242 protein-coding genes, 3 tRNA genes, 1 rRNA gene and 5 pseudogenes (2 of these 251 running past the window's edge) are annotated in these 217,258 nt (G+C 55.4%); 107 read left to right on the top strand and 144 right to left on the bottom strand.

The window, feature by feature from the left end:
• Positions 1-557, bottom strand: the 5' portion of a protein-coding gene (locus ACZ5AM_RS10385) for a DHH family phosphoesterase (protein WP_464914866.1). It extends 910 nt beyond the left edge of the window; the window shows 557 of its 1,467 coding nt (coding positions 1-557); it begins with the start codon at positions 555-557; its stop codon lies beyond the left edge, outside the window.
• 134 nt (positions 558-691) lie between these two features.
• On the opposite strand from ACZ5AM_RS10385, the gene ACZ5AM_RS10380 reads away from it, so the two are divergent.
• The 3 genes from ACZ5AM_RS10380 to ACZ5AM_RS10370 all read left to right on the top strand — a co-directional run bounded on the left by ACZ5AM_RS10380 (position 692) and on the right by ACZ5AM_RS10370 (position 4,093).
• On the top strand, positions 692-2,335 hold the full coding sequence (locus ACZ5AM_RS10380) for a DUF2226 domain-containing protein (RefSeq protein ID WP_464914865.1): 1,644 nt from the start codon (positions 692-694) through the stop codon (positions 2,333-2,335).
• Positions 2,336-2,383: 48 nt separating this feature from the next.
• On the top strand, positions 2,384-3,520 hold the full coding sequence (locus tag ACZ5AM_RS10375) for a cation:proton antiporter (protein WP_464914864.1): 1,137 nt from the start codon (positions 2,384-2,386) through the stop codon (positions 3,518-3,520).
• Positions 3,521-3,619: 99 nt separating this feature from the next.
• Positions 3,620-4,093 (top strand): pyruvoyl-dependent arginine decarboxylase, encoded by a 474-nt coding sequence (locus tag ACZ5AM_RS10370; protein WP_464914863.1) that lies wholly within the window; start codon positions 3,620-3,622, stop codon positions 4,091-4,093.
• Here ACZ5AM_RS10370 and ACZ5AM_RS10365 read toward each other — a convergent pair whose 3' ends face one another.
• Positions 4,094-4,591 (bottom strand): hypothetical protein, encoded by a 498-nt coding sequence (locus tag ACZ5AM_RS10365; RefSeq protein ID WP_464914862.1) that lies wholly within the window; start codon positions 4,589-4,591, stop codon positions 4,094-4,096. It abuts the gene before it with no gap.
• Positions 4,592-4,689: 98 nt separating this feature from the next.
• Here ACZ5AM_RS10365 and speE point away from each other — a divergent pair, with 98 nt between their 5' ends.
• The 5 genes from speE to ACZ5AM_RS10340 are packed head-to-tail and all read left to right on the top strand — an operon-like array spanning position 4,690 to position 8,259.
• On the top strand, positions 4,690-5,565 hold the full coding sequence (speE, locus tag ACZ5AM_RS10360) for a polyamine aminopropyltransferase (RefSeq protein WP_464916144.1): 876 nt from the start codon (positions 4,690-4,692) through the stop codon (positions 5,563-5,565).
• Complete coding sequence (locus tag ACZ5AM_RS10355) at positions 5,562-6,422, top strand: hypothetical protein (RefSeq protein WP_464914861.1); 861 nt, start codon at positions 5,562-5,564, stop codon at positions 6,420-6,422. The genes speE and ACZ5AM_RS10355 overlap by 4 nt, the downstream gene beginning before the upstream one ends.
• A 47-nt stretch (positions 6,423-6,469) precedes the next feature.
• A complete protein-coding gene (locus ACZ5AM_RS10350) occupies positions 6,470-7,189 on the top strand; it encodes a creatininase family protein (RefSeq protein WP_464914860.1) in 720 nt (239 codons plus the stop codon).
• Positions 7,186-7,848, top strand: coding sequence for a hypothetical protein (locus ACZ5AM_RS10345; RefSeq protein ID WP_464914859.1), 663 nt, complete (start codon positions 7,186-7,188; stop codon positions 7,846-7,848). The genes ACZ5AM_RS10350 and ACZ5AM_RS10345 overlap by 4 nt, the downstream gene beginning before the upstream one ends.
• Before the next feature lie 36 nt (positions 7,849-7,884).
• Positions 7,885-8,259, top strand: coding sequence for a hypothetical protein (locus ACZ5AM_RS10340; RefSeq protein ID WP_464916143.1), 375 nt, complete (start codon positions 7,885-7,887; stop codon positions 8,257-8,259).
• A 34-nt stretch (positions 8,260-8,293) separates the two neighbouring features.
• On the opposite strand, the gene yjjX is transcribed toward ACZ5AM_RS10340, so the two are convergent.
• A complete protein-coding gene (gene yjjX / locus ACZ5AM_RS10335; RefSeq protein ID WP_464914858.1) occupies positions 8,294-8,881 on the bottom strand; it encodes an inosine/xanthosine triphosphatase in 588 nt (195 codons plus the stop codon).
• A gap of 155 nt (positions 8,882-9,036) precedes the next feature.
• Between yjjX and ileS the strand changes: the two genes are divergently transcribed.
• A complete protein-coding gene (gene ileS, locus ACZ5AM_RS10330; RefSeq protein WP_464914857.1) occupies positions 9,037-12,234 on the top strand; it encodes an isoleucine--tRNA ligase in 3,198 nt (1,065 codons plus the stop codon).
• Between the two features lie 22 nt (positions 12,235-12,256).
• Here the strand turns inward: ileS and ACZ5AM_RS10325 are convergent, their stop codons facing one another.
• The 9 genes from ACZ5AM_RS10325 to ACZ5AM_RS10285 form a co-directional block, all read right to left on the bottom strand.
• A complete protein-coding gene (locus ACZ5AM_RS10325; RefSeq protein WP_464914856.1) occupies positions 12,257-12,439 on the bottom strand; it encodes an antitoxin VapB family protein in 183 nt (60 codons plus the stop codon).
• A 37-nt stretch (positions 12,440-12,476) separates the two neighbouring features.
• The gene (locus ACZ5AM_RS10320; protein ID WP_464914855.1) at positions 12,477-13,250 is read right to left on the bottom strand and encodes a hypothetical protein; all 774 of its coding nucleotides are present in this window, start codon (positions 13,248-13,250) and stop codon (positions 12,477-12,479) included.
• A gap of 133 nt (positions 13,251-13,383) precedes the next feature.
• Positions 13,384-15,753: a beta-galactosidase gene (locus tag ACZ5AM_RS10315; RefSeq protein WP_464914854.1), complete on the bottom strand. Its 2,370-nt coding sequence runs from the start codon at positions 15,751-15,753 to the stop codon at positions 13,384-13,386.
• A complete protein-coding gene (gene glmD, locus ACZ5AM_RS10310) occupies positions 15,753-16,733 on the bottom strand; it encodes a glucosamine-6-phosphate deaminase (RefSeq protein ID WP_464914853.1) in 981 nt (326 codons plus the stop codon). Before glmD ends, ACZ5AM_RS10315 begins: the two co-directional genes overlap by 1 nt.
• Positions 16,734-17,699, bottom strand: coding sequence for an ABC transporter ATP-binding protein (locus tag ACZ5AM_RS10305; RefSeq protein WP_464914852.1), 966 nt, complete (start codon positions 17,697-17,699; stop codon positions 16,734-16,736).
• Positions 17,696-18,667, bottom strand: coding sequence for an ABC transporter ATP-binding protein (locus tag ACZ5AM_RS10300; protein ID WP_464914851.1), 972 nt, complete (start codon positions 18,665-18,667; stop codon positions 17,696-17,698). The genes ACZ5AM_RS10305 and ACZ5AM_RS10300 overlap by 4 nt, the downstream gene beginning before the upstream one ends.
• Positions 18,664-19,608, bottom strand: coding sequence for an ABC transporter permease (locus ACZ5AM_RS10295; protein WP_464914850.1), 945 nt, complete (start codon positions 19,606-19,608; stop codon positions 18,664-18,666). The genes ACZ5AM_RS10300 and ACZ5AM_RS10295 overlap by 4 nt, the downstream gene beginning before the upstream one ends.
• Positions 19,609-19,610: 2 nt before the next feature.
• On the bottom strand, positions 19,611-20,597 hold the full coding sequence (locus tag ACZ5AM_RS10290; protein ID WP_464914849.1) for an ABC transporter permease: 987 nt from the start codon (positions 20,595-20,597) through the stop codon (positions 19,611-19,613).
• 50 nt (positions 20,598-20,647) lie between these two features.
• Positions 20,648-22,531, bottom strand: coding sequence for an ABC transporter substrate-binding protein (locus tag ACZ5AM_RS10285; RefSeq protein ID WP_464914848.1), 1,884 nt, complete (start codon positions 22,529-22,531; stop codon positions 20,648-20,650).
• 224 nt (positions 22,532-22,755) lie between these two features.
• Here ACZ5AM_RS10285 and bgaS point away from each other — a divergent pair, with 224 nt between their 5' ends.
• Genes bgaS through ACZ5AM_RS10270 form a run of 3 tightly spaced genes read left to right on the top strand, consistent with a single transcriptional unit; the run spans position 22,756 to position 24,820 of the window.
• Complete coding sequence (bgaS, locus tag ACZ5AM_RS10280) at positions 22,756-24,162, top strand: beta-galactosidase BgaS (RefSeq protein WP_464916142.1); 1,407 nt, start codon at positions 22,756-22,758, stop codon at positions 24,160-24,162.
• A complete protein-coding gene (locus ACZ5AM_RS10275) occupies positions 24,159-24,368 on the top strand; it encodes a DUF7557 family protein (RefSeq protein WP_464914847.1) in 210 nt (69 codons plus the stop codon). Before bgaS ends, ACZ5AM_RS10275 begins: the two co-directional genes overlap by 4 nt.
• A gap of 2 nt (positions 24,369-24,370) precedes the next feature.
• Positions 24,371-24,820: a VapC toxin family PIN domain ribonuclease gene (locus ACZ5AM_RS10270; RefSeq protein ID WP_464914846.1), complete on the top strand. Its 450-nt coding sequence runs from the start codon at positions 24,371-24,373 to the stop codon at positions 24,818-24,820.
• Here ACZ5AM_RS10270 and ACZ5AM_RS10265 read toward each other — a convergent pair.
• Together ACZ5AM_RS10265 and ACZ5AM_RS10260 are read right to left on the bottom strand one after the other, a co-directional pair.
• Positions 24,817-25,626 carry a PIG-L deacetylase family protein gene (locus ACZ5AM_RS10265; protein WP_464914845.1) on the bottom strand — a complete coding sequence of 270 codons (810 nt, stop codon included), beginning with the start codon at positions 25,624-25,626 and terminating at the stop codon, positions 24,817-24,819. The two genes, ACZ5AM_RS10270 and ACZ5AM_RS10265, sit on opposite strands and share 4 nt — an antisense overlap.
• Positions 25,627-25,681: 55 nt before the next feature.
• Positions 25,682-26,767: a radical SAM protein gene (locus ACZ5AM_RS10260; protein ID WP_464916141.1), complete on the bottom strand. Its 1,086-nt coding sequence runs from the start codon at positions 26,765-26,767 to the stop codon at positions 25,682-25,684.
• Positions 26,768-26,841: 74 nt separating this feature from the next.
• Here ACZ5AM_RS10260 and ACZ5AM_RS10255 point away from each other — a divergent pair, with 74 nt between their 5' ends.
• Entirely contained in the window at positions 26,842-27,204 is a 363-nt protein-coding gene (locus tag ACZ5AM_RS10255; RefSeq protein ID WP_464914844.1) for a ribonuclease P protein component 2, read from the top strand.
• Here ACZ5AM_RS10255 and ACZ5AM_RS10250 read toward each other — a convergent pair.
• From ACZ5AM_RS10250 to trmBL1, 3 genes are all read right to left on the bottom strand, one after another.
• Positions 27,201-28,553, bottom strand: coding sequence for a glycogen/starch synthase (locus tag ACZ5AM_RS10250; protein ID WP_464914843.1), 1,353 nt, complete (start codon positions 28,551-28,553; stop codon positions 27,201-27,203). The genes ACZ5AM_RS10255 and ACZ5AM_RS10250 overlap by 4 nt on opposite strands.
• Before the next feature lie 48 nt (positions 28,554-28,601).
• Positions 28,602-29,099 (bottom strand): hypothetical protein, encoded by a 498-nt coding sequence (locus ACZ5AM_RS10245; RefSeq protein WP_464914842.1) that lies wholly within the window; start codon positions 29,097-29,099, stop codon positions 28,602-28,604.
• Between the two features lie 75 nt (positions 29,100-29,174).
• Positions 29,175-30,197 carry an HTH-type sugar sensing transcriptional regulator TrmBL1 gene (gene trmBL1 / locus ACZ5AM_RS10240; RefSeq protein WP_464914841.1) on the bottom strand — a complete coding sequence of 341 codons (1,023 nt, stop codon included), beginning with the start codon at positions 30,195-30,197 and terminating at the stop codon, positions 29,175-29,177.
• Positions 30,198-30,270: 73 nt separating this feature from the next.
• Here trmBL1 and ACZ5AM_RS10235 point away from each other — a divergent pair, with 73 nt between their 5' ends.
• From ACZ5AM_RS10235 to glmM (ACZ5AM_RS10200), 8 genes are read left to right on the top strand one after another with little or no spacing between them, the layout of a single operon-like run.
• A complete protein-coding gene (locus ACZ5AM_RS10235) occupies positions 30,271-32,268 on the top strand; it encodes an alpha amylase N-terminal ig-like domain-containing protein (RefSeq protein ID WP_464914840.1) in 1,998 nt (665 codons plus the stop codon).
• 34 nt (positions 32,269-32,302) lie between these two features.
• Positions 32,303-33,763: an extracellular solute-binding protein gene (locus ACZ5AM_RS10230; protein WP_464914839.1), complete on the top strand. Its 1,461-nt coding sequence runs from the start codon at positions 32,303-32,305 to the stop codon at positions 33,761-33,763.
• A 46-nt stretch (positions 33,764-33,809) separates the two neighbouring features.
• The gene (locus tag ACZ5AM_RS10225) at positions 33,810-34,712 is read left to right on the top strand and encodes a carbohydrate ABC transporter permease (protein WP_464914838.1); all 903 of its coding nucleotides are present in this window, start codon (positions 33,810-33,812) and stop codon (positions 34,710-34,712) included.
• Entirely contained in the window at positions 34,712-36,061 is a 1,350-nt protein-coding gene (locus ACZ5AM_RS10220) for a sugar ABC transporter permease (RefSeq protein WP_464914837.1), read from the top strand. Before ACZ5AM_RS10225 ends, ACZ5AM_RS10220 begins: the two co-directional genes overlap by 1 nt.
• A 58-nt stretch (positions 36,062-36,119) precedes the next feature.
• Complete coding sequence (locus tag ACZ5AM_RS10215; protein WP_464916140.1) at positions 36,120-40,253, top strand: glucodextranase DOMON-like domain-containing protein; 4,134 nt, start codon at positions 36,120-36,122, stop codon at positions 40,251-40,253.
• Positions 40,254-40,283: 30 nt separating this feature from the next.
• A complete protein-coding gene (locus ACZ5AM_RS10210) occupies positions 40,284-41,402 on the top strand; it encodes an ABC transporter ATP-binding protein (RefSeq protein ID WP_464914836.1) in 1,119 nt (372 codons plus the stop codon).
• A gap of 32 nt (positions 41,403-41,434) precedes the next feature.
• The gene (locus tag ACZ5AM_RS10205; protein ID WP_464914835.1) at positions 41,435-41,836 is read left to right on the top strand and encodes a UPF0146 family protein; all 402 of its coding nucleotides are present in this window, start codon (positions 41,435-41,437) and stop codon (positions 41,834-41,836) included.
• Positions 41,837-41,866: 30 nt separating this feature from the next.
• Positions 41,867-43,240: a phosphoglucosamine mutase gene (glmM, locus tag ACZ5AM_RS10200; protein ID WP_464916139.1), complete on the top strand. Its 1,374-nt coding sequence runs from the start codon at positions 41,867-41,869 to the stop codon at positions 43,238-43,240.
• On the opposite strand, the gene ACZ5AM_RS10195 is transcribed toward glmM (ACZ5AM_RS10200), so the two are convergent.
• Positions 43,227-44,042 carry an MBL fold metallo-hydrolase gene (locus ACZ5AM_RS10195; RefSeq protein WP_464914834.1) on the bottom strand — a complete coding sequence of 272 codons (816 nt, stop codon included), beginning with the start codon at positions 44,040-44,042 and terminating at the stop codon, positions 43,227-43,229. The two genes, glmM (ACZ5AM_RS10200) and ACZ5AM_RS10195, sit on opposite strands and share 14 nt — an antisense overlap.
• Before the next feature lie 113 nt (positions 44,043-44,155).
• Between ACZ5AM_RS10195 and ACZ5AM_RS10190 the strand changes: the two genes are divergently transcribed.
• From ACZ5AM_RS10190 to ACZ5AM_RS10155, 8 genes are all read left to right on the top strand, one after another.
• On the top strand, positions 44,156-45,424 hold the full coding sequence (locus ACZ5AM_RS10190) for a M20 family metallo-hydrolase (RefSeq protein WP_464916138.1): 1,269 nt from the start codon (positions 44,156-44,158) through the stop codon (positions 45,422-45,424).
• A 36-nt stretch (positions 45,425-45,460) separates the two neighbouring features.
• Complete coding sequence (locus tag ACZ5AM_RS10185) at positions 45,461-46,204, top strand: RlmF-related methyltransferase (protein ID WP_464914833.1); 744 nt, start codon at positions 45,461-45,463, stop codon at positions 46,202-46,204.
• An 88-nt stretch (positions 46,205-46,292) separates the two neighbouring features.
• Entirely contained in the window at positions 46,293-47,156 is an 864-nt protein-coding gene (locus ACZ5AM_RS10180; protein ID WP_464914832.1) for a hypothetical protein, read from the top strand.
• The gene (locus tag ACZ5AM_RS10175) at positions 47,153-47,941 is read left to right on the top strand and encodes a hypothetical protein (protein ID WP_464914831.1); all 789 of its coding nucleotides are present in this window, start codon (positions 47,153-47,155) and stop codon (positions 47,939-47,941) included. The genes ACZ5AM_RS10180 and ACZ5AM_RS10175 overlap by 4 nt, the downstream gene beginning before the upstream one ends.
• On the top strand, positions 47,938-48,342 hold the full coding sequence (locus ACZ5AM_RS10170; RefSeq protein ID WP_464914830.1) for a hypothetical protein: 405 nt from the start codon (positions 47,938-47,940) through the stop codon (positions 48,340-48,342). The genes ACZ5AM_RS10175 and ACZ5AM_RS10170 overlap by 4 nt, the downstream gene beginning before the upstream one ends.
• A complete protein-coding gene (locus ACZ5AM_RS10165) occupies positions 48,278-49,087 on the top strand; it encodes an ABC transporter ATP-binding protein (protein WP_464914829.1) in 810 nt (269 codons plus the stop codon). The genes ACZ5AM_RS10170 and ACZ5AM_RS10165 overlap by 65 nt, the downstream gene beginning before the upstream one ends.
• A gap of 255 nt (positions 49,088-49,342) precedes the next feature.
• On the top strand, positions 49,343-49,561 hold the full coding sequence (locus ACZ5AM_RS10160) for a hypothetical protein (protein ID WP_464914828.1): 219 nt from the start codon (positions 49,343-49,345) through the stop codon (positions 49,559-49,561).
• Positions 49,562-49,571: 10 nt separating this feature from the next.
• The gene (locus ACZ5AM_RS10155; RefSeq protein WP_464914827.1) at positions 49,572-49,844 is read left to right on the top strand and encodes a type II toxin-antitoxin system RelE family toxin; all 273 of its coding nucleotides are present in this window, start codon (positions 49,572-49,574) and stop codon (positions 49,842-49,844) included.
• A gap of 35 nt (positions 49,845-49,879) precedes the next feature.
• On the opposite strand, the gene ACZ5AM_RS10150 is transcribed toward ACZ5AM_RS10155, so the two are convergent.
• Entirely contained in the window at positions 49,880-51,070 is a 1,191-nt protein-coding gene (locus ACZ5AM_RS10150) for a class I SAM-dependent rRNA methyltransferase (protein WP_464914826.1), read from the bottom strand.
• A gap of 150 nt (positions 51,071-51,220) precedes the next feature.
• On the opposite strand from ACZ5AM_RS10150, the gene ACZ5AM_RS10145 reads away from it, so the two are divergent.
• Positions 51,221-51,529, top strand: coding sequence for a DUF5748 family protein (locus ACZ5AM_RS10145; RefSeq protein WP_464914825.1), 309 nt, complete (start codon positions 51,221-51,223; stop codon positions 51,527-51,529).
• A gap of 11 nt (positions 51,530-51,540) precedes the next feature.
• Here the strand turns inward: ACZ5AM_RS10145 and ACZ5AM_RS10140 are convergent, their stop codons facing one another.
• The 6 genes from ACZ5AM_RS10140 to ACZ5AM_RS10115 all read right to left on the bottom strand — a co-directional run bounded on the left by ACZ5AM_RS10140 (position 51,541) and on the right by ACZ5AM_RS10115 (position 58,196).
• The gene (locus ACZ5AM_RS10140) at positions 51,541-52,656 is read right to left on the bottom strand and encodes a tripartite tricarboxylate transporter permease (protein WP_464914824.1); all 1,116 of its coding nucleotides are present in this window, start codon (positions 52,654-52,656) and stop codon (positions 51,541-51,543) included.
• A complete protein-coding gene (locus tag ACZ5AM_RS10135; RefSeq protein ID WP_464914823.1) occupies positions 52,638-53,828 on the bottom strand; it encodes a hypothetical protein in 1,191 nt (396 codons plus the stop codon). Before ACZ5AM_RS10135 ends, ACZ5AM_RS10140 begins: the two co-directional genes overlap by 19 nt.
• A 57-nt stretch (positions 53,829-53,885) precedes the next feature.
• A complete protein-coding gene (locus ACZ5AM_RS10130) occupies positions 53,886-54,614 on the bottom strand; it encodes an RAD55 family ATPase (protein ID WP_464914822.1) in 729 nt (242 codons plus the stop codon).
• A 19-nt stretch (positions 54,615-54,633) separates the two neighbouring features.
• Complete coding sequence (locus ACZ5AM_RS10125) at positions 54,634-55,380, bottom strand: ATPase domain-containing protein (RefSeq protein ID WP_464914821.1); 747 nt, start codon at positions 55,378-55,380, stop codon at positions 54,634-54,636.
• A 419-nt stretch (positions 55,381-55,799) separates the two neighbouring features.
• Positions 55,800-57,770: an IGHMBP2 family helicase gene (locus ACZ5AM_RS10120; RefSeq protein WP_464914820.1), complete on the bottom strand. Its 1,971-nt coding sequence runs from the start codon at positions 57,768-57,770 to the stop codon at positions 55,800-55,802.
• A gap of 228 nt (positions 57,771-57,998) precedes the next feature.
• A complete protein-coding gene (locus tag ACZ5AM_RS10115; protein ID WP_464914819.1) occupies positions 57,999-58,196 on the bottom strand; it encodes a hypothetical protein in 198 nt (65 codons plus the stop codon).
• A gap of 544 nt (positions 58,197-58,740) precedes the next feature.
• On the opposite strand from ACZ5AM_RS10115, the gene ACZ5AM_RS10110 reads away from it, so the two are divergent.
• From ACZ5AM_RS10110 to ACZ5AM_RS10100, 3 genes are all read left to right on the top strand, one after another.
• A complete protein-coding gene (locus tag ACZ5AM_RS10110; RefSeq protein ID WP_464914818.1) occupies positions 58,741-60,135 on the top strand; it encodes an L-aspartate oxidase in 1,395 nt (464 codons plus the stop codon).
• Between the two features lie 60 nt (positions 60,136-60,195).
• Positions 60,196-61,104, top strand: coding sequence for a quinolinate synthase NadA (gene nadA / locus ACZ5AM_RS10105; RefSeq protein ID WP_464914817.1), 909 nt, complete (start codon positions 60,196-60,198; stop codon positions 61,102-61,104).
• 106 nt (positions 61,105-61,210) lie between these two features.
• The gene (locus ACZ5AM_RS10100) at positions 61,211-61,771 is read left to right on the top strand and encodes an HdeD family acid-resistance protein (RefSeq protein ID WP_464914816.1); all 561 of its coding nucleotides are present in this window, start codon (positions 61,211-61,213) and stop codon (positions 61,769-61,771) included.
• Between the two features lie 2 nt (positions 61,772-61,773).
• On the opposite strand, the gene ACZ5AM_RS10095 is transcribed toward ACZ5AM_RS10100, so the two are convergent.
• Positions 61,774-63,015, bottom strand: a complete 1,242-nt coding sequence (locus ACZ5AM_RS10095) for a sugar phosphate nucleotidyltransferase (RefSeq protein ID WP_464914815.1) — start codon at positions 63,013-63,015, stop codon at positions 61,774-61,776.
• A gap of 95 nt (positions 63,016-63,110) precedes the next feature.
• On the opposite strand from ACZ5AM_RS10095, the gene nadC reads away from it, so the two are divergent.
• From nadC to fdhF, 8 genes and pseudogenes are all read left to right on the top strand, one after another.
• Positions 63,111-63,944, top strand: coding sequence for a carboxylating nicotinate-nucleotide diphosphorylase (gene nadC / locus ACZ5AM_RS10090; RefSeq protein ID WP_464916137.1), 834 nt, complete (start codon positions 63,111-63,113; stop codon positions 63,942-63,944).
• 96 nt (positions 63,945-64,040) lie between these two features.
• On the top strand, positions 64,041-64,928 hold the full coding sequence (locus ACZ5AM_RS10085) for a hypothetical protein (RefSeq protein ID WP_464914814.1): 888 nt from the start codon (positions 64,041-64,043) through the stop codon (positions 64,926-64,928).
• 5 nt (positions 64,929-64,933) lie between these two features.
• The gene (locus tag ACZ5AM_RS10080) at positions 64,934-65,704 is read left to right on the top strand and encodes a hypothetical protein (protein WP_464916136.1); all 771 of its coding nucleotides are present in this window, start codon (positions 64,934-64,936) and stop codon (positions 65,702-65,704) included.
• Positions 65,701-66,102 carry a hypothetical protein gene (locus tag ACZ5AM_RS10075; RefSeq protein WP_464914813.1) on the top strand — a complete coding sequence of 134 codons (402 nt, stop codon included), beginning with the start codon at positions 65,701-65,703 and terminating at the stop codon, positions 66,100-66,102. The genes ACZ5AM_RS10080 and ACZ5AM_RS10075 overlap by 4 nt, the downstream gene beginning before the upstream one ends.
• Positions 66,074-66,847 (top strand): annotated as a pseudogene (locus ACZ5AM_RS10070) (ATP-binding cassette domain-containing protein). The gene ACZ5AM_RS10075 and the pseudogene ACZ5AM_RS10070 overlap by 29 nt, the downstream one beginning before the upstream one ends.
• A 60-nt stretch (positions 66,848-66,907) precedes the next feature.
• Positions 66,908-67,915 carry a pyridoxal 5'-phosphate synthase lyase subunit PdxS gene (gene pdxS, locus ACZ5AM_RS10065; RefSeq protein WP_464914812.1) on the top strand — a complete coding sequence of 336 codons (1,008 nt, stop codon included), beginning with the start codon at positions 66,908-66,910 and terminating at the stop codon, positions 67,913-67,915.
• Between the two features lie 30 nt (positions 67,916-67,945).
• Positions 67,946-68,539, top strand: a complete 594-nt coding sequence (gene pdxT / locus ACZ5AM_RS10060) for a pyridoxal 5'-phosphate synthase glutaminase subunit PdxT (protein ID WP_464914811.1) — start codon at positions 67,946-67,948, stop codon at positions 68,537-68,539.
• Between the two features lie 72 nt (positions 68,540-68,611).
• The gene (gene fdhF / locus ACZ5AM_RS10055) at positions 68,612-70,597 is read left to right on the top strand and encodes a formate dehydrogenase subunit alpha (RefSeq protein WP_464914810.1); all 1,986 of its coding nucleotides are present in this window, start codon (positions 68,612-68,614) and stop codon (positions 70,595-70,597) included.
• On the opposite strand, the gene purF is transcribed toward fdhF, so the two are convergent.
• Positions 70,587-71,936 (bottom strand): amidophosphoribosyltransferase, encoded by a 1,350-nt coding sequence (gene purF / locus ACZ5AM_RS10050; RefSeq protein WP_464914809.1) that lies wholly within the window; start codon positions 71,934-71,936, stop codon positions 70,587-70,589. The two genes, fdhF and purF, sit on opposite strands and share 11 nt — an antisense overlap.
• Before the next feature lie 155 nt (positions 71,937-72,091).
• Here purF and purC point away from each other — a divergent pair, with 155 nt between their 5' ends.
• Positions 72,092-72,799, top strand: coding sequence for a phosphoribosylaminoimidazolesuccinocarboxamide synthase (gene purC / locus ACZ5AM_RS10045; protein ID WP_464916135.1), 708 nt, complete (start codon positions 72,092-72,094; stop codon positions 72,797-72,799).
• Here the strand turns inward: purC and ACZ5AM_RS10040 are convergent.
• Entirely contained in the window at positions 72,771-72,935 is a 165-nt protein-coding gene (locus tag ACZ5AM_RS10040; protein ID WP_464914808.1) for a hypothetical protein, read from the bottom strand. The two genes, purC and ACZ5AM_RS10040, sit on opposite strands and share 29 nt — an antisense overlap.
• Before the next feature lie 30 nt (positions 72,936-72,965).
• Positions 72,966-73,970, bottom strand: coding sequence for a phosphoribosylformylglycinamidine cyclo-ligase (gene purM, locus ACZ5AM_RS10035; protein WP_464916134.1), 1,005 nt, complete (start codon positions 73,968-73,970; stop codon positions 72,966-72,968).
• Positions 73,971-74,094: 124 nt separating this feature from the next.
• Between purM and purT the strand changes: the two genes are divergently transcribed.
• The gene (purT, locus tag ACZ5AM_RS10030; RefSeq protein ID WP_464916133.1) at positions 74,095-75,387 is read left to right on the top strand and encodes a phosphoribosylglycinamide formyltransferase 2; all 1,293 of its coding nucleotides are present in this window, start codon (positions 74,095-74,097) and stop codon (positions 75,385-75,387) included.
• A gap of 5 nt (positions 75,388-75,392) precedes the next feature.
• Here purT and ACZ5AM_RS10025 read toward each other — a convergent pair whose 3' ends face one another.
• The gene (locus ACZ5AM_RS10025; RefSeq protein WP_464916132.1) at positions 75,393-75,563 is read right to left on the bottom strand and encodes a preprotein translocase subunit Sec61beta; all 171 of its coding nucleotides are present in this window, start codon (positions 75,561-75,563) and stop codon (positions 75,393-75,395) included.
• Positions 75,564-75,681: 118 nt separating this feature from the next.
• Between ACZ5AM_RS10025 and ACZ5AM_RS10020 the strand changes: the two genes are divergently transcribed.
• On the top strand, positions 75,682-76,359 hold the full coding sequence (locus ACZ5AM_RS10020; RefSeq protein WP_464916131.1) for a TBP-interacting protein: 678 nt from the start codon (positions 75,682-75,684) through the stop codon (positions 76,357-76,359).
• Positions 76,360-76,364: 5 nt separating this feature from the next.
• Here ACZ5AM_RS10020 and ACZ5AM_RS10015 read toward each other — a convergent pair whose 3' ends face one another.
• The 3 genes from ACZ5AM_RS10015 to ACZ5AM_RS10005 are packed head-to-tail and all read right to left on the bottom strand — an operon-like array spanning position 76,365 to position 79,530.
• Positions 76,365-77,504 carry a DUF835 domain-containing protein gene (locus ACZ5AM_RS10015; protein WP_464914807.1) on the bottom strand — a complete coding sequence of 380 codons (1,140 nt, stop codon included), beginning with the start codon at positions 77,502-77,504 and terminating at the stop codon, positions 76,365-76,367.
• Positions 77,505-77,509: 5 nt separating this feature from the next.
• Complete coding sequence (glmU, locus tag ACZ5AM_RS10010) at positions 77,510-78,760, bottom strand: bifunctional sugar-1-phosphate nucleotidylyltransferase/acetyltransferase (RefSeq protein ID WP_464914806.1); 1,251 nt, start codon at positions 78,758-78,760, stop codon at positions 77,510-77,512.
• Positions 78,757-79,530 (bottom strand): undecaprenyl-diphosphate phosphatase, encoded by a 774-nt coding sequence (locus tag ACZ5AM_RS10005; protein WP_464914805.1) that lies wholly within the window; start codon positions 79,528-79,530, stop codon positions 78,757-78,759. The genes glmU and ACZ5AM_RS10005 overlap by 4 nt, the downstream gene beginning before the upstream one ends.
• Before the next feature lie 120 nt (positions 79,531-79,650).
• Between ACZ5AM_RS10005 and ACZ5AM_RS10000 the strand changes: the two genes are divergently transcribed.
• Both ACZ5AM_RS10000 and ACZ5AM_RS09995 read left to right on the top strand, forming a co-directional pair.
• Positions 79,651-80,730, top strand: coding sequence for an NOG1 family protein (locus ACZ5AM_RS10000; protein ID WP_464914804.1), 1,080 nt, complete (start codon positions 79,651-79,653; stop codon positions 80,728-80,730).
• Between the two features lie 101 nt (positions 80,731-80,831).
• Entirely contained in the window at positions 80,832-82,124 is a 1,293-nt protein-coding gene (locus ACZ5AM_RS09995) for an RNA-binding domain-containing protein (RefSeq protein WP_464914803.1), read from the top strand.
• A gap of 145 nt (positions 82,125-82,269) precedes the next feature.
• Here ACZ5AM_RS09995 and ACZ5AM_RS09990 read toward each other — a convergent pair whose 3' ends face one another.
• Positions 82,270-82,662 (bottom strand): 30S ribosomal protein S8e, encoded by a 393-nt coding sequence (locus tag ACZ5AM_RS09990; protein ID WP_464914802.1) that lies wholly within the window; start codon positions 82,660-82,662, stop codon positions 82,270-82,272.
• A gap of 102 nt (positions 82,663-82,764) precedes the next feature.
• Here ACZ5AM_RS09990 and ACZ5AM_RS09985 point away from each other — a divergent pair, with 102 nt between their 5' ends.
• A complete protein-coding gene (locus tag ACZ5AM_RS09985; protein WP_464914801.1) occupies positions 82,765-85,341 on the top strand; it encodes a DEAD/DEAH box helicase in 2,577 nt (858 codons plus the stop codon).
• Here ACZ5AM_RS09985 and ACZ5AM_RS09980 read toward each other — a convergent pair.
• From ACZ5AM_RS09980 to ACZ5AM_RS09950, 7 genes are all read right to left on the bottom strand, one after another.
• Positions 85,292-87,304: a metallophosphoesterase gene (locus tag ACZ5AM_RS09980; protein WP_464914800.1), complete on the bottom strand. Its 2,013-nt coding sequence runs from the start codon at positions 87,302-87,304 to the stop codon at positions 85,292-85,294. The genes ACZ5AM_RS09985 and ACZ5AM_RS09980 overlap by 50 nt on opposite strands.
• 31 nt (positions 87,305-87,335) lie before the next feature.
• Positions 87,336-87,965, bottom strand: coding sequence for a DUF447 domain-containing protein (locus ACZ5AM_RS09975; RefSeq protein WP_464914799.1), 630 nt, complete (start codon positions 87,963-87,965; stop codon positions 87,336-87,338).
• Between the two features lie 31 nt (positions 87,966-87,996).
• A complete protein-coding gene (locus ACZ5AM_RS09970) occupies positions 87,997-89,061 on the bottom strand; it encodes an ABC transporter ATP-binding protein (RefSeq protein ID WP_464914798.1) in 1,065 nt (354 codons plus the stop codon).
• A gap of 10 nt (positions 89,062-89,071) precedes the next feature.
• Positions 89,072-90,913 (bottom strand): ABC transporter permease, encoded by a 1,842-nt coding sequence (locus ACZ5AM_RS09965; RefSeq protein WP_464914797.1) that lies wholly within the window; start codon positions 90,911-90,913, stop codon positions 89,072-89,074.
• A gap of 127 nt (positions 90,914-91,040) precedes the next feature.
• Positions 91,041-92,468, bottom strand: a complete 1,428-nt coding sequence (locus tag ACZ5AM_RS09960; protein WP_464914796.1) for an ABC transporter substrate-binding protein — start codon at positions 92,466-92,468, stop codon at positions 91,041-91,043.
• A gap of 73 nt (positions 92,469-92,541) precedes the next feature.
• Positions 92,542-93,588 carry a DUF4350 domain-containing protein gene (locus ACZ5AM_RS09955; RefSeq protein ID WP_464914795.1) on the bottom strand — a complete coding sequence of 349 codons (1,047 nt, stop codon included), beginning with the start codon at positions 93,586-93,588 and terminating at the stop codon, positions 92,542-92,544.
• 138 nt (positions 93,589-93,726) lie between these two features.
• Entirely contained in the window at positions 93,727-94,515 is a 789-nt protein-coding gene (locus ACZ5AM_RS09950; RefSeq protein WP_464914794.1) for a DUF63 family protein, read from the bottom strand.
• Between the two features lie 101 nt (positions 94,516-94,616).
• On the opposite strand from ACZ5AM_RS09950, the gene ACZ5AM_RS09945 reads away from it, so the two are divergent.
• The 5 genes from ACZ5AM_RS09945 (at position 94,617) to ACZ5AM_RS09925 (ending at position 96,800) form a co-directional block, all read left to right on the top strand.
• On the top strand, positions 94,617-95,282 hold the full coding sequence (locus tag ACZ5AM_RS09945; protein WP_464914793.1) for a DUF996 domain-containing protein: 666 nt from the start codon (positions 94,617-94,619) through the stop codon (positions 95,280-95,282).
• Between the two features lie 58 nt (positions 95,283-95,340).
• A 5S ribosomal RNA gene (rrf, locus tag ACZ5AM_RS09940) occupies positions 95,341-95,462 on the top strand.
• A gap of 11 nt (positions 95,463-95,473) precedes the next feature.
• Positions 95,474-95,551 (top strand) — tRNA-Asp (locus ACZ5AM_RS09935).
• A 345-nt stretch (positions 95,552-95,896) separates the two neighbouring features.
• A tRNA-Arg gene (locus ACZ5AM_RS09930) sits at positions 95,897-95,973 on the top strand.
• Positions 95,974-96,479: 506 nt separating this feature from the next.
• Positions 96,480-96,800: a hypothetical protein gene (locus tag ACZ5AM_RS09925; RefSeq protein ID WP_464914792.1), complete on the top strand. Its 321-nt coding sequence runs from the start codon at positions 96,480-96,482 to the stop codon at positions 96,798-96,800.
• A gap of 387 nt (positions 96,801-97,187) precedes the next feature.
• Here the strand turns inward: ACZ5AM_RS09925 and asnS are convergent, their stop codons facing one another.
• Entirely contained in the window at positions 97,188-98,483 is a 1,296-nt protein-coding gene (asnS, locus tag ACZ5AM_RS09920; RefSeq protein WP_464914791.1) for an asparagine--tRNA ligase, read from the bottom strand.
• 270 nt (positions 98,484-98,753) lie between these two features.
• Here asnS and ACZ5AM_RS09915 point away from each other — a divergent pair, with 270 nt between their 5' ends.
• Together ACZ5AM_RS09915 and ACZ5AM_RS09910 are read left to right on the top strand one after the other, a co-directional pair.
• Complete coding sequence (locus ACZ5AM_RS09915) at positions 98,754-100,022, top strand: amidohydrolase family protein (protein ID WP_464914790.1); 1,269 nt, start codon at positions 98,754-98,756, stop codon at positions 100,020-100,022.
• Positions 100,023-100,075: 53 nt separating this feature from the next.
• Positions 100,076-100,279 carry a 30S ribosomal protein S17e gene (locus ACZ5AM_RS09910; protein ID WP_088858601.1) on the top strand — a complete coding sequence of 68 codons (204 nt, stop codon included), beginning with the start codon at positions 100,076-100,078 and terminating at the stop codon, positions 100,277-100,279.
• 40 nt (positions 100,280-100,319) lie between these two features.
• Here ACZ5AM_RS09910 and ACZ5AM_RS09905 read toward each other — a convergent pair whose 3' ends face one another.
• The gene (locus tag ACZ5AM_RS09905; RefSeq protein WP_464914789.1) at positions 100,320-100,910 is read right to left on the bottom strand and encodes an ArsR/SmtB family transcription factor; all 591 of its coding nucleotides are present in this window, start codon (positions 100,908-100,910) and stop codon (positions 100,320-100,322) included.
• Between the two features lie 114 nt (positions 100,911-101,024).
• Here ACZ5AM_RS09905 and ACZ5AM_RS09900 point away from each other — a divergent pair, with 114 nt between their 5' ends.
• The 5 genes from ACZ5AM_RS09900 (at position 101,025) to glmM (ACZ5AM_RS09880) (ending at position 106,728) form a co-directional block, all read left to right on the top strand.
• Entirely contained in the window at positions 101,025-101,324 is a 300-nt protein-coding gene (locus ACZ5AM_RS09900) for a DUF424 domain-containing protein (RefSeq protein WP_464914788.1), read from the top strand.
• 5 nt (positions 101,325-101,329) lie between these two features.
• Complete coding sequence (locus ACZ5AM_RS09895) at positions 101,330-102,499, top strand: 60S ribosomal export protein NMD3 (protein ID WP_464916130.1); 1,170 nt, start codon at positions 101,330-101,332, stop codon at positions 102,497-102,499.
• Between the two features lie 34 nt (positions 102,500-102,533).
• A complete protein-coding gene (locus ACZ5AM_RS09890; RefSeq protein WP_464914787.1) occupies positions 102,534-103,892 on the top strand; it encodes an ADP-specific glucokinase in 1,359 nt (452 codons plus the stop codon).
• A 69-nt stretch (positions 103,893-103,961) separates the two neighbouring features.
• Positions 103,962-105,356: a mannose-1-phosphate guanylyltransferase/mannose-6-phosphate isomerase gene (locus ACZ5AM_RS09885; RefSeq protein ID WP_464916129.1), complete on the top strand. Its 1,395-nt coding sequence runs from the start codon at positions 103,962-103,964 to the stop codon at positions 105,354-105,356.
• A 1-nt stretch (position 105,357) separates the two neighbouring features.
• A complete protein-coding gene (gene glmM, locus ACZ5AM_RS09880; RefSeq protein WP_464914786.1) occupies positions 105,358-106,728 on the top strand; it encodes a phosphoglucosamine mutase in 1,371 nt (456 codons plus the stop codon).
• On the opposite strand, the gene ACZ5AM_RS09875 is transcribed toward glmM (ACZ5AM_RS09880), so the two are convergent.
• The 9 genes from ACZ5AM_RS09875 to ACZ5AM_RS09835 form a co-directional block, all read right to left on the bottom strand.
• The gene (locus tag ACZ5AM_RS09875; RefSeq protein WP_464914785.1) at positions 106,725-107,519 is read right to left on the bottom strand and encodes an energy-coupling factor ABC transporter ATP-binding protein; all 795 of its coding nucleotides are present in this window, start codon (positions 107,517-107,519) and stop codon (positions 106,725-106,727) included. The genes glmM (ACZ5AM_RS09880) and ACZ5AM_RS09875 overlap by 4 nt on opposite strands.
• Positions 107,516-108,175 carry an energy-coupling factor transporter transmembrane component T family protein gene (locus ACZ5AM_RS09870; RefSeq protein WP_464914784.1) on the bottom strand — a complete coding sequence of 220 codons (660 nt, stop codon included), beginning with the start codon at positions 108,173-108,175 and terminating at the stop codon, positions 107,516-107,518. Before ACZ5AM_RS09870 ends, ACZ5AM_RS09875 begins: the two co-directional genes overlap by 4 nt.
• Before the next feature lies 1 nt (position 108,176).
• Positions 108,177-108,425 carry a PDGLE domain-containing protein gene (locus ACZ5AM_RS09865; protein ID WP_464914783.1) on the bottom strand — a complete coding sequence of 83 codons (249 nt, stop codon included), beginning with the start codon at positions 108,423-108,425 and terminating at the stop codon, positions 108,177-108,179.
• A complete protein-coding gene (locus ACZ5AM_RS09860; protein ID WP_464916128.1) occupies positions 108,422-109,036 on the bottom strand; it encodes an energy-coupling factor ABC transporter permease in 615 nt (204 codons plus the stop codon). Before ACZ5AM_RS09860 ends, ACZ5AM_RS09865 begins: the two co-directional genes overlap by 4 nt.
• A gap of 178 nt (positions 109,037-109,214) precedes the next feature.
• A complete protein-coding gene (locus ACZ5AM_RS09855; RefSeq protein ID WP_464914782.1) occupies positions 109,215-110,018 on the bottom strand; it encodes a proteasome assembly chaperone family protein in 804 nt (267 codons plus the stop codon).
• 1 nt (position 110,019) lies between these two features.
• A complete protein-coding gene (locus ACZ5AM_RS09850; protein ID WP_464914781.1) occupies positions 110,020-110,199 on the bottom strand; it encodes an RNA-protein complex protein Nop10 in 180 nt (59 codons plus the stop codon).
• Positions 110,199-111,026, bottom strand: coding sequence for a translation initiation factor IF-2 subunit alpha (locus ACZ5AM_RS09845; RefSeq protein ID WP_464916127.1), 828 nt, complete (start codon positions 111,024-111,026; stop codon positions 110,199-110,201). Before ACZ5AM_RS09845 ends, ACZ5AM_RS09850 begins: the two co-directional genes overlap by 1 nt.
• Before the next feature lie 96 nt (positions 111,027-111,122).
• Positions 111,123-111,338, bottom strand: coding sequence for a hypothetical protein (locus ACZ5AM_RS09840; RefSeq protein WP_464914780.1), 216 nt, complete (start codon positions 111,336-111,338; stop codon positions 111,123-111,125).
• Between the two features lie 163 nt (positions 111,339-111,501).
• Positions 111,502-111,705 (bottom strand): MoaD/ThiS family protein, encoded by a 204-nt coding sequence (locus ACZ5AM_RS09835; protein ID WP_464916126.1) that lies wholly within the window; start codon positions 111,703-111,705, stop codon positions 111,502-111,504.
• 146 nt (positions 111,706-111,851) lie between these two features.
• Here ACZ5AM_RS09835 and ACZ5AM_RS09830 point away from each other — a divergent pair, with 146 nt between their 5' ends.
• The 4 genes from ACZ5AM_RS09830 (at position 111,852) to ACZ5AM_RS09815 (ending at position 113,713) form a co-directional block, all read left to right on the top strand.
• Positions 111,852-112,016, top strand: coding sequence for a hypothetical protein (locus ACZ5AM_RS09830; protein WP_464914779.1), 165 nt, complete (start codon positions 111,852-111,854; stop codon positions 112,014-112,016).
• Positions 112,006-113,187, top strand: coding sequence for an RNA-guided endonuclease InsQ/TnpB family protein (locus ACZ5AM_RS09825; RefSeq protein WP_464914778.1), 1,182 nt, complete (start codon positions 112,006-112,008; stop codon positions 113,185-113,187). Before ACZ5AM_RS09830 ends, ACZ5AM_RS09825 begins: the two co-directional genes overlap by 11 nt.
• Before the next feature lie 90 nt (positions 113,188-113,277).
• A complete protein-coding gene (locus ACZ5AM_RS09820; protein ID WP_088858589.1) occupies positions 113,278-113,538 on the top strand; it encodes a 50S ribosomal protein L37ae in 261 nt (86 codons plus the stop codon).
• A gap of 25 nt (positions 113,539-113,563) precedes the next feature.
• Positions 113,564-113,713, top strand: coding sequence for a DNA-directed RNA polymerase subunit P (locus tag ACZ5AM_RS09815; RefSeq protein ID WP_464914777.1), 150 nt, complete (start codon positions 113,564-113,566; stop codon positions 113,711-113,713).
• A gap of 112 nt (positions 113,714-113,825) precedes the next feature.
• Here the strand turns inward: ACZ5AM_RS09815 and ACZ5AM_RS09810 are convergent, their stop codons facing one another.
• Together ACZ5AM_RS09810 and sfsA are read right to left on the bottom strand one after the other, a co-directional pair.
• On the bottom strand, positions 113,826-114,986 hold the full coding sequence (locus ACZ5AM_RS09810) for a hypothetical protein (protein ID WP_464914776.1): 1,161 nt from the start codon (positions 114,984-114,986) through the stop codon (positions 113,826-113,828).
• Positions 114,987-115,134: 148 nt separating this feature from the next.
• The gene (sfsA, locus tag ACZ5AM_RS09805; protein WP_464914775.1) at positions 115,135-115,851 is read right to left on the bottom strand and encodes a DNA/RNA nuclease SfsA; all 717 of its coding nucleotides are present in this window, start codon (positions 115,849-115,851) and stop codon (positions 115,135-115,137) included.
• Between the two features lie 35 nt (positions 115,852-115,886).
• Here sfsA and ACZ5AM_RS09800 point away from each other — a divergent pair, with 35 nt between their 5' ends.
• The 3 genes from ACZ5AM_RS09800 to ACZ5AM_RS09790 all read left to right on the top strand — a co-directional run bounded on the left by ACZ5AM_RS09800 (position 115,887) and on the right by ACZ5AM_RS09790 (position 117,774).
• A complete protein-coding gene (locus ACZ5AM_RS09800) occupies positions 115,887-116,096 on the top strand; it encodes a hypothetical protein (RefSeq protein WP_464914774.1) in 210 nt (69 codons plus the stop codon).
• A gap of 246 nt (positions 116,097-116,342) precedes the next feature.
• Entirely contained in the window at positions 116,343-116,507 is a 165-nt protein-coding gene (locus ACZ5AM_RS09795) for a hypothetical protein (protein ID WP_464914773.1), read from the top strand.
• A gap of 220 nt (positions 116,508-116,727) precedes the next feature.
• Positions 116,728-117,774, top strand: coding sequence for a M42 family metallopeptidase (locus ACZ5AM_RS09790; protein ID WP_464914772.1), 1,047 nt, complete (start codon positions 116,728-116,730; stop codon positions 117,772-117,774).
• Here the strand turns inward: ACZ5AM_RS09790 and ACZ5AM_RS09785 are convergent.
• Entirely contained in the window at positions 117,771-118,133 is a 363-nt protein-coding gene (locus ACZ5AM_RS09785; protein WP_464914771.1) for a hypothetical protein, read from the bottom strand. The two genes, ACZ5AM_RS09790 and ACZ5AM_RS09785, sit on opposite strands and share 4 nt — an antisense overlap.
• 93 nt (positions 118,134-118,226) lie before the next feature.
• Here ACZ5AM_RS09785 and ACZ5AM_RS09780 point away from each other — a divergent pair, with 93 nt between their 5' ends.
• A complete protein-coding gene (locus tag ACZ5AM_RS09780; protein ID WP_464916125.1) occupies positions 118,227-120,137 on the top strand; it encodes a helicase C-terminal domain-containing protein in 1,911 nt (636 codons plus the stop codon).
• Here the strand turns inward: ACZ5AM_RS09780 and ACZ5AM_RS09775 are convergent.
• The 5 genes from ACZ5AM_RS09775 to ACZ5AM_RS09755 are packed head-to-tail and all read right to left on the bottom strand — an operon-like array spanning position 120,124 to position 123,400.
• Positions 120,124-120,489, bottom strand: a complete 366-nt coding sequence (locus ACZ5AM_RS09775) for an immunoglobulin-like domain-containing protein (protein WP_464914770.1) — start codon at positions 120,487-120,489, stop codon at positions 120,124-120,126. The genes ACZ5AM_RS09780 and ACZ5AM_RS09775 overlap by 14 nt on opposite strands.
• A gap of 38 nt (positions 120,490-120,527) precedes the next feature.
• The gene (locus tag ACZ5AM_RS09770; RefSeq protein ID WP_464914769.1) at positions 120,528-121,370 is read right to left on the bottom strand and encodes a M55 family metallopeptidase; all 843 of its coding nucleotides are present in this window, start codon (positions 121,368-121,370) and stop codon (positions 120,528-120,530) included.
• A gap of 3 nt (positions 121,371-121,373) precedes the next feature.
• Complete coding sequence (locus tag ACZ5AM_RS09765) at positions 121,374-121,799, bottom strand: secondary thiamine-phosphate synthase enzyme YjbQ (protein WP_464914768.1); 426 nt, start codon at positions 121,797-121,799, stop codon at positions 121,374-121,376.
• Positions 121,800-121,836: 37 nt separating this feature from the next.
• Entirely contained in the window at positions 121,837-122,130 is a 294-nt protein-coding gene (locus ACZ5AM_RS09760; RefSeq protein WP_464914767.1) for a hypothetical protein, read from the bottom strand.
• On the bottom strand, positions 122,105-123,400 hold the full coding sequence (locus ACZ5AM_RS09755) for a prenyltransferase (protein ID WP_464916124.1): 1,296 nt from the start codon (positions 123,398-123,400) through the stop codon (positions 122,105-122,107). Before ACZ5AM_RS09755 ends, ACZ5AM_RS09760 begins: the two co-directional genes overlap by 26 nt.
• Positions 123,401-123,480: 80 nt before the next feature.
• Here ACZ5AM_RS09755 and ACZ5AM_RS09750 point away from each other — a divergent pair, with 80 nt between their 5' ends.
• A complete protein-coding gene (locus ACZ5AM_RS09750; RefSeq protein WP_464914766.1) occupies positions 123,481-124,581 on the top strand; it encodes a TRM11 family SAM-dependent methyltransferase in 1,101 nt (366 codons plus the stop codon).
• Positions 124,582-124,729: 148 nt separating this feature from the next.
• Here the strand turns inward: ACZ5AM_RS09750 and ACZ5AM_RS09745 are convergent, their stop codons facing one another.
• Positions 124,730-124,918: an antitoxin family protein gene (locus tag ACZ5AM_RS09745; RefSeq protein ID WP_464914765.1), complete on the bottom strand. Its 189-nt coding sequence runs from the start codon at positions 124,916-124,918 to the stop codon at positions 124,730-124,732.
• Between the two features lie 41 nt (positions 124,919-124,959).
• A complete protein-coding gene (locus tag ACZ5AM_RS09740; protein WP_464914764.1) occupies positions 124,960-125,388 on the bottom strand; it encodes a CoA-binding protein in 429 nt (142 codons plus the stop codon).
• A 68-nt stretch (positions 125,389-125,456) separates the two neighbouring features.
• Between ACZ5AM_RS09740 and ACZ5AM_RS09735 the strand changes: the two genes are divergently transcribed.
• Positions 125,457-125,894 carry a hypothetical protein gene (locus tag ACZ5AM_RS09735; RefSeq protein ID WP_464914763.1) on the top strand — a complete coding sequence of 146 codons (438 nt, stop codon included), beginning with the start codon at positions 125,457-125,459 and terminating at the stop codon, positions 125,892-125,894.
• Here ACZ5AM_RS09735 and ACZ5AM_RS09730 read toward each other — a convergent pair.
• Genes ACZ5AM_RS09730 through ACZ5AM_RS09715 form a run of 4 tightly spaced genes read right to left on the bottom strand, consistent with a single transcriptional unit; the run spans position 125,891 to position 129,003 of the window.
• Positions 125,891-126,244, bottom strand: a complete 354-nt coding sequence (locus ACZ5AM_RS09730) for an NfeD family protein (RefSeq protein WP_464914762.1) — start codon at positions 126,242-126,244, stop codon at positions 125,891-125,893. The two genes, ACZ5AM_RS09735 and ACZ5AM_RS09730, sit on opposite strands and share 4 nt — an antisense overlap.
• Entirely contained in the window at positions 126,241-126,888 is a 648-nt protein-coding gene (locus tag ACZ5AM_RS09725) for a M48 family metallopeptidase (protein ID WP_464914761.1), read from the bottom strand. Before ACZ5AM_RS09725 ends, ACZ5AM_RS09730 begins: the two co-directional genes overlap by 4 nt.
• Positions 126,889-126,892: 4 nt before the next feature.
• Positions 126,893-128,305 carry a glycerate kinase type-2 family protein gene (locus ACZ5AM_RS09720; protein ID WP_464914760.1) on the bottom strand — a complete coding sequence of 471 codons (1,413 nt, stop codon included), beginning with the start codon at positions 128,303-128,305 and terminating at the stop codon, positions 126,893-126,895.
• Between the two features lie 29 nt (positions 128,306-128,334).
• Positions 128,335-129,003 carry a TIGR00703 family protein gene (locus ACZ5AM_RS09715; RefSeq protein WP_464914759.1) on the bottom strand — a complete coding sequence of 223 codons (669 nt, stop codon included), beginning with the start codon at positions 129,001-129,003 and terminating at the stop codon, positions 128,335-128,337.
• Between the two features lie 126 nt (positions 129,004-129,129).
• Here ACZ5AM_RS09715 and twy1 point away from each other — a divergent pair, with 126 nt between their 5' ends.
• From twy1 to ACZ5AM_RS09660, 11 genes are all read left to right on the top strand, one after another.
• A complete protein-coding gene (twy1, locus tag ACZ5AM_RS09710) occupies positions 129,130-130,131 on the top strand; it encodes a 4-demethylwyosine synthase TYW1 (protein ID WP_464914758.1) in 1,002 nt (333 codons plus the stop codon).
• Positions 130,132-130,203: 72 nt separating this feature from the next.
• On the top strand, positions 130,204-132,468 hold the full coding sequence (locus tag ACZ5AM_RS09705; RefSeq protein WP_464914757.1) for a prenyltransferase/squalene oxidase repeat-containing protein: 2,265 nt from the start codon (positions 130,204-130,206) through the stop codon (positions 132,466-132,468).
• A 13-nt stretch (positions 132,469-132,481) separates the two neighbouring features.
• Positions 132,482-133,576, top strand: a complete 1,095-nt coding sequence (locus ACZ5AM_RS09700; RefSeq protein ID WP_464914756.1) for an FtsZ/tubulin family protein — start codon at positions 132,482-132,484, stop codon at positions 133,574-133,576.
• Entirely contained in the window at positions 133,569-134,195 is a 627-nt protein-coding gene (locus ACZ5AM_RS09695) for a hypothetical protein (RefSeq protein ID WP_464914755.1), read from the top strand. The genes ACZ5AM_RS09700 and ACZ5AM_RS09695 overlap by 8 nt, the downstream gene beginning before the upstream one ends.
• A 77-nt stretch (positions 134,196-134,272) precedes the next feature.
• Positions 134,273-134,818 (top strand): class III signal peptide-containing protein, encoded by a 546-nt coding sequence (locus ACZ5AM_RS09690; protein WP_464914754.1) that lies wholly within the window; start codon positions 134,273-134,275, stop codon positions 134,816-134,818.
• Positions 134,819-134,820: 2 nt separating this feature from the next.
• A complete protein-coding gene (locus ACZ5AM_RS09685; RefSeq protein WP_464914753.1) occupies positions 134,821-135,258 on the top strand; it encodes a hypothetical protein in 438 nt (145 codons plus the stop codon).
• Complete coding sequence (locus ACZ5AM_RS09680; RefSeq protein WP_464914752.1) at positions 135,239-135,721, top strand: hypothetical protein; 483 nt, start codon at positions 135,239-135,241, stop codon at positions 135,719-135,721. The genes ACZ5AM_RS09685 and ACZ5AM_RS09680 overlap by 20 nt, the downstream gene beginning before the upstream one ends.
• On the top strand, positions 135,718-137,169 hold the full coding sequence (locus ACZ5AM_RS09675) for a hypothetical protein (RefSeq protein WP_464914751.1): 1,452 nt from the start codon (positions 135,718-135,720) through the stop codon (positions 137,167-137,169). Before ACZ5AM_RS09680 ends, ACZ5AM_RS09675 begins: the two co-directional genes overlap by 4 nt.
• Complete coding sequence (locus ACZ5AM_RS09670; RefSeq protein WP_464914750.1) at positions 137,166-139,301, top strand: TPM domain-containing protein; 2,136 nt, start codon at positions 137,166-137,168, stop codon at positions 139,299-139,301. Before ACZ5AM_RS09675 ends, ACZ5AM_RS09670 begins: the two co-directional genes overlap by 4 nt.
• Complete coding sequence (locus tag ACZ5AM_RS09665) at positions 139,298-141,724, top strand: DUF2341 domain-containing protein (RefSeq protein WP_464914749.1); 2,427 nt, start codon at positions 139,298-139,300, stop codon at positions 141,722-141,724. The genes ACZ5AM_RS09670 and ACZ5AM_RS09665 overlap by 4 nt, the downstream gene beginning before the upstream one ends.
• A 9-nt stretch (positions 141,725-141,733) precedes the next feature.
• The gene (locus ACZ5AM_RS09660; RefSeq protein WP_464914748.1) at positions 141,734-142,489 is read left to right on the top strand and encodes a DUF2101 family protein; all 756 of its coding nucleotides are present in this window, start codon (positions 141,734-141,736) and stop codon (positions 142,487-142,489) included.
• Here the strand turns inward: ACZ5AM_RS09660 and ACZ5AM_RS09655 are convergent.
• The 6 genes from ACZ5AM_RS09655 to guaB all read right to left on the bottom strand — a co-directional run bounded on the left by ACZ5AM_RS09655 (position 142,444) and on the right by guaB (position 146,541).
• Positions 142,444-142,719 (bottom strand): TonB-dependent receptor, encoded by a 276-nt coding sequence (locus ACZ5AM_RS09655; protein ID WP_464914747.1) that lies wholly within the window; start codon positions 142,717-142,719, stop codon positions 142,444-142,446. The genes ACZ5AM_RS09660 and ACZ5AM_RS09655 overlap by 46 nt on opposite strands.
• Positions 142,720-142,836: 117 nt before the next feature.
• On the bottom strand, positions 142,837-143,403 hold the full coding sequence (locus tag ACZ5AM_RS09650) for a GMP synthase subunit A (RefSeq protein ID WP_464914746.1): 567 nt from the start codon (positions 143,401-143,403) through the stop codon (positions 142,837-142,839).
• The gene (locus tag ACZ5AM_RS09645; RefSeq protein ID WP_464914745.1) at positions 143,400-143,849 is read right to left on the bottom strand and encodes a type II toxin-antitoxin system VapC family toxin; all 450 of its coding nucleotides are present in this window, start codon (positions 143,847-143,849) and stop codon (positions 143,400-143,402) included. The genes ACZ5AM_RS09650 and ACZ5AM_RS09645 overlap by 4 nt, the downstream gene beginning before the upstream one ends.
• Positions 143,846-144,055: an antitoxin AF2212-like protein gene (locus ACZ5AM_RS09640; RefSeq protein WP_464914744.1), complete on the bottom strand. Its 210-nt coding sequence runs from the start codon at positions 144,053-144,055 to the stop codon at positions 143,846-143,848. The genes ACZ5AM_RS09645 and ACZ5AM_RS09640 overlap by 4 nt, the downstream gene beginning before the upstream one ends.
• A gap of 43 nt (positions 144,056-144,098) precedes the next feature.
• Complete coding sequence (gene guaA, locus ACZ5AM_RS09635) at positions 144,099-145,022, bottom strand: glutamine-hydrolyzing GMP synthase (protein WP_464916123.1); 924 nt, start codon at positions 145,020-145,022, stop codon at positions 144,099-144,101.
• A 61-nt stretch (positions 145,023-145,083) separates the two neighbouring features.
• Positions 145,084-146,541 (bottom strand): IMP dehydrogenase, encoded by a 1,458-nt coding sequence (gene guaB / locus ACZ5AM_RS09630; RefSeq protein WP_464914743.1) that lies wholly within the window; start codon positions 146,539-146,541, stop codon positions 145,084-145,086.
• 87 nt (positions 146,542-146,628) lie between these two features.
• On the opposite strand from guaB, the gene ACZ5AM_RS09625 reads away from it, so the two are divergent.
• Positions 146,629-147,699: a DUF835 domain-containing protein gene (locus ACZ5AM_RS09625; protein ID WP_464914742.1), complete on the top strand. Its 1,071-nt coding sequence runs from the start codon at positions 146,629-146,631 to the stop codon at positions 147,697-147,699.
• Here ACZ5AM_RS09625 and ACZ5AM_RS09620 read toward each other — a convergent pair.
• The 7 genes from ACZ5AM_RS09620 to purD all read right to left on the bottom strand — a co-directional run bounded on the left by ACZ5AM_RS09620 (position 147,692) and on the right by purD (position 155,744).
• Entirely contained in the window at positions 147,692-148,687 is a 996-nt protein-coding gene (locus ACZ5AM_RS09620) for a formate--phosphoribosylaminoimidazolecarboxamide ligase (protein WP_464914741.1), read from the bottom strand. The genes ACZ5AM_RS09625 and ACZ5AM_RS09620 overlap by 8 nt on opposite strands.
• The gene (purL, locus tag ACZ5AM_RS09615) at positions 148,684-150,822 is read right to left on the bottom strand and encodes a phosphoribosylformylglycinamidine synthase subunit PurL (RefSeq protein WP_464914740.1); all 2,139 of its coding nucleotides are present in this window, start codon (positions 150,820-150,822) and stop codon (positions 148,684-148,686) included. The genes ACZ5AM_RS09620 and purL overlap by 4 nt, the downstream gene beginning before the upstream one ends.
• 4 nt (positions 150,823-150,826) lie before the next feature.
• Positions 150,827-151,498: a phosphoribosylformylglycinamidine synthase I gene (gene purQ, locus ACZ5AM_RS09610; protein WP_464914739.1), complete on the bottom strand. Its 672-nt coding sequence runs from the start codon at positions 151,496-151,498 to the stop codon at positions 150,827-150,829.
• Between the two features lies 1 nt (position 151,499).
• The gene (gene purS, locus ACZ5AM_RS09605) at positions 151,500-151,742 is read right to left on the bottom strand and encodes a phosphoribosylformylglycinamidine synthase subunit PurS (RefSeq protein ID WP_464914738.1); all 243 of its coding nucleotides are present in this window, start codon (positions 151,740-151,742) and stop codon (positions 151,500-151,502) included.
• A gap of 128 nt (positions 151,743-151,870) precedes the next feature.
• A complete protein-coding gene (locus ACZ5AM_RS09600; protein WP_464914737.1) occupies positions 151,871-153,067 on the bottom strand; it encodes an MFS transporter in 1,197 nt (398 codons plus the stop codon).
• Positions 153,068-153,274: 207 nt separating this feature from the next.
• A complete protein-coding gene (locus ACZ5AM_RS09595) occupies positions 153,275-154,417 on the bottom strand; it encodes a formate--phosphoribosylaminoimidazolecarboxamide ligase family protein (RefSeq protein WP_464914736.1) in 1,143 nt (380 codons plus the stop codon).
• Positions 154,418-154,427: 10 nt separating this feature from the next.
• Positions 154,428-155,744 (bottom strand): phosphoribosylamine--glycine ligase, encoded by a 1,317-nt coding sequence (purD, locus tag ACZ5AM_RS09590; protein WP_464916122.1) that lies wholly within the window; start codon positions 155,742-155,744, stop codon positions 154,428-154,430.
• A 151-nt stretch (positions 155,745-155,895) separates the two neighbouring features.
• On the opposite strand from purD, the gene ACZ5AM_RS09585 reads away from it, so the two are divergent.
• The 9 genes from ACZ5AM_RS09585 to ACZ5AM_RS09545 all read left to right on the top strand — a co-directional run bounded on the left by ACZ5AM_RS09585 (position 155,896) and on the right by ACZ5AM_RS09545 (position 162,319).
• Entirely contained in the window at positions 155,896-156,531 is a 636-nt protein-coding gene (locus tag ACZ5AM_RS09585; protein WP_464914735.1) for a hypothetical protein, read from the top strand.
• Positions 156,528-157,277, top strand: coding sequence for a hypothetical protein (locus ACZ5AM_RS09580; RefSeq protein WP_464914734.1), 750 nt, complete (start codon positions 156,528-156,530; stop codon positions 157,275-157,277). The genes ACZ5AM_RS09585 and ACZ5AM_RS09580 overlap by 4 nt, the downstream gene beginning before the upstream one ends.
• Positions 157,278-157,351: 74 nt before the next feature.
• Positions 157,352-157,783, top strand: coding sequence for a 5-(carboxyamino)imidazole ribonucleotide mutase (purE, locus tag ACZ5AM_RS09575; protein ID WP_464916121.1), 432 nt, complete (start codon positions 157,352-157,354; stop codon positions 157,781-157,783).
• A 63-nt stretch (positions 157,784-157,846) separates the two neighbouring features.
• Entirely contained in the window at positions 157,847-158,836 is a 990-nt protein-coding gene (locus ACZ5AM_RS09570) for a TFIIB-type zinc ribbon-containing protein (protein WP_464914733.1), read from the top strand.
• A 4-nt stretch (positions 158,837-158,840) separates the two neighbouring features.
• A complete protein-coding gene (locus ACZ5AM_RS09565) occupies positions 158,841-159,737 on the top strand; it encodes a zinc ribbon domain-containing protein (protein ID WP_464914732.1) in 897 nt (298 codons plus the stop codon).
• A gap of 9 nt (positions 159,738-159,746) precedes the next feature.
• Positions 159,747-160,241, top strand: coding sequence for a hypothetical protein (locus ACZ5AM_RS09560; protein WP_464914731.1), 495 nt, complete (start codon positions 159,747-159,749; stop codon positions 160,239-160,241).
• Position 160,242: 1 nt separating this feature from the next.
• The gene (locus ACZ5AM_RS09555) at positions 160,243-161,223 is read left to right on the top strand and encodes an SPFH domain-containing protein (protein WP_464914730.1); all 981 of its coding nucleotides are present in this window, start codon (positions 160,243-160,245) and stop codon (positions 161,221-161,223) included.
• Between the two features lie 155 nt (positions 161,224-161,378).
• Positions 161,379-162,200 carry a cysteine synthase family protein gene (locus ACZ5AM_RS09550; protein ID WP_464914729.1) on the top strand — a complete coding sequence of 274 codons (822 nt, stop codon included), beginning with the start codon at positions 161,379-161,381 and terminating at the stop codon, positions 162,198-162,200.
• Positions 162,197-162,319, top strand: coding sequence for a hypothetical protein (locus ACZ5AM_RS09545; RefSeq protein WP_464914728.1), 123 nt, complete (start codon positions 162,197-162,199; stop codon positions 162,317-162,319). Before ACZ5AM_RS09550 ends, ACZ5AM_RS09545 begins: the two co-directional genes overlap by 4 nt.
• Before the next feature lie 17 nt (positions 162,320-162,336).
• On the opposite strand, the gene ACZ5AM_RS09540 is transcribed toward ACZ5AM_RS09545, so the two are convergent.
• The 5 genes from ACZ5AM_RS09540 to ACZ5AM_RS09520 form a co-directional block, all read right to left on the bottom strand.
• The gene (locus ACZ5AM_RS09540) at positions 162,337-163,098 is read right to left on the bottom strand and encodes an acetate--CoA ligase family protein (RefSeq protein ID WP_464914727.1); all 762 of its coding nucleotides are present in this window, start codon (positions 163,096-163,098) and stop codon (positions 162,337-162,339) included.
• Positions 163,099-163,116: 18 nt separating this feature from the next.
• Entirely contained in the window at positions 163,117-164,535 is a 1,419-nt protein-coding gene (locus tag ACZ5AM_RS09535) for an acetate--CoA ligase family protein (protein WP_464914726.1), read from the bottom strand.
• A 103-nt stretch (positions 164,536-164,638) separates the two neighbouring features.
• Positions 164,639-165,406 carry a sugar phosphate isomerase/epimerase family protein gene (locus tag ACZ5AM_RS09530; protein WP_464914725.1) on the bottom strand — a complete coding sequence of 256 codons (768 nt, stop codon included), beginning with the start codon at positions 165,404-165,406 and terminating at the stop codon, positions 164,639-164,641.
• Positions 165,407-166,597 carry a magnesium transporter gene (locus tag ACZ5AM_RS09525; RefSeq protein WP_464914724.1) on the bottom strand — a complete coding sequence of 397 codons (1,191 nt, stop codon included), beginning with the start codon at positions 166,595-166,597 and terminating at the stop codon, positions 165,407-165,409.
• Between the two features lie 43 nt (positions 166,598-166,640).
• A complete protein-coding gene (locus ACZ5AM_RS09520) occupies positions 166,641-167,822 on the bottom strand; it encodes a magnesium transporter (RefSeq protein ID WP_464916120.1) in 1,182 nt (393 codons plus the stop codon).
• A gap of 113 nt (positions 167,823-167,935) precedes the next feature.
• On the opposite strand from ACZ5AM_RS09520, the gene ACZ5AM_RS09515 reads away from it, so the two are divergent.
• Complete coding sequence (locus ACZ5AM_RS09515; RefSeq protein ID WP_464914723.1) at positions 167,936-168,541, top strand: potassium channel family protein; 606 nt, start codon at positions 167,936-167,938, stop codon at positions 168,539-168,541.
• Complete coding sequence (locus ACZ5AM_RS09510) at positions 168,534-169,112, top strand: potassium channel family protein (RefSeq protein ID WP_464914722.1); 579 nt, start codon at positions 168,534-168,536, stop codon at positions 169,110-169,112. The genes ACZ5AM_RS09515 and ACZ5AM_RS09510 overlap by 8 nt, the downstream gene beginning before the upstream one ends.
• Before the next feature lie 79 nt (positions 169,113-169,191).
• Here ACZ5AM_RS09510 and ACZ5AM_RS09505 read toward each other — a convergent pair whose 3' ends face one another.
• Together ACZ5AM_RS09505 and ACZ5AM_RS09500 are read right to left on the bottom strand one after the other, a co-directional pair.
• Positions 169,192-171,048, bottom strand: coding sequence for an aldehyde ferredoxin oxidoreductase family protein (locus tag ACZ5AM_RS09505; protein WP_464914721.1), 1,857 nt, complete (start codon positions 171,046-171,048; stop codon positions 169,192-169,194).
• On the bottom strand, positions 171,048-171,875 hold the full coding sequence (locus ACZ5AM_RS09500) for an aldo/keto reductase (RefSeq protein ID WP_464914720.1): 828 nt from the start codon (positions 171,873-171,875) through the stop codon (positions 171,048-171,050). Before ACZ5AM_RS09500 ends, ACZ5AM_RS09505 begins: the two co-directional genes overlap by 1 nt.
• 121 nt (positions 171,876-171,996) lie before the next feature.
• On the opposite strand from ACZ5AM_RS09500, the gene ACZ5AM_RS09495 reads away from it, so the two are divergent.
• Positions 171,997-172,290: a hypothetical protein gene (locus ACZ5AM_RS09495; protein WP_464914719.1), complete on the top strand. Its 294-nt coding sequence runs from the start codon at positions 171,997-171,999 to the stop codon at positions 172,288-172,290.
• Here ACZ5AM_RS09495 and ACZ5AM_RS09490 read toward each other — a convergent pair.
• The 5 genes from ACZ5AM_RS09490 to ACZ5AM_RS09470 all read right to left on the bottom strand — a co-directional run bounded on the left by ACZ5AM_RS09490 (position 172,287) and on the right by ACZ5AM_RS09470 (position 175,090).
• Positions 172,287-172,496, bottom strand: a complete 210-nt coding sequence (locus ACZ5AM_RS09490) for a hypothetical protein (RefSeq protein WP_464914718.1) — start codon at positions 172,494-172,496, stop codon at positions 172,287-172,289. The genes ACZ5AM_RS09495 and ACZ5AM_RS09490 overlap by 4 nt on opposite strands.
• Positions 172,497-172,499: 3 nt before the next feature.
• Complete coding sequence (locus ACZ5AM_RS09485) at positions 172,500-172,793, bottom strand: ArsR/SmtB family transcription factor (RefSeq protein WP_464916119.1); 294 nt, start codon at positions 172,791-172,793, stop codon at positions 172,500-172,502.
• 58 nt (positions 172,794-172,851) lie between these two features.
• Positions 172,852-173,541: a DUF2202 domain-containing protein gene (locus ACZ5AM_RS09480; RefSeq protein WP_464914717.1), complete on the bottom strand. Its 690-nt coding sequence runs from the start codon at positions 173,539-173,541 to the stop codon at positions 172,852-172,854.
• Complete coding sequence (locus tag ACZ5AM_RS09475; protein WP_464914716.1) at positions 173,538-174,170, bottom strand: translation initiation factor IF-2 N-terminal domain-containing protein; 633 nt, start codon at positions 174,168-174,170, stop codon at positions 173,538-173,540. Before ACZ5AM_RS09475 ends, ACZ5AM_RS09480 begins: the two co-directional genes overlap by 4 nt.
• 77 nt (positions 174,171-174,247) lie before the next feature.
• On the bottom strand, positions 174,248-175,090 hold the full coding sequence (locus tag ACZ5AM_RS09470) for a DUF2202 domain-containing protein (protein WP_464914715.1): 843 nt from the start codon (positions 175,088-175,090) through the stop codon (positions 174,248-174,250).
• Positions 175,091-175,215: 125 nt separating this feature from the next.
• On the opposite strand from ACZ5AM_RS09470, the gene ACZ5AM_RS09465 reads away from it, so the two are divergent.
• The gene (locus tag ACZ5AM_RS09465) at positions 175,216-175,500 is read left to right on the top strand and encodes a hypothetical protein (RefSeq protein WP_464914714.1); all 285 of its coding nucleotides are present in this window, start codon (positions 175,216-175,218) and stop codon (positions 175,498-175,500) included.
• Here the strand turns inward: ACZ5AM_RS09465 and ACZ5AM_RS09460 are convergent.
• The 3 genes and pseudogenes from ACZ5AM_RS09460 to ACZ5AM_RS09450 form a co-directional block, all read right to left on the bottom strand.
• Entirely contained in the window at positions 175,497-176,732 is a 1,236-nt protein-coding gene (locus ACZ5AM_RS09460) for a 2,3-bisphosphoglycerate-independent phosphoglycerate mutase (protein WP_464916118.1), read from the bottom strand. The two genes, ACZ5AM_RS09465 and ACZ5AM_RS09460, sit on opposite strands and share 4 nt — an antisense overlap.
• A 76-nt stretch (positions 176,733-176,808) precedes the next feature.
• A complete protein-coding gene (locus ACZ5AM_RS09455; protein WP_464914713.1) occupies positions 176,809-177,486 on the bottom strand; it encodes a hypothetical protein in 678 nt (225 codons plus the stop codon).
• 101 nt (positions 177,487-177,587) lie between these two features.
• A pseudogene (locus ACZ5AM_RS09450) lies at positions 177,588-178,706 on the bottom strand (CBS domain-containing protein); the annotation flags it as partial.
• A 32-nt stretch (positions 178,707-178,738) separates the two neighbouring features.
• Between ACZ5AM_RS09450 and ACZ5AM_RS09445 the strand changes: the two are divergent.
• A complete protein-coding gene (locus tag ACZ5AM_RS09445) occupies positions 178,739-179,782 on the top strand; it encodes an integrase (protein ID WP_464914712.1) in 1,044 nt (347 codons plus the stop codon).
• Between the two features lie 135 nt (positions 179,783-179,917).
• Here ACZ5AM_RS09445 and ACZ5AM_RS09440 read toward each other — a convergent pair whose 3' ends face one another.
• The 24 genes from ACZ5AM_RS09440 to ACZ5AM_RS09325 all read right to left on the bottom strand — a co-directional run bounded on the left by ACZ5AM_RS09440 (position 179,918) and on the right by ACZ5AM_RS09325 (position 193,700).
• Complete coding sequence (locus tag ACZ5AM_RS09440; RefSeq protein WP_464914711.1) at positions 179,918-180,316, bottom strand: hypothetical protein; 399 nt, start codon at positions 180,314-180,316, stop codon at positions 179,918-179,920.
• Between the two features lie 32 nt (positions 180,317-180,348).
• Positions 180,349-181,521, bottom strand: coding sequence for a discoidin domain-containing protein (locus ACZ5AM_RS09435; protein WP_464914710.1), 1,173 nt, complete (start codon positions 181,519-181,521; stop codon positions 180,349-180,351).
• An 11-nt stretch (positions 181,522-181,532) separates the two neighbouring features.
• The gene (locus tag ACZ5AM_RS09430) at positions 181,533-181,943 is read right to left on the bottom strand and encodes a hypothetical protein (protein ID WP_464914709.1); all 411 of its coding nucleotides are present in this window, start codon (positions 181,941-181,943) and stop codon (positions 181,533-181,535) included.
• On the bottom strand, positions 181,944-182,315 hold the full coding sequence (locus tag ACZ5AM_RS09425; protein ID WP_464914708.1) for a hypothetical protein: 372 nt from the start codon (positions 182,313-182,315) through the stop codon (positions 181,944-181,946). It lies immediately after the preceding gene.
• Positions 182,312-182,587 (bottom strand): hypothetical protein, encoded by a 276-nt coding sequence (locus ACZ5AM_RS09420; RefSeq protein ID WP_464914707.1) that lies wholly within the window; start codon positions 182,585-182,587, stop codon positions 182,312-182,314. The genes ACZ5AM_RS09425 and ACZ5AM_RS09420 overlap by 4 nt, the downstream gene beginning before the upstream one ends.
• Positions 182,584-182,781, bottom strand: a complete 198-nt coding sequence (locus tag ACZ5AM_RS09415) for a hypothetical protein (protein WP_464914706.1) — start codon at positions 182,779-182,781, stop codon at positions 182,584-182,586. The genes ACZ5AM_RS09420 and ACZ5AM_RS09415 overlap by 4 nt, the downstream gene beginning before the upstream one ends.
• A 12-nt stretch (positions 182,782-182,793) precedes the next feature.
• Positions 182,794-183,984, bottom strand: coding sequence for a hypothetical protein (locus ACZ5AM_RS09410; protein ID WP_464914705.1), 1,191 nt, complete (start codon positions 183,982-183,984; stop codon positions 182,794-182,796).
• 109 nt (positions 183,985-184,093) lie between these two features.
• Entirely contained in the window at positions 184,094-185,008 is a 915-nt protein-coding gene (locus ACZ5AM_RS09405) for a hypothetical protein (RefSeq protein ID WP_464914704.1), read from the bottom strand.
• A gap of 66 nt (positions 185,009-185,074) precedes the next feature.
• Entirely contained in the window at positions 185,075-186,013 is a 939-nt protein-coding gene (locus ACZ5AM_RS09400; RefSeq protein WP_464916117.1) for a hypothetical protein, read from the bottom strand.
• 42 nt (positions 186,014-186,055) lie between these two features.
• Positions 186,056-186,205: a hypothetical protein gene (locus ACZ5AM_RS09395; RefSeq protein WP_464914703.1), complete on the bottom strand. Its 150-nt coding sequence runs from the start codon at positions 186,203-186,205 to the stop codon at positions 186,056-186,058.
• 74 nt (positions 186,206-186,279) lie between these two features.
• On the bottom strand, positions 186,280-186,429 hold the full coding sequence (locus ACZ5AM_RS09390; RefSeq protein ID WP_464914702.1) for a hypothetical protein: 150 nt from the start codon (positions 186,427-186,429) through the stop codon (positions 186,280-186,282).
• A 5-nt stretch (positions 186,430-186,434) separates the two neighbouring features.
• On the bottom strand, positions 186,435-186,791 hold the full coding sequence (locus ACZ5AM_RS09385) for a type II toxin-antitoxin system VapC family toxin (protein ID WP_464914701.1): 357 nt from the start codon (positions 186,789-186,791) through the stop codon (positions 186,435-186,437).
• Positions 186,784-186,975, bottom strand: coding sequence for a hypothetical protein (locus tag ACZ5AM_RS09380; RefSeq protein ID WP_464914700.1), 192 nt, complete (start codon positions 186,973-186,975; stop codon positions 186,784-186,786). Before ACZ5AM_RS09380 ends, ACZ5AM_RS09385 begins: the two co-directional genes overlap by 8 nt.
• Positions 186,965-187,147 carry a hypothetical protein gene (locus ACZ5AM_RS09375; protein ID WP_464914699.1) on the bottom strand — a complete coding sequence of 61 codons (183 nt, stop codon included), beginning with the start codon at positions 187,145-187,147 and terminating at the stop codon, positions 186,965-186,967. The genes ACZ5AM_RS09380 and ACZ5AM_RS09375 overlap by 11 nt, the downstream gene beginning before the upstream one ends.
• Before the next feature lie 23 nt (positions 187,148-187,170).
• Positions 187,171-187,413 (bottom strand): hypothetical protein, encoded by a 243-nt coding sequence (locus ACZ5AM_RS09370; protein ID WP_464914698.1) that lies wholly within the window; start codon positions 187,411-187,413, stop codon positions 187,171-187,173.
• Positions 187,414-187,418: 5 nt separating this feature from the next.
• Positions 187,419-188,120 (bottom strand): ATPase, encoded by a 702-nt coding sequence (locus ACZ5AM_RS09365; protein ID WP_464914697.1) that lies wholly within the window; start codon positions 188,118-188,120, stop codon positions 187,419-187,421.
• 25 nt (positions 188,121-188,145) lie between these two features.
• Positions 188,146-188,790: a hypothetical protein gene (locus ACZ5AM_RS09360; RefSeq protein ID WP_464914696.1), complete on the bottom strand. Its 645-nt coding sequence runs from the start codon at positions 188,788-188,790 to the stop codon at positions 188,146-188,148.
• Positions 188,783-189,058: a hypothetical protein gene (locus tag ACZ5AM_RS09355; protein ID WP_464914695.1), complete on the bottom strand. Its 276-nt coding sequence runs from the start codon at positions 189,056-189,058 to the stop codon at positions 188,783-188,785. Before ACZ5AM_RS09355 ends, ACZ5AM_RS09360 begins: the two co-directional genes overlap by 8 nt.
• Positions 189,059-189,063: 5 nt before the next feature.
• Positions 189,064-189,354, bottom strand: coding sequence for a zinc ribbon domain-containing protein (locus ACZ5AM_RS09350; RefSeq protein ID WP_464914694.1), 291 nt, complete (start codon positions 189,352-189,354; stop codon positions 189,064-189,066).
• 10 nt (positions 189,355-189,364) lie between these two features.
• Complete coding sequence (locus ACZ5AM_RS09345) at positions 189,365-189,529, bottom strand: hypothetical protein (protein WP_464914693.1); 165 nt, start codon at positions 189,527-189,529, stop codon at positions 189,365-189,367.
• A gap of 3 nt (positions 189,530-189,532) precedes the next feature.
• A complete protein-coding gene (locus ACZ5AM_RS09340; RefSeq protein ID WP_464914692.1) occupies positions 189,533-190,171 on the bottom strand; it encodes a hypothetical protein in 639 nt (212 codons plus the stop codon).
• A gap of 111 nt (positions 190,172-190,282) precedes the next feature.
• On the bottom strand, positions 190,283-193,039 hold the full coding sequence (locus tag ACZ5AM_RS09335; protein WP_464914691.1) for a minichromosome maintenance protein MCM: 2,757 nt from the start codon (positions 193,037-193,039) through the stop codon (positions 190,283-190,285).
• Positions 193,036-193,428, bottom strand: coding sequence for a hypothetical protein (locus ACZ5AM_RS09330; RefSeq protein ID WP_464914690.1), 393 nt, complete (start codon positions 193,426-193,428; stop codon positions 193,036-193,038). Before ACZ5AM_RS09330 ends, ACZ5AM_RS09335 begins: the two co-directional genes overlap by 4 nt.
• Before the next feature lie 38 nt (positions 193,429-193,466).
• On the bottom strand, positions 193,467-193,700 hold the full coding sequence (locus ACZ5AM_RS09325) for a hypothetical protein (RefSeq protein WP_464914689.1): 234 nt from the start codon (positions 193,698-193,700) through the stop codon (positions 193,467-193,469).
• 114 nt (positions 193,701-193,814) lie between these two features.
• Here ACZ5AM_RS09325 and ACZ5AM_RS09320 point away from each other — a divergent pair, with 114 nt between their 5' ends.
• The 3 genes from ACZ5AM_RS09320 to ACZ5AM_RS09310 all read left to right on the top strand — a co-directional run bounded on the left by ACZ5AM_RS09320 (position 193,815) and on the right by ACZ5AM_RS09310 (position 194,710).
• Positions 193,815-193,985, top strand: a complete 171-nt coding sequence (locus ACZ5AM_RS09320) for a division/cell wall cluster transcriptional repressor MraZ (RefSeq protein WP_464914688.1) — start codon at positions 193,815-193,817, stop codon at positions 193,983-193,985.
• Between the two features lie 3 nt (positions 193,986-193,988).
• A complete protein-coding gene (locus ACZ5AM_RS09315) occupies positions 193,989-194,162 on the top strand; it encodes an AbrB/MazE/SpoVT family DNA-binding domain-containing protein (RefSeq protein ID WP_464914687.1) in 174 nt (57 codons plus the stop codon).
• Between the two features lie 161 nt (positions 194,163-194,323).
• Positions 194,324-194,710, top strand: coding sequence for a hypothetical protein (locus tag ACZ5AM_RS09310; RefSeq protein WP_464914686.1), 387 nt, complete (start codon positions 194,324-194,326; stop codon positions 194,708-194,710).
• A 13-nt stretch (positions 194,711-194,723) separates the two neighbouring features.
• On the opposite strand, the gene ACZ5AM_RS09305 is transcribed toward ACZ5AM_RS09310, so the two are convergent.
• Genes ACZ5AM_RS09305 through ACZ5AM_RS09285 form a run of 5 tightly spaced genes read right to left on the bottom strand, consistent with a single transcriptional unit; the run spans position 194,724 to position 196,273 of the window.
• A complete protein-coding gene (locus tag ACZ5AM_RS09305) occupies positions 194,724-195,236 on the bottom strand; it encodes a hypothetical protein (RefSeq protein WP_464914685.1) in 513 nt (170 codons plus the stop codon).
• A complete protein-coding gene (locus tag ACZ5AM_RS09300; protein ID WP_464914684.1) occupies positions 195,233-195,448 on the bottom strand; it encodes a hypothetical protein in 216 nt (71 codons plus the stop codon). The genes ACZ5AM_RS09305 and ACZ5AM_RS09300 overlap by 4 nt, the downstream gene beginning before the upstream one ends.
• Complete coding sequence (locus ACZ5AM_RS09295; RefSeq protein ID WP_464914683.1) at positions 195,448-195,858, bottom strand: hypothetical protein; 411 nt, start codon at positions 195,856-195,858, stop codon at positions 195,448-195,450. The genes ACZ5AM_RS09300 and ACZ5AM_RS09295 overlap by 1 nt, the downstream gene beginning before the upstream one ends.
• The gene (locus ACZ5AM_RS09290) at positions 195,855-196,049 is read right to left on the bottom strand and encodes a hypothetical protein (protein ID WP_464914682.1); all 195 of its coding nucleotides are present in this window, start codon (positions 196,047-196,049) and stop codon (positions 195,855-195,857) included. Before ACZ5AM_RS09290 ends, ACZ5AM_RS09295 begins: the two co-directional genes overlap by 4 nt.
• Positions 196,046-196,273: a hypothetical protein gene (locus tag ACZ5AM_RS09285; RefSeq protein ID WP_464914681.1), complete on the bottom strand. Its 228-nt coding sequence runs from the start codon at positions 196,271-196,273 to the stop codon at positions 196,046-196,048. The genes ACZ5AM_RS09290 and ACZ5AM_RS09285 overlap by 4 nt, the downstream gene beginning before the upstream one ends.
• Positions 196,274-196,414: 141 nt before the next feature.
• On the opposite strand from ACZ5AM_RS09285, the gene ACZ5AM_RS09280 reads away from it, so the two are divergent.
• Positions 196,415-196,636: an AbrB/MazE/SpoVT family DNA-binding domain-containing protein gene (locus ACZ5AM_RS09280; protein WP_464916116.1), complete on the top strand. Its 222-nt coding sequence runs from the start codon at positions 196,415-196,417 to the stop codon at positions 196,634-196,636.
• A gap of 36 nt (positions 196,637-196,672) precedes the next feature.
• Here the strand turns inward: ACZ5AM_RS09280 and ACZ5AM_RS09275 are convergent, their stop codons facing one another.
• Both ACZ5AM_RS09275 and ACZ5AM_RS09270 read right to left on the bottom strand, forming a co-directional pair.
• Positions 196,673-196,960 carry a hypothetical protein gene (locus tag ACZ5AM_RS09275; protein ID WP_464914680.1) on the bottom strand — a complete coding sequence of 96 codons (288 nt, stop codon included), beginning with the start codon at positions 196,958-196,960 and terminating at the stop codon, positions 196,673-196,675.
• A gap of 6 nt (positions 196,961-196,966) precedes the next feature.
• On the bottom strand, positions 196,967-197,137 hold the full coding sequence (locus tag ACZ5AM_RS09270) for a hypothetical protein (RefSeq protein WP_464914679.1): 171 nt from the start codon (positions 197,135-197,137) through the stop codon (positions 196,967-196,969).
• Between the two features lie 148 nt (positions 197,138-197,285).
• On the opposite strand from ACZ5AM_RS09270, the gene ACZ5AM_RS09265 reads away from it, so the two are divergent.
• From ACZ5AM_RS09265 to ACZ5AM_RS09255, 3 genes are all read left to right on the top strand, one after another.
• Complete coding sequence (locus tag ACZ5AM_RS09265) at positions 197,286-197,588, top strand: hypothetical protein (RefSeq protein ID WP_464914678.1); 303 nt, start codon at positions 197,286-197,288, stop codon at positions 197,586-197,588.
• On the top strand, positions 197,572-197,781 hold the full coding sequence (locus ACZ5AM_RS09260; RefSeq protein WP_464914677.1) for a hypothetical protein: 210 nt from the start codon (positions 197,572-197,574) through the stop codon (positions 197,779-197,781). Before ACZ5AM_RS09265 ends, ACZ5AM_RS09260 begins: the two co-directional genes overlap by 17 nt.
• A gap of 470 nt (positions 197,782-198,251) precedes the next feature.
• Positions 198,252-198,337: transfer RNA gene (locus ACZ5AM_RS09255), tRNA-Ser, on the top strand.
• A gap of 109 nt (positions 198,338-198,446) precedes the next feature.
• Here ACZ5AM_RS09255 and map read toward each other — a convergent pair.
• Positions 198,447-199,334, bottom strand: coding sequence for a type II methionyl aminopeptidase (gene map, locus ACZ5AM_RS09250; protein WP_464914676.1), 888 nt, complete (start codon positions 199,332-199,334; stop codon positions 198,447-198,449).
• Positions 199,335-199,431: 97 nt separating this feature from the next.
• Here map and ACZ5AM_RS09245 point away from each other — a divergent pair, with 97 nt between their 5' ends.
• Positions 199,432-200,904, top strand: coding sequence for a TrkH family potassium uptake protein (locus tag ACZ5AM_RS09245; RefSeq protein WP_464914675.1), 1,473 nt, complete (start codon positions 199,432-199,434; stop codon positions 200,902-200,904).
• On the opposite strand, the gene ACZ5AM_RS09240 is transcribed toward ACZ5AM_RS09245, so the two are convergent.
• The 11 genes from ACZ5AM_RS09240 to ACZ5AM_RS09190 form a co-directional block, all read right to left on the bottom strand.
• A complete protein-coding gene (locus ACZ5AM_RS09240) occupies positions 200,851-201,693 on the bottom strand; it encodes a hypothetical protein (protein ID WP_464914674.1) in 843 nt (280 codons plus the stop codon). The two genes, ACZ5AM_RS09245 and ACZ5AM_RS09240, sit on opposite strands and share 54 nt — an antisense overlap.
• The gene (gene cyaB / locus ACZ5AM_RS09235; RefSeq protein WP_464914673.1) at positions 201,677-202,228 is read right to left on the bottom strand and encodes a class IV adenylate cyclase; all 552 of its coding nucleotides are present in this window, start codon (positions 202,226-202,228) and stop codon (positions 201,677-201,679) included. Before cyaB ends, ACZ5AM_RS09240 begins: the two co-directional genes overlap by 17 nt.
• On the bottom strand, positions 202,225-202,815 hold the full coding sequence (locus tag ACZ5AM_RS09230) for an archaemetzincin family Zn-dependent metalloprotease (RefSeq protein WP_464916115.1): 591 nt from the start codon (positions 202,813-202,815) through the stop codon (positions 202,225-202,227). Before ACZ5AM_RS09230 ends, cyaB begins: the two co-directional genes overlap by 4 nt.
• Positions 202,816-202,898: 83 nt before the next feature.
• Entirely contained in the window at positions 202,899-203,936 is a 1,038-nt protein-coding gene (locus tag ACZ5AM_RS09225; RefSeq protein WP_464914672.1) for a lysyl aminopeptidase, read from the bottom strand.
• A 129-nt stretch (positions 203,937-204,065) separates the two neighbouring features.
• Positions 204,066-204,668, bottom strand: coding sequence for a 30S ribosomal protein S3ae (locus tag ACZ5AM_RS09220; protein ID WP_464914671.1), 603 nt, complete (start codon positions 204,666-204,668; stop codon positions 204,066-204,068).
• A 15-nt stretch (positions 204,669-204,683) separates the two neighbouring features.
• On the bottom strand, positions 204,684-204,944 hold the full coding sequence (locus ACZ5AM_RS09215) for a KEOPS complex subunit Pcc1 (RefSeq protein ID WP_464914670.1): 261 nt from the start codon (positions 204,942-204,944) through the stop codon (positions 204,684-204,686).
• Positions 204,941-206,362 carry a DHHA1 domain-containing protein gene (locus ACZ5AM_RS09210; protein WP_464914669.1) on the bottom strand — a complete coding sequence of 474 codons (1,422 nt, stop codon included), beginning with the start codon at positions 206,360-206,362 and terminating at the stop codon, positions 204,941-204,943. Before ACZ5AM_RS09210 ends, ACZ5AM_RS09215 begins: the two co-directional genes overlap by 4 nt.
• A 30-nt stretch (positions 206,363-206,392) precedes the next feature.
• Positions 206,393-206,848 carry a 30S ribosomal protein S15 gene (locus ACZ5AM_RS09205; RefSeq protein WP_464914668.1) on the bottom strand — a complete coding sequence of 152 codons (456 nt, stop codon included), beginning with the start codon at positions 206,846-206,848 and terminating at the stop codon, positions 206,393-206,395.
• Positions 206,849-206,930: 82 nt separating this feature from the next.
• Entirely contained in the window at positions 206,931-207,170 is a 240-nt protein-coding gene (locus ACZ5AM_RS09200; RefSeq protein ID WP_464914667.1) for a lamin tail domain-containing protein, read from the bottom strand.
• Between the two features lie 26 nt (positions 207,171-207,196).
• Positions 207,197-207,403 carry a class III signal peptide-containing protein gene (locus tag ACZ5AM_RS09195; RefSeq protein WP_464914666.1) on the bottom strand — a complete coding sequence of 69 codons (207 nt, stop codon included), beginning with the start codon at positions 207,401-207,403 and terminating at the stop codon, positions 207,197-207,199.
• Positions 207,404-207,494: 91 nt separating this feature from the next.
• A complete protein-coding gene (locus ACZ5AM_RS09190; protein ID WP_464916114.1) occupies positions 207,495-207,908 on the bottom strand; it encodes an RNA-binding domain-containing protein in 414 nt (137 codons plus the stop codon).
• A gap of 179 nt (positions 207,909-208,087) precedes the next feature.
• Between ACZ5AM_RS09190 and ACZ5AM_RS09185 the strand changes: the two genes are divergently transcribed.
• The 3 genes from ACZ5AM_RS09185 (at position 208,088) to ACZ5AM_RS09175 (ending at position 209,647) form a co-directional block, all read left to right on the top strand.
• Positions 208,088-208,252, top strand: a complete 165-nt coding sequence (locus tag ACZ5AM_RS09185) for a hypothetical protein (protein ID WP_464914665.1) — start codon at positions 208,088-208,090, stop codon at positions 208,250-208,252.
• Entirely contained in the window at positions 208,252-208,695 is a 444-nt protein-coding gene (locus tag ACZ5AM_RS09180; RefSeq protein ID WP_464914664.1) for a PIN domain-containing protein, read from the top strand. Before ACZ5AM_RS09185 ends, ACZ5AM_RS09180 begins: the two co-directional genes overlap by 1 nt.
• A 142-nt stretch (positions 208,696-208,837) precedes the next feature.
• On the top strand, positions 208,838-209,647 hold the full coding sequence (locus ACZ5AM_RS09175) for a ZIP family metal transporter (protein ID WP_464914663.1): 810 nt from the start codon (positions 208,838-208,840) through the stop codon (positions 209,645-209,647).
• On the opposite strand, the gene ACZ5AM_RS09170 is transcribed toward ACZ5AM_RS09175, so the two are convergent.
• From ACZ5AM_RS09170 to ACZ5AM_RS09155, 4 genes and pseudogenes are all read right to left on the bottom strand, one after another.
• Positions 209,633-210,190 (bottom strand): dephospho-CoA kinase, encoded by a 558-nt coding sequence (locus ACZ5AM_RS09170; protein ID WP_464916113.1) that lies wholly within the window; start codon positions 210,188-210,190, stop codon positions 209,633-209,635. The two genes, ACZ5AM_RS09175 and ACZ5AM_RS09170, sit on opposite strands and share 15 nt — an antisense overlap.
• Before the next feature lie 44 nt (positions 210,191-210,234).
• Positions 210,235-211,422, bottom strand: a pseudogene (locus tag ACZ5AM_RS09165) (helix-hairpin-helix domain-containing protein); the annotation flags it as partial.
• A 228-nt stretch (positions 211,423-211,650) separates the two neighbouring features.
• Positions 211,651-212,628: pseudogene (locus ACZ5AM_RS09160) on the bottom strand (LAGLIDADG family homing endonuclease); the annotation flags it as partial.
• A gap of 3 nt (positions 212,629-212,631) precedes the next feature.
• A pseudogene (locus ACZ5AM_RS09155) lies at positions 212,632-213,624 on the bottom strand (DEAD/DEAH box helicase); the annotation flags it as partial.
• Between the two features lie 72 nt (positions 213,625-213,696).
• Here ACZ5AM_RS09155 and ACZ5AM_RS09150 point away from each other — a divergent pair.
• The gene (locus ACZ5AM_RS09150; RefSeq protein WP_464914662.1) at positions 213,697-214,257 is read left to right on the top strand and encodes a hypothetical protein; all 561 of its coding nucleotides are present in this window, start codon (positions 213,697-213,699) and stop codon (positions 214,255-214,257) included.
• Between the two features lie 5 nt (positions 214,258-214,262).
• Here the strand turns inward: ACZ5AM_RS09150 and ACZ5AM_RS09145 are convergent, their stop codons facing one another.
• The 3 genes in view from ACZ5AM_RS09145 to ACZ5AM_RS09135 are tightly spaced (at most 10 nt apart) and all read right to left on the bottom strand, a layout consistent with a single transcriptional unit that may run on beyond the window.
• Positions 214,263-215,240 carry an ABC transporter ATP-binding protein gene (locus ACZ5AM_RS09145; RefSeq protein WP_464914661.1) on the bottom strand — a complete coding sequence of 326 codons (978 nt, stop codon included), beginning with the start codon at positions 215,238-215,240 and terminating at the stop codon, positions 214,263-214,265.
• Positions 215,241-215,250: 10 nt separating this feature from the next.
• Entirely contained in the window at positions 215,251-216,231 is a 981-nt protein-coding gene (locus ACZ5AM_RS09140; protein WP_464914660.1) for an ABC transporter ATP-binding protein, read from the bottom strand.
• Positions 216,224-217,258: the 3' portion of an ABC transporter permease gene (locus ACZ5AM_RS09135; protein WP_464914659.1), read on the bottom strand. The gene runs 129 nt beyond the window's last position; the window shows 1,035 of its 1,164 coding nt (coding positions 130-1,164); the start codon falls outside the window, past its right edge; the stop codon is at positions 216,224-216,226. The genes ACZ5AM_RS09140 and ACZ5AM_RS09135 overlap by 8 nt, the downstream gene beginning before the upstream one ends.

Raw genomic sequence — 217,258 nt, 5'->3', positions numbered from 1 at the left:
ATGGCCGCTAATGCTACGGCTGCGGAGATCGCGTCCGGGTCCGGGTTGTCGTGGGTGAGTATCAGCAGGGAATCAGTCTTCTGCTTGATCTCCTGGAGCTTTTTTATGAGGAGGAGCGCGTTCTTTTTCTCGCCGAGCTGGAGTATCGTCCTGAGGAACGCCTCCGTTATGGCCTTCTGGGGGTAGATGCCGTGGTCTATCCTAGCTTCCTTCTCAAACTCCTCAAGGATCACGTCCTCCAGCGTCTCCTTGGGCATGTCATCGGGGAGGAGGGTTATTATCGGAACGTCCTTGTTGTTCGTTCTGATTATGTAAACGGTCTTCTTCACCGTCTCGAGGTTGCGGGTGGTGATGACGACGGCGTCGGCCCTCTCTATTCCTGCCTTCAGAAGAGTTGCCGTGTAGGAGAAGTCCCCGTTAACAACGCTGAAGCCGCTCTCCTCGAGCGATCTTGCCCTGAGCTCATCCTTCTCGACTATAACGATTTCGAACTCTCCTTTCAGAGCTTCGGCTATCTGTCTGCCTATGCTTCCCCCGCCCAGGATGAGGATCCTCATGATCACCACCTTTGAGCAACAACGTTTAAATAGATACGTTCACATAATCCTAAAGTGTACTCTACCCACGTTGAGGGCTCCGGATATATATAGATGTCGATCGAATCATCACAACGGAATCAGACGGTGAGAACATGAAGCTGCCTGATATTAAGCCGGTTAAGGAAAACGCGGTTATCACCTCCCCGGAGGAGTTGATTAGGGAGATCAAGGAGATGGCATCCGAGTCCGGCGGGGTTTTCATAAAGCTCTTCGGGAAGAAGGGGAACTCCCGTTACTACATAACGGTGCTCTTTGACAGGACCAAGCTTTTAGCTGCGGAAGGTCAGGAGGTAGATTCTAACACCCCCGTGGTGGGTGACGAGGCCGTTAACCTGCTTAAGGAGCTCCTTAAGGGCCCGGTTATAGTTGACGTCTACCCCCTCGATGAGATCGGGGTGAAGCTCTCGATAGCCGATAACCTGGACATATACGGTCAGACCCCCAAGGTGCCCATAGACGAGCTTTTCACCGGAAAGCCCGTGACCCAGCCGGCACCGGTTCAGAAACCCAAGGAGATCCCGAAGCCGGCTCCAAAGCCGTCCCCCGAGGCGCCTAAACCAAAGCCCCCCTCGGCCAGGGAGGGGGGGATAGAGATAGTCATCGAGATACCCGGGGGGGAGGTTCTTGAGGAGGCCCTGAAGGAGTACACAAAGCACCTCCTCTCCGAGGCAAAGAGGATACGCACCCTGAGGCTCAACAGGGTCGTGTACTCCGGTGAACTCTCGGGGGGCGTCGTTTACCTCGACGTTCACCTCTACGGCCACAGCGAGGGCCAGATGAGGGAGATAGCCGAGAAGAGGATGCTCCACGCGATAAGCAAGCACGCCCCCGTGATACTCAGGATAGCTGACATCAAGCCCATACTCCGCAACATAAAGGTCATCCTCGACGGAAGGGAAGTAGCTCCCCAGGAGATCGTCGAGAAGGACAAGAAGAAGGTTGGGAAGGTCGACAGGGAGGGCAGGATAACCCTGGCCGTCCTTGAGGACGTCTGGCCCTACTTCAGTGCCATGGCCAGGACCGTCGTTGGGGAGCTCCAAGAAGCAGGAGTGATCGTTAGGGGTGCCAATTTTGACGTGAAGGGCCGCAGGGAGTTCGAGGTCAACGCCAAGCTCGCAGTTGAGACCTCTCTCCCCGAGGATCAGGTGGAGAGGCTTGTGAAGGACGTGATCTCCAGACACACCAAGGAGCTTGGAAGGACCCTCAACAGGTACATGACAGTCCACAACGTGGAGGTTGAGTTCATAAAGAAGCCTGAGGCCTCGGTTGTCCACCACAAGGCCGTGACCAGCGGTAAGGCGGCCCAGATACTCGAGAGGAAAGCCGAGCTTGAGAAAGAGGTCGAGAAGCTCCTGAAGCAGGCTGGCATTGAGGAGCTGTCCTTCCTGACGGAGGAGAAGAAGCGCGAGAGCGAGGAGACCATGCTGAGGAGCAGGATAGAGCCCGCAATGGAGGCCCTGAAGAGCAGGCTTCACACCGAGCTTAAGCTGATCCCCAGGGTGACTTTCAAGTGGCTGAAGCTGAACTGGGACGTTAAGGACACCACAGTCTACATCGAGATAGAGGCCTCCTTCCTCAAGGAGGAAGTCGGTGGCCTCTTCGGGGCCTTCTCAGGCGTTGACGAGAACAAACTGAAGCAGGACGCCAGGGAGACGATACTCAGGGTGATTAGGGACATCTCGAAGGAGTACAGCGTTAAGATAAGCCTTAAGAAGCTCAACGTAATCATCCGGTGACGCGGGTTCTTCTATCCTTTTAACGGTTTGCGCATAGGGGTGCGCTTAATGGACGTTATAGGCTACGTGTTCATAATAATCGCGGTGGCAAGGGTTCTCGCCGAGATCTTCGAAAGGCTCGGCTATCCCGGCTTCCTTGGCGAGATAACGGCGGGTCTTTTCCTCGGGGTCGTGATTCACGATCTTCCGCGTAGCGAGCTGGACCTGCTTGCCGAGCTCGGGATATTCTTCCTGATGATGTACGCCGGCCTCGAACTGACGCCGGAGGAGGTAAGGATCGGCGGGAGGAAGAGCGCCCCCATATACATCGTCACCATCGTCCTGATGTTCCTTATCACGATACCCTTCACGAACTACCGGCTTGGCCCGGACAACGTTGTGGTGGCTTCGATACTGGCGGTGGCATCGGCCCCCATAGTTCTAAGGCTGGAGCGGTTCTTTGGCTCCGATTTCCTTCACGTTGCCCTATCCTACGCGGTTATAAGCGAGGTTGGAGCTCTCGTGATACTCTATCTCCTCATAAACTTCGAGCTCCACCACCTGAGCTATTTCGAGCTTGGCCTCGAGCTGGTCAAGGACGCCCTCTTCCTCGGCGTCGTCCTTGGAATCAACTACTGGCTCGGCATAAGACACAAGCTCTGGATAATCACCCGGCTCAGGAGGCTGAAGAGCGACGAGGCGGTCTTCGGAATCGTCATGATACTGGCAACTTCCCTGGGATTAATAAGCGAGGAGATCGGTCTTCATTTCAGCATAGGGGCTTTCTTGGTTGGCCTGATGCTCCACAGCGACCTCATGGGGACCAGGCAGTACGAGAGGGTTCACACCATAATATCGGGGATAACCTACGGAATATTCGCCCCGATTTTCTTCGCTTGGAGGGGCATAAACTTCGAGACGGAGTTCTCCGCGGTCGTTGTGTACTTCTTCGTGGTCATCTACCTGGTCAGGCTCCTGTTCACGATGATCGTGGTGTGGGAGGGGGACGTCAGGACGTCCCTAACCCGCGCCGCTGGAATATCGAGCTTCGGCGTCCTCGGTCTGCTCGTGGGTGAGGTCGGCTACTCCTACGGGGTTCTGAGCGAGCACATGTACGCCCTTGCATCCCTCGCTAGCGTGCTGGGAATATTCGTCTCCGCCACCGTCGGCAGGGTGGCCCATCTCGCCTCGTCCAGCAGGGGGTAGCCGGGATAAAGCCCTTCTCGACCTCTTCTGTACCTTCGAAACCTTTATAAGCGCGGTGATGAGGGAACGGGTAGTTAAAAAGTGAGATGGGTGGTAGAGATGAGTTGGATGACCCCGAAGAGAGCTTTTATCGGTGCTGCGGCCGCCGAAGGGGGAACGAAGCTCAACGCTTTCGATAACGCTCTCCTGAAGCTCGGCATAGGTAACGTCAACCTCGTCAAGCTCAGCAGTGTCATCCCGGCCCACATCGAGTGGATGGAGAAAGTCCACGACGTCCCCATAGGAATGCTCCTGCCGACGGTCTACGCGCACATCGAGAGCGACGAGCCTGGGATGACCATCAGCGCGGCCCTTGGGGTTGGCATAAGCGAGAACAACGAGGGCGGCCTAATATACGAGTACTCCGGCTACTGCACGAAGGAAGAGGCCGAGGAGATGGTCAGGAAGATGGTCGAGGAGGGCTTCGCCCAGAGGGGCTGGAAGCTGGCAGAATTCAAGGTCGCGAGCGCGAGCATAACTGTAAAGGACAAGCCCGCGGCTGCCCTCGCTGTGGTCGTCATGTTCCCCTACTGATCACATCTTTTCCATTTCCATGAGGACGAACTCGTCCGGGGACTTTCTCTCAAAGACCATCCTGTACCTTTTTTCAGCTTTTGAGGCTATGACCTCCACGTACCCCCTGGAGTCGCCCCCAATCACGCTCATCCATATGACCTCAAAGCCCCTCCTCCTGAGGGCGGTTTTTAAAACGCCCTTAATGGACGTTCCAGGCCCGAGATCGTTCCCCTGCGGTCTTCCCTTAAGAAAGCTCCACAGCTCCAGGAAGACTTTCCTAGCGTTCGACTCGTTGATAGGGAGCATGAACAGAACGGAGTTATCCTCCTGGAGAAGGATTCTGTGTGAGGCATCCGCGAAGTGGACGATCCTCAGATCGAGGTTCACGTCCCCGTTTGAATCCCGCGATATCTCCCCGACGAGATGGGGGGTCCCGTAGGCTAATCCCTCCTCGATTTCATCTGAGAGGTCCCTTATCCTCTGGAACAGCAGCTTTCTGAGTTTAACCTCCGTCATCGCGATCGGTTACTTTTCAGCGTTTATAAGCTTTGTCCCCAAATGTACATTGATGGGGCACTAGGTTTAAAACCCTATGGCCGAGCTACCCGTAGGTGATGCGCGTGCCGTTCAACAGCGAGGATAACGCCTTCATTGAGTGGTACCCGAGAGGTTACGGCGTTGGCTTCAAGGTCACTAGGAGGCTCTTCGAGACCCAGACCGATTACCAGAGGCTCGAGATCTACGAGACGGAAGGCTTTGGGAAGCTGCTCGTCCTCGACGGGACGGTCCAGCTCGTCGAGGTCGGCGAGGAGAGCTACCACGAGGTTCTAGTTCATCCGGCCCTTCTTGCCCACCCCAACCCTAGGCGCGTCCTGGTCATAGGCGGCGGCGACGGAGGAACGCTCCGCGAGGTTCTCAGGCACGAGACGGTAGAGAAGGCCACGATGGTCGAGATAGACGATGGCGTGGTTGAAGCCTCTTACCTCTACCTAGACGTCGCCAAAGACCTGCTCGACAGGCTGATAAAGAAGGAGTGCGAGAGGGCTGAGCTCATAATCGGGGACGGCGTTAAATACCTGCGCGAGAGCAAAGATACGTTCGACGCGATGATAGTCGACTCCACCGACCCGGTTGGCCCGGCGAAGCTCCTCTTCAGCGAGGAGTTCTACCGCGACGCCTACGAGAAGCTGAACGATCCCGGAATCTACATCACCCAGGCCGGGAGCGTCTACCTCTTCACCAACGAGCTCCTCGATGCATACAGGGCCATGAAGAAGGTCTTCGACCGTGTCTACTACTTCAGCTTCCCGGTCATCGGCTACGCCTCGCCCTGGAGCTTCCTCGTCGGCGTAAAGGGTGACCTAGACTTCACGAAGGTCGACCTTGAGCGCGCCAAGGACCTCGAGCTCTACTACTACGACCCCGAGAGGCACGAGACGCTCTTCCAGATGCCGCGCTACGTCAGGAAGCTTCTGGAGGAGGAAGGGTGAACCCCAAACACCGCAGGATCCTTTCGCTTTTTGTCACCTTGGCTCTCGGCCTTTTTCTGGCCTTCCGGATCTCCCGGGAAGCCGGGGCTATAGCGTGGTCTGAGGTCGAGCTCCCTTACCTGCTCTTGGCTTTCCTGTTCGGGGTGGCGGCATTCCTAGTGTACACCCTTGTGTGGTACCTCCTCATGTCCGGCGTGAGGGAGACGAGCTTCAGGAGGCTCGTGCTCCTGAACCTGATGTCGAGCTACATCTCGATGGCCCTGAACTCGGCCGTTGGGGGCATAGTCAAGGCGAAATACGCGATGTCGGACTGGTGGAAGTCCCTAGGAGTGGTGGGCCTCGTCACGGCCCTTGAGATACTCCCCGGGGCCATCGTGGCGACACTCATCGGAGAGCGCGTGGTTTTGCCCGGTCTCCTCATCCTGCTCTGGGCCCTCGTCCATGAGGATTCCCTTTACCCGATAGTTTCGCTCCCCTTTCGCCTGATAGGGAGGGAGAGGTGGATTCACGGGTTCTACCTGGGGTGGAAGGACGCCAAGAGGGGCCGTTTCTTTGAGGCTTTCCTCCTGGCCCCCCTCCAGTCCCTCTTCTTAGCCCTGGCCCTGGTCTCTACCGGAAGGGCCTTTGGGGTGAGCGTTCCCATCTGGAGGGGCCTTGTGAGCGTGACCTACTCCACTGTGATCGGAGGCGTCTTTGGAACGCCTGGTGGCGTGGGGGGCAACGAACTCGGCGTCATGCTGGCCATCGGGGACGTACCAGCTGGGGCAACGATAGCCTTCGTCTACAAGTTCCTGACCCAGTACGTGTTTGCCCTCATAGGAATGGTTCCCTTCTACCGCCTCAGCTCCGCGGAGTAAAAGCTCAAAGCTTATAGGAAGTTTGCCCTAACCTCACCGGTGGTACCATGAGGATGGAGGATCTAACCTGGCCTGAGTTCGATAGAATAAGGGATAACGTCAGCGCGGTTATACTCCCAGTTGGGAGCGTCGAGGCTCACGGAAGGCACCTCCCCCTTGGAACCGACACCTTCGCGCCGCTGGAGATAGCGAGGCGGGTCGAGGAGGAAGTCCGCCGGAGAGGTTCAGAGGTTCTGGTTCTTCCACCCGTATGGTACGGGCACAGCTTCGTCCTCAACGTCTATCCTGGCACGATAAACGTCCGCCCGGAGTCCCTCAGGATGTACGTTGGTGACATCCTCTCGGAGCTCGCCGCGGAGGGCTTCCGGAAGGTGGTGCTCCTGAACGGGCACGGCGGCAATATCTACCCCCTGATCGAGGCGGCCGAGGACGTTGCCGAGCTCTACCCCGAGCTCGAGGTTATCCTCGTGAACTGGTGGCTTGACTTCAGGGAGGAGATACTCTCAGTATGTTCGAGCCAGGGGCACGCCGGGGAAGACGAGACCTCCGTGATGCTGGCAATCAGGGGGGAGCTGGTGAAGATGGAGGAGGCAAGGGGGAGGAAGGTGAAGAAGCGCGTCAGGGTCATACGGAAGGACATCGGAAAGGAGGTCTTCCCCGACGGGGTGAACGACGATCCCAGCGGCGCCACCGCCGAGAAGGGTGAAGCCGTTCTCAAGGTGGTTTCAGAGAAAATAGCCGCGATAATTCTCGGTGAGGAGACATGAACGTCCCGAAGGAGGTGTTCGATGAGATCGAAAAGCGCGTGAGAAGGCTTAACGCCCTCGCCGAGATAGCCGAGGAGAGGGCCCTGGTTGAGGAGAGGAGGCCCATTCCCAAGGTCCAGTCCCAGTTCAGCACTTACCTGTGGGTGAGCGCGGCATGGGTCATCGGCGGCCTGCTCATCCTCTACTTCTTGAGATCGCGATACAGGGGCATCTTGGGCTCTTCTTCCCGCGCCTCGCTCATGGTCTACGCCGTCCTCACCGTTGGGGTTCTTGTGATGGTGGTTCTCTACTACCTCCAGTCCAAGGGAAGCGGGGAGGAAAGCTTCGATCTGGCGGAGAGGGCCAGGGCAGCTAGAAGGGTCGTCAAGGACTTCTACGTTCCCCTCCGTGAGGCCCTTGAAAAGGGAGACGCCGGGGCACTCCGCCTCCTTGCGGACAAACTCCTCGAGGATCCACTCTTGGCTAGGGCCGTGGAGGTCTCCAAGGAGGGGGATCCCAAGCTAATGGCCTACGCGCTCTACCTCTACGCTTCCGGGAACCTTGCCGATCCTGATGAGCTCCGGGAGGCCGTGGGGAGGGTTGACAACTGGGTTCTCAGGCTTCTCCTGGGATCGGCATTTGAAGGTACGGCCGACCGATCTTTAGAAACAAAAGGTTAATAAATTCTCGCGACGAACCCCTGTGGGGTGGTTGTAATGGTGCAGGCGTACATAACGGAGAAGACCAAGGAGTTCACTCGGGAGGAAAAGGAGAAGCGCTACAAGTACCTCGGAAAGGAGGTTCTCGACGTCGGCGATCCCGGACTGGACAGCATACCGGAGTTCTACGGCATAGCAAACGCCATATGGCGGGACTGGAAGGAGGGCGAGATAAGCACAAAGACGGCCCTCGGCAGGCTTGCTCTCCTCAAGCTGCTCACCTACAAGAGCAAGAACAAGAAGATAGTCGACATCCCGGAGGAGGATCTCGAGGAGGTCAGGAAGTTCATAGACTACGTGAGGCAGGTCATAAAGAACGAGAGCAGGAGGAAAGGGGAACCCGAGGAAGAGAGACAGGTGGAAAACTCTTAAAACTCGGCAGCCTAGGTTTCCCTGCCCTCCCCTCTCACACCCCCGTGAGCGATGAGCGGGGGGCGGTCGGGGAGGGCACATCTACTCCAAAAAGTTCCGGGTTCAGCCTCGGTATCATCGCCATCAAAACGGCTATCTCGTTGAGCTCCCTCCTCGTGAGAAGTCCTTTGCTAAGAACGCCTATCGCTCCGATCTTTTTCTTAAGCTCCAAGTCGTTCACGAGTTCACCCATCGCAACGCCGGCCTCAACGCTCTCGCTGATAATCCTCCGGATTACGAGTGGGGGATACTCAAAGCCGGGGCCATGGCCTAGTGTCACCAAACCATCGGGGCTCGCTATTGCGCAGACCTGAACGTCAAGGTAGCCGGTCAGGGTTCCTGGGAAGGGGTAGATCCCGGCCTCAATTCCAACGCCTAGGTCGGCCTTGTTCTCCTCCAGTGCCCTCCTCGCCCTGTTTGTGGCACCGCTGACTATCTCCTCAATCCCGATCGGCTGGTCGGAAACACCGCTCTGAACCTCCACTCCAAAAACTTCCACGTCCCCGTAAATCCTCCGCATCACGTTCTCAACGGCCTTAACCTTCGTCGGATTGGTTGAGCCGACCGCGATTTTCATAGGCATCCCCCTTCAGGGGCTTCCAAAAACCTTATAAAGGGAGTTCCCAACTTTGGCCCGATACCCATGAGGGGGGAGTGTTTTATCCTTCGCTTCGCCCGTTTCGGGGCCTGAGCCCTCTTCTGGGTTAGTCCTTACTATCACTTCTGGAGGGGTTTTCGATGATTAAAGAACCGGAGTTTAGGGAGTACAACCCAGATAAGCTAGAGGAGAAGATAGAGCGCTTTTGGAAGGAGAACGACACCTACGAGAAGGTCAAGGCAAGCAGGGCCAACGGTCCAAAGTACTACTTCCTCGACGGACCTCCGTACGTGAGCGGGGCAATACACCTCGGAACCGCCTGGAACAAGATAATCAAGGACATGGTGATACGCTTCAGGACGATGCAGGGCTACAACGTGCGCAGGCAGCCGGGCTTCGACATGCACGGATTGCCAATAGAGGTCAAGGTCGAGCAGGCGTTGGGCCTTAAAACCAAGAAGGACATCGAGACCAAGATAGGGGTTGACAACTTCATCAAGAAGTGTAAGGAGTTCGCGCTGAACAACCTGAAAATAATGACCGAGCAGTTCAAGCAGCTGGGAATATGGATGGACTGGGACAACCCGTACATGACCATAAAGAACGAGTACATCGAATCCGGCTGGTTTACACTCAAGAAGGCCTGGGAAAAGGGGCTTTTGGAGAAGGACAAGAGGGTTCTCCACTGGTGCCCGCGCTGTGAGACGGCTTTGGCAGAACACGAGGTTAGAGGAGAGTACAAGCTCAGGAAGGACCCGAGCATCTACGTCAAGTTCCCGATTGAGGGGAAAGATAACGAGTACCTCCTCATCTGGACGACTACGCCCTGGACCCTCCCGGCCAACCTCGCCGTCACCGTCCACCCCGAGTATGACTACGCCAAGGTTAGAGTCGAGACTGATAAGGGGGAGGAGTACTGGATAATAGCGAAGGCCCTCGTCGAGAAGGTTCTTGCCGAGGTTGGAGTTAAGGGCGAAATCGTCGAGGAGTTCAAGGGCGAGGAGCTTGAGGGAATAAGGTACGTTCACATTCTAATGGACGAATATCCAGTCCAGAAGGAGTTCCGCGAGAAATACGAGTGGGCGCACAGGGTTATCCTCGGCGAGCACGTGACCCTTGAGGACGGTACAGGACTGGTTCACACGGCACCGGGCCACGGTGAGGAGGACTTTGAGGTCGGGCAGAAGTACGGCCTGCCGGTTTACAGTCCCGTTGACGACCAGGGCAGGTACACCGAAGGGAAGTGGAAGGGGACCTACGTCAAGGACGCCGACAGGGAAATAATCGAGCACCTTCGCGAGAAGGGCTACCTCGTGAAGGCCGGGGAGATAGAGCACAAGTACCCGCACTGCTGGCGCTGTAAGACCCCGCTCATCTTCAGGGCAACGGACCAGTGGTTCCTCAAGGTCAGCAAGGTCAAGGACAGGATAATCAAAGAGAACGACGAGAAGGTCACGTGGTATCCGGACTGGGTCAAAGTGCGCTACGACAACGGTGTTCTCAATTCGGGCGACTGGGTCATAAGCAGACAGCGCTACTGGGGAATACCGCTCCCGATATGGCAGAGTGAGGATGGAGAGATATACGTCGTTGGAAGCTTCGAGGAACTCGTTAAGCTCAGCGTGGCGATAGAGGTCAACGGCGAGCGCGTTGAGCTTCCGGAGGACTACAACGAGAAGCTAAAGGTCATAGAGGAGAAGCTCGGGCCAGAAGATTTGCACAGGCCCTACGTCGATGCCTTCATCATAAAGGTCAACGGCAAGGAGATGAAACGCGTAAGGGACGTCGTTGATGTGTGGTTCGACAGCGGAATAGCGAGCTGGGCTTCTCTCGACTACCCGAGGAACAAGGAACTCTTCGAGAAGCTCTGGCCGGCTGATTTCATCGTCGAGGGTGAGGACCAGGTCACCAAGTGGTTCTACTCCCAGCAGGCGGCCTCGGTTATAGCCTTCGACACCGTTCCATACAGGGCTGTTGCCATGCACGGCTACGTCCTCGACGAGAAGGGCGACAAGATGAGCAAGAGCCTCGGCAACATCATAAGGCCTGAGGAAGTCGTCCAGAGGGAAGGGCGCGACCCATTCCGCTTTTACATGCTCTGGGCCACCAACCCGTGGGAGAACCTCCGCTTCAGCTGGAAGGGCTTAGCCCAGGTTAAGAGGATGCTCAACATACTCTGGAACGTATACGTTCTCAGCGCCACCTACATGAGCCTCGATAACTTTGACCCGACCAAGCTCAAGCCGGAGGAGCTTCCGTTCAGAGAGGAGGACCGCTGGATTCTCAGCAGGGTCAACAGCCTCATAGGAGAGGTTACCGAAGGAATAGAGACCTTCAGGCTCACGAAGGCGACAAGGGCCATCTACAACTTCGTCGTTGAGGACCTAAGCAGGTGGTATGTCAGGCTCATCAGGAAGCGCATGTGGGTTGAAGGGGACGACCCGGACAAGTTGGCGGCCTACTACACAGTCTGGAAGGTCTTCGACGTCCTGCTGAGGCTAATGGCCCCGTTTACGCCCTACATAGCGGAGGAAATCTACCAGAACCTCCTGAGGCCCTTCGTCGGTGTTGAAAGCGTCCACATGCTTGACTGGCCGAAGGCCGACGAGAATGTCATTGATGAAGAACTTGAGCGCGAGATGGAAGCAGTGAGGAAGATAGTCGAGGCAGGCTCTTCAGCGAGGCAGAGGGCGAAGATAAAGCTCCGCTATCCGGTCAGGAGGATAATAATCGAGACCGAAGACGAAACAGTAAAGAAGGCCGTCAAAAGGCTCAACAGAATCCTGCGCGACCAGCTCAACGCGAAAGAGGTTGTCGTTGGCAGGGTCGAGCGCGAGCTCGTCATAAAGCCGAACTTCGCGAAAGTTGGACCGGAGTTCAAGGGCGACGCCAAGAAAGTCATAGCTTGGATAAACGAGCACGGAAGGGAGCTCTACGAGGCCGGGGAGATGGACGTTGAAATCGATGGAAAGACCTTCCATCTCACTAGGGAGCACCTGACAATAGAGGAGAAGCTCCCGGACTTCTTCGTTAGCGAAGAGTTCGAGGGCGGTAGGGTATTCATCGACAAGACACTCACGAGGGAGTTACTCGCGGAAGGCCTCGCCAGGGAGTTCGTCAGGAGGATACAGGAGATGCGCAAGAGACTTGATTTGGACGTCAACGACCGCATTAGGGTAACCATAGAGACCACCGACGAGAACCGCGAGCTTCTCAGCGAAAACCTCGACTACATCATGAAGGAGACGAGAGCGACCGAGGTAATCTTTGGAGAAGCAAAGGGCTACGTCGTTGAATGGCCAGAGGTTCAGGCGAAGATAGGGATTGAGAGGGTTTGAGCCTTCTCACTTTTCCAAAATTTCATTCTTCGTCTTCTCTTGAATTCTCCAATTGAATGGGTACCCAAGAGTTTATCCAGTCTTCGACTTCCTTGAGCTCCTTCTTAAGCCTCTCGACTTCCTCTTCGCTCATTGTTCCAAAGGCCATCATAAGCACGTGAAGATTGCCAGCTCTCTTTGGAGCATGTGTTCTACCTCCATCCATGTCCGTGAATAGTGCTTGGCGTAATTAACGCTTTCCCTCAACCAAACAACCCCCAGACAACCCACAGCTGGCCGAAGACGATGAGTGTCAGGAGCAAAGCTGTTGCCTTTCCGATTCTTTTCGGCCCGTAAAAGCCGACCAGCCCAAAGAGGAAGTTCAGTGCCGAAAGCTCGAAAAGGGCATTCACAACGCGGTCGTTTCTTCCGAAGGTGATTAGCTCCACGAGGTAGCGGGGAGCAGAGATGTCGCCAGCATGAAGCGCGATGAGCCTAACCGCCAGGAGAATCCCGGTGAGAACGAGGTTGTACTCAACGACAAAATCTATGAGGCCCCTGTGCGGTTCTTTACCCCTAAAAATCCGGTAAAGGGAGTGCGGAAATACCACCACCCAGATTATCATCGAGATGAGCAGGACGAAAAACGAAAATATCAGCGCAAACATCGCGACGGCGTTGAGGACTCCCCACAGGGGGTTCTCTGTCAGGAGAACAGCCGAAGAAAACAGTCCCCAGAAAATGAGAGCCTTTGCGATGGTATCGAAGATATCCTTGGCCGGGTAGAGCTTCCCGTGGGTTCTCTCGATTATCTCCGGAAGCCTTCTGAGGTCCTTTCGCGAGTAGCCGTAGCGTTCGAGGGTCTTTCCAACGAAGTACAGAGCCACGAGGAGAAATATGGGCAGGAGAAAGAGAACCGAAAAGACGTTTGGAGGAGATAGATGTATCCCCTTCCAGGGAGCGAGAGCCCAGATGGCAACCCAGAAGACGATGGTGAACAGCCACGGGAGCAGATAGTCCTTGATGAAGACCCGCATGGCCGTTAATATTCGGAAGGGTAAATAACTTTTTCGGAACCCTTACAACTTATGCCCCCGTAAGTTACTTACGGTGGCGTAAGTGCCGGCGTCCTCCCGTTTCGGTTTACGTTGGGATTAAAGAATTAAAAGCCTAAACTACCTCGACCTCGAAGTACTCCCCGTCGTGCTCCACCACGAGGGTCGTTCTATCGCCCTCCCGAGCTTCATCCACCACTTCCCCTCCCCCGACCCTTACCTCGCCCTCCGTCACAACCGAGACCTCGGACAGGTTTGATAGGTGGTTCCTGAATGTTACCACCCCGTTCTTGGCCGCTACCGGTGTGGCTGTGGCGTGGGCGATCCTCAGCCCGTCGTACTCGACGTTTATCGGGAGGAACAGAACCCCCCGCCCCCTCATCTCTATCCAGTCCATCAGCTCCGGGATTGTAATGCCACTGTACTCTATCCTGCCCCTTATCCCGTGTCCCCTGGGATTGAAGACGGCTAGGTAGGAGTAGCCCTCGCCCTTTAGGGGGAGCACTATCATGTCCGGGTTTGTCACCTTGAACTCCTCACTGACCCCCTGCAGTTCCTTGAGCTTCCACACAAACTTCCTGTGGAGGTCGTGGTGGCTCGTGTAGTACTGCAGCCTGAAGCCAAGGACTATGGCGGTACCCTTTCCCTTCCTCACGACCGCTCCGACGGGTTTGTCTCCCAAGAACGCTATCGGCTCGCCGCCCCGGACTCCCCTAACCGTGTTCCTGACGAGCATCCTGTCGATCCCCTCCGCCGAGACGCTGAGGAACTGAATAAGCCTGGGGTTGCTCCTCGCCCCTGCCCTCTCGACCTCCACCCCGAGGAAGTTTGCAAGGGCCTCGTAGGGCTCCATGTTCTCGTCGTAGCGCGGGAGCATCGGGAGGATCACTAGGTTCCCCCCGGCCTTTACGAACTCCACGAGCTTGTCCTGGACTTCCCGGGCCATGAAGTCGAGGCTGTAGACCCACACCTGCTCGTAGGATAGCAGCTCATCCAAGCCAGCATCCTCCAGGTCGAGAACGTCGAAGGGGGTGTTACTCATGGCCAGCAGGGTTAACAGGCCCCTCTCGCCGAGCAGGTACTCGTTCAGGTCGGTGCTCTCCTCCAGTCCGCCATATCCCCACAGGCTGAGGGGCTCGTAGGGCTCGTAGAGGGCGACCGCGACCTTCGGCCTCAGCTCGGCCCCCTCAAGCCCCGGGGCGTTGGAGAGGAATAGGTTCAGGTTGGCGATGGTCTTCAGATGGGGCCTCTCCTCCCCGCTGAGCCCTATGGGGGAGTACACGTCCCACGTAACGCCGTTGTGGGACTCGTAGCCCCTCGGGTTTTCGCCGCCGACGAAGAGGTAGTAGTTTATGTTCCTGATCCCCAGGGCCGGCAGGAGGGCGTAGAGGAGCTCAGCCTCGTCCGGCTCGATCGTATGTGCCAGAGAAGCCTGGGTCTCTATGCTGAGCGGGGGCGTTCCGGCCTTCCTGACGTGGTAGCGGTAGATGCCCGTCTTGTAGTACAGGTGGCCGAGTCTGTCCTCCTTGAAGTCGAAGGAGCGGTAGAAGGAGTACCAGAACTCGGTCCAGACGTGGATCCTCATGTCGTGCTCCCTCATGTAACCGAAGAAGTGCCTCCAGGCCAGCTGGAGGAGGTAGGGGTCCAGGATGCTTATGGGGACGTCAAAGGTACTCTCCATTCTCTCGTAGAGGAAGCGGACGTACTCGTTGGTCATCCATATCTTGAAGCGGTGCCAGTCGAGGAGCTTGGGAAGGGGCTCGGAGAAGCTCGTGGGCGGCTTTATTTCACTGTAATCTCTGAAATCCCCTTTATAGCGCCTCCTGAGCTCTTCAAGCTCGAAGTTCTCCCTCAGCCATCTCTCCCAGAGGCCGCCGGGTTTTGTTATTACCTCGTTGTAGTCCGTCAGGAAGGGCTGGAATATTGTCTCCCAGTAGGAGGGTTCGTCGTCGATGGAGACGCTTATTATCGGCCCGCCTTTCGTGTAGAGGAACTTTTTGATGATCGGGAAGACCGCGTCGTACCATTCCCCAACGGCCCTCAGGTAGGTTGGGTGGAGGTATGTGATCGGGGGATAGTAGACGTCCCTCGGCAGGGGTCCCTCAGGCCCTTTGGCCAGTATCTCGGGGTGCTCCCTTATTAGCCAGTCAGGAATCCCGCCGTTCTTCCACTCTCCGCAGATGTAGGGGCCCGGTCTTATTATGACGTAAAAGCCGAGCTCCTGGGCAAGCTCAAGGAAGCCCACCAGATCCCGCTGGGGATGGGTCTCGCCCGTGAAGTCGAGTTCCCCTTTCTCCGGCTCGTGCCAGTTCCATGCGACGTAGGTGTCGACGGTGTTGAGGCCGTGGCGCTTCATCTTCAGCAGCCTGTCCCTCCACGCTTCCCTGGGCACCCTGAAGAACTGGAGCGTCCCGCCGAGCAGTCTCACCCTCTCGCCGTCTATTACGTACCCCCTGGAGTCGAAGCCCACCCTGGACATCGCCATCACCACGTCACCACCTTGCTCAGAAAGCGCGGGTTGTCGGGGTTCAGGCCCCTCTTAACTGCCTTGTAGTACGCCAGAAGCTGGATTACCGGGAGGTACAGCACGATCCCAGCCGGCGGCTCCAGCTCCGGAACCTCAAGGAAGTAGTCCGCCCCGGTATCTTCCCTCCCGACAGTGAGGACTCTCGCTCCCTGGCCCTGGAACTCCTTGGTGAGCCTCTCGTGCCAGTCGAAGGGTTTCTCGACGAGCATAACGACGAGGGTTCCATCATCGGCTATGGACTTGAAGCCGTGCCTGACCTCGAAGGTTTGATAGGCCTCGCTCCAGAAGAGGGCCATCTCCTTCATCTTGAGCATGGCCTCCAGTGCTATCGGGTAGAGTACCCCCGAGCCGAGGAAGATGACGTTCCTGAAGTCGAACTCTTCCACTATCTCCCTGATCTGGGGCTCTTTTCCCAGAACCTCGCGCGTGAGGTCTGATACCGCTTCGGCATCGTAGGTTTCGGCTCCGAACGACTCGTTTATGAGCTGGAGGAAGGCGAAGTAGAAGGCCGTGAACGAGTGGGTCATGACGATGCTCTCCTCCCTGGTGGGAACGATGAGGGAGTAGTCGGCTTTCCTTGAAAGGGAGCTCTCGTAGGCTGTGAGGGCGAACTTTGAAACGTTGAGGGCTTCGAGGGCTTTTATGGCCTCGGTGGTTTCACCGGAGCGCGAGATTGCCACCAGAAGCCCCGGCTTCCCTATCGGGTACCATTCCCTCGAGTGCAGAAGTTCGGAGCAGGGGACGCTGAGTCCCCTGCCCCCAAGGTGGGTGGTTGCCATGGCCAGCGGCTGCGACAGGAAGTGGGAGCTGCCGCAACCAGTGTAGACTATCTCACTCGGTAACCGGAAGTCGTGAGCTGTTACGAACTCCTCAAAGGCCTTCTGGGCTTTTATTATTCCTTCTGGGGTCTTCCTAATCTCCTCAAGCGTCGCGTGCATTCACTCACCCCCGTAGAGGTGGCATGCAACCCAGTGGTTCTTCTCAAGTTCCCTCAGCTCCGGGCGGATTTTGAAGCAGACATCCTTGGCCCTCGGGCACCTTGGAGCGTAACGACAGCCCTGAATCGAGTAAACAGCCTCCTCCTCTTTTTCAGGCTCAATCCCCTTGAACTCCCACTTCACATTCAAATCGGGAACGCTCTCGAGGAGCATCCGAGTGTACGGGTGGAGCGGATTGTGGAAGACTTTCTCGGTATCACCCATCTCGACGATAGTTCCCCTGTACATGATGATCGTGTAATCGCTGATGTAGTAGCCCAAAGCCAAGTCGTGCGTGACGAAGAGTACGGAAGTACCGTACCTGTCCCTGAAGTCGCCGAGGAGGTTCAGAATGTCTATCCTCGTGCTCGCATCGAGCATCGAGACCGCTTCGTCCGCCACCAGGAGTTTCGGCTTGAGCAGGAGGGATCTTGCTATGAGGATCCTCTGCAATTGACCGCCGCTGAGCTGGTGTGGGTACTTGCCGCGGACTTCCGAGGGATTTAGGCCGACTTGAACGAGGGCCTGGTCTATCATGTCGTCCCTCTCGCCCTTGCTCACGTCGGGGAAAAAGGAGTCGAAGACCAGGTCGAAGGCCCTGTCGACCTCGTGGAGCGGGTTGAAGCTCGCGAAGGGGTCTTGGAAAACGGCCTGGACCTTCCGGTAGTAGTCCTTCTTGATTTCTTTTTTGGTGAGCTTCATTATGTCCTTGCCTTCGAAGAGTATTCTGCCGGACGTTGGCGTGAGGAGGCGGAGGATGAGTTTTCCGACGGTTGTTTTGCCGCTTCCACTCTCGCCGACGAGTGAGACTATCTCCCCGGGTTTTATTTCAAAGCTGACGTCGTCGACTGCCCTGATCTCGTAACCGCCGATCATTCCCGAGGTGAAGGTTTTCGTCAGGTGCTCGACCTTGAGGAGTTCTTTCATTGTGATTCACCTCCTAGAAGGTGGCAGGCCGCGTAGTGTTCTTCTCCTACCTTGACGAGCGGTGGTTCTTCGTCCTTGCAGCGGTTCATAACGTATGGACAGCGGGTGTAGAAGCGGCAGCCTTTTGGCGGGTTGAGGAGGCTTATCGGGTAGCCTGGGATTCCCTTGAGTTTTTGCTTCTTGTACTGGACTCCCATCCTCGGAAGGGAGTTCAGGAGGAGTTGGGTGTAGGGGTGGGTTGGGTTGTTGATTATCTCCTCGGTTGGTCCCAGTTCGGCCGTTTTGCCCGCGTAGAGGATCATTGTCCTGTCGGCGATTTTATCGAGTAATGCCAGATCGTGGGTGACGAAGATTATGGATTTGACTATGCCCTCTTCCATGAAGTGGTGGAGGAGTTCTATTACGACCCTCTGGGTCGTGACGTCCAGGGCGGAGGTTATTTCGTCCGCTATGAGGAGATCGGGGTTGAGAAGCGTGGAGACGACCATTGTTGCTCTTTGCCTCATTCCGCCGCTCAGCTCGACGGGGTACATGTCCGCAACCTTGGGTGAGAGTTTGACCATTGCTAGTCTCTCGCGGAGGAGTTTTTCGATTTCTTTTCTGTCGTCGTGCCCGTGTTCTCTTGCCAGGTCCCAGACTGTGTCTTTGATTTTCTTGGTGGGGTTTAGGGCGTTCATGGCGTACTGTGGGATTATGGAAAGCTCGGTGTAGCGGATTTTTCTGGCTTCTTCTGGGCTTAGTTTCATTAGGTCTTTTCCTTTGAATGTGGCTTTTCCGCCGGCGTGGTACATGGGTGGTTTTCTGAGGATGAGGGAGTGGACTAGGGTTGATTTTCCGCAGCCGCTCTCGCCCGCTATCCCGAAGACTTCGCCTTTTTTGACTTTGAAGCTCACTCCGTCGACGGCTTTTACTGGACCCACTGGTGTTTTGTAGTAGATTTTGAGGTTACTGACGTTGAGGAGGCTCATTCTCCACCCCTCCTGAGGCGCGGGTTGAACACCTCTTCCATGCCCAGGTTGACGAAGAACAGGGCCGCTATAATGAGGGTTATTATCAGCCCGGGCGGAATGAACCACCACCACCAGCCGAACTGGAGCGCGTTATGGGAGATCGCCCTCTGGAGGATCGTTCCAAGGGATACGGTCGTCGTCGGGCCGAGGCCTATGAAGTCCAGCGTCGCGCTAGCCAGTATGGCCCCGCTGAACTCCAGTATGCCTGCCATGAAGATGTAGGACACCATGTTCGGCATTATCTCCCCGAAGATTATCCTCAGATCCCCCTGGCCGGAGAGCTTGGCGAGGTTCACGAACTCCCTGTTCTTCAGGGACAGTGTCTGGGCCCTTACAGCCCTGGCCACCCACGGCCAATTGGTGAGGCCGATGATGAGGGCCTGGATCTCGGGGCTTCTGGCGGAGAGGTAGGCCGCCACGAGGATCAGGAGGACTATGGAGGGGATGACGAGCATGATGTTGACGAACATCATCAGTACCTCGTCGACCCAGCTGCCCTTGTAGCCGGCCACGAACCCTACGCTTATCCCCAGCAGGGTGCCCACTACCGCCGCCAGGAAGGCCACCCAGAGGCTGGTTCTCAGCCCCTGAACGAGCTGGGCGTAGACGTCCTTCCCGAAGTCGTCCGTCCCCAGCAGGTGGGTTACCTTGACCTCCCTGCCGGTGTAAGTGATAAGGGTCTCGTTGCTCATAGGCGGGAGGTCCTTGTGGGAGTAAGTCGCTATCTTCATCGTGGTGTTGGGTATCCTCTCGTAGTAGAGGCCGTCCCCGCTGAATGGTGTCACCAGTCCGCCCACTAGGGAAAACACGACGAAGAACGCCAGCACACTGAAGCCGAAGATGAACTTGCCGTTTCTGAACGCCAGTTTGAGCGTGTTCAGCCTCTTTCTCCTGCCCATCCTCAACCCTCCGTATAGCTGGCCCTGACCCTCGGGTCTATGAAGGCGTAGACCAGGTCTATGATGAAATTGGCAGCCAGTACGGAGATGACCACCATCAGAAACGCCCCCTGGAGGAGGAAGTAGTCCTGGCTCAGGGCAGCGTTCATTATGAAGACCCCTATCCCTGGGTAGTTGAAGACTATCTCAGTCGCTATCGCCCCCGCGACCATCATGCCGAGCTGAAGTGCCAGACCCGTGACCTGGGGCAGGATCGCGTTCCTGTAGGCGTGCTTCGTCATCAGCCTCTCGCTGGCCCCAAGCGCCTCCAGGTAGCGGACGTAGTCTGCCTCAAGCTCGTAGATTATCATGTTGCGCATTCCTATGGCCCAGCTCCCTATCATAACCAGAAAGAGGCTCAGGAAGGGGAGTATCCAGTGGGCGAGGAAGCTCTTCACAAAATCCAGGGAGAGGCTCGGCGAGAGGCTGGGGTCGTAGGCCCCTTGGTAGGGGAACCAGCCCGCCTCGACGCCCAGGAAGTAGACGAGGAGCATGGCAAACCAGAAGTAGGGGATGCTGGCAAGGAAGTAGAAGACGGGCATAACGTACCTGTCGTAGGTTCTGTTCTTTCCGGCGATGGCACCGAGCCAGTTTCCAACAAGCCAGCTGAGAACTATCGCCGGGAGGAGGATGGCTATGTCGTAGGGGAGGGCCCTCTTGATTATATCCCACACCGGGGCGTTGTAGAGTATGCTGTACCCCAGATCGCCGTGGAAGAGGCTTGTCCAGAAGTTTATAAACTGCTTCCAGAGGGGCTGATTTAACCCGTACAGGTTCTCATAAAACTTTATGAGGGCCTGGTTGGCTCCCCCAGTCCCGGCCTGCGCCATCATGCCCTCTATGGGGTTCCCGGGCATGAGCCTCGGGAGGAGCCAGTTAAGGGTGACCGCGAAGACGAACGTTATCCCGTAGACGATGGTCTTGCGTATCAGGTACTTCCTGAAACCCATGCGTAACCCTCCATCATCGCTTTAGAAACAAAAGGGTGGAAGGGAAGAAATCACTTCCGCCTTCTCAGAAGCAAGGGTACTATCGCCAGACCCACAAGCAGGGCCGGGCCGCAGAGGCCTTTCTTCTCCTTGGTCGTGGTTGTAGTCGTTCCGCTTGGCGAGGTCGTTGTGGATTTGCTCGGGGTTGCAGTGGTGGTCGGCTTGCTCGTCACGCTCGGGGTCGTGCTCGTCTCAGTCCCGCTGACGGGCTTAACGCCGAGGAGGGCCAGCGCGGTGCCCCAGGTTCCGTAGTTGGTCCAGAATATCGGGACGCCGTAGGGGTTGTTGGCGTTGGGCCAGTTGGTCCAGTACTTGGTGTTGGCCTCGTAGAAGAGGGTCGCCATGTAAACTGGAACCGCCGGAACGTCCTGGAGCCAGATCTGGCAGAGCTGCTTCACGTACTGTGCCTCCTTGTTCTCGTCGGTCGTGTGTCCGAACTCCTCCAGGATCTTGTCGACCTGCTGGTTCTCGTACTTCCCGTAGTTGGATGCCCCGTTCTTTGACATGAGGGCGTTGAAGACGGCGTACGCGGTGGGCTGGAAGGTTCCGGACCAGTGGAGGGCCAGGTCGAAGTCCCCGCTCTTGAGGCTCTTCATGAAGAAGTTGGTCCAGTCGCCCTTCTCTATCTCGACCTCGATTCCGAGGGCCTTGAGCTGGTTGGCTATGAGCTCCCCCGCCTGGAGCCAGTCGGAGCAGCCAGCGCAGGTTACGAACTTGAGCTTCAGGGGCTTTCCGTTGTACTCCCTTATGCCGTCCCCGTTGGTGTCCTTTATACCCGCCTCGTCGAGGAGCTTTGCGGCGTCAGCTATGTCCCCGTACTTCCACCCGTACTGCTTTATGAGGTCGTCAACCCCAATCTTGTCGCCCCACTTCTTGAGGAGGCCTGGCCCAAAGGGAACCTGCTTGGGGACGTCGCTTATCGGGCCCTGGTTGGAGATCTGGTACGGGTTGATGGCCATCGCTATGGCCTTCCTCACCCTCGGGTCGTTGAGCGGGGCGTGCTGGGTGTTGAAGTAGAGCAGAACCGGGGCAACGGGCGGGAAGTATGGGTACTTGTCAAGCCAGCTGACTATGTCGGGGTTCTTCTTCCTGACCGAGACTATGTCCATGTAGTACGTCCCAACGTCGAGGTCGCCCTTGATGAAGGCGTTGGCGGCCTGGTCGTTGGAGTTTATGTAGAGCTGGACTATGTACTTGGGCCCGGGCTTTCCGAAGTACTTGATGCCCCACCAGTTATCGTTCCTCTCGAGGACGGCCTTCTCCTGCCCGACTATCTCCTTGAGCTTGTAGGCTCCGGAACCGACGAGGTACTTCATGTCGTCCCCGGTGAAGGTCATCTTCGGGATCTTTGAGGGGTCTACGTCCTTGAAAACGTGCTTCGGGACTATGAGCGCTCCCTGGCCCCATCCGAAGAAGAGCTGGAGCTGCCAGAGCTGGTAGTTGGGGGTTCCGTCGAAGATGAAGTCAACGGTTCTGTCATCGACGACCTTTATCTCCTTGAGCCCCAGAGCCGTCCAGTTCCTGAGGCCTATCCTCTGGTAGTACTCGTAGGAGAACTTGACGTCTTCTGCGGTGAGGGGCTTCCCGTCCTGCCACTTGACGTCGGGCCTGAGCTTCACCTCAAAGGTGTTGTCGTTTATCCACTTGCCGCTCTCGGCCAGCCATGGTTTTAGCTCCCCGGTCATGAAGTTGAGCATGAAGAGGGGCTCAAAGATCAGCCCGTCCAAGCCGAGCACAGAACCACCGGTAAACGGATTGGCGTTGGTCGGTGGAGCGCTGTTGGCTGTGTAGAGGGTTTCGTTCCTTGGCAGGCTCGTTGCGGCCATTCCGTAACCTGCCCCAAAAACGCTGGCCACGAAAACGGCCAGGATCCAGAGGGCGAAGACCTTTTTCATAGTTTGCCACCCCATTATAAATAATGTCAATTTTATAACATGTGCGACTTCTATATAAACCTTTTGGGTCTCACGTCTGGGTATGAATGGGGATGGCAGTACATCGACCCAAAAATGGGCCCGGCGGGGGAAATTATAAAAACCTGGAAATCTATAAAACCGGTGGGTGGTTTGTAGTGAAGGAATTTCAGTGGGGCGTTGTGCAGTCCGCGTTCCAGTTCGAGATGGGGGATCCCCTCAGGCGGGGGATCGATGCCAGGAGTGACTGGTGGGCGTGGGTGAGGGATCCGTTCAACATAAAGAACGATCTCGTCAGCGGGGACCTTCCCGAGGACGGTATAAACAACTACGGCCTCTACGAGATAGACCACCGTCTGGCTAAGGATCTCGGTTTGAACGCCTACCAGCTGACCATAGAGTGGAGCAGGATCTTTCCCTGCCCCACCAAAGGAGTCGAGGTCGAAGTTGAGAGGGACTCCTACGGCCTCATAAAGAACGTGAAGGTATCTAGGGAGGCCCTTGAGGAACTCGACAAGCTGGCGAACCAGAGGGAGGTCGCGCACTACCTTAAGGTTTTGAGGAACTTAAAAAAGCTCGGCTTCACGACCTTCGTTACCCTCAACCATCAGACCCTCCCGATATGGGTTCACGACCCCCTCGAGGTGAGGGAGAACCTTCAGAGGGCTAGAGCTAAGGGATGGGTCGATGAGGGGAACGTTGTGGAGTTCGTCAAGTTCTCCGCCTACGTGGCGTGGAGGTTCTCCGAACTGGTGGACTTCTGGGCGACCTTCGACGAGCCTATGGTGACGGTTGAGCTCGGCTACCTCGCCCCCTACGTCGGATGGCCGCCCGGAATAATCAACCCTGGAGCTGCCAAGGCTGTCATTGTGAACCAGATTGTGGCCCACGCGAGGGCCTACGACGCCATAAAGGAGCACTCGGATGCCCCGGTCGGGATAATCCTCAACACCATACCGGCTTATCCCCTCGACCCCCGGAACGAGAGGGACGTTAAAGCGGCCGAGAACTACGACTACTTCCACAACAGGATCTTCCTCAACGCCCTCAACGATGGCAGGGTTGACCTCGACCTCAACTGGGAGCCCGTAAGGATCAAGCACCTGGCCAGAAACGACTGGATCGGCAACAACTACTACACCAGGGAGGTCGTTAAGTGGACCGAGCCCCGCTTTGAAGAGCTCCCGATGGTGAGCTTCGTTGGGGCTGAGGGCTACGGCTACTCGGGCGATCCGAACAGCGTCTCCCCTGATAACAACCCGACGAGCGACTTCGGGTGGGAGGTCTATCCAAAGGGCCTCTACGACTCCATCATGGAGCTCACGGAGTACGGAAAGCCGATCTACATAACCGAGAACGGCGTGGCCGATTCCAAGGACATACTGAGGCCGAGGTACATTAGGGAGCACGTTGAGGCTATGAAGACGGCCATCGAGAACGGGGCCGACGTCAGGGGCTACTTCCACTGGGCGCTCACTGACAACTACGAGTGGGCCATGGGCTTTAAAATAAGGTTCGGGCTGTACGAGGTTGACCTGATAACCAAGGAGCGCATACCCAGAAAGTGGAGCGTTGAAGCCTACAGGAGCGTCGTTAGGGAGGGGTTGGAATGAAGACCATAGCCGTTGACGAGAGCACCTGGAAGAAGATAAAGATGCTGAAGAGCAGGATGGATGCAAAATCGTACGATGAGGTGCTCCAGAGGCTCATAGAGGTCTGGCACCTGGTGGAGCTCGACAAGAAGGTCGAGGACGTGGTCTTCAGCGATGAGGAGGCCGAGACCCTCGAGAGCATACTCAAAAAGAAGAAGGGGAGTTGAAGATGCCCCTGCCGCCGGACATAACCTTCGACGCCCTCACGATGGTGAAGATGCACACGGCCAGCAGGAGGAGGCAGCTCGAGATAACCCTGGCGAAGTTCAACGTCTCGATCTCGGTCATCACGCTCTACCAGTACCTCTCGGCGAAGGCCTACCTCAAGAGGAGCGTAGAGAACGAGCTGGAGGTGTTGAAGGAGATCTACACAGTGGTGCCCCTCACGGACGAGATCCTGCTGAAGGGGGCCAGGATAGAGGCCAGCCTCCTCAGAAAAGGTATCGTGATGGACGTAGAGGACATCCTCGTCGCCGCCACGTCCATAACCCAGGGCACCCTGCTGGTAACCGACGACCCCCGCAGGTACGAGCCCCTCAGGAAGTTCGGCCTCGACACGATGCCCCTTGAGAGCTTCCTGCGCGAGCTGGAAAGGATAGCCAAGAGGGAGCTCGACTAAACGAGCTCCGAGAAGGGGGTTATGTGGAGGAACAGGCCCGGCATGAAGCGTAGCCCTTCCGCGTACTTAACCCCACCCATTTTTCCGTAGTAGAGGGCGATCGTCCTCAGGAAGGGCTCCCACTTCTCCCATACCTCGTCGGTGAACTGGCTTCTGTGGACCCTCACGGCCCTCAGCTTGAGTTCCATCACGTCGGTTATGTCGACGAAGTAGTTCGGCCTGGCGGTGTAGTAGAACCCTATCCTCTCGACCTGGTGCGGTTTGAGGCCCGCGTGGAGATCCTGCCGGGCCACGTTCGGGAGCGGGGAGAAGGCTATTGCCTCTAGGGTGAGCTTTCCGGCCGCCACGTGGTCGGGGTGGGACTCGTAGGGGAGCCAGGGGTCGGGTAGGAGCACCATATCCGGTTTCTCGGCGCGGATGACCTCTATTATGGCTTTTCTGGCCTCCAGGCTGTAGGGGAGCTCCGTGTCCCTGTAGCCGAGCTGGATTATCCTGTCAACCCCCAAAAGTCTGGCGCTCTCTTCTTCCTCCCTCATCCTTATCAGGGCGAGTTCGTGGTTTGAGATGCCCTCGTCAGTGGTCCCCATCGAGCCGTCCGTGAGGAGGAGGTAGATAACCTCGATTCCTCCCTCCGTCAGCTTCCTTATCGTCCCCCCGAGACCTATGACGCAGTCGTCCGGGTGGGGCTCCACGCAGAGGACTTTCTCAACGTCCTTGAAGGGGTCGCTGAGGTCGAACTCCAGAAGCTCCAGGAGCTTTGAGAAGGCCTCATCAAAATCATCGTACTCTTCGAACGCCAAAGCCATCACCTGGGCTTTTATAAAATCTGCGAGTTTTATAATATTTTCGGCGTTATAAAAATCAGGGCAGAGGAACCCGCTCTACCTCGAGGTGATCCCAGGTCGGGTACTCCTCCACGATGAAGAACTTAACGTCCCCTTCTACTGCCTCCGCCAGCTCGACCGCAACTTCCTCTGGCATCTCTATCCTGCCCTTCTCGCGGTTGATGTAGAGCCACCCCTCTGGTACCTCCGCCTCCTCCACGAGGAAGCTGTAGAGGGCATCGAGGTCGTCGTATTCAGCGATGCCAAAGCGGAGCGTCCCCTCCTCGGTCACCTCCATGTAAGGCTTAGCCACCTTCCTCGCCATTCTCTTCAGCCTGTTCCTAAGCTGGACTGCATCCTTCAGCTTGGCGGTGCAGAGGTGGTAGCTCAGGGAGGTGTTCTCCTCGCCCCACTCGAGGAGTTTGAGGCCTACTTCAAGGGAACCCTTTATGGCCGCGCTCTCGTCGCTGACCGGCTGGTAGCCCATGTCGAGGAGAGTCTTAAGTGTCATCTCGCTGTACTCAAGCTCGTTCACGTTGAGGAACTTCGCGCCGAGCTTATCGAGAAACTCGGCGTACCACCTCATCCTCTCGAACTGGCCCGGGATGGAGGGTATCTCGCCGCCGACGTCCCAGTCGAAGTCGAAGGCGTTCTTTATGTTCTCTATCTCCACTTTGAAGAGCTTCGAGTTGGGGTTGAACAGGTCAGGATGGAAGCGTATCTCGTCCAGTCCAGCGTCGTAGAGCTTTTCGAGGTTCTTCTTTGTTGCCAGAGCGCCGGTGGTGTAGAGGTGGACGTGGAAGTCCTCGCCAAAGCGCTCCTTCAGGAGTTTTATGTACTCCACCGTCCTGTCGAGCCTCGCGAGCGGGTCTCCGCCCGTGACTCCTGCCCCCTTCGCCTCCTGCAGGAGGGCCTCCTCGATGACGTCATCAACGCCCTTAACCGGTCTCTCGTTGGCGTAAACTACATCTTCCCTCCTCCATGGGCTTAGAGGGCAGTAGAAGCAGTCTCGCGGGCATTTTCCAGTGGTAAAGAGGACGAGCTTCTCGCCCCTGACGCAGAGCTGGCAGCCCTTTGGTAGCTCGCGCACGGCGTATGAAAAGTATGGGGTCTCCCAGACCAAAGTTCTCACCTCGCTAACCCAGCCTCGGGGCATGTCTTAAAAAGGTTGGTGGCCAAATCCGTGGAGGTGTGAAAATGAGGGAGAAGCCGAAGTACCTGCCGCCGACGTTGAGGGACAAGCACCGCTACATAGCCTTTCAGGTCATCGGGGAGAGGGCCTTCACGAAGGACGAGATAAAGCGCGCAATCTGGGAGGCCAGCCTCTCAACGCTTGGAGTTCTCGGCTCCGCTAAAGCGAAGCCCTGGTTCATAAAGTTCGACGAGAAGAGTCAGACCGGAATAGTTAGGGTCGACAGGAAGCACGTGGAGGAGCTTCGCCTTGCCCTAACACTGGTCACGGGGATAAACGGCTCAAGGGCGATCTTCAGAACGCTCGGCGTTTCAGGAACGATAAAAAGACTTAAAAAGAAGTTTCTGGCCGAATACGGCTGGCGTTAGCGGAGGAAGGACATCGCCCTGTCGACCTCGTTGAGATAGACCTTAACGTACCTCTCGCAGGCTTTCCGCCATGTGAAGTCCTCCCTCGCGTGTCTCCTTCCGTTCGCCCTGAGCTTTGCTAGAGTTTCCCCGTCGAGGTTCTTGGCCCTTATCATCGCCCTGGCCAGTGCGAAAGCATCTCTCGGGGGCACAAGGAAACCTGTGGCGTTCTCATAATCTTCATCGAGGTCGATGACGGTGTCCTTTATCCCGCCGACGGCGCTGCCTATGGGAACCGCGCCGAGGCACATGGCCTCGAGTTGGACCAGGCCGAAGGGCTCGAAGTACGAGGGAACCAGAGTGAAGTCCACGGAGCCGTAGAGCTCGCGGACGGTCTCCCGGGGGAGGAGTTCGGTGATTACCTTAACGTTTCCAGGGAAGCGGCCCTCAACTTCTTTCGCCCACCTCTCGAGCTCGGGGTCACCCTTGCCTACGATGAGGAAGCGCATGCCTTCAAATTCGGGATCGCTGGAGAGGATCTCTATGGCCCGCAGGAGGGTATCCACGCCCTTCTGGGCCCTGTCGAAGCGGCCTATGAACATGAAGGCTTTGCCATCTGAGAGGCCGAAGCGCTTCAAGATGAGCCTCCTGCGCTCCTCTCTGGGAAGGTTAGCGTTTTCAAGGAGTTCCTCGTTCCAGAAGGAGCAGTCTATGCCGTTGAAGACGTGCGTAACCTTGCCCTCGAAGTTCCCGAAGAAGTCCCACTCCTCCCAGAGGTAGCTCCTGCCCACCGTTGTCACAATGTCCGCTATGTATGCGGCCGTGTGCTCGGGGTCTATTTCGGGATACGGTGCCAGCTCCCCGAGGTTCGCTTCGTGGAAGTATCCAGCCGGAACCTTTGCCTTGTTTAGCCTGTGGATCGTGAAGACGCTCCTCCCCTCGAAGTACTTCTTCAGGAGACCGAGCGCGAAGACGGTGTGCCAGTCGTGGGCGTGAACGACGTCCGGTTTGAAGTCAGTGATGAGGGCGTTTAGAAGGCCCGCACTCGCCTTTCCAAAGAGGACAGCTTTTTTCAACAGCCCCTCCCAGCCCGGGCCGTAGACGTCGGGCTCGCTCAGGAGACTGCCGGAGAGGGAGTAAACGGTCACGCCGTTTTGCTCGCGCTTTTTTGCCTCGATCTCGACCTCTTCCCCGAAGGCGGCAACTTTGAACCTCTTTACCGGCTCCCCCAGGTCTCTCCCGTGGTCGGGGGTAAATACAACGACTTCGTGGCTGAGATTGGCAAGGCCCTCCGCTATGCTCGTTATCGCCTCTGCCAGGCCACCAACTTTAACGGGGAGGTACTCGAACCCAAGCAGCAGTACTCTCATCACGTTCCACCGTGGGTGTGTGGTGGGAAACAGTAAAAAACGTTGGCGCTATGACGAAGGCTTCTTCTCCCCTCCGAAGGCGGCACCCGTTATAAACCCTGCCCACCCCAGGATGTAGCCAACGTTCATCGTTATCTTGCTCAGCTCGTCCCCCGTCATTGAGAGCAGGGCAAACGTGATGGCCAGCATTCCGATCAGCCCGAGAACGTGTCCCCAGCGGCTTCCCAGCCCTACGAGAGCGCCGATGAGAACGAACAGGGGCAGCACCGCCAGCCCTTCAGCTATGAGGAGGTAGGTTCTGGCCAGGGGCGTGTAGTTGCCGTCCTCGTCCGTGAGCTCGCTGGAGGGGGTGCCCTTCGTGAGCTCCTTTGAGACGTGTTCCCTTATGTAGTTCTCGCTGACGACCGCGAGCTCTGGATAGCCCATGTCCATGCTCTCGGAGCCCAGGTAGGACTTGTAGGACACGCCCACCCACGGGACGGCCACTAGGGATACCAGAACTATTATCGAAGCTATCACCCTCGCTCCTGCCCCCATAGTGACCACCGGCAATAGAGGGAAGGGCCGCTTTTTACTTTTTTGGTGTGGTTGTGATCCAACAAGGTGAAAAGAAAGCGGCCATCAGTCCAGGAGTATGAACTTCTCACCCTCGACGTCCTCGAAGTAGCTTCCTATTCCGCCGACTTTGAGCTCGTTTCCGTTGTGTTTGAACGTGACGTTGGCCGTTAGGGGGGTGTACTCGTACTCCACTATCTCGCCGTCGAGGGTTACGGGTTCCTTGGTGTCGATCATCCTCCCCGCTATCTCGGCCTTTCTCGGAAGCCCGGCGAACTTGAGGACGGTGATGAGAGTCCTTATGTTGACGAGGGAGAGCGGTTTTGGTAGCTTCTCATAGCTCAGCGGCTTTATGACCTCGCTGTTGTCGAAGTAGATCGTGTAGAACCAGTGCATGTAGTTCTGGATTATCCTCGGGCTCTTGGCCCAGAAGGAGTAGAACTTCTCCCTCCTCTTGTCCTGGGGCAGGGCGCCGAAGAAGAGGGCGTAGTCTATGTCCCCTATTATCCAGCTGGCCATGAGCCATGGCGCCCCCCCGCTCTTGGCTAGGATTATGTTGTCCCCGTTAAGCCAGTCGGGGATTTCATCGAAGTTGCTCACGATGACGAACACCACGTCCCTCCGGCCCTTTATCTCCTTTTTGAGCATCTGGAGGAACTCGAAGGGTGTGTTTATGAGAACCTCGTGCTTGGCGCTCCTTATGACGTACTCGGCCCTCTCCAGGGTGTTGTCAAAGCCCTGTATGGTCCATATCTCCGGCAGTTCCTCCCCGTGAACCTCGCGGTAGAGGTCGAGGAAAGCGGCTTTGAGGCCCTCTATGTCCTGGACTATCTCCTCCTTTATCTTCTCAAGCACGACCTCGGGGTTGACGGGCTTGTAGAGCCTCGGAGAACCCTGCATGACGTCCACGAAGCCCTTTCTGTGGAGAGAGCTCAGAACGTCGTAAACGCGGGTGTGCGGGATCCCGCTCTCCTTCGTTATGTCCGTGGCCTTGCTCGGCCCGAGCTTTAGGAGGGTTATGTAAGCTAAACTCTCGTACTTGGTGAGCCCGAGCTTCTGGAGTTTCTCTATGATCTCCTCTTCCCTCATGTTTAAACCCCCAAAGGAATTTAAGTTCACTGGTAGCAGTTTATTCATCCGTAGTGATACAAAGGTGGTCAAGGTGTATAAAACTTTCGGGTTCGTCGAGGACTGGAGGTTCGGAAGACTGGCGGAGGTCGAGTTCTCGATTCCCGCAGGCAACGAGAAGTACGCCTACCTCCTGGGGAACTTCAACGCCTTCAACGAGGGCTCCATCAGGATGAAGAAACGTGGAAACCGCTGGACTGTGAGGGTTCTCCTCCCAGAGGGCGTCTGGAGGTACGCGTTCTCGCTTGGAGGTGAGTTCAAACCCGACCCCGAAAACCCGAGGCTGGAGGACTACCGCCGCCTTTCCTACAAGTTCGAGAGGAAGGTCAGCGTGGCTGAGATAGTCGGCGGTGAAGATGTCTACCACTCCCCCGCCCTGCTGTACCTGTACTCCTTCGGTGGCAGGACCCACTTCATTTTGCGGGGTAAGAGAAACGCCATCCGCTCGGCCCTACTGGTGGTGAATGGTGAGGAGGTTGGTATGCGGAGGAAAGCTCACGACGGGCTCTTTGAGTACTACGAGGCAGTCTTTCCAGGCCGTCGGGGCGAGGTGGAGTACTACTTCCTGGTCGAGAGGACATCTGGGGTGGTCGAGGAGATCGGCCCGTTTAGGGCCGTCCCAAACGAGCTTGAAGCCCCCTCATGGCCCCTGGAGAGCGTCTTCTACCAGATAATGCCCGACAGGTTCGCGGTCGGCATCGGGGAGAAGGAGCTGCCTCTGGATGGGGAACCCTTCCACGGCGGTGATTTGAGGGGAATCGTTGAGCACGTAGACCACTTGGAGAGCCTAGGCGTCAACGCGCTCTACCTGACGCCGATCTTTGAGTCGATGACCTACCACGGCTACGACATCGTTGACTACTACCACGTGGCCGATAAGCTAGGAGGAGACGGGGCTTTTGATGAACTACTGAGTGCCCTCAAGAAGCGGGGAATGAGGCTCGTTCTCGACGGCGTCTTTCACCACACGAGCTTCTTCCATCCCTGGTTCCAGGACGTCGTCAAGAAGGGTGGAAGGAGCGAGTACAAAGACTTCTACAGGGTAACGGGCTTTCCAGTCGTCTCATCGGAGTTCCTCGAGATCCTCAACTCCGACCTCCCATGGATCGAGAAGTACAGAGCGCTGAAAAGCTTGAACTGGAACTACGAGAGCTTTTACTCTGTCTGGCTGATGCCGAGGCTGAACCACGACAACCCTGCCGTTGTCAATTTCATAGCCGACGTTATGGGGTTCTGGCTCGACAAAGGGGCCGACGGCTGGCGCCTCGATGTCGCTCACGGCGTTCCCCCGGAAGTCTGGCGCGAGGTCAGGAAAAGGCTACCCAAGCAAGTGTACCTCTTTGGTGAGGTCATGGACGACCCCCGTCTGTACCTCTTCGACGCATTTCACGGGGTCATGAACTACCTCCTATACGATGCGATACTGAGGTTCTTTGCCTTCGAGGAGATCGACGCAGAGGAGTTTCTGAACGAGCTTGAGCTCCTGAGCGTCTACTACGGCCCGGCCGAATACTTCACCTACAACTTCCTGGACAACCACGACACGGAGCGATTCATCGATCTGGTTGGAGGGGATGAGAACAGGTACCTCTGCGCCCTGGCGTTCCTGATGACCTACAAGGGAATCCCCTCGATCTTCTACGGCGATGAAATTGGTTTGGAGGATTCGGGAGAAGGCATGAACGCCGGGAGGACGCCGATGGAATGGGACGGGAGCGGATGGGACGCTGAGTTGCTGGAAACAACTAAGGCCCTCATCTCGCTCAGGAGATCCAGCAGGGCCCTCCAGATGGGTAGGTTCGTCCCCCTTTACGCGGGGGGTAGGGTTCTCGTCTACCTCCGGGTTCACGGTGGCGAGAGGGTCGTAGTGGGACTGAACTGCTCCGATGAGGATCTGAAACTGAAATTGCCGGGGTTGGGGCCCCTCGAGGTCCCTTCATCCTCGTTCAAGATTATACAGCAGTGCCGCGTTGCCGGATGGGGGCCGGAAAGCCGGCATGAAAGCGCAAGATATATATATCACCCTCGATGATACTCTACTGCCAAAACACGGTGGGTGGTGAAAAATGAGAAAGGGACTGTTTACCCTGTTTTTGATTGGAGTTTTGGTCTTTGGCGTAGTGGCCAGCGGCTGTATTGGAGGAGGTGGAGGGGAAACCACCAGCTCAAGCCCGAGTAAAACCACCTCCAGCCCGACCAAGACCACGACCACCACGACAACCGCTACCTCAAGCTCACCCACGACAACCACTGCCTCACAGAGCGAGACCACGACAACCTCAGCTTCCGAAACAACCACCACGACGACTACCCAGCCCGCTACCACCACTACGAGCACTATCACGACCACCACAACCACAACGACGACCACTACCACGAGCACCCCTGGCCAGAAGGTTACGATTGTTCTCTGGCATACTATGGGTGAGGCCGAGGCCCAGACCTTCAAAGACCTCATAGCCGAGTTTGAGATCGAGCACCCGAATATTCAGGTTCAGATGGAGTACAAGGCCAGCCTCGAGACCGCCCTCAAGGCGGCTATCCCGGCTGGAAAGGGTCCGGACCTCTTCATCTGGGCCCACGACTGGATTGGAAAGTTCGCTGATGCCGGCTTGCTCAAGCCGATAGACGACTACGTTACTGATGACTTCAAGAGCAACTTCGTCACGATTGCCCAGGACGCCTTTGAGTACAAGGGCCACTACTACGGCGTTCCCTTTGCGGCTGAGACCGTGGCTCTGATATACAACAAGGAAATGGTTTCCAACCCGCCCCAGAACTTCGACGAGATGAAGCAGATAATGCAGCAGTACTATGATCCAGATAACGGTAAATACGGTTTGGCTAGCCCTATAGATGGATATTTCCTGTCGGGATGGGTTCACGCGTTTGGAGGCTACTACTTCGACGACAAGACCGAGCAGCCGGGCCTCAACAAGTCCGAGACCCTCCAGGGCTTCCAGTTCTTCTTCAACAACATCTGGCCGTACATGGCCCACACCACCGACTACAACTCCCAGGTCAGCCTCTTCACCGACGGCAACGCTCCAATGATGATCAACGGCCCGTGGAGCATCTCTGGGGTTAAGGAGGCTGGCATAGACTTCGGCGTTGAGCCCCTCCCGCCGATAACGATTAACGGCAAGACCTACTATCCGAGGCCCTACGCTGGCGTCAAGCTGATCTACGTCACAGCCAACGCCAAGGACGAGAAGATGGGGGCTATCTGGGAGTTCCTCAAGTGGTTCTCGACCAGCGAGGACGTGGCCCTTACTCTAGCATTCCAGAACGGTTACGTTCCGGTCCTCAAGAGCGTCTCTGACAACCCTGACGTTCAGAGCGACCCTGTTATCAGCGGTTACATGAAGGCCTTGGAGCACGCCTACCTCATGCCGAAGAGCACCAAAATGGGTTCGGTATGGGGTGCTGTGAACAATGCCATTACCGACTACATCGGCGGCAAGAAGACCCTTGAGCAGGCCCTCCAGGATGCACAGCAGGAGATACTCCAGGCTATTGGCGGGTGATTCTCTCCCCCTTTTCTATCTTACATGATCGTGAGGGGTGGATAAAATGAGGAAGAGCACGAAGGCAGCGTTAATGCTCATCCTACCCGGTATAACTGCTTTCCTCTTTTTCAACATCTACCCGATAGTTTACTCCATATATCTAGCCTTCACGAACGCCCAGCTCGGCAACTTCCCGATACAGACGCCCAACGCACCTCCCCTGAAGTTTGTGGGGCTTGAGAACTTCAGGTGGGCCATCAACGACCCGGGCTTCAGGTCGGCGTTCCTCTGGACCTGGGTCTTCGTGGCCACCAGTGTTACCCTCAAGGTGCTGGCTGGGGTTTTCCTGTCGGTGCTCTACAACAGCAAGTACGTGATAGGCAAGTCCCTCTACAGGGCCCTCCTCATAATCCCCTGGGCCCTTCCGCTCCTGTTCTCGATAACCGTGTGGAGGTTCATGTTTGATCCCGTCCTAGGCCCCGTTAACATAATCCTTAAGGATCTGGGAGTATCCAACCCGCCGGACTGGATTAACAACACCTTCTACGGCTTCATAGCCCTCAACGTCATCGAGGTCTGGCTGGCCTACCCGTTCATGATGACGGTTATAACCTCGGCCCTTCAGTCTGTCCCCGACATACTAATCGAGGCGGCCATTATAGACGGGGCCAACTACTGGCAGAGGCTTACCAGGGTGGTCATCCCGATAGTCAGCAAGCCCATAGCTTTCTCCACGATCCTAACGAGCGCGGCCAGCTTCCAGTACTTCCTAGTGCCGTTCCTCTACAACGGCTCTCTGTTCCAGGACAGGTTCCTGCTCCTCTACGGCTACCAGAAGGCGTTTAGTTCGGCATCCATACCCCACTACGGTAGGGCGGCGGCGGTTCTCTTCATAGCCACCGTGATCCTCGCCATCTACATGTACGTGAGCATGAAGATAACCAAGCTCCAGGAGGGTGCCAGCTGATGAAGATCTGGGGAGATCTCCACTTCAAAAACCGGAGGGAAGTCCTTAAGGCCGCTGGAATCACCCTGCTGGCCATCCTGGTCATGGGGATAATCCTCTTCCCCGTCTACTACATGTTCGTCGTCTCTCTGAAACCCCAGGGAACGATAGCCTCGACGTCAATAGACTTGATCCCGGACAAGGTGACCCTTGAGAACTACAGGGAGATCATCATCGGACACGAGGAGGCGACGGTCAAGTCCAAAGTTTTCAACCTGACGAGCGAGGGTGGAAAGCTCATAGGAACGGACTACACCATCGAGTACAGGGACGGCGCCATCTGGGGCAAGTCGTACATAGACTCCAAGTTCAACCTCAAGTACGTTAGCGATCTGAAGATCGAAGGGGCCAACAAAACAACCCGGAACGACCAACTGTGGTACGTCAAGGGTAAGTTCGCCTCCATGAACGCGAAGGAGATAGACTCCAGCACAGGTATTATCGGCAGGGTCTACCTCAAGGCCGGGGAGGTCAGGGTAACCGTCGATGACCCCGAGAAGACGAGGCTCTCGCTCGAGGGCCTCACCAAGGTGGACAACAACACGTACGTTGGCAAGGACGTTACCCTCAAGCTACCTGGCAGGGTCAGGATAAACTCGGAATCAGGAAAGCTTGAGGTCACGGACTTCTACTACGTCATCATAAACAAGGTCGGCGGCCAGTTCTTCGGCTACCTCAAGAGGAGCCTAATCATAGCGACGCTGACGGTAATCCTTACCCTGCTCTTCGTGATTCCGGCGGCTTATGCTTTCTCAAGGCTCAAGTTCTTCGGAAGGGAGCACGTGCTCTACTTCTACCTCATGTTCACGCAGGTTGCCGGAGGCCTGGGAATAGCGGGCCTTGTAGCGCTCTACGGAATGCTCGTCAAGCTGGGCCTCACGGACAACCTCTACGTGCTTCCGTTCATCTACGCGGCCGGTGGAGTTCCTTTCAACACATGGCTGCTCAAGAGCTACCTCGACTCGATAAGCACGGACTTCGACGAGGCGGCTTTAGTTGACGGTGCCAGCTACCTCCAGATAATAAGGTACGTCCTCCTGCCGATGTCCCTGCCTGGAATAGCAACAGTTGCAGTGTTCGCTTTTATCGGAGGATGGACGGAGCTTATCTTGGCGAATCTTCTCCTTAGCAAGGAAAGCCTTTATCCGCTCTCGGTATGGCTGTACAGCATGCTCAACGACCTCAGGAACGTCAGCTGGAACCAGTTCTCCGCTGCCGCGCTGCTCTTCGCACTGCCTGTGTTCATAATGTTCCTCCTGGCCCAGAACTACATAAAGAGCGGTCTGACCGTTGGAGGACTGAAGGAGTGATTTCATTGTTGTCTTCCTCTAACCTTCGTGGAGGTGTGGCGTGATGTTGAAAGGAAGGATGAAAATCGGTCTCTCCCTGCTGTTGATGGGCTTTGTGGCCCTGAGCGTCTTCAGTGCTGGCCTCGGAAGGGCCTCGGATGAGGAGCCGAAGCCCCTCAACGTCATCATAGTGTGGCACCAGCACCAGCCCTACTACTACGACCCGGTCCTCGGCGTCTACACGAGGCCGTGGGTCAGGCTCCACGCGGCCAACAACTATTGGAAGATGGCCCACTACCTCAGCGAGTATCCCGAGGTTCACGCCACCATAGACCTCTCGGGCTCTCTGATAGCCCAGCTGGCCGACTACATGCACGGCAAGAAGGACGTGCTCCAGATCATAAGCTACAAGCTTGCCAACGGCGCTCCCTTAACCCTCGACGAGAAGTGGCAGATGCTCCAGGTTCCGGGTGGCTTCTTCGACCACACCATACCCTGGAACGGCGAGCCCGTCACCGACTCCAACGGAAACCCGACGAGGGACTTCTGGGACCACTATACCGAGCTCAAAGACAAGCTGATGAACGCCAAGCAGAAGTACGCCAACCTGCCGCTTGAGGAGCAGAAGGTGGCCATAACCAACGAGTTCACCGAGCAGGACTACATCGACCTCGCCGTCTACTTCAACCTCGCCTGGATAGACTACGGCTACATAATGGATCACCCCGAGCTCAAGGCCCTCTACGAGAAGGTTGATCAGGGCGGCTACACGAGGAACGACCTCAAGACCGTCCTCAACGCCCAGACCTGGCTCCTCAATCACACCTTCGAGGAGCACGAGAGGATAAACTACCTCCTCGGCAACGGCAACGTCGAAGTTACGGTCGTTCCCTACGCCCACCCGATCGGCCCGATACTCAACGACTTCGGCTGGGAGAGCGACTTCGACGAGCAAGTCAAGAAGGCGGACGAGCTCTACAAGGAGTACCTCGGCAACGGGACCGTCACCCCGAAGGGCGGCTGGGCGGCGGAGTCAGCTCTCAACGACAAGACCCTCGAGATACTCGCCGAAAACGGCTGGCAGTGGGTTATGACCGACCAGATGGTTCTCCAGAAGATGGGCATCCCGGACACCGTCGACAACTACTACCACCCGTGGGTGGCCCAGTTCGGCGACAAAAAGATCTACCTCTTCCCGAGGAACCACGACCTGAGCGACCGCGTCGGCTTCCGCTACTCGGGGATGAACCAGGATCAGGCGGTTGAGGACTTCGTCAACGAGCTCCTCAAGGTCCAGAAGCAGAACTACGACGGCTCGCTCGTCTACGTGGTGACGCTCGACGGCGAGAACCCGTGGGAGCACTACCCCTACGACGGAAAGCTCTTCCTGACCAAGCTTTACCAGAGGCTCACCGAACTCCAGGAGCAGGGCCTCATAAGGACCGTCACGCCGAGCGAGTACATAAAGCTCTACGGGGACAAGGCCAAGGTTCTCACCCCCAAGGCCATGAAGTACCTCGACCTCAAGGATCATGTCGGAGCCCTCCTCGAGGCCCAGAGCCTCAACGAGCTCTACGACATGGCCGGGGTCGAGGGAACCCACCAGTGGCCCGAGAGCAGCTGGATAGACGGGACACTCTCCACGTGGCTCGGCGAGCCCCAGGAGAACTACGCCTGGTACTGGCTCTACGAGGCCAGGAAGACCCTGATGGAGAACAAGGAAAGCATGGACCTCTCCTCATGGGAGAACGCCAACGAGTACCTTCTCAGGGCGGAGGCGAGCGACTGGTTCTGGTGGTATGGAAGGGACCAGGACAGCGGTCAGGACTACGCCTTCGACCGCTACTTCAAGGTCTACCTCTACGAGATGTACAGGCTCGCTGGCCTTGAGCCGCCGAGCTACCTCTACGGCAACTACTTCCCGGACGGCGAGCCCTACGTCAGAAGAGCTCTGGACGGCCTCAAGGAGGGCCAGGTCAACACCTACTCGAGCCTCTCCCCGCTTGCCAAGAACGTGAGCGTCTACTTTGATGAGAGCGGCCTGCACTTCGTCGTTAGAGGCAACCTCAGTGAGTTCGAGGTCAGCCTCTACGAGACCAACAGGCACGTTGGAAACACCTTCACCCTGCTTCAGGAGAGGCCCGGTGAGCTCAGGTACACAACCTGGCCGTTCTCGGCCGACAGCGTCGGCCTCATGATAACCAAGCACATCGTTTACGCCAACGGGAGCGCTTGGATATACAACTCCACAGACTACGAGAACAGCACGCTCCTCGGAAACCTGACCGTCAAGCGTGACGATGGAAGCGTTGAGGTCGTTGTCCCCTTCGACTACATTGAGAGCCCGAGCGACTTCTACTTTGCCGTCTCAACCGTCAGGAACGGCAGCCTCGAAACGATAAGCACGCCAGTAGAGCTCAAGCTCCCGGTCCAGGTTAAGGGGGTCGTTATAGCCGACATAAAGGATCCCGAGGGCGACGACCACGGGCCCGGAACCTACACCTACCCGACCGATGGCGTTTTCAAGCCCGGTGTCTTCGACCTGCTCCGCTTCAGGATGCTAGAGCAGACCGACGGCTACGTCATGGAGTTCTACTTCAAGGATCTAGGTGACAACCCGTGGAACGGGCCAAACGGGTTCAGCCTTCAGATAATAGAGGTCTACCTGGACTACCAGCCCGGAGGGAACACCTCGGCCATAAAGATGTTCCCGGACGGGCCTGGAGCGAACGTTAACCTGGATCCGGATCACCCCTGGGACGTCGCGTTTAGGATTGCAGGATGGGACTACGGAAACCTCATCGTCCTCCCGAACGGAACCGCGATACAGGGCGAACTCCAGATCTCGGTCGACCCGACGAAGAACGCCATAATCGTGAAGGTGCCCAAGAAGTACATTAAGATCGACGAGGATTACGGCCTCTGGGGAGACGTCCTCACCGGCAGTCAGGACGGTTATGGCCCTGACAAGTGGAGGCCTGTTGCCGTCCAGGCGGAGCAGTGGAAGGTCGGTGGTGGAGACGTTGACGCCATTATCGCCGGCGTTGAGCCGAGGGTTATGGATGAACTCGTTCCAGCTGGCTTTAAGCCGACCCAGGAGGAACAGCTGCAGAGCTACGATGCTGAAAACGGCAAGAGGGCGACGGTCAAGGCCATACCTCTGCTCAAGACCGGCATAGTTGTCAAGGATCCCGAGGGCGACGATCACGGGCCCGGAACCTACACCTACCCGACCGATGGGGTCTTCGTTCCAGGTGCTTTTGACTTCCTCAAGTTCAGGATGGTCGACGAGGACGACCACTGGCACCTTGAGTTCTACTTCAAGGATCTCGGCGACAACCCGTGGAACGGACCCAACGGGTTCAGCCTCCAGATCATTGAAGCGTACTTCGACTTCAGGCCTGGTGGGAACACTTCTGCCATAAAGATGTTCCCGGATGGGCCTGGAGCGAACGTCGACCTTGATCCAGATCACCCGTGGGATCTCGCGCTTAGGATTGCCGGCTGGGACTACGGAAACCTGGTTGTCCTTCCGAACGGTACGGTTTACCAGGGAGAGCTCAAGATAAGTGCCGACCCAACGAAGAACGCTATTCTCGTTGACGTCCCGAAGAGGTACCTCCAGTTCAACGACACCTACGGCCTCTACGCCGCTGTCCTTGTTGGCAGTCAGGACGGTTATGGTCCTGACAAGTGGAGGCCTGTTGCCGTCCAGGCGGAGCAGTGGAAGGTTGGAGGCGGGGACGTCGACGCCATCATAGCCGGCGTTGAACCCCGCGTCATGGACCTCCTTGCCCCGGCGGGCTTTAAGCCAACTCAGGAGGAGCAGCTGCAGAGCTACGATGCTGAAAACGGCAAAAGGGCAACCGTCGTCATGATCCCGCTCGTCCAAGGGGCAGGGGGAGCCGGTGGAACCACGACAACTACGAGTACTACGACGACTACGACAACGACCGCCACAACCACCACGACCACAACTACAACTACCACCACAACCTTCCCGGGTTCAGGCAGTGGCGGAACCACAACTACCACAACCACTACGACCTCTTCGCCTACTACCACCACGACCAGTTCCCCGAGCAAGACCACGACGACCACTACCACAACCACGACTACAACTACCACCAGCAAGAGCAAGGGCGGAATCTGCGGCCCAGCGGCTCTCGTTGGACTTGCAGCAATACCGCTCCTCCTCAGAAGGAGGAACTGACCCCTTCCTTTTCCTTTTGGAGGTGATCAAATGGCGGAAGTAGTGCTCAAGGGCGTGTGGAAGAAGTTTGGTGACTTCACCGCGGTTAGGGACATGAACCTCCACATAAAGGACGGCGAGTTCATGATCCTCCTTGGCCCGAGCGGATGCGGGAAGACCACGACGCTGAGGATGATAGCCGGCCTCGAGGAGCCCACAAAGGGCCAGATATCCATCGGCGGAAAGCTCGTTGCCGACCCCGAAAGGGGCATCTTCGTCCCGCCAAAGGACAGGGACATAGCGATGGTCTTTCAGAGCTACGCTCTCTACCCGCACATGACCGTTTACGACAACATAGCCTTCCCGCTCAAGCTCAGGAAGGTTCCCAAGGATGAGATAGACAGGCGCGTTAAAGAGGTCGCTGAGATGCTCGGCCTTAGCGAGCTCCTGAACAGAAAACCTAGGGAGCTTTCCGGCGGCCAGAGGCAGCGTGTGGCCCTGGGGAGGGCCATAGTCAGAAAACCCCAGGTGTTCCTCATGGACGAGCCGCTGAGCAACTTGGATGCAAAGCTCAGGGTCAAGATGCGCGCCGAGCTCAAGAAGCTCCAGAGGCAGCTTGGAGTGACGACGATATACGTCACCCACGACCAGGTCGAGGCAATGACCATGGGCGATAGGATTGCGGTGATAAACAAGGGCGAGCTCCAGCAGGTTGGAACGCCTGACGAGGTCTACGACAGGCCGGCGAACACCTTCGTCGGCGGCTTCATAGGCTCGCCGCCCATGAACTTCCTCGATGCCACCGTTACCTCCGACGGCTTCGTGGACTTTGGCCCCTTCAGGCTCAAGCTCCTGCCCGACCAGGTTGAGGTGCTCGAGGAGGGCGGCTACCTTGGAAAGGACGTCATCTTCGGCATAAGGCCCGAGGACATCTACGACGCCTTCTTCGCCCAGGTGAAGGTTCCGGGGGAGAACATGGCCAGGGCCATGGTGGACATCATCGAGAACCTCGGTGGCGAGAAGATAGTGCACCTGAGCGTCGAGGACGTTGTCTTCACCGGCAAGTTTCCGGCGGAGTCGAAGGTGGAGGAAGGTCAGGAAGTGGACGTCGTCTTCGACATGAAGAAGATCCACGTGTTTGACAAGGGGAGCGGCAAGGCGGTCTTCTGAAGCTTTTTAAGTCCCCTCCCCCATTTTCTCCCATGCCGATCGAGGACTTCGCGGAGTTTCTGGCAAAGAACGTCCCAAGGGGCAAAATAGTGGAGCTCGGGATAGGCTTCCAGTTCAAGGTGGCTTTGAGACTGAAGGAGCTCGGCTACGACGTTTTGGCCGTCGATTGGAACCCTTCATCGGTCGAGAAGGCTAGGGAGCTGGGCATCAACGCGGTCAGGGACGACGTCTTCACCCCGAACCTCGACCTCTACCGCTCTGCTAAGGCGCTCTACTCGGTGAGGCCAACGCCCGAGATAGTGAAGCCCATCCTCGAACTCGGGGAGAGGCTCGGGGTCCCGGTTTACATCCTTCCCCTCGCGGGCGATACGATGCCGAAAGGTCTGAGGCTCCTCAACTTCAGGGGGCTGGCCATCTACGCCAAAGGTATTTAAGCGGCCGCCGGAGTATTATCGGTGGTGCCGATGAAGCTCTTCGGAACCGCGGGGATACGTGGGACCCTCTGGGAGAAGGTCACCCCTCAGCTCGCTCTCAACGTTGGTATGGCCGTTGCCACCTACAAAAACGGCGGAACCGTCGCCGTCGCCAGGGATGGTAGGACTTCGAGCGTGATGCTCCAGAACGCCCTAACAGCTGGCCTGCTCTCTGCTGGTTCTTCAGTCCTGGATCTCGGCCTCATCCCCACCCCGACCTTGGCCTGGGCCACTAGGGAGAAAGCTGACGCCGGCGTCATGATCACGGCGAGCCATAACCCGCCGACCGACAACGGGATAAAGGTCTTCAACGGGGACGGAACTGAGTTCTACGTCGAGCAGGAGGAGGAGCTGGAGCGGATCGTCTTCTCCGGAAACTACAGGAGGGCGAGGTGGGACGAGATAGGAGTAGTAGAGTATGTGGACGTCAGGGAAGACTACATCGGTGCGGTTCTCGACTTCGTAAACCATGAAACGAACCTGAAGGTCCTGTACGACGGCGCCAACGGTGCTGGAAGTGTTCTAGCTCCATACCTCCTCCGCGAGATGGGGGCCAGGGTGGTGAGCATCAACGCCCACGTCGACGGTCACTTCCCGGGCAGGAAGCCCGAACCGAGGTACGAGAACATAGCCTACCTTGGCCAGCTCGTGAGGGAGCTGAACGTTGATCTGGCGATAGCTCAAGACGGCGATGCAGACAGGATAGCGGTCTTCGACGAAAAGGGGAACTACGTCGATGAGGACACCCTAATAGCCCTCTTCGCCAAGCTCTACGTGGAGGAGCACGGCGGTGGGACCGTCGTCACGTCGATAAACACGGGTTCGAGGATAGACGAGGTCGTTGAGAGAGCGGGTGGAAGGGTCTACCGCGTCCCCCTTGGCCAGCCCCACGACGGGATAAAGCGCTATGGAGCGATCTTCGCCGGCGAACCCTGGAAGCTCGTCCACCCGAAGTTCGGGCCCTGGATAGACAGCTTCGTTACGATGGGGCTTCTGATAAGGCTCATCGACGAGGAAGGGCCCCTATCCAGGATAATCGAGGAGAACATCCCGACGTACTACCTGACCAAGAAGAACGTTAGATGCCCGGATGAGCTGAAGAAGGATGTCGTGAAGAGGGCCGCCGAGGTTCTCAGGGAAAAGCTCGGCGACCAGGTAGTGGAGGTTCTGACGATCTCTGGCTACCGCTTCAACCTGAAGGACCGCTCGTGGGTTCTCGTTAGGCCGAGCGGGACGGAGCCGAAGGTTCGCGTGGTCGTCGAGGGGCCGAGCGAGAAGAGGCGCGACGAGCTCTTTGAGCTCGCCTACGGGGTGGTCAAGAGGGCCGTCGAAGAGGGGATGAAAAATAAAGCTAGACGAACCTAGCCGGCCTTAAAGTCCTCACCGCTATCTCCTTTTTGTCCACCATCACCCTGAAGCCCTCCTTGGCTATGTACGTCTTAACCCCGGTGACGTTCTCGATGTACTTTGCCTCCTTGTAGGGGTTGGCGAAGTGCATCTTCATTCCTATGTGGTTCATGACGAGCACTTCCGGCTTCCTCTCCATTCCCTTGAGCATCTCGACCGCGTCATCGGTGCTCATGTGGTAGGGTATCCCCATGTCCCTGGGCCGGGTTATCGCGGCTATCAGAACCCTGGCCCCGTCGTGCCACTCCCTCAGCTCGTCGAAGTAGGCCGTGTCGGGGATGTAGGAGATGTCACCGTAGGCCGTCTTCATCCTGAACCCTATTGTGGTTGGATCTGAGTGCTTGGCGGGAGTTACCAGGAGCTCCTCCTCGCCTATCGCTATCTTGTTGCCCGGCTCTGGAGTGTGGACGCTCTCAAGGACGTCGATGTGGTACTTGCTTATCGCGGGGGTGTGGTCTTCGTCGCCGTAAACGACGCTCTTCGATGCTATGAGCGTGCCCCTCTTCTTTAGGGCACCGCCCGTCATGGCCTCGACCATTATCTCGAGGTCGTTGCAGTGGTCGACGTGCCTGTGGGAGACGAAGATTGCGTCGAGCTTCCGGGGATCGAGCTTGTACCGCCAGCTCCTCACTAATGCTCCAGGCCCGGGATCGACGTAGAGGTTCCTGCTGGCCCTTATGTGAAATCCCCCGGTGGAGCGGAACTGGGTTATGGTTATGAAGCGCCCTCCTCCGCTCCCGAGGAAAGTTATCTCTATCAACCCAACACCTCCTTTCCTTCTGCGGACGTGTGGGGTATGGTGAGGGGGTATATAAGACATTTGGGTGACAAAAAGCGTTTAAGCCTGCGGAACTACATACCCCGGTGGTCGGAATGGAGGAAACGCTGGCCAAGGTATCCCGGGAGATCGAGAAGCTTCGGGACGAGATGGTGGAAACCCTCGTCGAACTCATAAAAATCCCGGCGATAAGCCCGGACTACGGCTACGAAGGAGAATACGACAAGGCCCAGAAGCTGCTCGAGATGATAAAGGACTGGCCCTTCGATAAGGTGGAGGTCTACAACGCGCCCGACGAGAGGGCCAAGAACGGCGTCAGGCCCAACATTCTGGCTTACTACTACGGCGAAAAGGGCGAGGAGAGCGAGAGGCTCTGGATACTCACCCACATCGACGTCGTCCCGCCCGGTGACCTGAGCAAGTGGACGGTAACCGAGCCCTTCAAGCCGGTCGTCAAGGACGGAAAGGTCTATGGCAGGGGAAGCGAGGACAACGGCCAGAGCCTCGTTGCAAGCCTCTACGCCGTTAGGGCCATGATGAACCTCGGGATAAGGCCGAAGAGGACTGTAATTCTCGCCTTCGTCAGCGACGAAGAAACTGGAAGCAAGTACGGAATCGGATGGCTCATGAAGGAGCACCCGGAGCTCTTCAGGGAGAACGACCTGGTTCTGGTTCCGGACGGTGGAAACGAGGACGGAACCTTCATCGAGGTCGCTGAAAAGAGCATCCTCTGGTTCAAGGTCAAGGTCAGGGGCAAGCAGGTTCACGCCAGCATGCCGGACAAGGGCCTCAACGCCCACCGCGTAGCGCTCGACTATGCCTACCACCTCGACAGGCTCCTCCACGAGAAGTACTCCGAGAGGGACGAGCTCTTCGAGCCGGCCGAGAGCACCTTCGAGCCGACGATGGTTAAAAATCCAGCGGACAGCCCCAACATAGCCCCCGGCGAGCACGAGATAGTATTTGACTGCAGGGTTCTGCCGAGGTACAGCATAGACGACATCCTGAGAGACGCCGAAAGGCTGGCGGAGGAGGTCAAGGGGAGATATCGGAAGGAGTTCGATGGAAAAGTTCTGCCCGAGATAGAGATGGAAATCCTCCAGTGCCTCGACGCTCCAGAGCCAACGGACCCCAACAGCGAGATAGTGGTTCTCCTGAAGGAGGCACTCAGGAGGCTCCGCGGCAAGGAGGCAAAGGTCGGAGGAATTGGAGGAGGAACCTTCGCGGCCTACTTCAGGAAGCTGGGGATTCCCGCGGTGGTCTGGGCGACCCTCGACGAGACCGCCCACCAACCCAACGAGTACGCGAAGATAGAGAACATGGTCGAGGACGCCAAGGTCATGGCGGCTTTAGCTATTCTCTGAGCGAAAAACTTTTCCCACTCTTTCCCAATTTCAACCATGCCCACCTGGAAGGACGGAAAGCTCGGACTGCCCCTCGGGGAAGCCGTCAAAATCTTCCCCGAGCTGGAGGAATACCTCGACGAACGCGGAAGGCTCGACTTCTCGAACAGAAAGGCCAGGATGCTCTACAACAAAGCCATAGCGAAAGCCCTCTTCGGGCTCGATATTGAGTATCACCCGAAGGGGCTCGTCACGACACCGGTCTCGCGCTACCTCTTCCTGAAGACGTTTTTGAGGGGTGGTGAAAGGGTTCTGGAGATTGGAACGGGACATACCGCCATGATGGCCCTCATGGCGGCGAGGCTCTTTGGCTGCGACGTTACCGCGACAGAGCTCGACGAGGAGTTTTTTGAATACGCTAGGGGGAACATCGAGAGGAATAACGCTGGGGTGAGATTGCTCAAGAGCAACGGAGGAATAATAAGGGGGGTCATCCCGGAGGGGGAGCGCTTTGATGTGATTTTTTCAGCTCCGCCCTACTATGAAAGGCCGACGAGGGGCGTTCTGACAGAGTGGGAAGGGGTCGGCGGCGGAAGGTACGGCGAGGGGTTCTCGGTGAGGCTCATCGAGGAAGCGCTGGACTATTTGAAGCCGGGCGGAAAGGTCGCCCTGTTTCTGCCTGATAAAGAGCCGCTGATAGGAGCGATAGTGGAAAAGGGAGAAGAACTGGGCTACTCGGTCAGGGACGTCCGCTTCAAAGCTGGAACTCGTTGGAGGCACAGCCTGATTTTAAGACACTAGCGGAGAAACTCTTATATACCACCCTTGGCAGATGTAGTTTGAGTATAACACTATGTAGTTCCCGTACAATGGAAGGGAGTGACAAAATATGAAGACTGTGGGTTTGATCGTGGCTTTTGTTCTGGTCCTCTCTTCCATATCTGGAATAGTTGCCGGTTCGACAAACCTTTTCCCCCAGGTTGAAGGCAGTGTGGTCGTAGTGTCTTTAAATCAGACGGGAGGTGAAACCTACACGACGGTCCCGTTTCTCACGAACACCTCTGGCGGAAACGTCGTTTACAAAGGCTGGGTTAAGGTGGTGGGATTTGAGGATCTCGGGAAAAACGTGAGGATAACCTTGCAATTCAGATTCGATGATCCCTCGTTTTACCTAAGGAATCTAACAGAACTCGGCCTTCTCAGTGACAGGGTTCTCAACAAAACGATCACCGTAAGCTTTTTGGTAGATAGGAAAAGCAACACCTTTGAATTGAACGGTACTAGGGTTTTCTTCCCCTTTCTCTTCCTCCAGCCCGACAAATCAAAGCCTTTCCATATCTTCGAGTTCCTGAGAAGGGAGAAGTACCAGACCGTGAGGGCTGAGCTGACCAACGGCACCGGGGTTAATGTTGCCGATGCTCTGGAGCTTTACTCAACCAGAACTTTCGAGTACCTCTTTTGCTCAGCCAGCATAGCCACAAAGAACGTGACCTGCGAGAATTCTATTAGCCTCAGATACGCAGACGTCATGACTAAATCCCGCTACGTCGTTGGTGCAGATGTTCTCTTTCCCTCGGATCCCTTTGGAATCTATCACGGCCCTGTGATGCTGAGCTTTCAGCTAGCCCCGTCTGAGGACGTGCTCAGGGCTCTCCAGGAGAGGGAGGGTGACGATAGGAGGCTTTACATGATGATCCCCTTACTGCTCGGTATTGCAGTTTCAGGTCTGGTTCTTAGGAGGGGCAGAGGATGAGGTACGCGGCCCTTGAGATCGGATCCAGCAGGGGCGTTATCCTTTTGATGGTCCTCGCTCCCGCCATAGTGCTCTACGTAGCGTGGCACGCTTTTTTGGGACTTGATCTTGGAAACCTCGGCGATGCAGAGTTCATGAAGACAGCTCAGAAAAGCGGAATAGATGAGGTGATTTCCAACTTTAAGAAAATGCTTCAGCCTTTTCTGTCGGAAACTCTGAGGGCCCAGATAAAGGCCTTTGGAAACGGCATCAAGACCCTCCTTGTGGGCTCTTTCCTCACCCTCTCCGCTCTGACTTCGATGACGTTCTGCAGGGCCATTGCTGAAGGCTCGATAATAAACGAGATCGGGCTCCTCAGGGGCAAGAGGGTGGTCTTCCTCCAGAGAATCATTCCCCTTTTCCTCTACGCTGGCTTCATATCCACTTTGCTTGGTGCGGGATCGGCTATTCTTCTGCCATTCACTGGGATCGAGGTAACCCCGAGACTTTTGGGGGCCCTCCTTATCTCGACGTTCTTGGCGTCACTGTGGGGCATCTTTCTGCCCGCGATGGTTGGATCCCTGCTTGGGGACAACGTTTACCCCCTGCTCTCATCTTTTCTTGTGGTTGGGATTTTTCTCTTCGCTGGAAACTACGGGGAGTTGCTGTTTCCATTCATTGGAGTCTTTGAGTCCCTCCTCTCCGGTGGGCAGAGCATGGAGCTCTACGTTATATTCGGCCTTTCGATATTTGCGGTCTCTCCCCTAGCGGCCCTCAGAGCCTTTGAGAGGGGGGATTACTATTGAGGCTTACCAGGGTGTTGGCCATCTCTACCCTCGCTTTTATAGTCACAACCTCTTTCATCCTTTTTAATGCCTCTCAGAGTGAAGTTATGCTGCACTTCACATCCTTCGGGAACCCCGAAGGAAAGAGCTACTCTATTTTCATGAAGGAACTGATACTGCCCTTTGCCGGAACCTACGACGTCTCTGGATCCAACGTGACAGTCCTGACCCTAGAAGGAAGTTTCAGAGGGACCTTTAGAACTAGAGGCCGGGCCGTTGGAGTGATCTCTGTGCAAAGGGCTGGAAGCGAGGAAACTGTGAGGATAACCCCCAAGATCGGAGTTTCCCTGACAGGTGTTGTGGTGCTGGCTCTCATCGGGGTGGGATGGGCGTATGCTGTTAGAGTGCTCAAACTTGAGTAAATCCTACAACAACGTGAAGGCGCTTGATGGGGTCAGTTTTGCGTTGGATGAGGGAATTTCCTTCATACTCGGGCCTAACGGGAGCGGAAAGACGACGTTCATCAAGATAATGAGCAATATCATTAAACCGGACTCCGGGGAAGTGAAGATCCTCGGAAGGCACTACCTCGACCTGAAGCCAGGGGAGATCGGCTTTGCCTTTGAGAAAACCATTTTTCCAGGCTTTGTCAGGGTTGAGGACTACCTCCATGCTGTTGGGGAGATTAGGGGGAACGATAACTCCGATGAAATCATATCGCTCTTTCAGCTTGAGAAGGTCAGGGAAAAGCGATTTTCGGAACTGTCGCAGGGGTACAAGAGGAGGTTTCTAGTGGCGAGCGCCTTTGTGGGGTTTCCAAGGGTGATTTTTCTTGATGAGCCCTTTAGTAACGTTGATATAACGGCCAGAAAGATCATGATGGAGGTTTTTATAGGGCTGAGGAGCAGGGTTAATGTAGTCATAGTCTCGCACGTGTTTACAAACGTTGAACGAATCGACAGCCTAGTTCTGCTGAGAAACGGGAGGGTTATTGGCAACCTTCGTGGGGATGAGCTTAGGGGAATGAACGGGTTCAAGGCGAGCTTTGACGATGGAACCGTCGTCATCAACGATGTCGAAAAAATAAACGAGCTTATCCTAGGAGGAAAAAGACTCGTTTCAATAGAGCCAGTTTCTCTCGAGTCTTGGCTCATGGAGAGGTTTTAAGTGGTAAAAAGGGAAATAGAGTAGGACTCAGACCGTGGGCGTCTCAGCACTCACGCCGGTCTCAGAGGAGGTGCTTTCTCCTCATCGTCCCTCTTCTTGTAACTACTGATACCTCGAATAAGAACAATCCATGGGTTACCTTCTCTGGGGTGCTTGCTGGGATGATATAAAGTCTTTTCGCCGTGGGGTCTGATAGCTATCGGAAAGACGCGCAAGGTTTAAGTCATGAAGGGCTCAGCTTCAATTGGTGGTTTGATGGGGGAGAGCATAAACGTTGCCCTAATCCTCCGTGACATCCAGCTCATGAGGAAAAAACTGGACGAGATAGAGGAGGAGCTCCTCAAGTTGAAGGCTAGAGAGCTCGAAGAGGAGGAACTCAGCGAAGAAGAGCTTAAGGAGCTTGAGAAACTTTCCAAAGAAACCCTTGAGAATGGAGTCCCTTGGGAAAAAGCCAAGGAGGAACTCGGCCTATAAGGTGTTCTGAATGCCCTATGAGGTTCTCCTCCACAGGAACGTTCTGAAAGGACTCCGATACGCCCCCGAAAAAGTGCGCGAAAAATTTGGAGAGTTGGTTGAAGAGCTCAGGTTCAATCCGATTCCATCTGAAAAGTTTGAGGTCAAAAAGCTCAAGGGAAGGGAGAACACGTTCAGGGCCCGTTTGGGCAGTTATCGGGTAATCTACGAGCTCCACAGGGAGAAGCTCCTTATCCTCGTCATCAAATTCGGAAAGCGGGAGAGCGTATATGAGCAGTTCTGAATGGTCGATAAAAAGGAAAACGGCCGGCTGTTAGTTCACTTCATGTCCTCCACGTAGAGGAAGAGTGCCTTCAGGTATTCGGTGTCCTTCGAGGCCATGAGTATCGGGTGATCAGGCGCCTGAGTCCTGTAGGGCTCGAGGAGCTTGAGGAACTTCCCTGCCTTTGCCGCTGCCGCGATGACCATGTCCTTGAAGGCCTGCATGTCGACGTGCTGGGAGCAGGAAGCGGTGACGAGTATCCCGCCCTCCTTGACGAGCTGTAATCCAGCGTAGTTCACGTTGAAGTAAGCCCTCAATCCGCGCTTGAGATCCTTCTCGTGCTGGACGAAGGCCGGAGGGTCGAGGATCACTATGTCGAACTTCTCACCGCGCTTTATCATCTCCTCCATGACCGGGAAGGCGGAGCCAACGACGTACTTCATCCTGTCCTCGACGCCGTTCAGTTTCGCGTTCTCTTTCACCATGTTGATGGCCCAGGGGGACTTGTCTACAGCCACCACCTCGTCGGCGCCGGCAACGGCGGCGTGGATGGCAAAGCCGCCTGTGTAGGTGAAGACATCCAGAACACGCATTCCCGGTTTGACGTACTTCTCCAGTGCAATGCGGTTCTCCCTCTGGTCGAGGAAGAAGCCCGTCTTCTGCCCGCGCATGTCGACGATGAACTTGGCCTTGCCTTCCTCTATAACCGTCCTGTACTTCTCCTTGCCGAGGAGGACGCGCTCGATTTCCGGCAGGCCCTCCCTCCTCCTCGAACGGCCTGTGTTCTTCTCGAAGACGGTCTCTATCTCGGGTTCAGCCTCCATAATGGCCTCAGCTAGATCGAGCTTGAAGCGCTCCATGCCGACGCTCGAAATCTGAACGGAGGCTATCTCGTTGAAGCGGTCGACTATGAGGCCCGGCAGGTAGTCGGCCTCGCCGTAGACCATTCTATAGGCCTTATCGTAGCCGAGGATCTTCTTGCGGTACTCGTTGGCCTTCCTGATCCTCTCGCGGAAGAGCTCCTTGTTGACCTCAGTCTCGCGGTCCTTCGTTATGAGCCTGACCATTATGTTGGAGTTCGGGTTGACAAAGCCCTTGCCAAGGAACTTGCCGCCGCGGGTGTAGACCTCGACTATATCCCCGGGCTCGAAGTTCCCCTCGGTTCTCACCACGCCCTTCTTAAACACTATCATCGCGCCCTTCCCTATGGCTCTCGCCGCCTGGGCGTCAACGATCACCCTCGCCATTCTCTCACCACCGGAACCCCTACGTTCCGGCCTTTAAAAGGTTGTCCGGGTTGGAAGTTTGACAACATTGGGGATCGGTTTCAATGGTTTCAAAACCTCCCAGCGATAGGTATTTAACCTCCGGGGCCGTATATGTTGAGGGGTGATTCTATGCACTTTGAAGTCGTCAGGGAGTTTCTGGAGGACGTCGGTGCGGACTGGATAGAGCTCGAGGGGGAGATACACCTCGACCCCGAGGTTTTCTACGAGGTTTGGAAGTACGTCGGCCAGCCGGAGCTCAAGACGTACGTTGTGGAGGACGAAGTGGTCGAGCCCGGCTCCTACGATCCCCCCGAGATGAAGTACACGGACGTCAAGAGGGTCAAGATCAAGAAGGTCTACTTCGAGACCCTCGACGGCAAGAGGATAGTCACCGACTACTCCGGCTTCCAGCGGGTTCAGAGGGAGAAAAGCTCCTGATTTTTCTCTTCTCACCTTGCGAGCAGGGGCACCATCAGGACTGCCATGCAGTTCGTTCTTCTAACCCCCCAGAGGCCCGCGAGGTAGCCTATTGCCGCGGCAGTTGCCAGTACCCAAAGACCCACCGGTCCGTCAAAATACAAGGATAGGGAGATCAGGGAGATCAGAACCGCCCCGTTTACCAGCCTGTAGCTCGCCTTTCTCAGGAGCAGGAGATAAGCGTCGATGAGGTAAATACCTGTCAGAACCGCGAGGAATCCCACGAACAGGGAGTAGAGGATCAGCCTTTCCGTTCCCGGGACGGTCTCCATGTTCCTTGCCATGGCCACAGTCACACCGTTCCTAGTTCTGCCCGTCAGTGAGTAGTTCAGGATCCCAAAGAGAAAGTTCGAGGTGTTTATCGAGTATGCAGCGAGCAGAAAATTCCTGTCGCCCTTTGAGAAGATCGTCGCTATGGTCGCTCCCATCGATGCCGTGAACGCTGGGAGAAGGGAGGAGAGCATTCCCAGAAGCGTTCCGGCGAAGGAGAAGACCAGGAGATCCCTGAGGCCTATTCTGGGCTGAGCCTCCTGTTCCGGAAGTTCTCGGGTTCCCATCGCCGTCATGATCACGGGCACGCCGAAGAGTCCAGTGAACAGGTGGTAGAAGGGCTCCCTCGCGGGAAAACCCCTCAGAACCGCGTACCCCAAAAGCCCTGACAGAACCATTATTACCGCGGCCCTCGCTCTCCTTCCCCTTCTCTCCGTGATCAGAAGAAACGCCATTAGGCAGGCTACAGCCGCTTTCCCGGCTGTGGGCGTGTAGAGCTTGGCTAGGTTGGGGTAGACGGGAACGAGGAGAAAAGTGAAGTGGACCGCCAGAAGGCTGGAAAGAAGGGCCAGCCATATCGCTTCTCTCCCCTTTCCCCTCAGAACCATCCTGTGTGCCGGGAGGATCGAGAGGGCCGTTCCCTCGTCTGGGACCCCGAGGAAGGTGGACGGAAACGCGTCAAGGAACGTGTGGGTCAGTCCCATGGCGAAGAGAAGCCCAAACGATCCCCCCAGCTCGGCCAGAGTGTTGACGTGGATTCCCGGGGTTAGTCCCGTGAATGTTCCGAGGACGAAACCTTTCAGCAGTTCCCTGAGCACACGTCGTCACCCGAGCCCACTTCAAAGGCCCTCTCGCCTCGGTAGGTTGTGAAGAAGCCGTAGGCCGTGACTCGCTCCCCTTCGCTTAAGCTTACGCCCAGGGACTTGGGGAGCTTTAGAAGAACCCAGCAGGGGCCGTTGGTTACGTTGGCTATCCCAAAGCCGTTCCTGTAGGTCTTCACCCACTCCACCTTTCCCTGTATCCTGGAGAATCTGCCCTTCGCTGGGTTACATATTCCGTTTGGGAGCTCTTTCCTATCCTTCACGATGCCGCACTGGATGCACCTGAGGTACGAGCCGGTGTTGAGGGCCTTCACCCTCAGCACGTCCCCGGCCCTTGCCTGAACCCCCTTGAGCTTGAGATCCGTGCAATCGAGGGAGAGGCCGCTTTTTTCTACCCTTACCACCGTGCAGGTTCCCTCCCCGATCTCGCCCGTTGAGGACTCGTTTATGGGCACGCTCGTGGGGTAGCCGCGAACCCGGACGTCCCCTCTGGAGTCCACGTAAACGTTGATTCGGGACGTGATGCTCACCCTGCCCAGTATCTCCACGGCCTTTCCCACACTCACAGTTTGACCGTAGGGGAGGTAAACGTAGAGCCTCTCGCTGCCGTTCCACACCACGATCCTGTTCTTTGAGCCGAAGTGTCCGAGCACGACGCCCCTTATCTTAGCAGGCATCCCGTCATCAAACTCCCCGGACGCGTTTTCTATTACCGAGTACTCCACTGGGTAGAACTTTGAGCCGTACCTGAGGCCGGAGGCTTTCACCCTAGATCCCTTTGGGGCGTCCAGCGGCCTCGATAGCTCGACCCAGTCGGGGGTTAGAAGGTAGGGCTTCCCCTTCCTGATCCAGTAGGCGCCTTGAAGGGTTTCCGTTGGAAACGGTGCCGATCTGGCCTCCCTTATCCTGTACCTGCCGGAGATCCTTTGGAGCCCGTTTCTCTCCTCGATCTCGCCCTCAACCGCGTACACTTTTCCGGTTTCAAGGGGTTTGGGTACGAGGATCGTAGAGGTTCCGTTGAAGAGGATGGCGTACCCTTCTCCCGTCTTTACGCAGACCCCAACGAACGTGCTGGACCCGGCTTCACCAGGCGTCACAGCGTACATCGCCGCGACCGAGAGGAGGGCCCCCACAAGTAATACCGCGGATAGGAGTCCCGTCTTAACCATCGAGAATAGTTAAACAGCGGCTTTAAAAACTTTACTTTTCGGAGTAATTAACAAACGTCATCCGCGGAGTACGATCCCGCTCGGGCTTATCTCGTAGGGGAACCACGAAAGGGAATGCGACGTTCTCCTCATGCCGTAGACCCTGAGGTAGCGCCTCAGTGTTCTTCCTTCCTCGAACATCCTGAGCTCTATTATCCCGTCCACTATGGCCTTCACCATGGCCTCCACTTCGGGCTTTTCGACGCCCGTGTTTATCTCAATGAACCAGACCTGCTTGTAGCGGTGGGCTATGTCCTTGAGCTCCTCGAGGAACTTGTATATCTCGACGAGCTCGCTCTCAAAGAAGAGCGGCGTTATGGAGGTTATAACCCCCACCATCTGGCCCGTGTGCCCGCTTGAGACCAACCCTGTTGTGGTCTCTTTGACGAACTTCGCTATCTGGATCGGGTTGGACGGGTCGATTATGACGTCCTCGGAGAAGGAGAACTTGGGGGCGCTCTTTATCCTGTGGGAGTAGGCGTCTATCAGGTAGAGGTATTCGTCGAGTATCGGGGAGAAGTCCCAGCCGAACTCCCTCGCGATCTCGAGGAACTCCTTCTTGGAAAGGTCGACTAGGATCGCGAGACCGGGCATTCCGCGCAGGACGACCTGATTGTAGAGGAACTGCATCTGAAAGGTCGTTTTGCCCGACTTGGGGTCCCCGATGACGAGCACGACGCTTCCCTCGGGTATGCCCCCCTGAATGAGAGAGTCAATTACACCGGTCTCGATACGGTTGGCTGTCACTTCCTATCACTCTCCGACTTCAGTATATTTCGCCGCTGGGGTAGACCACTATCCCCTCTTCCGTGATTTCAAAGGGGTACTTCTTCATTGAATGCTTGGTTTCCCTCATCTTTCTGACTAAAAGGTAGCGTTTGAGCTCGACGTCCTTCTCAACCAGATCCAGAAGAACAACGCCCCTAGCAACGTACTCCTCGACCCCGTACTTGCTTATCTTGCCCCTCTTGGGGTCTTCGGCTTCAGTGGTCAGGATCGAGGTAACGCCCATTTCAAGGAGTATCGTGTTCAGCCTGAGGAGAACCTCCCTGATGTTCTTCTCCTCCTTCAGCCTGATTGCAATAGACGGGATTGAATCCACGACGAGCCTCTTAGCGTTTATGTTCTTAACGACGCGGTATACGTACCTCAGAAAACCCTCAACGTTCAACCCATCCTCAAGCGCAAACTTCTCCTCAGAAGGGAGGCCGACAACGGAGCTGACACCATCGATTATCGCTATCTTCCCCTCCTCCTCGTACCTCTGGATGTCCCACCCAAAGCTGAGCATCTCGCGCCTGAGGTCTTGGGCCCTCTCTTCGAGGGTGACTATGACCCCAGGTTCATCGTATAGTTCCGCCCCCCTGTACACGAACTGCACCGCAAAAGTAGTCTTTCCGGTACCCGTTGGCCCGGTGACAAGTACGGTGGTGCCCTTTGGGAAGCCGCCACCCAAAAGATCATCGAAACCGGGGATGCCGGTCTTTACACGTTCAACCGTATACCTGCTCATAGGGATCACCTTCACAGCTCGCGGATTGAAGCCACGGCGCTTGTTATATTAAACCCTATCATCCTTTCCGCGGGAAGATCATATAAACTTTTCGAGTAGGTACAATACTCAACAACGTACTCTTCGGCTTCAGAGGGCCGTTTTTGGGTATTTCACGCCCTTGATGCACCGGTGACTGATCCATCTTGGTTTCCCCGTCCTTTTGGGGATTCTGGTGCAGTGGGTGGGCGAGAGGGTCCCAATAACGCCTTCTCGGGGAGGGAGTGTAAGTTTAATCGAAACTGGGAAACCTTGAATTTGAATCAACACGACATCTATCTCTGTGGCAGTTTGACGCCTTCGCGGCAGGTTGCTTTGTATTCTCTCCAAATTATGGGATCGTTCAATTCATTAAACCTTTAATTATTGCCTGGTTCTGTCTATTCGAGCTGCACAAAGGTTCCTTTCTCCCTTGCGAATTCGATAAACCTCCTGTAGGTCGGGTGGGTGCTCAGCGTCGAGGAATCTCCAACGGCTATTAGCTTCCGCTTCGCCCTAGTAAGCGAGACGTTTAAACGCCTCAAATCCCTCAGGAAGCCGAGTTCACCCCTTTCGTTGGAGCGGACGAAAGACAGAACTATTACCTCCTTCTCCCTGCCCTGGTAGCCGTCGACGGTCTTCACCTCAACCTCCTCCGGCAGGAGGGAACTTATCAGATCCCTCTGGTCGTCGTAGGGCGTTATGACTCCGATCCATTCCGGCTTAACACCCATTCCGATGAGCCTCTTCACGGTCTCATTGACCAGGGTGGCCTCGAGGGGATTCTCGCGGCTCTCGCTTCCCCTGCGCTGTCTCTCGAAGCGGTCTTCCCTCTTAGAGGTGTCGATAAATACGAGCACGTTCCCCGGTTCTAGTATTTTGTCCCACGAATAGTCGAACTCGGGGCTTTCGATCCCTAGGTCTGAGAGGGTTATGCCCCTCACACTCTCATCGGCTTTGACCTTTCCGCCGTAGAACTCCCTGCTCGGAAACTCCATTAGCCTCTCGTTCATCCTGTACTGAACGGTGAGCATCTCGGACTTTTGGGGATAGCGCTCGATCAGGCCCTCGAAGAGCGTCTTGCTAAGCTCCTTGGCCCTCCCGCTCAGTATCGTCGGCGGGAGCTGTTTGTGGTCCCCCGCCAGAACGAACCGTTTAGCGCGGTTTATTGGGATTAGGACGCTCGGGATGGTCGCCTGCGTCGCCTCGTCTATTATTGCCACGTCGTAGGAGCCGTAGTCAACGACATCGAGGCCCGCTGAAGAGTTTGTCGTTAGGACAACATCTGCCTCCCTTATGATCTCCCTCGCGATCCTCTCCTCTAATTTTCTCGCATCATCAAAAGTTTTGCTCACCTGCTCGTTTAGCTTGATCCATTCCGCCATCTCGCGGATTAAGCGGGCCGGAACGCCCCTCACACCTATCCCCTTTGATGCCAGCCTGAGAATCTCGCGGTCGCTCAGTCCCCTCCGGTACTTTGGGGCTGGTTTGGTGAAGGTGTCTCGCTTCTCCTTCAGGTTCTGGCCGATGACGCGAAGCTCCCTCAGTTCGCCGTAGAGCTCGTGCTGGGTTATTAGGTAAGCCAAGGTTGTCTCGTGGAGCTTTTTCGACACCCTGCTCGGGTGCCCGATTCTCACAATTTTTAAACCGGAGTTCGCAAGCCTCTCCACGAGGTTGTCAACGGCGACGTTGCTCTCGGCCGTTGCCAGAACCTTGTTGCCCCTATTGACTTCCTGCCGTATCAGCTCAACGAGCGTTCTCGTCTTGCCGGTTCCGAAGGGACCGTGGGTTAGGAAGAAGTCCGGGCTTCCCAGGGCGAGGCTTATTGCCCTCCTCTGGCTCGCGTTGAGGCCTTTGTCAAAGGGGGTAAATCCGATAGGCTCGCCTTTCTCTGGCTCCCTTAGGCCGAGGTAAAACTCCATAGCCTTCCTCCCGCTCTCGCGGAGGTTCTCAAGGTTCTCTAGCCAGCGCTTAAAGGTTACGTCGTTGACGTAGAGGTCGACCCTAACGTCCTTGAGCGCCCACTCGGGGACGGTTTCAAGGGCGACCGTTAGAAAGCGCTTTCCCTTCTCGACCACGGTTCCTACCAAATCGCTCTTCAAGGGGTCCCTCTTGCTGATTACGACCAAATCACCAACGCTTATCTCGGTCTTGATTTCTCTATCGCGGCCGTACCTGACGAGAAAATAACCCAGCTCCTCACCGATCACTTTTCCGTTGAGCCCTAAAATCGCCCTCCCGAGCCTTTCCCTCTCCCTCCCCGAGAGGCGTTTCATCTCTAACCTCATCGCCTCTATCTCGGCCTTCCTCTCGAGCTCGACGAGTTCCTTGAGGTGAGAGATGAACTTGGTGAGGGTTTCTTTTTCTGCCATCCTTGCTCCCGGTGAGCGAAGAGAAGAGCCGTTTAAAAGGTTGAGGGTCGTGGGTGCATAAAAGTGTGATGCATTATAGTTTTATGCATAAAACTCTGCTGGAGGACAAGCGTGGAACCTCTGAAAAAGACCTAAAGTAGGGGATGGTCAGCCCATGCGAGTCTCCTCACCGCTCGGGCGAAACTTCCCTCATCATCCCCGAGGGAGTAGAAGAAAGGGGTTAAAAAGCTAAGCCCTGCCCATGGATAGAACCACTATGATGTCCCTGTAGAATGACTTTATTGCACGCAGGTGCCTCTCCTCCACGCGCCCGTTGTTCGAGACGTAGTTGTAGTAGCTCTCCAGCTGGTCCAGCAGCCACTCGAGTTCCCCCTTTGCCCGCTCGCTGTAGCCGTTGCCCAAAAGCTTGCCCCTCAGAAACGGCATCACTTCAGACGGCCGGCCGAGGGCGGCCCAGAAAAGACCTTCCTTCAGGATGTCGTACAGCAGCTCCTCAAAACCAAAGCTCTCAACGCTCTCAGCGGAGGGTTTGGCCCTCCCCCCTTGCCTTTATCAAACCGACTGCCTCCATGGGGATCACCGGCATAACTGATGACCGGTGGTATTTCTGTTTTTCGGACGTTCCTTTGGACGCGTGTCAAAATTTGGGAGAAAAAAGGAAGATTTTTGGACGTTTGCCCTATTCTTTGGGGTTCCGATGTCACGCTGCCAATGCAAGCAGGCTGATGATGAGCATCACGGGTGCGGCGTACGAGAGTGCTATCATGAGTCTCCTCATCTGCGATCACCGTGCCCAAACGTATTCATTTGCTTAAAAGCTTTACGTTTGTAAAGGGCGTGAGTTTTCCCCTCTAGGTTCGGTGTTTCCCCTCACTATCCCTCAAGGGTTTGGTATCCGCTACAGTGAGGAGGGCTTTGATAGTATGAAAAAGCGTTTAAGCAGTTCCCCATATTCTCCCCAGGTGGTGGGATGAGAGTTGGGATCGTGGGAGGCGGAATCGCGGGGCTAACGGCAGCTATAAGCCTGGCGAAGCGGGGTTTCGACGTCACTGTCATCGGTCACGGCGTTAGGGAGTCAAACTCCTATCTGGCCCAGGCGGGGATAGCGTTTCCTCTCTCCGAGGGGGACTCAGTTAGGGCACATGTCCTCGACACCATCAGGGGCGGCAAGTACCTCAACGACGAGGAGGTGGTTTGGAACGTCGTCTCAAAGGCTAGCGAGGCCCACGACTTCCTCTCCTCCTTCGGCCTGAAGTTTGAGCTGGAGACCGAGGGGGGCCACTCCTTTCCGAGGGTCTACACCATAAAGAACGAGACTGGAAAGCACGTGGTCAACGTTCTGATGCTCCGGGCCCGGGAGCTTGGGGTTAATTTCGTTAGGGGAACCGTGGAAGGTCTCGGAGTGCTCAGGGGGAGGGTCGTTGGTGTCTTTCTGGACGGGGAGTTCATGCGCTTTGATGCCGTGGTCGTGGCTTCCGGCGGCTTTACTGGCCTCTTCGAGTACACCGCGGGGAGCGAGACTAACCTGGGTTTGCTTATAGGTGACGCCATCCTTCACCGCGTCCCCGCGAGGGATCTTGAGTTCGTGCAGTTTCACCCCACCGGCTACATCGGCAAAAACGGCGTTTTCCTGATAAGCGAGGCTGTCAGGGGGGCGGGGGCGAAGCTGATAACCGAGGACGGTGAGCGCTTCGTCAACGAGCTCTCGACGCGCGACGTGGTCGCGAGGGCAATATACAGGCAGCTTATGGCTGGAAGGAGGGTCTATCTGGACGCCACCGGGGTTGAGGACTTCAAAAAGAGGTTCCCTCAGATATACGCTTTCCTACGGAAGGACGGCATAGATCCGTCCAAGGACCCTATACCAGTCTTTCCCATAGCGCACTACACGATAGGCGGTATAGCCGTTGACCTTTGGTATCGTACGAACGTTAGGGGCCTCTACGCTATAGGTGAGGCCTCTAGCAACGGTTTTCACGGGGCCAACAGGCTGGCGAGCAACTCCCTCCTGGAGTGCGTGGTCTCTGGCCTCGAGGTCGCTAGGACTATAGTGAGGGAAAAACCCAGGAACAGGACCGAGAGGGAGCCCAGGTACAGGCCCTTCGAACCCGGCGATCTCAAGGCTCTCAGGGAGCTCCTGTGGGAGCACGCGGGAATAGTGAGGAGCGCGGAGGGCCTCAAAAGCGGCCTGAAAAAGCTTAGGGAGATAGAGGCCGACGAGAGGCTCAAGGTTTTAGCTAGGGGGGTTCTGGAGTGTGCCCTGGCCAGGGAAGAGAGCAGGGGTGCCCACTACCGCGAGGACTTCCCGGTCATGAGGAAGACCTTCGAAAGGACGAGCTTCTTCGACGGGAGGTGCAGGCTCTAACCAAAGGTGTCCAAAAACCCTTTTAACCTGCCCCTCCCCCTCCAGTTCAGGGGATGGGAGATGGAACGCGGTGAGCTCATCGAGGAGATACTCAGGCTTAAGGAGGAGCGCAACGCCATAATCATGGCCCACAACTACCAGCTGCCTGAAGTCCAGGACATCGCAGATTTCCTCGGCGACAGCCTTGAGCTCGCGAGGAAAGCGGTCGACGTTGACGCGGATGTCATAGTCTTTGCCGGCGTCGACTTCATGGCTGAGACGGCCAAGATCCTCAACCCCGAGAAGACCGTCCTGCTTCCGAGTAGGAGGGCCACCTGCGCGATGGCCAACATGCTGAGGGTCGAGCACATACTGGAGGCCAAGAGGAAGTACCCTGAAGCCCCCGTTGTGCTCTACGTGAACACTACCGCCGAGGCAAAGGCCTACGCCGACGTTACGGTTACCTCCGCCAACGCTGTCAAAATAGTCGAAAAGCTGGATTCAGACGTCATAATATTCGGCCCGGACAAGAACCTCGCCAGCTACGTTGCGAGGAAGACCGGAAAGAAAGTGATCCCCGTTCCCGAGTACGGTCACTGCTACGTCCACAGGAAGTTTACCGTTGGGGACGTAGAGCGCGCTAAAAAGCTGTACCCAAACGCCAAGCTCATGGTTCACCCGGAGTGCGAGCCCGAGGTGCAGGAAAAGGCGGACATAATCGTCTCCACCGGCGGGATGATAAGGTGCGCCCCGGAGTGGAACGAGTGGGTCGTCTTCACGGAGAGGGAGATGGTCTACCGGTTGAGCAAGCTCTATCCCAACATCAAGTTCCACCCGGCGAGGGAAGATGCCACCTGCATTGGCATGAAGGCGATAACGCTCCAGCACGTCTACGAGTCCCTCAGGGACATGAAGTACGAGGTTGAGGTTCCCGGAGATATAGCGGAGAAAGCTAAGAGGGCCATCGAGAGGATGCTCGAGCTGAGCTGATCTCCCTTTTCTCGTGTTTTCTAAACCCACTTCGCCGTGGATTTCTTCGAAAATCTTTTAAACACAAAATGTAACTAAAATTGACAAGCGCTCTGGGGGTGGTAAAATGACTGAGTATGGCATGGTTGAGAAGAACTGGGTCTGGATGCTCCTGCTTGGAGTTATATTCGTAACCCTGGGATTTGCGGGCCTAATGCTCCTGCCTCTGATGACCCTAAGCAGTGTGGCGATCTTCGGGGCCTTTATGCTCGTCGGGGGACTTCTCCAGGTGATTCACGGCACGACCAAAGCCAGGGACTGGAAGAGCGCCGGTCTGCACACACTGATGGGCGTTCTCTACATTCTAGCTGGGGTCTTCACCCTCGAAAACCCGGTACTAGCCAGCGCCACGCTGACGCTCCTGATGGGGCTTTCGCTCATCGTTGTGGGCACAATCAGGGTTGCGGTGGCCTTCCAGAACAGGGACATAAACCAGTGGGTGGCGATGGTTCTCTCGGGAGTTCTCACGATGTTTATGGGCCTCCTAATAGTGGTCCAGTGGCCTTGGTCTAGCTTCTGGGCCATCGGGCTGTACTTCTCGGTCGACCTCATGATGAGCGGGGCCAACTTCATAGCGGTAGCGCTGGCCGCTAAGATGGTGGGGGAGAAAAAGGCTTCTCCCGCCTGATCTCACCTTTTTGGCGTCGTGTGCCTCACGGTGTAGTGTTCGAGGGTCGCTCCTCTCTCGACGAACTCATGGGGCCATATCTTGACGTTGTACATCCTCACGTTGTCGCTTATCACGGCGTTGTCCCCTATGACTGAGTTGACTATCCTGACGTTGTCCCCTATCTCGACGTGCCTGCCTATGATCGAGTTCATTATCCTGACGTTCTTGCCCAGCTTCACCCTGTCCATCACAACGGAGTGAAGTATCTCGCATTTTTCCCCGATTATCGAGTAGTTATCAACCACTGCATCCTCTAGGGCCGTTCCCCTCCCGATCGAGATGTGCCTGCCGAGGAGGACCTTGCCCTGGACGAGTATTTCGCCCCGCTTCACCATCTCCCGGATCTTCTTCCTCAACTCCGCGGACATCTCGGATTTCCCCTGCATGTAGACGTCCTTCGTTATCTCGGTGGCCTCGATTTCCTCCGGAGGAAGGTTGTGGAGGAGGTACATCGCCGCACTCAGATACCTCTCTGGAGTCCCGACGTCGAACCAGTAGCCGTTCATGGGGTATCCGTAGACGTCGTATCCGTGCTCTATGAGGGCTGGGATCACGTCGCCACCGAAGTCGAGTGTCCTCTTTTTCTTCATCTCCTCCGCCCAGGATTCCTCCAGGAACTCCCAGAAGTTCTCCGAGAGGATGTAGATCCCCGTGTTGGCCAAGTTGCTCGGGGCCTCTTCGGGGAGGGGCTTCTCCACGAAGTACTCTATCCTGTAATCCCCGTCAACCTTGGCCACACCGAAGCCTGTCACGTCCTCCACCGGCTGGAGCGCTATCGTCATGAACGCCTTCCTCTTCCTGTGCCACTCGTACATCTCCTGTACGTCGAGCTGGTAGATGTTGTCGCCCTGGATCACCACCACGGGATCCTTTATGCCGTAGTACTGCATCGTGTACCAGACGGCATCGCCGTTGGTGGTGCTTTCGTAGCGGGGCATGTAGCGTATCCTTACCTCCCTCTCAAGGCCGTACTTCTTCTTCAGCCAGTAGCCCTCGCGGAAGTAGTCGAAGAGCGAGGTGTAGTTCACGTACCCCTTAACCCCTAGGTAAACCTCCTCGATGCCGTCCTTGGCGAGGCTCAGTATGGAGTGCTCCAGAATGGGCTTGTTCAGAAGTCTCACTAAGCCCTTGGAGGTCTCTATCGTGAGGGGCCTCAGTCTGGTGGCCTCCCCTCCTATGGGGATTATGGCCCGCCGTATCATGATAACACCCCCTTAACTTTGCCGTCCTAGTATAAAAATCTGCCCCTCTGGGAAAGGGTAATAAAGCCTTTCGTGTTGATGTCGTGGGTGGTATCATGGTTCCGCTCGACTACCTCCTGAGGTTCATACGTGAGGATGCACCCTTCGGCGACATTACGAGTGAGGCGGTGATTCCAGAAGGTGTGAAAGCCAAGGCCGTCATCATAGCTAAGCAAGACGGCGTCATAGCGGGCGTTGAAGAAGCTAGAGCCCTCTTCGAGCACTTCGGCGTTGGGGTTGAGGCCAAGAAGCGCGACGGAGAGGAAGTTAAGACGGGAGAGGTTATCCTAGAGCTCGAGGGGAACGCTCGCTCGATCCTCCTCGTCGAGAGAACTGCTTTGAACGTCATGGGCAGGATGAGCGGCATCGCCACCGAGGTGAGGAGGCTCGTTGAAAAGGTCAGGGAAGTAAATCCGAAGGTGCGCGTTGCGGGGACGAGGAAGACCCTTCTCAAACCGATGGACAAGAGGGCGATCATTATCGGCGGCGGCGAGCCTCACCGCTTCTCGCTGAGCGACGCGATACTCATAAAGGACAACCATCTCGCCCTGGTTCCTCTTGAGGAGGCGATAAAGCGGGCAAAGGCCTTCTCCGCCTACAAGGTAGTCGAGGTTGAGGTCGAGAGCCTTGAGGATGCCATTAAAGCCGCTAAAGCAGGGGCCGACGTGGTCATGCTCGACAACATGACGCCGGGGGAGATAGCGGAGACCATCGAGGCCCTAAAGCGTGAGGGTCTTCGGGATAGGGTTAAAATCGAGGTCTCCGGAGGCATAACGCCCGAGAACATAGCGGAATACGCGAAACTTGACATCGACGTCATAAGCCTCGGCTATCTGACCCACTCGGTGAAGAACTTCGACGTGAGCCTTGAGGTAATTGGGAGGACATGAATTCATTCTCAGTTGGAGCTTGTTTTTAATCGGCCGCAACTTTTATAATTTCCAGCTGAGGAGTAATCGAAGACCGGGATGGAGGTGAAGGCGGAGATGGAAAAACACCTCAGACTGCTCTCCCTCTCGCTCACCGTTGTTTTAATGCTTTTAAGTGCCAACTTTGTCTCAGCGGGGGCAATTTTAGTGGAGGTCGGGGCACTGAACCAAACTGAAGGGAACTCGTACTCGGCGTTTATGTTAGTTAACGAAACCGCTTCCGGCCAGTATTCCTACAGTCTGCTCGTTATGAACGTCACCGCCAAGGATCTCGGCGATGGCTACTTCTCGGTCGGGATAAAGGGGCTTATAATCGACGAGTTTCCTGACCTCAACATGACCGGCCGCTGGATAAACATGACCTTTAGGGTCAAATCCAAAACCAACACCTTCATCCTCGATGGAAAAGGCGTTTTCTTCCCACTGTACATTGTGTCCCCCAAAAGTAAGACCCTCTTTCACCTAGGTGAGAGGCTACAAGCTGAGGACAACATTCTTCAGATATTTCAGCCCCCTTCTAACAGAACGGTAAAGCTCGTTGGAAAATACGTCGAGGTGTATCCTTTGTCAATTGAAGTGAACAGTGTTCAAATACGGAGCAAAGGTCACTTTAACTACACCATCTGCAACGTTCTGCCCCTGGAACTCCAGAGGAAGTTGAACGTGACAAAGGGATCCAACTGCTTCCTTCAGCGTACGCCTTACCTCACAGGGAGTTTTTCCGGCCACAAACCGCTCAGCATAATGGCCCTATATCCCCGCGACCCCTTCGGGATCTTTTCCAGTCCAGTTCTCCTCTCGGTTGACTACATCCCCTCGAGTCCGGACGACTTGGAGGAACCTAAAACCTCGGACAGGGGGGATCTCCTCAAGAAAGTTGGAGTTGCTTCTATAATCCTTGTTGTTGTCGGTGCTGGTGTACTGATGGGGAGGGGAAGACATTGAAGCCGGTGGGTGTTGAGGTGTCCTCCAAAAGGTCTCTGCTCGCTGTTATGCTCCTCCTTCCCCTCTTCATAGCTGGTTCCTCCTGGTACGTGATGGGCGGTACACCTTCGGTTGGCGTTACCCAGCGCTCCTTCACAGCGCCTCCGGATCAGCTGAACGCTTCCCTCCATAGGACTTTGGAGGGAGTGGGGGACTTCTTTTATAGGGTTGCGGAGGTTCAGAAGGATACCCTCACAAAGGGTTTGAGGGTCCTTCTCCTCGGGGCTTTTGTTGGGATCGCACTGATTTCCTCGCTGATTCTCGTCAGACCTCTCACCGACGGCACGATGGCCTTTGAGATAGGGCTCTCGAGGAGCAAGGGGCGGGTTCTCCTCCACAGAACAATCCCTATTCTCCTGTATTCGGCTTACCTTTCAACGGTTCTCACGCTCTTTGTCCGTTCAACCTTTCCCCTGACGGCGGGATTCCCCATAGACTTTGAAAAGGCCGTCTGGCTTTTTGTTGTGCTGTTTTTATCTTCCCTCTGGGGCGTAGCCCTCACTGCCCTCGCAGGATTCTACACCCGGGAGCCCGCGTATCCCCTCGTTGCTTCATTCTTAGTTTCACTTGCCTCCTTCACGGGAGCGGGTGATGCGGTTTTTCCCTACTACCGGCTCCTGAACGCCCTCTGGGTTGACTTAAGGATCCTTAACACGTGGTCGGTTTTAGGCTTGGCTTTAATGCCGGTCTCAGTCCTCTTAGCCATCCATCAATTCCAGAGGGGGGAGTACTATTGAGGCTCTTCAGAACGCTGCTAGGGTCTTCCCTGCTGTTCGCGGTTTTCATGCTCCTACTCTTCCACTCGATGTCCGGCGAGAGGGTAAACGTCGTGTTCTACCAGACGGGCTACAATCCTGGTTCCTACACCGTTCAGTACGTTGACAGGACCCTGCCCTTGGCAGGAGAATACTCCGCGGATGGAGCGAACGTGACAGTCTTGACCGTCGAGGGGAAACAGGGGAACCGCTTTAAAACGTCGCTGCGTGGGGTGAGATTGGTTGGCATATTCAACACGAGCAACGACGTTGAAGTTGAGCTCCGTCCCGAAGTTGATATACCATGGGAAGTGACAATCCTCATCGTGCTTTCCGGGGGTGCTTTTGGCTATGCTTTTAGAGTGCTCGGGTTTGAGTAAGACCTATGGAGATACCAGGGCACTTGACGGGGTCAGTTTCAAGCTGAGCGGGGGACTCTCCTTCATCCTGGGTCCCAACGGAAGCGGAAAAACTACCCTCATAAAGATACTGAGCAACATAACCCGTCCTGATTCTGGGGAGATAAGAGTTTTAGGAAGGAATTACCTGGATTTAGGCCCGGATGAGATTTCGTTTTCCTTCGAAAAAACCAACCTGTCACCCTCTGTGAGGGTCGGTGAGTACCTCAGTGCCATAGGCGAGTGGAGGGGGAGGACAACTCGGAGGAGGTAATAGATCTCTTTGGACTCAGGGGGGGTTGAATCCAAGAGGTTCTCAGAGCTTTCGCAGGGCTACAAGAGGAGGTTCCTCGTGGCGAGCGCCTTCGTGGGAAGGCCAAAGGTCGTCTTTCTCGACGAACCCTTTAGCAACGTCGACATCGTGGCCAAGAAGAAGATGATGGAGGTGTTCCTGAGGCTCAAAAGGAAACTCAACATAGTTATTGTGTCCCACGTTTTCACGAATATCGAGGAGATAGACAGCTTGGTCGTTCTCTACAACGGTAGGGTTCTCAGAAATCTCCACGGGAGAGAACTTCGAGAGATCCGGGGTTTCAAAGCGGTGTTTCCCGACGGTTCGGCAGTTGTTAACGATTTAACCGAGCTCGTAGAGCGTATTAGAAATGGGGAGAGCCCGGTTTCAATTGAGCCCTTAACAATTGAGGACTGGCTGATGGAATTTTTTTAGCAAGGCTTATATTCCCTATTTTCAAACCCTCATCTGAAGGAAAACGGATGGGGTGATAGTATGGGAAAGCTCGATATTATCGAGGCTAAGGGCACTGAGAGGCTCAAGAGGGGCTTCGCCAAGATGGTGAAGGGCGGCGTCATAATGGACGTCACCAACGCCGAGCAGGCGAGAATTGCGGAAGAGGCCGGGGCCGTCTCGGTTATGGCCCTCCACCGCGTTCCGGCCGACATCAGGAAGGCCGGCGGCGTTGCCAGGATGGCCCCGATAGAGAAGATCCAGGAGATAATGGACGCGGTAACGATTCCCGTGATGGCCAAGGTCAGGATAGGCCACGTTGCAGAGGCTAGGATCCTCGAAGCTCTGGGCGTTGACATGATAGACGAGAGCGAGGTTCTAACGCCTTCGGACCCCTACTTCCACATCGACAAGCGCGAGTTCAACGTTCCCTTCGTCTGCGGCAACAGGAACCTCGGCGAGGCCGTCAGGAGGATATGGGAAGGCGCGGCCATGATGAGGACGAAGGGCGAGGCCGGAACCGGGAACATCGTCGAGGCTGTAAGACACGTCCGCCTTCTCAAGGACAACATCGCTCTGATCCAGCGCATGACGGACGAGCAGGTCTACGGCGTTGCCGAGAAGTTCGCTGAGCCGTACCTCAGGCTCGCCTTCGAGATCAGGGAGATAAGCGGCCTTCCGAAGCAGGTCCTTGAGAACGAGCCGGTCTACGGCCACTACACCTACCGCGAGATAGTTGAGGGCCTCTACAAGGTTCTCCTCGAGATAAAGAAGCTTGGAAGGCTTCCGGTTGTGAACTTCGCGGCCGGAGGAGTTGCCACTCCAGCGGACGCGGCACTTATGATGCAGATGGGTATGGACGGTGTCTTCGTAGGCTCGGGAATCTTCAAGAGCTCCGAGCCGGAGAAGATGGCGAGGGCCATAGTCGAGGCCGTAAACCACTGGGACGAGCCCGACGTTTTAGTGGAGATAAGCAAGGAGATCGGCGAGCCCATGCGCGGCCAGGAGATAGAGCAGCTCGAAGTCCGCCTCGAGGAGAGGGGCGTCTGAGCCCTTCCCTACTCTTTTGGAGGGAGTGAAATGGTCAAGGTAGGCGTCATAGGCCTCCAGGGCGACGTGAGTGAGCACATCGATGCAGCTAAGAAAGCCCTTGAAAACCTCGGCGTCTCTGGAGAAGTTATATGGCTCAGGAAGCCGGAGCAGCTGGAGGGAATCTCGGCGATAATAATCCCCGGCGGTGAGAGCACCACTATCTCGCGCCTGATGGTCAAGAACGGCCTCCTTGAGCCCGTCAGGAAGCTCGGTGAGGAGGGTCTGCCTATAATGGGAACCTGCGCCGGCCTGATAATGCTCTCAAAGGAGGTAATCGGCGCCACCCCGGAGCAGAGGTTCCTTGAGCTCCTCGATGTCAAGGTGAACAGGAACGCCTACGGCAGGCAGGTGGACAGCTTTGAAGCGCCGATAAAGCTGGCCTTCAGTGACGAGCCCTTCACGGGTGTCTTCATCCGTGCCCCGAGGATAGTCGAGCTCTTGAGCGACAGGGTGAAGCCGATAGCGTGGCTCGGCGACAGGGTTGTGGGTGTGGAGCAGGACAACGTAATCGGCCTTGAGTTTCATCCCGAGCTCACAGAGGACACGAGGGTTCACGAGTACTTTTTGAGGAAGGCCCTCTGATTGACAAATTTTCCTCAATTTTGGCCAGAAAACTTTTTAATTTTGACTTTTTCTTGCCAACATGGTGATACCGTGAAGGCCGTCGTGTGTCCCTACTGTGGTTTTGGATGCAGGCTTCTCGTGGATGAGAAAACGATGAAAGTGAAACCCTACCCCGGCGAGCCAAACAGGGGGAAGCTCTGCCCGAAGGGGCTTTATTCAACAGAAATCGTTCTGTCGAAGGACAGATTAAAGAGGCCGCTCAAGAGAATCGGCTCCGCGATGGTCCCGGTGAGCTGGGGCGTTGCGATAGAGGAAATAGCGAACAGGCTCCTCGAGATTAGGGGGCTTTACGGCGCTGATGCTGTGGCCTTTTTGGCCTCATCAAAGGTGAGCAACGAGGAGAACTACCTCCTTCAGAAGATTGCGCGCCTCTTCGGGACGAACAACATAGACAACTGCGCCCGTCTCTGCCACGAGGCGAGCGTTCACGCGCTCAAACTTGCCGTGGGAACTGGCGCTCAAACGAACCCCTACGAGGATTTGGAGGGCTCTAAGGCCATACTCATCTGGGGCTACAACCCGGCGGAAACGCACCCGGTTGTGATGGACTACATCCTGAGGGCGAAGAGAAACGGCGCAAAGATTATCGTCGTTGACGTCAGGGAGACGAGGACGATGGCCTTCGCCGACTATAAGCTTGTAATCAGGCCCGGAACGGACATAACCCTCGCCAACTCGATTGCCAACGTCATCATCGGGGAGGAGCTCTACGACGAGGACTTCGTGAAAACCCGGACGAGGGGGTTCTCCGAGGTCAGGATGGGGGTTATGAAGTACACTCCCGAATACGCGGAGAAGGTAACTGGCGTTCCGGCCGAGACGATAAGGGAAGTTGCGAGAACCTTCGCTTTAGCAGGTAGTGGAGCCATAATGTGGGGGATGGGGTTAACCCAGCACGTTTCCGGGGTGGAAAACGTTCTGGCTGTGATTAACCTGGCATTGCTCCTCGGCTACATCGGTGAAAAGGGCGGTCTCTATCCAATGCGCGGGCAGAACAACGTCCAGGGTGCCGCATACATGGGTGCCCTGAGCGAATTCCTCCCCGGCTACGTGCCTTTAACAGACGAACGCTTCAGGAAGCGCGTTGCTTCGCTCTGGGGCGTTGATGACCTCCCGACCGAGAGGGGCCTCTACTTAACGGAGCTCTGGGACGCGATAGAGAGGGGTGATGTGAGGGCCCTCTACATCGTCGGCGAGAATCCAGCGGTCAGCGAGGCCGACTTCACCCGCGTTAGAGATGCCCTCAGGAAACTCGACCTCCTCGTAGTCCAGGACCTCTTCATGACGAGGACAGCAAGATACGCCCACTACGTTCTCCCGGCTTCGGCTTTCTGCGAGAAGAGCGGTAGCTACATGAACAGCGAGAGGAGAATCCAGTGGAGCCACAAGGTCTGCGAGCCCTACGGGGATTCCAAACCGGACTGGGAGATTCTGACGATGCTGGGAAAGGCCCTCGGTCTGCCCGGCTTCGACTATTCGAGGGTCGAGGAAATAACCGAGGAGTACTTCAGGCTCTTTCCAGAGCTTGAGGAGAGAAGCGTTGACGAGCTAAAGAACTCGGACGGAATTTTCCTGCCGAGGAAGAGGCTCCATACGTGGGAGTTCTCAACCCCCGACGGAAAGGCGAGGCTCATAGCGGTTGAGCAGATAGAGCCGTGGGAAAAGCCCGACAAAGAGTATCCCCTCGTCCTGACCACGGTGAGGCTGATAAGCCACTACAACACGGGCGAGATGACGCTGAGGAGCCCGTCGCTGGTCAGGCTCATGGGCGAGCCGAGGGCGTTACTCAACGAGAAAGACGCTAAAAAGCTCGGAATAAACGACGGCGACTGGGTGGAAATCGAGACGAGGCGCGGGAAGATAAGGATGCGCGCCAATGTCGGTGGGGTTCCTGAAGGGCTTGTGGCAGTTCCCTTCCACTTCAAGGCCAACAAACTCACGAGCCCGGCTTTGAACAAGGCCGGAACGCCGGAGTTCAAGTTTTCAGCGTGCAGGGTGAGAAAGGTCAAAACCTGAACGCCCACTCCGGGTATTCTCCGGTAAGGCACGCCAGACACAGGTCCCTCCTGCCAACGGCCCGGATGAGACCTTCGACGCTGAGATAGGCTAAGCTGTCCGATCCAATGGCTTCCTTAACCTTTTCTACGCCTCCAAAGGCCGCTATGAGCTCGTGCCTCGTAGGGATGTCTATCCCCATGTAGCAGGGATACCTTATGGGGGGTGAGGCTATTCTGACGTGGACTTCCTTCGCTCCCGCCTTCCTGAGCATTGTAACTATGCGCTTCATCGTCGTGCCCCTGACTATCGAATCGTCAACGAGAACCACGCGCTTTCCGCTGACTACCTCCTTCACCGGAGAGAGCTTGAGCCTGACCTTCAGCTCGCGGTAGAACTGGCCTGGAGTTATGAAGGTCCTCCCTATGTAGCGGTTCTTTATCAGGCCCTCTGCATAGGGAATCCCGCTCTCCTGGGAAAAGCCCAATGCAGATGCTCTTCCAGAGTCAGGCACGGCTATGACGACGTCCCCCTCTGCCGGACTCTCCCTCGCCAGCTCCCTGCCCATCCTGACCCTAGCACTGTAGACGCTCGTCCCGTCGAGAACGCTATCGGGCCTCGCGAAGTATATGTACTCGAAAACGCAGTGGTGGTGGTCCTCCTTTGCTAGAACCCTGCTCTCAACGCCGTCCCCGGAGAGAAGAAAGACCTCACCCGGCTCGACGTCCCGTATTTTCCCGCCCTCTGACTCGTCAACGAAGAGCCTTAAGGCAGAATCCTCGGAAGCGAAGTAGTGACCGTTAAAAAAGCCGTAGCTCAGCGGCCTGAAACCAAGGGGGTCCCTCGCCACCAGAACTTTCCCGTCGAAGAGGAACGCCACCGAGTAAGCGCCTTTAACTTCCTCAAAAACCGCTTTCATCGCCTCGAACTCGTCGCCGGCCTCGTGTAGGTGCCAGAGAAACGAAACCCCCAGGAGTTCGGAATCAACGGAGTGGTGGAATTTGACGCCGAGCCTTTCATACCTCCCCCGGAGGGGTTTGAAGTTGGTGAGCGTCCCGTTGTGTGCTATCGCGATTCTTTTTCCACAGCACTCGGTTTCGAGGGGCTGGGTCTCGTTGAGCGAGCCCGATGTGGAATAACGGACGTGGGCTATCGCGAGGTTCGACCTCAGCTTCGCGAGCTCTCCGCTCCTGAAGACCTCCGAGACGAGGCCCTTTCCCGCGAGCGTTCTTATCCTGTTCCTCCAGACACTTATTCCCGCACTTTCCTGGCCCCGGTGCTGTAAAGCCAGAAGGGCGTAGTACGCCTTCCTAGCCGCGTTCTCAGTCAAGGCCGCGAAGACCCCGCATTTCTCGCGCATCTCGACCACCGATTGACACTGAAAAGTTAATGCCATGGGGTTTGCTCCGCTTAAATTTGCTTGTTTGTGTTTAAAAACCTTGCCCGTTGTTTGACTGATTTATGTCTAAAAAATCCTTAAAAGTCTCAAAATTTTACATAAAAATGGTGAAGCCTATGGAGGTTTACGAGGGTAAGGCCAAGAAGGTGATCCCGCTCGACGACGGCAAGGCGATAATGGAGTTCAAGGACGACGCCACCGCCTTTGACGGGAAAAAGAAGGCCCAGTTCAGGGGTAAGGGCTGGCTCAACGCCCAGATTAGCGCCCACCTCTTCAGGGTTCTTGAGGAGAACGGCGTAAAGACCCACTTCATAGGCATAGCCGGGGACAACAGGCTCATCGTTGAGCGTCTCAAGATGTATCCCCTCGAGGTTGTGGTGAGAAACGTTGTCGCTGGCAGTCTCAAGAAGCGCCTTCCCCTTGAGGAGGGAACCGAGCTCAGCGAGCCGATAGTCGAGCTCTACTACAAGGATGACGACCTCGGCGACCCGATGATAAACCACTACCACGCGAGAGTTCTGGGCATAAGCGGGGACGAGCTCAGGGAGATGGAAAGGATAGCCCTCAGGGTGAACGAGGTTCTCAGGAGGTACTTCGCCGAGCGCGGGATAATCCTGGTGGACTTCAAGCTGGAGTTCGGGAAGAACGAGAGGGGAGAGATTATTCTTGGTGATGAGATTAGCCCCGACACCTGCCGCTTCTGGGATGCCGAAACGAAGGAGAGCCTCGACAAGGACGTCTTCCGCTTCGACAAGGGGGACCTGATTTCAGCCTACGAGAGGCTCTACGAGAGGCTCACGGGCGAAACTCCGAGTCATAGGTGATTAGGACTGTGTAGCAGCCTTTCTCGTCCTCTTCTATTACAATTTTTCTCAACCTGGCCCCGTATTCGCCCACGGCCTTCTCCACGATCGCTGGCAGGTCTTCGAGGAACGCTTTTTCCTTAACCATGAGTTCCATCGGATCACCGAAAAAGGTTGGGGGAGGACGTTAAAGCTTTACCCCGTAGTTCTCGACCCTTATTCCAGCCTCTCTCGTGACGACTCCAAGCTCGAAGCTCTCGTAGTGCCTGTTCAAGATTTCAAGCGCTTCATCCTTCTCCTCCGCTGGAATGACCGCGATGAAGCCGACTCCCATATTGAAGACCCGGAACATCTCCTCAAGCGGGACGCCGTTCTCGTGGATGAGTTTGAAGATTCCCTCGATGGGCGGCATCTCCAGCGAGAAGCCGTAGCCGGTTAGGCGCTCGAGGTTGGTAAGTCCACCACCGGTTATATGGGCTAACCCGTGAACCTCGACGCTCTCGATGAGCTCAAGAACTGCCTTAACGTAAATCCTCGTCGGCTCCAAAAGCCACTCCCAGAGCCTTCTACCTTCGTACTCGTAGTCGAGGCTGTACTTCGGAATTAGTAGCTTTCTCGCGAGGGTTAAGCCGTTGGAGTGTATCCCCGAGCTCGCTATACCGATAACAATGTCGCCCGGCCTTATCTTTTCCCCTGTTATGACGTTCCCCTTCCCCACGACTCCAATGGCCGTTCCGGCCAGGTCGAAGCCGTTTATCAGGTCGGGCATAACCGCGGTTTCTCCGCCGACTATCGCCACTCCGGCCTGCTCTGCTCCTTCATAGAGCCCCCTGGCTATCTCTTCGAAAACTTCCTCGTCCGGCTCCCTTACGGCAAGGTAATCAACCAGCGCTACGGGCTCAGCCCCGACGCAGAGCAGGTCGTTGGCGTTCATCGCTATCATGTCTATTCCTATCGTGTCGAACTTGCCAACCGCTTCCGCTATCAAAACCTTCGTCCCGACGCCGTCCGTGGTCATGGCGAGGTAGAATTCTCCAAAGTCCATCAGCGCCGCGTAGTGGCCGAGGTTTTCCGCGGGCTCCCCCACTTTGCCCTTCCGGAACTCGAAAGTTGCCTTCGCGAGCGAGATTATGCCCTTCAAAGCTCTCGCCGTTTTTTCATCATCAACTCCAGCCTGGGCGTAGGTCAGCATGAGCACCACCGGGGGGAGTTCGCGAAGGCGCTTAAAAGATTTGCCGTTTTTATGCTTAAAAAGGCTTAAATATTCGCAGTTTTTAACACTTCAACGTCAACACCCTGACTCTGAGGTGGTGCGGATGATTAAGCCCCGCGATGAACTTGGAACTGCCATGACAGACTCCGCTCAAAAAATACTCCTCCTCGGAAGTGGAGAGCTGGGGAAGGAGATAGCCATCGAGGCCCAGCGCCTCGGGGTTGAGGTGATAGCGGTTGACCGCTATGCCAACGCCCCGGCGATGCATGTTTCTCACCGCTCCTACATCGGTGACATGAAAAACTCCGACTTCCTCTTCTCGGTCGTAGAGAGGGAAAAGCCCGACGCGATAATCCCCGAGATAGAGGCCATAAACCTCGATGCCCTCTTCGAGCTCGAAAAGGACGGCTACTTCGTCGTTCCAAACGCCAAAGCCACGTGGATTGCCATGCACCGCGAGAGGACGAGGGAAACCCTCGCGAAGGAAGCCAAGGTCCCGACTTCCCGCTATGAATACGCCACAACCCTCGACGAGCTCTACGAGGCCTGCGAGAGGATAGGCTACCCCTGCCACACCAAGGCGATAATGAGCTCAAGCGGAAAGGGTTCATACTTCGTTAAGAGCCCTGAAGATATCCCGAAGGCCTGGGAAGTCGCAAAAAAGAAGGCCCGCGGTAGCGCCGACAAGATAATCGTCGAGGAGCACATAGACTTCGACGTCGAGATAACCGAGCTAGCCGTGAGGCACTACGACGAGAACGGGGAGATAGTTACGACTTTTCCAAAGCCCGTCGGCCACTACCAGATTGACGGTGACTATCATTCCAGCTGGCAACCGACCGAGATTTCGGAAAAAGCGGAGCGCGAGATCTATCGCATAGCCAAGCGCATAACAGACGTCCTAGGTGGCCTTGGGCTCTTCGGCGTCGAGATGTTCGTGAAAGGTGATAAAGTCTGGGCCAACGAGGTTTCCCCAAGGCCCCACGACACAGGCATGGTTACCCTGGCTTCCCATCCCACCGGCTTTTCGGAGTTCGGACTGCACCTGAGGGCCGTCCTTGGCCTTCCGATTCCCGGGGAGTGGGTTGACGGCTATCGGCTCTTCCCCCTCCTGACCCCGGCGGCGACCCATGTGATAAAGGCCAACGTTTCCGGCTATTCCCCAAGGTTTAGGGGTCTCTCAAAAGCTTTGAGTGTGCCGAACACGACGGTCAGGCTCTTCGGGAAGCCGGAGGCTTACCCCGGCAGGAGGCTCGGCGTGGCGATAGCCTGGGACAAGAGCGTTGAGGAGGCCAAGAGGAGGGCCGAGATGGTTGCCCACGCGATAGAGCTCAGAACCCGCTCATCGGGGTGGCACGGCCAGGGGTATGAGAAAAGGAAGCACCTGATCCGGTAAAGCCCTCAGCCGAATATGCTCGATCCGAAGAGGTGCAGGAACACCTCAAACGCTATGAGGACGAGCGTTACCGCTATGACCCCCTTCGGGCTCACCTTTATTGCCCTCGTGTCTTCGTCGAAGAACCTCATGAGTCCGGCTCCAGTCGGGGGAAGGGTCGTCTTGTCCTTTGCCATTTTTATCACCTGCGTGACTCTAATCAAGATCCAATAAAAGCTTTGCCCTTACTCCCATTTTTAAGTTTTTTCGCTAAGGTTTATTAAGTTGGAGGCCCACTTTCAAACGGTGGTTGGAGTGGGCTATGAAAACCTCAGTCCCAGAATGAAGAGGGTCTACAGCCAGGTTCGTTACCTTGACGATTATCACTGGAGCATAAGGGAGAACGTGATCGAGGGGATCCACAAGAAGAGCGGTATCAGGGTGTCCATATTTGCCGCCGACAACAGGGAGCACGCCCTCAGGATGGCCGACGAGATAAAGGAGGACGGAATAGTGATCATAGCCGTTCCGGACAAGGGGGTCTTCACCGTCCACAACGGGGCCTTCGTCATGACGTACAAGTACGCCAGGGCAACGCTCAGCGACATACACGACCACATAGTGTGGAGCGGCTTCAAGGTCAAGGATGACGGGGACGGCTTCGTTCAGGAGGACTTCTACGAGTACCTCGGGGGCAGGCTGATCGCCCACATAAAGGAGAACGCCGTTATAGGCCAGGACTACGTGTTCTGGCAGTTCTACAAGTGTGAGGTCTGTGGGAAGTACGTCGACATAGACAGCCTTGAGGGTCACCTCAAGGGCCACGGGGTGAAGATCCACGAGAAGAGCGAGGAGAGGTACGAGGTTTTTGAGCTAAACTTCCGCGACGGAAAGGTCTACGACAAATTTGGGGAGGAGGTCAAGCTCTCGTCCTTCAGTGAGGAGGCCAGGGACTTCCTGAAGGAGTCCATGAGCGCGACCGAGATGAAATGAAAGTATCAGGCGGTCTTCTTCTCGGAACTTTCTTTCTGGATCTCCTTTAGATCCGTAAACTCCCTGCTGATAATGTGGAGCTCGGGTTCTTTGAACGCCTCCGGGTTGGCCACCAGGACGAGGACGCCCCCCTTTGAGAGGACGAAGTCCCTGACGGCCAGCAGGAACTTCATGGCCGTCTGGAACCCCACTTCGACTGAGAGGTACTCGAGGGCATCCACGTAGACCACCCGGTAGCCCTTCTCCACCTCCTTGATTATCAAGTCCTGGAGGATGCCCAGCTTCGTCGGCGGGATGGCGACGACCTTCGGGTTGTCCCTAATGCTCCCCTCCTGTGCCTTGGTTACCCAGAACACCATTGACGCCGGGGTGAACATCCTTTCGACCTCGCCGGGGGAGAGCCTCGTGACCGCCACTAGGTCGCTGTGGAGGATGTTCGAGGACAGCTTGGAGACCTCCTTTATGGAGCTCGCCCAGTACGCCCCGGACTTGAGTTCTACAGTTTGGGGCTTGGTCGGCGCCGTTATCGGATAGAATATGAACGTAAGTGCCCCGATTGCCGCTAGAAGCCTCCCGACTGCCGCGAGGAAGAAGGCCATCGTCGAGTACCACTGTACGGGCCTCCCAACGGGGTACGTCAGGTTGAGCAGACCGACCACTGCGAGGCCGATTGGGAAGAGCCTGTCCCAGAAACGGCTCGGTATCACGTAGTTCCAGAGGACGACGGAGAAGTACACCAGCGAACCCCCGACTAGGAGGGAGGGGAAGCTGGATTTCAGCGCGAAGTTCCCATGAAAAGCGTCCACCGCCAGCAGGAAAATCCAGACGTATGAAGCGACGAGGACGATCGATATGTACAGGACCTGACGGAGGTCCGTTTTTCCGTACTTCAGGTGGAACGTTCCCCAGAGGAGCAGCACGGAGATGTAGAAGTTGGGGATCTTTGAGGCGACGTCGTACGCTTGGGGTATTACGTGGACTCCCATGGGTCGCAGGATGTAGTTCTCAACGTCAAGGGCGTTTATGAACATCGCCGCGGCGAGTAGGGCCCATCCCTTGTCCCGGGTCTGGTACGTTTTGTATGCTATCGCCAGAAAGAGCACCCACCTCGACAGAAAGTTCAGGGTGGGGATCAGACCGGCCATTCCCTTCACCTTACGACCTTCTCCTGTTTGAGTACCACCATCGCCCCAGGGGGGACGTTCTTGTCCACTACCACGCCGGGCCCGATCCTGGCCCCGGTCCCTATCTTCCTGCCCGGGTAGATGCTCACGTTTATCCCCGTCTTAACGTCGTGCCCTATTATCGCCCCCAGCTTGTGCCTGCCGCTGTCCTCAAGCTTTCCTTTGATTTCTACCTTGATGTTGCCCCTATCGTGCCTCAGGTTCGCCGTTATCGTTCCAGCCCCGAGGTTGGAGTTCTCGCCGATTATCGAGTCGCCCACGTAGTTGAGGTGCGGGGCGTTGGAGTTGTCCATTATGATGGAGTTCTTCACCTCAACGGCGTTGCCTATGTGGCAGTTGTCGCCTATGCTCGTGTAGGGCCTTATGAAGCAGTTCGGCCCTATCCTCGAGTTCCTCCCGATCTTGACCGGACCGATTATGTAGGCGCCGCTCCTTATCACGGTTCCCTCACCGACCTCGACGGGAGGAATGAGCACCGCCCCAGGCTCCACCTCTCCCCTGACGTCGTGCTTCAGCTTGGTTTTGAGGAGGTACTCGTTCAGCTCCAGCATGTTCCAGGGCCTTCCTATGTCGTTCCAGTAGCCGTCGTAAACGGCGTAGGCAACCTTCTTCCCCGCTTCTATCATGAGGTTCAACGTGTCGGTGATTTCGTACTCGCCCCTCTCGCTGAGCTGGGTCTGGGATATGAAATCAAACACCTCCGGCTTGAAGGCGTAGATTCCAAGGTTTGCGTAGCCTGGAACCTTTCCGGGTTTTTCGAGAACCGCCCTAACGAGGTTTCCTTCAACCTCTATCTTTCCGAAGTGGCTTAAATCCTCGAAGTGCTTGACGACGAGTGCCGCGTCCGCGTTCTCCTTCCTGAAGGTTGAGATGAGCTCTTTTAGGGCCTCGACCTCGAAGTATATGTCCCCGTTGGCCACTATGAACTCCTCATCGACATGCTCCCTCACGGACTCTATGGCCTTTGCCGTTCCTTCGCCCGGCAGTTGCTCCACGTAGGTTATTGGCTTCCCGTTGAACTCGTCCCCGAGTGCCTCGATCAGCTTTTCCTTCTTGTACCTAACCACGATCAGGAACTCGTCCACGAAGTGATCGAGGTTCTCCATCACGTACTCTATTATTGGCTTGTTTGCTACCTTAAGGACGACCTTTGGCCTGTCGTCTGTGAGCGGGCGCAGTCTTTCTCCCTTTCCAGCGGCTAGGATCACACCCTTCAAAGTACCACCTCCACTAGGCACAGGATGACCCCTATCAGCCCGTACACGAATAGGAACTTTCCGGTTTCAAGCCTTTCGGCGGCCTTGATGATGGCCCACAGCCCGACCAGCGACGTAAAGAACGCCGAGGTAAAGGCAACCGGCCCGAGAAGTTTGGACTGGGGGTGCCAGTCCATGGAGAGCACCCTGACGAGGAGATAGGCCGGGGCTATCTCAAAGGAAAACCTTACCGTGTCCTTTGGATCGTACGCCGATGGGGCGAGCAGAAGAACCGTTAAGCCGCTCCTCGACAGTCCGCCTATCGACGAGACCCCCTGGGCAACTCCCGCCAGGAACCCGTCAACGGGCGTCGGCCTCTCGTCAAAGGCCCTTCCAATCTCTCCCAGCTTCGCCGGGAGTTTGGGGTTTGCTGACAGGAGGATTATGAGGAGGGCCACGAACAGGTTTACGGCGGTTCCAATGTTCTTAGCGGGGGTGAGTCTTGACAGGGGGAGGCCCAGTATCAGAGTTATGACGGACGAGAAGAGCACGTACCTGAGCTCCGGCCACGGGAGGCCTCTGAGCATGGTCGCGGCTTCCCTTGAGATGGTGTCCCTGAAGTAGAAGAGAAACGCCACCATCATCCCGATGTAGGAGGGAACGAGCAGTTCCGCGTAGTTTTTCCCTACTATTGAGACCACATCCCCCTCTGGGGATGCCGGGAAGAGAAACATGATGGCCGCTGTGATCCCGGATATTATCCCATCGACGAATTCCACCGTCATGGTCATCGTTTTTACTCCACCGCTTACAAGATAAAACTTTCTCTGCCCTGAGCTTTGACTGAATAGGTTTTTAAACTCCCCATCCTCCCTTTCTCTGCGAGCCACAGTTGTTGAAGAGGTGAGATCATGAGGAACCCGTTTGAGAAGATGCCAACGGTTCTTACCGCTGACGAGCTCATCGACAAGGCCTTCAGGAGGGCTGAGAAAGCCGCCTCGGCCTTCACTCCCAAGGGCGGCCCGAGGGCAAAGGCCAGGCAGAGGGAGGAGCTGAGGATAAGAACCGTCTCCAACGTGATACGCGATAACCTTAGGAAAATACTCGACAGAACCCCCGGAGTTTCAACGCTCCCGCAGTTTTACAGGGAGCTCGTTGACACCCTCGTTGACCGCGACCAGTTCCACCGCTCCCTGGCGCACGTCAACTGGGCGGTGAAGACCATAAGGAACCTCGAGCAGCGCTACGTTGAAAAGATACGCTACTCCAGAGACCCTGAAGAGATGGCAAAGCTCAGGAGGGGGTTCTACGGCCGCGTTGCCGACGTCCTCAGGGACATAGCCGATGATTTGGAGTACCTCAACCAGGCCAGAAACGTGCTGAAGGATTTGCCGGTCGTAGACCTCGAGCTCCCCACAGTCGTCATAGCCGGCCACCCGAACGTGGGCAAGAGCACGCTCCTGAGGGCCCTGACCAACGCGAAGCCCGAGGTCGCTAGTTATCCATTCACCACGAAGGGCATAAACGTCGGCCAGTTCGAGGAGCACTACCTCAAGTACCAGGTCATCGACACCCCCGGCCTGCTTGACAGGCCACTCAGCGAGAGGAACGAGGTTGAGAGGCAGGCGATTCTAGCTTTAAAGCACCTCGGCAAGGTCATCGTCTACATCTTCGACCCGAGCGAGTACTGCGGCTACCCGATAGAGGAGCAAATGCATCTCTTCGAGGAGATCCACCGCGAGTTCGGGGAGTTCCCGTTCATAGTGGTGCTCAACAAGGTGGACATAGCGGACGAGGAGAAGATAAAGGCCGTCGAGGAGTTCGTTAAGGCCAAGGGCCTCGAACCGCTGAGGATTTCGGCTCTCAACGGTGAAGGACTGGATGAGCTAAAGCGGCGCGTCATCGAGCTCGTCAAGCCGATGGTCGAGGAGCAGGCTAGGAAGATCATGGAGAAGGAGCTGAAGAAGTACAGGGAGGAGCTTGGGCTTTAATCCCTCCCGGTTTCTCCCGTTAACTTTACCGTTAACACCGTAAACCCGGTAAACTTTACGGTACCGTTAACTTTTTGAGGTTTACGATCTTAACGGTAATCATGGACGTGAACGAACTGCTGTCCCTTATAAAGGAGGGTGAGAACGAGAGGGTTGAGTTCAAAAGAACGGCCACTCCGGACATAGCGAGGGAAATCTGCGCCATGGCAAACGCCGAGGGCGGATACCTGCTCATCGGAGTCTCCGATGATGGAAAAATCATCGGCTGTGATCCCAAAAAAGTGGGGGAGGTTCTTGCATCCTCCCTCCAGAACATAACCCCTCCAATAAGCGTCAGAACCAGCGCCTTGGACATAGGCGGAAGGAGGGTCGTTGTGGTCGAGGTTCCCAGGTCAAAGACCCTCTGCTCCATCGGTGGGGTAGCGTACATTCGCGTCGGCTCCGGGATAAGACCCCTCTCGATTCAGGAGATAGTGATGCTCTCCTCCGAACTCGGGACGATAACCTGGGACGAGTTTCCAGCGGTAGACATCTCGAACATGCGGGAGGATTACGTGGAGTGGTTCTTCTCCGCGATGAGAGAGGCCCGGGGCAGGGAGATTCCAAGGGAAGACTGGAACCGCTATCTGAGGAGCGCCAGGGCCGTAAAAGGGAAAAAGCTGACCAATGCTGGGGTTCTCTTCTTCACGGATGCCCAGGATTTTATACCGCACTCCGGGGGAAGGATAATCAGAATGGAGAACGACCAGCCCGTCTGGAGCAAGGAGTTCAGCGGGCCAGTCTGGAAGGTCATCGATGAGATGTACACCGAGCTGATGTCCCAGATTGGTAGCGTTGAGGTTGTGGCCGGTGCAAAGAGGAAAAAACTGCCTGAGTATCCCCCAAGGGCCATCAGGGAGGCGATAATCAATGCATTTGCCCACAAGAACTACACCATACCCGCGGACGTCAGAGTGTTCATATACCCGGACAGGCTGGTGATAAGGAACCCCGGCGGCTTGATGCCCGGCGTTGATCTGAACGATCCGGAGCACGTTCCCAGAAACCCCTACCTCTGCGGTCTCCTCTATGATTCCGGCTACATCGAGAAGTACGGATACGGACTCAGGATGATAAAAAGCGAGTGTGAGCGGCACGGCTTGGTTGAGGTGGAGTTCCGGAGCAGCGAAAACCGGTTTGAGGTTGTTTTCAAGAAGACATCAGCGAAGATGCTGGATGAGATTGACCGGAAAATCATTGAGTTCCTGTCCATCCCAAGGCGGAGCAGCGAGATAGCTGAATACGTAGGTATATCGAAGCCCAGCGTCCTTAAAAGGCTGAAGAAACTCGAGTCCTTGGGGGTTGTGAGGCCAATCGGTTATGGTTCTCAGAGACGGTACGCCCTGAACCGTTAACACCGTAAACCCGACAAACTTTACGGTACCGTTAACTTTTCTCCCTTTACGCGGTTAACGGTGGACGAGAAACGGCAACCATGAAAGAGGCCACTAAAACTCTGAAGGGAATTCCAGAAAAGGGACTTCAAAAGTTGAAGAAAAATCAGGCGTTCTCCTCCTTGATGAGAACGGCGTTGACGACTCCGTCCTGGCCCGGCCTGCTGGTGACGATGGCCTTGCCGGCCTCGGTCTCTATTATGGCACCCTTGGTGATTATGTTCCTCCTTGCGTACTGCCTGTTGGAGGGGTTCTCGATGACGTTGAGGATCTTGACCTTCCTGCCCTTGCCGTTCTCGAAGACGTTGGCGTAGAGTGCCTCGACGAGGCGCACCTTCCTGTTGCCGCCGTAGGTTCTGATTATCTTCCTCTTCTCCCTCTCCTCGGCAACCCTAGTGTTGGCCGGTTCTCTTCCGAGCTCCCTCTTCCTCTTCTTTCTAGCGAGGACGATCCTTCCACCTGAAGGCTTTTTGAGTGATCTTCCCTGCCAGATGGCCATTCTTCTCACCTCTTATGATCCTGAGTCTCGTTCGACCTAACGCCACTTCGGGGGGTGCGTTTATAAGCTTTTTCTTGGTTTCTCCTACGGGGGGTTAGGGCGATGCTCTTCGTAGTGAGACCCGGCAGGAAAAAGAACGAGCTTGAAGCTTTCTTCATTGAGAACGAGCCCGAGAAGCTGGCTCAAATGAGGAACCTCAAAGCTGATGCCGTTTACCGCTTCATAATGCGCGAGGGAAGGCTCTTCAAGGTTCTCGAGGGGAGCCAGTACAGGAACCCGAAGGAGATGGAGAAGCTCTTGAGAGGGGCGAGAATAGTCCTCGTAAACGCCGACGAGTGGGAGGACTACTTTAAGAGACGCCTCCAGAACAAGCGCGTTGAGAGGGCCGAGCTCTGCCGGCTCTGCCTCATGGAGGGGAAGATAACCGTCCTCACCGAGGGGAACCGCGTTAAGTACCACAGCGAGTACATCTGCGAGCGCTGCGCGGAGGACGAGCTCAAGAGGGAGCTCCGCTTCAGGTTCAGGAGCATCGCCATGTTTGACCAGGCGAAGAAGCTCTTGGAGAGGTTCCGCGACCTCGATAAAGTCCTCTACGCCTTTGACCCCCGCTTCGACCCGACGAGACACCCCGAGATAACCAAGTGGGACGAGCTGAAGGCAAAGCACGTTCGGGTTGAGAAGTTAAAAGTCGATGAGCTCCAGCTCCCCGATAAGCTCAAATCCGTTCTCAAGGCCGAGGGAGTCAGCGAACTCCTCCCGGTTCAGAGTTTGGCCATCAAGCACGGCCTCCTTGAGGGTGAGAGCCTCCTCGTCGTCTCGGCAACGGCGAGCGGAAAGACCCTCATAGGCGAGCTCGCCGGCGTCCCGAAGGCTATGAAAGGACAAAAAATGCTCTTCCTTGTCCCCCTCGTTGCCCTGGCGAACCAGAAGTACGAGGACTTCAAGCGGCGCTACTCCAAACTCGGCCTCCGCGTTGCCATCCGCGTCGGCATGAGCAGGATAAAGACGAGGGACGAGCTCGTCGTGGTCGATACTGGCATCGACGCCGATATAATCGTCGGAACCTACGAGGGAATCGACTATCTGTTGAGGGCGGGAAGGAAGATAGGAAACGTCGGGACGATTGTTATAGACGAGATTCACACCCTCGACGACGAGGAGCGCGGGGCCCGCTTAGACGGCCTCATAGCGAGATTGAGAAAGCTCTACCCCAAGGCCCAGTTCATAGGTTTGAGCGCAACCGTTGGAAATTCGGAGGAGTTAGCGAGAGAGCTTGGCCTAAAGCTTGTCCTCTACGATGAGAGGCCCGTTGATTTGGAGAGGCACATAATCATCGCGAGGAACGAGAGCGAGAAGTGGAGGCACATAGCGGTTCTCTGCCGCGCTGAGGCCATGAGGAAATCCAGGCAGGGCTACAAAGGGCAGACGATAGTCTTCACCTTCTCCAGGAAGAGAACCCACGAGCTTTCGGCTTACCTGACGAGCAAGGGCCTCAAAGCGAAGCCCTACCACTCCGGCCTGCCCTACAAGCAGAGGAAGCTCACCGAGATGGAGTTCTTGGCTCAGAGGCTCGACGTGGTTGTCACAACGGCCGCCCTCGGAGCTGGCGTCGACTTTCCGGCTTCGCAGGTCATCTTCGAGAGCCTGGCGATGGGCAACAAGTGGCTCAGCGTTAGGGAGTTCCACCAGATGCTCGGAAGGGCAGGTAGACCGCTCTACCACGAGAAGGGAAGGGTCTACCTCGTGGTCGAGCCGGGGAGGAAGTACTCCGCCCAGATGGAAGGCTCCGAGGACGAGGTCGCCTTCAAGCTCCTGACGGCGCCGATAGAACCCGTAACCGTCGAGTGGAGCGACGAGCTAGAGCAGGACAACGTTCTGGCACACTCCTGCGTCTTCAACCGCCTCGACATAATTGAGGAAGTCCAAGCGAGGTGCCTCGGGGCGAACCAGAGCGCTGAAAAGGTTTTGGAGAAGCTGGAGGAGCTAGACTTCGTCCGGCTCAAAAAGTCATTCGTTGAGGTCACCCCCTACGGAAGGGCCGTCAGCATGAGCTTCCTCCTGCCGAAGGAAGCCGCCTTCATTCGCGGGAACCTCGGGAAGAAGCCCGCCCAGTGGATAGCTGTGAAGTTGCTTCCCTTCGAGAACCTCTACCTCAGCAGCGTCCTCCAGAGGGAGCTCGAGGGTGCCGTTAGGGGCAGGCTGAGCGCCAACGTCTTCTCCCCGAGCTTCGCCTCCATCCTGGACGAGCTCGACAGAGTTATCCCGGAGCTGAGTCCAAACGCCGCCGAGAGGCTATTCACAATCTACCAGGAGTTCTTTATGTGCGGTGAGGATGACTGCACCGACTACGCGATGGAGCGCGTTGGAAATCTGATTATCGAGCTCCGCAGGAGTGGAAAGCACCCGACCCAGATAGCGGAGCACTTCAGGAAGGTCTACGGGTTAATCGTCTATCCGGGCGACGTCTTCACGTGGTTAGACGGGATAGTAAGGAAGCTTGAGGCGATAGAGAGGATAGCGCGGGTGTTCCGCGTTAGAAACGCTGAGGAGGAGGCGAAGATCCTGAAGAGGGAGATCGAGGAGGGCAGGACGATACGCGACACGGGAGAAAGAAAAGGAGGAAAGGGCTTCACTTCCTCCTACGGAGCAGGGCGGGGATCGCGGCGAGGGCAACGATAGCTGCCGGCCCGCAGATCCCCTTTCCTCCGTTGCTTGAGGTTGTGGTCGTTGACTGGGCTGGGGCGCCCACCTCGTAGGTGGCCTCGGCGGTGTTGCCGTAGAAGTCCGTCGCGATGGCCTTCACCGTGAACTCCGTGGCGTTGACGCCAGTGACGTCGGTGAAGTAAGTTGCCTTGACCTGCGAGGGCTTCACGGAGAACGCCGGGAGCTCCTTCACAACCTTTCCGTCGACTATTATCTGCACTTTCATGGTCCTTATGCCGACGTTGTCGTTGGCGCTTATGTAAACCGAGAACCTCTGGCCGGGTTTGGGCTTGCTTGGGGTTATGTACCCAATCCTGACCTCCGGCGGCTTGGTGTCCTTGTTGACGACGGCGGTTATCTGGCTGACCCCCTGGGGCACCGTGACGTTCAGGAGCATGTAGTGGTTCCCGCCTATCTCCCTCTCACCGAGGACGGTGTAGGTTATGTTGGTGTGCTCGGGATCGACGTTGGCGCCCGCGGGTATTTCGATGACCAGCGGGCCGCTGATGGTCTGGTCAAGCTGGTTCACGAACTTTACTGCAGTTCCGTCCTCCCCGTTCTGCCTGTAAACGATGAACTTTTGAGGAACCGGAAGTGAGACTGGCTTCTCCTTGTCGAAGAGGTTGCTGACAAACGGGAACTCGACTGTACCGTTGTTATAAACATAAATAACCTGGGAGCCGTACCAGCTGGGCGTGGTGTAGCCCCTGCTCTTGTCCTTCTCGCTCGGCGGGTTGCTGGTCTTGTCCGGGGCGCCGGTCGTGGTGAGGGTGTAGAACCAGTGCTCGTTCCCGTTCTTGTCAATGTAGAGGACGGGCTTGTCCTTGTGGATGTGGCCCGCTAGGATGAGGGGTATGTTGTACTTCTCAACCAGCTGGAGGAAGTACCTCGCTATCTGGTCGTACTCGCCGTTCTTGCCCTCCCAGTCCCAGCTTATGAACTTGGTAAGGGCCTTCCAGTCGTTGTCATCGAGGGCGGTGTAACCCTTTATGGTCCCTCCCCACTTTCCATCGGGGGTGCTGTACCAGAAGGGGTGGTGGACGAGGACTATGACCGTCTTGTTCGGGTGGCTCTTGAGGACGTTCTCCATCCACTGGAGCTGTTCCATCTCGGGGTGCCTCTCCTCACCCCTGCTGTCGAGGCCTATGATGAGGAAGTTCCCGATCACGCGGTAGAAGTACCTTGGACCGACGTACTTGCTGTAGTACGTTGGCGGGTGATCGTGGTTGCCCTTGATGCTTATGAGGGGTGTCCCCGCGGCAGTTCCGTGGAGGATGGCCGTGTCAAGCATCCTGTAACCCTCGCTGTCCCCGCTCGTGTCGACGTCATCGCCGGTTGAGATCATGAGGTTGATCACGTTCTCCCCCATTGAGCCGACCATGGCGTAGTAGGTCATGAAGCTGTCAGTGGCGGTGTAGCTGTGCATCCCGATGGGGTTCTTGCAGTATTTCATGATCTCGGGGATGCTCTTCTGGAAGTAGTCGCCGCAGACGAAGCCCAGCTTGGCCCCGCTGGTGACGTGGAGGTCGCTTCCGTGGGCTATTCTGAGAACCGTCGGGGCCTTCTTCATGACCCAGACTCCGTTGGGGATCGTTACCTCGCCCTTGTCGCTCTTGACGACGAGGAAGTAGACGTCCGGAACGGCGTCCTCCGGTATCTTGGCCTTAACAACGCCGTCTTTGGTTCCGACGATCTGGAGGTCGTAGGGGCCGTGGAGTATTGACACGATCTGGAGGGACTGGATGTTAACGTCCTTGGCGGGGTGGATCTCGATTGTGTCCCCGGGGAGGCCTATGGCGGGGGTTCCGGGGAGCGGGTCGAGCACTACCTGGCCCGGAACCGCGACCTTAGTGGTCTGGGCGCTGGTTTTAGGAACCGCAAGGGTAGCTGCCACTGCCAGCAGCACCAGAAGGAATACCAACATCCTCCTCTTGAGCATGGTATCACCGGGATGGGTTGGGAGAAATCGGTTATAAGCCTTCTTCTGGTGGGGTGATCCTAGAATCGCTTGAAGCTTCCTCCACCGTTTTGAGGATGAGTTCCGCGATTTGAGAGTTCCCTCCGAGGCGGGAGTACATCCTGTAATGTGAGAGTATGCGGCCCCTCAGCCTTTCGGCAACGTCACTGCGCCCTCTCCTAATCGCGACCAGAAACCTCGTCACGTCCACCCCCATCTCCAGCAGGTAGAAATCGGCGCGGCTCAGCGGGGTCAACGGTGGGGTTCCGGGGATTTCCCCGGTTGGCATTAGGGAGCACTTCAGGACGCTGGTCTTCCCCAGTTCGTCTTCATGTTCCTCTTCCCTCGCCTCCACGGTTCCGTAGACTCCCGGGAGGCCTTTTATCCACCTGTACCCTTCCTTCCCCTCGAACTCGATGTTCGTGGGAAAGTTGAGGGCAAGGCTTACGAGGACTTCAACGTCGTTGGTGAACTGGATGGACGCACGGGGGTTGGATCTCAGCTCTATCGAGCTCCTCCCCCCGAAGAGCTTGAAGAAAAGCCTCCCACCCTTCCTGACGACCCCCACTGGCGTTACGTTTGAGTACGTTGTGAGCAGAGCCTCATAGACCTTTCCCTCTTGGAGGGCCCCGAGGAGTCCCATGCGATCACCCAAAGGGAATAGAAAAGGAAGCTTAAAGCTGCTGCCTCGGGAGGACTATGATGTCGTCCCTGTCGACGTAGAACGTGACCTCCTGGAGGGGCCTGAGGTGCGAGATCTCCCTGTCGCTGATCGTTCTGGCTATGATCCTGGTGTTCCCAAAGAGGCCGACGACCTCTACGAAGAACCCGTAGTACTCGATGAGGTCAACGGTGCCCTTGAATGAGACGGCGTTCTCGACGGGCTTGAGCTTTATCCTCTCCGGCCTGATAACCACGACCACCTTGTCGCTCTTCTCCGTGTAGTGGAGGTTGTCCAGCCTTATGCCCTCGAACTCGACCGTAACGCGGTCTCCGTTCCTCTCCACAACCTTGGCCGGGATGACGTTGGTCTTGCCCATGAAGGAAGCGACGAACTCCGTCCTCGGGCTCTCGTATATCTCCTTGGGCGTCCCGACCTGTTCAACCGTTCCGACGTTCATGACAGCTATTCTGTCGCTTATGGCCATGGCCTCCTCCTGGTCGTGGGTGACGTAGATTACGGTTATGCCGAGCTCGCGCTGTATGCGCCTAATCTCAGAGCGCATCTCAAGTCTTAACTTCGCGTCGAGGTTGCTCAGCGGCTCATCCAGGAGGAGAACCCTGGGCTCGACGACCAGGGCCCTGGCTATTGCCACACGCTGCTGCTGTCCACCGCTCAGCTGAGTGGGGTAGCGGTCCTCGAAGCCCTGAAGCTTGACGAGCTCGAGCGCCCACTTTACCTTCTTCTCTATCTCAGCCTTCGGCATCTTCCTTAGCTTCAGGCCATAGGCGACGTTGTCAAATACCGTCATGTGGGGCCAGAGGGCGTAGTTCTGGAAGACTAGAACCGCACCCCTCTTGCTTGGGGGGAGGTAGGTGACGTCCTCGTCCCCGAAGTATATGTGTCCGCTGTCTGGGTATTCGAGTCCCGCTATGGATCTAAGGGTAGTTGATTTTCCGCAGCCGCTGGGCCCGAGGAGCGTGAAGAGCTCCCCGTGTTTTATGTGAAGGTTTATCCCCTTGAGTGCGACCGTCTCTCCGAAGGTCTTAACGAGGTTTTCAATCCTGACTTCCACCATCTCAACCACCTCATGTGATGCCAATGAAGGAGTACTTCTGCTTGGTTATCACGTTGGCCAGGACTATCGCTATTATCTGGACGACCATAAGGAACACGCCCAGAGCCGCCGCCAGGTTCGCGCTTCCGACGGCGCTCGTCATGAGCTCGACCATTCTGGCGGTTATCGGGTAGTAGTCGGGGTTTATCGAACCTAGTGTAATGCCGACGCTGGTCTCGCTCATACAGTAGACGAAGCTCAGCATAGCCCCTCCGAGGAGGTTCAGGAGGATTAGGGGCATCAGTATTCCCGTCAGTGCCTTCCACCTGCTAGCTCCTAGGTTCAGCGCGACCTCCTCCAGGGAGACGTGTATCTGCTGTATGCCGGCGGAGATTGAGCGGGCCGCGAAGGGCAGACGCCTTATCGAGTACGCCAGGATAAGGACCATCGCTGGATTGAAGCCGAGCAGGTTGGTCGGGTCCAGTGGTGTGTTTGGGAACACCTTAGCAAAGAAGAAGAAGTAGCTCATCGCTATGACGATTCCGGGAACCGCTATCGGGATGGTGGCCAGGCTGTCGAGGACTGGCCCCAGCTTGCTCTTCTTGAATCTGCTGGACGCGTAGGATGCCGTCAGTGAGAGGAGGATTATGACGATGACCGCTATGGTCGAGTACGTCACGCTGTTCATTATGACCCTCTCAATGTCGGGCTGGGTCAGGATGCTCTCCACGTACTTCGTGGTGAAACCCGATGGCCAGGTTCCGTTCCAGCGCTCGCTGAAGGCCAGAAGCACGACCCCGATCTGGGGGAATATCGACAGGAGGAGCATCGGAAGAACGACGAGGTATATGAGCACCGCCTGCCACGGCTTGGGCTTGGCGACGCGCGGCTTCCATCTGCCACCTTTGCTCAGCATCGCGTACTGCCTCATGCTGACGTACTTCCTGATCCCGAGGAACATCAGGATGGCTATGGTCAGCATTATGAGCGCAAGCGCGGCGAGCTGGGGGCTTCCAACGTTGAAGCCGCTCGTGAAGGCGCTGTAGATCTGGAAAGACATGAGCTTCCTGGCGAGGCCGTTGCCCTGGAAGACTATCGGGGCGGCGAGGTCCTCAAGGCTGAATATGCCGACCAGGGTGGCCCCGGCGGCTATGCCGGGAAGGGCTAGCGGGAAGGTTACCGTCCTGAAGAGGTGGAAGCCGCCGCTCCCGAGGTTCTCGGCCTGCTCCTCCAGAGTTGGATCGATGTTGATGAAGCTCGCGTAGGCGTTGAGGTAGACTATTGGGTAGTAGGTCATGGTCTGGGCTATTATGACACCGACCAGACCGTCTATCTGGATCCTGTGCGGGAACAGGTGAAGGACCTCGTAGAACAGCCAGTTTATTATTCCATCGGGCAGGAACATCTTCTTCACTATGAAGACGTTGACAAAGGGTGTAACGAGCAGCGGCACGAAGAGGAGGATCCTGACGATGTTCTTGCCCGGGAAGTCGTACCTTGCCATAACGAAGGCAAAGATCGTCCCCAGTATCGTAGTCAGGATCATGACGCTGATTGAAACGAGTATGGAGTTGAGGATGACCCCGAAGTCCACCCCCTGGATGTAGTAGATCTTCTCCCCCGCGGGCGTTGTTATCATCTTGGCGAACTCCCCGCTGGGGTGGAGGCTTATGTAGTAGTCCGAGGTCAGTATGTTGCTGAACCAGTGAAGGGATATGTGGCCGTTGTACTCGAAGGCTATAGCCAGCATCGTCAGCACTGGGATTATGAGGAACGCCAACAGGTAGAGGAGTGGGAATAGGAATGAAGTTGTGACCACCGGATCGAACACGGGTGTTCCAAAAAAGTTCTCGCTCCACTTGCTGACCTTCATTGGGTGCCTACCTCCTTTGGTTCTTCCATCTTCCCTCGGTCTCTGCGAAGACTATTTAAAAGTTTTTGAAATCCTCGGGTTGAATCCAGGGGAACGTGCGTAAAGAAAAGTAGAGAAAATGTTAAAATCAGCCACCTATCTCGTTGAGAACCTCGTTGTACTTGTTCATTGCGGCCTGGCGCCACTCCTGCATCAGCTGGTCCTGGAAGTTCCTGTCCTTAGCTATCTTGTCGTTTATCTTCTTGGCGTAGTCCTCGGTGAAGGTAACCATCTGGCCGGTTTCTGGGTCCTTGAACTCTATCGGGGCGGTGAGCTTGTCCTTGAGCTCTTTGAACTTCTCCTCGCTTATCTTCCCGTCTTTGTAGGCTTTAACCAGCGACACCCACGCGTTGTGGAGGAGCTGGTTTGGATCGACTAGGGTGGCCTTGAAGTAGTACTGGAGGGCGTTTATCGTCTCTAGAGCCTTCTTATCGTCAAACGGTATTCCCTGGGCCTTAGTGGCGTCGTCGTAGGCCTTCTTGAGGCTCGGCCTCGCTTCACCGAAGGTCTTTCCGGCGTACTTGCCCTTGAAGACCACCTCGGCGGCGGCGTCGCTTACCTTCATGTCAAAGATCTTCGGGTTGATCGGGAGCCTGTTGATGTCCGGGCTCATCCAGATCGCCTGGCCCTCGGTGAGTACCCAGTATATGAAAGCCTGGGCGGCCTCGGGGTGCTTGGCGTTCTTGAGGAGCGCTATGGGGTCGCCGTTTATGATACTCTCACCCTGCGGGATTACGTACTGGCAGTCGGGGTTCTGGCGCATGGCGGTGTAGCCGTAGAAGTCGATGGTGTTTCCAGCTGCAATCTCACCGTTTATGACGGCGTCCCTGACAGCATCGCTCGCCATGTAAACCTTGGAGTTGGCCGCTATGAGGGTCATTATGCGCCAGCCCTGATCCCAGCCAAAGGCCTGGAGGATGATCTGGTAGATCCTCGTGTTGGAAGTGCTCCTGGTTGGGTCCGCTATGCCGTACTGGGCCGGGTCAACGGCCCAGGTCTCGCTCGCTATGTCCTCCCACTTCTGGGGGACGGGCAGGTTCCATTTGTCGAGCTGCTTCTTGTTGACCGTGAAGCCGAACGATGATATTGCCGCCGCTATCCAGTACACGTCGCCCTTGTCGTCCTTCCTGACCATTGGCATTCCTGCCATCTCGGTCGGTATCGGGTTGCCAAGGAGGCCGAGGATTTTGTCGTCCTTTATCGGAGCCAGGTAGCCCCCCCTGTAGAGGTCATCGAAGAGCGTAGGCCCTCCGCCCCATCCGACGTCGGCGCCTTTCTCCACGTAGCTTGGCCAGAGGCTCTCAGGGACTTTGATGAACTTAAGGTCTGTGATGTGGTACTTCTTAGCCACGTCGCTCTTGAGGAAGAGCTGCTTTGTCATGTACTGAATGGTCGCGTCGTGTCTCGTGACGATGACGAGGGTTATACCACTTCCCCCGCCGCCGCTGATACAGCCGCTTGCCACGATGCTGAGGGCGAGAAGCAACATTATGCCCACAGAGGCAGCCTTCTTCATCTTTATCCCCCGCGCATGCTGTTCAAGGCCGACTTATTGGAAATCAATAAAAAATTAATGGAGAAGAACGGGATCACTTCCTCCTCCTGAGGAGGAGCGGTATTATCGCCAGCCCGACGAGGGCAGCCGGTCCACAGATTCCTCCGCCACCGCTCTTGCTCTCCCCGAGGCTGGCCTGAGCGTCCATTGCCCAGTGGATGAAGTTGGTGACGAATGTCGGCCCATCGAGCTTAACGCCGTGGTACTCCGGTGCCCACATTGGCTCGTAGCCGCCGTAGGGGGTCTCACCGCTGACGATGAGGAGGTTCTTCTTGTCCGGGAAGGTCTGAACTACGAGCATTGGGAACTTTCCATTGCTGCCGGCGCTGTAGGCTTGGGCAGCTGGGTCAGTGTTCTCGACGATCTGGCCGTTCTCGGTGCTGGTGACGATAACGTAGATGTTGTCGAGCCCCTCGTTCGGCTTGAGAGTCTTCCAGTTGCCGTTGTCGTCAACGTAGGCAACGACACCGGGCCCGTGGAAGAGGACCTTTCCGCCGTTCTGGAGATCCTTGGTTATCTCGTCCTTCTTGGGGGTCTTGTCGTCCGGGTTGACGACTGCAACGACACGGTAGCCGGCTCCGGCGTTGCTCTGGGAGTCTTCAACAGAACACTGGTCGAGCCTGAGGTTGACGCCGAGGGCGTCGAGAATGGAGTTGACGTTGTTTATGGTGTTGGGGCCGTTCCCGTAGTCGCTGTCTCCAGCCACCCAGAGGATCCTGTTGCCGTCGTTCCACCACTGTTTGAGGGCGTTTATTTCATCCGGGCTGAAGGGCTGGGTCGGCTGTCCGATGATCAGGAAGTTGATGTCCTTTATGGCGTCGTAGGTTATGCTCTCCCCGACCTGCTGGATGCCTAGGGTGTCGGCCTTGTCGGCGGGCCCGATGTAGACCCACGTGACGTCCCCGATCTTCTTTATCATTCCCTCCGCGATGACGTTGCCGTCTCTGTCGGTCAAAGCCGCGAGTCCCTTGTCGTTTTCGCCGTGGGCGAGGTCAACACCGATCGTCGCGGCACTGGCCATGGCAAATCCAAACAAACCAAAGAAAACAAACACCGCCACCATTATTGCAGCCTTCCTCATGGTATCACCGAGGGATCTAAAGAACAAGAGGTTATAACTTTAACTGTGCCCAACGGGCATGAGTAACCCGGGATAACTGGTCTTGGACTTTTACTCGGCTTAAAAACTAAAACCGAGACTTATAAAGGAAAAGAGAGCTCACAACTGTAGAACCATCTGGGCGGGGTCCCTGACAGCTGGACCTAAGCCGAGCACGTATATCGCCAGATACCAGAAGCGGCGCTCTTCTTCGTCCGGAACTAGGTACTGGAGGCCGTAGTAGACCGCTATGAGGATCAGCGTTATCCAGGGGTAGTAGAAGTACGCCCCGAACCACTGGACTAGGTGGTGCTCTATCCAGTGGACTTCGCGGTAGCCGTAGTAGTGTATGCCAACCACCGTCGACCCCATATCGTACATGTGAGCCAGGACGGCGTAGAGGTACAGCTTGTCAAAGGGCCTCCGCTTGTAGTACGCCAGCACTACCGCCCACGATATCAGCGTGTGGATCATTGTGAGCCCGTAGGGCCTCCAGTCCCTTGCGTTCGTGACTAGAAGGTAGTTGGCCCAGAGTGCCAGGACCGTGCCCCACGCCACCGTTACCTTCGGGTACGTCCCGAGTTTGGCGTCGGCTATTAGGGCCGGGACTATTAGGATGAAAGCCGTGAAGAATATCCCGGGCGTCAGTATCCAGGGGTTCTCCGGGAGTATACCCCCATCTACCAGCGCCCTGACCGTTGCCCCGAACACCACCATGGGCGTGACCGCCCAGAACAGCCTCTCGTCCACCTTGATCTTGAGGGGTTTGATTATATACCTGTATGAATACATGACACCCAGTCCAAAGAGCAGCGCGTAGAGGAAGGTGTTCACGGCGTTGTAGCCGCTTCGCGTGTACATGGGCTCTATGAAGTACTCGTTCAGGAAGTGCCACAGCGATTCCAGCATCCCATCACCCCCTCGGGATACCCCTCGGGATTAATAAGCTTTGGGACTCATCGGGAACAACTTTTTAAGATCCCCTTTGTTATATCCAATGGTGGTATCCGATGGAAGCTTACTCCCAGGTTCCTCCGAGCGAGACCGTTGACATAAGTACGGAGAGGATGATGGGCCTCGTTGGGTCAGTGATCGGGCTCCTGGGTGCCATACCCTATCTCGGCAGCATACTGAGCCTCCTCGGACTAGTCCTGATCCTGATAGCCCTTCACGGGATAGGGAACAAGCTCGGTGACGAGAGGCCCTTCAAAAACTACCTCAAGGGCTTCATAATAGCCCTCGTCGGTGTGATCATCGGGTTGATCCTAGTATTCAGCGCTTTTGCTATGTACACCCATACCACCAACGAAGTCGTCTACCACGATAATGGCCTTGTCCTCTACGAGCGGGATCTGGGGATGGAGGATTCGGAGCTCACCACCACTGGTTATCTGGTCGTCTTTGCTGGGATCGCCGTTGTAATCGTAGCGCTCGTGTTTGGCGTTTATTTCGAGAAGAAGGCGTGGGAGGCGATGTACGAGATAACCGGGGTGGAGGAGTTCAAAAAGACCGCGAAGTTCCTCTGGTGGGGAGCTCTTACTCTCATAATCCTCGTTGGGGCCATACTGCTCCTCGTATCGGCGATATACCAGATACTGGCGTTCTCCAACCTGCCCCAGAGGATCAGTAAGAGGGTTCCCCAGCCCGAGGTGCCGGTTGAGGACTTCACCTGGTGACTTCCCCTCTTTTCCCAACCGTAAACTTTATAAAGTCATCCCGGGAGGTCAGTACCGGTACGGCGGTCATAGCGGCGGGGTTACACCCGGTCTCGTTTCGACCCCGGAAGTTAAGCCCGCCAGTGATCCCGGGTGTACTGCCCTCCGAGAGGGGGCGGGAAACCGGGGACGCCGCCGGCCACTATTCACGCGCCCGGGTGGTGTAGCCCGGCCTATCATACGGGACTGTCACTCCCGTGACCCGGGTTCAAATCCCGGCCCGGGCGCCATACCCTCAAGCTTTTCTGGTGGGAAGTTTGATCAGGGCTCTTGATTCCTGTTTGAAAGCTTGTTATGGTAGGATTCCCGATTGGAGTTGCTTTTTGGGTTGTGGAACCCTTATCTGGAGTGTTTTCAAGTGGGTTCAAGTTTTTAGCGCTCCTTTGGAGCGCGATGAGAGTGGATTCCTCGGGAAGAGTTTTCCTAACGTATTCGCTCATTAATGCTGCTCTTTCAGCTTGAAATTTCTATCTAACTAACTATTACTGATGGAGAATCACGAACTTTGATGAAACTTTGCTATGCAAGGTTTCGGGGCAAAGCTTAAAAATGCCTTTCGGTTCTATCAATTGCGTGGGCCCGTAGCCTAGCAGGATAGGGCGCCGGCCTTCTAAGCCGGAGGTCGCGGGTTCGAATCCCGCCGGGCCCGCCACAACGAAAGACAAGGGGGCTCCGCCCCCTTATCTCTCTGTACTCTCAAACCCCCGGAGTGGGGCTTCGCCCCACAACCCCGTTCTCTCTTAAACTACTGGGGGGCTAACGCCCCCACACTCCCAGTAACTTTACCTGTGCGACGTTAGAGTAAGGCTCCAATGCACGGGGCGAGAGCTCCACTGAGTTTGATCAAGGTTTGCATGTCACTTCTACAATTTGCAGTTTTGAGATGGTTTACTCTTTCAATTGCTGGTTTTGCAGTGTTTCACTGTGAGTACAACGCCTAAAGGGCGTTGAGAAAGTTGAAACCTGTTTTGGCTTGCTTTTTCAGGTGTAAACCCGCTTTGAGCTTGCAATCTTGAGAGGACCTGCGAACTCATTCCGGCGGTTTTGGTGAGGGTTTACTCTTTGATCAAATTTGCTCTGCTATGTTTCATATCCGCAAACACGGCGAGTTCAGTCATATACCCCATAAACTTTTATTAGATTGCTCAAAAGAGATCTTTGGGAAGTACAATGGAGGAGACTCCCTCATGGGGAATGTACTCATCAATGGCTTTAGCACTTGTCACTTTGGTGATAGTTATTGCACTTACTCAACAGTATGTTGTTACAGGAACTCTATCCCCCGACCTAATGGTTATGGGAGCCAGTGCTCTTGCGACTGTTATTATGGTTATTTTTGTAGGTGCCCAGACTAAAGCTACTCAAGAGATGGTTGCCCAAACCAAAAAACAACTTGAGGAAATGCGTAAAGATAGGGAGTTCTACTTAAGACGTGAGCACACTCTAAAACTCAAAAAAGAGTCGTGGTGCCATTACTAGAAGAGTTTTCAAAAATGTCGATTGAAAATGATGGGTTCAGGATATCCACATCATTCGAAACATGGAGTGACATTAGGCGGCATTGGGAACCAGATCCTGCTAGAGTAGATATCCTCCTGTTTCATGATCTTCTAGATAATCACTAGCCGAAATTGAAAGATGCCATTGATCAATTTAATAGGCTTTTAAAAAGCTTAGAGAACAGTGCCAACATTAAACACAGAAAAGAGATAGTGCAGAGACTTGGCCAACAAAGAGACGTCATCCTGACTGAACTAAAAAGACTTGAATTAATGGAACTATTACCCGGACGCTGTGAGTTCATTTCTGGTGAGTGGAAAGAAAAGAGGTAAACAATTTCCGCCAGCGCTTGCGAAGCAAGGGCTGTCATGGATACAGCCTGCTCGGCGTCCTCGGAAAGAGGGTTGCCCAGCGGACGTGGTCAAGCTTGAGGACCCATGCTACAAGGCGTTCCAGTCCGAGGCCGAAGCCGCTGTGCGGAACTGAACCGTACTTCCTGAGGTCGAGGTACCACTCGTAGTTCTTCGGATCCATGCCCTCCTCGAGTATTCTCTGCACGAGCTTGTCGTAATCGTCCTCACGCTGGCTTCCTCCGATGATCTCACCGTATCCCTCGGGCGCGAGCATGTCCGCCGCGAGAACCTTCCTCGGATCCTCTGGGTCCTCCTTCATGTAGAAGGCCTTGATGCCCTTCGGATAACCGTAGACGAAGAACGGGGCCTCGAACTCCTGGGTGAGGATCCTCTCCTCGTCGGCACCCATGTCCTCGCCCCATTCTATCTCGACGCCCTTGCTCTGGAGTATGTCTATTGCCTCGTCGTAGCTTATCCTCGGGAACGGCGGGACGGTGTTCTTAAGGGTCTTGATGTCGTCCTTGCGGTAGAGCTCGATATCCTTCCTCCTCAGCTCAAGCGTCCTCTGCACCATGTAGCTCACTAGCTCCTCCTCGACCTTCATGATGTCCCAAAGGTCCATCCAAGCCGCTTCGAGCTCGAGGTGCCAGAACTCTGTCAAATGTCTCCTCGTTCTGCTCTTCTCGGCCCTGAAGCTCGGCGTGAGGCTCCAGACCTTCTCGAGGCCGAAGATGGCAGCTTCAAGGTAGAGCTGGGCCGACTGGCTGAGGTAGGCGGTCTTGTCGAAGTACTTGAGCTTGAAGAGGGTCGCGCCGCCTTCAACAGCTCCCGTGACGAGTATCGGTGGGAAGACCTCGTACCAGCCGTCCTGGAGGAGCCATTCTCTGGCGGCCTGCATCATCGTGGCTTTAACCTTCATTATCGCCGCCACTTTTGGTGAGTGGAGGTGCAGGTGCCTAACGTCGAGCAGGAACTCCTCGCTGGCGTCTTTAGTTATCGGGAAGAAGTCCACGTTCTGGACGATCTCTATCCTGTCCGCCTGAATCTCAACACCGGTAGGAGCGCGGGGATCAGCCTTGACGGTCCCCTCGATGATGACGCTCGACTCGATTCCGACCTTTTTCGCCTCGGCGTAGGCTTCCTCGCTCAGTTCTTTCTTGAATATCGTCTGGACTATCCCGCTCGAGTCGCGGAGGACTATGAAGACCTTCTTTCCAACCTCTCTCTTCCTGTAAACCCAACCGGCGAGCTTGACGCGCTTACCTTCCATCTCGGGCCTTACATCGGCACAGTAAACCTTATCGATCATCTTACCACCTCCAGGGGCTTTGAGGGTGAGTTTATAACGGTAGCGATAGTCCGGAATGGGCCCGGACACCGGGCAATCGGGCCAGCCAAAGCTAACCTAGAAGAGTCAATTCGTCCAGATCTCAATGGCGGTTATTCCCTTTGATACCCTGAGGATCGGCGGCATGGTATTCGATGGTGCCCTAGTCATTTAAATCCTTTGGGCCGGTTTATGTCATTCTGGCAGAAACCTTAATTACCCCTCCGTCATATGTTCGATAGAGGTGGGAGCGTGTTCGCATTAACTGGTACGGTGGTTGATTCGAGGGGAGTCCTTCAAGATCACGCCGTCGTCGTGGAGGGGAACACGATCTCTGCTGTTCTCCCCCTGGGGGAGCTTAGATCCCTGGGTGTGGACGAGGTCTACGGCGGGAGGGGGTACCTGGTCATACCCGGTCTAGTCAACGCGCACACCCACGTGGCCATGGCCAGGTTTCGGGGCCTCGGGGAGGATCTTTCAACGGAGAGGTGGCTTAACGAGGTCATCTGGCCGATGGAGCGCGAGTGGAAGCCCGAAGAAATTCGCCGCTGGGCGCTGCTCGGGATGGCCGAGGCCCTGGCAAACGGTTCCACAACCATAAACGACCACTACTTCTTCGCGGATGAGATAGCGAAGGCCGCTGAAGAATTGGGAATTCGGGCCTTCATCGGGCAGACCGTTATGGACGAGGTTGATTTTCCTCTAGCGAGGCCTGATGATGGTTTCCGCTTCTTCAAACGCTGGGACGGAAAGGACGACCTCGTTAAACCTGTTCTGGCACCACACGCAACCGACACCGTCTCGCTGGAGCTCATGCGGGAGATCGGCGAGTTCGCCGGCGAGAGAAACGCCTTGGTTCACCTCCACCTGGCCCAGAGCAGGGCTGAGGTAGAGACCGTAAAGCGCCGCTACGGCCTCACTCCCCTGGAATACCTTAGAAGGGCAGGTGTCCTGGGCGAACGCCTCATAGGGGTTCACGGCGTCTATTTAAGCGGTGATGAGCTCGCCGAATACGGGGGGAGCGGGGCGACCCTGGTTCACTGCCCCACGAGCAACGTCAAGCTGGAGGGCAGAACCGCTGAACTGGGGCCTCTCCTGGATGCCGGGGGAAACGTTGCCCTGGGCAACGACTCCCCGAATCCTGTTGGGATAATGGACATGTTCCTAGAGATGCGCTCCGCTTCGCTCGCGAAAAACCTCTCTGAGGGGCGGGCACACGCGGCTGGGGCTAGGGAAGTGTTCAAGTGGGCTACGCTTGGTGGTGCGAGGGCTTTGAGCATGAAGGCCAGACTCATAAGGCAGGGCTACCTGGCGGACTTGGTTCTCTTGAACGCCAGAAAGCCGCAGTTCCTGCCGGGGGAGGATCCATACTCCCACCTGGTCTACTCCGCGCGCGGGAGCGACGTTGAGGTGGTGGTTGTCAACGGCAGGGTCGTTTACAGGGACGGCCTTTTTGTTAAGCTGGGGAAGGACATAGCCGGGCTCTGGGAGGAAGTTTGGAAGTCCATGGAAAAGTTTTAAAATGCACCTGGAGATTTGGCTATGGCTTGGTTCAGGCTAACGGAGGGATCGAGATGGGAAACATCAAGCAGACTTTCATCAAGAGAACCGCACGCGAGCTGTTTGACAGGTACCCTGACCAGTTCACCAGGGACTTCGAGCACAACAAGAAGAAGGTTGAGGAGCTCACCAACGTTACCAGCAAGACCATAAGGAACAGGATCGCCGGCTACATAACGAGGCTCGTCAGGATGAAGGAAGAGGGCAAGATACTCTGAGGCTCAGCCCTTACCTTCAATTTTTGCCTTCTCCCGCTTCCTAAAAGTCGTCGAGGTTCGTGACTATCCTCCTGGGCAGCTTGGGCCTTATCTCGCGCATTATCTCCTCGAACATGGCCTCGTTCTCCTGGGCGACCCTCCTGAGGAGGTTCTCTATGTAGGTCTCGATCATCAGCCTGACTTCCTCGAGCTCCCTCTTCGCCTCGAGCATCTCGGCCAGGCGTCTCTCAACGTCGTCCAGGAACTCAACGAGCTCCTTCACCTTCTCCTCCGTCGGTTCTGTTGACTTTATGAGCTCCTTTGCCTCCGAATAGATCCCGCTGCTCCTGACCTTTCTCGGCTCGTAGAGCTCGGTTCCGAACACGTAGGGGGTGAGCATGACCTCCAGCCTGAAGCCCCGCCTTATCGTGTAGTACTTCCTGGGCCTTCCGCGCGGGATCTTTTCGGTTCTCTCCTCTATGAGCCCCGCGCTTTTGAGGATCCTGAGGTGCTCCAGCACGGCCTTCTGCCCCACCCCCAGCTCCTGACTCAGTTCGCTGACGTAGTACGGCCTCTTGGTGAGAAGGATGAGTATCCGCCTCCTCGTCTCGTTCCCCAGTATATCGAGGATCTTCCCCATCTCTGATTCCATTATCTCACCTCCCCCACCTTACTAACTTCATGTAAGAAAAAAGGCCTTTAAGTTTTTTGGTGGCTCACGTTTATAAAGGTCTTGGGCCTCTGATCTCAGCGGGAGTGGGAGGCCATGATATACGTTAAAGTCTACCGCGTTCAGGGAGAGGTCGTTGTAGCCGCATGCGACGAGGAGCTGCTCGGGAAGACGTTTAGGGAAGGAGAGCTAAAGCTCGAGGTGAAGGAGAGGTTCTACAGGGGAGAGCTCCTCGATGAATCCGCCCTCGAACCCCTCCTGAAGGAGGCGACGATAGCGAACCTCGTGGGAGAACGGTGCGTTTCCAAGGCTATAGAGCTCGGCTACGTCGGGGAGGACAGAGTTTTGAGGGTTGAGGGCGTTCCCCACGCCCAGATGGCGAGGATGAAGTGGTGAGGACTATGGCCGGGAGGTTCTGCTACCGGTGCGGGATAAGTGAGGAGGAAGGCGGGCCGCTCATAGACGGCCTCTGCCAAGTCTGCTTCAGGAAGGAGAACCCGGTTCTCCACATCGAGGGTGAGATAAACACCGAGCTGTGTCAGAACTGCGGGAGCTACAGGAGGAACGGGGTGTGGGTCGACCCCAGAAGCTACGAGCTCGAGGAGCTGATATTCGAGGTCGCCGACAGCGCCCTCCTGGAGGAGCTCTCGGAGTCCCTTGACGAGAGGGTCAGGGAATTCGAAGTGGTCCCCGTTGAGGAGCTGGAGGATGTTGAGGAACTCCCTGTGGGCAGTGCTCTCGTTGCGTTTCAGCCCGTTGACTGGCACATCGAATACTTCCCGGCAATAATAACCTACGAGGTTCGCGTTAAAGCTAGAATCCACGAGCTTCAGAGAGAGCTCCACGACGAGAGGAGGTACGTTACAGTCTACGTCCGCCAGACCGTCTGCCCCCGCTGTCAGAAGTTCCTGGGGGGATATTTTGAGGCCATCCTGCAGGTAAGGGCCGAGGGCCGGCCGCTGGCCGAGGACGAGAGAAAGGCCATTGGGAAGCTGGTGGAGGAAAAGGTCGACGAGATCATGAGGAAGGACAGGATGGGCTTCATACAGGACACCATCGAGAAGGAGGAGGGGATAGACTTCTACATGGGCTCCACCAGTGCAGCCAGAAAGATCGCCCAGGCCATAAGGGAGCGCTTCGGGGGGAGCGTTAGCGAGGCCTACGAGCTGGTGGGAACGGATAGGCAGACGAGTAAGGAGGTCTACCGCACGAGCATCAGCGTCAGGATTCCCAGGTTCAGGAGGGGCGACATAGTCCGGGACAGGAGGGGAAACGTGTACGAGGTGGAGCGCGTCGACGGCAAGGGGTTGGGCATCAGGGATCTCCGCACCGGCGAGAGCGAGCACAGGGACTGGAAGACCGTGAGGAGGGACGGCGTTGAGGCCGTTGAGGCCGAGAGGAGTGAGGCCATGGTCACCAGCGTTGGCAGGGACGAGGTTCAGATGATGGACATGGGGAACTACGAGACTTACGAGCTCGAAAAGCCGGGGTTCGAGGTCAAGGAGGGCGAGGTCTACGAGATGGTGCACCTCGGGGGGAGGAGGTACTTCCTGAGGCGCAAGTCTTATTAACCTCCCCACCTTTTTTCACTCTCGGTGATACATTATGTGGGACGGGTTCTACGCTTCTGCCTTCGAGAGGATCAGGGCCAGAATAGAAAACGTTGGAAGCGTTCTCCTGGCCTACAACACCAACATCGACGCGATAAAGTACCTCGACGGGAAAGACCTTGAGGAGAGAATTGAGAAAGCCGGAAAGGAGGAAGCCCTCCGCTACTCCGATGAGCTTCCGGGGAGGATAGAGAACGTCCCCCAGCTCCTCGGCTCGATCCTCTGGAGTGTCAGGCGCGGAAAGGCGGCTGAACTCTTCGTTGAGAGCTGCTCGACTCGCTTCTACATGAAGCGCTGGGGCTGGGACGAGCTGAGGATGGGCGGACAGGTCGGCATAATGGCAAACCTCCTTGGGGGAGTTTACGGCGTTCCGGTCATAGCACACGTCCCCCAGCTTTCGAGGCTCCAGGCGGGCCTCTTCAAGGACGGGCCTATTTATGTGCCGAAGCTCGAAGGCGGGAAGGTCAAGCTCGTCCACCCGAGGAACTTTGCCGGAGACGAGGAGAGCTGCATCCACTACATCTACGAGTTCCCGCGTGGCTTCAGGGTCTTTGATTTTGAAGCGCCGAGGGAGAACCGCTTCATTGGTGCCGCCGACGACTACAACACGACCCTCTTCATAAGGGACGAGTTCAGGGAGAACTTTGAGGAGATAGCCAAGAGCGCCTCGCTGGCCGTGGTGAGCGGCCTTCAGGCCCTCACAAAGGAGAACTACCGCGGGCCCTTCGAGATGGTAAGGGGACACCTCGAGGTTCTCAACGAGAAGAACGTTCCGGCCCACCTCGAGTTCGCCTTTACTCCGGACGAGACCGTCAGGAAGGCCATCCTTGGCCTCCTCGGAAAGTTCTGGAGCGTTGGTTTGAACGAGGTGGAGCTGGCATCGATAATGGAGGTAATGGGCGAGAAGAGGCTCGCTGAAAAGCTCCTCGCCCACGATCCGGTTGACCCGATAGCCGTCACCGAGGCCATGCTCAAGCTCGCGGAAAAGACCGGCGTCAGGAGGATACACTTCCACACCTACGGCTACTACCTGGCCCTTACCGACTACAAAGGCGAGTTCGTCAGGGACGCTCTCCTCTTCGCGGCCCTCGCTGCGGCTGCCAAGGCGAAGCTCGGAGATATAAACTCGATAGGCGACGTGGTTAAAGCCATGGACGTTCCGGTCAACGAAAAGGCCGGGCCTGTTGAGGAGGCCCTCTCGAAGGAGTGCGACATGAGGGGTGGAATAGCCGAGCTTGGTAACTACCAGCTCGCCTTCGTTCCAACGAAGATAGTTGCGAAGCCCAAATCCACCGTTGGAATCGGCGACACCATCTCGAGTTCGGCCTTTGTGGGCGAGTTCGCCCTCCGCTGATTTTTCCTTTCGCCAAAGTTAAAAACAAATGTGACCAAGTAGTTCCCAGGTGTCCCGAGGGTGGTTGCCATGAAGACGCTGATTCTCGCAGGTGGGAAGGGAACCAGACTGTGGCCCCTGAGCAGGGAGCTGATGCCCAAGCAGTTCGTCCGCTTTCTCGACGGGGAAAGCCTCTTTCAGAAGACCGTTGAGAGGGCGCTTAAATTCTCGAAGCCCAATGAAATCTTCATAGTCACGAATCAGAGGTACAAATTCCGCGTATTGGATGATCTGACCGAGCTAGGCGTTGAAGTTCCTGAGGAGAACCTTCTGCTCGAGCCAGCCGGAAGGAACACCCTCCCGGCGATATACTGGGGGATAAAGCGCGTTGAGGAGACCTTCGGCGACTCCATCGTCGCGGTTCTCTCGAGCGATCACCTCATCGACGCCGGGGAGTCCTACGAGAGGGCCTTCAGGAACGCGGAGAGGCTCGCTAGGGATTACCTCGTGACCTTTGGAATAAAGCCGACGAGGCCCCACACGGGCTACGGCTACATAAGGCCCGGCGAGGCCATCAAAGAAGGTAATAACCTTCTCGGCTATACCGTCGCCGAGTTCAAGGAGAAGCCGGACCTCGAAACTGCAAAGCGCTACGTCGAGGAAGGCTACTACTGGAACAGCGGTATGTTCATGTTCCGCACGGGTGTTTTCCTGGAGGAGATGAGGAAGCACGCCCCCGAGGTTGTCAGGGCCTTCGAAGAGGAGAGCGTAGAGAAGGCCTACGAGCTGGCCCCCGATTTGAGCATCGACTACGGGGTCATGGAGAAGACCGATAAAGCGGCCGTCGTCCCGCTCAACGTCTACTGGAACGACCTCGGCAGCTTCGACGCCATCTACGAGGTCCTCGAGAAGGACGAGGACGGGAACGCCGTCAGGGTTTCCGGAAGGAACGCCTATCACATTGGAGTGAACTCAAAGAACAACCTCATAATGGCCGAGCGCCTCACCGCGACGGTCGGCGTGGAGGATCTCATCATCATCGACACCGATGACGCGCTCTTAATAGCCCACCGCGGGGAGGGGCAGAGGGTCAAGGAGGTCTACAAGCGCCTGAAGGAGAGGAACGACGAGAGGGCGATCGTCCACAGGACCGCTTATCGCCCCTGGGGAAGCTACACCGTTCTTGAGGAGAACGACCGCTACAAGATAAAGCGCCTGACCGTCCTGCCGGGCAAGAAGCTCTCCCTCCAGATGCACTATCACCGCTCTGAACACTGGGTCGTGGTGAGGGGAACGGCAAAAGTCCGCGTTGGGGACGAGGAGATACTGTTGCGTCCTGGGGAGAGCACCTTCATCCCGGCCGGCGTCATACACCGCCTTGAGAACCCCGGGAAGGTGGTTCTGGAGGTCATAGAGACCCAGATCGGGGAGTACCTTGGTGAGGACGACATCGTAAGGTTCGACGACGAGTTCGGGAGGGTCTGATATGGGAAGGCTCTTTGGAACCTTCGGTGTCCGCGGGATAGCGAACGAGAAGATAACCCCTGAGTTCGCCCTCAAGATGGGGATGGCCTTCGGGACGATGCTCAAAAGGGAGGGCAGAAAAAAGCCCCTCGTAGTTGTCGGCAGAGATACTCGCGTTAGCGGTGAGATGCTGAAAGACTCTCTAATCAGTGGTTTGCTGAGCGTCGGCTGTGATGTCATCGACGTTGGAATCGCCCCAACACCAGCGATACAGTGGGCGACAAATCACTTCAAAGCGGACGGCGGGGCAGTCATCACCGCCAGCCACAACCCGCCCGAGTACAACGGCATAAAGCTCCTTGAGCCCAACGGCATGGGGCTGAAGAAAGAGAGGGAAGTGGTCGTTGAGGAGGTTTTCTTCAACGAGGACTTCGAGAGGGCCAGCTGGGACGAAATAGGTGAGGTCCGCGAGGAGGACATCATAAAGCCCTACATCGAGGCGATAAAGGCCAGAATTGACGTTGAGGCGATAAAAGCTAGGAGGCCCTTTGTGGTGGTGGACACCTCCAACGGCGCCGGCTCGCTGACGCTCCCCTACCTCCTCCGCGAGCTCGGCTGCAAGGTCGTCAGCGTCAACGCCCACCCGGACGGCCACTTCCCGGCCAGAAACCCGGAGCCCAACGAGGAGAACCTGAAGGAGTTCAAGGAGATAGTGAAGGCTCTTGGGGCTGACTTCGGGGTTGCCCAGGACGGTGACGCCGACAGGGCAGTCTTCATAGACGAGAACGGCCGCTTCATCCAGGGCGACAAGACCTTTGCGCTTGTTGCCGATGCCGTGCTGAGGGAGAACGGCGGCGGGCTGCTCGTCACCACCATAGCCACCTCAAACCTGCTCGACGATATAGCGAAGAGGAACAACGCCGAAGTGATGAGAACAAAGGTCGGCGACCTCATCGTCGCTAGGGCCCTTCTGGAGAACAACGGAACGATAGGAGGCGAGGAGAATGGGGGAGTTATCTTCCCGGACTTCGTCCTCGGTAGGGACGGGGCGATGACGACGGCAAAGATAGTAGAGATCTTTGCCAAGAGCGGAAAGAGGTTCAGCGAGCTCATCGATGAGCTTCCGAAGTACTACCAGTTCAAGACGAAGAGGCACGTTGAGGGCGACAGGAAGGCGATAGTAGCGAAGGTAGCTGAGCTAGCGGAATCAAAGGGCTACAGGACGGACACAACGGACGGAACCAAAATCCTCTTCGATGACGGCTGGGTTCTCGTGAGGGCCAGCGGAACGGAGCCGATAATAAGGGTCTTCAGCGAGGCGAAGAGCGAGGAGAAGGCGAGGAAATACCTCAACCTGGGGCTTGAGCTGTTGGAGGAGGCCATCGGGGCTTAGCCTCTTTTCCACTCCTCCAGCAGCTTCCTTCCCTCTTCCACGCTCTTGGGAACCGGTAGGCCCAGGCTCAGGAAGAGCTCTGCCAGTGGAGGAACGTCGAGGTTGTGCTCCCTCAGAAGGTCAGGGTTTCCGAGTATCTCCTCGGGCGTTCCGACGGTGACTATCCTCCCCCCGTTCATCAGGGCTATCCTGTCGCACAGGGCCAGGTAATCAGCCTCGTGGGAGGCTAGTACCACCGTCTTCCCCTCGGCCCTCAGCCCGGTTATCAGTTCCCTCATTATCCTCTTGCCCCTGAAGTCGAGGTTGGCGAAGGGCTCATCGAAGGCTATCACCTCCGGCTCCATTGCCAGAACCGTGGCTATCGCTATCCTCTTCTTCTCACCGAAGCTGAGCTCCCTGGTTTCCCTCTCTGAGTATTCGAGCATCCCCACTCTTTCAAGCGCCCACAGAACGCGCTCCCTCAGCTCCTCACCGCGCAGACCCAGGTTGTAGGGGCCGAAGGCCACATCCTCAAACACCGTCGGCGAGAAGAGCTGGTCGTTGGGGTCCTGAAAGACTATCCCGACCTTTCTCCGAACTTCCCTCGGGTTTTTTGCCGGGTCAAGGCCGTCCACAATGACTCTACCTTTCTTTGGCCTGAGTATCCCGTTAAGGTGGAGCATGAGGGTGCTCTTTCCTGCCCCGTTGGGCCCGAGGAGACCGAAGGACTCTCCCCTCTTAATCGTGAGGGTTATCCCCCTGAGCACCTCCCTGCCTGGGTATGAGAAGTGAACGTCTTTCAGCTCTATCATACCAGCAGACCCCCCAGTGCGAGCAGGGCCAGGGTCGCCGTCTGGACGTTGGGTCTTGGCTCTTCCAGGCTGGGAAACTCCCCGAAGCCCCTCGCGAGCATGGCCCTGTATATCCTCCCGTTCCTGAGGTATGCCCTGACGAAAACCTCGCCTATGAGGGAGCCGAGCTTCCTGTAGTACTCCCTCCTCCCCACGCCAAAGGCCCTCGAGTCCAGGGCGCGCTTCATCCTAACGGCCTCGTCTGCAAAGAGGTCAAGGTAGCGGTAGGTGAAGGCCAGCGTTAAGGTGAGTATCCGGGGAAACCTTAGCGCCTCCATCTCGGCGAGTATCCTAGAGAATCCCACAGAGCTCGTCACGACCACGGCCGTTCCGGCGGAGAGGAAAGCCTTTCCGAGGAGGGTGAAGAACGAGTACACTCCCTCGTGGGTTATCGGGCCGAGGGGCGTCTCCAGGAGCGGTCTCCCCGGGTTAAACAGGGCCATAACGAACAGCAGCCCCTCGAAGCTGAGGAGAAAGCCGAGCTTTTTGAAAACTCTCTTCTCAGGCCTCATAATGAGAGTGACCCCAAGGAAAAGGAGCGCAAAGTAGACTAACTCGGTGAGGTTCTTTCTCGTCACCACCCCTAGTGCATAAAGGAAAATGAAGGGCAGGTACACTTCAGGCACCCTTGGCGAGCTTTGCCAGACCGTAGCTGACTCCAAAGGCCAGGGTTATGCCGAGCAGGCCCATGACCACGCTCTGACCCCAGGTTTCGCCGTAATCGAGGGGCGCTTGATAAACGGGCTTCTCCTCAAGGCCGACCTTTTCCATCGTTGCCTCCAGCCCGTCGGGGTTGCTCGACGCGAGGGGTAGCACTATCGCCAGCACAACGGCTATAATTATCAAGCCCTTGAAAACCGTCCTCATGCAGGCACCCCCTCAATGGATGGAAGCTTTGCCCTTACGGCGTAGACTATCAGGACGGTGAGTATCGCCTCACCGATTCCGATTATCGAGTGGTAGCCGGCCATCAGGGTGAGCACCTTGAGGAACGGGAGGCTGTGGCTGAGGCCTATCTCAAGCGAGGCAAGAGTCGCCCCGAGGACGACTGAGAGCCACGCTGAAAGGCCCATCGCGAGGGTCTCGTTGATGCCCTTGAGCTTCGTGTAGACTCCGTAGCCTATGAACGCTCCAATAAGCCCCATGTTGAGGATGTTGGCCCCTATCGCGGTTATTCCGCCGTCGCCGAAGAGGAGCGTCTGTATCAGCAGAACCGCTGTCATGACTATCACTGCCGCGTAGGGCCCGAGGGTTATGGCAACCAGCGTCGCCCCGAGAAGGTGTCCGCTGACTCCCCCTATTACCGGGAAGTTGACCATCTGCGCCGCGAAGATTCCTGCCGCGAAGAGTCCGAGGAGGGGTATCTTCTCCTCCGGGAAGTTCCTGAGCTTTTTGGCCGCGTAGGCTATTCCGGCTATCGTTATCGCGTAGGTAACCACTATCACCGGCGTGCTCAGCAGCCCGTCAGGTATGTGCAACCCCAACACCTCCGGTTTTTGGTGTCATCAAACCAATAAAAAGTAGCACGAAATAAAAGCGTTTTTAAAACCGCGTATTACCAACCAAAGGTTTGAAACGGCTTTTGACAGAAACGAAGCCGAAAGAACGGTTTGAAATGCCAGACGGTATAATTTGGAAGAACAAGAGGGCTGAGGATCAGAGGTAGCCCCTGTCCTCCTCTTCTTGGGTCATCTGGGGGGTGCTCTGCTCCAGCATTGCCCTCTGCATCTCTTGAACCTTCCTGAGGATCTCCTCGGTTTCCCTCGCCCTCTCGTCGAGGGCCGACATGTCCACCTCAATGCCCAGTATCTTCGCGACCGCGGAGAGAACGGCTTTAGCCGCTTTGGGATCAACTATGTAGCCGAGGCTCTCCCCGAGCAGGCTTATCCCGTACATCGAGCGGAGCTTGCCCATCCCGAGGAGCAAACCAGCCGCCCCGACTATGGCTCCACCTTCGTCCTCCCTCCAGATCACCTCGACCTGGCAGCCATCGAGCTTTGCCTTGTAGTGCTCTATGAGCTCCTCGTGCGTCACCGCCGCAAGGACCCTTGGATCGCCCTGGAGCTCCGGAACCTGGTAGCCGCCCATGGTTATTATCTCCCTGACCCCGAGTTCCTGGACGAAGTCAAGCATCTTCCCAACGACCTCGAAGTGGCCGGGGCTGTCGGTCGGAGGGACCTGCTGGTCGCCTGTGATGATTATCAGGTCTCTTCCGCTCTCGTCCGGGTTCCTCCAGTAGTAGAACTCGTTCTTCATGAGCTCGACGACGGAGTTCTTCCTGATGAGGACCTGGTGCATGAAGTGCGGTGAGTAAAGTTCGGCGAACTTTACAGCATTGAGTTCCTGAATCAGGTGGTCTGCCGCGAGCTTTCCGACGAGGCCTATTCCCGGGAGCCCCTCTATGAACACGGGATCCCTGAGGCTAGGTCTTTCAAGGATGTGGATTATCGTCTCCTTCATCTCACTCCCTCCTGGCTATGCCCAGCTGCTCACGCTTCAGCCTCCTCCGGTACTCCCCGTAGGGGTCTTCCGGCGAGAAGCGCGGCGGGTGGGCTACCTTGGTCTTCTCTCCGCAGACGGGGCAGGTCTCCTTCAGCGTGTACCTGCCACACTTGGGGCACTTCCTTATCCTGAAGTGCATCAGCTACCCCTCTTCTTGACCTTCTTTATGCGCTTCTCCTTCCTTATGAGGGTCGCCTCTCCGCCGGCTTCCTTGATTACGCGGAGTATCTCCTCGGCTATGTCTTCAAGAACCTCTTCGGCCTTGTAGTAGTCCGGGGCGGTGATGTCTATCCTGTAGCGCGGCGCTCCCTGGTAGGAGAACTTGACGTCAATCTCCTTCTCCTCGTTGGCCCTGTCGCGGGCCCTGATGAGGGCTTCCTTGATTATCTCGATGCCGTTCGGCTTGGGGACGGTTATCTCGAACTCGGCGTCGATGGTTACCGTCGGAATCTCGACGTAGGCCTCGATTATCGGCCTGAGGGCCTCTATCCACTCGTCGCTTATGAGCCCCTTGAGGACGTCCATGCCGTTCTGGGCGGCATCTTCGAAGGCCGCGTAAACCTCACCGTACTCCTCCTCGAGCGGAACCCAGACCTCCCTCCATGCGGTCTCAAAGTCCTTGCCTATCTTCTCCGCCGCCATCTTGAGCAGGTTCTCGGCCTTCTGGGCCCTCTTGTACTCCTGGAGCTTGGCCTTCCTCTGCTGCTGGTTCACCCTCTTGAGGCTCAGGTCGATGTGCCCCTTGCTCGGGTCAACGCGTATAACTTTGGCCACTACCTTCTGCCCCTCCTTGATGAAGTCCCTTATGTTCTTGACCCAGGTTGGGGCGACCTCGCTTATGTGCATGAACCCCTCCTTGCCCGGGTACTCATCGAGCTTGAGGAAAGCACCGTAAGGGTGAATGTTCTTGACGGTAGCTACGACGAATTCTCCCTCTTCAGGGTACTCCTTGGCCTTCCTTGGCATGAAAATCACCTCTTGCTTTTGTCCCGCTACCTCTACGAAAAAAGCCTTTTTAAAGTTGTGGAAGGGGATCTGGAAACTGTGAAAAGAGGGAAGAGTTCAGGCCGGCTTCGCGCTCTGCTTTATCACCCTTAGGAGCTTCGCCTCCTCGGCCAAGACGCGGAACTTCTCCCTCTTAACCCTCTCGAGCTTGTGGGCCACCTTCTCCTTCTGGTGGGCCATCCTAACCAGTTTGGCCTCCTCAAGGATTAGGTACTCCTTCTGCTTCTTCACAACATCGAGCCTGCGTTTTAGCAGTTTTATACCTGACTCCATGTTTCTTCACCTAGGGTTATAGCGCGTCGAAGCCTTAAAAGGTTTTCGCTTAATGCCAACATATAAATCGTCGATAGTCGAAATCATTGAACGATCCTTGAGCCTGACGTACGTGCCTTAGCCTAAAGCCTCAAAAAGAGTCCTAAAAAAGAAGCGGTGGTCATCAGCCGCCCGAAACTACCGGGATGACCTCAACGTAGTCGTTCTCCCCAACGGGCTCGTCCTCCAGGGCCACTCTACCGTTGACCTTAGCTATCGCGCTCTCCGTGTTGAAGCCGACCTCCCTGAGCACGTCCTTGACGAGCATGCCTTTCCGCCACTCTATCTCCTTCTCTACTCCCCTTCCGAGCACTTTCACCCTGATCATCCTCACCACCGCTCTGATCTGGGGGGAGGGAGCTTATAAACCCGACTGGGCTGTTTCATAAATGATAACAATCGTAACTTTTGTTGTTTTTTGTTGTCATCAGGTTTAAATACTCCAACTTAGTATTTCCTAAGTGGGTGTTAGTAATGCCAAAGGCGACTTTCGCCATCAGTGAAGAAACCCTCAAAGAATTCAAAAAACTCGCCAAAAAACGCTATGGGGATAAAAGAGGAGTTCTAAGCGTTGCAATAGAAGAAGCCATCAAGGATTGGATTAGAAAAACAAAAAAGGAGCTGGAAAATGCCGAGTGAGACCATCAAACTCACCGCCAAATTCAAGCTGAAGGGAACGCCCGAAGGGGTAGATGCTCTCTTCTCAACTTATCGGGAAATTGTGAATTATCTCATCACTCACGCTTTCGAAAACAAGGTTACCAGCTTTTACCGGCTGAAGAAAGAGACTTACAAGGGCTTACGCAAGGAGTATCCGGAACTGCCAAGCCATTACGTTTACACGGCCTGTCAAATGGCGACAGCGATTTATAAGAGCTTCAGGAAACGCAAAAAGAAAGGCAAAGCCAAGGGGAGACCAGTATTAAAAAAGGAGGTCATAATGCTCGACGACCACTTGTTCAAACTCGACCTTAAGGCCGGGATAATCAAACTCTCCACTCCGGGCGGGAGGGTTAAGCTAGAGTTTTATCCTGCAAAATACCACGAGAAATTCAAGGACTGGAAAGTTGGACAGGCTTGGCTGGTGAGAACTCCAAAAGGAGTCTTCATAAACGTTGTTTTCTCAAAAGAGGTTGAAGTTAGCGAGCCTAAGGCCTTTGTTGGTGTGGATTTAAACGAGAACAACGTGACACTCAGTCTTCCTAACGGAGAGTTCGTTCAAATCGTCACTCACGAGCGGGAGATTAGGACGGGTTATTACGTGAAGAGGAGGAAGATTCAGAAGAAGTTGAGGGCTGGAAAGAAGAGGAAGAAACTTCTTGAGAAGTATGGACAGAGGGAGAAGAACAGGCTGAATGATTTGTATCACAAGCTGGCCAATAAAATCGTTGAGTTGGCTGAAAAGTATGGTGGTCTCGCCTTGGAGGATTTGACTGAAATCAGGGATTCGATTAGGTATTCGGCTGAGATGAATGGTCGTTTGCACCGCTGGAGTTTTCGCAAACTCCAGTCAATTATCGAATACAAGGCGAAGTTGAAGGGTGTTAGGGTTGTTTTCGTTAATCCTGCTTATACTTCCTCCCTGTGCCCGGTATGTGGGGGTAAACTAAGCCCGAATGGGCACAGGGTTTTGAAGTGTTCAAACTGTGGTTCTGAGGCCGATAGGGACGTTATCGGCTCTTGGAATATTCGTTTGAGAGGCCTGAAGATGTGGGGAGTAACCGTTCCCCCCGAAAGCCAGCCAATGAAGATGGGAGGCTGGAAGGTTATCCGCTACGATTGGCTCGCAAGTTCCAAAAGCAGCGGATAACCAGAACGGTTTTGGGCATGCAAAGGTTTATAAAACGTCCCCTGAAAAACCCAACAGTCTCGAGAATGGGATTATCACGAGGTGATGATCATGGGAAGGACTGTTAAGGTCGGTTCCGCTGGAAGGTTCGGTCCGAGGTACGGTCTCAAGATCAGGAGAAGGGTCGCGGCCGTTGAGGCCAAGATGAAGCAGAAGCACGTCTGCCCGGTTTGCGGAAGGAAGGCCGTCAGGAGGATAAGCACTGGCATATGGCAGTGCCAGAAGTGCGGGGCAACTTTCGCCGGCGGTGCCTACCTGCCGACCACCCCGGCCGGAAAGGTCGCCAAGCGCGTCACGGCCTCCAAGGCCTGACCCCTTCACTTTTGGGGTGATCCTGATGGTTATGGCCGTTTATCGCTGCGCCAAGTGCGGGAGGGAGGTCGAGCTCGACCTCGAGAACACCAGGGAAGTTCGCTGCCCCTACTGCGGCAGCAAGATACTCTACAAGCCGAGACCCAGGGTCTCCCGCAGGGTCAAGGCTATTTGAGCCTTTTGCACTGTTGGATTTCGGTTTTGGAGACAGCTTTCTCCTGTTTGGTTAAATTGGTTAAAAAGAAAGACAAAAAGCTTCATCCATGTGACGTCTTGTTTATTTGGATCTATTTGTTTAACCCCGACTGCACTGGTTCAGTGGTAATATAGTTGGAAGGAGTTGAGTATTCCTCTAGGCTCTTCAAATAGTCGATCAACTTCTCTATCTTCTCCTTTTCAATACTGAGCTCGTCTATAACGTATTTCCCCTCGGCCCTGATCTTAACCCTCCCAATCAGGTCGTGTAGGGTCTCCACGAGATTTGCGGGAACATCTGTCGTAACATCCAGGCTGGTGTTAAACAGGGTCAGAAGGGCGTTTGCGTTCTTGACAAAGTACTCTGCAGTGGCTTCGTCTTCGGTCTTGATTACCGTTTTTGTCGAGTACTCATCTCCGTTCACTTTAATTCTAAAGGCTGAGTACTTAAATTTGCTGAGGAGCTCTACCATCTTTACTTCGACTTCATCCGTGTCGTTGAACTCGTTGCTCTCCATGAGTCTGTATCTAAACAAGTAAGAGGTGTTCTCCACAATAACGAGGTTCCCCGGGCCGACTTTGTTCACTACGTCTTCGTACTGCCTGGCCCAGTCGCCTTTCCCGTTCTTGAGGTCGATGATCTTTTTAACAATGCCAAGATTGGACCCGAGAACTACGTACTCCTCGGTGAGGGCTAGGACGAGGTCATCATGATCCGTGCTGTAATAGATCTTCGCGTCCTTGTACTTCTCAACCTTTATCTCCTCTCCGGCACTTTCGTTTTTGATCTTCTCCTCAACCTTACTCGTGTCGAAATGTCCTTCAGCGTAAATTGCGAAGGTCGGGTCATCATCGCTGAGGTTCAGGAACTTCGTGACAACTAAGATGACTCTCGAGACATCGTCGGGGTTTATGCCGGTCTTATTTTTGATCTCAGACTTAATGTCGAGATATGCATCGTATACGGATCCGTTCTCGTAGGGGATCTCCTTCATCAGGTCCTTTAGGTAATCGAGGGTAGAAACGTCGAGGACGCCCGCTAAGACTGCATCCGCCGGAACAAGCTTCAGCCAGTTCCCTTCCTTGGCGGATTTGCTTACCTTTTCTTTGGATTCACTGACTTTGTTCAGCCCGCTAGATTCACTTACCCCTGTCTTAGACCCGCTTCCGATGCACCCGCTTACTGCCACGGTACTCATTATTAGAGCAAAGATCAAAAACGCGGTAATTATGCGTTTGTTTTTTCCAATCATCTTGCTCACCTCTTACGCTCTTCTAAATGTGTGTACTTGATATTGGCCATTTGAATGCTATTTATATTTTTCGCTGGTAACCAAGGGTTTAGGGGTCCACTATTTGGCACTTGATTTGTTGTCGGGGGCAATCTGCGGGAGTTAATGGTCAATGTAGGATTATGCCAAGTTCGGGCCTTTCAAGTATGACCTTTCCCTCCGGGAGCAGCGAGATGCTCGTTGCGTGGATTTCAACGCCCGCTCCCCTCGCCTCTTTGAGGAGGCGCGCTATCTCTGGATCCCCTCTCTCATAGGGTCTAAACTTCTCCACGCCCGGCATGGCGCCGATGAAGAATATCATGGCCCGTTTTCCCGCCCGCTTGAGCTCTATCAGCTCCCTTATGTGCTTCTGGCCCCTCGTTGAGGGGCAGTCGGGATACATCGCGTACTCCCCGCGCTCTCCGCCCCTCAAAACTGCACTCTTCATCTCGGCGTAGACTTCCCCGTTTGGGCACTCGAAGAGGTAGTCGAGGCGGGATTTTCCTACGGTTACCTCCTTCCGCTTTATAGAACAGTCCTTCAGCCACGGGATTAGGCCCAGCTCAACCGCTCTCTCGAAGGCCCTGGCCTGGGTTCTGGTGTCTATCACGGCCCCTTTCCCACCGAGATCCTCGAAAGCGACCAGGACGAAGTCCGTCTTCCCACCGGTTTTCGGGACGCAGAAGGCCTTTCTCCCCGGAACCATGAACTCCTCCAAGCGACCGGTGTTCGTAACCAGGGCCTTTCTCATCTCACCGTCAACTTCCACCAGTGCCACGAAGCGGTTGGGCCTCTCGATGAAAGTGCAGGGGACCACGTTAAGCTCCAGCAGTACTGGCTTTTTCATGGGCGGTATTAGACCGAAAGACGTTTTTAACTTTGATGTCAATGCTAAACGGTGGTTCGATGATACCAGAGGAGTTCATCCGCTACGCCTTCGATGAGAGGGTCGCTGGAATAAGGAAGCTCGCCGAGGGAAAGTTCGGGCCTGAGGCGCTGGTAGGATTCACCCGGCACAACGCCGCCATAATAACCTGTGGCAAAGCTGGAGTAAACGGCTCGATAAAGGGAATCGGCTTCATCCACCGCTAGGATCTCCTTCTTGGGACCCTGGAAAAGCTGAGGGAGGAACTCTCAAGGCCCTACGACCCGAAGAGGGCCCTAGAGTTCCTCCTGAACGAGATATACGTCCGCGAGAAGATAGACTTCACGAAGTTCGTCTCCCTGGAGCTGGCAAGAAAGCACACGTGGGAGAACGTGACCTCAGGGAGTAATGAAGCCACGATACTCTTCTTCACTCCCCCAAGTACTTCCTATGAGGTGCGCTGTGATGTCGAGGTGCACGAGGAAGGGCCGGTGTGGGAGTACACCAACGCCGTCCACGACGTCTTCCACAGGCCCAAAAAGCCGCGGGACTGGAGTAAAACGCCAGCGTACCTCTTCAAAATCCGCGAGATCTACGACAACGGCGAGAGGGCGATGGGGGTGAGGATCTACCCCTAGCAAAGTTTTTTATCCAGTCACTGGATAATCCAGTTGGTGGATATAGAAGAAGCAGAGGCTAAAGTTTCCCCTGCAGAAATTGGACTATCCCCTCTCGGTCAGAAGCTTCGGGAGGGACTGTCCGGACTGCCTGACCGTCGACGAGCTGGTCTCGCTTTTGGAAAACCTTAAATATCCCTCGACCCACATTCAGATGGAAATCTAAACGGAGGCGATCGTCATGGTCGATTTTGGACTACTGAAGAGGATTGTAGAGGCCCCCGGAGTTTCCGGCTACGAGTTCCTTGGAGTCAGGGACGTCGTTATAGAGGCCTTCAAGCCACACGTCGATGAGATAAAGGTCGACAAGCTCGGCAACGTCATCGCCCACAAGGAGGGGTCTGGACCTAAAGTCATGCTCGCGGGCCACATGGACCAGATAGGCCTCATGGTTACCCACATCGAGAAGAACGGGTTCCTCCGCGTTGCACCCGTCGGAGGCGTTGACCCGAGGACGCTGATAGCCCAGAGGTTTAAAGTCTGGGTCGGGCCCAATGAGTACATCTACGGCGTCGGGGGTTCTGTTCCGCCGCACATCCAGAAGCCCGAGCAGAGGAACAAGGCACCAACGTGGGAGCAGGTCTTCATTGACGTCGGAGCGGAGAGCAAGGAAGAGGCCGAGGAGATGGGCGTCAGGATAGGCACGATAATCACCTGGGACGGAAGGCTTGAGCGCCTCGGCAAGCACCGCTTAGTTAGCATAGCCTTCGACGACAGGATAGCGGTTTACACCCTCGTCGAGGCCGCAAGACAGCTGAGCAAGACCGACGCTGACATCTACTTCGTCGCCACAGTCCAGGAGGAGGTCGGACTCCGCGGTGCCAAGGTCTCGGCCTTCGGAATCGACCCCGACTACGGCTTCGCCCTCGACGTCACCATAGCTGCCGACGTTCCTGGAACGCCGGAGCACAAGCAGATAACCCAGCTTGGAAAGGGAACGGCCATAAAGATCATGGACCGCTCCGTCATCTGCCACCCAACGATAGTGCGGTGGATGGAGGAGCTGGCGAAGAAGTACGAGATACCCTACCAGTGGGACATCCTTACCGGCGGAGGAACCGATGCAGGAGCGATACACCTCAACAAGAGCGGCGTTCCCAGCGGGGGGATAAGCATTCCAGCGCGCTACATCCACTCGAACACTGAGGTCGTTGACGAGAGGGACGTGGACGCGAGCGTTGAGCTCACCGTCAAGGTTCTGGAGCACATCCACGAGCTTGAGATTTAGTCCTTCCCCTCAACTTTTCCTGGGTCCTCGTATCTGGCCTCGTAGTCCCCCGTTTTGGAATTTTCTTCACTTTCAATTCCTTCATTTTCTCCCTCTGCGATTGCGGTCTCGTTCCCGCTTTCTTCGGGCTCCTTCTGGCCTTGTATTTCAGCATTCAACATCTTCCACAGCTCGTAAGCCAGAAAAGCCCCTCCCACCATCACCCCGAGAACCAGCGCTGGTGTTTTCGATGGAAGCGTCATCCCCCTGTGCCACTTGTAGAGGAGGTAGTTCTGGTAGGCGAAGAGGTAGGTGAACCATCCGAGCAGGAGTGCCTCCAGGCTGTACTCGATGACCTTCAGTGCCCCGTCCTCGTCCATTCCTATCGCCGTTAGTGAGTGCTCGCCCCTCTTAAAAACTTAGCGGGAAAGGTTAAAAGTCCCCCTTCGAACTCCGGTGGAGAGGTCGTGGAGATGGAGTACTTCCCCTACGAATCACCGAGGGCCCACCAGGAGGAGTTCATACGCCTCGTCGATGAGGCCGTGAGAAACGGAGAGAACGCTATAATAGAGGCCCCAACGGGCTTTGGAAAGACGATAAGCGTCCTGGCCGGGGTTCTCCCCTTCGCGAGGGAGGAAGGCTACAAGGTTCTCTATCTGGCCAGAACCCACAGGCAGATGGACAGGGTTATAGAGGAGCTCAAGGCCATCGGGAAGAAGGCGCGGGTTTCGGGCGTTGAGATGAGAAGCAGGAGGGAGCTCTGCCTCCACAACTACCTGAGGGAGTATACGAGCGACGCCTACACGGCCATGGTGGTCTGCAAGAACCTCAGGAAGGCCGGAAAGTGTCCCTTCTACGAGAACGAGAAGAAGAAAAAGGCCGAGCTCGACGAGCTGGTTCACTTCTTCCTTGAGAGCCCGAGTAGCCCGGTGGAGATACTGAACTACGCCGAAACGCTGGAGCTCTGCCCCTACGACGTCACTAGATTAATAGCTTACAAGGCCGACGTCATAGTGGCGAGCTACCTCTACATGCTCAACCCCTTGATAAGGGAGAACTTCATGACCTACCTCGACCTGGATTACTCGGATCTAATAGTGATCTTCGACGAGGCCCACAACCTTCCAGATCAGGCGATTTCAGCTTTGAGCGACAGGATGAGCATCCACACGGTAAACCGCGCCATAAAGGAGGCCGACGAGTACAGGGAGCACGAGATAGCCAACTTCCTCAGCATCTTTGGCAGGGGCTTGGAGATCCTCTTTCAGGAGAAGCTCGGGGACAGGGAGGTTTATGAAACCCCCGTCCAGCCCGAGCTCGTCTTTGCCCACGTTATGGACGTCTTGGGCTTCGACACGCGCTGGCTCGTCAAGACCCTCAACGAGATGGTCTCGGTTGGAGACTCGATAAGGGAGGACAGGATAGAGAAGGGAAAACCCCCGCGCTCCTACATAGGCCGGGTTGGCGAGTTCCTCCTCCTCTGGCTGTCCCTCATAGGCCGTGATGACTACCTCTTCCTCATGAGCAGGGAGAGGGGCTTGAGCCTCGAACTTGTGGCGCTGGATCCCTCCAAAGCCCTGGGCTTCCTGAAGGACGTCAGGAGTGCCATCTTCACCTCCGGCACTCTCACACCCCTGGAAGCCTTCCGCGACGTTATGGGCATAGAGAACGCCAGGCTGAAGAAGTTTCCCAGGATGGTGAAGCGCGAAAACGCTCTCGTTTTGGTTGCCAAGGACGTATCCACGAGGGGCGAGGAGAGGTCCCTGCAGGCCTACAGGAAGATGGCCGACTACATAGTCGAGGCGGCAAAGATAATCCCCAAGAACGTCGGGGTTTTTGCCGCTTCTTACGAAGTCCTCCAGGGTCTGCTCTCGGCAAACCTCGCCGTCCGCCTCGAAGAGACGGGCAAGGCGGTCTTCATAGAGAAACAGGGGGCTTCATCAAAGGAGAACGACCTCCTCGTTGCCCAGTTCAAGGCCCACGCGAGGGCCAACGGGGCGGTTCTCTTAGGTGTGATGGGTGGGCGGAACAGCGAGGGGCAAGATTATAGCGGCGACGAGATGAACGGGGTCGTTTTAGTCGGCCTGCCCTACGCTAGGCCAACGCCGAGGGTTCAGGCCCAGATAAGGTACTTCGAACGAAAGTTCCCAGGGAAGGGCCGCTACTACGGCTATTATTTACCTGCCCACAGGAAGCTCGTTCAAGCTGCCGGGAGGGTTCACCGTTCTGCCGAGGAGAGGGGATCCATAGTGATCCTCGACTACCGCGTCCTCTGGAGGAACGTGAGAAAAGACCTCCCGGACTGGCTCGGTGAGAACCTCAGGGCGGTGGATCTTCCGAGGATGCGGCTCTACCTGCGGAGGTTCTGGGCTAGCGAACAGTAAATTCTTTCTCCACCTTAACCCTCGCTCCACCAACGTAGGCGAACTTCACGACCTTGTACCTCCCCGGTGTTAGCTCCACCGGGAGCCTCTGTTCGATGGTCTCCCCCGGGATCAGGACGATCCTTCTCTCGATGAAGACTATGCCGGGTTCCATCTTCCTCCAGAAACCGGTGCTCCTCTCGTAGAGCTCGACCTCGTTGGTCACCTCGACCTTAACGGTGTTCGGGTTCGTCACCCTAAGCAGCAGCTCGCCCTTCTTTGGGATGACCTCTATCTCGAGTTCGACCTCCGGAACCGAGCCGTAGGGTATAACTCCCACCTTCTCGTTCCCGGGAACCTTGACTACCCTCATCGATCGGGTTTCGGGCGTTTCTCACGATAAACCTTTCGCTAACCTCTGACTATCGCGTTCACCCCTACCGCCGCCAGGATCAGGAGCTCGATGACCCTGTAGGCCTCCTCAACGGTTCTGGCCTCGAACTCAACGCTCCTGCCGCCGGTTCTCCTCACCGCGGGAAGCAGCTCGGCGGCGTCGGCAAAGGCCGAGCTCAGGAAGCTCACCTCAACCTTAACGGGCTCCTCCGTCGTCAGTGGCTTTGCCTCACCGCTTTTCAGCCCCTCCACTGCCCTCTCGATACCTGCCCTGAGGGCTTCCTTTATCCCCTCCATCCCGGGACTCTTAGACGAGTAGCGCGAGGCGCTCTCCTTAAACGGTACTCCCACTGCCCAGGGGGCGTGCTTTTTAACGTCCCCCTCTATCAGCGCCCTGTCCCCTCCCACCAGAATTACCGGGATCCCCCAGCTCCCGAGGACGTAGGCGTTGAGGAGGAACTCACTCACATCAACGTCGTTTATCCTTATCGCCTCGATAGTTGAGCTGCTGTAGGTGTGGTCGAAGGTCGCCCTTCCTGTCCCAGCTTTCGCGTGGTAGCCCAGGAACAGGGCCGCGTCGCTGCCCTTAGCGAAGGCCACCATGCTGAGCGGCCTCGGAAACCCCCTCACTAGCTCGACGTATCCGGGCATCTCCTCCGGGATGACGTTTACCATGGGGCCGTGGCTGTCAGCTACCGTTATTCTCTCGAAGCCCACCTCGTGAAGCTTTTCAACCGCCGTTAGAACGATCTCTGTGGCTATCCTCCTGGCTTCATCGTATAAAGCCCCCTTCACGTGGAGGTGTTCGAAGCTGACCACGTAGGGTAACCCCTCAAGATCGAGGGAGATGAATGCCCTCATCCCTCACTCCCCCTCCGGGTATTCAGGGCAGGGGCAGAGCATAACGTAGACCCGCCTGTGCCTCGGGCCGTCGAGTTCGACGAAGAGGATCCTCTGCCATGTTCCCAGCAAAAGCTCCCCCTCGTCCACCGGAATAACCAGCTCGGTGTTGAGGAAGAGACCCGCCCTCAGGTGGGAGTGGGCGTTGCTGTCTATCCTATCGTGTTTATAACCGACCCCTTTCGGGATCAGCTCCTTCATCTTGGCCCTGAAGTCCTCAAGAAGTCCTCCTTCGGGCTCGTTTATCATCAGCCCCGTTGTCGTGTGCCTCGTGAAAACAACGGCCAGGCCGTGCTTGAGCTTCCCCTTCCAGACGAGCCTCTGGATCTCGTCGGTTATGTCTATTATCTGGAACCTCTCCCCGGTGGGAACCTCGAGGCTGAAGAGCATGGGATCACCGGAGAAAGTTGGGGAAAGTGCTTAAAAATCATTCCAGGGTCTTCACGAGCTCCTCGAGTATCTCCCTGGACGTTTTTACCCCGTCGTGTACCAGGTACCTCAGGATCACGGCCAGCTCGTAGGCCCTTATGAGCCTCTCCCTGTCCGGGTTCCCCTCAAAGAGGGCCTCCCTCAGGGTCAGGTATATCTCGCTGACGGCGTCGTGGAAGAGGACGTCCTCCCCTATAACCCGCCCTTCCAGAATGGCAAGCGAGAGGTCGCGGACGTAGTCCAAGGGGTCGCCCTCTCTCTTCCTCCTAAGTATGGTTCTTAGCCTTTCCATTCACGACCACCTTCGCCTCTATCTCGCTGTCGAGGGCCTTTATGAGAACCTCGGCGATGAGTATCGATGAGAACTTCGGATCCCTAACGCCCAGGGCGACGTCGATGGCCTTTGAAACGTCCCCCATCTTGAGGAGCCTGTGGGCTATGTCCGCCAGCACTATCGAGCGCAACCTCTCGTCCCCTATGGCATCCGCCACCTTCATGGCCCCCTCCAGATCCCCCCTGATGAGGGAGTAGCGGGCTATCTTCACCCTCACTTCCTCGCTCCTCGAGCGCTCCCATATGGCCCTTATCGTCTCCCAGTCACCGTCGCCCGGGTTCTCTAGGAACCTGTTGAGCAATACCTTCCCCACCTCGGTCGCCTCTACCTCGTTGAGGGTTCGTATAAAGGGCGGCAGGTGCCTCGGGGCCACCTCGAGCAGCCTGATGGCCACCTCCTTAAGGGCCTCCTTGCCCCCAAGCTTCCTCAGGAGGTCCGCCGCTTCAACGGGCTCTCCAGCCAGGGCGAACGCGACCCCCAGCTCTATCTTAAAGTCCTCCCCGAACTTCTCAACTAGGTCACTCGCTAGGGACTTCAGATTGGATACGTACTTCTCTATGACCCCGTGCTCCTTGAGGAAGAACAGGGCCTCCTTGAAGGCGTACTTGGCCCACTCCTTCATGGCTATCTGGCCCACCGTTGCTATGCCGTTCTCGTAGCTCCCCATGATGAAGTAGGACTTCATGATCTCGATGAGGGCCTTCGAGCGATAGGGTTCCATGGAGATGTTCTCCAGGGCCATCTTGCTCTTCCTTATCCTGTAGGCCACCCTCACCTTCTCGGTTCCTATGAGGGAGGTGTTCCGCCTGATTATCTGGAGCAGAACCGTGTCCCTCAACTCGGGGTTCTTGATCTCCATCGCGTATATGGTGGCCTCGTTTATCTCGCCCAGCCCGAGCATGTAGCGCGCCGCCAGGGCCATGAGCTCGTCCCTCACCTGATCGGGAAGCTCCCTGGAGTCTTCAAGAACCCTCTGGTAGAGCTTTTTGGACGAACGGAGGTTGGCCTTCTTCATGGAGTACCCGATTGAGAGGAGGGCCCTCAGCATTTTAACGGGATCGTCTATCTCCTTAGCGGTCTCGATGGCCTTCAGAAAAACGAGCCTGAACCTCGCGTCCTTTATCTTGGCAAGCCTCTCCCCGATTTTAGCGTACGTGGTTGCTCTGAGATAAGGGTCGCGGATTACTTCCACGGTGTCGATTATTTCAGAGGTTAGCAATGAGCGCACCCCCATAATACACTTCCGGAACTAAGGTTCTTAACGTTATCGGCCCAAACGCTTTTAAAAGGCCGAGTAAAGCTTTTTCTATGTACGGCGTAATCTTTGGCAAGAATCCAGAGCTCAGTAGGGCGGAGTTTTACAGCTTCTCCCGCAGATTCGACCTTAGGGTTAGGATAACCGAGGAATATCGTAACTGGCTTTCATTCGACTCAAAGGGCGGTGTGGAGAGGTACTTCCACTGGCTCGGCGGGTCGCTAAAGCTCGTGAGAATAGTCGGCGAGGGCGAGGAGGCTATAAAGGACCTCGAGTACTCCAGGCTATTCACGGTCAGTCTCTACGGCAGGAGCGACTGGAAGCTGTGGAGGAAGCTAGGGAGCGAGATAAAGAGGCACTTCAAAGAAGAAGGTCCAGCCAAGTTCTTCAAGCCCGCTAAGGTTTACGCGATGCCCGCTGAGTTAATCCTGAAGGGCTTTCCAGATGTTAAGGACTTCGTCTTCCTCTTTAGGGAGGACGGGAGCTTTCTCGTCGGCGAGACGGTCAAGGTTACCGATCCCTTCGAGCTGAAGAAGCTCGACGTAGAGAGACCGGTTCAGAAGCCCATCCTTTCAATCCCCCCGAGACTTGTGAGGATAATGGTGAACCTCTCGGAGGTTAGGAAAGGAAGCTTCCTCGACCCGTTCTGCGGGATTGGGACGATAGTTCAGGAGTTCGTCCTTCAGGGGCTTTCAGCCTACGGAAGCGACAGGGACGAGGGACAGATACGTGCGGCAAAGAAGAACATCGCCTGGCTCAGGAAGGAGTTCAGGCTCAAGAACTCGGCCCATTTAGAGGTCTGCGATGCGAGGAAGCTGAAACGCTGTTTTAGACAGAGGTTTGACGCGATAGTTACCGAACCTTACCTGGGAAAGCCCCTCAAGAGGCACCCGAGCAGAGGGGAGGCAATAAAGCTGGCTAACGAGCTGGACAGGTTTTACTACCCGGTCTTCGAGAGCTTTGCCGACGTATTAAAGAGGAACGGAAAAGTCGTCTTCGTCTTCCCTGCGTACAAGCTGAGCGGTGGAGGGATATACAGAAAAGACAGAAAGTGGCTCGGCAAGCTCGGATTCGAGGTTCTTGGCAAATACACAGACTACGAGGAGAGGCACAAGCTCGTTAGGGACATCCACGTGCTGAGGTACAGGGGTTAATCAAGGGCAAGCGTTCGTTTCAGGGTTTCCTTGACCTCACACATCTTTTCGGGGCCAACTTCTCCAATGCTCTTGATGACGAGCGACTTCTCGACCGTAAAAATGGAGGACAGTGAAGGGGAGTTCCAGGAGAAGTATCTCACCCGGCCTAAAACTCGAAGAGTTCCCCGGCATCTTCTCCCTCCTGAAGGAGCTTAAGGTAGCTGAGCTCTTTCATTGGGTCCCTCGTTTCCACTTCTTCAATCAGTATCCTGATCCGCGAACCGGGGGGTATGTCCAGTTTTTTGAGGGGGATTATCACATTGCCCCGATAGATGGCAACTATCTCCTCGGGCATGGTTTAAAATTGGAAAACCAGCTTTTAAACATTTGGAACTATCACCCAATAAGCCTCGCATGTTCCTGCTTTATGCACCTGTGGGCGACGGCGATGAGCCCAGCATCTTTGGCTCTCCTGAAGGCCTCCCTGTTGTAGGTGTTGAACTGGAACCATACCACTTTGGCGCCCTTCTCTATCGCCTGCTCGACGTAGTCCATCGTGAACTCCGGGCGAACGAAGAGGTCGACTATCTCAACCTCGTCCGGAATATCGAGGACGCTTGGATAGCATTTCCTTCCGAGGACTTCCTCGTAGCGGGGGTTCACCGGATAGACCTCGTAGCCGTGCTCGAGCAGGTAGCGCATGACGTCGTTTGAATCTCTCTCAGGCTTCGGTGAAGCCCCCACGAGGGCTATCTTCCTGTACTTCGTGAGTATTTCCCTGATGTCATCATCACTAAGCCTGTCAACCGGCATTGTCCTTACCATCGTACCACCACTCCGGGTTCCACCTTAAAGCTTAAATGAATATCCCTTCAAGGGGGAATGGTGGTGACATGGTTCTCTACGAGGAGAGGGTTTCGAGCAGGGGCTTCAGGATTTTTCTGCTTCTAATGATGCTACCCATGCTCCCCGGCCTCTATGCGACTTACACAGCCGGCGAGGGCTTTGAGTTCATGCTTCTTACCGCGTTTTTTGTCGTGATCACACTCTCCGACGGGATTGAGATGAGGATCGAGATAGACGAGCGCGAGGTTAGGATACGCGGTCTTCTCGGCCTTGTGGTCAGGAAGACTGTGAAGATAGAAAACATCGCCAGCTTCTCCGTTTCAAAGGGCTGGATGGGCTGCTCCGGGACGATACACTTCAACCTCCCTGCCAAGGGCTGCATAATGCTGAGGCAGAAAAAGGGCTGGACGGTTTCCTTCACGACGAACAACCCCGACGAGGTGGCGAGGGTTCTGGCGATGCTCGGCGTTCCACGAGAACCCTAGTCCCGCTCACCCCTACCACCACTACATTCTCCCCTCCTCGCGGTTCCGTTTACACACTCGGCGCTCCACAGCTCCCCGTCAAGCTTCACGAGGCCCTCTGGAGTTAAATCCTCGACCACCACCGCGGTTCTCCCAATCAGGCTCTCGGAACCCGTCTGGGGCCTGGCTTTCAGCCTGCCGCGCAGGACGAAGGGGGCGACGAGAAAGTCCTTGGCCAGGAGGATGCCTATGACGACCGCGATCGCCCAGAGGGGAACCTCAATCCCGAAGCTTGGCAGCACAAGGAGGAGGAAGAGGCCCACCGCGATTTCGTCCGCCGCCAGCGCGAGGAGCGTGAGGAGGTTCTTCATTCCCCGCCACCGAGCCACCGCCAGTAGGGGTTGAGCTCCACGATGCTCCACCATTTCTTTAGCTCCTTCCTAGCACTCCTGTAGTTCGGGTAAAATCGTCCAACGAACTCCCAGAACTCTCGCGAGTGGTTCATGTACTTCAGGTGGGCCAGCTCGTGGATGACGACGTACTCCCTCAGCTCCGGAGGAACCGCGGCGAGCCTCACGTTGAAGTTCAGGTTCCCCTTGGGGGAGCAGCTCCCCCAGCGGCTCTTTTGGTGGCGGATATAGACCTTCCCGGGCTTAACGCCCATCTTATTCCCGTACTCCTCGACGAGGGGTAGAAGCTCTCTCCTGAGAAAGCGCTTGAGGCATGAGAGGACTTCGTCCCGGCTCGGCGAGAGGACGATCGTCTTGAACCTCTCGTGAACCTTGGGTTTCCTCCCCTGAATCACCCCGTAGAACTCTCCGTTTATGGGAAAGCCCGACTCGGCTATCTCGCGGAGGCCGTCTATCTCGGCCAGCTTGGCCTCCAGCCAGCCCCTGTGCCTCTCGACCATGGTGTCGACGTCGAAGCCCTCTGGAGCGGTGATCAGGACCGTTCCGTCCGGCCTCACCTCGATGCGGACGTACTTAACGGGCCTCCTGCGAACCCTCAGCCTCATACCATCACCTTTTAAGGAGAATTGAGAAGAAGCCCTTATGAAGGTTCGGGTCATCGAGAGGAGGGCGAAGAGCCTCTACACCCGCTCGAAGAGTGGCGGGATCTCGTATGACCGCAATCACCAGCGAGTTAACGTTCGTCCCCGTCGGTCCGGTCTTGAAGAGGGCATCCACCGTTTCAAGGACTCTGTAGGAGTCATGCTTCCTTAGGGCTTCCTCAACATAGATTCCCGCCATTTTCAACCTTTCAAGGGTCTTTCCATCGACAATTCCTCCTGCGGCGTCGGTAGGCCCGTCCGTCCCATCGGTATCGACGGCCAAAACAATCGCATTCAGTCCGGCTATCTTCCTGGCAACGCTCAGGGCGAACTCCTGGTTCGGCCCGCCGAGGCCGGTTTCCCCTTCAATCGTCACCGTCCACTCGCCACCGGCTATGAGGACGGCCGGCTTTGGAACCGGGCGGTCATATCTGGCTATCTCCTGGACTATCGAGCCAACCGCGAGTGCCACCTCTTTCGCCTCGCCCTCCAGCGTGGTCGTCAGGATTTCGGCGTTGTAGCCAAGCTCTTCCGCTTTCCTCTTAGCGGCCTCGCATGCCAGAGAGTTGCTCCCCACGATGAAGTTGTGGACGTTCGGGAGGTCTTCCTTGAGGGTTTCCTCGGCCTTTCCCTGGAGTCCCAACTCGATATGCCTCTTAACGCTCTCGGGCAGCCTCTCCCAGACACCGTAGAGGTTCAGAATCCTGTAGGCGTCTTGGAAGGTTGTGGGATCCTCCACGGTGGGGCCGGAAGCTATCGCCTCGAGTGGGTCGCCAACGACGTCGGAGAGGATTAAGCTTATCACCGTCCCCCTAACGCGCTTCGCCAGCTTCCCACCCTTGACGGCCGAGATGTGCTTCCTGACGGTGTTTATCTCGTATATCCTGGCCCCGCTCTTGAGAAGAAGCTCGTTCGTCCGAATTTTATCGTCCAGGCTTATCCCCTTCTCTGGAAGGAGGAAGAGCGCAGAACCGCCGCCGGAGATGAGGACGAGGAGAATATCGTCCTCTCCAACCTTCCTAGCAAGCTCGACGCCGAGCTTTCCAGCTAGAAGGGAGTTTTCGTCCGGAACCGGGTGGCCGGCCTCAATAACCCTGACATTGGGAGGCCTCGGGCAGTCCTCAGCGTAGCCGTACTTCGTGACTACGAGGCCCTCCCCCACCAGCTCGCCCAAAGCATCGAGAACGGCCCGGCTCATGGCGCAGGCGGCTTTGCCGAAGGCGAGGAGGTAAACCCTGCCCCTAATCTCGAATTTCTCGCCGAAAACCCGGAGGACGTTTCCTTCGACCTCAACCGCATTCCTCACCGCGAGATAGGGGTCTGCAGCTTTCAGCGCGGCGTCGAGTATGGAGAGGGCATCGGCTCTTGCTTTGAAGGGCATAGGAAAGAATAGGAGAGAGGCCTTAAAAATCAGTCGAGCATGGCCAAAACCTTATCGACCTCGTTGGAAACCTCGACGTCGAAGAGGTGTATCGTCGGCAGGAGCCACCAGAGGCGGTAGTAGGTCTCCTTCTTGGACTCGCCGAAGTACTGGAAGATGAACCTGCCGAAGCCCGTCATGTCGCGGTGGACGTCCCTGACCTCCCTGAGGACGCGCCTGACCTTCGGCGGGTACTCCTCGTATGGCAGCGGAATCGACGGCTCCTCGACCCTGCTCTTGTAGAAGTCCGTGGTCAATCCAACGGCAACCAGGTGCTTGTCAAGCTGTTTGAGCTTCTTCTCCGTCCAGAAGCGGTGGAGGACTATCCTCGGGTCCTCTCTTGCCAGCGGAAAGTTCTCTTCCTCTGTCTCGAGCCAGAACTCCAGGTAGGGCTGCCCCCTCTCGATGACTATCCTCGCTAGCAGCTTGGAGTTCTTTGGGAGGGCAGTTTGGGTCTCATTGATGTGGTACTCCCTTCCGTTCTCTGTGTAGGTCTCTCCCTCCTCCCTTGTCCCGGTTTTCGAGACGAAGTAGGCCTCCTTTCCGTCTATGGTTCCGAGGTGGAGGTCGTAGCCCCAGGCCTTGAGGTCCTTGAACTTAAAGCGCCTCTCGGCCGGAACCACCCCAGTGTTCTCGACTATGTAGTACCCTTCCAGCATTTTTCCTCACCAAATGTTATTAAAATCTGGCGCTTTTAAAGTTTTCCTATGGTGCACAACCCTGGCCAATTACATTTTTAAGAGCCCTCCCCGATCTCCACCCAGAGAGAGTGTTAGGTGAGGCTAATGGCGATAACCTTTGTATCGAACCCGAACATGCCGGAGGAGATAGCTGAACTCTTCAGAAAACAGCACTACGCGCTCGTTGGAAGGCACAGCTCGGTGAAGCTCTGCCACTGGCTCAAGGAGAGCCTTACGAAGGGCCGCTTCTGCTACAAGCAGAAGTTCTACAACATACACTCCCACCGCTGCCTTCAAATGACACCGGTTACAGCGTGGTGCACCCACAACTGCATATTCTGCTGGCGCCCGATGGAGGGCTTCCTGGGAACCGAACTGCCGGAACCCTGGGACGATCCAGCGTTCATCGTCGAGGAGAGCATCAAGGCCCAGAGGAAGCTTTTGGTGGGCTACAAGGGCAACCCCAACGTCCCGAAGGAGAAGTTCGAGGAGGCGTGGAACCCCAAGCATGCCGCCATAAGTCTCTCGGGCGAGCCGATGCTCTACCCCTACATGGGCGACCTCGTTGAGGAGTTCCACAAGCGCGGCTTCACAACATTCATAGTCACCAACGGAACCGTCCCTGAGAGGCTCGAGGAGATGAAGCGCGAGGACAAACTACCGACCCAGCTCTACGTCTCGCTAACCGCTCCCGACATAGAGACCTACAACCGCGTCAACGTCCCCATGATACCCGACGGCTGGGAGAAGATCAAGGAAACCCTCAGGCTGATGAACGACGCCCAGACCAGGACGGTGATAAGGCTCACCCTCGTCAAGGGCGAGAACATGCACAATCCGGAGGGCTACGCCAAGCTGATCAAAATAGCGAACCCGATGTTCGTCGAGGCCAAAGCCTACATGTTCGTGGGCTTCTCGAGGAACAGGTTAACCATCAACAACATGCCGCGCCACGAGGAGATCAGAGCTTTCGCCGAGGAGCTCGTGAAGCACCTGCCCGGCTACCACATAGAGGACGAGTATAATCCAAGCAGGGTCGTCCTCATAATGAGGGACGACGTCGATCCCCACGGAACCGGCATCGGGGGCCGCTTCATAAAGCACTGACCCCTTTTCAACACTTTTTCGAGGAAAACTTTATTTATTCCGGCACCGATTAGCGTTCTAGAGGTGTGGACTATGAGGAAAGCGTCCGCGTTTAAGATCACCGCTGTAATCCTGCTCTGGATGATAATGCTCGTACCAATTGCAGCGGCCGTGCCGATAACGGACGGTTCTGCGAACTTCCTTCGGAGGTTTGGGGAGAGCAGCGGGCAGATCAGGCACATAAGCCTAACCATAGTCGCGCTCTCCGAGGCGAACGGAAAGGTTAGGGACGACCTCACGCCGAAGATAAGGGCCCTCACGAGGGATCTGCTCTCCTACCAAAACCCCGACGGTGGATGGGGCTACTTCCCCGGGAGCGTGAGCAACGTCCTGGACACTTCTTACGCCCTGATAGCACTGTCCAAGGCTGAGGGCTTTTTTGACGGCACGGACGACTTTTTTGCCGTGAAAACCGCCAGGGAGCGTGCCTTGAACTTTCTCCTCTCCTCGCGCACCGCGGGGGCGTGGGGGTACGTTTCCAACACGACCCCGATGTTCTACCCGACCGTCATGGCCCTCTGGGCCCTAGGGGAGAACGGCTACAACGCCAGCAGTGTGGAGGTTTCGTCGGCTCTGTCGCTCCTCTCCGAGCTCCCGAGGTACGTCGACGATAAAACCGCCCTCGGTCTCAGGCTGATAGCCTTCAAGGCCCTTGGGGTGCCGGTCAACGAATCCCTCGTCGGTGAGCTGATGGATATCCTTGAAGGGGACGGGCTCTCGCCCACCCAGAGGGCCCTGCTCACGTACGCCCTCACCCTCTATTCCGAGCCGACCTTTGAGGTTGTAGCTACCATCTCCAAACTCGACAGGATAAAGCACGTCGGCGGGAACATGGTTTTCTGGGCCGATACGCCACATTACCCGATCTCGATAACCGACGCGGTTACACCTACGGCCTACGCCCTCCTCGCGGTTTCCGAGCTGGTGCCGCCGATAGAGGAGGTGTCGGTAAGCTCAAGTGAGATGCCGTGCAGTGAGCTCATCTCCTACCAGAACCCAGACGGCGGCTGGGGCCTCTACAGGGGCTCACCTTCGAACGAGAAGGCCACCTATTACGCCCTCCTCGCTGTGGAGGCCTGCTACCCCGCCCCCAACGTCGTGGAGAGGGCCCTGAACTGGACCGAGGAGAGGCTTAGGGAAGACGAAAAGGTAGTCCTCAACGAGAGCAGGATCACCGTTGATTACTACTACGCCCTAATGACCCTCCTCCACTTCAACCGCCTTACCCCGGCTGAGAGGGAGCACGCCGTTCAGGTCATCAGATCCGTCGAGCTGGAGAAGGGCAGGTGGGGGATAAAGGACTTCGGCCCCCAGCCCGCTGAGACCGCGATGGCGATAAGCGCTCTCCTGGCTCTGGGCGTCGATCCGTCAGACCCGGACGTGGTTGCGGCCAAGAACTGGCTCCTCTCGATCAGCTCGACTGGATGGGGCCTCTACTATCAGGGGGGCATCTACCCCTTCATGTTTGACCTCAACGTTCTTGACACGCTAACCGTTCTCAAGGCCCTCGATCCGATAACCGACGACTCGACCCTCAGACCTTACATAACCTGGCTCGTTTCCCAGAGGATCGACGGCGGCTGGCCCTACATGAAGGAGTATACCGATATAAACGGCACCCGCGTAGAGGGCAGGCCGAGGGTTGATCTGACCGTTGATGCGACCCTCTTTCTCCTGGGGCACGGCGTTGACTACACGAGGGAGACCTTGGACTTCGTTAGGGAGATGCGCGACTCTGGTATGCTGGCGAACGACACCCTTGAAACGGCCTCTGCCATAATATTCCTCTCGAAGTTCAGCAGCATGCCCATGATCGGGCTCTCGGACGTCAGGAACGCCCTTGAGACTTCAACCTTTGCCGTCGTGATTCCAGAGAGCAGGATAGCAGACGGGAAGGCCGTGATGAAGTATCTCGAGGAGACCTTCGGTTCGAGGTTCAGCCTGGGCCCGATGTCCCTCCTCAACTACAGCAACGCTGTAGCCTTGGTTCGCTACGGTGACGTGGACATCTCCAGATACAACTGCTACATACACCTGTCCGTTTCCCCGGATGAGGTGACTGTTAACAACTCCACGTACTCGCGGGAAGGGACCGTCCTGCTAATCCCTGGAAGGACGGCGAGCGGGGTTATACTGTTCGTCGTCTACGACGACTCCGCCGCGGACATTGCCAGGCTGATCTTCGACATCGGCTACGTCAAGTACATGCAGGGGAACGCCGTGGTGATCCACTTCGAGGACAAGAACGGAAACGGCAGGGTCGACCTCAACGAGGTAACGGCCGAGACCGTTGGCTGAGGGGTGAGAGCGGGTGAGGGCTATAATCATAGGGGTTGGCCAGTGCGGCACCAAGATAGCCGACCTCTTCTCCCTCGTTGATTTTGAGACCCTGGCCATAAACACCTCCCGCGGTGACCTGGAGTACCTGAAGCACGTTCCCCCCGACAGGCGGGTTCTCATAGGCGAGGCCCTCACGGGTGGAAAGGGTGTCAACGCGAACCCCGTTCTCGGAAGGGAGGCGATGAAGCGCGACCTCCCAATGGTGATGAGGAAGATAGCCTCGATAGTTGGGTACGAGGACGTCGACATCTTCTTCCTCACCTTCGGCTTTGGCGGCGGGACCGGGGCCGGTGGAACACCGGTTCTAGCGGAGGCCCTGAAAGAGCAGTACCCGGACTCCCTCGTCGTCGCCGTTGGGGCCCTTCCTCTCAAGGAGGAGGGTATAAGGCCCACCATCAACGCCGCGATAACGATAGACAAGCTCTCAAAGGTCGCGGACTCGATAATAGCCATCGACAACAACAAGCTCAAAGAAGGGGACCTCGACATCTCCCAGGCCTACGAGAGGATAAACTACACGATAGTGGAGAGGATCGCTTCCCTGCTCGCTCTCATAGACCTCCCCGGTGAGCAGACTCTCGATGCGAGCGATTTGAAGTTCGTCCTCAAGGCCTTCGGCAGCTTTGTAACAGTTGGCTACGCGAAGGCCCGGGCCGACCAGGTCAAGAGCCTCTCAAGGCTCATCGTCAGATCCTTCGAGAGCGAGGGGCTCTACCTCGAGGCCAACGTAGAGTCCGCCCTCTACGGACTGGTTGCGGTTCACGGCCCCCCCGAGGTCCTGAAGGCGAAGGAGATATTCGAGGCCCTTGATGAGCTGACTGAGAGGATAAAGGGGAAGCAGATCTTCAGAGGCTTCTACCCGGACCCCAGGGAGAGGGAGGTCGAGGTAGTTACGCTCCTCAGCGGCATCTACGACAGCGAGAGCATAGAGAGCATAATAAGGACGGCCAAGGAATACGCGAGCTCCTTCATGAAGGCCAAAGCAGAGGCCGAAACGAAGAAGAGGGAACTCCTGCAGGGACTGCCCGATTTTGACGACGTCTACCCGGGTGAGGTGGATGGGTGACGGTGATGTGAGGGACTCCGTCGAGGTGGCGCTGGAGCTTGATGAGAAGGAAGTCTACTCCCACATAGCCCACGAGAGCGCCGAGGATATCAGGAGGATAATCTCATCGATAGACGCTGAAAGGGCAAAGAAGCGGGGTTTTCTTGTCTACTACCAGGACGACTGGGACAACCTGATCAGGGAGAGGATACGGAAGGGGAAGAGGCACACAGCCTTCGACTTCTACAACCCGGAGCTCCTCGACATCTGGGAGGCCAAGGTGGAGGAACTTAAGGCTGTGAGGAAGGCCAAATACTTCCTCCTTTCCCTAATTGTGGCTGTCTTTGGCTTTTTCATTCTGGCGGGCATTTTGGTCTCGTGGTACCTCATCATCCCGGGTTTTGGGGTCCTGCCCCTCGCGGTGTGGGTCGTGGACAGGGCGAGGGAGAAGAGCGACCTTATATACCACCAGCTCACGCAGTTCTTCATAGACGAGATGAGGGCCCTCCTCTCGAAGTACTCCCTCGAACCCGAGAGGTACAGGTTCAAGCTCTTCAACGGCGACTACTTCGGGATAAGGAAGCTCAAGGTCGGGAGGGAGACCTTCGCCGTCGCGGAGCCCTTTGGAAACGGCGACTGATTCTCTATTTATCCCTCGACTTCTGGAGGTAAGTGTTAAATAGGTCTGCCCCGATAATTTAACCAGAGTGAGGGCGTATGAAAAAGCGAGGTCAGGTGTCCCTGGAGTTCATGTTCGTCTTCGCCATAATGCTCATCCTGCTGGTGTACTCGGTTAGGAACACGACCTTTGATCAGGGATCCCAGTCAGTTGAGACGCTCAAGATACAGATCGCCTTGGAGGAGAAGAACCTGGCCAACTCCATAGCCAACGCCGTTAACCAGGTCTATGCCCAGGGGCCCGGGGCCAAGACCACCGTCTACACGCAGGTTGACCTGCTCACGGACCCTAATTACCTCCAGCGGGCGTTTGGGTCGTCGGATATAACGATCCAAGCCAACGGCACCAGCCTGAGGGTGTGGGTCGGTGATGCTCCGATAGAGAGCGGCCCGTCAAAGAACACCGTGACATCACTCCTCATGTACAACTTCACCACCGTGAGGTCGATAAGCCTGAACGGGGGCTTTCCCGTTAAGAACGTCAGGATAGTGGCGGAATGGAACCCCGACAACCCGGAGAGCCTGGGAGGTTCGGTGGTTAACGACACCTACGAGATTAGAATCAACATAAATCCCGGTGGATGATCATGAGGAGGGCCCAGATAACCTTTGACTTCATGATAGCCGTCATCTTGATACTGATCACGGTCGCTGGGGTAGTCTCGGTTGCCTCGGGGGAACAGGCAAACGCCCAGACCTTCGATACCGCCGCCAAGCTGAAGGTCTTTGCCGTTGATCTAAGGGACACTGTGACGAAGGTCTATGCGGTGGGCGGGGGGTACACCGTCAGGAAAAGCCTCCCCATTAGGCTTGGGGACGGCGACAGCGTTCGGGTGGTTCTCAACTCCACCACCAATCGCGTTGAAATCTCCGCCGTCGTTGGGGGCGAGGGCTTCAGGGTCTACCAGCGGCTTCAGGTTCCCATCTATTCAACGAGCTCGATAACCCTGGGCCCGGGGGACGAAACCTTCAACGTAACCGCTGAGAACGTGGGGGGTCTGGTTTATGTCAAGGTCGAGGGGTGAGCGGAGAGGCCAGACCGCCCTTGAGGTGCTCTTCCTGATGGGGATAATCTTCACTGCCCTCACGATAATCGTCCCCGCTTACCTCAACGGCAACACCGACACAACCCTGCTGGTGCACGTTAAAAACGCTGCCGGCAACGCGTGCTCCTACCTCAACACTGGGGTCGTGGTCGAGGATTCCGTTCACGCCCCCCTGAACGGCATAATAGGGGACTCAAACTACAGCAGCCTGTGGTGCAGGGTCAGGGGGGTTTCAATAGTCTCCTCCAATAAGACGCAGGTCTCCGTAAAGGTGGTAGTGGTGTACCGTTCCGGAGTAACCCCACCCTCCGAGCTGGGGGATGCGGTTGGAAGCTTCGTGGTTGGGGCACTTAAGTCTCGGAGTGGGTTTTCCGAATCAAACGGGGTTCTGTGGTACGGCGAGAAGGCTGTGACGATAACGGTTGAGGCGGTGAGAGAATGAGGCGTGGGCAGTTGCTCTCACTTGATGCCATGCTCTCCCTGGTAGTCATGATCTTCGTCTTTGCCGCGGTTTTGAACACCTCCGCGGCCCTCAAGGGTGAGATAACTTCTATGCTAGGTTGGTACGAGAGGGCCAACATAGCTGACAACATGCTGGACGTCCTCGTTAAAACTCCCGGTGAACCCGTTGACTGGTACCAGAACTTGGATTCGGTTAAAATTGTTGGGATTCGGAGCGACTCCTCCTTAGCTGGTGTCGACTACAATCGGGTTAAGGCTTTGGCTTTGAACTTTAATAACCCGGCCGTTTTAAGCGCCCTAAACAATATGAGCATGGACAAGGACTTTTCCCTTGAGTTTTACCTTTCCTCATTTCAGGTGAGCATTGAGGGAAGATTTCCGAGGGTTTACCTGCAAAACGTGACCTTTTCCAATCCCAATGGCAATCCGCCCGGGATCAGGTTTGAAATCTCAAGTGGGAACGGAAACAACCCTATTACCGTCAGCTACGTTGAACTAACCCGGAACGGCAACACCTACGTCAACGATGAAATGTGCGCGCTAGTAAGCGGGAACAATCTTGTTTTGAACGAAGGAGACAGGCTCAAGTTCGTACTCTCCGTTGATGCTACACTTACCGCCACGAGGGGCCAGTACGATGAGGTTTACGACCTTCCCTCCAACACAGTTGTTGAGATATACATAACCGGTCCCGATGCCAGCAACTTCAAACTGAACTATGGGGGAGGCAGTTGTCCTTATACATTCAAATTTACAGGGATAGGAAACGTTGTCGTTACGGTTTCTGCCTACGACAATACCACTCCAAGGATATTATCCAACTACACCCCCTTCACAGATCTCTGGGAGAAGAAGACCCCCACCTACTGGTTCGCGGTTGTCAACAGAACCCCTACCCAGGATCGGGACCTCGTCGTCGCCTCCATGAATCTTTCTCCGTGGGTGGAGCCGGCTGAGAGGAGGGTGACGATAAGCCGCTTCGAGTACAACCTCTCAGCGGGGCCGTCGGCTACTGATCCCTTGGTCTATGGCATCCTCGCCCACCCCGTACCTCCCGGAGCCTATCTCTCGGTCAGTGCCCCTGATGCCGCTGGAAACGCGACGTTTGTGGCACTTTCCGGTTCGCGGCTCCTTGGGCTTATGGTCTACAGAAACCAGCAGGGGGATGCCCTCAAAGGGGTTGTTGTGGAGAACACGACATCTGGTGTCGTTCTCAAGGAGTATTCCGGAACAACTACATTCATCTCAATTCCCCTTAAGGATCTACTTAGTGGGGAAAACAATGAGGTGGTGGGTCTGTGGCTCTATTCCCTTGATGGATGGGCTAGAAGTGAGGTTTCCATCGACATTGCGCCGAGTATAAAGTGGGGTCTCGAGCCTAAGGCCGAACCGGCCCTCGTAAAACTGATGGTGTGGGATGACTCATGAGGAGGGGGTTCGTTTTCACGCTTGATGCACTGCTTTCGCTCATCCTGGTTATGTTGTTCATAGCAAGTATAGCAGCGGTAACCAGCAATACCTCTCAAGTTTATTCCACCTACATGAGATCTCAGTCAAAGTACATTGCTCAGGACGTCCTCCAAACTCTGAGAACGGTCTCACTGAACCAGTTGGTGCCCCCGGAGGTGATAGACGAATGGTTGAGGAATGGAACCCTTGATGGGAACTTAGTAAGCCCTGATATGACTCCCCTTGACATAGTCTCCACGTACTGGGCCACGGAACCGATTTATCCCTCTAAGAACCTTCGTCACAAGGCGGAGATAATCCTTAGCTATCTTCTCAATGTCACTTTGAAGGGCTACAACTACGAGCTCCTGATAAACAACTACACGAGTCCCTACCTTAGAAAAGTGGGTTCGAACTATTCAAAAGCATCCGATGTCTCTCCCGCAACCCTAGTAATGAGCGGCTACGCCTACAACCAGACGCCTAGGGGATACATGGCGAGGGCTTATCTGACGAAGGCCACTTTTGAGAGATCGGACATATTTGGGATACAGAGGGTTCTGGCTAGATGTCACTATTATCTCTCTGATTCTGATTGGTACCCAAATACCCTTAGGGTTGAATCTCACTTTAGGTTGCCATCTGATGCAGTTATTGAAGATGCCGACCTCCGCCTAGTTCAAAGGACGGGTAGGCAGAGTTCTTATTTTGAATTAAATGGGAATCCACTTAGCGCGGGTTATCATTCAGATATTTCAGGGTATCTATCCGGTGGGGATAACAATCTAACTGCCACGTTCACCACATCATATTCTCCATATTACTGCTACGAACTCGGTTATGGTAGTGGTTCCATGATGTATGTCCAGTACAGAACAAGAAGTGTGAACACTGCGCTTTTTGATCCAGCTAAACGTTACGGTGAGCTCTATGATGTTCAGAGTTACACTGGCATCTACTACTTAAACGCTCTTTTCGTCCCAGGGAACATAACATCCCTTTCAATTCATTTGGTAACCGAGGGAGTTAGAGATATTAGGATTTATTATGCCTATGGGGCCAACTATTATGAGATAGTCCACAAAACTGTGAGCTCTAGCGGTATTGTAAGTACAGACATAACAGCTCAAGAGATTGAGACAGGGCTAGAATCCCATGGCTTTACACTGGAGAACTTGTCTAGGACATACTTTAATCTGGTGGTAGCATTGGATTCGTGGTGGGACAGTGATATTCGGTATTTTAGATATGACACTACATATAGGCTCAGAAGGCTGTACGGTAATGGGGAGTCATACATAAACATAGATTACATACCCAGGACCGTGACTACAAAATATTCTATACCCCTCTCGATATTTAAGGACTATGGAGACATACAGTACAGTGGTGACTCCTCCGGTGTTAGATACCAGAGGATGAGTTTTAGCTACTACCTTCCACCTAACGCTGATCCTTGGTATGTTGATGTGTGGACGGCAATTCAGTTTACAACATTTACCCCCACTTCGTATACCACACTCTCAGAAAACGGTCAAATTATTTATGATTACTACTCAGATATCTACATGATAAGAGCGGCGTATTCTCGATTAAACGATAACATGATGGTTCCTGGTCAGGCTAATACTTATGTTGCTGAAAGTTCTGATGTTGATCAGTACGGGTTTAGGTACGGGGAAAGCAGGGCAATTATAAACTACTTTATCCAAGCCTACGCGGGTTATGGGGATGTATTCCCCCATTTGATCCAGGGTTATCCTACATATAAGGGCTACAATTTAACCTACTACTACAGCGATGGAGTTAACATTATTGAAAAGACTATCTTGGTAGGAGATAACCCGTATAAATCACTTTCCGTAGATGAACTTGATCCCATGAAATATGCCGTAGACGACGCTATTCTGCGTCTCTTTAACAACCTAAATTATATTGATGACAATAACCCCGGGGAATGGAGGGCTCCCCCATACGATGGCTCTCTACAAAACCCGATAGACGTTTACCTCCCCGAGAGTGTCAAAATAGATACGGCTTCGATGGGTAACATACCCGGTCTCTTTCAACCCATTCAAATAACCCTGAGGGTATGGAGGGAGAAACCATGAGAAGAAGAGGCTTTTTCCTGAACTCTGCAGTATTGGTGTTGCTTATACCTGTGCTCCTTCTTCTTGCAACCTACGAGGATGTATCATCTCAGATAATAACGGCCCAGAGCGAGAGGAGTCATATAGAAAGAACATATGATGTAATCTCTTTTTTAGATCTGGAGTTCCAGAGGGCCTTAGAGTTATCTGGGAAGAGGGCAGTTGTTGCCGTTGTTGATTATGTGGCAGTTACTGGAAGATTCATTGCCCCTAGCTACATGGCAAACAACACCATACGGGATCTAATGATTGACGGATCTTCTTCTTCCATAATAGGCTATGACTCCTCAAGGATTATGGGGAAGCAAACCCTAGGGGCATGGTTATCTAACATCACTAGAATGCTAAATGAGCAGGGATATACGATATCTCCCTCAATTGACGAGATAATTAATTCGATGGAGATAAAGGTTGCTCCCCTCGATGCGTTCACTATAGTGATAAAGGCCAGAATACCCAGCATACAGATAAAAGATAACATTGGAAAGGTTATATACTCCGGGCCTCTGCCAACAAACGGTAGATATGTGCACTCGATGGTTGACATAAGGGAACTTGAAGATCCTCTCTTCTCTGCCATGACTGGAGGCAGGTATCAGCGCTCCATTAGAGCCTGTCCGATGGCATATCCTCAGCTTGGGCAAATGCCGATTGTGTATGCCAATGGTTCAGGGGTTTCATCAGAAGGGCATATCGTAGGGAACTTTAGAAAAGCACCTCAACTTTCCTCTGATCTCGGATACAATGAAACTCACGTTTGGGATTCAGACAACAACTACATGACCAACTTTACCATTGGTGGAGTGCAAGTAAAAACCACGGATTTCATAAACTCCGATGGGGATCTGGGCGTTCTAGTGTTCCCAGGGATACAGGATAGTGGTTCCGGAAGCGGCAGTTCGGGAAGCAGCTGGTGCTCTCCGTTAGGATATAGAATAAATCTGACAATCCAGAACCAAGTGGGTTCTGACTTGGACGATTACCAAATTCCCGTTTTGATAAGCACAGCAAAGGGATTTACGACTCAGATCCTCAACATAATCTTCCAAAACACCCAGAATACCTATTCCCTAACGAATGACCCCTATCAAACGAATTCCTCAATAACTTTCTATGATTCAAACTGTAACCCAGTGCCCTTCTGGATTGAATATTGGGATCCGATAAATGAAGAGGCGCTGATATGGATAAAAGCCTTCATTCCTAATGGAGGCTCGCTGAATTTACAGATGTATTTTGGTAACGAGATACCACCAACAAAAGGCGACGGTAAGAGCGTCTTTGTCCTGTTTGCAGGTCCGAAAACGATCGACGGGGGGAATAACAAGGAATACCTCATAAACACACAACCCCTTAATTTGTACGGTGGATTTGCCGTTAGGTTCAGGATGAAAGCTAATGGAGATTACGACGACTGGGACAGTGGTGTAATTGTAAGCGACAGTGATGATCGTGAGTTGGTATTTACTGACGATACAGTTCGGAGTGGGGATGGTCTCGCCGTTCACAGACCTTGGTGGAATTCTCGAACTGAGGTTTCGGCCAGATCCTCAATAACTTCATTTAATGTGTATGAAGCTTTGATGAAACCGTATTCGCAGGATTATAAAGATGCAAAGTTCAAGGACATCACCGATGGCAGAGTGAACTATGATGGTTCATATGTTAGACGCTGGAGTGAGCCTCTCGACTATGTCTACTGGGCAACGGATAGTGAAAAATCTTGGAGGACCACAACATACGACTGGGTTGCCGTGAGGAAATATGATATTTCGAATGATCTACTTGAGGATCCAAACTTCAATGGTATAACCTTCTACTGGAGAACTACAGATCCGAGTCAGGTTATAGAGCAGAAACCTTCATCCAGCTCATCTGGCCAAGCTCAAGCCTCCTCAGGTAGAACCTATGATATCCAGACTTTCGTTGATTGCCTAATGGATCAGAGGTACATAGCTATTGAAAACGGTTGGTCATTCTTTGAAAGGCTTGAGGGAAGTAACCAGAACCACGATAAGTACGTGATTCTAGCGCATAGTATGCAGGATGAAATAGGCTACAAATATGGTACCAAATACTATCCGATAGGACTTGTAAGTTTCATGATTCCCGACCCAAACTATGATCCTAAGCTCTACAGACTTTTCCTTACTCTTGGGCTGTCCGTAGAAGAAGGAGAGTCCAGTGTCGATTACTACTTCCTCAATTACTACATGGGAGGGGGTCAGAAAGTTACCGGATACCGTGTCTGGGGAATTTCTCAGGGAGCCCTATCAACGGGTGATCTTAGTAATGTACCATTCTTTATTGATCCTGAAACAGCGAGGGAAGTGTTTAGCGCTACAGGGTCCTGCGACCTGCTCTATGGGTACACCTGTGGATGAGGTGAAATCATGGGGTTCGACGACCTGCTTTACTCATTGGGGGAAGCAGTAGAAAGGTTCGCTCACAAAGCAATGGGAACAGTGAGGGAAATAGCGTCCCCGGGGAGACACGAAAAACCTCCAGAATTTGGATTGCTGAGAAGAATAGTAAGGAAAAATCTCACTCCTAATGAATTTCTGAGCCTTAAGCTCCAGGTGATCCTCTTGGTCTACCTAGTCCTCTCACTGCTTGTAACGGTTTTCATGAAGAGCCCGCTCTACCTTCTTATCCTGTTTTTGGGTGAGTTCCTGTACATCAGGTACCTGATCCTGAGAAACTGGGACTTTTTCCTCGATCCAGAGCCCTACCGCTTCTTCTACTACTGGATATCGAGCATCGCCTTCCTGTCGTTTATGGGGTACCTAATCCTCAGAAGGTTTGCCCCGAATGTCTATTACTACTACTCCTACCTGATTGCCGTTCTCGTTGCGGTGCTCGTGTTCCGGCACTACTTTAAGTCCCGCTACGGCCGCGATTACACCTACGGCGTCGTTGAAGAGGTGAAGAACGACGTGATGAGGGTCTTCGTTCACGATGACCTCGCCGCCAACATCAAACCCGGGCACTACTGGGTTCCGGTGGTTCCCGATGCGGAGCCGGGTCGTGTGGTGAAGCTCCTGCTCGAGGAGAGGACTCTTAGGGGGGCCGTTCCCACAAGGGTGCTGGAGGTCTACTTGGATCAGTCCTCCCAGATCTCAACCGAGCCGAAGGACGAGACGGAATGAAGGATCAGAAGATAGATCGAGTGGCAGGGCTCGATCAGATTGGTCTTCACGAAGCCGCCCCCTTCACGCTTTATTATTAGGGGCTCCACCATGGGGCACCCTGGATGGATGATAACGGCCCCTTCAGATTCCCTGAGATCGTAACCCAGTCCGCTGCAGACTCTCCCAATGAACGCCCTGAACTTCCCCCACCTGTCAATCGAGATTTTATAATAGATGGTGTGTCCCAAAGTATCACCAAAGAAAGTAATAACGAAACCTTAAAAAGTTTTTCTTGAGAGATTCGAGGAGGCGATGATGAGTAAACCCGTTGCGGAAAAGTGAAGAGAGGATCGACTAGCTGAGCCTCAAAGTTCACCGCAAAGCTTGGCAAAGTTACGGTAGACCTCGGCTCCGCGCTCGGTGTGGGCCACTTCTGGATGGAACTGGACGCCGTAGATTGGAAGGCTCTCGTGCTTCATGGCCTCAACGGGACAGGTCTCGCTCCTGGCCAAAAGCTTGAAGCCCGGCGGGAGCTCTTTTACCTCGTCCATGTGGCTCTCCCAGACCTTCAACTTCTTTGGAAATCCTTTGAAAAGGTCGTTTTCCTCAATTATTTCAATTTCAACGAAGCTGTATTCCGCTTTATCACCCCTTCCAACCTTCCCTTCGAAGTACCTCGCTATGAGCTGATGCCCGAGGCAGATTCCCAGAATCGGGACGTTGAACTCGTCGTAGTGCTCAAGAATCGCCTCGCAGTTGCCGGTCTTCTCTATGTCCGGTCCGCCCGAGAATATTATACCCTTTGGGTTCAGGGCTTTTATTTCCTCCAGCGAAGTGGTGTTTGGTATTATCTTCGCCTCAACGCCGAGGTACCTTAAGGTTCTCCAAATCCTGTGGACGTATTGGCCCCCATTGTCCATTATAACTATCATGAACCCACCCCCACGAGTTTGAAAAACTCGTCGGATTCCTCAACTAGATAGAAAGCTTTCAAGCCGAGAGATTTTGCTAGGTCGGCCATTTTTCTGTCGTTTGTTATCAGCACGCCCTCAAGGAATTCCGCCGTTGCTATGAAATATAAATCCGGAACCCTATGGGCAGTTTTAAACGCGAGCTCTCTAAGGCGGTGAAGTATAAGCTCCTCTTCCACGAATCCTGATACAAGAGATAGGTATATTTCATGAGCTTCTCGTGCCAATTCTTCCTCTAAAAATCGTCTCATTACGGATATGAACTCGAGCTCGCCAAAACGGGGCGCATAGAGTTCCACGATATCTTGTTCTGCCAGTTCTGCAACTTTTTTTGCCGTTTTAGTTCTATCTGGATAAAAACTGGAAAACAAATTGACAATAACGGAGGTATCTATAACGACCCTCATGTCTCCTCCTCCCGGAGTCTAAGAAGGTAATCCTCGGGGGACTCGTCGAAGTTTTCGGGGGTGATTGTCTCCCTGAACTTTCTTGTCAGCTCCAATATATCGCCCTTGATAATTTTGATCCTCACCCGCTCGTGCTCCTTCAGCTTCAGGGGTTTCAATGGCTTCAGCACGCCGTTTTCGTAGATTACTTCAATTATCTCCCCCATGCTCCCACCGTTTTAACCTGGTCCCGAAAATAAATAAAGGTTCTCACTCGAACTCTATCGTCGCGGGAGGCTTGTTGGTTATGTCGTAGAGCACCCTTCCGACCTCAGGTATCTCGCTCGTAATCCTGAAGGCTATCCTCTGGAGCACTTCGAAGGGAACGTTCATCGCGTTGGCAGTCATCCCGTCGAGGCTCTCAACAACGCGAACCGCTACCGTCTCCTTGTAGGCCCTTATGTCTCCCTGGACGCCCACCGTCTTAACGCCGAGAAGAACCGCGAAGGCCTGCCAGGGCCTCAGCCCGGCCTTCTCGATCTCCTCCTCGACTATCGCGTTGGCCTCCCTGACTATCGCAATCTTCTCCGGCGTCACCTCGCCGAGGACTCTAACCGCTAACCCCGGTCCTGGGAAGGGCATTCTGTTGTATATTTTCTCAGGCAGATCGAGTTCCCTCGCCAGCTCGCGAACCTCGTCCTTGTAAAGGTCCCTCAGCGGCTCTATGAGCTTGAGGTTGAGCCTCTCTGGAAGACCACCGACGTTGTGGTGGCTTTTGATTTTCCCCTTGCTCTCAATCCAGTCAGGGGCTATGGTCCCCTGAATGAGGAATTCTGCGTCTATTTCCCTCGCAACCTCCTCGAACACCTCGATGAAGACCCTGCCGATTATCTTCCTCTTCTCCTCCGGGTCTGTAACGCCTTTCAAAGCCTTAAAAAAGCGCTCGCTAGCGTCTACGTAGTGCAGGTTGAGGCCAAACTCGTCCCTGAAGGTCTTAACGACGAATTCAGGTTCACCCTTCCTCATAAAGCCCGTGTTGACAAAGACCGCATGGAGTCTATCTCCTATGGCCCTGTGGGCAAGTATCGCCGCCGTCGAGCTGTCAACTCCGCCCGAGAGTGCTATTATCGCCTTTCCATCCCCGACCGTCTCCAGGATTTCCCTCACTTTCTCCCCTATAAAGCCCTCCCACATCGCCATCACCGTTCAGCATGTAAATGGCAAAAATGGTTTAAAAATTTGATGTTTTTGAGTTTTATTTGTTAATCGGGTAGTTCGGGGCCTCGTTGGTTATGAGTATGTCGTGCGGGTGACTCTCCCTGACCCCAGCTTGAGTTATGATTACGAACTCGCCCCTCTCCTTGAGTTCCTCGATGTTCCTGGCCCCAACGTAGCCCATCCCCGAGCGAAGCCCTCCGACGAGCTGGTAGAGAACGTCGCTCACGCTACCCTTGTACGGCACAACGCCCTCAACCCCCTCGGGGACGAACTTCCTCGTCTTCATGTGGCCCTTCTGGTAGTACCTCTCGGCTCCGCCTTTCATCATTGCCCCGAGCGAACCCATCCCGCGGTACTGCTTGTACCTCCTGCCGTTGATGACGACCTCTTTGCCCGGGGCCTCTTTCGTTCCGGCCAACAAGGAGCCGAGCATCACCGCGTCAGCCCCCGCCGCTATGGCCTTGACTATGTCTCCTGAATAGCGGATTCCTCCGTCGGCTATGACGTGAAGCCCGTACTCCTGCGCTCTGTCAGCCACGAGCGCTATGGCCGTGACCTGGGGGACGCCAACGCCGGCAACTACCCTCGTGGTGCATATGCTGCCTGGCCCAATGCCGACCTTTACCGCGTCGGCGAAGGTGAGGTCGTCAACGGCCTTGGGGTTGGCTATGTTGCCAACGATGAGATCGGCGTCAACTGCCTTCCTTATCTCCTTCATCGCCTTGATGGCCTTGAGGTTGTGGGCGTGGGCGGTGTCAACGACTATAACGTCCACCCCGGCCCTGTCGAGCGCCTTTGCCCTCTCGATGTCGAAGGGACCCACGGCCGCGGCCACTATGAGATCGCCGTTTTCGTCCCTGACAGCGTTCTTGTACTTCCGCCTCCTAGCTAGGTCACTCATCGTGATTATCCCAACGAGTCTTCTCGATTCATCGACGACTGGGAGCCTGTCTATCCTGTGTTCGAACATCAGCTGGAGCGCTTCCTCGGCCGTTACGCTCTCCGGAACCGTTATGGGGTCGCTCGTCATGATCTCCCTCACTAGTTTCCCCTGCTTCACGGCTATGTCCTTCTTGCTGATGACGCCAACGACCTTCCCACCGTCCACAACGGGCAGGCCGTCGATATCGTTCCTCTCCATCAGGAAGAGCGCGTACTCCACGGTCTCATTCGGTGGAATCGAGATAACGTCCTCGACTATGAAGCGCTCGGCCCGCTTTACTCTCTTTACCTGCTCCACCTGCTCCTCGATGCCCATGTTCCTGTGTATCACTCCCAGACCGCCCTCCCTGGCCATTGCAACCGCCATCTCCCACTCCGTCACGGTGTCCATTGCCGCGCTGAGAATCGGTATGTTGAGCTTGATCCTCGGCGTGATCCTTGTCGAAACGTCAACGTCCTTCGGCTCGACCTCGGTCGGCTGCGGGAGAAGAAGAACGTCGTCGAAGGTGTAGCCCTGGAGCGCATTAACAAGTTTTTGTTCAAATCTGCCCATATTTTCCGAACCTCCACATCCTTTTTGACTTGAAAATGGCCATTATTTTTAAGGTTTGCGGAAAGGCTTAAAACAAAAACTCCCCTAATGTTTTGGGGGCTTGGTGTGGACTACGAACTGCTGGCCGCGGCCTTCAGCATGGGGGTCAAACTCGCCACCGGAGGCATGATCCTGTTCTTTGCCCAGCAGAGGCATAGGCAGACCTCTCTGTACTGGGGGATAGCGTGGTTCGTTTACGCCTACGCCATACTCGGCGACCTAACCGGCAAATACGTCCTCGGCGCCCTTTCCATTGCCCTCTTCGCTTCCCTGTTGCTCTACGGCTTCACAAGGCTGGCCGGCGTTGAGACCTCGGTCAAGACCTTCTCCGAGCAGATTTCAGTTCTGCCCGTGGGGATAGTGGCGTACCTCGTCCTGGTCATGAGGACCTTTCCGGAGGACACGAGCTTTGCCGTCATGGGGACGGCCTACGGGATCTCAGGCCTCTTTATGCTGCTTTTGGGAGCCCTTCTCCTGAAGCTGAGGGAGCTTTACGGTTCAAAGGCCCGCGATCTGGGGGCGTCCCTCATACTCTACGGTATCCACAATATGGACTACCCCTTCCTCCGCAACGTGGGCTGGTTTGCCCCCCTCGGGTTCTTGCTCGGCCTGGCCCTGACGCTTCTCTCCGCGGTTTTCATGGTCGAGTTCATAACGGTCTTCCCCATCGAACTTCCCAAGGAAGGGGTTAAGGGAAGGGTGGAGAAGGGACTCTTTCTTGTTTCCCCGTCGAAAGTCGGTGAGTTCGTGGAAACGCTGCGCGATTACCCCGTTCTAGCGTTCGTCCGCAGTCTCAACCCTCCTAAGGCGTGGAGGGCGTTCAGGATAACCAACGTGGAGGGGAAGTGGACCATATCGCCCACGAACCTCCCCAAGATCCTCGAGGTTTCCGTTGGGTACATGGAGTCCCTGAACGAGGGTGAACCCAAGATAAGGCCCGTTATACTCCTCGAGGGAGTCGAGTACATACGCCTCTACGTCGACTTCAAGGGCCTGGCAAAGTTCCTCTCGACCCTCAGGGACTACGTGACCCTGAACGAGGGGACGCTGATAGTTGTCCTTGACAAAAACGCATGGGATGAAAGGGAGCTCAAGACCCTCGAACGGCTCCTCACGTAACGATCTCTCTCACCCTGTCCTCCTCCAAAGCCTCCCTCAGCTCCATCGCGATTCTCCTGCCCGTGCTCACAGGGAAGTCGTAGCGGAGCCAGCTGTAGGGGGAACCGTGGACGAAGGGATTCGTCCCTGCAACTATTCTTGCCGAAATCTCGAAGACGACGAACTCCAAATCCTCGGTGTAAACCCCCTCGAGGCAGAAGGGCCCCCAGAGGCCACCCATCAGCTCATCGGCCGCTTTCACAGTCTTCTCTCCCGCCTCGATGACGTCCATCAGCAGGCTCTCCCTCAGAACGAGGGGGATGTTGCCTATCACGGTGTAGTTGGTGTTGAACTCCAGGTCAAGCTGTTCCTTCGCCGGAATCCTGCCTATCGCGTCCGCGTTGCTCTCGTAACGCCTGTCGATGCTCATTAGTTCGAGCTCGCGGTTTAGCCTGGAGTAGAAGTAGTGCGGGTAAACCGGCACGCCGAGGACGTACTCCTGAATCTGGATGTTCTCCAGGTCCTCCTTGTCCCTGATGCCGAGCCTCTCGGCTTTCTTCCAGAAATCGGCCGGGCTCTTGGCCAGAAAGTAGCCCTTTCCCCCCTTGGCACCGAAGGGCTTGACTATCACAGGCCCGTCTATCTCATCCGGGTCGTCGTAAACCCTCGGGAGGCGGAGCTTCGCCTTCTCCAGCCATTTCCTTTCCAGTGAGCGGTCGCTCTCCCACTTTAGCACCTCTTTGTTGCCGTAATATGGCACGCGCATTTTTTCGACGAGCTCAACGCCGAGGTGCGCAACGAAGGAACCGGTGGGAATCACTACCGCGTCGAGCTCGAGGAGCTTCTCCTCGGGATAGGTTCCCTCGATGAAGTAATCAGCGACAGGAAAATATCGGGTGTAGAGGGGCTTAACCCTGGCTTTACCGAAGGCTATTGTCTCAAAGCCCTCATCTTTAGCGCCCTTCAAAATCTGGAGGGCGGAATGAGATGCGTAGGTCGCTATCCTCATTCTTCCTCACCCAAAAGCGCCGGTAGGGACTCGTGAACTTCCCTAAGCTTGGAAACCGACTTTCTGAGAAGCTCTTCGCCGTTCCAGAGGAGGACGGCATCGCCTCCCCCGGTTCTCCCGATGACGGCGAAGTGCCTGAATAGAGCCTTCAGCTCGGTAAGGCTCTCCTCTGGAAAGGCTATGACGTAGCGCCCGTGACTTTCGCTGAAGGCGACCTCGAGCGGGTTTGAAGTCTCCGAGGGGACTTTCGAGAGTTCAGCTGTGAAGCCAACGCCGTTAAGCGCCATCTCCGCCAGAGCGACCGCTATACCCCCCCTGCTGACGTCGTGGACTGCCCTGACGAGGCCTTTCCCTATGGCCCTCAGAATCCCCTCTGCGTTGGCCTTCTCATCCCCAAGGTTAACGCGGGGAGCGAAGCCACCGTCGATGCCGAGCCTCCCGTAGAGCTCCGAGCCACCGAGCTCTTTCTTCGTCAGCCCGACCACACCGATCAAAAGGTTTTCCTCGAAGTGCTCGGCCGGGATTTCCTCAAGCCTGACCTTTCCCAGGCCGGCAACGACCGGGGTGGGTTTTATCGGCCTTCCGGCAACCTCGTTGTAGAAGCTCACGTTCCCACTAACGTAGGCCAGTCCAAAGGCCTTCGCCGCATCGGCCAGCCCTCTAACCGTCTCGGCGAAGCTCCAGTAAACCTCTGGCTTCTCCGGTGAGGCGAAGTTGAGGTTGTCCACCAGGGCCAGAGGTTTGGCCCCAACGCTTACGAGGTTCCTAACGACTTCGGCAACCTCCCCCATAGCGCCGTGGTAGGGGTTCAGGTAGCTGTGACCCGGGTTTCCGTCGGCAACGAAGGCTAAGCCGTACTCGTCGTTGATTTTAAGGACGGCGGCATCGCGGCCGGGTTTCAAGACTGTCCTCCCTTGAACCTCGTGGTCGTACTGCTCCCAGACCCAGCGCTTGCTAATGACGTTCGGACTGCTCCAGACGAGGTCGAAGGCCTTCTCGAAACCAACGTCGGGTGTTTCGGCGGGCTTTTCCGCGCTGTAGGGCCTCATCTCCCACTCAATCGTCGGGACGTCCGTGAGCAGGTCAACCGGCAAATCGGCAACCTTCTCGCCATTCCAGTAGACGATGTAGCGCGGCTCCTCGATTATCTCGCCGACGACGGTCCACTCGAGCTCGTACTTCTCGAAAATCCTCCCAAGTTCCTCCACGTCCTCGGGCTTAACCGCGAAAAGCATCCTCTCCTGGCTCTCCGAAATCATTATCTCGGCCGGGGTCATGCCCGGCTCCCTGAGCGGAACCCTGTCCGCGTAAATCACCGCGCCGAAGCCCTTCTTTCCGGCCATCTCCGATGATGCGCAGGTCAGACCTCCTCCCCCGAGGTCCTTGAGGGCCTTCACCTTCCCCGTGTAGACTGCCTCAAGCGTCGCCTCGATGAGGAGCTTCTCCGTGAAGGGGTCTGGAATCTGCACCGCAGAGCGGTCTTCCTCCTCCGCGTTTTCGCTTAGCTCCTCGCTCGCAAATGTAACCCCGTGGATACCGTCCCTGCCGGTTCTGTTGCCGACGAGGACGAGCTTAAGGCCGGCCTCTGTTACGTAGCTGTGGATGAGATGTTCCGGCCGCATAACACCGATGCAGGCCACGTTCACGAGGGTGTAGCCGTCAAGGCTCCCATCGAACTCTGTTTCACCGCCAACGGTCGGAACGCCTATCCTGTTGCCGTAGTCGGCTATGCCCTTGACGACGCCCTCAAAGAGGTAGCGGTTTCTCTCCTTCTCCAGCGGGCCGAAGCGTATCGGGTCGAGGAGCGCTATTGGACGAGCACCCATGCAGAGTATATCCCTCACTATTCCGCCGACGCCCGTAGCGGCACCGCCGTAGGGTTCGACAGCTGAGGGGTGGTTGTGGCTCTCAATGCCAACGGCTATCCAGGTTTCGTCGTCGAACTTCACTATTCCAGCATCTTCACCCGGGCCGAGGATGACATGCTCGTTTTCCGTCGGTAAAAGCCTCAGCCAGGGCCTGCTCGACTTGTAGGAGGCGTGCTCGCTCCACATGACCTCGAGCATGGCCTTTTCAACTTCGTTCAGCTCTCTCTTCAAGCGCTCACGGATGAGCTTCTCCTCGTGCGGGAACACAGAATCACCTCCTTGCCCACTCCACCATGCTCCTGAAAACCTTCAACCCGTCCTCACTGCCAAGAAAGCTGTCACTAGCGCGCTCTGGGTGGGGCATGATTCCAAGGACGTTTCCCCCTTCGTTCGCTACGGCCGCTATGTTGAGAACCGAGCCGTTGGGGTTTGCATCCTCGCTCACGTTTCCCCTTTCGTCGCTGTACCTAAAGACTGCCCTGACCTTCGACGGGTCGTCGATGTAGTAATTCCCTTCAGCGTGGGCTATCGGCATTCTGATGACCTCGCCGGGTTCATAGAGCGAAGTGAAGGGTGTTTCGGTGTCTTCAACGCGGAGATGCACCCACCTGCAGAGGAACCGCGGGATTTTGTTGGGCCTCAAAGCCCCGGGCAAAAGGCCGGCCTCAGTGAGAATTTGAAAGCCGTTGCATATCCCCAGGACTGGCTTTCCCTCGCGGGCGAACTCCCTTACCTCCTCCATGATTTCCTGGCGTGCCGCTATTGCCCCGGCGCGGAGGTAGTCGGCGTAGCTGAAGCCACCAGGCAAAACCACGCCGTCGAAGTCCTTCAGGCTGGTTTTATACCATATCCTCTCGGCCTCGGCGCCGGCCTTTCTGATTGCCCTCTCCGTTTCAAAGTCGCAGTTGGTTCCGGGAAAAACCACCACTGCAAAGCGAACCATCTCAGCTCACCGGCTCGATGCTGTACTCCCAGCGGTGGATCAGCGGGTTCGCGAGGAGCTTCCTGCACATCTCCTCGACGTCTTTTTCCGGATTATCGCTCTCCAGCTCGAACTCGAAGCACTTGGGGACGCGCAGATTTTCCACCGCGTAGCCGAGGTTTCTGAGGGCCTTCCCGATGACTCTCCCCTCCGGGTCGTTGAGGCCCTCCTTGAGGCGAACTGTGACGGTAACCTTCCACTTCATTGGCACCACCTTGCCAAAAAAGTGTAAAAACTCCGGGTTTTTAAGGATTATTTTGACAGAAAAATGTCAAACAAGAAGCACGGGGGCTAGCTTTTGCTCCTGGGATAAGCTTCAGAAAAATTCAAAAATCAGGCTCCCTCCACCGGGAGCCTCATCCTTGAGGAAACCAGGAGGGTCACGATGCCGAGGGCGGCCACCAGGAGGTATATCACCATACCCACTCCAACGCTGTGGACGAGAACGAACATGACGTTTGGGGCCACGGCGTTGGCTGAGTTGGATATCAGGCCGAGGGCAAAGCTCGCCTCGGGATAGATCTCCTTGGGGTAGGCGGCTGGGGCCGTAGTCCAGAAGGCCGGCCCGGTTCCCTGCACTATTCCGGTTATCGCTATCCCGAGGAGCGCGAGGGTGTAGTCGTTGGCGCTTATGGCCTTCCAGACGATGAAGAGGCCGATGAAGGTTACGGCGTAGGAGAGAGTCATGACGCTGACGATGGCCTTGAAGAGACCGCGGTTGGAGGTGTTCTTGACCGAGAGACGGTAGCCTAGGTAGCCCATCACTATTGACCAGACGCCCATTGAAACCTCTAGGGTTATGACGAGGTTCTCCACCTGGGACTTTGTGAAGTCGACGTTGTGGAGGGTGAATGAACCGAGGGTGAAGATTATCCAGAGGGCCGGGAAGAAGGTGAACCCGAAGACCCAGGTGAAGGGCATCTTCCAGACGTTGGCACCTTTGCTTGAGTGCTTCTCCTTGGGGATCTCGAAGTCCTCAACGAGGAGCCACCACACGGCGAGCATGACGTACATCATGACTGCGGACACGAGGAACGCGACCCTAACCGCCTCCCATCCGGAGTAGGCGTGGGAAGCCCACTTGGCGAGGCTTATGCCGTAGATCCCGCCCCAGAAGATCCCCGAGAGGATTATTCCCTTTGCAAAGGGCCTCTCGGCGACGAAAAGCCTTCCTATCTGGTTGCTGAAGACTGCTATGAGGGCAACTATGAATCCCTGGAAGAAGCGGAGCGCAACCACACCCCACCAGTTGGACATGAACGGGATCAGAAACTGTGGAATAGCTGCGAAGCTGACGATTAAAGCCACGCTCCTCTTGAAAGACCCCTTGAAGAGGCTCGTCCCGCCGAGGAGGAATGCCACGAAGAGGCCGACTACGTAGGCCGTCTGTTGGTAGCCCATCATCGCCTCGGTTATGCCGTAGTGCGTCAAAACGGTGTCCTTGAACTTCTCGAGCATGTGCATCGTTCCAAAGCCGGCCGCAACGACCAGCATGTCCATGAACACGAACTTCCAGCGGTTATCGCTCAAACTATCACCCCCGAGCTGATGCGGATCATTGGGAACAGATGTAGCTCTGGCAGAGTCTTAAAAACGTTCCTCGAATAGAATGCGGCCTTTGCTGGAAAAACCGGAATTTGATTGGTTTTTGTCCCGAATCCTAAGAACATCTTGCGGTTTGAATAATGGATCCGGTTTAACGTTACCTGGCTGCAAACCAACAAAAAAGGAAATGGTTCACGTGGCAATCTTCTCAAGCTCATCTAACTCAACCGCTCGCTTAATCTCAAGGGCAACTCTCCTTCCAGTGCTCATCGACTTCCTCCACAGGGCGTTCCCGTATGGATGCCCCATCGCCATGTGAATGTTGGTCCCCCCTCCGGTTCTCGGGGCAACGTCGTAGATATAGAAGTTGAGATCCTTGTCCACGGCCGTCTGGAGTGTAAACGGCCCTATTATCCCGGGCGGATAGTACTCCTGTGTTGCCTTCACGTACCTCTCGGCCATGTCGAAGACCTTCTCCAAGAGGCTCTCGCGGAGCGTTGAGGAGGCGTGGCCAGTAACGGTGTACTCGGGCTCGAACTGCCACTCCGGAAGGGTCAGCTGCTGGCTCGCTGGAAGCCTTACATGGCCATCCAGACTTGTCTCGAAGCGCCAGTCTATTCCGAGTAGCTCGATTTCCCCGTCAATCGGCGAGTAGAAGAAGTCGAAGTTGAAGACCGGGCCGATTATGTAGCGCTCGATTCTCGCCTTGGCTAGGTCTTCCTCCGTGATGACGCCGAGCTTCTTCAACCGCTCCGTCTTCTCCCTGAACTCTTTGTAGCTTGCCGCTGTAAAGAAACCGCGCTCAAGCCTCTTCTTTGCGTGGGGTAGCTTGACTATAACCAGGCCGACCTCGTCAATCTCCTCGGGCTTTACCTCCTCCGGGTATGGGAGCTTGGCCTTCTCAAGGAGCCAGTAGTAGCTCTTCTCCTCGCTCCTCTCCTCACTCCTGAGGAGGTTCCTGCTGCCGAAGAGAGGAACGCGGAAGTCGTTCTCCACTCTGTCAATGCCCGTGTAGACCACAAAGGAGCGGTTAGGGACGAAGATAACGTTCCTCTTCACAAGCTCCTCCTGAATGTCCACGATTTGGGCGAACTTCTCTAAGATTATAACCTCGTCTATGAAGCCCTTGGTGAGGCCGTCCCGCGTCTTTCTCAGCCTGAAGTACTCGGCGTAGGTTCTGTGCCTGCCCCTCTGCGCGACGACGAGGACAGGCAGACCCTCTTCCTTCGCTCCATCGGCTATATCAAGCGCGGAGTGGCTCCCTATAACGCCTACAGTTATCTTCTCGGGGTCGTACTTCTCAAGGACTTCCAGAATCTCTTCACGACTTATCATCCCGACCACCTCAGCAGGGGCTCGGCTCGAATTCTCTCCCGAGTTTTTTCATAAGCTCAGTCCTCCTCTCAACGCTCTCCCTTGTTCCAACGTCCCTCCTGTGAAAGAGCTCGCCCCTTATGTGTGGAACCGCGCTCTCGGCAATTCTCTCGGCATCTTCGAGGTTCTCCGCTATTCCCAGGACAGCTATTGCCCTTGAGCCGAGGAGATTAAAGCCCTCGTCGATGGAGGCGTAGTAGAGCCTCGCACCGGCCTCTTCCACAGCTTTTTCATCAACCTCGACCCTAACGCCTTTGACCGGGTTCACTGGGTAGCCCTTTGGTGCCAGATACTTTACAACGGTGGCCCTGCTCTCGAACTCCGCTTTTCTCAGGTTGCCGTCCACGATTCCCTCCGTTATCTCAAGCAGGCTCGTCTTCAGGAGCGGAAGGACGTTTATGGCCTCCGGGTCGCCGAACCGGGCGTTGTACTCTATGAGGACCGGCCCGTCTCCGCTCAGCATGAACTGGCCGTATAGGATGCCCTTGTAGGGTGTTCCCTCCCTTCTCATGGCCTCGACGGTAGCTTTAAGCGTCTCAAGGGCCTTCTCGTAGTCCTCACGGGTTACAAAGGGGAGTAGATGATTGGGGCACGAGTAAGAACCCATTCCGCCGGTTATCGGACCCTCATCGTTCTCGTAGGCGTGGGGGTAGTCCTGAGCGAGTGGCATTGGGATTACCCTTTTCCCATTGCTGAAGACCTGAAATGTGAACTCAACGCCGTCGGTGCGCTCCTCTACCAGAACCTTCCCGTCCCTTCTGATGAGCTCCTCGGCGTAGGCCTTTGCCTCTTCGTTGTCCTTAAGCTGGTAACCGACCACCTTAACGCCCTTTCCGCCCGTGAGGCCGATGGGCTTCACCACCACTGGCTTTCCGAAGTCGTCTATCCACGAGCGCATCTCGCTGACGTCGGTGAAGACGCGGAAGACCTTCCTTCCAGGGATTTCGTTGCGCTCCATGAAGGCCCTAGCGAAGGCCTTGTCGGTTTCGAGTTTGGCCGCTTCCCTGCTCGGGCCGACCGCAGGGATCCCGTTTTCTTCAAGGATATCAACGAGTCCCCTCTCCAGGGGTGCCTCAGGACCTATGAAGGCCATATCAACGCCGAACTTTTCGGCATATTCCAAAACCTTCCTCACGTCGGTTTCCTTTGCTAGGCCGTAACCCTTTGCGAGCCTCGCCAGGCCCGGGTTTTTGGCCTTTGAAACGACGTAGAGCTCGGCGCCGTCCCTGACGAGGGCCTCTCCAATCGCGTGCTCCCTTCCACCGCCACCAACGAGCAGAACCTTCATGGTTTTCACCAATTAAATGTCAAAAACTTCGTCTTTTAAGGTTTGTTTTTGCATTTATTTGGCAAAAATTGAGGGGGGCTCGCGGTGTGGGTCCGTTCGTCCGCCGCAAAGTATTTATCGTCTGAACTTGATATTCCATTGGGGACTCACTATGGACTGTGAGGAAAAACTAAGAACAACGATATCAAGATCATTCCTAGAGAACAGGATTGTGGGCGTTATAGACCGGGATGTTTCGTCGTTTACATACATATCTGCCTTGAAGAGCCTGCGGGAGCCTCTGGAGGACGGTAAATACGTGTGGGTGGTCTCGTATGAGCCGTTGCAGAGCCTTTTTAGGGACCTCCGCAGGGCGGGGCTGGAATACGGTAGGTACTTGGGAAAGAACCTTTACATCCTGGACGTCTTCGGCTCTATAAGGCACATCGACTCCGAGGTAGATGGTGTTTTTGTGCTGTCCGGCTACTTGGACGACCGGGTCTTCATCCTCAAGTACAGAACCCTCATCGAGGAGCTCCTCTCCAAGCTGGATCCGGATGACGTCATCGTCGTGGGCTACCTAGAGTCGGGAATGTGCAGGCTCTTTGATAACCCTGTGAGGACTCAAAAACTGCTCTGGAGCCTGAGGGAGGAATCCGGGATCAGGACGTCCGGCCTGATAACCTACATAAAGCCCGAATGTCCGCAGCTGGAGGAGTTCATCTACCTGTACTCGGACTACGTCTTTGAGGGTTTCATGGAGGGGAGGGAGAGGAGGATCATCATGACCAAGGGTGATGGGGAATGATCCTTGAACTCGGCATTAAGGAACTCGACGATCTTTTGGGAGGGGTCGTTGAGAAAAGTCTTATCCTCGTCCACGAGTCGGATCCGAGATCGCTGGGGAGGTTCATAGCCTTCGAGATAATGAGGAGGAAGCTGGATTCTGACAACCTGGTTGGTTTCTTTAACATCGGGACCCCTATCCTCGTTTTGCTGGGGGTGATGGAAAAGGCCGGGATCGACTGGAGGAGGCACCTCAACGACGGGAGGCTCATGATAATCGACACCTTCGGGAGCATCTACGACGTAAGGAGGGATCTCAACAACGTCTGGTACCTGAAGAGCCCAATAGACCTCGACACCCTCAACGACAAGTACATCAACGTCATCGGGGCCCACAAGCGGAAGTGGGCGGAGATGGGGATGTTCGAGGGAAGGGAGCTGTGGGGGGTAACGGTCTCCATGTCCGACTACCTCACCATGTTCAGTCCCAAGGCCACCCAGCGTTATCTGGAGGTGTCTGACCTCCAGAGGAGCAGGTCCTACGTTTACAGGAAGTACCCGGCCGGGACGAACGTCTGGACGTACACCGGGGAGGACACGGTGGTGCTCCCCCTCCTGTACCGCAAGGCCGACTACATCCTGAAAACTGAGAGCAGGGTCGAGAACGGGGAAGTAAAAAGGTACCTCCACGTTCTCAAGACCCCCGACATGAGGGAAGTGTCCACGGTGGAGTACGGGTTTAAAGGTGGCGGGGTAGTCTTCGGCTGATTTTCAGCAAATTTTTGTAGAACTCTTCGAAACATTTTTAAGTTTTAGGCATTTTTGTGTAAACGGTGATGGACGTGAAGGTTCTCGTGGTGATGGGCAGCAGGAGCGATTCGCAGGTAGCTGAGAAGGTCACCTCGGTTCTCGACGAGTTCGGCGTCGACTACGACGTCGAGGTCGCCTCCGCCCACAGGAACCCCAAGAAGGTCGAGGAGCTGGCGAAGAAGGACTACGACGTCTTCATAGCCATAGCCGGCTTAAGTGCGGCTTTGCCCGGCGTAATAGCGTCTCACACGACCAAACCGGTTATAGGCGTCCCCGTCTCTGCGAAGCTCGGCGGCCTCGACGCACTCCTGAGCATAGCCCAGCTTCCGCCTGGAGTTCCCGTTGCGGCTGTCGGCATAGACAACGGCAAGAACGCTGCGTTACTGGCGATAGAGATTCTCGCGCTGAAGGACGAAGACCTGAGGCAGAAGCTCGAGGATTACAGGGAGAGAATGAGGGCTTAAGCCGCTTTTCTCGATATTCTTAAATACTTTGAAGGCGTTGTGGTTACTATCTAGGGTGATAGTATGGAGGAAGCGTCTTTTAAGTGCGAACGCTGTGGGGCGCCGCTGGAGGTCTCGCCCGAGACGATAGTGGCCATATGCCCCTACTGCGGTTTCCCCAACCACATAAGCGGGAACCTCAAAACCGAGAGCATATACGTCGTCCCCTCCTTGGACAAGAACGCGATAGCCCAGGCCTTCTGGGGGAGGGTGGAGAAGGATTTTGACCTGAGGCGCATAAAGGACGACCTTCAGATAGTGGGCATAAAGGGCCACTACGCCCCATACTGGAGCGGCGTTGTCCACGTCCAGGGTACCGTCAGGTACATGAGGAGGGAAGAGGAGTGCCATACTGACTCAAAGGGGAACACCCACTGCCACACCGTCGAGAGGCACTACACCGAGAGGGTGAACGAGGACATGAGGCTCCTCGGCTCGGCCAGGAGACAAATCAAGAGCTTCGGCGTTGAGGACCTGATAACGCACTTCTCCAAGACCTGGCCGGAGGGAAAGAGGCTTCTGGATCTCGATGAGGACGCTTGGTCGAAGATAAAGTTGGAGATCCTGAACACGGAGATGGACGAGAGGCAGGCCAGACTGATAATGAGGGAAGATGCGGTGGACATCGTCAGAAACCGCTTTCTGGCCAAGTCCGACAGGATAGAGCGCTTCGACATCCACGCCGATGAGCCGAAGGACGTTAAGCTCCTCCTCCTGCCCATGTGGACGGTTTACTACCGCTACGGCAACTCGATATTCCAGGCCGTCTTCGCAGGCTGGGACGGCAAAGGGGTGGCCACCACCGAACCTATGAACGTCTTCAGGCAGGCTGAGTACCTGGCGGGGGCCGGGGCCGGGATGTTGATAGCTTCCTTCGGTGCGGCCGCCTTCGGGAGTTCGCCCGTCTTCGCTGTTCTGGCCCTCATTGGCGGTGCCGCCATAAGCTGGTTCGCGGGGAGCAAGGTGCTCGAAGGCCAGAGGGTCGAGCGCGAGAAAAAGGGATTGCTGGGGTGATACCATGGAGGTAACGTGCCCAACCTGCTCGGCGACGTTTAAGGTTCCCGATACGGTCAGCGTCGTCACGTGCCCCTACTGCGGCACGACGTTCCACGTCCACACGGGGGAGGAGGCCGAGGTGGAGCATTTCTTCTTCCCGCCGATGAAGGAAGACCCAGCGGGAAGGCTCCTCAAGTTCCTCTCGCGGCAGTACGGCGCCCCGGCTGATATAACAGGGGCCAGGGTGACTAAAAAAGAGCTCCACTGGGTTCCGGTTTACTTCTTCTACCTCCACGGCAGGAGCAGAATCAAGGAGACCGTCGAGGAGGTTGAGTTCCTCGGAATCCCGGCCGGTTCCCCCTTCAAGACACTCCTGATGAACTACCCCTTCCCGGTGAGGGGAAAGAAGTTCTTCGACGAGGGCATCGTTAGGAAGGGAAAGTACTACGAGCCTGAGATGGAGAGGGAGGAGGCCGAGGAGATAGCTCGTTCCAGGCTTAAGAATGCCCTGAAAAAGGAGGCGAGCGAGGAGAGCAGCTACGCCGGTGAGCTGGAGCTCAACGTTAAGTTTCAGGGCCTGGTGCACTACCCCATCTGGGAGGTTCACTACGAGTACGGGGGTAGGAGCTTCGTTAACTTCGTTGACGGAACCGACGGGCGGGTAATCAGGGGAGAGTACCCTCTCATGAGCGAGGCCAGGAAGAAGGCAACGCTCCTTGGCTCGGGACTGATAGGGGCAGGAATCGTCCTAGGCCTGATAGCGTCTGGAGTTTTAAGTAGTGCATGGGGCATCGTGGGCGGCCTGTCAGCTGGAGTTGCTGGGGGAGCGGCCATATTCTCAAAGGGCTCGGTGGGTAAGAGGACCGTGAGCGAGGTAATGAGAACGGACCGCGGCAACGTTTATTTCAGGTCACTGTGAGGTGGTATCATGGGCAAGGAAACTTCGATTTGGGAAAAGCTGGAGCTCGTTGTCCCGGGCTTCCACGGCTACAAGAAGAAGGAACTCCTGAGGGAGGACGACAGGCTGATCCGCGGGAAGGCTGCGGAGCTGCTGGCGGGGGCCAGGAGGGAGCTTGAGAGGGCCCTCCAGAGGTGCGCAATGGTGAACTGCCCCCAGCTGGCTGCTATAGATGGCCTTAGAAAGAAGCTCGTCACCCTCGAGGGCAAGGTCAAGCATGCGGAAGCTGGCTACGCGGGCTACTTCGACAGGATCAAGGTGAAGGAGAAGGAGCTTGAGAGGCTCATAGAGTACGACGGTAGGATGATAAGCCTGGCCGAGGAGATAAAAAACCTCGCGGGCTCTCTGAACGGCGCAGTTACAGATCCAGCTAGGCTGGGTTCGGCCGTTCTGGAGCTGGACGACAAGCTCCTACAGCTTGAGGACACAATAGAAGGCAGAACCGCCATACTGAGGGGTGAGTGAAATGGTTCAGGTGATAGAGTGGGTTAGCCCGGGTGAGGACGAGATAATCTGGAGGTACCCTAACGAGGTAATAAAGTGGGGGGCCCAGCTCATCGTCCACGAGTACGAGGTAGCGGTCTTCATGCGCGACGGAAAGGTCTACGACGTCTTCGGCCCGGGGAGGCACACTATAACGACGCAGAACCTCCCACTGCTGTACAAGCTGGTTGGGGGCTCGAACAGCCCCTTCAAGGCGACGGTAATCTTCGTCAGCATGAAGGAGTTCCAGGGGCGCTATGGGGGAGAAACCCAGACGAGAGAACTTGCCCCGGTCAAGTACTACGGCGTCTACTGGTTCAAGGTCGCCGATCCGGTGCAGTTCCTCACCGAAGTCGTCGGTGGCCAGAGCCTCTACGACACGAACGACGTCACGAAGTTCATTCGCGCTTACTTCAACGAGGGCATGATGAAGTACCTCTCCTCATATTCGATCGTCGACCTCTTCCAGAACCTTGACTCCGTGAGCACCCAGGTCAAGGTCAAACTGCTGGAGGACTTCAGGAGGTTCGGCCTCGAGCTCGTCGATGTGAAGATCGAAGGGGTGAACACGACGGACGAGTGGAGGCAGAGGCTCTTCTGGATAATGCACACCGGCAACGCTCAGGCTGTGATGCAGATGGACACGGCCAAGCAGGTCGCGGCAGAACTCGGCAAGAGCGGGAGTGCTTCAGTTGGAACGGGCATGGTGCTCATCCCCCAGCTCATGCAGCCGGCCCAGCCGTACGCGGGTGGCGGCGTTCCCCCAGCAGGTTACGGGGGAGCCGTCCAGCAAAACGTCCAGGGGCCTCAACAGCAGGAAATCTGTCCCTACTGCGGCAAGCCGATCCCCCCAGGGGCCAGGTTCTGCCCCTACTGCGGGCATGAAATTAAACGTTGTCCCAACGGCCACATAGTCCCGGAGGGGGCAAAGTTCTGCCCCGTGTGTGGGGCAAAAATCGAATGATCTTCCATTTTGTTCGATCTTTCCTTTAGAAACTTTTTTAAATAATGTGCTGAGTTCTTTCCGGTGATGGCAAATGAACGTGTTTAACAGCACCATGGAACTGTACGAAAAGTACAAGCCCACCCCCCTTGTCAGGCTTTCCTTTGAGAGGGGGGATGTCTTTTGCCAAGCTGGAGTTCTTTAACCCCTTCAGCAGGAGCATAAAGGACAGGACCGCTTTTAACATGCTTCTACGCGCGATGGAGCGCGGGGACATCAACGGCACGAGGAAGCTCTTCGAGGCGAGCTCCGGCAACACCAGCGTTTCATTGGCGGCCTTGAGCAACGTTTTCGGCATAGATTTCAGGGCGTACCTGCCAAAGCCGACTCCAAAGGCCACGCGGGTTCTCCTCAGGGTTCTCGGCGCTGAGGTCGTGGTCACGGACTTCGAGACCATTGACCAGGAGATGGTCGAGTTCGTCAAGGGGGAGGCGGGGAAGGCGGGAGCGACTAACCTCAACCAGTTCGAGAACGACGACAACTTTCTCGCTCACTACCGCGTTACCGCTAGAGAGATCGAGGAGCAGCTGCGGAGCATCGGGAAGGAACCCGACGTGCTTATAGCGGGAATCGGAACATCCGGACACATGGCTGGTATAGCCAAGTACCTCAAGGAGCGCTACGATACCTATGTCATCGGCGTCGTTCCCGCTCCGGGCGAGAAGATTCCGGGGATAAAGAGGCTGGGCACGGGGCAGAAGTGGTATCCCCTCGTGGAGATAGACCGCGTTCTCGAGGTAACGAGGAACGAGGCCATCGAGGGCTCCATTAGAGTCGCCCGGAGGGACGGCCTGCTGATAGGGCTTAGCTCCGGCGCAGTCGTGAAGGCCTACGAGAGGGTCTCGGAGGAGTTTGGCGACGGCACCTACGTCCTAATCTTCCCGGACGATGGGTTTAAATACGTGGAGGTCTTTGAGAGCTATCTGGGGATGACATGAGGGTTGTAGATCTCCCCCATCTTTTCTTCTATGAGGTGCTTATTCAAAGGACGATGGGGGTATTTTGGAACTTCTTCGGACTTAACCCGCCGAAAACAAGAGATAAAATGGGGGATTGAGGACGGAAGTTAGTACCTTAGGCGCACCTCTCTCTGTACTCTGAGCTTATCTCCGGCTTCTCGTCCTTCGGCTCCTTGACGATTATCCTGGCGTCAACGACCACAGCGCCTTCTCCTTCGTTGTAGACGAAGACGGGGTTGAGGTCCATCTCCTTGATGTAATCCCTGAGGTCGTCGACGAGCTCGCTGACCTTGAGCAGGAGCTGGACGATGGCCTCTATGTCGGCCGGCTCCTCGCCGCGCGCTCCAGCCAGAATCGGGTAGCTCTTTATCTCCCTTATCATCTTCCTAGCGTCGCGCTCGGTTATCGGGATTATGCGGAAGGTGACGTCCTTGAGGACCTCGACGAAGATGCCGCCGAGGCCGAACATGAGCGCGTGGCCGAACTGCGGGTCTTCGGTGACGCCGATGATTATCTCCCTGCCGACCTTGAGCATTGGAGCTATGAGGACGCCGAGGATTTCAGCGTCGGGGCGGTATTTGCGCGCGTTCTCGTGGATGACCTCCCACTTCTCCTTGAGCTCCTCGGGGGTCTTTATGTTGAGGAGAACGACCTTGGCGTCGCTCTTGTGGAGAATCTGCGGTGACATGAGCTTCATGGCAACCGGGTAGCCGATCTCCTCGGCGTACTTCAGAGCCTCATCGAGAGTCTTCGCGAGCTTCTCCTCCGGGACGGGAAGGCCGTAAGCTTTCAGCACCTGCTTGGCCTCGTACTCAACGAGGGCAGTCCTTCCAGAGGCGAGGACTTCCTTAATAACTTTGAGGGCTTCCTCCTTCATGGTACCACCACCAAACGCTCAAGAACCCCTCCTCAGGTATTCAGCGTACCTGACAAGGCCCGCCATGGCCCTGACGCCCCTCTCGGGGGTCGGGTAAACGGGGACTCCCTTCTCCTCAAGCAGTCTCGCGTAGTGGTCGGTCTTCTTACCGCCCATTGCGACCGCCACAATGGGCTTGTCGCTCTTCTTCTGGTATTCAGCCAAGATGTCGATTATCTTCTCCTCCTCAAGGAGCGGCACCTGGAAGAGGACGATGACGACTATGGCATCGACGTTCGGGTCGTTGACAAAGCCCTCGATGGCTATCCTGTACCTTTCCGCGTCGGTGTCGCCCACGACGTCGGTCGGGTTGCCCGGAACCGCGTGCGGCGGGAAGTTCTCCCTGAGGAACTTTATCGTCTCCTCGCTCAGCTCGGCCATCCTGAGGCCGAATTTAGCTACCGCATCGCTGGCCATAACGCCCGCTCCACCGCCATCGGTGATGATGCCTATCCTGTCGCCCTTCGGGAGCTTGTCCTTGAGTGCCGCGAAGGCCTTGGCGAGGTCGAACATGTGCTCGAAGTCCTCGGCGCGGATAATCCCGGTCTGCTTGAAGACCGCGTCGTAAATCGTGTCCGCTCCGGCGAGTGAACCGGTGTGGGAAGAGGCGGCCTTGGCACCGTACTCGGTCCTTCCGCTCTTCAAAGCGATGACCGGCTTGACCTTGGTTATCCTCTTGGCGCTCTCGATGAACTTCCTTCCGTCCTTAACGCCCTCGATGTAGAAGGTGACGACGTTTATCTCGTCGTCGTGGATGAAGTAGTCCATTAAATCAGCGTCGTCGACGTCGAGCTTGTTGCCGTAGCTGACCATCTTGCCGATCCCTATTCCGGCCATGGCCGCCCAGTCGAGCATAGCGGCGGCAAAGGCACCGCTCTGGCTGACGAAGGCTATCGGACCGCTCTTGGGCCTGTCCATCTTGCTCTCCGGCAGGAAGACCGTGTCAACGCCGGTGTCAGGAACGTAAACGCCAACACAGTTGGGGCCGATAACGCGTATTCCATTGGCCTTGGCTATCTCGTAGATTTCGCGCTCGAGCTTCTTGCCCTCTTCACCGAGCTCTCCGAAGCCGCCCGTGATGATTATGACCGACTTGATGCCCTTCTCGGCGATGTCCTTCATCGTTGCCGGGACAAACGGAGCAGGTATCGAGATGACCGCCAGATCGGTGTCATCGGGAAGCTCCTTAACGGTCTTGTAGACCTTGTAGCCATCTATCTCGTCGAGCTTGGGGTTCACCGGGTAGATGTTGCCCTTGAAGATTCCGCGCTCCTTGTTGGTTTTGAAGTTCTCAAAAATGACGTTTCCAACCTTACCCTTCTTGTTGGTTGCACCGATGATAGCGACCGCCTTCGGGTCGAAGAAGGGCCTCATTTCTTCCACTATCCTTTCCGCCATTGGTATCCCTCCGCCAGAAACTGCTTCTCGGAGAAAATTCATTCCGGATGTATAAAAGAGTTGCGTTTTGTAAAAACTGGACTCCAATGAACTGAAAAGTCCATCAGTGTAAACCTCTTAAAAATTCGAGGCTCCTCCTGGCGGATTCAAGGTCGTTCACCTCGAGGGTCCTCGTCACATCGGGCAGCTTCGGGAGCACCCTTCTCCACGGAACGGTTCCGTCACCGACCGGAAGGTGCTCGTCCCTCTCCCCGGAGTTGTCGTGGAGGTGGATGTGGACTATCCTGCCGCCGAAAAGCTCTATGAAGCGGTCGAAGTCCCTCGTCGTCGTGTTGAGGTGGCCGACGTCGAAGGTGACCCCGATTTCGACGCCCTCGATTATCTCGGCCAGCCTGTCGCAGTCCTGGGCGTCGAGGATGGGGAAACGGGGCATGTTCTCGACGCCGACCTTTACGCCGTACTCCTCACTCCAGCGGGCTATCTTCCTCAGGGATTCCCTGTGGATTTCGAGGTACTCGCGGCGGTTCTTGACGCTCACAGGGGAGCAGTGGCCGGGGTGGATTGTCACGGCCAAGGCGTCGAGCTCAGCTGAAAGCTCCAGCGTCCCGCGGATTATCTCCAGCGAAGCTTTTCTTATGCGCTCGTTGAAGGAGGCTATGTTCACGTCGCTGAAGGGCGCGTGTACGGTGGCCTTCATTCCGTAGGAGTCGAGAGTTTCTCGGAAGAGTGCGAGATTATCCTGGGTCAGATAGTGCGGCCACTCGCTCAGGATTTCGATGAAGTCGAAGCCGAGTTCTTTGGCGACCCTAACCCATTCCTCAAACCCATCGAGGCTTTTTTCGCCGTAAGCGGTCATCGACAGGCCTATCATTCAACCACCCACCATCAGCTTGGCCATCAGGACCACGTAGAGGGTGCCGAAGATGTCGCTGTTGTTCGAGATGAGCGGGATGGCCACGTGGTCGGGGTCGATGTTGTGTTTGAACATGAAGTAGGAGAGGGTGTAGGCGTAGAGCATTATAAAGAGCGCCATGAAGGGATACGTCAGAACAACCAGATAGGCGGAGCGGGGAATGGGGTTCCCCGTGATGAGGGTCATCAGCGCGCCGCCGATGAGAACCTTGGTCAGCCCTATCACAGGTGCCGTTGTGAAGAGGGCTACGACGTCGGTGAAGGCCTTGGGGCAGAGGAAGCTCTCTATCTCACCGAGGTGGAGCTTGGTGGAGGTTTTCGCCGCTATAATCGAGCCGTAGTTTCCGAAGGAGCTGAGGAGCGAGGGGTAGATGAAGCTCAGTATCACCGAGGCCTGGATGACCCCGCTGAACCTGGCGAGGAGCGAACCGGATACGGTGGAGAGCAGCGCGAGGCCGGTTATCGTGATGAAGACCTGCTTCAGCTCGAGGAACTCCGCCTTCCTGACCCTGCTTATCGCGGCAACGATGAGGAAAAACCCAATCATGGCGTAGTTGAAGAGCCTGAAAGCCTCGGGCGATTCCTCTATAAGGAGGATGAAGAGAACCAGCGACGGGACGGTGAGGAAGTCGCCCATCGAAGCCACCAGAGGCGCTGCGACGCTGTCCGGGTCGGTGCCGCGCCTGAAGGCGAATATCGTCACGAAGGAGGTGAAGTAGCCGAGTATGAAGGAGACCAGTATCGTCGAGGTTATCACTATTATGAGGACGTCGAAGGCGTTCTTCTTTATGCCCGTGACTACACCAATGGCCCAGAGGAGGAAAATCGGGATGAGTGATATGAGCATCCTCAGGACTATTTCCTTGAGAACCTTCTTGTCGCGCAGGGAAGGCTCGAGGTCACCGAGGTAGAGCATCGTGGAGAAGCGCGAGGCCATAGAGCCGAAAACGTTCCCGCGGAGGCCCATTATACCTGGGAGGACTACCAGAAGGCCGGGGAACTGTTTTCGTATTACATCAAAGTACTTGCCCAGAAACGTGCCGCCGAACAGGCCGAATATCTGGGACGTGAACAGGGACGGTAGCGTAACCCTGTAGGCTTCCTTGATCTTTTCCTTAAGCTCTGGGTATATCCTGCCTTCCCACATCATACAAACCCAAAATAGTGGGTGAGAGGGACTATTAAATCTTTGTTTACACTACCCCCGCAAGGAAGACCACGTAGAGGGTGCCGAGCACATCGGATATGGTCGTGACGGTAGGTATTGCAACGTTGTCCGGATCTATTGAGTAGACGTACGCTGTGTAAGCCACTATGACGCCTATAATCACGTTGAGCAAAACCAGCAGTGGATACGTGACTATGAAAGTCCACATCATGGAAGCACTCCCGCCGATTATACTCGTTACGTGAACCGCTATGAAGTTCGTCAGGACGCCGATTATGGGGGACAGCAGCAAAACCGTCCCGATGTCCGCTAGGAAAGCCCTGTTTTTGAGTTCCATAGGTCCCCCAAGATTGAGTCTCGTTGAGGTCGTGGCTGCGGCGATGGATGAAAAGTTTCCTACACTGTCCAATATTGATGGATACATAACGCTCAGAATTGTCACTTTGGATATGATGCTGCTGTAGTGCTCAAGCGTCGAGCCGGAGAATATCTCAATGACGGCAAGCAGGGTAAGCACCATGGCGAGCTCTCTGAATGACTTTCTGTGTTCCTCTGTGAATTTGGAACGCAGGATCATCAGGACTAGAAGACCCAGCATTATGAAAGTGAACGCGTAGAACTCCTCAGGGTGGTGCTCGTAGAAAATAATCAGATAGACAAGGCTCGGTATTGTTATCACGTCGGCTATTGAGGTTATCAGGGGGGCCGCGATAGTATCGGGGTCAATCGAGTACCTGTAGGGTATGATGGTTATAAACGCCGTTGAATAGCCCAGAATAAACCCAATGAACAGAGCGGAAGCAACGACAATTGCCAGAACTACGAGGGCCGAGTGTGAAAATCCCAGTTGAACTAACCCGACAAACCACAGAATCATTAGGGGGATCTTGGAACTGGTTATTGCCATTGAGATGTTTGTAACAACCTCCTTATCCCGAATCCCCCTCACCCTACCGAGATAGAGGGCTGTAGTAAGCCTTGAAGCCATGGCCCCAAAAACGTTCCCGCGGAGATCCATCATCCCGGGGAGTACGACCAGAAGCAGCGGATAATGTGTTGCAATCTTTTCAAAGTTCTTCCCCAGAACTCCCCCACCCACAAAGTCAAGGGCCAGACACAGGAGAAGCGCTGGCAGAGTAACTAAAAACGCTCCTTTCAGTCTCTCCGCCCAGTTGCTGTACCCTACCCTGCTGTTTTGAACTATCATTGCTATCACACTCCATTTCAGCCACCTCCAACCCCTGATTGGATGGGGACGTATAAGTTTTTCGGCGAAAACTAAATAAGAACCCCTGTGAGTTTAATACCGGTGAGAGCGGGGTGGAAGAGTGGGACGAAATAGAGGTTCCAAAAAACGTCAAGGAGATCTTCGTTGAGATGAAGAACACCGCCGAGCTGATGGTTGATCTTGCTTACTCCTCCGTCCTCTTTCAGGAGAAGGAGATCGCGGAGGAGGTTCTTGAGCTTGAGGAGTACCTTGATCTTTTAAACTACCACCTGATGGTCAGGGCCGTCCTGGCCGCCAGGAATCCCCGTGAGGCGGAGCAGATAACTGCGATACTCCAGATGGGGAGGGCGATCGACGACATATCCAACGCGGCCGCGGATCTCGCCAAGATGGTTCTCGAGGAGAAGCTCCACCCGATCGTCAGGGAGGTAATACTCGAGAGCGAGGAGACCATAGGCAAGGTGGAGGTGGCCCCTGAGTCTATCCTCGTGGGCAAGACCCTGGAGGAACTTGACCTCGCCACCAACACCGGCGTCTGGGTCTCAGCAATAAGGCGCGGAAGGCGCTGGATTTTTGATCCCGACGAGGACACCAAGATAATGCCCGGCGACATAATAATCGGGAGGGGCACCAGGACCGCGCTTGACTACCTGAAGGAGATAGCGAGGGGCGTTCTCAAGGTGATGAAGAATGAATGAGCTCGAGGAGATCCGCTCCTGCCTGGTGGAGATGAAGGACCTCTCGGCCCTCATGGTTGATCTGGCTTTCTCGTCCGTCATGTACAACAGCGAGGACATAGCCGAGGAGGTCTACCTCCTGGAGGAGAGGATGGACGACCTAACCCTAAAGGTTAAAAAACTGGCCCTACGGGCCGCTAAACGCGAGGACGATCCCGAAAGCTTGCTCAGCATCATAGACCTGGCCGACATAAACGAGCGCATAAGCGACGCCGCCTACGCTATCTCGGACATAGTCCTTCGCGACATAGAGCCGCACCCCATAATCAGGAGCATAATGGAGGACACGGAGGAAGAGCTGGGCAGGGTAACCGTCAGGCCAGGTTCTGTTCTCATAGGCAAGAGCCTGAAGCAGCTTAAGCTCCCGAGCAAGATAGGAACGAGGATACTGGCCATAAAGCGCGGGACCCGGTACATCTACAACCCTGGCAAGGATGACGTGATCCTGGAGGGCGATACCCTCATAGCGGTCAGCCCTGACCTCGACAAGCTCAGGAAGCTCGCCGGGGAAGGAGTCGAGGAAGAGGACTAAAATTTTCCGTTTTCTATACTCTTGAGAGATTTAAATTTTCCGGGCTTAGAAAGAGATAACAAAAAGACAGAAAGCCCTATCAGACGCCCAATCTCTTCTTCACCACCTCCAGGGCCCTCTCCGCGTCTTCCCTGAACTCCTGAAGGCCAAGCTCCTCCATCGTCTCGGGTAATGGGACACCGAGCTCTTCGTCCCAGCCCCTAAGCCTGTAGAACTCCCTTCTCGCCTCAAGGAAGTCGTTGTAGTCTATGAAGGCCGCGTTGCCCTTTGCCGGGCCGTCGGGTTCAGGCTCCCACCAGCGCGGTGGAATCGTATCGTCGAGAGGTGGCGTAACCCAGTCGAGGGCGTTGTGGATTCTGGCGATGCTCTCGACGCCCCATGCCCTCTTTCTGAGTTCCTCAACCGTCCATTCCTCGCCCGTGACTATGGAGTAGAGCCTCGCGAGGTCCTCCATCTTGTAGGGGACGAACTTGCACGTGCCGAGCATGTCGGTGATGTAGCTCTCGTCCCTGCCCTCGATGAGCGAAGGCACGAGTTCCTTAGCTGGCCCCTGATTGGGCAACTGGTGTGGTCTCGGCCAGCCCCTTAGGTGAGATGCACCAACGTCCGCGGTTGCGTAGCTCAGCGCGTACGTCCTCCTTCCGCGTGGGTCCCAGGCCGGTGCCTCCATCCCCTTGACGTGAACCGCGAATTCACATCCCCTGCCAAGCCTCTCACAGGCCCTCTTAACGCCGTCCGCCAGAACCGCTCCGAAGCCCTTTCTCTCGGCCATCAGCCTGATGAGCCTCTCCTCTGCCTCCTCGTCGCCGAAACCCTTGACCGGGAAGCCTATCTCGTCCTCCCCTATTAGGCCGCGCTCCACCATCTCAAAGAGCCAGCCTATCGTCGCTCCCGTCGCTATGCTGTCCAGTCCGAGGTTGTTGACGAGCCAGTTGAAGTAGGCCACAGCCGGAAAGTTGAAGACACCCGTAGCCGCTCCCAGCATCGCTATGCTCTCATATTCTGGCTTGACGCGTATCTTACGCCCCTTGTATTCCACCTCAACGTATCTGGCGCACTTTATCGGGCAGCTCTTTCCGTGGACGAACCATTCTGGGGTTACCTCGTACTTCTTGACTTCGTCTCCCGCGAGCTTCGAAGCTAACTCGTCCGGAATGTAGGGCCTTGAGAAGTTGTATGCCGGGCTCATGCCGAGGCTTGCTGCGCTTCTCAACGCGTCGCTCGTCCCGTAGTTCCTCGTGTGCTCGTACTTCGGGTTCGTAGCGAACTCGTCGTAGAACTCCTGCCAGAGTTTCTGGAACTCCTCTGGATTTGCCACCTTCGGCTTCTCACCGGGCTCGACGACGACGGCCTTAACCTTCTTGCTCCCCAGAACCGCTCCCAGTCCACCCCTTCCGCTCGCCCTCTCAGTGTCGTAGATTACGTTGGCCATTCTGCTCAGTTTCTCGCCGGCCGGGCCTATCATGGCTATACTCGCCTTCGGGTGCTCCTTCCAGATTTCCCTGGCTACCTCGTAGTTGCCTCTGCCCCAGAGGTGGCTCGCGTCCCTAATCTCGACTTCCCCGTCGTGGACGTATAAATAGACCGGTTCCTCGCTCTTCCCCTCGATTATCAGGGCATCGAAGTGGCCCTTAAGCTTCGGCCCGAAGGCGTCTCCACCGCTCGAATCGCTTATTAGTCTCGTCTCGGGGCTCTTGCTGACGGCTATTACCTTGCTCGAACCCGGAACGAGGCCCGTCATTCCTCCTGGGGCGAAGACGAACTTGTTGGCCGGGCTGAGCGGGTCGGTGCCTGGTGGGACTTCGCGGTAAATCAGGTAGTAGCCAAGGCCCTTCCCACCTATGAACTTCCTTATCACCTCATCAGGCAGTTCCTCATAGGTAACCTTTCCCTCCGTCAGGTTTACACGCGCAATCCTGTTGTGGTAGCCGTACATCAGAGGCACCTCCTTGCCTTTTCCCTATCCTCCTTCGAGAGGCGCCAGCCCATCGCCCCGAAGTTCTCCCCCATGTGTTCCTTCCTACCTGCCTTTGGAATCGCTATAACGTTGTCCTCCCAGATGAGGTAGTTTAAAGCGACCTGAGCGGCAGTTTTTTCGTATTTCCTCCCAATCTCGGCAAGGCATTCGTTTTTAGCCAGCGTCCCCTTCTCCAGCGGGGTGTAGGCAATCAAAGCAATCCCTTCCTTTTTCATGTAGTCGAGCAGACTGCTCGTTTCGGGCCATCTGTCCCCGAGTGAGTACTTGACCTCGTTGGCAACTATCTCGTACTTCCTCATCGCCTCCTGGGAGCGTTTTAGAAGCTCCAGGTCAAAATTGCTAACCCCAACGTATCCTATGAGTCCCTCGTCTACAAGCTCTTCCAAAGCGTGAAGGGTCTCCTCTATCTTTCTCCAGCTATCACCGGGCCAGTGGAGGAGGTAGAGGTCTATGTAGGTACCGAGTCTCTTTACGCTGGCCCTCGCGGCCTTCTCGGCTTTTTCATAACCGAAGTTCGTTGGCCAGACCTTGCTGATTATGAAGATTTCCTCCCGGTCAAAGCCCTCTATCGCTTTTCCAACGAGCTCTTCACTGTGGCCTGCTCCGTAGAATTCGGCAGTATCGATGAGGTTCATCCCAAGCTCAAGGCCGTACCTGAGAACTTCAACGCTCTCTTCGTCGTGGGAATAGTCGGGACTCTCGTGGCCGCCAATTCCCCATGTCCCCATTCCTATTGAAGTAACTTTGTCGTCGCCTATCCTCTTGAGGTCAGAAACCCGTGGCATTCTTCACACCGCGAAGATTAGGAATCCGAACTTAATTAAGGTTTCTGTCTAAACGCTAAAATGGCCAGATGTGTGGAGCGAAGGTTTATAAAAGCGTGGCCGTTGGGGGAGTGGTGATACCATGGATCCAATGTCTAAGGTTTTTGAAGAGGCCAAGAAGAATCCAAAGATGAAGAAAAAGCTCAGGATGAAGGCGGCGTTTTCGCTGGTTCTGTTCGTAGCCTTCCTGGGTGTCATCTTTATAACGGTGGGAACCTTCGTCTCGGCAAGGCAGGGAAGTTTCCTCGGAATGACCCAGCTTGACTTTCTAAGGCTGCGTGCGAGGTACGGGCTGTTCATGATGGTCCTGATACTGATTCACCTAGCCATGAACTGGAACCTCATGAAAAAGGAACTTGAACTCCTCTTTGGTTAAACCTCTTCGAGCTTCTTCCTTATTTCCTCGGTGTTCTTTCTCGTTTCTTCGAGCGCGTTCTTTAGCTTCTCAAGCTCGACCTTGAAGTCGTTCAGCGTCTTGTTCACCTGATAGAACGCAAATACCATCACAACGAGGATTATCAACCCGAGGATTATGCTTATCCACCCGCTGGGTGTTGACATGTGCTCACCTCCCCAAGGCATCTTTCACCCCTCCAGCTTCGTTATCATGTCGTTGTCTATCACGATCTTGAAGGGCTTTGCCCTGTAGTACTTCTTGGCCCTTGGGTCGTCGGGTTCAAGGCGGAGCTCGCTTTCAACTAGGCCGGCCTTTTCAAGCTTCTTCAGGTGAAGGTAGAGCAACTGCCTCGAAATCCCTAGGGTCTTGGCGAGCTCGTAGACGTACCACTCCTTCTCCGAGAGAAGCTTGAGAAGCCTAACCCTCACCGGGTTTGAGAGGGCCTCGCACACCGCTGCCAGCTCCTCGACACTCTGGGCCATCTTAAACACCGCTGTCTTCACTTGGGGAAAATACGGAAGAAGGGATAAAAGCTTTCCGTTAGTTCCCGACTATTGACCTGTACTCCTCCTCGCTCAAAACCTGCGGCGAGTACTCGACCCCATAGTTGTTGGCCAGCACCCTCGTGAAAGCCCTCAGGTGGTTTTCACTGCCTGCCATGAGGTTCTCGAAGACTACTTTTATGTCCTCGTTATCAACCTTGGATAGCCACTCCTCTAGATCCTTGATGTCCACCTCCTCTATCAGAGCCCCGACCTTGAGTGCCTCAACGTCGCCTTTGCTTCCCCTCTCAACGAGCTGGTCGTAGAGGGACTGTATCTCAGGGTTGGTGAACTCACCTATTCCCTTGCCTTCGGCAGGGTCGGTGAGGTTGTACTTCTCGATGAGCTGGAGCACCATGTCCATGTGAGTCTGCTCGCTCCTCGCTATGTTCTCGAATATCCTCAGCCCGGTCTGGTTATAGAGCGTTAGGTAAACATCCCTAGCGAGCTTCTCCTCCTCGCGCATGTAGAGTATCGCCTCTATTTCCTCCTGGCTTAGGTTTTCTGACGGAAGTGCCAGTACGTTGGGGGCGTTCTCAGACGATGAGGCGCCCTGTCCGTAGCCTTTGCCCTCCGGAGGCCCGCCTGCCCTTGTCTCACCACCGTTTTCGGTACCGGTTATGCATCCCCCGATGATCACCGCTCCAATCAGTAGGAACACGACCATCAGGGTACTTAGCCTCTTCAACCCTCATCACCCCTTAGTGAGGCTATTATCTCCTCCAGCATGGCCTTAAACTCCTCCCTATCGAGGTTGTACTCGTACTCTATCTCGGCGAGCTTCTCGTCGGGAGAGGCTTTTATGCCCCTCTTCTCAAGCTCTTGGATCAGATCATCGACCGGAATCCCGTAGTTGTCCGCCAGCTCCTGGACGGTGTAGTACTTCATCATCGTGCCCGTTATATAGACTGTTGAGTTGTCTTCCACGGTATAATATTCCTCCGTGCTGGTCTCGGTGTCACTTTCCCCGGTGTAGTACGCAAAGGCCTGGTATCCCGCTCCGATTAGCAGGAATGGGACCAGTAGCGCTGCCATCCCCTTGACCTTCGATTTCTTGAACCCCATGCGGAGCATCGTTACCATGCTCCTGAAACCTATTATAAGGTGCAGCGCTACCAGGCCAATCATGACGAACCCGAGGTACGTGTGGATCGCGGTTAGTGTATCTTTGTCAAGCCCAAGGAAAGTCCACCCTATCGAGTCAGCTATCCTTCCGCTTGGGGCAAGGTAAAGTCCGATTCCAGTAAGTCCAATCACCACGAAGACAACCAGTAACAAGAGGTCCACCACGCCTCTTAGCAGCGCCGAGGACTTCATGGAATCACCTCCGGCGGGCATTTGACCGGCCAGAACATCGTTCCACCTTTGAGCAGAAAAGGGAGAAGTGGGTGGGATTAACCCATAATGTTCATTCCGCAGCTCCCATCGCGAAGGGGCCCACTACCGTCAGCTGGGCCCATTCTAGCTTTTTTCTGAGCTTTCTGGCCGTTACCTTTCATGCCCTTCATGTGTCCGTGCTTTCCTTTCTCCATTATAGGGCCGTGTCCATGTTTTCCATCTCCCATCTTTCCGTGCCCGCTGTGGCCGTTCTCGCTGCTGAGTATCTCGTCAACCTGCTCCTGTGGGAGAACCTGGGCGGTGTAGCTGACTCCCTGAGCCTCGAGGTTCCTCACGAAGGCCCTCAGGTGGTTCTCGCTGCCGGCCATGAGGTTGCCGTAAACGGCCTTTATGTCCTCGTTGTCCGTCTTGGCTATCCAGTCCTCAAGGTCCTTGATGTCGGTCTCCTCTATGAGCGCCCCTACTTGGAGTGCATCAACGATGCTCTGGCTTCCCTGCTCAACTAACTGGTCGTAGAGGGCCTGAAGCTCTGGGTTCTCGAAGACCCCGACCTCGTCGAGGGTGTCCGGTGCCGTCAGGTTGTACTTCTCGATGAGGCTCAATACCGCGTCCATGTGCCTCCCCTCGCTCTCTGCAATCATGTCAAAGACGACAAGGCCAGTCTCGTTGTATAACGTCAGGTAGACGTCCCTCGCGAGCTTCTCCTCCTCTACCATGTAGAGCAGACCACTGGTCTCGTCGTCGCTGAGCGGCGCGTAGTAGTCCGCGTAGCTGTTCTGGGCGGTTTCTTCCACAGCCGGGTTGGGGCCGGGGGTGCCCATGTAGGCAGCGGCCCCTCCAAGCACCAGGCCAAAGAGGCCCAGCACCAGCAGTCCAAACCCTACCAACTTTTTCCTCATGTGTCTTCACTTCTCCATATGTAAGCTCAATATTACATATGCATGCCGAGTTTATAAAGTTTGTGGTTGGCATACCCGGAAGCTTTTTAGGAGAAAGCACGAGATACTAAAGGTGGGGGTAACCCATGGAAAGCTGGGAACTCGCCGCTTGGCTTTCAGTTGTAATGGGTGTCATTTACCTTCTGGGGGAGGTTCTAAGTAATGGTTGGAGGAGAAGGAGAACCGCATCTAAAATCTTCACGCTCGAACTGGGTGCGTATCTAATAATCGTTGGCATCCTGGTTATCCTTCAGAGGAAAGGGGGGATAAGCCCGGAGCTCTATGGGGCCGTGATCTGGGCGTTCTTTCTGACAGTGGTCCCGCTCTCGCTCTACATCCTGAAAAATGGGGCTGGAAGAAGGCCGAATTAAGCCCCGAACTTCTCGCTCCTGTTCATGAGGTCCATCATTATCGGAACGATGTCGTGGCCCTTTATCCTGCCGAGGCCGCCGCGCATGCACTCGCGCTCGCCGAAGCTCTCGGTGTGGTCGGGCCTGACACCGCCGCCGGCAATGAGGAGCGGAACCGGGTCGCCGCTGTGGTTCATTACCTCGCAGGGCGTGCTGTGGTCGCCGGTTATCGCTATGACGATGTCTTCAAGGTCGATGTGGTCGATTATGTAGCCTATCATCCTGTCGGCCTTCTCGATCATCTCGGCCTTGAGCTTGGGGTTGTTGTCGTGGCCCGCTGCATCTGTCGGCTTGAAGTGGAGGAACACGAAGTCGTACTCCTTGAGCAGTTCCACTGTCTTTCTCGCCTTGGCCATCTCGTCGGTGTTGTACTCGCCCGTTGCCCCTTCGGGGGTGTGGACGTCAAAGCCTATCGCCCTGGCGACGCCCTTGACGAGCGAGACCGCTATTACTCCAGCGGCCCTGACTTTCCACTGCTCCGTGAACTTCATCGGTATGCCCGGGTAGGTTCCAGCGCCGCGGATGAGGAGGTAGTTCGCGACGGGCTTGCTCTCCTTCCTGCGCTTCTCGTTTATTGGATGCTTATCGAGGATCTCGTGTGCCTGCCTGACGAACTCCTCGAGGATTTCAGCAACGCGCTTGCTCTCCTCATCCTGATAATCGAACCTGTGCGGCGGCTTTCCGGCCTCGTGGGGGTCGTTCTCACCGACTTTATATCCAGAAGCCATACCCTTGAGAACGAGAACTGCCCTGTGGCCGGTGGCTCCGACGAAGATGAAATCAACCGGTATCTTGACGTTCTCCTGAATGGCCTTCGCGAGCTCGTGAGCCTCCTCGGTGCTTATCCTGCCCGCGCGCCTGTCGGTTATGATGCCGTTCTCGATGGTGGCGAAGTTCACTCTGAAGGCTAAATCGTCCTCGCTGAGGTCGAGGCCAACTCCCATCGCCTCGAGGTAGCCCCTTCCGCGGTAGACCTTGTAGGGGTCGTAGCCGAAGATGCTTAAGTGGGCGGTGTCGCTTCCGGCAGGCTGGCCGGGCTTTATCGGGTCCTGCTGGCCCAGGATTCCCATCTTGGCGAGCTTATCCATGTTTGGCGTTTTTGCGTACTCGAGCGGCGTCTTTCCGCCGAACTCCTTGATCGGCCTGTCGCCGAGTCCGTCGAGGATTATGAGAAGTCCCTTTCTCTGCTTCATGTCTATCACCTGGAGTGGTTAAACCCCTTGGATTAAAAGCTTTCCGTGGTTTTGTGAAGAGGGAATGAAAAGGAGTTCAAATTCCCGAGATCTTTATACGGAACCTCATGTTCGTAGGGACGTCACTGAAGAGGTCTCCATCCAGTGACGTGACGGGGACTTCGGCTTTTACTATCGATTCTCTGCTTTCCTTTTTAATCTTCAGCTCCCTCAAAACGCCGTCTGAGACTATTATTGAGAAATACGAGCCCTCTTCACTCTGCCCCTCAAGGCGGAAGTTCCTGCCGACTTCCAATACGGCTCTTTTTATGAGGGCCACCAGGAGATCCGGAGTCAAGTTTTCCACCGTTTCCTCTCTCGCCTGTATTGGACACTTTGCCGCCGAGCAGAACTCTGCTATGGCAGTGCCTATGCCCCTTGTGAAATTCTCGAGCGGTTTCCCCATTAGGATCTCCCCAAAGCCCGACCAGCTTGCGGTTATCTTGAGCTTGTTTTCATCCATCTCAAAAGTTATTGTGAGTATTCCCTTCTCCCCCCGGAAGGTGTATATTGCCTTGTTTTCCTGTATGCTGTAATCGAGGGTGAACTCGTAGCCGAAGTTGAATACAAACCTGGGAACTTCGAACCGTACTTTGTTTCCCCTGAGCTCTTTGAAATATGGGAAAAACGGTAGCGTTTTTTCGGGTCTTGACAGGATCCACGATATCGAGCCCCAGCCATATGAAAGGTCAACTTCAAACGTCTTGGACTTCATACGACTCCCCTTATAGAACGGGAACAAGTATCAAAAAAGCGTTTCCTGAACTAGAGGTTTAAAACCCCAAAAGGCGGAAGAAGGGGAAATGGAAGGAGGATTCAGAACTCGAGCTTCTCGAGGAACCTCTTCGCGTACCTTACGTCTTTCTCAAGCTCTGCCTTCTGGAGTAGCTGCCTCTCGACGGCTCTAAGGGCGTCGTGAACGGCCTGTATGGCACCCCAGGTCTCACCTGTGGCGACGAAGACCCCCCTGTCGGTGACTATCCTCATCCTGGCCTGGTACAGGTGGACTCCGCGGAACTTCTCCCTGAAGCGCCTTATGTAGAGGTAGATTATGCCCTCCTGGCCGAGTATGTCCTCGTACCCATCGACGAACTTCCTTATGTCGCTTATTATCCTCTCCCTCGTGAAGTCGCTGAGTATGTGCGCATCACCGGCCAGCTGGAGGTAGAAGCGGGCCTCCTTCTCCGTCATCTTGGATATTGGGAGGAGCAGGTCTTTTACAGTCAGGATTCCAACGACCTTGTTCTCCTCGTTGACGACGACGAGTCCGTCTATGTTGTTGTCCTTCATGATCTCAACGGCCTCTCTGACCCTCTTATCCGGGAGAATAGTTATGACTCCCCTTATCATGACGTCCCTGAGCTGCATGCTGAAGGGAGGTATCTTCTCCCCCGCGACCTCGCCGTACTGGGCCTTAAAGCGCGGCTTTATGAACCTTATTATGAGGTCGTGAAGGGTGACGAGCCCCTCGAGCTTGCCCTCCTCGTTGACCACGGGGATCCTTGAGATGGCGTGGTCGCGCATCGTTGCGAGGGCCTTTGCGACGGTATCCTCGGGGGTGAGGGTGATGACGTCCCTGGTCATGTGGGCCTCTACCTTCTCCTTTCCAAACGCCTCCTGAGAAACGCGCTCCAAGAGCGCCATATCGCTTATGACCCCTATGATCTCGGCCTTGGACTCCCCAACCGGGAGTGAGCGCAGGTCGACCTCGAGCATGAGCTTTGCGGCCTTGCTGAGGTCCTCATCGGGCTTGATAACGGGGGCGGGCTTGTAAACGTCTCTAACCTTGGCCTTAGTCGGATCCCACTTGAGGTGGGATCTAATTATAAGATCTTGGGTCAGAACTCCTTTGTACAGGTTCCCATCGAACACGAGAATCAGATCCGGGTCTTCCTTCTCGAATATCCCGATCGCCTCAGAAAGCGGGGCGTCGAGGTAGCCTAGCCTGGGAAGGCGCGGGACTCGAGATGGCGGATTTTGGCGAAAGAAGGCCTCTCGCCGACGCAATGACAAAAAGCGAGCCAGGGACCCAAGACGTTTTTACAGAGGCTTTGATTGATTCAACAGCCAAGATCCATTATGGTCGTGACCGCGAAGAATATGCCAAATGGATACAAAGGGAGTCTCCTTCTCTGGCCAGAGACTACATCAGCAAACTCAACAAGTACCTCTGGGGAAAGAAGGCCAACACTCCAGAAGAGCTCAGGAGAATCGTCGAGTCAATACCCCCAACCTCATCCGGTTCCCCTGACAGGAAAGCCTACCTTGCCATCAGGAGTTACATCAACTTTCTGGTTTCAACTGGCAGGATTAGAAAGAGCGAGGCCATTGATTTCAAGGCCGTGATTCCAAACATAAGAACCAGAGCTAGGCCTGAGTCGGCTAAGGTCATCAGCGCTGAGGACATTAGGGAGATTATCAAGGATGTGAAGGGTTCAAAGCCTGAGGTTGTCCATGCGCGCAAGCTTTACCTCAAGCTTCTTGCCTTCACCGGCCTCCGCGGTGATGAAGTGAGAGCTCTGATGAACCAGTTCGACCATAGGGTGATTGATGACACTTTCAAGGCTTTTGGCATTCCCGAAGAGTACAGAGAGAAAATAGCAGTATATGACATGGAGCGGGTGAAGTTGCCGCGCAGAAAGCACCAGACGAAGAGGGGTTACATCGCCGTCTTCCCCGTGGAACTTGTTGAGGACCTCAAGCGGTTCAAGGCTTCAGGGTATGAGATGAGGAAGGACAACACTTACAAGAGGACAATGTTAAACCACCCGGAGAGGCATAAGGACCTATCGCTTTTCAGAAAGTTCTTCCAGAACTTCATGAACGATAACGTGATGACGACTGTTCCTAATCCGCCGGCCGATGCGTTCCATCTGATTGAGTTCCTCCAGGGAAGAGCGCCGAAGAACGTTGGTGGCAGAAATTACCGCTGGAACGTGAAGAATGCTGTGAGGATCTATTATTACATGGTGGACAAGCTGAAAGAAGAGCTCGGGATTTTGGAGCTTTAGCGGATTAAACTCCAGACCGACTTTTTCTTTTTCCGTTTTCTCTGCACGTTCCACAGGCCTACGACCTTACGCTCCCCACGTTCTGATTCTCTCACAACATACCACTTTCCAGTTAGGAGATTGTAGATTTTCCTCTCACCCATACAACTCACCGACTAACTCTTTCTCCCTTTGCACTTTTCGGCAATCTGGGGATGCGCGTAGGCCGGCCTTCTTCATTTTGGCCTCGATGCGCTTAAACTTCTTGTAGGACTTCTTAACCTCGCTCATTATTGCCTGGACGCTCTTTGATGTTTCGAGGGGTTCAGGCTTCGCGCTCTTTGAAAACTCACCGGTTCCCAGTTTATCCATTATGGACTTAACTTCGAGGAACCACGCCACGTCTTCAGGCTTCTCGTGGATTTTCTTGGCTATCCTGCGGATTAAATCTACTGCCACTTCTTCCTCTGAGAGGAATCTGAACTTGATACTCGTCGCCATCCTCCGCACCATCTTACCCTTCACCCTCTCGCTCTTAAGGTTAACCCTACTCATCAACTTGACCACCAGCAAAAAAGAGAGGGATATCAGTCCGGAACCTTAAAGTCGATGTACTCCCTAAGCTCCTCTATCAACTCAAGTATATCCTGCTTAGTCAGCCGAGACTTCTTTTTCTTGTCGTTGATCTTCTGATTCAGTCTCTTTTTCCTATGGAATCCGCGCATCGCGGCGATTCTTGGTGCCGTCCCCCCACCTTTTGACATTGCTCTCATGAACGAACTGAAGAACGCTCCCTTCTTCCACGGTTCAGGTCCTGAACCGTGGCCGTGCTCGGCCGCCACACGGTCAGTGATCCTGCTGTAGTACTGGAACTCGGCAACCTCGACGGGGTTCAATCCTTGGTCGTCAAGGTAAAGGCGCAGGTAGCGTGCGTAGACAGCTGGCCAACTGTATTCCGTCCAGCTGTTTGGCGTTGGTGGGGATGTTGCGGTGTAAACGTCCACCCATGTTGAACCGTCCACGCTCGCCTGTATTCTGTACGCATTTGGCACGTTGGAACCCCAGTAAATCCTCGCTCCACCAATGATGCTGTTGCTCCCAGCGTCAATCTGGAGCCATTCGCCGGGATTCGTAGTCCCTGGATACCATCTACTGGTTGTGTCCCCATCGATTGCCGCACTTGCGGGGGTGGTTATAAACGGATAGTATATGTACGCTGCTACGAAACCAGACGATTGCACATAGCTTGATGTATAATACAACCATACCTTTACGATAATGTCGGTAACAGATCCTGCCATATTTCCGAGAGGGATGTTGAATGTTTTTATAGTGTCATCTGGCAAATCTGGATCCGATACTGATAATAATGTGTCTCCATTACTATTGGTGACAAGTATCTTGCTATAAGATACAAGGTACTTATCTAGTATCGATATGCTGAACATGTCATCTGGCTCTAAATTCGTGAAGTCCATAGTGAATGTTAGTGTTACATAGTCACTGTTGTTTACTGTCTTGTTTGCTATATACTCAATTCCTACTCTTTTATTGACGGAATCTATTGAGTAACTAAGTGCATCACCAACCACACTAACAGTCGGATCACCAGCCTCCCGATACAATTCGGAGCTTGCTACTACCGAGTTGGGGATAATGTAATCACTTACCATTGGCTCGGGGAGTTTAACGTAGCCTTTAGGAATGATGATGACACCGTCTTTATTCGTTGGAAGAGAAGGAAATGGCTTAAACGGCATTCTCCACCACCTCACTTGGCGACTATCATAATGGTAATTGTGTCTGTTCCTGAGACTCCAGCAGCGTCGGTTCTGACTCTCACAAATCGGGAAGCATTAAAGAAACCCTCGTTAAGCGAAGTGACTCCGCTCCAACTATGCGCTCCCGTGATCCAGTTCGTGCCGTCCTGCGAAATGTCAATGTAAACGTTTGTTGCCGCAGTTGCTCTCACGTAAACCTCAAGGAGAGGACGGTTCTCGGTGTCGAGAATTACCTCATGTGCTGCGCTCTCATCAGCGTTCCAGATCGCATTATACTTAACCGGATCACCTGTCTGAGGGTCTATCGTATCTTCGGCTTTTGCCGGTTTGATGTCCCCCGCGACCTCCGTATAATTCAGGTGTGAGAAGTCCTTTCTCCCGCGCAGTGCTTTCACAGGCATTTAATCACCCCCGTTGAGCCACCTGAGTATTGCCAGCTCCTCTTCCGTGAGGATTTCAAGGTAACCGGTCACGTAATGATCGTTAGTGTCATAGTTCACACCAAAGATCTTCATCTTCCCCTGTCTAACAGGCAGGATTGAATACCAGAAGTCGAGGTTGCTGTCATCTCCAGTAAAGTACCTCTCCAGTCCTGTATCTGCTGGAATTCTCCTCCCATCCTCGGTTTCAAGCCTGATCCCACAGGTGAGGCTCCATCCCGCGGGGATGTCTATGTAAATGTGAGTAAGGTATCCATCTGGAACCTCAAACTCTCCAATAAGAGTATCATTCTCCGTGTTTGCCGGAATTTTCACGGTAAACGGGAAAATCATTCTCTCACCTCCTCCATCAGCCTCTTAATCCTCCTCCGGATCTTTTGGAGGGTAGAATTCTTCAAGTGCTCGATTTTCGAATTGTTCTTTTTGAAGCTCAAGCGGTAGAGGAGTAATAGCCTCCCGCGCGCCGTCCGCGCGCTGATCCTTCCCTTCCTCCAGTCCCGCATGATGGCCTTCATGATGTCGTAGAACTCTCTCGCCGAGTCGAGTCCTTTCTCTCGCCGATCCTTCACGCGCCTTCCGAGGTACTTATAACGCGTCTTTCTCATGCTCTCACCCGCAATCCTTCTAACCGGCTTATCCTTCTCTCATGATCAAACATCCTCTGCTCCAGATCGTCCAGCCTCTCCAACGCACCTTTGAGAACGCGCTCGTTAGCCTTCGCCGTCACTGCCGCAGTCATCAGAGAAGTAAAGAGGATAGTGAGGAGAGATGAAGCCAACTGGAGTTCTTCCGGAGTCACTTGATCACCCCACTACTTCCTGAGTAACGCCAAAAGCACAGCTCCAGCTATCGCGTATTTCAGCATGTCCTTCTGAGAAATCCCCGGCTGTGCCGGAGGCCTCGGCTGAGGTATGGTGGTAGTTACGGTTACCTTCTTCGGCTCTGGCCTTGGAACTATGGCCGGTTTTGGTGCTGGAGGCTTTGGTGCCGGTTTCGGCTGTGGTTTTGGCGCCGGTTTAGGCTCGTACTTAGGAACAACAGGCTGAGGTTTCGGCTTTGGAGGTTCAGGTTTCTTGACCTCCTGCGGCTTCGGCTCGGGAGGCTTCGGCTTTGGAACGGTCTTTATCCCCGTGTCCTTCTCAATCTTCTCCTTCACGGGTTTAGGCTGTGGAATTGGTTTAGGGACCGGCTTCGGAACCGGTTTTGGGAGAATAGTAGGCTTCGGTGCCGGTTTCGGCTGTGGTTTTGGAGGTTCAGGCTTCGGTTTTGGGACTACCTTTGGAACTGGTTTTGTTGCAGGGGGTTTCTTAACCTCAACAGGCGTCAAAAGCTTCCTGGCTTCCCTCTTAATCGGCTCGTAGATTTGCTCCCTGATGGGTTTGGGTTCAACACTAGCAAACCCGGCAACACGCCTTAACGCGTCCTGGAGCCTCTTAGTATCCTGGACAACATCATCTTTGACTTGTATTTTCAGAATGTGGACATCCTTCTCCCTGATCCATCTCTTTATCGTCAGAAGAAGTCCGTACCCCGAATTTGTTATTGCTCCCTTATACTCGTAGAAGGTTTTTCCGTTATACTGGAACGCTTTTCCACGTGCATACACGACCGTTACCTGTTTGAAGGCTTTGAGGAGGTATGGATACTTCACTACAAGATTCACGTTCACCTCTCCCGTCTCAGACACAAACAAACGCGGGTTATTTAGGATCTCCTGGATCGACGCGTCTTTTGGAAAACCAATCTTCGGTTCTGGCTTCGGCTGAGGAGGTTTTGGTTGTGGCCTCGGTGCCGGTTTTATAACCGGCGGCTTTGGTGCTGGCTTCGGCGGCAGTCTAGGATACCCGGGACTCGGTAAGTCCGGTTCCCCCGGGAGAGGCTTCACCGGGAGAACATGTGGAGGCTCCTTCCTAGGCGCAATAGGCGCTTTTACCTCCTTGATCGGCATAGGCGCTATCGGAATCTTCCTCCCGCCTATCCAGACGTAACCAGTCGTTATCATCCTTCCTCACCTCACCCTATCAAGGAACTTTTTGAACTCAATCTGAAACGCCATCCAGAGAACAAACAAAACAAACGCCTGAATCAGCGTATCCTTATCCAACTTCATCTCACCTCACCACCGCGACAGGCCTAAATGACCTCCCTCCCCCGTTCACCGGATTCTGGTACTTCCTCGCAACAGCCTCCCACCGCTTGCCGTAAAGTTCTCCGAGCTCCTGATTAGTCTTGTAAGAAGGGACAACCTGACTTTGGCTCTTCCTCTTGCACTTCTCATAAAGCGCTCTCAGCTCCTCATCGCTCATCTTTGCCGCTTTGTCCGCTGGGATATGACACTCATCCGGCTCATGCCGTCCCAACGTCGGCTTACTATCCGAGTGCTTCCTCTTCTCCGCGTCAAACTTCCGTCCCCAGGCCACAATCTGATCGAGGCTCATATTGCTGGGATCCTTCCCCTCGATCTTCAGACGATACTTCACACCCTGAAGCCACGCCGAGAAGTTAGCGTAATCACTGAACCAATACTTCCTCGCCAAGCACTCCTCCTTAGTCAGAAGCTGGTTCCCAGCATAAGGACACTTCACTAGGTTGCTATGAACCTCCTCGATGTAGGTTCCTCCCGCAAAAGTCTTAGACTTGCCAGGCTTTATTGTGGTTCCATACTTGTGGATGTTTCCCTCTTTGTCAACCTTCGCGTTTCCCGGCTCCCACTCAGCACCCCCGTACTGCAGATTAGTTTTTGCCGTGTTGTATTCTGGCGTATTGGTCTTCCCAGTCAGGACTCCCTCGACTATCGTCGCGATGTCTTCCGCTGTTCCCTTTGCTTTCTCCGGCAGATCAGAAGGGTTCACCACTTCCCCCACTTCTTTCAGCTTCTCCTCGATCTTCTTCCCCCAGTCCTTGAACATGCCGAACAGCTTGTAGAGAACGTAGATTATCGCCAGGAACGAGATGAAGTAAAGCACTATCTGAAGAATCGTCCCGTAACCGCCATCGGTCTTGACCACAATTGGACTCTCGGACATTTTTACACCTCCAGAATGATTCGAGCCGGCTGGGTTTAGCCGGCTGATTATTAAAGGAAAAGAGGATCAGAGGCTGATAACCTGCGGGTTCATCTCGTGGCTTATGTAGCGAATCTTACCCGCGGCATTGGTCTTAAGCGCAATCTTGAAGGTTCCAGAGGCTTCCTCGCGGAGGTCAAGGCCTCCGAGTATGACCTCCTGGTCGTAGTCAAACATCGTCATGCCAGTCGGGACGGCCTTAAGCTTGTACTGGATCTTGTCCAGCTCTCTCGAAGTCGGGTAATCAATCTTGTAAAGCTCAATCCTCGCCGGCCTCGTCCTGACAAGCGCGTACTTGTCAACAATGTCCGCACGGTTGCCGTTCTCGTCATAGAAGACGAGAAGTGCTCTCTTGAGAACCGAACCGACAGGAAGCTCAAAGACCTCAGTAAGCTCTCCGAGCGCGTTAAAGCTCTTCTCGATAGCGTAAACCTTCGGCTCCTCGATGAAAATCTCACCCCACTCGGCACCCGCGTACGTCATAACGTACTCTTCCCCGCTCTCATAAACCTCCTTGTCTAGAGTTATCTTGATCGTGGCATCGCTCAGACTCACGTTAGCGGCTATGCTGGTGTTCCACTCGACCTTAATCTGAAGCTGATCCTTGATAAGCGCGTGAATCTTCCCAGCATCCAGCATGATAAGGAACTGGACGTTAGCCGTTCCACCCGCTGGAACGCTCACGGTGTCATCAAGGCTAAGCGCCTTCCCGTGAGTATCGTAAACGTTCAGATAAGCGATGTCCGTCCCCTTAAGCGCGTAGTGGACGACGTTCCCGTTAGAGACGACACGGATCTCGTTTATCCCTGTCAGAATATCCTCCATGCTGACGGTAGCGGCGTTAGCCGTGTCCGAGTTGCTGAGGGTCAAGTTCGCGAGAAGCGCGATACTGTCAATAACCCCGTTGCGCGGCAGGTCAACGCTCTTCACCTGCATGGTAAGAACGTCATCAAGAGTCTCCTTCACCTTATACAATTTTCTCACCTCCCTGGCCTCGCTCCTGCGCCTTCAGATCTTCCCCTTAACGAACTTGTCGTATATTACCAAGGCCACGATCACGCTCAGCATGTTCACAACAAAGTCTCCCGTAAAGATCTCCTTCCAGTCCATCTCGCTCACCTCGCAGTTTTTCTCGCCGAGGCCAAACGGCCTCGCCATAGAATAAGCTCCCAGGATATTTAAGCAATGTAACTAAAAACTGAAGGAAAGTGGAGAACTCGGGAGAAAACGGCCTAACTCGCGTTTTTCTTGGCCTGGTAGTATAAGTGCTTGATGACCATGCTTACAGAAATGTCCTTCTCGCTCACGCCGAGCTTCCTCACCAGCTCGCTCCTAACTCTCTCCACAATCTCCTTCGCCTCGCGGTCGAGGTAAACACCCATCCCGCTCACCTCTTTAGTTTCACACCAAACTGCTCAAGTCTTTTGAAATGCTTAACGTTCTTCGTCCACACAACATAGCCTTTAGCAACTGCCGTCGCTCCAATCAGGAGGTCTGCATCTTCCAAAAGCTCCCCTTTCTCTTTCAATTTCCTGTACATCTTTGAAGCCATAAGAAGAGTTAGGTTATCCAGGCCTTCAACCTTGAAAATCTTTTCCAGACGCTTAAGAACTGCCACTCGCTTCCTCTCTCCCCTAATTCCCCTAGTGAACTCGAAGAGAGTTATAACTGAAATCGCCGAGCCTGCGTATTCCTCCAACTTTCTCTTCTTGTAGAGGTCAATCAGAACGCTCGTGTCAATCAATATCCCCGAAGTCCCTGAATGAGACTCTCTTTTTTGACTCCTTCTCGATCTCATTTAACTCCTCCTCCGAAAGGAGCTCATACAACTCTCTCGCGACTTTCCTAACCTCAAGAACCCGCTTAATCTCGCTTTTAAGCTCCTTCTCAGATATTGAAGCTCCGTAAACCTTGACCTTAACCTTCACCCGAGGCCACCTCCACCCTCACCCGAATCTTCTTTAACTCCTCCTCACTGACCCCTTTCTCCCGCAAGTACCTCAAAACGGCCAGTCTCACTAACTTCCGAAACTCCTTAATATCAATGTCTCGCGGAACAGTAACGACAACCTCACTCACTTCTCTCTTCGTAGCGGTCAAATCCCACCCACCTCGGAGTAGGTTTATCTCAATCCGGTATAAAACCCTAACGCCAGCCAGACCAGGAAAGCCAGGCCGTAAATGTAACCAATCAGGAACTCCACCACGTCCCCCACCGTGGCCGTAGGATCCTCAGGCTCGCGGACCTCATAGGCCGTGAAGATCACGAGGACCAGCAGGCTCCACCCCAACAGGAACGCACTGAAAAACCCAAGGACCGCATGAAAGATGGAATTCCTGTCATCAAAAAGGTAAACCCTCGCCATAAGCCTCACCCAAAATGCCTCGTCCTCCTCACAACGAGTTCTCTCTTTATGATGCGGGTCCTATTCGGCGGGATAAACTCAATCAAATCATGCTCCCTCAGCCGGTCGTTCAGCTCGCCGAACCCAGGGATCATCCGATTGAGGTAAATCACATCATTCGGAACGTAGTGCTGGAAGATGAAATGCCGCTGCGCCTGGCGGAAGAGCAGCTTCGGGAAGTCCGCTATCGACTGCGTTATGGCCACCGTGTAGAGCTTCCCGTCACGGCCTTCCCTGAACAACTGCTCCAGCTCCTTCCCCGGCCTCCGGCTCGAGGGATTGTAGCGGTGAGCCTCCTCCACCACGATAATCCTATCCCTGTCCCTCCTGAAGATCTCATCCAGCAGAGGCTTGTAGTACTGCTCGACCAGGCCTTCCACGCCAATCCTGTTGATGGTCCCCCTCGTCGGGACCACCAGCACCTGGCCGAAGTCGAGGAGTTTACGCCAATTATACCGCTTCCCCACCATCACCTTGAGCAGCTTAACACCCTTCAACTGCACCAGACCTATGTGGTTCTTCACCTTCGTGTCCAGAACGATAAACCTCCTCCCCCTCTCCCACGCCTGCTCAACAAGCCACCCCGCGAAGTAACTCTTCCCGCTCCCAGTGTTCCCGTAGATTAAATCAATGCTCCACGGTGGAATATCAACGTCCAGAATCGCCAACGTATCACCTCCCAAAAAGTAAGAATCAGGAGCCGAGGTTCTTCCTAATCTTCGCTAAAAGTTCACTCTCAGGCTTCTCCGGCTCCTTCGGTTTGGCATTCTCACGCAAGGCCTCCATCTCAGTCTTCACCGGCCTCTCCTCTTTTCCGGTCTCGCTTGAAAGTTCCTTCGCCGAGGTCCTAGACGAAAGTTCCTTCGACTCCTGACCTTTCCCGCCAGCCTTGGCCTTCTTCACCGCGCTCTTATACATCCAAGTCAGGAACAGCAGGGATCCGGCACCGACCAGGAGGCCAAACTTCCCGCTCACCTGCAGAACCTGACCTTCAACCTTCTCCATGTACCAGAGGCCGGAGTTAAGGCTCGGCCTCCCAATCTCCCACCAGACGGAGAAGTCCACATCAACCCCGGCCTCCTTCGCCTTCCTCTCCAGCGTCCTCACGTAATAGTTCGCCAGGACTGTAAGCTGGTGGTCCTTCTCGGCGAACTCATCAAGGCGAGCGTTGAACTCCTCCTCACTCATCAAACCCGAAGTCTCAGCAACCTCCTCCACCTCGGCCTCCTCGTTGAGTAGCTCCTCGACCTCCTCCAGGTCCTTATCCACGTCCTCCACTAACGCCGTGATGTCCTTCTCGTCCAGGACGACCTCCTGAGCAACGGCCTCCTCACTCATCGCCAACCACCTTGAAGCTCGCCACCAGCCTCAGCTTCCTCTCTTTACCCAGCTCAATGACCAGAGAATTCTTCTCAGCCACATGTTTCACCCTCGCCTTGCCGAGGAGAGTCATGACGGCATCCTGAAAATCCCCGCTCTCAGGAGGCTCGACATCAGTCTCGTTCAAGGTCTCCAGCAGAGAATCAACCCACTCGCTGAGCCTCTTCACCTTCACGGCCGTAACCGGGTTCGCCATCGCCATTGCCAGCCTCGCCTTATCAAACATCACGCTCACCTCACTACAATCCTGATTATCACGGTTTTTCCTCCCTCGACTAACAGCTCCTCAGCGCTAGAAGTGGACTTCCCGACAACCTGTTCGGCCTCCCCCTCGGGGGACTCTTGGGAGGCATCAGGTCTCATCAACTCGTCCCCATACTTTTGTAGGGACCTCCTGAGAAGCTCCAGAGAAACAACTTTCCTCCTGTGGCAATTAGGACACTGAGGCGCATCCTTCTCGCTCTCAAAAACAGTCCCACAGTGGAGGCAGAAATACTTCTTTTTCTCACCTTCTCCAAACATCACGCTCACCTCACTCAGTTATTTTGTATAGGATAACTCCAACTACAAGCTCTGCAGTTCCAACAACTCTCTCAGAGGGGTTATCTGAGGCTAATAATCTCCTACCTCCATCTACTGCCAGAAACCCACTACTCATCTTCCATATCTTAGTGAAAAGATCTTCTTTTTTTGCCACCCCTCAACCCCTCCCAAGGTTCCTCTCAATCTTCCTGAGAATCGGACTCGACCTAACGACCGGCTTATCCTCCTCAGGCTCCTGCTCCTCGCCACCGAGCCGCTTCAAACTCTCGAACACACTATCAAACCATCCAGTCTTGTAGAGATAGTAAACCACAGCCGTACCCACCAGAACAGCAACACCCTTCCAGCTCAGCCTCGGGATTTTGAGCTTATTCACCCCTTCACCCTTCACCCTCTCCCCCGGCTTTTCACCCCTCTTCACCCGGGGGATTTTGGGTGAATCACCCTTTTTCACACTCTCACCATGGGTGATTTTGGGGGATTCCCCTGATTTCACCGGCTTTTCCTCGCGCTTCACCTCGAGTTTCTCCTCCTCAACCTCGAGGTTCACCTCCTTTCCCCCAGTTTCACCCTCCTTCAACCCCGCAGCCTCTACCTTTTCCTCCTTCTCAGGCCTCCTTTTTCCCAAAATCTTCTCCTGCTCCTCCTGCGGAAGCTTCAAAAAGTCCTCGTAGAGCATTACCCTCTTAGACTTGCACACAGAACACTGCGGCTTCTTTGCACGGCTCCAGAACCTGTTCCCGCACCGAAGACAGATGTAAAGCTTTCTCCCGCTCGCGTCCTCCACCAGTCTCACCACCTTTCACCCAATTTCACCGGGGGATTTCCCCCTCAATCACCAATTTTCACCCTCCACCATTTAAGCAGTGTAGTCAAAAACTGGAGAAACCGGGAGATTTCTCCCGTCTCACAACCACCTCACGAACTCCCCCTCGACGCTGAGATAATTCAAACGCTCACCCTTCTCAAGGAACCGCCTGACCTCATCCTCACCTAGACCCTTCTCTCCCAAGGTCCTCAGCAGGACCTCAAGAGGAATGGCATCATACTTCTTCGCCAGCTTCTCAACCACATTCACGAACAGCTCAAACCTCTCGCGCTCCCTCGAAGGAACACCAACCTCAAGGATGCTCGCATCAACCTCCCCGGTCTCAGGGTCGTAAGCAACATACTCCAGACTCTCCCAGACCAACCTCACGGCCTCCTCAACGTCAATCCTCTCTACCCTCTCAGCCAGCCTCAGCTTGGCATGAGCATAAGCCAGCCTCACTATCGCATCCATAACCCTACGACTCACAGGCGCTCCACTCTGCTTCGTCTTCCTCCTAATCCGCTTGAACTCCTCAACCATCAACCTTCCAGCGTCGTCATCGAGCTCGGGGAACACATTGAACCTCGCGTAAGTGAACAGCTTCTTCAAGGTCTCGGCCGGGATAACCCTCTCCGGAGGCTTCTTCCTCCTACGCCTCTTCACCTCGCTCAGAATACTCCACCCAATTTCCTCGTCCTTCTCCTTCTCAGCCTCATCAAAGAACGCGAAAATCAGATCAAACCTCGTCAGGACCGGGAACGGGACATCCAGCTGGTCAATCAATAGCTGACTCCTGTTAATCCTTCCGGCCTTTGGATTAGCCGTGCCGATGATTGTAGCCGTGGCGCGAAGCTTCATGTTAGAAATCCCGGCCTTGGCCGGAGCAACAAACCCATGCTCCATGCAAGTCTTCAGCGCGTTGATGTCCTCCCTCTTCAAACTACTGAACTCATCGACCAGGACAACACCATCACTCCCGAGGACCAGCAGACCACCCTTCACCGTGAACTTACCCGTCAGCTCATCCTTCTCAAAGCTCGCGGTAAGGCCAGCGCGAGAGGACCCACCACCCTCAGCCGTGAGGACCTTCGGAGCGACATTCTCCAAATCCAAAGCCAGCCTCGACTTGCCGACACCAGGGTCACCAGCGAGGAGAACATGAATCGTCGTCCTCTTGTCCCACAAACCCTCGGCCGAGACCACTGCCAAGGCCAGAGCCTTCTTCACCGAATCATAGCCGGTAATCCACGGAGCTATCGACCGAGCAACGGCATCCGGTAAATCATCCCCAAACTTCTCCCTCAGCCTGAGGACCTCCTCAATGTCCTTCCTGCTCAGCTCGGAAATATACCCCCTGTTCAACTGCTCCACATGAATCACCTCCAGAACGTAATCCGACTCGGCGAGGCTCTTCCTGAGCCTCTCCTTCACCCGCAAAATCCCGTAGAGGACAACCTTATCACCCACATCAACCGCACCCGCGCCAGAACCAAGAATGTAGGCCTCAAGCTCCTTCGCGTTCTCCCCAACGTTCAGGCTCTCAGGCGCGTCCCTCACCACGAAATGCTGAATCTTCACCATCCTCGACTTCCTCACATTGAACTCCCACGAATTCTTAGCACCACAGGCCGGACACTTGGACGGAGGCCTTGCAGGGTCCATAGTCGGCCTGTTCAAAAGACCGTGCTCATGGCCGCACCTCTTGCACACGTACGTGGCCACCTCAAAGAACGGGACCACCTTCGAGGCCGAGGTAACATAACCCTCAACCGCCACGAACTTACCAACAAGCTCAGGCCTCATATCCCTCGGCCTGAACACCCGCGGGAAATTACCCACGCGGACCTCAACATCAACCGGCTCAAACTCACCATCAAAAAGCTCAGGCTCAAGACTCGCAACCTCCTCAAAGACTTCCCCCTGAAGTTCCCTCACAGCGTTCTCGAAAGCACCGAGAACAAACTCAGGCTCATCAAAGAGAGCCTTCGCCAGCCTCGGGTCATACTTCACCAGGTCAAGGTAGTCCACGTAGAAAACCCTCTCCTCGTTCCTCACCACCTCCCTGACCTTCTCGAGGTAAACCTCCTCACCGTCCTTTCTAAAGTTCCTGATGAAGTCCTTGGCACTGTTCACGTAGTCGAGGAGCTCCTCAGCCTCGGCCTCATAGCCGAGTAGCTCAAGCACCTTCGCCTTAACAAACTTCACCACCGAATCCTTGAGCCTGTAAGCAGGCTCACCGTTCACCTCACCAACGGCATCAAAGAGGACGGCCTGAAGGGTTTTGGCCGTGTTCCCGTTGCCGAAGAAATCCTTTCTCATTCTTTTAACCATGCTCTCTGTGAATCCTGCTTCCTCTGCTAACTTTTTCTCAATGATGCTCCTCGGGATTAGTTCTCTGCCTTCGTCCATTATATCGAGCATTATGAGTATTGTATTAGCATGAACCGGACGAGGTAATCCATAGGTCTCTTTAAGAGACTTAAGCAATACCTCAAATTTCTCCGGACCAAGCTTATTTTTTAGGGAACGGTAGCGGAACGTTGGGAACATTGAATGTTCCCCGTTCTCTTCGCTTCGATGGCTGGGAACGCCTTGTTCCTCGATGTTCCCTGCATCGGGAACAGCTCTATAATTTTCCAGTACTGTTTTGTATGCGGTGAGTAGGTCCCTCGTGATGGAGGTGGGTATGAAGCCGTACTGTCCCTTTATCCACACCCGCAGAACTGGGTCGAGGACGCTGGGGTCAACGTGTTCGAGGCCTTCCTCGTCCATCTGCTTCAGGACCTTCTCGATGTCCTCGATGAGCTTGTCCTTGAACTTGTCGCTGGCCTTCCTCACCGCTTCGACGCTCATGTTTCCACCCCCGTGAGCCAGTAGGCTATCGTCCCGGGTTCCGGATCCACTTCCTCTATTCTTGCCGGCTCGGCCGTTCCGCCGTGTTCCCGCTGTTCCCTGAGTTTCTGGAAGACTTCTATTCCTGTGGAGCTGATGTGGTAGCCTTCCACGTATTTGGCCTCATCAAAGAGCTCGTTGAAGTGTTTGGCTCTTATGACTGCGAGTATTCCGAGCGCGACGTGGCGGGGGTATTTTGTGGTGAGGTAGTTGTACAGCTCGCGGGTGATTTCGGCCTTGTCTTTGATGCCGAGGTTGATGATGGCAACGTAGAGGTCCTCCCAGTCTTTTTCCTTGAGGCCGTATTTTTCGAGCAGGCTTACGATTTGTTCAACGTGGGTCTCGCTCATCTCAAACACCTCCGTCTCGCGGGGAAGAAAAGAAAGGGTCATGGGGACCTCCCCTTCGCGAGGTGGGTGAGGTCCTCGACGTGGAGTTTGGTGCTGACGATTGCGTTAACCAGTTCCTCCGGGTTTTGTGGTGCTCTGGCGTGTATGACTGCGACGGGTTTTCCTTCCTCGTTCACTATTTCGACGCCGAGGAGGTCGCCGAGTTCGTAGATGGCGCTGAAGTCGTAAATCTCCACTTCCAGAACCCTCGCCACTTGGAATTTCATGGCCATGGCCTTCACCTTTTGAACATTGTGCAAATCGTGCATATATTGCATTTCTTGGTATTTAAGGTTTTCCACAATTAGCAGAAAAGGCTTATATATCACAATGTGCAACATGTATCGGTGATGGGAATGTCGAAGTTTGAGAGGGTCCCTGAGGATATTGAGTTCATTGCCAAGGTTGACAAGCAGGGGAGAATCTTGATTCCGCTGGACATCAGGAGAATGCTTGACATCTCTGGCGGGGAGACTTACGTAAAGGTGAAACTCGTCGGCATCATGAGGAAGGAATGAGCTATGAGGCCGTTTCCCACTTTCCGAAAGCTCCCCGAAGAGGTTGAATGGATTGCGCGGATTGATGTTAAGGGTCGCATCATTATCCCAAGTGAGATTAGAGAGGTCTTTGACCTTAAGTCTGGCAAGTACGTGAAAGTTCGTCTCGTTGGGGTCCTTGAGGCCGATGAGGAATGAGTTCTTCACTCTTTCTCCCTCCATGTCTCCCTGAGGAGCAGGCCGATCGGCAGGCCGAGGAAGACGCCGAAGAGGAAGCCGATCAGGAAGAAGATTGGGTCCATGCTATCACCTCCGAAAGGGTTAAGTCCGCAAAAATCGAAAGCTTGGCTGGTGGTGTAATGTCGGAGGCCGAGGAGAGAGTTGATTTTGAGATACCAGAGACTTCCAATGAGTCATTGCCACGGCCTTCTGGATGGACTAGGGAGGATGTTGAAGCGGTCATTAATGCTATTGGGAGGCTCCTTGATAAGTGGGTGGAGAGGGATAAGTTCCAGATTGAGAGAAACACCGAGGTTGAGCTCACCAAGTATAGATATTGGCTGTGGACAACAGTTGGGGTAACTTCTTTGGTAGGCCTGATTTTGATAGGTATATACCTCTTGGCTTCCCATAGGGTTCTGAGTAGTGAGGGTGTTTCTTTCTTGCTGGGCACCATCGTGGGATACCTGTTCGGGGTCTTTGGTGGACTGGTCAGCGGAATGTTCGGTAATAAGAGGGAAGGCTGAGTTCTCATCTCTCTCACCTCCCCACCAGCTCGCGGATGAACTTCACCATTCCCCTCGGGCTGAAGCGCATGGCCTTCTCCAGTGGAAGGAGAACTACCTTCCTCCCGTCGGCCAGCTCGCGCCTCACGGCCAGGCCTTTCTCGACCTTCCAGACGAGCCATTTCGTCCTCGTCTTCACGATGTAGTAGGCGGGAGCGCCGATGTAGCTGGAGAAGTCTTCGAGGAAAGTAAATTGAGGCTCGTCGAACATTGCATAACCGTCGCTCTCCTGGAGCTGGTAGCGGCTCTTGACCTCGAGGATGGCCGCGGGTAGGCCGGTCTTGAAATCCCACAGAATCAAATCGATGTCAAAGAGGCCGAGCCTGGTGAGGCCGTATTCTTTCTTTGCCTCCTCAAGGAGGTCGGAGAATTCTTCGTGAGCGTCGAAGCCGTGGAGCTGGTTGATGATGGCCGAGACGGTTCTGCGTCTGAGCCTTCTCAGTTCCCGGCTGGTGGTGATGAGGTTTCGCCTGTCGCCGTCGGTCATGCTATCACCACCGCTTCTGGAAAGCTCTCGCGGGCGAGCTTGAGAGAATCGGCCGGGACGCTCAGGACGAGTTTTATCTTCTCGTCTTCCATCTCGATGTTTGAGACTTGGACCGGGATTAGAACGCGGAGTTCTTCGACTTTCTCAAGCGCCTGGCTGAAGTCTTTGAGCCTTGTGGGTTCAAAGTATGTGATTAGAAGCGGCACTTTCATCACCCCATCAGCGCGTCGAGGGTAACCTGCCTGGTTGGCCTAGTCTCGGGCTTTCTCTCCCTTTGTTTTCTGAGGAGCTTTCTGAGGTATTGGATTTCGTCCTTCCAGAACTCGCGCTTTTCAGGCTCGGAGTTCTCTAAAGCCTCAAGAATATCCTTTGGAGAGACTGTGAACCCGTAGTTTTTCCTGGTCGGGTGCTCATCGTTGAGAAACTTAACGAGCTCCTCAAAATTCTCGAACTTCTCTGTCTTCCCACTCTTCTTGAAACCGCTGAAGAATACTGTGAGCTCTTTGGCCGAGTAGCCGGTCTTCCTTTTATATTTCCTTATCACCCAGTAAGAATCGGCCTCGTGCCTTTTGAAGCCGAGACCGCTTGAGAGAACCCATATCACGTTTATCTCCTCGATCATCCCGCAACCCTCCCGTAAAACCTGCGGACTGAGAAGCTCGAAAAAGGAAAGCTCTGCTTAACGATGAAGCGCGCCATTTCCTCGGCCTCTTCCTGCGTTTTGGCCTTGATTATGAGGTCCCTCCTCTCGCCGTTGTTGTGGATCCTCACGCGCCAGGCTTTCATTACCGGTGGCCTGCCTCGCTTCCTCATGCTCTCACCGTCCTTGCTTCGTTCTCCGGATTCTTATGCTGTGTAACAGAATTCTGGAGAATTCTCCCGATTTCTCCAGATGGGATGAAGTCCTTGTAGAGGTCGGCCGGGTAGAAACTGGCGTCCTCCTCGAGCACCCACTCCACCTCCTCAAGCCTTCTCAGAGCCTCCTCCAGCGGAAGCTCCCGAAGCTCATAGACGGACACAACACGCATGGGAATCACCGTATTATGATACCGAATCGGTATTTAAATACCTATCCTCAGAAAATCGGGACTGATATTGTCAAATCTGACAGAATCCAGATGATTTGGTATCAGAATGGCAAAAGACATAAATAGGTCTTTGAATCATAAAATGTGGTGATGGCTATGGCAGAAGACATTACGCGCATTGAGTTAGAACATCCGATTCCTCTTGTGGTTAAGGTCATCAGTAATGGCCGTATTAGCATACCGAGAGATATAAGGGACTTGCTGGAAGTCAAAGAAGGGGATTATCTGGTACTGGAAATAAAAGGAGTCGTCAAAACGGTAAATCATGATGTCAATGTTAAGAAGATTGTGGCGAATACGACTAAATCCTGACTCCTCGCGTAAGGCTTGAGTCTTCGCGTGTGGGGTTTATTGTTTTCCTATTTCGTCTTTGATGGAGTCGTAGCTGATTTTGAAGAGTGCTGCTCCTGAGAAGAGGAGTGGCCATCTTCCGAGGTCGTTTAGGACGTTGGGTGGCCAGCCGAAGATTCCGTAGCTTATTAGGAGTATTGAGGCCATGAGGGTGTTTGAGGTTAGGAAGTAGATGGCTACGGTTCTTAGGGGGATTTCTCTGAAGGAGGTCTTGTTTCGGGTTTTGTGGATTGCGAGAAGGAGGACGGCGAGGAGGCCGGATGCGCTTATCCAGTCGAATTGCAAGGGGGTTCACCTTGTTGTGGTGACGCTTTTTTTGTTGTCTTTGCTGTCGGTTGAGGCTATGAGTATGCCGATTATGGCGCCGATTATGGCGCCTGGTGCTCCTGCGAGGATTCCGCCGAGTATTCCTCCGCCGATCATTCCTGCGAAGATTTCGTCTTCTTTGGATTTTTGGCTCATTTTTATTCCCCTGTGAGGTTTAGACTGTGATTCCTAAAAACGTTTCGGGAATTGTCCCTGTGGAGTGAGGCTTGACTCCTCGTGTGTGGGTTTCTTTTTCTTCCGTTAGGTTTTTGGGTTCCTGGCCTTATTTTACCATGGTGATTGTATGGACGCCAGTACTGCTGGAGTGTTCATTGGTATTATCGCATTATTTCTCGGCCTCTGGCAGTTGAATGTTAGCGTTAATAATCGGCTTGATGATTTGAGGAGGGATTTAGAGCGGAAGATTGAGCGGGAGGTTGATGGTGTGAGGCGGGAGTTGGGTGGTCAGATTGATAGGAATTACTCTGAGCTTTTCATGTTGCGCGTGGCGATATTGGGTTCAGATGTTCCTCCTGATGCGGTTTTCAAGGCTTACAAAGAGAGCCTTGAAAAGGCTGGAGGTGCTGGGGATGGCTCTGAGTCCTGAGGAGGAGAGGGAGTTTAGGGAATTGATGGGTAAGTTGAGGCGTTATGGTCCTGAGAGTTTGACGCCGGTGGAGCTTCAGAGGCTAAAGTACCTCCTTGAGAAGAAGGAGGGGATGGACCCGGACTTGAAATTGTTGGCGCTCATGGCGGTGGGTATGCTTTTGGGGTACGTGCTGGCTAAGGGTTCGAAGTAATTTCCTCCCTTTTTCGTCATCTGTCGTTCCAGGCGTCACGATCCTAGTCGAGATCTGGAAAGGACCAGAGCAAAAAGAAGGCACGAGAAGGCTTTTTTAGTGCACATGAAAGAGCGTTACGGCGGGTGTCGAGTGCCGGTTGTTCAATTCGCAAGGCTTTTAGGCCAAAAATTTATAAAGTCTCGTGGGTGTTTTCGTCATGGTAAAATCGTCTGGTGTGTCCGGACACTCCCATGCGGGGGAGCAGGAGCCGGCCGGAGCGCGGAAGCGGAGGAAGCCGAGGCGCCTTTCACCGCGTCTGCACATTACGCTACCGCCTGAAGTGTACAGGAAGGCCAAGGAGCGCTGGGATAACGTGAGCCAAATCGTGGCGAAGCTCCTTGAGGTGGCTTTGTCTGAGGATTTGACGGTCGAGGAGGTCGTGACGGCTGTAACGCTCCTCCGTGAGGGAGTGTTGGTTGTTGGGAAGCGCCGGGGTAGCCTAGCCTGGGAAGGCGCGGGACTCGAGATCCCGTGCGCTCTGCGCACCAGGGTTCAAATCCCTGCCCCGGCGCCAACTGCCGAGCCAGGAGGCCTCTCCTTTCTCCTTTGCTCTCTCAATTAGAATCACCCAAAATATGTGACTCCGTCGCCTTGCTTCTCGTCTAATGATAAAATAGAGAGTCTCATGTGGTTACGTACGCCCCGTCCTTCTCCACTATAACCGTGTGCTCGAACTGGGCCACCATGCCACCCCTTATCTCCCGCAGTATTGGATAGCTGTATATAGCGCCTGCCTTGTTTAGCTGGGCCAGGGCCATCCTGAGCTGTCCCTCCGGCAGGAAATCCTGTACCCAGCGGTAGGCGAATGGGAGCGTCTTGTACTCCCGCTTTATGTGCATGAGAAGCCTCCTCGCCTGGAGCATCCTGACTGGCCTGTCTCGTACGTACATGAAAATAAGCGCCGGCGGAACCTCTATAACCTGCCCCGCACCGGTCGTGGCAAAGGGCTCTATCGCGAAGACGTCACCCTCCTTGAGCTCGTACGTGTCGGCCTGCCGGTATATGTTCGGAACGCTGATCCCTGCGTGTAGCTTGTAGCGCTCCACCTTGTGGCCGCTGAGGTTGACGATCGGGTTGAACCCCTTTCCGCGTATCGTCTCCTCTATTGCCCTCGCCACCTCCCGGATTTGAACTCCGGCCCTGACCGTCGCTATCGCGTTCTCCAGGGCTTCCCTTGCCGCCTCCATGAGTTCGTCCTCTTCCATTCCAACGCGGAAGGTCAAAGCGGTGTCCGCTATGTATCCGTCAACGTGAACGCCGAGGTCGAGCTTGAGGTAGTCCCCCTCCTTAAGAGCGGTCTCATCGCCCTTGTACGGTGTGTAGTGGGCCGCCTGCTCGTTCAGTGATAGGTTGCACGGAAAGGCCGGCTTTCCGCCGAGCTCGACTATTCGCCTCTCGACGAACTCCGCTATGTCGTAGAGCTTTGTCCCTGGTTTGATGAGGTCCACCACCTCTTTCTTGACCTGCCTGGCTATCTCCCCCGCCTTGATGAGTGCTTCCCTTTCATCCATCTTTAACACCGCCCCTTTTAGGGAGCCCTAACCCTTAAACTTTTTGATCCTCGAAAACCTTTTATTCTCCCTTCTCCCCTTATACTGCGGTGAAGCGATGCTAGAGTTCAGGAGATACGTGAACCTGGCCGATGACCTCTTCGTTGTGAGAAATCTAATCGGTGCCATCCTTGAGGGCGTTGGAGTGGCCTATCTAGTCCCGGTTCTTCTCGTGTGGTTCTATCCAGCAGAGGTTCGATACGTTTACTACTTCGCGGTCCCCGGTTTCTTCAGCATACTCCTCGGGGCGTGGCTGTCCCGGCATCAGGAGAGGATAGAGGACGTTAACCTGAGGCAGGCCATGATCTCGGCCGCTTTCATATGGCTCTTCGCCTCGTTTCTGAGCGTCGTCCCCTTCATGAAGATAGCCGGAATGAGCTTTATAGATTCCTACTTCGAGAGCATGAGCGCCTGGACCGGTACGGGGCTGACCATGATGAGCCACCTTGAGAGTTATCCGAGGATTCTCCTCTTCTGGCGCGCGTGGATGCAGTGGCTCGGCGGAATAGGCATAGTCCTCGTCGCCCTCACCGTCCTGATACGCCCTGGTGTAGCGGCCGCGAGGCTCTACCGCGCCGAGGCCAGGAGCGAGAGGATCCTGCCCAACTTGGCCAACACCGCGAGGGTCATATTCGAGATATACTTCGTCCTCACGCTCCTGGGTGCTTACCTGTACTACATCAACGGAATGTCCCTCTTCGATGCCCTCACCCACTCCATGACGGGCCTTGGAACCGGTGGTATGAGCAGCCACGACGCGAGCATAGGCTACTTCCACAGCATGAGCATAGAGGCGGTGACGATATTCCTCATGATCATGGGTGCCGTGAACTTCACCGTTCACTACAAGGTGTTCAAGGAGAAGAGGCTCGGGCCGTTCTTTGACGACATTCAGGTTAGGTACATGTTCATCTTCCTCGTTCCGGCGATAGCTTTCATGGCCTACGGTCTGGTCCAGTACGGGGACACGATAGCGGACTCCCTCCGGCAGGCCGTGTTCCATGCGGTTTCGGCGATTACGTGTACTGGTTTTGGGATAGCGGACCTCTCAAAGTACCCCGAGCTCTCCAAGTTCATTCTAGGCCTTCTAATGGTTATCGGAGGCGGCGCGGGCAGCACCGCCGGCGGCATCAAGCTGATCCGCTTTACCCTCATGTACGAGAGCCTCAAGTGGACAGTGCAGCAGTCCCTCCTCCCGAGGGGTGCGGTCATCAAGAGGAAGGTGGGGAACTACGTCTTCACCTCGGAGGATCTTCAGGAGGTCACGGGCTTCACAATGACGTACCTGGCGTTTCTCCTGGCTGGGACCCTCTACCTCATGATAAGGGTCAAGGCTCCCCTCGTCGATGCCTTCTTCGAGGCGGCTTCGGCTCAGGGCAACGTTGGCCTCAGCGTTGGCATAACCTCCCCCCTCCTCCCGGCGGACGTTAAAACAGTCCTGATAATCCTGATGTGGGTGGGGAGGCTTGAGATATTCTCAATACTCGTCTTCGTGGTCAGTATCGTCGCTATGTTGGGAAGGAGGAGGTGAGCTGTCCTCCTTCAGTATCTCCGCCAGGCTTATGCCCCTGCCCGTGAGGTTGGCCTTGAGGTCGCTCAGCTTTATCAGAAGCTCCAGCCGGGCGTGCTTGTTTTCTATCTTCTCGGCGCTCTCTATGGCTCCCTCGAGGAGCGCCAGGGCGCGGTCTTTGTTCTTGTCGGCCTCGATCAGGGCGAGCCGGTAGAGGGCAACGGCCTTGTAGAAGGGATCCTCGATGTGGTCGAGTGCGGCCTTCACCCTCCGGTAGTCTCCGGAGAGGTACAGGAACTCGACTAGCTGGCTTAGGAGGAAGTCAATCTTCTTCCTGTCCTGAACGAGGGAGAGCGCGTACGAGCCCTTTTCGAGCATTCCCCTGCGTATCAGTTCCCTCAGTATCTCGACTAGGACATCCTCCCCGGCGGCGTAGCCGAGGTTTATGGCGGTTTTGAGGGCCAGATCCCCGTTGAACTCATCTCCGATCTCGTAAAAGGCCATGGCAACGTCGGCCATGAGGATGGCCCTGTACCTCCAGCTCTCTATGCCGTTGATTATGGGGATCAGCTCCTTCAGGTAGAGGGCTATGGAAGACGCATCGAGAGGGGGCTCGGCCTTCGTGAGACCCCTGATGATTATCTCGGCCCCCACGTATACGTTTTCATCTTTTTTAACCTTCTCCAGCTCCGAAAGGGCTCCCTGGAACTCGCCCGAACTAACCAGCTCTTCTATGGTCTCTATCCTCTCCAGGTCGGACTTCTTCTCTTCGCCCTCGATGATCCCGAAGAGTTTATCCAGCTTCCCCATGTCCGGCTCTCTCCAGCAGGAGCTCTAGGTAGGATCTCCTTTCGAATCTCTTGACCCCGAGTCCTTCCATAATCGATTTGAGCCTATCGACGGTTTTCTCCACTTCGTCCTCCCTTTCCACGAGCGCCTCGATCTCAACGAACTTGCCTAGATCCTCCACCTCGTCAAGGGTTATGATGACGCCCTTCTCCACGTAGTACTTCTCCCTTACCTTGTGAACGGTGAGAACCTCGACGAAGCCGAGCTTTTCCAGGATCCTGGCTTGTTCGTCCGGATCCGTCAGGGGAACCTCTATCTCCTCCCGCGTTTTGGAGGCCCCGTTGATCTTGGGTCCCTTGTAGGTCATGAAGGCCTCAAAGTGGCCGTTGAACCTCTTCAGCCTTATCCTCAGTGCCTCGTCGGTCTTTGAAAAGTCCCTGCAGGGGTGCTGGTAGTACGTGTCCTCGTGGTACTCCTTCCTGACCAGCGTGAACTTTCTCCTGACCCGCTTGAATATCTCGTCGTCCGCGTAGCCTTTTAGCTCAACCTCTATCATCCCGATACCCCCAGATTCTTCTCAAGCCTCTTCCGACAGTTCCCACAGTAGTAGGGGCTCTTCATGTCGGTGTCGATGATCGAGTTCGAGAAGTGCATGACGCACCTTGGGTTGGGGCAGTGGGAGAGGCCAAAGACGTGACCGAGCTCGTGCATGGCCTCCTTTATCGCCCGCTCTACCAACAAGGTCTCGTTCGGAACCTCCCCGTAGAATTCGGGCCTCAACCTGTGGATGGAAACAACGGCGCTCCCGAGCCCGGGATGGGCCAGCCCGAAGATAAAGTTTAGCCCCTCTTCGTAAAGATCCAGCGATGTAATCCCCAGAACAGCTCTGGCCTTATACTCCTCCCGTAGACTCGCCAGCTTGGGGAGGAAGAGCCTTCCAAGAAACTGCTTTCTTCTGGGGTTGTACGCGTCGATAAACGTGTTCTCTGGGATTCTCTCGATGATCTTTGTCCCGACACCGAGGTCGGAGTAGTAGTTCCCAACGAACCCCACAATCTCGCCGAGAACGCGTTCGTCCAAGTTCCCGATCGGGACTATCAGGATTCCCCAACTACCCTGAGAAGCGTCGCTGGATGTTTGCATCAGGCTCCCTGAGCTCACCCGTTAACACCATGATGAAAATACGGGGGAAGGGAAATAAACCTTTCGCGGGAGGAGAAGGGATCTCACGGGGTGAGATCCATGGGCCTGAGCTCCTCGAGGAAGTGCTTCGCGAACTCTATGGTCTTCTCGATGTCCCTCAAATCAGCGGTCTCGACCTGGCTGTGCATGTAGCGTATCGGTATGCTCAGCACGGCTGTGGCAACGCCCTCTCTGTTGATCTGCATGATGTTCGCATCGGTTCCGGTCGGCCTTGGGCTGGCCTCGACCTGGAGCTCTATGCCGTACTTCTTCGCGACTTCATCGGCGAATGCCCTGATCTTCGGGTTGATGTTCGGCCCGACGTCCATGACCGGCCCGCCGCCGAGCTTCGGAACTATCTTGCCCTTGTCTCCGACCTGCTTGGCGAAGGTGACGTCCATCGCTATTCCAATTTCGGGGTCGATGGCGTAGGAAGCGACGCGTGCTCCCCTGAGACCGACCTCCTCCTGGATCGAGGCAACGAAGTAAATGTCCGCTTCGTGGTTCTCGAGCCTCTTGGCGGCTTCAATCATGGCGTAGAGGCAAACTCTGTCGTCGAGGTACGGGGTTGCAATCCTGTTCTCGTTGAGCCTAACGAAGGCAGGGGCGAACTCACCGACCGTTCCAACGCGGAATCCGAGCTCTTCAGCCTCTTCCTTGCTGTCGACGCCGATGTCCACAACGATGGTGTCCCAGTCAGCGGCCTTCTTCCTGTCCTCCGGCTTCTGGAGGTGCGGCGGTATGTGGCCTACAACCCCAAAGCGCTCGCCCTTCTCGGTGAAGAAGCGAATCCTCTGAGCAACCAGGGTCCTCGGGTCGACTCCCCCGACGGGAACGACGTGGAGGTAGCCCTCCTTGTCTATGTGGTTGACCATTACACCGATCTTGTCCATGTGAGCGGCTATCATTATCTTCGGCCCGTTGCCTTTCTTATGGGCTATGACGTTGCCGAGCTTGTCGACCTTTATCTCGTCCACAACGGGCTTCAGCTCCTCGATTACTACATCCCTAATGCCGAGGAACTCGTAGCCAGAAACGCCCGGAGCTTCAACAACCCTCTTGAGCAGCTCTACGTCCACCATGGCTTTCGCCTCCTTTAGATTTCCATCTGAATGTTGCGGCATGAGTATTTAAGGGTTGTGGGGGAGAACGCAAGAAGAGCCGCTTGTGAGGCGGTTTTCCGGGGGATAAAAAGGCATTGGGTGAGGCCTTCAGGCCTCAGGCTCTGCTAAAACCTTGATCTTCCTGATCTCGGCCCTCTTGATCGGGTAGATCTTCCTGGCTTCCTTGGCTATCTCGCTGGCTATCTGGCCGTTCACGGACTGGAGGACGAAGTCCGCGAAGTTGAGCTCCTCGGCCTTCTTGTAGATGATGTCCTGGATGATCCTTCTTATGGCTCTCTCCTGGCTGGTCTGTATGCGCCTGTAGGCGATGACCATGCCCATGACGCGGAGCTTGTAGCCGTCCTTGGTGGTGACGTTGAATATGCCGTCAACTCTCGTCGTTCTCCTCCTGACGAGGCTCCTTATGTAGCTCCTCGCGAGGGTGTGGCCCTTGAACTTGGTGTAGGCGTTCTGGCCCTTGACGTCGTAGACCTGGAAGTAGAGCTTCACGTGCCCCTTGGTGAAGTCGCCGGTCAGGTCCTTGAGCGTGGTCTCTATAACCCTTCCCATGACCTTCTCGGGTTCGTCTGCTGGAGTCAAACCGATCTCCTTGCTCCCGAAGAAGTCGGGAGCGTAAACGACGAACCACTCCTTCATCTTCCACTTGTCCTTGGCCGCGGCGGCCCTCTTTCTCGGATTAGCTTTCGCCATCTTAACACCTCCACTTCACACCTTTTCGGTCATTTCCTCGGCGATCTTGACCGAAAACACCAGATCATCAAGCGCTTTGATGAGTGTATCAATCTCACCCGAGTATTTAACCTTTGTCCTGACGGTTCCATCAACCCATCGGGTTTCCAAATTTAAACTTTTCTTTAGCTCGGCCGGCATGCCCTCGTTGTCAACCTGCACCGCCCTCGCGACGGCCTCCGCTTTCCTGGCATCGTCGTAGTGCCAGACTATCTCCGCTTTGGCCTCGATTTTCACTCCGCTCCCCCCTTGACCTGCTTCGCCAAGGCCTCGTTGAATAGCCTGATGAACTCGTCGATTTTGCCCTTCGGGAAGCGGATTCCAGCGGCTATAGCGTGCCCGCCGCCTTCCCCGCCGAGCTTTTCAGCCACTTCCCTCAAGGCCTCGCCGAGGTGGTAGCCCTTGGCTAGGGCCTTCTCTGTGGTTCTGGCGGAGCCCTTGACGAGGTTCTCGTCCTCGTCGCTGTCCGCGAGGATCACCACCGGCTTCTCGGGGTTGGCTAATCCAGCGTTTATCGCTATGTTGGCCGCTATGCCTACGAGCGTGTCCCTGATGTTCTTCCCGGCGTAGAACACGTAGGCGTGATCGCCCTCATCGGCCATGCCCCAGTTCTGGATTATAAACTTCCTGGCCTCTATCTGCTCCCTCTTGTAGTCCTCGAGCATCTTGAGGGCCTTTTTGTAGGCGTTCTCGTCGCCGAGGCAGATTGCAACGCCGAGGGTTCCGGCGTTTAAGCGACCGGTGGCGTTGAGGAGCGTGGCGAATTCGCGAGCCTCGTGCCTCGGGTCTCCCTCCGGGTAGAGGGGGCTTATCACAACGTCCCCTATGAGTCTGTCTATGGTCTCCTTGGGGGCACTGTGCTTTATCAGGTGGAGAACGAGGGCGTCGTGGAGCCTCTTCTTCTCCTCTTCCCTGAGTTGCCAGTAGTGCATCTCCGGATCAAAGCCCTTTGAGCGGAGCCACTCTATAGCGTTCCTCTCATCGCCGGTTATGCCGGGAAGTTCAGGGTTGGTAGCGTAGGCCAGCATCTGCCTGAGGGGCCTGCTCTCCCGTCCAAAGAGGCGGAGCTCCTTCCTGACCTCGAGGATTCCAAGCTCTTTGCCGTCCTCGATAACCTCGAGGTTCATGCCGTGGAACGTGCCGTCTATCTCCTGCATGTCCCCCACTGCACCCACTATGGCTGTGTACGCCAGATCCCTGTTCTCCCTGTTCATCTCCCTGGCAACGAAGTACGCAACGCCAGAACCGCTCAGGTCGCGGACGCTGTTGGCACCGAAGGGAACCGGGTTGACGAGGACGTGGGAGTCGTTCGAAAAGCTCTCCCTCTCGGGCGGGTGGTGGTCCGCAACGACGACCGTCGCGAAGTTGAGGTGTCTCTCGATAAGCTCCATCGAGCCGCTCCCGAGATCGCTGAAGACGTAGATTTCCCTCCTCTCCTCGGCCAGCTCCTTGATAAGTTCCTCGCTGACCTGCTTGACGATGCTGAGCTGAAAGGTGCCTCCTTCCCTAGCTACAGCCTTGGCGAGAATGGCTCCGGCGGTGATGCCGTCCGCGTCGCGGTGGGAGATGAGCCTTATAGTGTGGCCTAACTCGATGTGCATCTTTATTAGCTCGGCCCCCTCCCTGGCCCGCTCCAAGAAGGCACCCTTATCCACGGGGCATCACCGATAAGAAGAGGAAAAGGATCAGCGGACCAGGAGCTTGGCCTGCTCCGGATCGTAGCGCCACTTGGCAGGAAGCTTTCCGGTTCTCCTGTAGTACTTGACGAGCCTCCTGATCTTGCTCTCGGTGAGCTGGAGGCCCCTCCTGGAGTGCTTGTCCTTCGGGTGCTGCTCAAGGTGCTTCCTCAGGTTGACGGCTTTCCTGATGAGGGCCATGAGATCCTCCGGTATCTGCGGGGCCAGGCCGTTCTCCTCGAGGATCTTGGTGATCTTCTTGCCCGTGATGAGCTTGACGCTCGGGATTCCGTACTGGTCCCTGAGGATCGTCCCTATCATGGCCGCGCTGTAACCCTCTTTCCTGAGCTTGATAACGAGCCCCTCGACCTCCTCCGCCGTGTACTCGACCCAGGTCGGCGGAGCGGTCCTCGGTGGCCTCTTAGAACCTGATTTACCCCTCTTTCTCGCGTGTATCCTTGCCATATCCTACACCTCCTGGTGACGGCCAGCTCCCGCCAGCCGCCCCTTCGCTTCGAAGTCGAGGAGGGATTTAAAAAGTTTGTCATCAATGGCAGCTTACGGAACCGCCTTCCTTCCCGGTCCAGCTGCATTTGTCCACGAGGTTGCCCTCGGCATCATAAAGATAGGCGGTGTCCCCTTTGTTGTTCCATACGGCCTGTCTCCTCCCCCAGTAGAGATCCGTCTCGGTGTTTGTCCCGGGGCCAGTGTGAACTCTCACCTCCGCCCCGGCTTTTAGTACAAAGCCTTGCGGAAATGTGTACACGTGATTCTGGCCGTCTTTCAACTGCCAGCCGCCGATGTCGATATCGCTCAGCCCGGTATTTTTATGGCCACGTACTCTCCGTCCCCCTCCAGATCGTTTCCGGGCGGATCGTATTCCACGTACGAAATGATGGCCTCCGAGGGCTTGGGAACGTCCTCAACGGTCCCGCTTAGAGAGTTGAGGACGAGGGCTACCACAACTACCGCTGCAGCAATCATGAACAGGTACTCAAGGGAAGACTGGGCCTTTCCCATGGGAAGCTCCCACCCCTTATTTCTGGGCGTTTATAGAACTTTTGAAACCATGCCCCTCGGTTCCTGTGGAAATTGGTAAATTAGTCGGCTGTTACTCTATAGGAACCCCGTCCTTCGTCCTCGGGGCGAGCCACTTCATGAGCTTTTGTGGATCTTTAGTCCGGATCACTATCGTTATCGGGCCTAGCGGAGATTCCTCGTTGAAGTTGACTACGCCAGCGTAAGCGGCCTGCTTGTTCACCCTGATGATAATCTCCTCGCCGAAGTAGCCCTCCTCCAAAAAAGAGCGCGCGGTATCGAGTATTGCCTGCCCCCTGAAGAGCTCGTAGAGCCTGCTCAGTGCCTTCCTGCTCTTCGTCTTCCCGGTGAGGATTATGTAGTCCCCTTTATCAAAGGCCTCGAACTCAAGGTCAGGTATCAGGTTCAGCATTGCCCTTCTTACCTTCTCGATGTCCTCCGTCGGGTAAACGTAAGCCTCAACTTCGACCTCCTCGAACAGCTCCATTCTCACCACCGGTTTTGGTTGGAGGTCGTGTTTATAAGGGCAGCGGAGTGTGGTCATGATAACGGAAAAGTTCAATTCTTCTAGATTTGTTATCATGATAACAGTGCCGGGTGGATGTCCCCTGCTTCCGAATCCTAACTTGAGAAAGCTATTTTAGGAGGGTCGCTTATATTAAGGTGGTGAGAAAAATGCCGGTTGAAACCGAAGTTGAAGCCATCTTATCCGGGGAGGAAAAGTTCCGGGAGCTCGTTAAAAAATACGCCAGGGAGTTCAGGATCGGAATGCTCGGAAAGGCCGACGCGAGGGAGCTTATGAAGCTTCGCGAAGAGGTGTATGACCTTTGATGTTCGTGGATTCAAGCGTAATCCTGAACGTAATGTTTGAGACACAGCTAACGGAGCTCGCCAGGAAAGTCATTGAGAGCAATGAACCCAAAATAACGAGCGATACCGTAATCGACGAGGTGTATTTGGTTGTTTTGAAGAAAGTCCTCCTGCCTGAGAGCCGCTCTACCAGGGGCTTGAAGAGGCTCCTGAAGAAAGACGTGAAAGCGAGAGAAAAGGCGGGTGAACTCCTCGCGCTGGTTCTTGGCTCCATACATGCCATGGGCATCGTTGTGGTGGGGGATGCAAAATGGGATGCCGTTGGTGAACTAGTAAGCGAATACGGCCTCCTGCCCCATGACGCGAGGATTTTGGCCACTGCAATCGAGTACGGCTGTGAAAGGCTTGCCACTCTCGACGATGACTTTAAGGTCGTTAAAGACCTTGTGGAGATTGTTCCTTAGAAACTTTTCCCAATTCTGAGAATTCCATCTCAAGAGAACTTCTTTTTTTCTCTAATTTGAGTCCGGCCTTTAAATAGCTTCTACCAAAACCTTTAAAACCCTAAGAGTGTTAGGTTAACCTAACAAAAGGAGCGGTGGTATCATGCTCGAGAACTTCATAGCCAGCCTCGCCGAGTGGATACTCAGCGTTTCCAACGGCGAGATAATGTGGGTCGCTTTCTACGCCGGCCTGTTCGTTGCCCTGATGACCTCCCTCGGCGCCATGGTTGCGATATTCGCCAAGAGCCTCCCGGAGAGCGGGGTGGACTTCGCGCTGAGCTTCGCCGCTGGAGTTATGATAGTGGCGAGCTTCACGAGCCTAATTCTACCTGCAATAGAGAGCACCGGTTCTTTCTCTCCCGCTGGGATAGGAATAGCCCTCGGCGTCCTCCTGATATACGCCATCGACCGCTTCCTTCCCCACGAGCACCTCGTCAAGGGCTACGAGGGACCAAAATCGATGAAAGATCGCCTTAGAAAGGTCTGGCTTCTGGTGATAGCGGTCATAATCCACAACCTGCCGGAGGGCCTCGCCGTTGGCACCTCCCTCGTCTACGACCTCGAGGTCGGCCTCGTCACGACTATAGCGATAGGTATACAGGACTTCCCGGAGGGAACTGTGGTATCGCTGCCGCTAGCGGCCATTCAGAAGAAGCGCCTCCAGCCCATCATGATGGGCGTCCTCAGCGGCTTCGCCGAGATGGTGATGGTTCTCGTTGGGGCCTACTTCTTCACGCTCTTCAGCTGGCTCCTGCCGTACGGCCTTGGAATGGCTGGCGGTGCGATGCTCTACGTCACGGTGAAGGAGATGATACCGGAAATATACAGGGGAGAAAAGAACGAGACGCTCGTAACGCTCGGCTTCTTCGTGGGCTTCTACGTCATGCTGTTCCTCGACTCAATGCTCGGCTAGAATCCTGTCCACGAGGCGCTTTACCTTTTCCTCGTACTCTTCCCGCGAACCGTCGTTGACGAGCATGTAGTCCGCCATCGCGATGACGTTACCTATCCCGAAGCGTAGCTCCTTCCAGTCCCTCTCCTCGAAGTCCTCCCAGGTTTTCGGGTCGTCGTGCCTACCTCTTGCTTTGAGCCTCTCGAAGCGCTGCTTTGGAGGCGTATGGACGGCGATTATGATTATCTCCTCTTCGGGAAAGGCGCTCCTGAATGTTCCGACCTCGTCGAGGGACCTTACCCCGTCTATGACCACGAGGTCGCTTCCCTTGAGGAGCTCTTTGACCTTCTCAACGGTCAGCTTCGCGACGGCGTTCTGGCCCAGCTCCTGCCTCAGGCGGATACTGACCTTGGCGACGTTCTCCTTCGTGAGCTCGAGGCCGCGCTTTGCCGTCTCCTCCCTCACGATGTCGCCCATAGAAACGCTGGGAAAACCCCTCCTCTCGAACTCGTGGACGATCCTGCTCTTTCCTGAACCAGGCATCCCAGTCACGATGATGATCATAGTGCCCACGCCCGAATAAAATTGGGAGATTTAAAAAGTTAGCCCTACTTGAGGAACGCGTCGAGAGTGCCTTTCTTTCTGCGTTCGGCCTTCTTCCCAGCTTCCTTGACCTTTCCGGGCATTTCAACGCCGAAGTGCTTGAACAGCCCCTCCACGACCTTGATGCCTATACCCTCCACCTCGAGCAGATCCTTCACCTTCGCGCGCATTATGTCCTCCTGGGTTCTGAAGCCGGCGTTGTAAAGCGCTCTCGCCCTCTTCCTTCCGATGTTCGGAAGCCTGACGAGCTCGAGGAGCTCTTCCCTGACGCCGTGCCTCAGGCGGAGGTGCAGGTCGCGGAGGTAGTTCAGGACGTCGTCCTTCGGCTCGAAGAGCCTGTAGAGCTCGATGAGCGCGTACATGAGCCAGTCCGCCAGCTCCAGAATCCTGTACAGGTCGCCGGGGTCTATGTTGTAGGTCTCGTATATCCTCGTCTCCGGAACCTCGTTTATCCAGTCGAGGAGGACCTTTGCGGTCTTCACCTGGCTCAGAAAGCCCTGGAAGCGCGAGTCCTCGTAGTAGGGGATGTTGGTGTAGAGCTTCTCTTCAAATTCGTAGGCAAGGTCTAGGTAGTCCTCCAGCTCGCGCTTTCTCGCTGTGAGCGTCGCCATGTCCGGAGTCGAAGCTATCAGCTGGAAGACCCCGAAGGGGTTGGGGTTCTCCTCGAGCCTTGGAAAAGCGTCCCTGAACTTTTTGGCGGTGAGCGGGTCGATGTAGAGCTGTGAGGTTCTCTTCCCGAAGGGGAGCGCTATGAAGCGGTCCTCCATGTCCATGTCGATGAACTCGTTCTCGATGAGGAAGTAGACGACGTTTTTCGCCTTGTACTCCAGCGAAGCGATGTCCCCTCTCTGGTGGGCGTAGAACGTTCTCTCGAGGAACTCCACCAGCTCGCGGAAGTTCGAGACACCGAAGTTGGTTATTAAAGCGAGAACCTGGCTCCTGAAGGCCTGCTCGTTCGCCAGCATTGAGAACAGCTTCTCGGGCTTCCCGTGGATGTAGCGCTCCATGAGCTTCTTCGGCTCCTCCGTTCTCGCTACGATTATGGCCTCGCCGACTTTGTCGTACTTCGGCCTTCCGGCGCGGCCCATCATCTGCTGGATTTCTAGGACTGGAATGTCAGTCCAACCGAAGCCCGCGTAGCGCTTCGTGTCGCGGATTATAACGCGGAAGGCGGGGAGGTTTATCCCGGCGGAGTTGTGAACTATGAAGCCCACGCTGTAGCTCTCGTCTCCCTCGACTTCAAGGTTGTAGACATCTCCCTCGTAGCCCTCTTCCTCAATTGAACGGACCTTGAGGAGCAGATAACCATTCCAGATTTTGTTGACGTTGTAGGTGCGGTTTCCCATCGGCGGACTCTCAAATCCAAGCTCCTCCAGAAGTTTGTAATAGCTCTTTCCGCTTACTTTCACGGTGTAGAGGGGTTTTCTAGTCTTCCCAATACCGCCCTCCCTGATGGCAACATCTACAGACGAAACGTAGCCCAATGAAGCCAAGAGGAGCTGAATCTGGTACGCCAGCGAAGGAGATGTAGTCGTGTAGCTGATGTAGTTCGCCCTAGACTTGGCATCCTTCCTTATGTATCCGTCCCCCTCTATCAATCCCCTGAGGAGGCCCAACTTGACCTCACGGTTCCCGCTGAAGAGCAGTTCCTCGGGGATTGTTTTTTTGTGGGCCTGGTGTCCAACTTTCTCCCGGAGCCACTCAGCGAAACGCTTGTTGCAGAACCTCACCGTCCGGCGGTTCCTCTCGTGATCTCTAACCACCACGTTGGCCCTTGGGAAGTATCTGGGAATTATATCAAGCAGAAACTTTGTTATCTCCTCCTCGTGAGAGCCTATGTTAAATATTATCGCCCCCGTTTTGCTCGTGGAACCTTCAGCAATCCAGAGACCAATTAAACGGGCGGTTTCAAAGTTAATCGGAAGAAACTCAGGGGTTCTGCGGACTGAGGGATGAAGCTTATTCGTTTTCCCGTGCTGATTGACAACGTAAACCTCTTTCCTCAGCGGGATTTTAGTGGCCTCGATAGAGCGTTTTGGAATCGGCTGGAGCAACATGTAGGAGACCTTTGGGTCAGTCTCAGACTCAAGTCTCTCCTTGAGCTCCTGAGCGGTCATCCATTCAGGCCCCTCGAACTCCCACCATATCACCTGCCTGCCGTCGGAGTAGTGGGACTTGTGCCGTATCTGCTTGAGAACCCATACCATGTGCTCTGGGGTTACCTTGACTGGGATAGCTCCATAAGCCTTTATAACGAGGAGCTTTCCACGGTGCTCTCTCTTTAGGGGCTGTATCACCCTCTTAAATTCTCCTGTGTGAGTGAGGACTTCGTCCCCTTCCCTCAGCTCTGAGACCTTTTTCACGCCGTTTTTCGTTACCACGTGTGTGCCCGGATGCATGCACAGCGTCGGCGTCGCCGTTATCACCTTGATGAGGCCCTCTCGAAATGCGTCCTCTATCAGCGTCCTCTCAACCCTGCTCAAACCCGCGTGGTGGAAGGCGACGCCACCCTTCAGTGCCCTCTTGAGCTTTTCCGTAGTGGGGTTGTCCTCTATCTGGGAGATAAGATCCTCAAGCTGCCTTGTCTCCGGCTTGGTGAGCAGTCTGGAGATCTTCGATGAGAGCGAAACTGCCTCTTTTTCAGCGCTCCTCCTCGTGTTGACGAATACGAGCGCCTGCTTACCCCTTTTCACGGCGTCAATTGCTAAGCTCTCCCAGTTCTCAGGGTAGCGGTCGGTTTTACCGTCCTCCCAAAAGAGCGTGCCGATGTGGAAAACTCCTTTTCTCAGCTCGACCGGGCGCCAGTCGCTCATGACCAGCGCGGCGTCGAGCCACTCCGCCAGCTCCTCTGCGTTTCCAACCGTCGCGCTCAACGCTAAAATCTGCGCCTTCCCAAGGAGGTGGCTGAGTATCATCTCAAGCGTCGCTCCCCTGTCGTAGGAGCCTATGAGGTGGACTTCATCGGCAACGACGAGCTTGACGTCCTTGACCCATCCCGGAGAATGCCTCAGGAGGGAGTCGAACTTCTCTGCCGTCGCCACTATGATGTCGTACTTTCCAAGCCACTCGTCCGTTGAGTCGTAATCTCCAGTGGTTGCCGCGACCCTTATTCCGAGCTTTTCCCACTCCTTGAACTCGCGGTACTTCTCCTCGGCGAGGGCCTTCAGGGGAACTAGATAGACTGCCTTCCCACCCTCGCGGAGGAGCTTGTTGACCATAACTATCTCGCTCACCAGCGTCTTCCCGCTCGCCGTGGGGATGGCCAGAACAAGGTTTTTGCCCTCCAGAACGCCGCTTTTCAGCGCCTCGGCCTGCGGCGGGTAGAGCTCCTCTATGCCCCTCTCGCGGATGATCCTCTTTATCCTCTCGTCGACTGGAAGCTCATCGACCTTCATGCTCCTCACATCCCACCCAAGTGGGGGCGGCGGTTTTATATGCCTATTGCCCTTAGTTCTTGGGGGATGGGGATGAGGGTTGAGGTTCCGTACGTCATCTTCGAAACCCGGACCGGGAGGTACGGGCTCGATGCCTACTTCTTCACGAGGCTTGAGAGGGTGGAGCACAGGGCCGCGCTGATAAGAAAGGCCGATGCGATAAAACCGGTTTCCGAAGTCCGTGGAAACGTAGGTATCAGCCCGGATGAGATCGAGGGGATCCTTAAGGAGCTCGCCCTATCTCTGTACGAGCTGAGCGGGAGGAGCTTCGAGGAGAGGGGGAAGCACATGAGGCGCTGGAACCTCTTTAGATTTCTGGGGATCCCGACGGGCTACTTCAAGCACCTGAAGATGGACGAGGAGATGGCCAGGCAGAACAGGGAGGCCCTGCTGGCGCTGTCCATAGTCGAGCACGTTCTTGGGGTACGGAAACCCTCTGATCTGGAAAACGTTGAGCTGAGGACCCTTGGCTGGGGGATCTTTGAGTTGGAAGTCGAGGATGAGCCCAGGGACAGTGTCTATCTAGAACTTTACCGTGTCGACGATGGCTTCAGAAGGGCGCTCTGGGAGCTCGTTCATGGGAAAGAAGAATGAAAAGGTCAGGACTTGGCGTAGAGCCAGCAGGCGACGTAGTGGTCCTTCTCGACCTCGACGAGGGGCGGCTCTTCCTTCCTGCAGACGTCCTTGGCGAACGGACATCTCGGGTGGAAGCGGCAGCCGGCCGGCGGGTTTATCGGGCTTGGGGGCTCGCCCTCTATCTTCATGCGCTTCTTCTTCAGCTCCCTTGAAAGCTCCGGGTCCGGGACTGGGATCGCGGAGAGGAGCATCTGTGTGTATGGGTGGAGCGGGTTCTCGAAGATCTTCTCTGCCGGACCGACTTCGACGAGCTTCCCGAGGTACATGACGCCCATCCTGTGGCTCATGTACTTGACGACTCCGAGGTCGTGGGAGATGAAGAGGTAGGTGAAGCCGTACTTCTTCTGGAGGTCCTTCAGCATGTTGAGTATGTTGGCCTGAACCGAAACGTCGAGGGCTGATGTCGGCTCGTCGAGGACTATGAACTCCGGTTTTAGGGCAAGGAGCCTCGCTAGGGCTATACGCTGTCTCTGGCCGCCGGAGAACTCGTGGGGGTAGCGGTAGAGGTGCATCTCGTTCAGTCCGACGCTCTCGAGGAGGTCGATGACGAACTCCTCGGGGTCGTCAACCGGGATGCCGTGGAAGCGGACCGGCTCCATGATGACCTCGAAGACGGTCTGCCTCGGATTCAGGGAGGAGTAGGGATCCTGGAACATTATCTGAGCCCTTCTGCGGAAGGCCTTCATCTCGTTGCCCTTTAGCTTCGTCACGTCCTTCCCGTCGAAGATTATCCTTCCGTCAGTCGGCTCTATGAGCCTGAGTATCGTCCTTCCGGTGGTAGTTTTTCCGCAACCGCTCTCGCCGACGAGGCCGAAGGTCTCCCCCTTGTTTATCTCAAAACTTATCCCGTCGACGGCCTTGACGTATCCTATTGTACGGAAGAGTCCCCTGACCGGGAAGTACTTCTTCAGGTTCTCAACTTTGAGGAGCGGCTCTGCCATTTCTATCACCTCAGTACAGGTGGCAGGCCACGAAGTGGCCCGGCTCTATCTCCTTAAGCTCGGGAACTTCCTTCCTGCAGATCTCTGTCGCGAAGGGACACCTCGGGTGGAAACGGCAGCCGCCGGGCGGCGTTATCAGGTTCGGCACGGTTCCTGGGATGGCTTCCAGCCGGTCTATCCTGGCGAGCGGGTTGGGGACTGCCTTCAGGAGGCCTTTAGTGTAGGGGTGCAGGGGGTTCTTGAAGATCTGGTCGACCGAACCTATCTCGACGATTTTGCCCGCGTACATGACCGCAACCCGGTCTGCCATCTCGGCGACGACGCCCATGTTGTGGGTGATGAGTATCACGGTCGTGTTGTACTCCCTCTTGAGCTTGTTCATGAGGTCGAGGATCTGAGCCTGAACTGTGACGTCCAAAGCCGTGGTCGGCTCGTCGGCTATCAGGATCTTGGGGTCGTTTGAGATGCCGGTTCCTATGACGACACGCTGTTTCATTCCCCCGCTCATCTCGTGCGGGTAGTTGTTCACCCTGTTCTCAGGATCGGGGATGAGGACGCGCTTGAGTATGTCAACGGCCCTCTTGAGCCCCTCCTTCCAGTCCTTCACGGTCTTGTGGACCACCATCGCCTCGGCGATCTGGTAACCAACCGTGTAGAGCGGATCCAGTGAGGCGTGGGGGTCTTGGAAGATGTAGGCTATCTCCTTCCCCCTAATCTCCCTTATCTCCTCCTCGCTGAGCTTGAGGAGGTCAACCGTGGAGCCGTCCTCCCTGTGGTAGATGACCTTACCGTCGACTATTCTACCGGGGCTCTCGATCAGCTGGGTTAATGCCCTCGAGGTTACGCTCTTTCCGCAGCCGGTTTCGCCGACGAGTGCGAAGGTCTCACCGCGGTATATGTCGAAGGAGACCTTCTCTATGGCCTTCACTATCCCCGCGTAGGTGTAGAAGTGAACCGTGAGGTCGCGGACTTCAAGTATCGGTTCAGGCATTCTCCTCACCCTCCTCAGCCTTCTCCATCCTCTTCTGCTTCTTCACTTTGAACTCGATGCTCCTCCTCATCTTCGGGTCGAGGATGTCCCTCATTGTGTCTCCGAGGAGGTTCCAGCCGAGGGCCACTAGCATGATCATGAGGCCTGGATAGGTTACCAGCCACCACTTCTCTGGGAAGTGCTGGGAGCCGTCGTAGACTATCCTTCCCCAGTCCGCTATCGGCGGTGTTGCACCGAGGCCGAGGAAGCTCAGGCCGGCCTCCATTAGGATGACGCCGCCGAAGTCGAGGGTGATGTAGACGAGGATCGGACCGATTATGTTCGGGAGGATGTGCTTGAACATTATCGTCCTCGAGCTGAGGCCTATGGCTCTGGCTGCTTCAACGTACAGGCTCTCCCTCTCCGTCAGAGTCGAGCCCCTGGTTATTCTAGCGTAAGCCGGCCACCAGACTATCACCATGGCCAGGATGACGGCGAGCAGTTTGCCCAGGTTTCCGGCTTCTTGAGGTTCCAGCGCGAATATCCACAGGAAAATCTTCTCAAACGTCGCGTGGCTTGAGATGAAGGACTGCAGCCTGTCGGGCAGGACTGCCGAGAAGGCTATGGCCAGTATGAGCGCCGGGAACGCGAGGAACATGTCGGTTATGCGCATTATGAGCTCGTCTACTTTTCCGCCGTAGTAGCCTGCTATGAGGCCCAGGATTATGCCGAGGGGCACTCCGAGGGCGATGACGATTATTGATATGACGAAGGACGTCCTTGCCCCGTAGAGTATAAGGCTCAGCAGATCCCTTCCGTAGTCGTCGGCACCTATCGGGTAGCTTATGGTCTTGTTCGCAAAGGGCAGGTAGGCGTGCGAACCCGGCGGGGCCAGGTAGGTCGTCATGTTCTCTAGGGCAGGGAAGTAGCGGTAGCTCCAGGGGGCTATACTGGGACCGAACAGCCCGAGGAACACGAACATGAGTATGAAGGCGAGGCCTATGAGGCCGGGAGGAGACCTGTTGAGGGCGTAGAGCATGAGCCTCCA

It is taken from the genome of Thermococcus fumicolans, from assembly GCF_055386755.1.
The sequence above is the reverse complement of the archived record's forward strand: the minus strand, read 5'-3'. Positions and strand labels throughout refer to the sequence as shown.

Bases quoted from the DNA above. Each gene is read 5' to 3' on its own strand.
- ACZ5AM_RS09775 (WP_464914770.1), bottom strand. From the start codon at position 120,489: ATGAGGGTAGTCAAGGTTCCCGGGAACGAGAAGGTGGGAGTTATACCC.
- ACZ5AM_RS10350 (WP_464914860.1), top strand. From the start codon at position 6,470: ATGAGGATGGAGGATCTAACCTGGCCTGAGTTCGATAGAATAAGGGAT.
- ACZ5AM_RS09685 (WP_464914753.1), top strand. From the start codon at position 134,821: ATGAGGAGGGCCCAGATAACCTTTGACTTCATGATAGCCGTCATCTTG.
- ACZ5AM_RS09865 (WP_464914783.1), bottom strand. From the start codon at position 108,425: ATGAGGACGGTTTTCAAGGGCTTGATAATTATAGCCGTTGTGCTGGCG.
- ACZ5AM_RS09960 (WP_464914796.1), bottom strand. From the start codon at position 92,468: ATGAAGAAGGCTGCCTCTGTGGGCATAATGTTGCTTCTCGCCCTCAGC.
- ACZ5AM_RS10000 (WP_464914804.1), top strand. From the start codon at position 79,651: ATGAGGAACCCGTTTGAGAAGATGCCAACGGTTCTTACCGCTGACGAG.
- ACZ5AM_RS09895 (WP_464916130.1), top strand. From the start codon at position 101,330: ATGGCCGGGAGGTTCTGCTACCGGTGCGGGATAAGTGAGGAGGAAGGC.
- nadA (WP_464914817.1), top strand. From the start codon at position 60,196: ATGGAACGCGGTGAGCTCATCGAGGAGATACTCAGGCTTAAGGAGGAG.
- ACZ5AM_RS09180 (WP_464914664.1), top strand. From the start codon at position 208,252: ATGTTCGTGGATTCAAGCGTAATCCTGAACGTAATGTTTGAGACACAG.
- ACZ5AM_RS09230 (WP_464916115.1), bottom strand. From the start codon at position 202,815: ATGCAAACATCCAGCGACGCTTCTCAGGGTAGTTGGGGAATCCTGATA.
- ACZ5AM_RS09455 (WP_464914713.1), bottom strand. From the start codon at position 177,486: ATGAAGTCCAAGACGTTTGAAGTTGACCTTTCATATGGCTGGGGCTCG.
- ACZ5AM_RS09405 (WP_464914704.1), bottom strand. From the start codon at position 185,008: ATGTCCGAGAGTCCAATTGTGGTCAAGACCGATGGCGGTTACGGGACG.
- ACZ5AM_RS09350 (WP_464914694.1), bottom strand. From the start codon at position 189,354: ATGTTTGGAGAAGGTGAGAAAAAGAAGTATTTCTGCCTCCACTGTGGG.
- glmD (WP_464914853.1), bottom strand. From the start codon at position 16,733: ATGCACGCGACGCTTGAGGAGATTAGGAAGACCCCAGAAGGAATAATA.
- ACZ5AM_RS09670 (WP_464914750.1), top strand. From the start codon at position 137,166: ATGAGGAGGGGGTTCGTTTTCACGCTTGATGCACTGCTTTCGCTCATC.
- ACZ5AM_RS10380 (WP_464914865.1), top strand. From the start codon at position 692: ATGAAGCTGCCTGATATTAAGCCGGTTAAGGAAAACGCGGTTATCACC.
- ACZ5AM_RS09680 (WP_464914752.1), top strand. From the start codon at position 135,239: ATGTCAAGGTCGAGGGGTGAGCGGAGAGGCCAGACCGCCCTTGAGGTG.
- ACZ5AM_RS09950 (WP_464914794.1), bottom strand. From the start codon at position 94,515: ATGCTGGAATCGCTGTGGCACTTCCTGAACGAGTACTTCATAGAGCCC.
- ACZ5AM_RS10345 (WP_464914859.1), top strand. From the start codon at position 7,186: ATGAACGTCCCGAAGGAGGTGTTCGATGAGATCGAAAAGCGCGTGAGA.
- ACZ5AM_RS09965 (WP_464914797.1), bottom strand. From the start codon at position 90,913: ATGAAGGTCAGCAAGTGGAGCGAGAACTTTTTTGGAACACCCGTGTTC.
- ACZ5AM_RS09330 (WP_464914690.1), bottom strand. From the start codon at position 193,428: ATGAGCGAGACCCACGTTGAACAAATCGTAAGCCTGCTCGAAAAATAC.
- purC (WP_464916135.1), top strand. From the start codon at position 72,092: ATGGAGGTTTACGAGGGTAAGGCCAAGAAGGTGATCCCGCTCGACGAC.
- ACZ5AM_RS09955 (WP_464914795.1), bottom strand. From the start codon at position 93,588: ATGAGGAAGGCTGCAATAATGGTGGCGGTGTTTGTTTTCTTTGGTTTG.
- ACZ5AM_RS10205 (WP_464914835.1), top strand. From the start codon at position 41,435: ATGCCGATCGAGGACTTCGCGGAGTTTCTGGCAAAGAACGTCCCAAGG.
- ACZ5AM_RS09245 (WP_464914675.1), top strand. From the start codon at position 199,432: ATGCTAGAGTTCAGGAGATACGTGAACCTGGCCGATGACCTCTTCGTT.
- ACZ5AM_RS09675 (WP_464914751.1), top strand. From the start codon at position 135,718: ATGAGGCGTGGGCAGTTGCTCTCACTTGATGCCATGCTCTCCCTGGTA.
- ACZ5AM_RS09840 (WP_464914780.1), bottom strand. From the start codon at position 111,338: ATGGAGTCAGGTATAAAACTGCTAAAACGCAGGCTCGATGTTGTGAAG.
- ACZ5AM_RS09715 (WP_464914759.1), bottom strand. From the start codon at position 129,003: ATGCTGGAAGGGTACTACATAGTCGAGAACACTGGGGTGGTTCCGGCC.
- ACZ5AM_RS09265 (WP_464914678.1), top strand. From the start codon at position 197,286: ATGGACGCCAGTACTGCTGGAGTGTTCATTGGTATTATCGCATTATTT.
- ACZ5AM_RS09205 (WP_464914668.1), bottom strand. From the start codon at position 206,848: ATGGCAAGGATACACGCGAGAAAGAGGGGTAAATCAGGTTCTAAGAGG.
- bgaS (WP_464916142.1), top strand. From the start codon at position 22,756: ATGGGGGATCCCCTCAGGCGGGGGATCGATGCCAGGAGTGACTGGTGG.
- ACZ5AM_RS09970 (WP_464914798.1), bottom strand. From the start codon at position 89,061: ATGGTGGAAGTCAGGATTGAAAACCTCGTTAAGACCTTCGGAGAGACG.
- guaB (WP_464914743.1), bottom strand. From the start codon at position 146,541: ATGGGCAGATTTGAACAAAAACTTGTTAATGCGCTCCAGGGCTACACC.
- ACZ5AM_RS10220 (WP_464914837.1), top strand. From the start codon at position 34,712: ATGAAGATCTGGGGAGATCTCCACTTCAAAAACCGGAGGGAAGTCCTT.
- ACZ5AM_RS09305 (WP_464914685.1), bottom strand. From the start codon at position 195,236: ATGACCGACGGCGACAGGCGAAACCTCATCACCACCAGCCGGGAACTG.
- ACZ5AM_RS10155 (WP_464914827.1), top strand. From the start codon at position 49,572: ATGCCCTATGAGGTTCTCCTCCACAGGAACGTTCTGAAAGGACTCCGA.
- ACZ5AM_RS10300 (WP_464914851.1), bottom strand. From the start codon at position 18,667: ATGAGCCTCCTCAACGTCAGTAACCTCAAAATCTACTACAAAACACCA.
- ACZ5AM_RS09725 (WP_464914761.1), bottom strand. From the start codon at position 126,888: ATGAGGCTGAGGGTTCGCAGGAGGCCCGTTAAGTACGTCCGCATCGAG.
- speE (WP_464916144.1), top strand. From the start codon at position 4,690: ATGCGCGTGCCGTTCAACAGCGAGGATAACGCCTTCATTGAGTGGTAC.
- ACZ5AM_RS09220 (WP_464914671.1), bottom strand. From the start codon at position 204,668: ATGGCGAAAGCTAATCCGAGAAAGAGGGCCGCCGCGGCCAAGGACAAG.
- ACZ5AM_RS09445 (WP_464914712.1), top strand. From the start codon at position 178,739: ATGGCGGATTTTGGCGAAAGAAGGCCTCTCGCCGACGCAATGACAAAA.
- ACZ5AM_RS10095 (WP_464914815.1), bottom strand. From the start codon at position 63,015: ATGATACGGCGGGCCATAATCCCCATAGGAGGGGAGGCCACCAGACTG.
- glmM (WP_464916139.1), top strand. From the start codon at position 41,867: ATGAAGCTCTTCGGAACCGCGGGGATACGTGGGACCCTCTGGGAGAAG.
- purQ (WP_464914739.1), bottom strand. From the start codon at position 151,498: ATGGTTCGCTTTGCAGTGGTGGTTTTTCCCGGAACCAACTGCGACTTT.
- purD (WP_464916122.1), bottom strand. From the start codon at position 155,744: ATGAAGGTTCTGCTCGTTGGTGGCGGTGGAAGGGAGCACGCGATTGGA.
- ACZ5AM_RS09435 (WP_464914710.1), bottom strand. From the start codon at position 181,521: ATGCCGTTTAAGCCATTTCCTTCTCTTCCAACGAATAAAGACGGTGTC.
- ACZ5AM_RS09665 (WP_464914749.1), top strand. From the start codon at position 139,298: ATGAGAAGAAGAGGCTTTTTCCTGAACTCTGCAGTATTGGTGTTGCTT.
- ACZ5AM_RS10295 (WP_464914850.1), bottom strand. From the start codon at position 19,608: ATGGGCAGGAGAAAGAGGCTGAACACGCTCAAACTGGCGTTCAGAAAC.
- ACZ5AM_RS09475 (WP_464914716.1), bottom strand. From the start codon at position 174,170: ATGAAGTCCTCGGCGCTGCTAAGAGGCGTGGTGGACCTCTTGTTACTG.
- ACZ5AM_RS09545 (WP_464914728.1), top strand. From the start codon at position 162,197: ATGAGGGTTGTAGATCTCCCCCATCTTTTCTTCTATGAGGTGCTTATT.
- ACZ5AM_RS09540 (WP_464914727.1), bottom strand. From the start codon at position 163,098: ATGAAGGAGGAAGCCCTCAAAGTTATTAAGGAAGTCCTCGCCTCTGGA.
- ACZ5AM_RS10325 (WP_464914856.1), bottom strand. From the start codon at position 12,439: ATGGATGGAGGTAGAACACATGCTCCAAAGAGAGCTGGCAATCTTCAC.
- ACZ5AM_RS09830 (WP_464914779.1), top strand. From the start codon at position 111,852: ATGCCAAAGGCGACTTTCGCCATCAGTGAAGAAACCCTCAAAGAATTC.
- ACZ5AM_RS10320 (WP_464914855.1), bottom strand. From the start codon at position 13,250: ATGCGGGTCTTCATCAAGGACTATCTGCTCCCGTGGCTGTTCACCATC.
- ACZ5AM_RS10110 (WP_464914818.1), top strand. From the start codon at position 58,741: ATGAGAGTTGGGATCGTGGGAGGCGGAATCGCGGGGCTAACGGCAGCT.
- ACZ5AM_RS09490 (WP_464914718.1), bottom strand. From the start codon at position 172,496: ATGCCTTGGGGAGGTGAGCACATGTCAACACCCAGCGGGTGGATAAGC.
- ACZ5AM_RS09550 (WP_464914729.1), top strand. From the start codon at position 161,379: ATGTCTTTTGCCAAGCTGGAGTTCTTTAACCCCTTCAGCAGGAGCATA.
- ACZ5AM_RS09825 (WP_464914778.1), top strand. From the start codon at position 112,006: ATGCCGAGTGAGACCATCAAACTCACCGCCAAATTCAAGCTGAAGGGA.
- ACZ5AM_RS09395 (WP_464914703.1), bottom strand. From the start codon at position 186,205: ATGGCGAGGCCGTTTGGCCTCGGCGAGAAAAACTGCGAGGTGAGCGAG.
- ACZ5AM_RS10085 (WP_464914814.1), top strand. From the start codon at position 64,041: ATGGAAAAACACCTCAGACTGCTCTCCCTCTCGCTCACCGTTGTTTTA.
- ACZ5AM_RS09170 (WP_464916113.1), bottom strand. From the start codon at position 210,190: ATGATCATCATCGTGACTGGGATGCCTGGTTCAGGAAAGAGCAGGATC.
- twy1 (WP_464914758.1), top strand. From the start codon at position 129,130: ATGGCGATAACCTTTGTATCGAACCCGAACATGCCGGAGGAGATAGCT.
- ACZ5AM_RS09765 (WP_464914768.1), bottom strand. From the start codon at position 121,799: ATGCTCTTCAGCCTCGAGGTTCCCACCGGGGAGAGGTTCCAGATAATA.
- ACZ5AM_RS10180 (WP_464914832.1), top strand. From the start codon at position 46,293: ATGAAGACTGTGGGTTTGATCGTGGCTTTTGTTCTGGTCCTCTCTTCC.
- ACZ5AM_RS10230 (WP_464914839.1), top strand. From the start codon at position 32,303: ATGAGAAAGGGACTGTTTACCCTGTTTTTGATTGGAGTTTTGGTCTTT.
- ACZ5AM_RS09555 (WP_464914730.1), top strand. From the start codon at position 160,243: ATGGTTCAGGTGATAGAGTGGGTTAGCCCGGGTGAGGACGAGATAATC.
- ACZ5AM_RS09820 (WP_088858589.1), top strand. From the start codon at position 113,278: ATGGGAAGGACTGTTAAGGTCGGTTCCGCTGGAAGGTTCGGTCCGAGG.
- ACZ5AM_RS10160 (WP_464914828.1), top strand. From the start codon at position 49,343: ATGGGGGAGAGCATAAACGTTGCCCTAATCCTCCGTGACATCCAGCTC.
- ACZ5AM_RS09145 (WP_464914661.1), bottom strand. From the start codon at position 215,240: ATGGCAGAGCCGCTCCTCAAAGTTGAGAACCTGAAGAAGTACTTCCCG.
- ACZ5AM_RS09785 (WP_464914771.1), bottom strand. From the start codon at position 118,133: ATGGACGAGGACGGGGCACTGAAGGTCATCGAGTACAGCCTGGAGGCA.
- ACZ5AM_RS09295 (WP_464914683.1), bottom strand. From the start codon at position 195,858: ATGATCGAGGAGATAAACGTGATATGGGTTCTCTCAAGCGGTCTCGGC.
- ACZ5AM_RS10145 (WP_464914825.1), top strand. From the start codon at position 51,221: ATGCACTTTGAAGTCGTCAGGGAGTTTCTGGAGGACGTCGGTGCGGAC.
- ACZ5AM_RS09580 (WP_464914734.1), top strand. From the start codon at position 156,528: ATGATCCTTGAACTCGGCATTAAGGAACTCGACGATCTTTTGGGAGGG.
- ACZ5AM_RS09300 (WP_464914684.1), bottom strand. From the start codon at position 195,448: ATGAAAGTGCCGCTTCTAATCACATACTTTGAACCCACAAGGCTCAAA.
- ACZ5AM_RS09990 (WP_464914802.1), bottom strand. From the start codon at position 82,662: ATGGCCATCTGGCAGGGAAGATCACTCAAAAAGCCTTCAGGTGGAAGG.
- ACZ5AM_RS10015 (WP_464914807.1), bottom strand. From the start codon at position 77,504: ATGGCCGGTCTGATCCCCACCCTGAACTTTCTGTCGAGGTGGGTGCTC.
- ACZ5AM_RS09335 (WP_464914691.1), bottom strand. From the start codon at position 193,039: ATGAGCGTCGAAGCGGTGAGGAAGGCCAGCGACAAGTTCAAGGACAAG.
- ACZ5AM_RS10250 (WP_464914843.1), bottom strand. From the start codon at position 28,553: ATGAGAGTACTGCTGCTTGGGTTCGAGTACCTCCCCGTTAAAGTTGGT.
- ACZ5AM_RS10340 (WP_464916143.1), top strand. From the start codon at position 7,885: ATGGTGCAGGCGTACATAACGGAGAAGACCAAGGAGTTCACTCGGGAG.
- ACZ5AM_RS10175 (WP_464914831.1), top strand. From the start codon at position 47,153: ATGAGGTACGCGGCCCTTGAGATCGGATCCAGCAGGGGCGTTATCCTT.
- ACZ5AM_RS10290 (WP_464914849.1), bottom strand. From the start codon at position 20,597: ATGGGTTTCAGGAAGTACCTGATACGCAAGACCATCGTCTACGGGATA.
- ACZ5AM_RS09510 (WP_464914722.1), top strand. From the start codon at position 168,534: ATGAATGAGCTCGAGGAGATCCGCTCCTGCCTGGTGGAGATGAAGGAC.
- ACZ5AM_RS09730 (WP_464914762.1), bottom strand. From the start codon at position 126,244: ATGAAGAACCTCCTCACGCTCCTCGCGCTGGCGGCGGACGAAATCGCG.
- ACZ5AM_RS09530 (WP_464914725.1), bottom strand. From the start codon at position 165,406: ATGATAGGCCTGTCGATGACCGCTTACGGCGAAAAAAGCCTCGATGGG.
- ACZ5AM_RS09495 (WP_464914719.1), top strand. From the start codon at position 171,997: ATGGATCCAATGTCTAAGGTTTTTGAAGAGGCCAAGAAGAATCCAAAG.
- ACZ5AM_RS10190 (WP_464916138.1), top strand. From the start codon at position 44,156: ATGGAGGAAACGCTGGCCAAGGTATCCCGGGAGATCGAGAAGCTTCGG.
- ACZ5AM_RS09595 (WP_464914736.1), bottom strand. From the start codon at position 154,417: ATGATAAGTCGTGAAGAGATTCTGGAAGTCCTTGAGAAGTACGACCCC.
- ACZ5AM_RS09980 (WP_464914800.1), bottom strand. From the start codon at position 87,304: ATGCTCAAGAGGAGGATGTTGGTATTCCTTCTGGTGCTGCTGGCAGTG.
- ACZ5AM_RS09410 (WP_464914705.1), bottom strand. From the start codon at position 183,984: ATGATAACGACTGGTTACGTCTGGATAGGCGGGAGGAAGATTCCGATA.
- ACZ5AM_RS10270 (WP_464914846.1), top strand. From the start codon at position 24,371: ATGCCCCTGCCGCCGGACATAACCTTCGACGCCCTCACGATGGTGAAG.
- ACZ5AM_RS09525 (WP_464914724.1), bottom strand. From the start codon at position 166,597: ATGATGTGGGAAGGCAGGATATACCCAGAGCTTAAGGAAAAGATCAAG.
- ACZ5AM_RS09355 (WP_464914695.1), bottom strand. From the start codon at position 189,058: ATGTTTGATAAGGCGAGGCTGGCAATGGCGATGGCGAACCCGGTTACG.
- ACZ5AM_RS10315 (WP_464914854.1), bottom strand. From the start codon at position 15,753: ATGGCGATGTCCAGGGTGGGCTTCGACTCCAGGGGGTACGTAATAGAC.
- ACZ5AM_RS09900 (WP_464914788.1), top strand. From the start codon at position 101,025: ATGATATACGTTAAAGTCTACCGCGTTCAGGGAGAGGTCGTTGTAGCC.
- glmM (WP_464914786.1), top strand. From the start codon at position 105,358: ATGGGAAGGCTCTTTGGAACCTTCGGTGTCCGCGGGATAGCGAACGAG.
- ACZ5AM_RS09850 (WP_464914781.1), bottom strand. From the start codon at position 110,199: ATGCACTTCAGGATAAGGAAGTGCCCCAAGTGTGGCAGGTACACGCTG.
- ACZ5AM_RS09425 (WP_464914708.1), bottom strand. From the start codon at position 182,315: ATGATTTTCCCGTTTACCGTGAAAATTCCGGCAAACACGGAGAATGAT.
- ACZ5AM_RS10100 (WP_464914816.1), top strand. From the start codon at position 61,211: ATGACTGAGTATGGCATGGTTGAGAAGAACTGGGTCTGGATGCTCCTG.
- ACZ5AM_RS09500 (WP_464914720.1), bottom strand. From the start codon at position 171,875: ATGCCACGGGTTTCTGACCTCAAGAGGATAGGCGACGACAAAGTTACT.
- pdxS (WP_464914812.1), top strand. From the start codon at position 66,908: ATGGGAAAGCTCGATATTATCGAGGCTAAGGGCACTGAGAGGCTCAAG.
- ACZ5AM_RS09660 (WP_464914748.1), top strand. From the start codon at position 141,734: ATGGGGTTCGACGACCTGCTTTACTCATTGGGGGAAGCAGTAGAAAGG.
- ACZ5AM_RS09535 (WP_464914726.1), bottom strand. From the start codon at position 164,535: ATGGCGGAAAGGATAGTGGAAGAAATGAGGCCCTTCTTCGACCCGAAG.
- ACZ5AM_RS09260 (WP_464914677.1), top strand. From the start codon at position 197,572: ATGGCTCTGAGTCCTGAGGAGGAGAGGGAGTTTAGGGAATTGATGGGT.
- ACZ5AM_RS09505 (WP_464914721.1), bottom strand. From the start codon at position 171,048: ATGTACGGCTACCACAACAGGATTGCGCGTGTAAACCTGACGGAGGGA.
- guaA (WP_464916123.1), bottom strand. From the start codon at position 145,022: ATGTGGGAGGGCTTTATAGGGGAGAAAGTGAGGGAAATCCTGGAGACG.
- ACZ5AM_RS09325 (WP_464914689.1), bottom strand. From the start codon at position 193,700: ATGGCCATGAAATTCCAAGTGGCGAGGGTTCTGGAAGTGGAGATTTAC.
- ACZ5AM_RS09905 (WP_464914789.1), bottom strand. From the start codon at position 100,910: ATGGAATCAGAGATGGGGAAGATCCTCGATATACTGGGGAACGAGACG.
- ACZ5AM_RS09945 (WP_464914793.1), top strand. From the start codon at position 94,617: ATGGAAGCTTACTCCCAGGTTCCTCCGAGCGAGACCGTTGACATAAGT.
- ACZ5AM_RS09780 (WP_464916125.1), top strand. From the start codon at position 118,227: ATGGAGTACTTCCCCTACGAATCACCGAGGGCCCACCAGGAGGAGTTC.
- ACZ5AM_RS09705 (WP_464914757.1), top strand. From the start codon at position 130,204: ATGAGGAAAGCGTCCGCGTTTAAGATCACCGCTGTAATCCTGCTCTGG.
- ACZ5AM_RS09290 (WP_464914682.1), bottom strand. From the start codon at position 196,049: ATGAGGAAGCGAGGCAGGCCACCGGTAATGAAAGCCTGGCGCGTGAGG.
- ACZ5AM_RS09585 (WP_464914735.1), top strand. From the start codon at position 155,896: ATGGACTGTGAGGAAAAACTAAGAACAACGATATCAAGATCATTCCTA.
- ACZ5AM_RS09280 (WP_464916116.1), top strand. From the start codon at position 196,415: ATGGCTATGGCAGAAGACATTACGCGCATTGAGTTAGAACATCCGATT.
- ACZ5AM_RS10005 (WP_464914805.1), bottom strand. From the start codon at position 79,530: ATGACCATGACGGTGGAATTCGTCGATGGGATAATATCCGGGATCACA.
- ACZ5AM_RS09800 (WP_464914774.1), top strand. From the start codon at position 115,887: ATGTCAATGCTAAACGGTGGTTCGATGATACCAGAGGAGTTCATCCGC.
- ACZ5AM_RS09845 (WP_464916127.1), bottom strand. From the start codon at position 111,026: ATGCCAAGGAAGGCCAAGGAGTACCCTGAAGAGGGAGAATTCGTCGTA.
- asnS (WP_464914791.1), bottom strand. From the start codon at position 98,483: ATGATCGATAAGGTTTACTGTGCCGATGTAAGGCCCGAGATGGAAGGT.
- ACZ5AM_RS09690 (WP_464914754.1), top strand. From the start codon at position 134,273: ATGAAAAAGCGAGGTCAGGTGTCCCTGGAGTTCATGTTCGTCTTCGCC.
- ACZ5AM_RS09890 (WP_464914787.1), top strand. From the start codon at position 102,534: ATGTGGGACGGGTTCTACGCTTCTGCCTTCGAGAGGATCAGGGCCAGA.
- ACZ5AM_RS09150 (WP_464914662.1), top strand. From the start codon at position 213,697: ATGAGGGTTGAGGTTCCGTACGTCATCTTCGAAACCCGGACCGGGAGG.
- purF (WP_464914809.1), bottom strand. From the start codon at position 71,936: ATGCGCGAGAAATGCGGGGTCTTCGCGGCCTTGACTGAGAACGCGGCT.
- ACZ5AM_RS09810 (WP_464914776.1), bottom strand. From the start codon at position 114,986: ATGATTGGAAAAAACAAACGCATAATTACCGCGTTTTTGATCTTTGCT.
- ACZ5AM_RS10285 (WP_464914848.1), bottom strand. From the start codon at position 22,531: ATGAAAAAGGTCTTCGCCCTCTGGATCCTGGCCGTTTTCGTGGCCAGC.
- ACZ5AM_RS10305 (WP_464914852.1), bottom strand. From the start codon at position 17,699: ATGAAAGAACTCCTCAAGGTCGAGCACCTGACGAAAACCTTCACCTCG.
- ACZ5AM_RS10210 (WP_464914836.1), top strand. From the start codon at position 40,284: ATGGCGGAAGTAGTGCTCAAGGGCGTGTGGAAGAAGTTTGGTGACTTC.
- ACZ5AM_RS09995 (WP_464914803.1), top strand. From the start codon at position 80,832: ATGGACGTGAACGAACTGCTGTCCCTTATAAAGGAGGGTGAGAACGAG.
- ACZ5AM_RS09485 (WP_464916119.1), bottom strand. From the start codon at position 172,793: ATGGCCCAGAGTGTCGAGGAGCTGGCAGCGGTGTGCGAGGCCCTCTCA.
- ACZ5AM_RS09430 (WP_464914709.1), bottom strand. From the start codon at position 181,943: ATGCCTGTGAAAGCACTGCGCGGGAGAAAGGACTTCTCACACCTGAAT.
- ACZ5AM_RS09855 (WP_464914782.1), bottom strand. From the start codon at position 110,018: ATGAAGGAGACGATAATCCACATCCTTGAAAGACCTAGCCTCAGGGAT.
- ACZ5AM_RS09760 (WP_464914767.1), bottom strand. From the start codon at position 122,130: ATGGAAAGGCTAAGAACCATACTTAGGAGGAAGAGAGAGGGCGACCCC.
- ACZ5AM_RS10255 (WP_464914844.1), top strand. From the start codon at position 26,842: ATGAGGGAGAAGCCGAAGTACCTGCCGCCGACGTTGAGGGACAAGCAC.
- ACZ5AM_RS09720 (WP_464914760.1), bottom strand. From the start codon at position 128,305: ATGCCCTTCAAAGCAAGAGCCGATGCCCTCTCCATACTCGACGCCGCG.
- ACZ5AM_RS09420 (WP_464914707.1), bottom strand. From the start codon at position 182,587: ATGAGAAAGACGCGTTATAAGTACCTCGGAAGGCGCGTGAAGGATCGG.
- ACZ5AM_RS09645 (WP_464914745.1), bottom strand. From the start codon at position 143,849: ATGAGGGTCGTTATAGATACCTCCGTTATTGTCAATTTGTTTTCCAGT.
- ACZ5AM_RS10275 (WP_464914847.1), top strand. From the start codon at position 24,159: ATGAAGACCATAGCCGTTGACGAGAGCACCTGGAAGAAGATAAAGATG.
- ACZ5AM_RS10115 (WP_464914819.1), bottom strand. From the start codon at position 58,196: ATGCCGTTTCTGAGGGGCAAGCTTTTGGGCAACGGCTACAGCGAGCGG.
- ACZ5AM_RS09470 (WP_464914715.1), bottom strand. From the start codon at position 175,090: ATGAGGAAAAAGTTGGTAGGGTTTGGACTGCTGGTGCTGGGCCTCTTT.
- ACZ5AM_RS09270 (WP_464914679.1), bottom strand. From the start codon at position 197,137: ATGAGCCAAAAATCCAAAGAAGACGAAATCTTCGCAGGAATGATCGGC.
- trmBL1 (WP_464914841.1), bottom strand. From the start codon at position 30,197: ATGAGGGAAGAGGAGATCATAGAGAAACTCCAGAAGCTCGGGCTCACC.
- purS (WP_464914738.1), bottom strand. From the start codon at position 151,742: ATGAAGTGGAAGGTTACCGTCACAGTTCGCCTCAAGGAGGGCCTCAAC.
- ACZ5AM_RS10135 (WP_464914823.1), bottom strand. From the start codon at position 53,828: ATGGTTAAGACGGGACTCCTATCCGCGGTATTACTTGTGGGGGCCCTC.
- sfsA (WP_464914775.1), bottom strand. From the start codon at position 115,851: ATGAAAAAGCCAGTACTGCTGGAGCTTAACGTGGTCCCCTGCACTTTC.
- ACZ5AM_RS09910 (WP_088858601.1), top strand. From the start codon at position 100,076: ATGGGAAACATCAAGCAGACTTTCATCAAGAGAACCGCACGCGAGCTG.
- ACZ5AM_RS10215 (WP_464916140.1), top strand. From the start codon at position 36,120: ATGAAAATCGGTCTCTCCCTGCTGTTGATGGGCTTTGTGGCCCTGAGC.
- ACZ5AM_RS09370 (WP_464914698.1), bottom strand. From the start codon at position 187,413: ATGGCGAGGGTTTACCTTTTTGATGACAGGAATTCCATCTTTCATGCG.
- ACZ5AM_RS10125 (WP_464914821.1), bottom strand. From the start codon at position 55,380: ATGAGCAGGTATACGGTTGAACGTGTAAAGACCGGCATCCCCGGTTTC.
- ACZ5AM_RS09790 (WP_464914772.1), top strand. From the start codon at position 116,728: ATGGTCGATTTTGGACTACTGAAGAGGATTGTAGAGGCCCCCGGAGTT.
- ACZ5AM_RS10185 (WP_464914833.1), top strand. From the start codon at position 45,461: ATGCCCACCTGGAAGGACGGAAAGCTCGGACTGCCCCTCGGGGAAGCC.
- ACZ5AM_RS09745 (WP_464914765.1), bottom strand. From the start codon at position 124,918: ATGCCCGAGGAGATAGTTGCCATCTATCGGGGCAATGTGATAATCCCC.
- ACZ5AM_RS10225 (WP_464914838.1), top strand. From the start codon at position 33,810: ATGAGGAAGAGCACGAAGGCAGCGTTAATGCTCATCCTACCCGGTATA.
- cyaB (WP_464914673.1), bottom strand. From the start codon at position 202,228: ATGATAGAGGTTGAGCTAAAAGGCTACGCGGACGACGAGATATTCAAG.
- ACZ5AM_RS09740 (WP_464914764.1), bottom strand. From the start codon at position 125,388: ATGGTAAGGACAATGCCGGTTGACAGGCTTAGTGATGATGACATCAGG.
- ACZ5AM_RS10025 (WP_464916132.1), bottom strand. From the start codon at position 75,563: ATGGCAAAGGACAAGACGACCCTTCCCCCGACTGGAGCCGGACTCATG.
- ACZ5AM_RS09650 (WP_464914746.1), bottom strand. From the start codon at position 143,403: ATGATAGTTATAATGGACAATGGGGGCCAATACGTCCACAGGATTTGG.
- ACZ5AM_RS09360 (WP_464914696.1), bottom strand. From the start codon at position 188,790: ATGAGTGAGGAGGCCGTTGCTCAGGAGGTCGTCCTGGACGAGAAGGAC.
- ACZ5AM_RS10150 (WP_464914826.1), bottom strand. From the start codon at position 51,070: ATGGCGAGGGTGATCGTTGACGCCCAGGCGGCGAGAGCCATAGGGAAG.
- ACZ5AM_RS09640 (WP_464914744.1), bottom strand. From the start codon at position 144,055: ATGGGGGAGATAATTGAAGTAATCTACGAAAACGGCGTGCTGAAGCCA.
- ACZ5AM_RS09195 (WP_464914666.1), bottom strand. From the start codon at position 207,403: ATGGGAAAGGCCCAGTCTTCCCTTGAGTACCTGTTCATGATTGCTGCA.
- ACZ5AM_RS09735 (WP_464914763.1), top strand. From the start codon at position 125,457: ATGGTTCTCTACGAGGAGAGGGTTTCGAGCAGGGGCTTCAGGATTTTT.
- ACZ5AM_RS09565 (WP_464914732.1), top strand. From the start codon at position 158,841: ATGGAGGTAACGTGCCCAACCTGCTCGGCGACGTTTAAGGTTCCCGAT.
- purM (WP_464916134.1), bottom strand. From the start codon at position 73,970: ATGCTGACCTACGCCCAGGCTGGAGTTGATGATGAAAAAACGGCGAGA.
- ACZ5AM_RS09460 (WP_464916118.1), bottom strand. From the start codon at position 176,732: ATGAAGCAGAGAAAGGGACTTCTCATAATCCTCGACGGACTCGGCGAC.
- ACZ5AM_RS09240 (WP_464914674.1), bottom strand. From the start codon at position 201,693: ATGGGGAAGCTGGATAAACTCTTCGGGATCATCGAGGGCGAAGAGAAG.
- ACZ5AM_RS09390 (WP_464914702.1), bottom strand. From the start codon at position 186,429: ATGGGTGTTTACCTCGACCGCGAGGCGAAGGAGATTGTGGAGAGAGTT.
- nadC (WP_464916137.1), top strand. From the start codon at position 63,111: ATGGTTCCGCTCGACTACCTCCTGAGGTTCATACGTGAGGATGCACCC.
- ACZ5AM_RS10370 (WP_464914863.1), top strand. From the start codon at position 3,620: ATGAGTTGGATGACCCCGAAGAGAGCTTTTATCGGTGCTGCGGCCGCC.
- purT (WP_464916133.1), top strand. From the start codon at position 74,095: ATGATTAAGCCCCGCGATGAACTTGGAACTGCCATGACAGACTCCGCT.
- ACZ5AM_RS09310 (WP_464914686.1), top strand. From the start codon at position 194,324: ATGTCGGAGGCCGAGGAGAGAGTTGATTTTGAGATACCAGAGACTTCC.
- ACZ5AM_RS09835 (WP_464916126.1), bottom strand. From the start codon at position 111,705: ATGATCAGGGTGAAAGTGCTCGGAAGGGGAGTAGAGAAGGAGATAGAG.
- ACZ5AM_RS09175 (WP_464914663.1), top strand. From the start codon at position 208,838: ATGCTCGAGAACTTCATAGCCAGCCTCGCCGAGTGGATACTCAGCGTT.
- ACZ5AM_RS09885 (WP_464916129.1), top strand. From the start codon at position 103,962: ATGAAGACGCTGATTCTCGCAGGTGGGAAGGGAACCAGACTGTGGCCC.
- map (WP_464914676.1), bottom strand. From the start codon at position 199,334: ATGGATGAAAGGGAAGCACTCATCAAGGCGGGGGAGATAGCCAGGCAG.
- ACZ5AM_RS09560 (WP_464914731.1), top strand. From the start codon at position 159,747: ATGGGCAAGGAAACTTCGATTTGGGAAAAGCTGGAGCTCGTTGTCCCG.
- ACZ5AM_RS10375 (WP_464914864.1), top strand. From the start codon at position 2,384: ATGGACGTTATAGGCTACGTGTTCATAATAATCGCGGTGGCAAGGGTT.
- ACZ5AM_RS09625 (WP_464914742.1), top strand. From the start codon at position 146,629: ATGTTTTGGGGGCTTGGTGTGGACTACGAACTGCTGGCCGCGGCCTTC.
- ACZ5AM_RS09465 (WP_464914714.1), top strand. From the start codon at position 175,216: ATGGAAAGCTGGGAACTCGCCGCTTGGCTTTCAGTTGTAATGGGTGTC.
- ACZ5AM_RS09315 (WP_464914687.1), top strand. From the start codon at position 193,989: ATGAGGCCGTTTCCCACTTTCCGAAAGCTCCCCGAAGAGGTTGAATGG.
- ACZ5AM_RS09695 (WP_464914755.1), top strand. From the start codon at position 133,569: ATGGGTGACGGTGATGTGAGGGACTCCGTCGAGGTGGCGCTGGAGCTT.
- ACZ5AM_RS09520 (WP_464916120.1), bottom strand. From the start codon at position 167,822: ATGATAGTTCAAAACAGCAGGGTAGGGTACAGCAACTGGGCGGAGAGA.
- ACZ5AM_RS09190 (WP_464916114.1), bottom strand. From the start codon at position 207,908: ATGGAGCTGTTCGAGGAGGTCGAAGTTGAGGCTTACGTTTACCCGACG.
- ACZ5AM_RS10120 (WP_464914820.1), bottom strand. From the start codon at position 57,770: ATGGCAGAAAAAGAAACCCTCACCAAGTTCATCTCTCACCTCAAGGAA.
- ACZ5AM_RS10040 (WP_464914808.1), bottom strand. From the start codon at position 72,935: ATGGAACTCATGGTTAAGGAAAAAGCGTTCCTCGAAGACCTGCCAGCG.
- ACZ5AM_RS09975 (WP_464914799.1), bottom strand. From the start codon at position 87,965: ATGGGACTCCTCGGGGCCCTCCAAGAGGGAAAGGTCTATGAGGCTCTG.
- ACZ5AM_RS09875 (WP_464914785.1), bottom strand. From the start codon at position 107,519: ATGATAGAGCTGAAAGACGTTCACTTCTCATACCCAGGCAGGGAGGTG.
- pdxT (WP_464914811.1), top strand. From the start codon at position 67,946: ATGGTCAAGGTAGGCGTCATAGGCCTCCAGGGCGACGTGAGTGAGCAC.
- ACZ5AM_RS09750 (WP_464914766.1), top strand. From the start codon at position 123,481: ATGTACGGCGTAATCTTTGGCAAGAATCCAGAGCTCAGTAGGGCGGAG.
- ACZ5AM_RS09770 (WP_464914769.1), bottom strand. From the start codon at position 121,370: ATGAGGGCATTCATCTCCCTCGATCTTGAGGGGTTACCCTACGTGGTC.
- ACZ5AM_RS10365 (WP_464914862.1), bottom strand. From the start codon at position 4,591: ATGACGGAGGTTAAACTCAGAAAGCTGCTGTTCCAGAGGATAAGGGAC.
- ileS (WP_464914857.1), top strand. From the start codon at position 9,037: ATGATTAAAGAACCGGAGTTTAGGGAGTACAACCCAGATAAGCTAGAG.
- yjjX (WP_464914858.1), bottom strand. From the start codon at position 8,881: ATGCCTATGAAAATCGCGGTCGGCTCAACCAATCCGACGAAGGTTAAG.
- ACZ5AM_RS09570 (WP_464914733.1), top strand. From the start codon at position 157,847: ATGGAGGAAGCGTCTTTTAAGTGCGAACGCTGTGGGGCGCCGCTGGAG.
- ACZ5AM_RS10265 (WP_464914845.1), bottom strand. From the start codon at position 25,626: ATGGCTTTGGCGTTCGAAGAGTACGATGATTTTGATGAGGCCTTCTCA.
- ACZ5AM_RS09140 (WP_464914660.1), bottom strand. From the start codon at position 216,231: ATGCCTGAACCGATACTTGAAGTCCGCGACCTCACGGTTCACTTCTAC.
- ACZ5AM_RS09815 (WP_464914777.1), top strand. From the start codon at position 113,564: ATGGTTATGGCCGTTTATCGCTGCGCCAAGTGCGGGAGGGAGGTCGAG.
- ACZ5AM_RS09440 (WP_464914711.1), bottom strand. From the start codon at position 180,316: ATGAGTAGGGTTAACCTTAAGAGCGAGAGGGTGAAGGGTAAGATGGTG.
- ACZ5AM_RS09225 (WP_464914672.1), bottom strand. From the start codon at position 203,936: ATGGTGGACGTAGAGCTGCTCAAGAGGGTTGTTGAAGCTCCGGGCGTT.
- ACZ5AM_RS09620 (WP_464914741.1), bottom strand. From the start codon at position 148,687: ATGAGGATAGCGACCTACGCATCTCATTCCGCCCTCCAGATTTTGAAG.
- ACZ5AM_RS09985 (WP_464914801.1), top strand. From the start codon at position 82,765: ATGCTCTTCGTAGTGAGACCCGGCAGGAAAAAGAACGAGCTTGAAGCT.